The sequence below is a fragment of the Natronoarchaeum sp. GCM10025321 genome (genome assembly GCF_042663585.1).
Taxonomy (GTDB): domain Archaea; phylum Halobacteriota; class Halobacteria; order Halobacteriales; family Natronoarchaeaceae; genus Natranaeroarchaeum.
This window is the reverse complement of sequence record NZ_JBHTAN010000006.1, coordinates 2559667-2782809: the sequence shown is the minus strand read 5'-3', so window position 1 is coordinate 2782809 and position 223143 is coordinate 2559667. Positions and strand designations below refer to the sequence as shown.

Annotated in this window: 224 protein-coding genes, 2 tRNA genes and 5 pseudogenes (2 of these 231 cut by a window edge); 111 read left to right on the top strand and 120 right to left on the bottom strand. The window is 62.6% G+C overall.

Going from position 1 to position 223143, the window contains the following annotated elements; translation table 11 throughout:
- Nucleotides 1-623, top strand: the end of a protein-coding gene (gene ligA / locus ACFQL3_RS17170; RefSeq protein ID WP_377056540.1) for an NAD-dependent DNA ligase LigA. 1447 nt of this gene lie to the left of the window's left edge; the window shows 623 of its 2070 coding nt (coding positions 1448-2070); the start codon falls outside the window, past its left edge; the stop codon is at nucleotides 621-623.
- Here ligA and ACFQL3_RS17165 read toward each other — a convergent pair.
- The 3 genes from ACFQL3_RS17165 to ACFQL3_RS17155 form a co-directional block, all read right to left on the bottom strand.
- Complete coding sequence (locus tag ACFQL3_RS17165) at nucleotides 620-1462, bottom strand: ABC transporter permease subunit (protein WP_377056538.1); 843 nt, start codon at nucleotides 1460-1462, stop codon at nucleotides 620-622. The genes ligA and ACFQL3_RS17165 overlap by 4 nt on opposite strands.
- Complete coding sequence (locus ACFQL3_RS17160) at nucleotides 1459-2370, bottom strand: ABC transporter ATP-binding protein (protein ID WP_377056536.1); 912 nt, start codon at nucleotides 2368-2370, stop codon at nucleotides 1459-1461. The genes ACFQL3_RS17165 and ACFQL3_RS17160 overlap by 4 nt, the downstream gene beginning before the upstream one ends.
- A 61-nt stretch (nucleotides 2371-2431) precedes the next feature.
- Nucleotides 2432-2698 (bottom strand): hypothetical protein, encoded by a 267-nt coding sequence (locus ACFQL3_RS17155; RefSeq protein ID WP_377056534.1) that lies wholly within the window; start codon nucleotides 2696-2698, stop codon nucleotides 2432-2434.
- 116 nt (nucleotides 2699-2814) lie between these two features.
- Between ACFQL3_RS17155 and ACFQL3_RS17150 the strand changes: the two genes are divergently transcribed.
- On the top strand, nucleotides 2815-3873 hold the full coding sequence (locus tag ACFQL3_RS17150; protein WP_377056532.1) for a glucodextranase DOMON-like domain-containing protein: 1059 nt from the start codon (nucleotides 2815-2817) through the stop codon (nucleotides 3871-3873).
- Between the two features lie 74 nt (nucleotides 3874-3947).
- Here the strand turns inward: ACFQL3_RS17150 and ACFQL3_RS17145 are convergent, their stop codons facing one another.
- The gene (locus ACFQL3_RS17145) at nucleotides 3948-5258 is read right to left on the bottom strand and encodes an acetamidase/formamidase family protein (RefSeq protein ID WP_377056530.1); all 1311 of its coding nucleotides are present in this window, start codon (nucleotides 5256-5258) and stop codon (nucleotides 3948-3950) included.
- A gap of 76 nt (nucleotides 5259-5334) precedes the next feature.
- Nucleotides 5335-5664 carry a hypothetical protein gene (locus tag ACFQL3_RS17140; protein WP_377056528.1) on the bottom strand — a complete coding sequence of 110 codons (330 nt, stop codon included), beginning with the start codon at nucleotides 5662-5664 and terminating at the stop codon, nucleotides 5335-5337.
- 19 nt (nucleotides 5665-5683) lie between these two features.
- On the opposite strand from ACFQL3_RS17140, the gene ACFQL3_RS17135 reads away from it, so the two are divergent.
- From ACFQL3_RS17135 to ACFQL3_RS17110, 6 genes are all read left to right on the top strand, one after another.
- Nucleotides 5684-6661: an SDR family oxidoreductase gene (locus tag ACFQL3_RS17135; RefSeq protein ID WP_377056526.1), complete on the top strand. Its 978-nt coding sequence runs from the start codon at nucleotides 5684-5686 to the stop codon at nucleotides 6659-6661.
- Between the two features lie 44 nt (nucleotides 6662-6705).
- A complete protein-coding gene (locus ACFQL3_RS17130; RefSeq protein WP_377056524.1) occupies nucleotides 6706-7125 on the top strand; it encodes a PPC domain-containing DNA-binding protein in 420 nt (139 codons plus the stop codon).
- Nucleotides 7126-10689 (top strand): DNA polymerase II large subunit, encoded by a 3564-nt coding sequence (locus tag ACFQL3_RS17125; protein ID WP_377056522.1) that lies wholly within the window; start codon nucleotides 7126-7128, stop codon nucleotides 10687-10689.
- A 73-nt stretch (nucleotides 10690-10762) separates the two neighbouring features.
- Complete coding sequence (locus ACFQL3_RS17120; RefSeq protein WP_377056520.1) at nucleotides 10763-10951, top strand: hypothetical protein; 189 nt, start codon at nucleotides 10763-10765, stop codon at nucleotides 10949-10951.
- Nucleotides 10952-11050: 99 nt separating this feature from the next.
- Nucleotides 11051-11230, top strand: a complete 180-nt coding sequence (locus ACFQL3_RS17115) for a hypothetical protein (RefSeq protein ID WP_377056518.1) — start codon at nucleotides 11051-11053, stop codon at nucleotides 11228-11230.
- Entirely contained in the window at nucleotides 11227-12516 is a 1290-nt protein-coding gene (locus ACFQL3_RS17110) for an MFS transporter (RefSeq protein ID WP_377056516.1), read from the top strand. The genes ACFQL3_RS17115 and ACFQL3_RS17110 overlap by 4 nt, the downstream gene beginning before the upstream one ends.
- Nucleotides 12517-12667: 151 nt before the next feature.
- Here ACFQL3_RS17110 and ACFQL3_RS17105 read toward each other — a convergent pair whose 3' ends face one another.
- On the bottom strand, nucleotides 12668-12934 hold the full coding sequence (locus ACFQL3_RS17105) for a putative inorganic carbon transporter subunit DabA (protein WP_377056514.1): 267 nt from the start codon (nucleotides 12932-12934) through the stop codon (nucleotides 12668-12670).
- A 15-nt stretch (nucleotides 12935-12949) separates the two neighbouring features.
- Between ACFQL3_RS17105 and ACFQL3_RS17100 the strand changes: the two genes are divergently transcribed.
- Entirely contained in the window at nucleotides 12950-13243 is a 294-nt protein-coding gene (locus tag ACFQL3_RS17100; protein ID WP_377056512.1) for a DUF7130 family rubredoxin-like protein, read from the top strand.
- 30 nt (nucleotides 13244-13273) lie between these two features.
- On the top strand, nucleotides 13274-14173 hold the full coding sequence (locus ACFQL3_RS17095) for a ketopantoate reductase family protein (RefSeq protein WP_377056510.1): 900 nt from the start codon (nucleotides 13274-13276) through the stop codon (nucleotides 14171-14173).
- A gap of 3 nt (nucleotides 14174-14176) precedes the next feature.
- On the opposite strand, the gene ACFQL3_RS17090 is transcribed toward ACFQL3_RS17095, so the two are convergent.
- The gene (locus tag ACFQL3_RS17090; protein WP_377056508.1) at nucleotides 14177-14530 is read right to left on the bottom strand and encodes a NifU family protein; all 354 of its coding nucleotides are present in this window, start codon (nucleotides 14528-14530) and stop codon (nucleotides 14177-14179) included.
- Between the two features lie 81 nt (nucleotides 14531-14611).
- Nucleotides 14612-14932: a DUF5783 family protein gene (locus ACFQL3_RS17085; RefSeq protein WP_377056506.1), complete on the bottom strand. Its 321-nt coding sequence runs from the start codon at nucleotides 14930-14932 to the stop codon at nucleotides 14612-14614.
- Nucleotides 14933-15031: 99 nt separating this feature from the next.
- On the opposite strand from ACFQL3_RS17085, the gene ACFQL3_RS17080 reads away from it, so the two are divergent.
- On the top strand, nucleotides 15032-16102 hold the full coding sequence (locus ACFQL3_RS17080) for a S1C family serine protease (RefSeq protein ID WP_377056504.1): 1071 nt from the start codon (nucleotides 15032-15034) through the stop codon (nucleotides 16100-16102).
- Nucleotides 16103-16195: 93 nt separating this feature from the next.
- Here ACFQL3_RS17080 and ACFQL3_RS17075 read toward each other — a convergent pair whose 3' ends face one another.
- Nucleotides 16196-17398, bottom strand: a complete 1203-nt coding sequence (locus tag ACFQL3_RS17075) for an MFS transporter (protein ID WP_377056502.1) — start codon at nucleotides 17396-17398, stop codon at nucleotides 16196-16198.
- Nucleotides 17399-17607: 209 nt separating this feature from the next.
- Between ACFQL3_RS17075 and ACFQL3_RS17070 the strand changes: the two genes are divergently transcribed.
- From ACFQL3_RS17070 to ACFQL3_RS17060, 3 genes are read left to right on the top strand one after another with little or no spacing between them, the layout of a single operon-like run.
- Nucleotides 17608-18900: an O-acetylhomoserine aminocarboxypropyltransferase/cysteine synthase family protein gene (locus ACFQL3_RS17070; RefSeq protein WP_377056500.1), complete on the top strand. Its 1293-nt coding sequence runs from the start codon at nucleotides 17608-17610 to the stop codon at nucleotides 18898-18900.
- A 58-nt stretch (nucleotides 18901-18958) separates the two neighbouring features.
- On the top strand, nucleotides 18959-20188 hold the full coding sequence (metX, locus tag ACFQL3_RS17065) for a homoserine O-acetyltransferase MetX (RefSeq protein ID WP_377056498.1): 1230 nt from the start codon (nucleotides 18959-18961) through the stop codon (nucleotides 20186-20188).
- A gap of 48 nt (nucleotides 20189-20236) precedes the next feature.
- The gene (locus tag ACFQL3_RS17060; RefSeq protein ID WP_377056496.1) at nucleotides 20237-20917 is read left to right on the top strand and encodes a class I SAM-dependent methyltransferase; all 681 of its coding nucleotides are present in this window, start codon (nucleotides 20237-20239) and stop codon (nucleotides 20915-20917) included.
- 64 nt (nucleotides 20918-20981) lie between these two features.
- Here ACFQL3_RS17060 and ACFQL3_RS17055 read toward each other — a convergent pair whose 3' ends face one another.
- Nucleotides 20982-21533, bottom strand: coding sequence for a DUF1684 domain-containing protein (locus ACFQL3_RS17055; RefSeq protein WP_377056494.1), 552 nt, complete (start codon nucleotides 21531-21533; stop codon nucleotides 20982-20984).
- Between the two features lie 89 nt (nucleotides 21534-21622).
- Between ACFQL3_RS17055 and ACFQL3_RS17050 the strand changes: the two genes are divergently transcribed.
- Complete coding sequence (locus ACFQL3_RS17050) at nucleotides 21623-23953, top strand: ATP-dependent DNA helicase (RefSeq protein ID WP_377056492.1); 2331 nt, start codon at nucleotides 21623-21625, stop codon at nucleotides 23951-23953.
- A gap of 164 nt (nucleotides 23954-24117) precedes the next feature.
- Here ACFQL3_RS17050 and ACFQL3_RS17045 read toward each other — a convergent pair whose 3' ends face one another.
- Nucleotides 24118-24891 (bottom strand): sulfurtransferase, encoded by a 774-nt coding sequence (locus ACFQL3_RS17045; protein WP_377056490.1) that lies wholly within the window; start codon nucleotides 24889-24891, stop codon nucleotides 24118-24120.
- Between the two features lie 252 nt (nucleotides 24892-25143).
- On the opposite strand from ACFQL3_RS17045, the gene ACFQL3_RS17040 reads away from it, so the two are divergent.
- The 4 genes from ACFQL3_RS17040 (at nucleotide 25144) to ACFQL3_RS17025 (ending at nucleotide 27931) form a co-directional block, all read left to right on the top strand.
- Entirely contained in the window at nucleotides 25144-26013 is an 870-nt protein-coding gene (locus ACFQL3_RS17040) for a sulfurtransferase (protein ID WP_377056488.1), read from the top strand.
- 105 nt (nucleotides 26014-26118) lie between these two features.
- Nucleotides 26119-26541, top strand: coding sequence for a VanZ family protein (locus ACFQL3_RS17035; RefSeq protein ID WP_377056486.1), 423 nt, complete (start codon nucleotides 26119-26121; stop codon nucleotides 26539-26541).
- A 69-nt stretch (nucleotides 26542-26610) separates the two neighbouring features.
- Nucleotides 26611-27231, top strand: coding sequence for a rubrerythrin family protein (locus ACFQL3_RS17030; protein WP_377056484.1), 621 nt, complete (start codon nucleotides 26611-26613; stop codon nucleotides 27229-27231).
- 55 nt (nucleotides 27232-27286) lie between these two features.
- Nucleotides 27287-27931: a hypothetical protein gene (locus tag ACFQL3_RS17025; RefSeq protein WP_377056482.1), complete on the top strand. Its 645-nt coding sequence runs from the start codon at nucleotides 27287-27289 to the stop codon at nucleotides 27929-27931.
- On the opposite strand, the gene ACFQL3_RS17020 is transcribed toward ACFQL3_RS17025, so the two are convergent.
- Nucleotides 27928-28191: a DUF7553 family protein gene (locus ACFQL3_RS17020; protein ID WP_377056480.1), complete on the bottom strand. Its 264-nt coding sequence runs from the start codon at nucleotides 28189-28191 to the stop codon at nucleotides 27928-27930. The two genes, ACFQL3_RS17025 and ACFQL3_RS17020, sit on opposite strands and share 4 nt — an antisense overlap.
- A gap of 102 nt (nucleotides 28192-28293) precedes the next feature.
- On the opposite strand from ACFQL3_RS17020, the gene ACFQL3_RS17015 reads away from it, so the two are divergent.
- From ACFQL3_RS17015 to ACFQL3_RS17000, 4 genes are read left to right on the top strand one after another with little or no spacing between them, the layout of a single operon-like run.
- Nucleotides 28294-28488, top strand: coding sequence for a hypothetical protein (locus ACFQL3_RS17015; protein WP_377056478.1), 195 nt, complete (start codon nucleotides 28294-28296; stop codon nucleotides 28486-28488).
- Between the two features lie 43 nt (nucleotides 28489-28531).
- Nucleotides 28532-30592: an excinuclease ABC subunit UvrB gene (uvrB, locus tag ACFQL3_RS17010; RefSeq protein WP_377056476.1), complete on the top strand. Its 2061-nt coding sequence runs from the start codon at nucleotides 28532-28534 to the stop codon at nucleotides 30590-30592.
- Nucleotides 30593-30646: 54 nt separating this feature from the next.
- On the top strand, nucleotides 30647-31444 hold the full coding sequence (locus tag ACFQL3_RS17005) for an HVO_0234 family beta-propeller protein (protein WP_377056474.1): 798 nt from the start codon (nucleotides 30647-30649) through the stop codon (nucleotides 31442-31444).
- Nucleotides 31445-31497: 53 nt separating this feature from the next.
- The gene (locus ACFQL3_RS17000) at nucleotides 31498-32241 is read left to right on the top strand and encodes a ParA family protein (protein ID WP_377056472.1); all 744 of its coding nucleotides are present in this window, start codon (nucleotides 31498-31500) and stop codon (nucleotides 32239-32241) included.
- On the opposite strand, the gene ACFQL3_RS16995 is transcribed toward ACFQL3_RS17000, so the two are convergent.
- The gene (locus ACFQL3_RS16995) at nucleotides 32242-32754 is read right to left on the bottom strand and encodes a hypothetical protein (RefSeq protein WP_377056470.1); all 513 of its coding nucleotides are present in this window, start codon (nucleotides 32752-32754) and stop codon (nucleotides 32242-32244) included.
- Between the two features lie 149 nt (nucleotides 32755-32903).
- On the opposite strand from ACFQL3_RS16995, the gene ACFQL3_RS16990 reads away from it, so the two are divergent.
- Nucleotides 32904-33782: a transcription initiation factor IIB gene (locus ACFQL3_RS16990; RefSeq protein WP_377056468.1), complete on the top strand. Its 879-nt coding sequence runs from the start codon at nucleotides 32904-32906 to the stop codon at nucleotides 33780-33782.
- Between the two features lie 9 nt (nucleotides 33783-33791).
- Here the strand turns inward: ACFQL3_RS16990 and ACFQL3_RS16985 are convergent, their stop codons facing one another.
- From ACFQL3_RS16985 to ACFQL3_RS16950, 8 genes are all read right to left on the bottom strand, one after another.
- The gene (locus ACFQL3_RS16985) at nucleotides 33792-34448 is read right to left on the bottom strand and encodes a MinD/ParA family ATP-binding protein (protein ID WP_377056466.1); all 657 of its coding nucleotides are present in this window, start codon (nucleotides 34446-34448) and stop codon (nucleotides 33792-33794) included.
- Entirely contained in the window at nucleotides 34445-34879 is a 435-nt protein-coding gene (locus tag ACFQL3_RS16980; RefSeq protein WP_377056464.1) for a hypothetical protein, read from the bottom strand. The genes ACFQL3_RS16985 and ACFQL3_RS16980 overlap by 4 nt, the downstream gene beginning before the upstream one ends.
- 43 nt (nucleotides 34880-34922) lie before the next feature.
- Entirely contained in the window at nucleotides 34923-35828 is a 906-nt protein-coding gene (locus tag ACFQL3_RS16975; RefSeq protein ID WP_377056462.1) for a hypothetical protein, read from the bottom strand.
- Nucleotides 35818-36171, bottom strand: a complete 354-nt coding sequence (locus ACFQL3_RS16970; RefSeq protein WP_377056460.1) for a hypothetical protein — start codon at nucleotides 36169-36171, stop codon at nucleotides 35818-35820. The genes ACFQL3_RS16975 and ACFQL3_RS16970 overlap by 11 nt, the downstream gene beginning before the upstream one ends.
- 41 nt (nucleotides 36172-36212) lie before the next feature.
- Nucleotides 36213-36497 carry a hypothetical protein gene (locus ACFQL3_RS16965; protein WP_377056458.1) on the bottom strand — a complete coding sequence of 95 codons (285 nt, stop codon included), beginning with the start codon at nucleotides 36495-36497 and terminating at the stop codon, nucleotides 36213-36215.
- Complete coding sequence (locus tag ACFQL3_RS16960) at nucleotides 36494-40708, bottom strand: LAGLIDADG family homing endonuclease (protein ID WP_377056456.1); 4215 nt, start codon at nucleotides 40706-40708, stop codon at nucleotides 36494-36496. The genes ACFQL3_RS16965 and ACFQL3_RS16960 overlap by 4 nt, the downstream gene beginning before the upstream one ends.
- Nucleotides 40709-41135: 427 nt before the next feature.
- The gene (locus tag ACFQL3_RS16955; RefSeq protein ID WP_377056454.1) at nucleotides 41136-42326 is read right to left on the bottom strand and encodes an AGE family epimerase/isomerase; all 1191 of its coding nucleotides are present in this window, start codon (nucleotides 42324-42326) and stop codon (nucleotides 41136-41138) included.
- Nucleotides 42327-42368: 42 nt separating this feature from the next.
- Nucleotides 42369-43367: a Gfo/Idh/MocA family protein gene (locus ACFQL3_RS16950; protein ID WP_377056452.1), complete on the bottom strand. Its 999-nt coding sequence runs from the start codon at nucleotides 43365-43367 to the stop codon at nucleotides 42369-42371.
- Nucleotides 43368-43498: 131 nt separating this feature from the next.
- Between ACFQL3_RS16950 and fba the strand changes: the two genes are divergently transcribed.
- A complete protein-coding gene (gene fba / locus ACFQL3_RS16945; RefSeq protein WP_377056450.1) occupies nucleotides 43499-44491 on the top strand; it encodes a class II fructose-bisphosphate aldolase in 993 nt (330 codons plus the stop codon).
- Nucleotides 44492-44611: 120 nt separating this feature from the next.
- Here the strand turns inward: fba and pfkB are convergent, their stop codons facing one another.
- From pfkB to ACFQL3_RS16930, 3 genes are all read right to left on the bottom strand, one after another.
- The gene (gene pfkB, locus ACFQL3_RS16940; RefSeq protein ID WP_377056448.1) at nucleotides 44612-45526 is read right to left on the bottom strand and encodes a 1-phosphofructokinase; all 915 of its coding nucleotides are present in this window, start codon (nucleotides 45524-45526) and stop codon (nucleotides 44612-44614) included.
- Nucleotides 45523-46284, bottom strand: coding sequence for an HTH-type transcriptional regulator GlpR (gene glpR / locus ACFQL3_RS16935; RefSeq protein WP_377056446.1), 762 nt, complete (start codon nucleotides 46282-46284; stop codon nucleotides 45523-45525). The genes pfkB and glpR overlap by 4 nt, the downstream gene beginning before the upstream one ends.
- 75 nt (nucleotides 46285-46359) lie before the next feature.
- A complete protein-coding gene (locus ACFQL3_RS16930; protein ID WP_377056444.1) occupies nucleotides 46360-47487 on the bottom strand; it encodes a PfkB family carbohydrate kinase in 1128 nt (375 codons plus the stop codon).
- Nucleotides 47488-47961: 474 nt separating this feature from the next.
- Here ACFQL3_RS16930 and ACFQL3_RS16925 point away from each other — a divergent pair, with 474 nt between their 5' ends.
- On the top strand, nucleotides 47962-48459 hold the full coding sequence (locus ACFQL3_RS16925) for a helix-turn-helix domain-containing protein (protein WP_377056442.1): 498 nt from the start codon (nucleotides 47962-47964) through the stop codon (nucleotides 48457-48459).
- A gap of 216 nt (nucleotides 48460-48675) precedes the next feature.
- Nucleotides 48676-49512 carry a phosphatase PAP2 family protein gene (locus ACFQL3_RS16920; protein WP_377056440.1) on the top strand — a complete coding sequence of 279 codons (837 nt, stop codon included), beginning with the start codon at nucleotides 48676-48678 and terminating at the stop codon, nucleotides 49510-49512.
- 30 nt (nucleotides 49513-49542) lie between these two features.
- Here the strand turns inward: ACFQL3_RS16920 and ACFQL3_RS16915 are convergent, their stop codons facing one another.
- Nucleotides 49543-51060 (bottom strand): flippase, encoded by a 1518-nt coding sequence (locus ACFQL3_RS16915; protein ID WP_377056438.1) that lies wholly within the window; start codon nucleotides 51058-51060, stop codon nucleotides 49543-49545.
- A gap of 152 nt (nucleotides 51061-51212) precedes the next feature.
- Here ACFQL3_RS16915 and ACFQL3_RS16910 point away from each other — a divergent pair, with 152 nt between their 5' ends.
- The 8 genes from ACFQL3_RS16910 to ACFQL3_RS16875 all read left to right on the top strand — a co-directional run bounded on the left by ACFQL3_RS16910 (nucleotide 51213) and on the right by ACFQL3_RS16875 (nucleotide 56634).
- Nucleotides 51213-52001, top strand: coding sequence for a GTP cyclohydrolase IIa (locus tag ACFQL3_RS16910; protein ID WP_377056436.1), 789 nt, complete (start codon nucleotides 51213-51215; stop codon nucleotides 51999-52001).
- Nucleotides 51998-52987 (top strand): zinc-dependent alcohol dehydrogenase, encoded by a 990-nt coding sequence (locus tag ACFQL3_RS16905; RefSeq protein WP_377056434.1) that lies wholly within the window; start codon nucleotides 51998-52000, stop codon nucleotides 52985-52987. Before ACFQL3_RS16910 ends, ACFQL3_RS16905 begins: the two co-directional genes overlap by 4 nt.
- Nucleotide 52988: 1 nt before the next feature.
- On the top strand, nucleotides 52989-53525 hold the full coding sequence (locus tag ACFQL3_RS16900) for a hypothetical protein (RefSeq protein WP_377056432.1): 537 nt from the start codon (nucleotides 52989-52991) through the stop codon (nucleotides 53523-53525).
- A gap of 111 nt (nucleotides 53526-53636) precedes the next feature.
- Nucleotides 53637-54008, top strand: a complete 372-nt coding sequence (locus ACFQL3_RS16895) for a DUF7475 family protein (protein WP_377056430.1) — start codon at nucleotides 53637-53639, stop codon at nucleotides 54006-54008.
- Nucleotides 54005-54340 (top strand): hypothetical protein, encoded by a 336-nt coding sequence (locus ACFQL3_RS16890; protein WP_377056428.1) that lies wholly within the window; start codon nucleotides 54005-54007, stop codon nucleotides 54338-54340. Before ACFQL3_RS16895 ends, ACFQL3_RS16890 begins: the two co-directional genes overlap by 4 nt.
- Complete coding sequence (locus ACFQL3_RS16885) at nucleotides 54337-55104, top strand: CDP-alcohol phosphatidyltransferase family protein (protein WP_377056426.1); 768 nt, start codon at nucleotides 54337-54339, stop codon at nucleotides 55102-55104. The genes ACFQL3_RS16890 and ACFQL3_RS16885 overlap by 4 nt, the downstream gene beginning before the upstream one ends.
- Before the next feature lie 42 nt (nucleotides 55105-55146).
- Nucleotides 55147-55524 carry a 6-pyruvoyl trahydropterin synthase family protein gene (locus ACFQL3_RS16880; RefSeq protein ID WP_377056424.1) on the top strand — a complete coding sequence of 126 codons (378 nt, stop codon included), beginning with the start codon at nucleotides 55147-55149 and terminating at the stop codon, nucleotides 55522-55524.
- Complete coding sequence (locus ACFQL3_RS16875; RefSeq protein ID WP_377056422.1) at nucleotides 55525-56634, top strand: glycosyltransferase family 4 protein; 1110 nt, start codon at nucleotides 55525-55527, stop codon at nucleotides 56632-56634. It begins immediately after the preceding gene.
- Here ACFQL3_RS16875 and ACFQL3_RS16870 read toward each other — a convergent pair.
- Entirely contained in the window at nucleotides 56620-57492 is an 873-nt protein-coding gene (locus ACFQL3_RS16870) for a methyltransferase (RefSeq protein ID WP_377056420.1), read from the bottom strand. The genes ACFQL3_RS16875 and ACFQL3_RS16870 overlap by 15 nt on opposite strands.
- A 141-nt stretch (nucleotides 57493-57633) precedes the next feature.
- On the bottom strand, nucleotides 57634-58227 hold the full coding sequence (locus ACFQL3_RS16865; protein WP_377056418.1) for a hypothetical protein: 594 nt from the start codon (nucleotides 58225-58227) through the stop codon (nucleotides 57634-57636).
- An 817-nt stretch (nucleotides 58228-59044) separates the two neighbouring features.
- Between ACFQL3_RS16865 and ACFQL3_RS16860 the strand changes: the two genes are divergently transcribed.
- On the top strand, nucleotides 59045-59614 hold the full coding sequence (locus tag ACFQL3_RS16860; protein WP_377056416.1) for a hypothetical protein: 570 nt from the start codon (nucleotides 59045-59047) through the stop codon (nucleotides 59612-59614).
- A gap of 65 nt (nucleotides 59615-59679) precedes the next feature.
- On the opposite strand, the gene ACFQL3_RS16855 is transcribed toward ACFQL3_RS16860, so the two are convergent.
- The 6 genes from ACFQL3_RS16855 to ACFQL3_RS16830 all read right to left on the bottom strand — a co-directional run bounded on the left by ACFQL3_RS16855 (nucleotide 59680) and on the right by ACFQL3_RS16830 (nucleotide 66840).
- On the bottom strand, nucleotides 59680-60213 hold the full coding sequence (locus ACFQL3_RS16855) for a hypothetical protein (protein WP_377056414.1): 534 nt from the start codon (nucleotides 60211-60213) through the stop codon (nucleotides 59680-59682).
- Nucleotides 60214-60320: 107 nt separating this feature from the next.
- A complete protein-coding gene (locus ACFQL3_RS16850) occupies nucleotides 60321-61598 on the bottom strand; it encodes a helix-hairpin-helix domain-containing protein (protein WP_377056412.1) in 1278 nt (425 codons plus the stop codon).
- Nucleotides 61595-62566, bottom strand: coding sequence for a hypothetical protein (locus tag ACFQL3_RS16845; protein WP_377056410.1), 972 nt, complete (start codon nucleotides 62564-62566; stop codon nucleotides 61595-61597). The genes ACFQL3_RS16850 and ACFQL3_RS16845 overlap by 4 nt, the downstream gene beginning before the upstream one ends.
- A complete protein-coding gene (locus ACFQL3_RS16840) occupies nucleotides 62559-63269 on the bottom strand; it encodes a hypothetical protein (protein ID WP_377056408.1) in 711 nt (236 codons plus the stop codon). The genes ACFQL3_RS16845 and ACFQL3_RS16840 overlap by 8 nt, the downstream gene beginning before the upstream one ends.
- Nucleotides 63270-63326: 57 nt before the next feature.
- Nucleotides 63327-66698 (bottom strand): helicase-related protein, encoded by a 3372-nt coding sequence (locus ACFQL3_RS16835; protein WP_377056406.1) that lies wholly within the window; start codon nucleotides 66696-66698, stop codon nucleotides 63327-63329.
- Nucleotides 66691-66840, bottom strand: a complete 150-nt coding sequence (locus tag ACFQL3_RS16830; RefSeq protein WP_377056404.1) for a hypothetical protein — start codon at nucleotides 66838-66840, stop codon at nucleotides 66691-66693. The genes ACFQL3_RS16835 and ACFQL3_RS16830 overlap by 8 nt, the downstream gene beginning before the upstream one ends.
- 84 nt (nucleotides 66841-66924) lie before the next feature.
- Between ACFQL3_RS16830 and ACFQL3_RS16825 the strand changes: the two are divergent.
- A pseudogene (locus ACFQL3_RS16825) lies at nucleotides 66925-67754 on the top strand (IS5 family transposase).
- A gap of 21 nt (nucleotides 67755-67775) precedes the next feature.
- Here the strand turns inward: ACFQL3_RS16825 and ACFQL3_RS16820 are convergent.
- The 10 genes from ACFQL3_RS16820 to ACFQL3_RS16775 form a co-directional block, all read right to left on the bottom strand.
- Complete coding sequence (locus ACFQL3_RS16820; RefSeq protein ID WP_377056402.1) at nucleotides 67776-71771, bottom strand: Eco57I restriction-modification methylase domain-containing protein; 3996 nt, start codon at nucleotides 71769-71771, stop codon at nucleotides 67776-67778.
- Between the two features lie 152 nt (nucleotides 71772-71923).
- Entirely contained in the window at nucleotides 71924-72985 is a 1062-nt protein-coding gene (locus ACFQL3_RS16815; RefSeq protein WP_377056400.1) for a metallophosphoesterase family protein, read from the bottom strand.
- Between the two features lie 140 nt (nucleotides 72986-73125).
- Complete coding sequence (locus ACFQL3_RS16810) at nucleotides 73126-73488, bottom strand: DUF6908 domain-containing protein (protein ID WP_377056398.1); 363 nt, start codon at nucleotides 73486-73488, stop codon at nucleotides 73126-73128.
- Nucleotides 73485-73631: a hypothetical protein gene (locus ACFQL3_RS16805; RefSeq protein ID WP_377056396.1), complete on the bottom strand. Its 147-nt coding sequence runs from the start codon at nucleotides 73629-73631 to the stop codon at nucleotides 73485-73487. The genes ACFQL3_RS16810 and ACFQL3_RS16805 overlap by 4 nt, the downstream gene beginning before the upstream one ends.
- 16 nt (nucleotides 73632-73647) lie before the next feature.
- Nucleotides 73648-74031, bottom strand: coding sequence for a DUF6166 domain-containing protein (locus tag ACFQL3_RS16800; RefSeq protein ID WP_377056394.1), 384 nt, complete (start codon nucleotides 74029-74031; stop codon nucleotides 73648-73650).
- The gene (locus tag ACFQL3_RS16795; RefSeq protein ID WP_377056392.1) at nucleotides 74028-74414 is read right to left on the bottom strand and encodes an SWIM zinc finger family protein; all 387 of its coding nucleotides are present in this window, start codon (nucleotides 74412-74414) and stop codon (nucleotides 74028-74030) included. Before ACFQL3_RS16795 ends, ACFQL3_RS16800 begins: the two co-directional genes overlap by 4 nt.
- Complete coding sequence (locus ACFQL3_RS16790; protein ID WP_377056390.1) at nucleotides 74414-74908, bottom strand: hypothetical protein; 495 nt, start codon at nucleotides 74906-74908, stop codon at nucleotides 74414-74416. The genes ACFQL3_RS16795 and ACFQL3_RS16790 overlap by 1 nt, the downstream gene beginning before the upstream one ends.
- On the bottom strand, nucleotides 74905-75147 hold the full coding sequence (locus tag ACFQL3_RS16785; RefSeq protein ID WP_377056388.1) for a hypothetical protein: 243 nt from the start codon (nucleotides 75145-75147) through the stop codon (nucleotides 74905-74907). Before ACFQL3_RS16785 ends, ACFQL3_RS16790 begins: the two co-directional genes overlap by 4 nt.
- A 671-nt stretch (nucleotides 75148-75818) precedes the next feature.
- Nucleotides 75819-77549 (bottom strand): DNA primase family protein, encoded by a 1731-nt coding sequence (locus ACFQL3_RS16780; protein ID WP_377056386.1) that lies wholly within the window; start codon nucleotides 77547-77549, stop codon nucleotides 75819-75821.
- A gap of 964 nt (nucleotides 77550-78513) precedes the next feature.
- Nucleotides 78514-79338 carry a hypothetical protein gene (locus ACFQL3_RS16775; protein WP_377056384.1) on the bottom strand — a complete coding sequence of 275 codons (825 nt, stop codon included), beginning with the start codon at nucleotides 79336-79338 and terminating at the stop codon, nucleotides 78514-78516.
- Between the two features lie 222 nt (nucleotides 79339-79560).
- Here ACFQL3_RS16775 and ACFQL3_RS16770 point away from each other — a divergent pair, with 222 nt between their 5' ends.
- A complete protein-coding gene (locus tag ACFQL3_RS16770; protein ID WP_377056382.1) occupies nucleotides 79561-80814 on the top strand; it encodes a hypothetical protein in 1254 nt (417 codons plus the stop codon).
- A gap of 53 nt (nucleotides 80815-80867) precedes the next feature.
- Here ACFQL3_RS16770 and ACFQL3_RS16765 read toward each other — a convergent pair whose 3' ends face one another.
- Nucleotides 80868-81110, bottom strand: coding sequence for a PadR family transcriptional regulator (locus tag ACFQL3_RS16765; RefSeq protein ID WP_377056380.1), 243 nt, complete (start codon nucleotides 81108-81110; stop codon nucleotides 80868-80870).
- A gap of 108 nt (nucleotides 81111-81218) precedes the next feature.
- On the opposite strand from ACFQL3_RS16765, the gene ACFQL3_RS16760 reads away from it, so the two are divergent.
- Nucleotides 81219-82334, top strand: coding sequence for a hypothetical protein (locus tag ACFQL3_RS16760; protein WP_377056378.1), 1116 nt, complete (start codon nucleotides 81219-81221; stop codon nucleotides 82332-82334).
- Nucleotides 82335-82565: 231 nt separating this feature from the next.
- Here the strand turns inward: ACFQL3_RS16760 and ACFQL3_RS16755 are convergent, their stop codons facing one another.
- The 3 genes from ACFQL3_RS16755 to ACFQL3_RS16745 form a co-directional block, all read right to left on the bottom strand.
- Complete coding sequence (locus tag ACFQL3_RS16755; protein ID WP_377056376.1) at nucleotides 82566-83765, bottom strand: tyrosine-type recombinase/integrase; 1200 nt, start codon at nucleotides 83763-83765, stop codon at nucleotides 82566-82568.
- 154 nt (nucleotides 83766-83919) lie between these two features.
- Nucleotides 83920-83991: transfer RNA gene (locus ACFQL3_RS16750), tRNA-Thr, on the bottom strand.
- 90 nt (nucleotides 83992-84081) lie between these two features.
- Nucleotides 84082-84780, bottom strand: a complete 699-nt coding sequence (locus ACFQL3_RS16745; RefSeq protein WP_377056374.1) for a DUF7114 family protein — start codon at nucleotides 84778-84780, stop codon at nucleotides 84082-84084.
- A 217-nt stretch (nucleotides 84781-84997) separates the two neighbouring features.
- Here ACFQL3_RS16745 and ACFQL3_RS16740 point away from each other — a divergent pair, with 217 nt between their 5' ends.
- Complete coding sequence (locus tag ACFQL3_RS16740) at nucleotides 84998-85696, top strand: enoyl-CoA hydratase/isomerase family protein (RefSeq protein ID WP_377056372.1); 699 nt, start codon at nucleotides 84998-85000, stop codon at nucleotides 85694-85696.
- Nucleotides 85697-85702: 6 nt separating this feature from the next.
- Here the strand turns inward: ACFQL3_RS16740 and ACFQL3_RS16735 are convergent, their stop codons facing one another.
- Nucleotides 85703-86497 (bottom strand): NAD+ synthase, encoded by a 795-nt coding sequence (locus tag ACFQL3_RS16735; protein ID WP_377056370.1) that lies wholly within the window; start codon nucleotides 86495-86497, stop codon nucleotides 85703-85705.
- A gap of 328 nt (nucleotides 86498-86825) precedes the next feature.
- On the opposite strand from ACFQL3_RS16735, the gene ACFQL3_RS16730 reads away from it, so the two are divergent.
- Nucleotides 86826-86896 (top strand) — tRNA-Gly (locus ACFQL3_RS16730).
- Between the two features lie 467 nt (nucleotides 86897-87363).
- On the opposite strand, the gene ACFQL3_RS16725 is transcribed toward ACFQL3_RS16730, so the two are convergent.
- Nucleotides 87364-88131 carry a hypothetical protein gene (locus ACFQL3_RS16725; RefSeq protein WP_377056368.1) on the bottom strand — a complete coding sequence of 256 codons (768 nt, stop codon included), beginning with the start codon at nucleotides 88129-88131 and terminating at the stop codon, nucleotides 87364-87366.
- Between the two features lie 106 nt (nucleotides 88132-88237).
- On the opposite strand from ACFQL3_RS16725, the gene ACFQL3_RS16720 reads away from it, so the two are divergent.
- The gene (locus ACFQL3_RS16720; protein WP_377056366.1) at nucleotides 88238-88735 is read left to right on the top strand and encodes a DUF367 family protein; all 498 of its coding nucleotides are present in this window, start codon (nucleotides 88238-88240) and stop codon (nucleotides 88733-88735) included.
- A gap of 49 nt (nucleotides 88736-88784) precedes the next feature.
- On the opposite strand, the gene ACFQL3_RS16715 is transcribed toward ACFQL3_RS16720, so the two are convergent.
- Nucleotides 88785-90740 (bottom strand): DEAD/DEAH box helicase, encoded by a 1956-nt coding sequence (locus ACFQL3_RS16715; protein WP_377056364.1) that lies wholly within the window; start codon nucleotides 90738-90740, stop codon nucleotides 88785-88787.
- A 43-nt stretch (nucleotides 90741-90783) separates the two neighbouring features.
- Nucleotides 90784-91176 carry an ArsR/SmtB family transcription factor gene (locus ACFQL3_RS16710; protein ID WP_377056362.1) on the bottom strand — a complete coding sequence of 131 codons (393 nt, stop codon included), beginning with the start codon at nucleotides 91174-91176 and terminating at the stop codon, nucleotides 90784-90786.
- A 210-nt stretch (nucleotides 91177-91386) separates the two neighbouring features.
- On the opposite strand from ACFQL3_RS16710, the gene ACFQL3_RS16705 reads away from it, so the two are divergent.
- From ACFQL3_RS16705 to hcsS, 5 genes are all read left to right on the top strand, one after another.
- Nucleotides 91387-91779 carry a cupin domain-containing protein gene (locus ACFQL3_RS16705; RefSeq protein ID WP_377056360.1) on the top strand — a complete coding sequence of 131 codons (393 nt, stop codon included), beginning with the start codon at nucleotides 91387-91389 and terminating at the stop codon, nucleotides 91777-91779.
- A 141-nt stretch (nucleotides 91780-91920) separates the two neighbouring features.
- Complete coding sequence (arsD, locus tag ACFQL3_RS16700) at nucleotides 91921-92250, top strand: arsenite efflux transporter metallochaperone ArsD (RefSeq protein ID WP_377056358.1); 330 nt, start codon at nucleotides 91921-91923, stop codon at nucleotides 92248-92250.
- A 3-nt stretch (nucleotides 92251-92253) separates the two neighbouring features.
- Entirely contained in the window at nucleotides 92254-94179 is a 1926-nt protein-coding gene (arsA, locus tag ACFQL3_RS16695; RefSeq protein ID WP_377056356.1) for an arsenical pump-driving ATPase, read from the top strand.
- Entirely contained in the window at nucleotides 94176-94544 is a 369-nt protein-coding gene (hcsL, locus tag ACFQL3_RS16690; RefSeq protein ID WP_377056354.1) for a halo-CC-star protein HcsL, read from the top strand. Before arsA ends, hcsL begins: the two co-directional genes overlap by 4 nt.
- Nucleotides 94535-94723: a halo-CC-star protein HcsS gene (hcsS, locus tag ACFQL3_RS16685; RefSeq protein ID WP_377056352.1), complete on the top strand. Its 189-nt coding sequence runs from the start codon at nucleotides 94535-94537 to the stop codon at nucleotides 94721-94723. Before hcsL ends, hcsS begins: the two co-directional genes overlap by 10 nt.
- Before the next feature lie 43 nt (nucleotides 94724-94766).
- On the opposite strand, the gene ACFQL3_RS16680 is transcribed toward hcsS, so the two are convergent.
- Both ACFQL3_RS16680 and ACFQL3_RS16675 read right to left on the bottom strand, forming a co-directional pair.
- Nucleotides 94767-95096 carry a hypothetical protein gene (locus ACFQL3_RS16680; protein ID WP_377056350.1) on the bottom strand — a complete coding sequence of 110 codons (330 nt, stop codon included), beginning with the start codon at nucleotides 95094-95096 and terminating at the stop codon, nucleotides 94767-94769.
- A gap of 444 nt (nucleotides 95097-95540) precedes the next feature.
- Nucleotides 95541-96128 carry a homing endonuclease associated repeat-containing protein gene (locus tag ACFQL3_RS16675; protein ID WP_377056348.1) on the bottom strand — a complete coding sequence of 196 codons (588 nt, stop codon included), beginning with the start codon at nucleotides 96126-96128 and terminating at the stop codon, nucleotides 95541-95543.
- Nucleotides 96129-96888: 760 nt separating this feature from the next.
- Between ACFQL3_RS16675 and ACFQL3_RS16670 the strand changes: the two genes are divergently transcribed.
- Together ACFQL3_RS16670 and ACFQL3_RS16665 are read left to right on the top strand one after the other, a co-directional pair.
- Nucleotides 96889-97461, top strand: a complete 573-nt coding sequence (locus tag ACFQL3_RS16670; RefSeq protein ID WP_377056346.1) for an IMP cyclohydrolase — start codon at nucleotides 96889-96891, stop codon at nucleotides 97459-97461.
- Nucleotides 97462-97508: 47 nt separating this feature from the next.
- The gene (locus ACFQL3_RS16665; RefSeq protein WP_377057136.1) at nucleotides 97509-98168 is read left to right on the top strand and encodes a metallophosphoesterase family protein; all 660 of its coding nucleotides are present in this window, start codon (nucleotides 97509-97511) and stop codon (nucleotides 98166-98168) included.
- A 1-nt stretch (nucleotide 98169) separates the two neighbouring features.
- On the opposite strand, the gene ACFQL3_RS16660 is transcribed toward ACFQL3_RS16665, so the two are convergent.
- Nucleotides 98170-99348: an aspartate kinase gene (locus ACFQL3_RS16660; protein WP_377056344.1), complete on the bottom strand. Its 1179-nt coding sequence runs from the start codon at nucleotides 99346-99348 to the stop codon at nucleotides 98170-98172.
- Between the two features lie 208 nt (nucleotides 99349-99556).
- Between ACFQL3_RS16660 and ACFQL3_RS16655 the strand changes: the two genes are divergently transcribed.
- Complete coding sequence (locus ACFQL3_RS16655) at nucleotides 99557-99982, top strand: hypothetical protein (RefSeq protein WP_377056342.1); 426 nt, start codon at nucleotides 99557-99559, stop codon at nucleotides 99980-99982.
- Nucleotides 99983-100021: 39 nt separating this feature from the next.
- On the opposite strand, the gene ACFQL3_RS16650 is transcribed toward ACFQL3_RS16655, so the two are convergent.
- On the bottom strand, nucleotides 100022-100198 hold the full coding sequence (locus ACFQL3_RS16650; RefSeq protein WP_377056340.1) for a hypothetical protein: 177 nt from the start codon (nucleotides 100196-100198) through the stop codon (nucleotides 100022-100024).
- Nucleotides 100199-100306: 108 nt separating this feature from the next.
- A complete protein-coding gene (locus tag ACFQL3_RS16645) occupies nucleotides 100307-101926 on the bottom strand; it encodes a DNA-directed DNA polymerase II small subunit (RefSeq protein ID WP_377056338.1) in 1620 nt (539 codons plus the stop codon).
- A gap of 94 nt (nucleotides 101927-102020) precedes the next feature.
- Between ACFQL3_RS16645 and ACFQL3_RS16640 the strand changes: the two genes are divergently transcribed.
- Nucleotides 102021-102920, top strand: coding sequence for a S26 family signal peptidase (locus ACFQL3_RS16640; RefSeq protein WP_377056336.1), 900 nt, complete (start codon nucleotides 102021-102023; stop codon nucleotides 102918-102920).
- 49 nt (nucleotides 102921-102969) lie between these two features.
- On the opposite strand, the gene ACFQL3_RS16635 is transcribed toward ACFQL3_RS16640, so the two are convergent.
- Complete coding sequence (locus ACFQL3_RS16635; RefSeq protein ID WP_377056334.1) at nucleotides 102970-104523, bottom strand: Cdc6/Cdc18 family protein; 1554 nt, start codon at nucleotides 104521-104523, stop codon at nucleotides 102970-102972.
- Nucleotides 104524-105842: 1319 nt separating this feature from the next.
- Here ACFQL3_RS16635 and ACFQL3_RS16630 point away from each other — a divergent pair.
- The 5 genes and pseudogenes from ACFQL3_RS16630 to ACFQL3_RS16610 form a co-directional block, all read left to right on the top strand.
- Nucleotides 105843-105953 (top strand): annotated as a pseudogene (locus tag ACFQL3_RS16630) (GTP-binding protein); the annotation flags it as partial.
- Nucleotides 105927-107360: pseudogene (locus tag ACFQL3_RS16625) on the top strand (LAGLIDADG family homing endonuclease); the annotation flags it as partial. The pseudogenes ACFQL3_RS16630 and ACFQL3_RS16625, both read left to right, overlap by 27 nt.
- A 6-nt stretch (nucleotides 107361-107366) precedes the next feature.
- Nucleotides 107367-107897 (top strand): annotated as a pseudogene (locus ACFQL3_RS16620) (GTPase); the annotation flags it as partial.
- Nucleotides 107897-108286 (top strand): DUF2073 domain-containing protein, encoded by a 390-nt coding sequence (locus ACFQL3_RS16615; protein WP_377056332.1) that lies wholly within the window; start codon nucleotides 107897-107899, stop codon nucleotides 108284-108286. The pseudogene ACFQL3_RS16620 and the gene ACFQL3_RS16615, both read left to right, overlap by 1 nt.
- A complete protein-coding gene (locus tag ACFQL3_RS16610) occupies nucleotides 108286-109287 on the top strand; it encodes an OapC/ArvC family zinc-ribbon domain-containing protein (protein WP_377056330.1) in 1002 nt (333 codons plus the stop codon). The genes ACFQL3_RS16615 and ACFQL3_RS16610 overlap by 1 nt, the downstream gene beginning before the upstream one ends.
- A 10-nt stretch (nucleotides 109288-109297) precedes the next feature.
- Here the strand turns inward: ACFQL3_RS16610 and ACFQL3_RS16605 are convergent, their stop codons facing one another.
- The 4 genes from ACFQL3_RS16605 to ACFQL3_RS16590 all read right to left on the bottom strand — a co-directional run bounded on the left by ACFQL3_RS16605 (nucleotide 109298) and on the right by ACFQL3_RS16590 (nucleotide 113646).
- Nucleotides 109298-111439 carry a (Fe-S)-binding protein gene (locus tag ACFQL3_RS16605; RefSeq protein ID WP_377056328.1) on the bottom strand — a complete coding sequence of 714 codons (2142 nt, stop codon included), beginning with the start codon at nucleotides 111437-111439 and terminating at the stop codon, nucleotides 109298-109300.
- Nucleotides 111440-111587: 148 nt separating this feature from the next.
- Nucleotides 111588-112292, bottom strand: coding sequence for an energy-coupling factor transporter transmembrane component T family protein (locus ACFQL3_RS16600; RefSeq protein ID WP_377056326.1), 705 nt, complete (start codon nucleotides 112290-112292; stop codon nucleotides 111588-111590).
- A 13-nt stretch (nucleotides 112293-112305) separates the two neighbouring features.
- Nucleotides 112306-113013, bottom strand: a complete 708-nt coding sequence (locus ACFQL3_RS16595) for an energy-coupling factor ABC transporter ATP-binding protein (protein ID WP_377056324.1) — start codon at nucleotides 113011-113013, stop codon at nucleotides 112306-112308.
- A 30-nt stretch (nucleotides 113014-113043) separates the two neighbouring features.
- A complete protein-coding gene (locus tag ACFQL3_RS16590; protein ID WP_377056322.1) occupies nucleotides 113044-113646 on the bottom strand; it encodes a biotin transporter BioY in 603 nt (200 codons plus the stop codon).
- A 100-nt stretch (nucleotides 113647-113746) separates the two neighbouring features.
- Here ACFQL3_RS16590 and ACFQL3_RS16585 point away from each other — a divergent pair, with 100 nt between their 5' ends.
- On the top strand, nucleotides 113747-114349 hold the full coding sequence (locus ACFQL3_RS16585) for a conditioned medium-induced protein 4 (RefSeq protein WP_377056320.1): 603 nt from the start codon (nucleotides 113747-113749) through the stop codon (nucleotides 114347-114349).
- Between the two features lie 91 nt (nucleotides 114350-114440).
- Complete coding sequence (locus tag ACFQL3_RS16580; RefSeq protein ID WP_377056318.1) at nucleotides 114441-115106, top strand: CRISPR-associated protein Cas4; 666 nt, start codon at nucleotides 114441-114443, stop codon at nucleotides 115104-115106.
- Between the two features lie 28 nt (nucleotides 115107-115134).
- Here the strand turns inward: ACFQL3_RS16580 and ACFQL3_RS16575 are convergent, their stop codons facing one another.
- Together ACFQL3_RS16575 and ACFQL3_RS16570 are read right to left on the bottom strand one after the other, a co-directional pair.
- The gene (locus tag ACFQL3_RS16575; protein WP_377056316.1) at nucleotides 115135-115716 is read right to left on the bottom strand and encodes an L-threonylcarbamoyladenylate synthase; all 582 of its coding nucleotides are present in this window, start codon (nucleotides 115714-115716) and stop codon (nucleotides 115135-115137) included.
- A gap of 50 nt (nucleotides 115717-115766) precedes the next feature.
- On the bottom strand, nucleotides 115767-116405 hold the full coding sequence (locus tag ACFQL3_RS16570) for a thioredoxin domain-containing protein (protein WP_377056314.1): 639 nt from the start codon (nucleotides 116403-116405) through the stop codon (nucleotides 115767-115769).
- A gap of 120 nt (nucleotides 116406-116525) precedes the next feature.
- Between ACFQL3_RS16570 and glmM the strand changes: the two genes are divergently transcribed.
- Nucleotides 116526-117890, top strand: coding sequence for a phosphoglucosamine mutase (gene glmM / locus ACFQL3_RS16565; RefSeq protein WP_377056312.1), 1365 nt, complete (start codon nucleotides 116526-116528; stop codon nucleotides 117888-117890).
- A gap of 38 nt (nucleotides 117891-117928) precedes the next feature.
- Here the strand turns inward: glmM and ACFQL3_RS16560 are convergent, their stop codons facing one another.
- From ACFQL3_RS16560 to ACFQL3_RS16540, 5 genes are all read right to left on the bottom strand, one after another.
- Nucleotides 117929-119221: an RNA-guided endonuclease InsQ/TnpB family protein gene (locus tag ACFQL3_RS16560; RefSeq protein WP_377056310.1), complete on the bottom strand. Its 1293-nt coding sequence runs from the start codon at nucleotides 119219-119221 to the stop codon at nucleotides 117929-117931.
- 116 nt (nucleotides 119222-119337) lie between these two features.
- Entirely contained in the window at nucleotides 119338-120474 is a 1137-nt protein-coding gene (locus ACFQL3_RS16555; RefSeq protein ID WP_377056308.1) for a DUF7118 family protein, read from the bottom strand.
- A gap of 9 nt (nucleotides 120475-120483) precedes the next feature.
- Nucleotides 120484-120861, bottom strand: coding sequence for a phosphoribosyl-AMP cyclohydrolase (gene hisI / locus ACFQL3_RS16550; protein ID WP_377056306.1), 378 nt, complete (start codon nucleotides 120859-120861; stop codon nucleotides 120484-120486).
- A gap of 60 nt (nucleotides 120862-120921) precedes the next feature.
- Nucleotides 120922-121932 (bottom strand): A24 family peptidase, encoded by a 1011-nt coding sequence (locus ACFQL3_RS16545; protein WP_377056304.1) that lies wholly within the window; start codon nucleotides 121930-121932, stop codon nucleotides 120922-120924.
- A gap of 47 nt (nucleotides 121933-121979) precedes the next feature.
- Nucleotides 121980-122348 (bottom strand): DUF7471 family protein, encoded by a 369-nt coding sequence (locus ACFQL3_RS16540; RefSeq protein WP_377056302.1) that lies wholly within the window; start codon nucleotides 122346-122348, stop codon nucleotides 121980-121982.
- A gap of 138 nt (nucleotides 122349-122486) precedes the next feature.
- Here ACFQL3_RS16540 and ACFQL3_RS16535 point away from each other — a divergent pair, with 138 nt between their 5' ends.
- The 5 genes from ACFQL3_RS16535 to ACFQL3_RS16515 all read left to right on the top strand — a co-directional run bounded on the left by ACFQL3_RS16535 (nucleotide 122487) and on the right by ACFQL3_RS16515 (nucleotide 127319).
- On the top strand, nucleotides 122487-123041 hold the full coding sequence (locus ACFQL3_RS16535) for a winged helix-turn-helix transcriptional regulator (RefSeq protein WP_377056300.1): 555 nt from the start codon (nucleotides 122487-122489) through the stop codon (nucleotides 123039-123041).
- Between the two features lie 146 nt (nucleotides 123042-123187).
- A complete protein-coding gene (locus ACFQL3_RS16530) occupies nucleotides 123188-124294 on the top strand; it encodes a FecCD family ABC transporter permease (RefSeq protein ID WP_377056298.1) in 1107 nt (368 codons plus the stop codon).
- Nucleotides 124294-125160, top strand: coding sequence for an ABC transporter ATP-binding protein (locus ACFQL3_RS16525; protein WP_377056296.1), 867 nt, complete (start codon nucleotides 124294-124296; stop codon nucleotides 125158-125160). Before ACFQL3_RS16530 ends, ACFQL3_RS16525 begins: the two co-directional genes overlap by 1 nt.
- Nucleotides 125161-125211: 51 nt before the next feature.
- Nucleotides 125212-126429, top strand: a complete 1218-nt coding sequence (locus ACFQL3_RS16520) for an ABC transporter substrate-binding protein (RefSeq protein WP_377056294.1) — start codon at nucleotides 125212-125214, stop codon at nucleotides 126427-126429.
- The gene (locus tag ACFQL3_RS16515) at nucleotides 126429-127319 is read left to right on the top strand and encodes an NAD(P)/FAD-dependent oxidoreductase (RefSeq protein ID WP_377056292.1); all 891 of its coding nucleotides are present in this window, start codon (nucleotides 126429-126431) and stop codon (nucleotides 127317-127319) included. The genes ACFQL3_RS16520 and ACFQL3_RS16515 overlap by 1 nt, the downstream gene beginning before the upstream one ends.
- A 118-nt stretch (nucleotides 127320-127437) precedes the next feature.
- Here the strand turns inward: ACFQL3_RS16515 and fer are convergent, their stop codons facing one another.
- Together fer and ACFQL3_RS16505 are read right to left on the bottom strand one after the other, a co-directional pair.
- Nucleotides 127438-127827 (bottom strand): ferredoxin Fer, encoded by a 390-nt coding sequence (fer, locus tag ACFQL3_RS16510; RefSeq protein WP_377056290.1) that lies wholly within the window; start codon nucleotides 127825-127827, stop codon nucleotides 127438-127440.
- Between the two features lie 114 nt (nucleotides 127828-127941).
- The gene (locus ACFQL3_RS16505; protein ID WP_377057134.1) at nucleotides 127942-129117 is read right to left on the bottom strand and encodes an inorganic phosphate transporter; all 1176 of its coding nucleotides are present in this window, start codon (nucleotides 129115-129117) and stop codon (nucleotides 127942-127944) included.
- Nucleotides 129118-129267: 150 nt separating this feature from the next.
- Between ACFQL3_RS16505 and hisA the strand changes: the two genes are divergently transcribed.
- A complete protein-coding gene (gene hisA / locus ACFQL3_RS16500; protein WP_377056288.1) occupies nucleotides 129268-129996 on the top strand; it encodes a 1-(5-phosphoribosyl)-5-[(5-phosphoribosylamino)methylideneamino]imidazole-4-carboxamide isomerase in 729 nt (242 codons plus the stop codon).
- Nucleotides 129997-130064: 68 nt separating this feature from the next.
- Nucleotides 130065-130652 carry an imidazoleglycerol-phosphate dehydratase HisB gene (gene hisB, locus ACFQL3_RS16495; protein ID WP_377056286.1) on the top strand — a complete coding sequence of 196 codons (588 nt, stop codon included), beginning with the start codon at nucleotides 130065-130067 and terminating at the stop codon, nucleotides 130650-130652.
- Here hisB and ACFQL3_RS16490 read toward each other — a convergent pair.
- Entirely contained in the window at nucleotides 130649-131278 is a 630-nt protein-coding gene (locus ACFQL3_RS16490; protein ID WP_377056284.1) for a sensor histidine kinase, read from the bottom strand. The genes hisB and ACFQL3_RS16490 overlap by 4 nt on opposite strands.
- A gap of 2 nt (nucleotides 131279-131280) precedes the next feature.
- A complete protein-coding gene (locus ACFQL3_RS16485; RefSeq protein ID WP_377056282.1) occupies nucleotides 131281-131478 on the bottom strand; it encodes a hypothetical protein in 198 nt (65 codons plus the stop codon).
- Nucleotides 131479-131609: 131 nt separating this feature from the next.
- Here ACFQL3_RS16485 and ACFQL3_RS16480 point away from each other — a divergent pair, with 131 nt between their 5' ends.
- Genes ACFQL3_RS16480 through ACFQL3_RS16470 form a run of 3 tightly spaced genes read left to right on the top strand, consistent with a single transcriptional unit; the run spans nucleotide 131610 to nucleotide 133282 of the window.
- The gene (locus ACFQL3_RS16480) at nucleotides 131610-132113 is read left to right on the top strand and encodes an amino acid-binding protein (RefSeq protein WP_377056280.1); all 504 of its coding nucleotides are present in this window, start codon (nucleotides 131610-131612) and stop codon (nucleotides 132111-132113) included.
- Between the two features lie 40 nt (nucleotides 132114-132153).
- A complete protein-coding gene (locus tag ACFQL3_RS16475) occupies nucleotides 132154-132678 on the top strand; it encodes a hypothetical protein (protein ID WP_377056278.1) in 525 nt (174 codons plus the stop codon).
- 4 nt (nucleotides 132679-132682) lie between these two features.
- Nucleotides 132683-133282 (top strand): IMPACT family protein, encoded by a 600-nt coding sequence (locus ACFQL3_RS16470; RefSeq protein WP_377056276.1) that lies wholly within the window; start codon nucleotides 132683-132685, stop codon nucleotides 133280-133282.
- A 145-nt stretch (nucleotides 133283-133427) separates the two neighbouring features.
- On the opposite strand, the gene ACFQL3_RS16465 is transcribed toward ACFQL3_RS16470, so the two are convergent.
- Both ACFQL3_RS16465 and upp read right to left on the bottom strand, forming a co-directional pair.
- Complete coding sequence (locus ACFQL3_RS16465; RefSeq protein ID WP_377056274.1) at nucleotides 133428-133625, bottom strand: DUF7569 family protein; 198 nt, start codon at nucleotides 133623-133625, stop codon at nucleotides 133428-133430.
- Nucleotides 133626-133697: 72 nt separating this feature from the next.
- Nucleotides 133698-134372, bottom strand: coding sequence for a uracil phosphoribosyltransferase (gene upp, locus ACFQL3_RS16460; RefSeq protein ID WP_377056272.1), 675 nt, complete (start codon nucleotides 134370-134372; stop codon nucleotides 133698-133700).
- Between the two features lie 143 nt (nucleotides 134373-134515).
- On the opposite strand from upp, the gene ACFQL3_RS16455 reads away from it, so the two are divergent.
- The 4 genes from ACFQL3_RS16455 (at nucleotide 134516) to ACFQL3_RS16440 (ending at nucleotide 138818) form a co-directional block, all read left to right on the top strand.
- Complete coding sequence (locus ACFQL3_RS16455) at nucleotides 134516-135613, top strand: NADH:flavin oxidoreductase/NADH oxidase (protein ID WP_377056270.1); 1098 nt, start codon at nucleotides 134516-134518, stop codon at nucleotides 135611-135613.
- A 95-nt stretch (nucleotides 135614-135708) separates the two neighbouring features.
- Nucleotides 135709-135891 (top strand): DUF5786 family protein, encoded by a 183-nt coding sequence (locus ACFQL3_RS16450; protein ID WP_377056268.1) that lies wholly within the window; start codon nucleotides 135709-135711, stop codon nucleotides 135889-135891.
- A 95-nt stretch (nucleotides 135892-135986) separates the two neighbouring features.
- Complete coding sequence (locus ACFQL3_RS16445; protein ID WP_377056266.1) at nucleotides 135987-136691, top strand: DUF5828 family protein; 705 nt, start codon at nucleotides 135987-135989, stop codon at nucleotides 136689-136691.
- 423 nt (nucleotides 136692-137114) lie between these two features.
- Complete coding sequence (locus ACFQL3_RS16440) at nucleotides 137115-138818, top strand: ammonium transporter (protein WP_377056264.1); 1704 nt, start codon at nucleotides 137115-137117, stop codon at nucleotides 138816-138818.
- Nucleotides 138819-139036: 218 nt separating this feature from the next.
- On the opposite strand, the gene ACFQL3_RS16435 is transcribed toward ACFQL3_RS16440, so the two are convergent.
- Nucleotides 139037-139846, bottom strand: coding sequence for a GIDE domain-containing protein (locus ACFQL3_RS16435; RefSeq protein WP_377056262.1), 810 nt, complete (start codon nucleotides 139844-139846; stop codon nucleotides 139037-139039).
- 102 nt (nucleotides 139847-139948) lie between these two features.
- On the opposite strand from ACFQL3_RS16435, the gene hemL reads away from it, so the two are divergent.
- The 6 genes from hemL (at nucleotide 139949) to ACFQL3_RS16405 (ending at nucleotide 144790) form a co-directional block, all read left to right on the top strand.
- Nucleotides 139949-141286, top strand: a complete 1338-nt coding sequence (hemL, locus tag ACFQL3_RS16430; protein ID WP_377056260.1) for a glutamate-1-semialdehyde 2,1-aminomutase — start codon at nucleotides 139949-139951, stop codon at nucleotides 141284-141286.
- 60 nt (nucleotides 141287-141346) lie between these two features.
- Nucleotides 141347-141520 carry a hypothetical protein gene (locus tag ACFQL3_RS16425; RefSeq protein ID WP_377056258.1) on the top strand — a complete coding sequence of 58 codons (174 nt, stop codon included), beginning with the start codon at nucleotides 141347-141349 and terminating at the stop codon, nucleotides 141518-141520.
- 60 nt (nucleotides 141521-141580) lie between these two features.
- Nucleotides 141581-142051, top strand: a complete 471-nt coding sequence (locus ACFQL3_RS16420) for a DUF393 domain-containing protein (RefSeq protein ID WP_377056256.1) — start codon at nucleotides 141581-141583, stop codon at nucleotides 142049-142051.
- Between the two features lie 69 nt (nucleotides 142052-142120).
- Nucleotides 142121-143245 carry a hydroxymethylbilane synthase gene (gene hemC / locus ACFQL3_RS16415; RefSeq protein ID WP_377056253.1) on the top strand — a complete coding sequence of 375 codons (1125 nt, stop codon included), beginning with the start codon at nucleotides 142121-142123 and terminating at the stop codon, nucleotides 143243-143245.
- Nucleotides 143242-144054, top strand: coding sequence for a uroporphyrinogen-III C-methyltransferase (gene cobA / locus ACFQL3_RS16410; RefSeq protein WP_377056251.1), 813 nt, complete (start codon nucleotides 143242-143244; stop codon nucleotides 144052-144054). Before hemC ends, cobA begins: the two co-directional genes overlap by 4 nt.
- On the top strand, nucleotides 144044-144790 hold the full coding sequence (locus ACFQL3_RS16405; RefSeq protein WP_377056249.1) for a uroporphyrinogen-III synthase: 747 nt from the start codon (nucleotides 144044-144046) through the stop codon (nucleotides 144788-144790). The genes cobA and ACFQL3_RS16405 overlap by 11 nt, the downstream gene beginning before the upstream one ends.
- Here the strand turns inward: ACFQL3_RS16405 and ACFQL3_RS16400 are convergent, their stop codons facing one another.
- Entirely contained in the window at nucleotides 144791-145150 is a 360-nt protein-coding gene (locus ACFQL3_RS16400) for a hypothetical protein (protein WP_377056247.1), read from the bottom strand.
- A 124-nt stretch (nucleotides 145151-145274) separates the two neighbouring features.
- On the opposite strand from ACFQL3_RS16400, the gene ACFQL3_RS16395 reads away from it, so the two are divergent.
- The gene (locus ACFQL3_RS16395; protein ID WP_377056245.1) at nucleotides 145275-146687 is read left to right on the top strand and encodes a DHH family phosphoesterase; all 1413 of its coding nucleotides are present in this window, start codon (nucleotides 145275-145277) and stop codon (nucleotides 146685-146687) included.
- A gap of 19 nt (nucleotides 146688-146706) precedes the next feature.
- Here the strand turns inward: ACFQL3_RS16395 and ACFQL3_RS16390 are convergent, their stop codons facing one another.
- A complete protein-coding gene (locus tag ACFQL3_RS16390) occupies nucleotides 146707-146781 on the bottom strand; it encodes a hypothetical protein (protein WP_377057132.1) in 75 nt (24 codons plus the stop codon).
- A gap of 178 nt (nucleotides 146782-146959) precedes the next feature.
- On the opposite strand from ACFQL3_RS16390, the gene ACFQL3_RS16385 reads away from it, so the two are divergent.
- From ACFQL3_RS16385 to ACFQL3_RS16370, 4 genes are all read left to right on the top strand, one after another.
- Complete coding sequence (locus tag ACFQL3_RS16385) at nucleotides 146960-148702, top strand: excinuclease ABC subunit C (protein WP_377056243.1); 1743 nt, start codon at nucleotides 146960-146962, stop codon at nucleotides 148700-148702.
- A gap of 71 nt (nucleotides 148703-148773) precedes the next feature.
- On the top strand, nucleotides 148774-149952 hold the full coding sequence (locus tag ACFQL3_RS16380; protein WP_377056241.1) for an SPFH domain-containing protein: 1179 nt from the start codon (nucleotides 148774-148776) through the stop codon (nucleotides 149950-149952).
- A 94-nt stretch (nucleotides 149953-150046) separates the two neighbouring features.
- Nucleotides 150047-150580, top strand: coding sequence for a heme NO-binding domain-containing protein (locus ACFQL3_RS16375; RefSeq protein ID WP_377056239.1), 534 nt, complete (start codon nucleotides 150047-150049; stop codon nucleotides 150578-150580).
- Nucleotides 150581-150984: 404 nt separating this feature from the next.
- Entirely contained in the window at nucleotides 150985-155043 is a 4059-nt protein-coding gene (locus tag ACFQL3_RS16370; RefSeq protein WP_377056237.1) for a glucodextranase DOMON-like domain-containing protein, read from the top strand.
- 138 nt (nucleotides 155044-155181) lie between these two features.
- On the opposite strand, the gene ileS is transcribed toward ACFQL3_RS16370, so the two are convergent.
- From ileS to ACFQL3_RS16355, 3 genes are all read right to left on the bottom strand, one after another.
- Nucleotides 155182-158427, bottom strand: a complete 3246-nt coding sequence (gene ileS / locus ACFQL3_RS16365; protein WP_377056235.1) for an isoleucine--tRNA ligase — start codon at nucleotides 158425-158427, stop codon at nucleotides 155182-155184.
- 84 nt (nucleotides 158428-158511) lie between these two features.
- Nucleotides 158512-160884 (bottom strand): alpha-amylase domain-containing protein, encoded by a 2373-nt coding sequence (locus tag ACFQL3_RS16360; RefSeq protein WP_377056233.1) that lies wholly within the window; start codon nucleotides 160882-160884, stop codon nucleotides 158512-158514.
- 226 nt (nucleotides 160885-161110) lie between these two features.
- A complete protein-coding gene (locus tag ACFQL3_RS16355) occupies nucleotides 161111-161386 on the bottom strand; it encodes a hypothetical protein (protein ID WP_377056231.1) in 276 nt (91 codons plus the stop codon).
- A gap of 52 nt (nucleotides 161387-161438) precedes the next feature.
- Here ACFQL3_RS16355 and ACFQL3_RS16350 point away from each other — a divergent pair, with 52 nt between their 5' ends.
- From ACFQL3_RS16350 to ACFQL3_RS16335, 4 genes are all read left to right on the top strand, one after another.
- Nucleotides 161439-161681: a hypothetical protein gene (locus ACFQL3_RS16350; protein ID WP_377056229.1), complete on the top strand. Its 243-nt coding sequence runs from the start codon at nucleotides 161439-161441 to the stop codon at nucleotides 161679-161681.
- A gap of 7 nt (nucleotides 161682-161688) precedes the next feature.
- Entirely contained in the window at nucleotides 161689-162324 is a 636-nt protein-coding gene (locus ACFQL3_RS16345; protein WP_377056227.1) for a uracil-DNA glycosylase, read from the top strand.
- Between the two features lie 45 nt (nucleotides 162325-162369).
- Entirely contained in the window at nucleotides 162370-162795 is a 426-nt protein-coding gene (locus ACFQL3_RS16340) for an HIT family protein (RefSeq protein WP_377056225.1), read from the top strand.
- Between the two features lie 63 nt (nucleotides 162796-162858).
- Nucleotides 162859-163728, top strand: coding sequence for a ribose-phosphate diphosphokinase (locus tag ACFQL3_RS16335; RefSeq protein ID WP_377056223.1), 870 nt, complete (start codon nucleotides 162859-162861; stop codon nucleotides 163726-163728).
- A 142-nt stretch (nucleotides 163729-163870) separates the two neighbouring features.
- On the opposite strand, the gene ACFQL3_RS16330 is transcribed toward ACFQL3_RS16335, so the two are convergent.
- The 3 genes from ACFQL3_RS16330 to ACFQL3_RS16320 all read right to left on the bottom strand — a co-directional run bounded on the left by ACFQL3_RS16330 (nucleotide 163871) and on the right by ACFQL3_RS16320 (nucleotide 164985).
- On the bottom strand, nucleotides 163871-164389 hold the full coding sequence (locus ACFQL3_RS16330; protein ID WP_377056221.1) for a redoxin domain-containing protein: 519 nt from the start codon (nucleotides 164387-164389) through the stop codon (nucleotides 163871-163873).
- Entirely contained in the window at nucleotides 164389-164646 is a 258-nt protein-coding gene (locus ACFQL3_RS16325; RefSeq protein WP_377056219.1) for a glutathione S-transferase N-terminal domain-containing protein, read from the bottom strand. Before ACFQL3_RS16325 ends, ACFQL3_RS16330 begins: the two co-directional genes overlap by 1 nt.
- 177 nt (nucleotides 164647-164823) lie before the next feature.
- Nucleotides 164824-164985, bottom strand: a complete 162-nt coding sequence (locus tag ACFQL3_RS16320; RefSeq protein ID WP_377057153.1) for a hypothetical protein — start codon at nucleotides 164983-164985, stop codon at nucleotides 164824-164826.
- Between ACFQL3_RS16320 and ACFQL3_RS16315 the strand changes: the two genes are divergently transcribed.
- Nucleotides 164915-166207: a hemolysin family protein gene (locus tag ACFQL3_RS16315; protein WP_377057130.1), complete on the top strand. Its 1293-nt coding sequence runs from the start codon at nucleotides 164915-164917 to the stop codon at nucleotides 166205-166207. The two genes, ACFQL3_RS16320 and ACFQL3_RS16315, sit on opposite strands and share 71 nt — an antisense overlap.
- A gap of 9 nt (nucleotides 166208-166216) precedes the next feature.
- On the opposite strand, the gene ACFQL3_RS16310 is transcribed toward ACFQL3_RS16315, so the two are convergent.
- The 3 genes from ACFQL3_RS16310 to ACFQL3_RS16300 all read right to left on the bottom strand — a co-directional run bounded on the left by ACFQL3_RS16310 (nucleotide 166217) and on the right by ACFQL3_RS16300 (nucleotide 169847).
- Nucleotides 166217-167401 (bottom strand): inorganic phosphate transporter, encoded by a 1185-nt coding sequence (locus ACFQL3_RS16310; protein WP_377056217.1) that lies wholly within the window; start codon nucleotides 167399-167401, stop codon nucleotides 166217-166219.
- Between the two features lie 34 nt (nucleotides 167402-167435).
- Nucleotides 167436-168209, bottom strand: a complete 774-nt coding sequence (locus tag ACFQL3_RS16305; RefSeq protein WP_377056215.1) for an alpha/beta hydrolase — start codon at nucleotides 168207-168209, stop codon at nucleotides 167436-167438.
- Nucleotides 168210-168281: 72 nt separating this feature from the next.
- Nucleotides 168282-169847 (bottom strand): hypothetical protein, encoded by a 1566-nt coding sequence (locus ACFQL3_RS16300; RefSeq protein ID WP_377056213.1) that lies wholly within the window; start codon nucleotides 169845-169847, stop codon nucleotides 168282-168284.
- Between the two features lie 204 nt (nucleotides 169848-170051).
- Here ACFQL3_RS16300 and ACFQL3_RS16295 point away from each other — a divergent pair, with 204 nt between their 5' ends.
- Nucleotides 170052-170528, top strand: coding sequence for a cupin domain-containing protein (locus ACFQL3_RS16295; protein WP_377056211.1), 477 nt, complete (start codon nucleotides 170052-170054; stop codon nucleotides 170526-170528).
- Here the strand turns inward: ACFQL3_RS16295 and hemB are convergent.
- The 5 genes from hemB to ACFQL3_RS16270 form a co-directional block, all read right to left on the bottom strand.
- Nucleotides 170525-171505, bottom strand: a complete 981-nt coding sequence (gene hemB, locus ACFQL3_RS16290; RefSeq protein ID WP_377056209.1) for a porphobilinogen synthase — start codon at nucleotides 171503-171505, stop codon at nucleotides 170525-170527. The genes ACFQL3_RS16295 and hemB overlap by 4 nt on opposite strands.
- A 69-nt stretch (nucleotides 171506-171574) precedes the next feature.
- Nucleotides 171575-172513 (bottom strand): NAD-dependent epimerase/dehydratase family protein, encoded by a 939-nt coding sequence (locus ACFQL3_RS16285; protein ID WP_377056207.1) that lies wholly within the window; start codon nucleotides 172511-172513, stop codon nucleotides 171575-171577.
- A gap of 60 nt (nucleotides 172514-172573) precedes the next feature.
- Nucleotides 172574-173671: a glycosyltransferase gene (locus ACFQL3_RS16280; protein WP_377056205.1), complete on the bottom strand. Its 1098-nt coding sequence runs from the start codon at nucleotides 173669-173671 to the stop codon at nucleotides 172574-172576.
- Nucleotides 173672-174649 (bottom strand): glycosyltransferase family 4 protein, encoded by a 978-nt coding sequence (locus ACFQL3_RS16275; RefSeq protein WP_377056203.1) that lies wholly within the window; start codon nucleotides 174647-174649, stop codon nucleotides 173672-173674.
- The gene (locus ACFQL3_RS16270; protein ID WP_377056201.1) at nucleotides 174646-175500 is read right to left on the bottom strand and encodes a hypothetical protein; all 855 of its coding nucleotides are present in this window, start codon (nucleotides 175498-175500) and stop codon (nucleotides 174646-174648) included. The genes ACFQL3_RS16275 and ACFQL3_RS16270 overlap by 4 nt, the downstream gene beginning before the upstream one ends.
- 107 nt (nucleotides 175501-175607) lie before the next feature.
- Here ACFQL3_RS16270 and ACFQL3_RS16265 point away from each other — a divergent pair, with 107 nt between their 5' ends.
- On the top strand, nucleotides 175608-176627 hold the full coding sequence (locus ACFQL3_RS16265) for a lysylphosphatidylglycerol synthase transmembrane domain-containing protein (protein WP_377056199.1): 1020 nt from the start codon (nucleotides 175608-175610) through the stop codon (nucleotides 176625-176627).
- 7 nt (nucleotides 176628-176634) lie between these two features.
- On the opposite strand, the gene ACFQL3_RS16260 is transcribed toward ACFQL3_RS16265, so the two are convergent.
- Nucleotides 176635-177489 (bottom strand): phosphatase PAP2 family protein, encoded by an 855-nt coding sequence (locus tag ACFQL3_RS16260; RefSeq protein ID WP_377056197.1) that lies wholly within the window; start codon nucleotides 177487-177489, stop codon nucleotides 176635-176637.
- Nucleotides 177490-177809: 320 nt separating this feature from the next.
- Here ACFQL3_RS16260 and ACFQL3_RS16255 point away from each other — a divergent pair, with 320 nt between their 5' ends.
- Nucleotides 177810-178586, top strand: coding sequence for a DUF7089 family protein (locus ACFQL3_RS16255; RefSeq protein ID WP_377056195.1), 777 nt, complete (start codon nucleotides 177810-177812; stop codon nucleotides 178584-178586).
- A gap of 12 nt (nucleotides 178587-178598) precedes the next feature.
- Here ACFQL3_RS16255 and ACFQL3_RS16250 read toward each other — a convergent pair whose 3' ends face one another.
- Both ACFQL3_RS16250 and serB read right to left on the bottom strand, forming a co-directional pair.
- Nucleotides 178599-179177, bottom strand: a complete 579-nt coding sequence (locus ACFQL3_RS16250) for a DUF7090 family protein (protein WP_377056193.1) — start codon at nucleotides 179175-179177, stop codon at nucleotides 178599-178601.
- A gap of 152 nt (nucleotides 179178-179329) precedes the next feature.
- On the bottom strand, nucleotides 179330-179974 hold the full coding sequence (serB, locus tag ACFQL3_RS16245) for a phosphoserine phosphatase SerB (protein WP_377056191.1): 645 nt from the start codon (nucleotides 179972-179974) through the stop codon (nucleotides 179330-179332).
- Nucleotides 179975-180077: 103 nt separating this feature from the next.
- On the opposite strand from serB, the gene serA reads away from it, so the two are divergent.
- From serA to ACFQL3_RS16225, 4 genes are all read left to right on the top strand, one after another.
- Nucleotides 180078-181667 (top strand): phosphoglycerate dehydrogenase, encoded by a 1590-nt coding sequence (gene serA, locus ACFQL3_RS16240; protein WP_377056189.1) that lies wholly within the window; start codon nucleotides 180078-180080, stop codon nucleotides 181665-181667.
- A gap of 117 nt (nucleotides 181668-181784) precedes the next feature.
- Nucleotides 181785-183722, top strand: coding sequence for a PAS domain-containing protein (locus ACFQL3_RS16235; RefSeq protein WP_377056187.1), 1938 nt, complete (start codon nucleotides 181785-181787; stop codon nucleotides 183720-183722).
- Entirely contained in the window at nucleotides 183719-185725 is a 2007-nt protein-coding gene (locus ACFQL3_RS16230; protein ID WP_377056185.1) for an ATP-binding protein, read from the top strand. The genes ACFQL3_RS16235 and ACFQL3_RS16230 overlap by 4 nt, the downstream gene beginning before the upstream one ends.
- 104 nt (nucleotides 185726-185829) lie before the next feature.
- A complete protein-coding gene (locus ACFQL3_RS16225; protein ID WP_377056183.1) occupies nucleotides 185830-187698 on the top strand; it encodes a PAS domain-containing sensor histidine kinase in 1869 nt (622 codons plus the stop codon).
- Nucleotides 187699-187809: 111 nt separating this feature from the next.
- Here ACFQL3_RS16225 and thrC read toward each other — a convergent pair whose 3' ends face one another.
- Nucleotides 187810-189066, bottom strand: a complete 1257-nt coding sequence (gene thrC / locus ACFQL3_RS16220) for a threonine synthase (RefSeq protein ID WP_377056181.1) — start codon at nucleotides 189064-189066, stop codon at nucleotides 187810-187812.
- A gap of 106 nt (nucleotides 189067-189172) precedes the next feature.
- Here thrC and leuS point away from each other — a divergent pair, with 106 nt between their 5' ends.
- Both leuS and ACFQL3_RS16210 read left to right on the top strand, forming a co-directional pair.
- Nucleotides 189173-191836: a leucine--tRNA ligase gene (leuS, locus tag ACFQL3_RS16215; protein WP_377056179.1), complete on the top strand. Its 2664-nt coding sequence runs from the start codon at nucleotides 189173-189175 to the stop codon at nucleotides 191834-191836.
- Nucleotides 191837-191886: 50 nt separating this feature from the next.
- Nucleotides 191887-192108: a DUF7535 family protein gene (locus ACFQL3_RS16210; protein WP_377056177.1), complete on the top strand. Its 222-nt coding sequence runs from the start codon at nucleotides 191887-191889 to the stop codon at nucleotides 192106-192108.
- Between the two features lie 3 nt (nucleotides 192109-192111).
- On the opposite strand, the gene ACFQL3_RS16205 is transcribed toward ACFQL3_RS16210, so the two are convergent.
- From ACFQL3_RS16205 to ACFQL3_RS16190, 4 genes are all read right to left on the bottom strand, one after another.
- Nucleotides 192112-193092, bottom strand: a complete 981-nt coding sequence (locus ACFQL3_RS16205; RefSeq protein ID WP_377056175.1) for an ornithine cyclodeaminase family protein — start codon at nucleotides 193090-193092, stop codon at nucleotides 192112-192114.
- A gap of 161 nt (nucleotides 193093-193253) precedes the next feature.
- Nucleotides 193254-194927 carry a thermosome subunit alpha gene (gene thsA, locus ACFQL3_RS16200; protein ID WP_377057128.1) on the bottom strand — a complete coding sequence of 558 codons (1674 nt, stop codon included), beginning with the start codon at nucleotides 194925-194927 and terminating at the stop codon, nucleotides 193254-193256.
- 183 nt (nucleotides 194928-195110) lie between these two features.
- Nucleotides 195111-195623 (bottom strand): hypothetical protein, encoded by a 513-nt coding sequence (locus ACFQL3_RS16195; protein WP_377056173.1) that lies wholly within the window; start codon nucleotides 195621-195623, stop codon nucleotides 195111-195113.
- A 90-nt stretch (nucleotides 195624-195713) separates the two neighbouring features.
- Entirely contained in the window at nucleotides 195714-196262 is a 549-nt protein-coding gene (locus ACFQL3_RS16190) for a KH domain-containing protein (protein ID WP_377056171.1), read from the bottom strand.
- A gap of 59 nt (nucleotides 196263-196321) precedes the next feature.
- On the opposite strand from ACFQL3_RS16190, the gene ACFQL3_RS16185 reads away from it, so the two are divergent.
- Nucleotides 196322-196747 (top strand): GNAT family N-acetyltransferase, encoded by a 426-nt coding sequence (locus tag ACFQL3_RS16185; protein WP_377056170.1) that lies wholly within the window; start codon nucleotides 196322-196324, stop codon nucleotides 196745-196747.
- A gap of 121 nt (nucleotides 196748-196868) precedes the next feature.
- Here ACFQL3_RS16185 and ACFQL3_RS16180 read toward each other — a convergent pair whose 3' ends face one another.
- The gene (locus ACFQL3_RS16180) at nucleotides 196869-197114 is read right to left on the bottom strand and encodes a GIY-YIG nuclease family protein (protein ID WP_377056168.1); all 246 of its coding nucleotides are present in this window, start codon (nucleotides 197112-197114) and stop codon (nucleotides 196869-196871) included.
- Between the two features lie 656 nt (nucleotides 197115-197770).
- Here ACFQL3_RS16180 and ACFQL3_RS16175 point away from each other — a divergent pair.
- Nucleotides 197771-197938 carry a DUF1931 family protein gene (locus ACFQL3_RS16175; protein ID WP_238478301.1) on the top strand — a complete coding sequence of 56 codons (168 nt, stop codon included), beginning with the start codon at nucleotides 197771-197773 and terminating at the stop codon, nucleotides 197936-197938.
- A gap of 52 nt (nucleotides 197939-197990) precedes the next feature.
- On the opposite strand, the gene rpiA is transcribed toward ACFQL3_RS16175, so the two are convergent.
- From rpiA to ACFQL3_RS16150, 5 genes are all read right to left on the bottom strand, one after another.
- The gene (gene rpiA / locus ACFQL3_RS16170) at nucleotides 197991-198677 is read right to left on the bottom strand and encodes a ribose-5-phosphate isomerase RpiA (protein WP_377056166.1); all 687 of its coding nucleotides are present in this window, start codon (nucleotides 198675-198677) and stop codon (nucleotides 197991-197993) included.
- Nucleotides 198678-198870: 193 nt separating this feature from the next.
- Nucleotides 198871-199158: a hypothetical protein gene (locus ACFQL3_RS16165; RefSeq protein WP_377056164.1), complete on the bottom strand. Its 288-nt coding sequence runs from the start codon at nucleotides 199156-199158 to the stop codon at nucleotides 198871-198873.
- Entirely contained in the window at nucleotides 199155-200282 is a 1128-nt protein-coding gene (locus ACFQL3_RS16160; protein WP_377056162.1) for an ORC1-type DNA replication protein, read from the bottom strand. Before ACFQL3_RS16160 ends, ACFQL3_RS16165 begins: the two co-directional genes overlap by 4 nt.
- Before the next feature lie 73 nt (nucleotides 200283-200355).
- Complete coding sequence (locus ACFQL3_RS16155) at nucleotides 200356-201225, bottom strand: DUF4097 family beta strand repeat-containing protein (protein WP_377056160.1); 870 nt, start codon at nucleotides 201223-201225, stop codon at nucleotides 200356-200358.
- A 108-nt stretch (nucleotides 201226-201333) separates the two neighbouring features.
- Nucleotides 201334-203313: a MutS-related protein gene (locus ACFQL3_RS16150; RefSeq protein ID WP_377056158.1), complete on the bottom strand. Its 1980-nt coding sequence runs from the start codon at nucleotides 203311-203313 to the stop codon at nucleotides 201334-201336.
- A 201-nt stretch (nucleotides 203314-203514) separates the two neighbouring features.
- On the opposite strand from ACFQL3_RS16150, the gene ACFQL3_RS16145 reads away from it, so the two are divergent.
- On the top strand, nucleotides 203515-203883 hold the full coding sequence (locus ACFQL3_RS16145) for a DUF2237 family protein (RefSeq protein WP_377056156.1): 369 nt from the start codon (nucleotides 203515-203517) through the stop codon (nucleotides 203881-203883).
- Nucleotides 203884-204013: 130 nt separating this feature from the next.
- On the opposite strand, the gene ACFQL3_RS16140 is transcribed toward ACFQL3_RS16145, so the two are convergent.
- The 3 genes from ACFQL3_RS16140 to ACFQL3_RS16130 form a co-directional block, all read right to left on the bottom strand.
- Entirely contained in the window at nucleotides 204014-204442 is a 429-nt protein-coding gene (locus ACFQL3_RS16140; RefSeq protein ID WP_377056154.1) for a CBS domain-containing protein, read from the bottom strand.
- A gap of 123 nt (nucleotides 204443-204565) precedes the next feature.
- Nucleotides 204566-205456, bottom strand: coding sequence for a prenyltransferase (locus ACFQL3_RS16135; protein WP_377056152.1), 891 nt, complete (start codon nucleotides 205454-205456; stop codon nucleotides 204566-204568).
- 2 nt (nucleotides 205457-205458) lie between these two features.
- The gene (locus ACFQL3_RS16130) at nucleotides 205459-205965 is read right to left on the bottom strand and encodes a peroxiredoxin family protein (protein WP_377056150.1); all 507 of its coding nucleotides are present in this window, start codon (nucleotides 205963-205965) and stop codon (nucleotides 205459-205461) included.
- A 122-nt stretch (nucleotides 205966-206087) separates the two neighbouring features.
- On the opposite strand from ACFQL3_RS16130, the gene ACFQL3_RS16125 reads away from it, so the two are divergent.
- Nucleotides 206088-206837, top strand: coding sequence for a DUF547 domain-containing protein (locus ACFQL3_RS16125; protein ID WP_377056148.1), 750 nt, complete (start codon nucleotides 206088-206090; stop codon nucleotides 206835-206837).
- 4 nt (nucleotides 206838-206841) lie between these two features.
- On the opposite strand, the gene ACFQL3_RS16120 is transcribed toward ACFQL3_RS16125, so the two are convergent.
- A complete protein-coding gene (locus ACFQL3_RS16120) occupies nucleotides 206842-206982 on the bottom strand; it encodes a hypothetical protein (protein ID WP_377056146.1) in 141 nt (46 codons plus the stop codon).
- Between the two features lie 117 nt (nucleotides 206983-207099).
- Nucleotides 207100-207720, bottom strand: coding sequence for a histidine phosphatase family protein (locus ACFQL3_RS16115; RefSeq protein WP_377056144.1), 621 nt, complete (start codon nucleotides 207718-207720; stop codon nucleotides 207100-207102).
- Nucleotides 207721-207918: 198 nt separating this feature from the next.
- On the opposite strand from ACFQL3_RS16115, the gene ACFQL3_RS16110 reads away from it, so the two are divergent.
- Complete coding sequence (locus tag ACFQL3_RS16110) at nucleotides 207919-208326, top strand: hypothetical protein (protein ID WP_377056142.1); 408 nt, start codon at nucleotides 207919-207921, stop codon at nucleotides 208324-208326.
- Nucleotides 208327-208377: 51 nt separating this feature from the next.
- Here ACFQL3_RS16110 and ACFQL3_RS16105 read toward each other — a convergent pair whose 3' ends face one another.
- A complete protein-coding gene (locus tag ACFQL3_RS16105) occupies nucleotides 208378-209814 on the bottom strand; it encodes a twin-arginine translocase subunit TatC (protein ID WP_377056140.1) in 1437 nt (478 codons plus the stop codon).
- A 96-nt stretch (nucleotides 209815-209910) separates the two neighbouring features.
- On the opposite strand from ACFQL3_RS16105, the gene ACFQL3_RS16100 reads away from it, so the two are divergent.
- Nucleotides 209911-212406: a twin-arginine translocase subunit TatC gene (locus tag ACFQL3_RS16100; protein WP_377056138.1), complete on the top strand. Its 2496-nt coding sequence runs from the start codon at nucleotides 209911-209913 to the stop codon at nucleotides 212404-212406.
- 93 nt (nucleotides 212407-212499) lie between these two features.
- Nucleotides 212500-212676 carry a ribbon-helix-helix domain-containing protein gene (locus tag ACFQL3_RS16095; protein WP_377056136.1) on the top strand — a complete coding sequence of 59 codons (177 nt, stop codon included), beginning with the start codon at nucleotides 212500-212502 and terminating at the stop codon, nucleotides 212674-212676.
- Here ACFQL3_RS16095 and ACFQL3_RS16090 read toward each other — a convergent pair.
- Nucleotides 212673-213440 (bottom strand): SAM-dependent methyltransferase, encoded by a 768-nt coding sequence (locus tag ACFQL3_RS16090; protein ID WP_377056134.1) that lies wholly within the window; start codon nucleotides 213438-213440, stop codon nucleotides 212673-212675. The genes ACFQL3_RS16095 and ACFQL3_RS16090 overlap by 4 nt on opposite strands.
- Before the next feature lie 131 nt (nucleotides 213441-213571).
- Here ACFQL3_RS16090 and ACFQL3_RS16085 point away from each other — a divergent pair, with 131 nt between their 5' ends.
- Nucleotides 213572-214315 (top strand): DNA polymerase sliding clamp, encoded by a 744-nt coding sequence (locus ACFQL3_RS16085; protein WP_377056132.1) that lies wholly within the window; start codon nucleotides 213572-213574, stop codon nucleotides 214313-214315.
- Nucleotides 214316-214447: 132 nt separating this feature from the next.
- Nucleotides 214448-215407 carry a C-terminal binding protein gene (locus ACFQL3_RS16080; protein ID WP_377056130.1) on the top strand — a complete coding sequence of 320 codons (960 nt, stop codon included), beginning with the start codon at nucleotides 214448-214450 and terminating at the stop codon, nucleotides 215405-215407.
- 7 nt (nucleotides 215408-215414) lie between these two features.
- On the opposite strand, the gene ACFQL3_RS16075 is transcribed toward ACFQL3_RS16080, so the two are convergent.
- Nucleotides 215415-216002, bottom strand: coding sequence for a DUF7474 family protein (locus ACFQL3_RS16075; RefSeq protein ID WP_377056128.1), 588 nt, complete (start codon nucleotides 216000-216002; stop codon nucleotides 215415-215417).
- A 79-nt stretch (nucleotides 216003-216081) separates the two neighbouring features.
- Between ACFQL3_RS16075 and priL the strand changes: the two genes are divergently transcribed.
- The gene (gene priL, locus ACFQL3_RS16070) at nucleotides 216082-217116 is read left to right on the top strand and encodes a DNA primase regulatory subunit PriL (protein WP_377056126.1); all 1035 of its coding nucleotides are present in this window, start codon (nucleotides 216082-216084) and stop codon (nucleotides 217114-217116) included.
- On the opposite strand, the gene ACFQL3_RS16065 is transcribed toward priL, so the two are convergent.
- Nucleotides 217100-217357 carry a DUF7472 family protein gene (locus ACFQL3_RS16065; protein WP_377056124.1) on the bottom strand — a complete coding sequence of 86 codons (258 nt, stop codon included), beginning with the start codon at nucleotides 217355-217357 and terminating at the stop codon, nucleotides 217100-217102. The two genes, priL and ACFQL3_RS16065, sit on opposite strands and share 17 nt — an antisense overlap.
- Before the next feature lie 245 nt (nucleotides 217358-217602).
- Here ACFQL3_RS16065 and ACFQL3_RS16060 point away from each other — a divergent pair, with 245 nt between their 5' ends.
- Both ACFQL3_RS16060 and ACFQL3_RS16055 read left to right on the top strand, forming a co-directional pair.
- A complete protein-coding gene (locus tag ACFQL3_RS16060; protein ID WP_377056122.1) occupies nucleotides 217603-217968 on the top strand; it encodes an Hsp20/alpha crystallin family protein in 366 nt (121 codons plus the stop codon).
- 200 nt (nucleotides 217969-218168) lie between these two features.
- Complete coding sequence (locus ACFQL3_RS16055) at nucleotides 218169-218429, top strand: hypothetical protein (RefSeq protein WP_377057126.1); 261 nt, start codon at nucleotides 218169-218171, stop codon at nucleotides 218427-218429.
- Here the strand turns inward: ACFQL3_RS16055 and ACFQL3_RS16050 are convergent.
- Entirely contained in the window at nucleotides 218314-219402 is a 1089-nt protein-coding gene (locus ACFQL3_RS16050; protein ID WP_377056120.1) for a molybdopterin-dependent oxidoreductase, read from the bottom strand. The two genes, ACFQL3_RS16055 and ACFQL3_RS16050, sit on opposite strands and share 116 nt — an antisense overlap.
- 143 nt (nucleotides 219403-219545) lie before the next feature.
- Between ACFQL3_RS16050 and ACFQL3_RS16045 the strand changes: the two genes are divergently transcribed.
- Entirely contained in the window at nucleotides 219546-220193 is a 648-nt protein-coding gene (locus ACFQL3_RS16045; protein WP_377056118.1) for an SWIM zinc finger family protein, read from the top strand.
- Between the two features lie 16 nt (nucleotides 220194-220209).
- Here the strand turns inward: ACFQL3_RS16045 and ACFQL3_RS16040 are convergent, their stop codons facing one another.
- The 5 genes and pseudogenes from ACFQL3_RS16040 to argF form a co-directional block, all read right to left on the bottom strand.
- Nucleotides 220210-221523 (bottom strand): cytochrome P450, encoded by a 1314-nt coding sequence (locus ACFQL3_RS16040; protein WP_377056116.1) that lies wholly within the window; start codon nucleotides 221521-221523, stop codon nucleotides 220210-220212.
- A gap of 61 nt (nucleotides 221524-221584) precedes the next feature.
- A pseudogene (gene hjc, locus ACFQL3_RS16035) lies at nucleotides 221585-222007 on the bottom strand (Holliday junction resolvase Hjc); the annotation flags it as partial.
- A gap of 39 nt (nucleotides 222008-222046) precedes the next feature.
- Nucleotides 222047-222427, bottom strand: a complete 381-nt coding sequence (locus ACFQL3_RS16030) for a helix-turn-helix domain-containing protein (RefSeq protein WP_377056114.1) — start codon at nucleotides 222425-222427, stop codon at nucleotides 222047-222049.
- A 194-nt stretch (nucleotides 222428-222621) separates the two neighbouring features.
- Nucleotides 222622-222858, bottom strand: coding sequence for a hypothetical protein (locus ACFQL3_RS16025; protein ID WP_377056112.1), 237 nt, complete (start codon nucleotides 222856-222858; stop codon nucleotides 222622-222624).
- Between the two features lie 88 nt (nucleotides 222859-222946).
- Nucleotides 222947-223143 carry the 3' portion of an ornithine carbamoyltransferase gene (argF, locus tag ACFQL3_RS16020; protein ID WP_377056110.1) on the bottom strand. It continues 727 nt past the right edge of the window, so only the last 197 of its 924 coding nucleotides appear in the window; its start codon lies beyond the right edge, outside the window; its stop codon occupies nucleotides 222947-222949.

Here is a 223143-nt window from a genome sequence, read left to right as displayed (position 1 = left end):
GGCTTCCCGACCTCTACCGGATCTCACCCGACGAACTCGCCGAGTTAGAGGGCTGGGGCGAGCAGAGCACACAGAACCTGGTCGACGCCATCGAGGCGACGACCGAACCCCCGCTCGCGGAGTTCCTCTCTGCGCTCGGCGTCCCCCACGTCGGACCGGCGACGGCCCGCGAACTGGCCCGCGAGTTCGGCGATCTAGATACCCTAATGGACGCGGACGTCGACGCGCTCCGGTCGGTCGACGAGGTCGGCGAGGTCGTCGCCAGGGAGATCCACGACTTTTTCGCTTCCGAGGCGAACCGCGCAGTGATCGCCGCACTCCGCAAAGAGGGCGTCGAGCCACAGTCCGCCGAGACGTCCGGCGGCGACGAGCTAGACGGTCTGACAGTCGTCTTTACCGGCAGCCTCGACGAGTACACGCGAAGCGAGGCCCAGGAACTGGTCGAGGCCCACGGGGGGTCGGCGACGAGCAGCGTCTCGGGCAACACCGACTATCTCGTCACCGGCGAGAATCCCGGTGCGACGAAGGTCGACGACGCCGAAGCGGAGGCTGTCGAACGACTCAGCGAGGCGGAGTTCGAGGCGTTGCTAGAAGAGCAGGGCGTCGAAACGGCGAACGTCTAGAGGTCGCTCCGGCGGAACAGCCACCCGCCAACCGCGAGCGGAACCACGGTCCAGGCGGCGAGGACGGCCAGTCCGGTCCAGCCGTTGACGTACCACGCGCCCATATATCGCGGCTGTGCGGCGTCACCGTAGACGAAGCCGTACAGCACCATCTGGTAGGCGTAGTGCGGGTTGATCATCGCGATGGGGTACATCCACCAGTCGAACTCGAAGAGTATCGACCACTCACCGGTCTGGACTCGGTTGACGGCGCTCTGTGTGACGAACAGGCCGGGTCCCCACAGAAACCGAAAGAGCACGTAAAGGACGAAGACGCCGACGCCTGACAGCACCGAGGAGGTCGTCGAGCCCGAAAAGCCGATCGCGAGACTCAGGTACGCGACCCCGATGAGCAGGACGGCAAAGACGAACACCAGATAGTCGATCACCGAGTACGCGTCGAACAGCGCGATGACGACGACGAGTCCGGCGAGGAAGGCGAGCAGTATCGGGATGGCGAGGACGACCGACCGCCCGAGGAACTTCCCGAGGACCACGTCGTCACGCGTGTGCGGGAGCGAGAGCGTGAGTGCGAGACTGCCCGACTGGCGCTCGCCGACGATGGCCTTGTAGCCAAGTAGGACGGCGATGATCGGGACGAACATCACCGCTGTACCGAAAAACGAGATCAGGCTCTGAACCGTTAGCTCCTCGCTGCCCGTCGCACCCAGGAACGGGACTGCGGCGTACAGCCCGGTAATAAACAGCGAGAGCAACACGAACAGCACCGAGAGCACGATGAGCGACCGGGACCTGATCGAGTCCTTCAGTTCCTTGCGCGCGATGACCTGCCAACTCATCGGCGTGCCTCCGTCGTGAACTGCTCGAACAGTTCCTCCAGCGACGCCTCCTCGGTCGAGAAGTCCGTGACTTCGACACCAGCCTCCTCGATAGCCGAGATGACGGCGGTTTTGGAGGCGTCCGCGCAGTCGACCAGCATCGTGTTCCCGTCCGTAGAGACGTTCGAAACGCCCGCGAGCGAGCGGACGGCGTCGAGCGCACGCCCGTCCGGTCGGGCGACAGTGATGCGAAGCGTGTCCGTCGAGTCGGTCGACTCGCGGAGGGCGTCGATGCTGTCCTGAGCGGTGAGTTCGCCGTTCGTGAGGATGCCGACCCGATCACAGACGGCGTCGACCTGAGCGAGAATGTGACTCGAAAAGAAGACCGTCGCACCGCGGTCCCGTTCGGCCTCGATCAGTTCGCGCATCCGGCGTGCACCGTTGGGGTCGAGGCCGGTCGTCGGCTCGTCGAGTATCAGCAAGTCAGGGTCGCCAGCGAGCGCCATCGCCAGTATCAGCCGCTGTTTCATGCCTTTCGAGTAGTCGCTGGCTCGCCTGCTCGCCGAGTCGACGAGTCCGACGCGGTCGAGCAACGCCTCGGGGTCAGCGTCGACGCCTTTGGACTCGCAGGCGAACTGGACGTGCTGGCGGCCGGTAAGCCGGTCGTAGACGCTGAATCCTTCGGGGAGGACGCCGATCCGTTGTCGGACGGCGAGCGGGTCTTCCTGACAGTCGATACCGAACACTTTCGCAGTGCCGTCGGTCGGTCGGACGAAATCGAGGAGGATGTTGATCGTCGTCGACTTCCCGGAGCCGTTCGGTCCCAGAAAGCCGTAGATCTCACCGTCCTCGACCTGGAGGGACAGGTCACGGATCGCGGTCACCGAGTCGTACCGTTTCGTGACCCCGTCGAGTTCGATGGCGGCCATATCGGAAGGCCACGAGCCGAGTGTATATTTTCTTTGTGCAACGGAGCGCGAAAGTATCCCCTCAGATCACGTCGTCGGGGTCGTGGTCGCTCGCCATTCGCTCGGCTTCGGTGGCGTAGCGTTCCTGAAGCGCTTCGTCATCGACTGGCTGAAGGTCCGCTTCGGGCACCGACCGGGCGGCCGTCACGTCGAGGCGAAAGAGCATGTTCGCAGAGAGGTCCCGCTGGTGGTACCGGCCCCCGTCCGGCGTCGCGTAGACGAACGAGACGAGGTTCTCGTCGCCGTAGGAGCGTTCGACGAGCCAACACTGAACCGAATCCTCACTCATGGCCGGGCGTAGCGGGTGTACCGGTATGTATCTGACGTGCTCCGTGGAGCGAGCTATATCTAATTATGATGCAATTGTTCATAATGTTTTTATATCTATAATATAATTACTCAGCTATGCAACGAAGAGAATACCTTGCAGGAATCGGCGCAGCCACTGCAGCGACAGTCGTCGGCGTGCCATCGGTAGCCGCCCAGGAGGGCGACTTTACCGAAGTCGAGGCCTTCGAGACCGGTACCGGCGGAGCGCCCTACGGCCCTGATCAGTACACGCTGCCGACCGGCGGGGATTTTTACGAGGGCGTCTGGGACGTCGAGACGGTGACGCTGTACGAGTCGGACGAGCGGGTCCGCATCGAGTTCACGATGGCGGCCGACATCCAGAACAACTTCGACCTCGATCCGGTCTCTCACCAGTTCGTCCAGGTGTATATCAACTCACCTGAGGCCGACGGGCCCGAAGACCCCAACGGACGGACGGGCACGCACTTCGCGTTCGAGTCTCCGTATCACACTCGGGTCGTCGCACACGGGGAGGGACTGGCAGCGGTCGAGAGCGCGGACGGCGAGGAGGTCTCGGGAGACGTCGAGTACACACAGACCGCGTCGAACGCGGTCGCTGTCGACTTCCCACAGGAGGCAGTCGACTGGAACGACCAGGTCGCCTTCTCCGCGATCATGACGCCGTTCGACGGGTACGGAGACGGAAGCATTCGCGCAATCGAGCCCGAAGCCGCCGAGTACGTTATCGGGGGTGGAACCGCGGGAGCCAACAACCCGGCCGCCATGGATCTGTTGTTACCCGAGGGCGCGACCCGGGCGGACGTGCTGGCGAACACGCCCGAGACGACACCCCAGATACCGCTCGTGACTCTCGGCGACGAGGAACCGGATTCGACCGACGACGAAAACGTCAACGGCGACGAGAACGGATCGGAGAACGGCGACGAGAACGGATCGGAGAACGGCGACGAGAACGGTGACGGAGACGGGACGGAGAACGGCGACGAAAACGGCGACGAAAACGGAATGGAGAACGGGGCGGAGAACGGCGAAGAGAGCGACACCGAAGACGACGACGGTTCGCCAGGATTCGGCATCGGTGCGGCTATCGCTGGCGCGGCCGGCGGTGCGCTGGCCAGCAAGCGACTGGGCGGCGACACCGAGGAGGAGTAACGCGACAGCGCGAGAGCTCTTTTTTAATAGGTTGGAGGGCAACCGGCACGTCCAGCGGAGCGCTGGACGCGATTTTACGCCAGATCGTACTGCTCGCGGACGAGCGAGTCGAGGCCGCGCGCTTCGAGGCGGTCGAGCGGCGCGAGCATATCCAACTGGACGACGCCGGGAAGCCGACCGATCTGGACGCCGCCGGTGAACGTACACCGGGAGCGGACCTCGCCCTCGCTCATGTCGAGGAGGGTCCCGGCGCGGTCGAAGGCGTTCTCGGTGGCGTCGTTGATCGTCGCGCCGCTCCCGATCACCTGGATCGGCCCCATCTCCTCGTCGAGGTCGGTCTCGTACTCGGCGGCGAGGTCCCGGCCCGCGTCGAGTTCCGCCTCGGTGTAGGGCTGGCTAATGAAGGGTAGATCCTCGCGGTTCGGCAACAGCACCGGCCCGTCGATGCCCGCATCCTTGATCACCTCGACATCGATCTCGGTGCGCCCGCTCACGTCGGTCGTGTGCAGGGAGAGTTCGCCATCACCCTGGTTTGCGTGGAGGTCGCCGACGTAGATGCCGCCGCCCTCGATCTTGACCGGACAGATCAGCGTCGCCCCGGCGCGGACCTCTGGGACGTCCATGTGGCCGTCGGTCCGGGCGTCGAGGTCGCTCTCGTCGTCGAGGCCCCAGTCGTGGTCGGCCCCGATCAGGAACTGGCCGAAGTCGCCGGCGTTGTGCGAGTCCGGCAGTTCGACCGGCGGCGTCGTCCCGACGTTCCCGATAAACGGTCGAAGCCGACCGAGCGTCCCCGGAATCTCCGAGGGTTCGTAGAGCAGGATCGGGTGCTGACGGGAGTTCTCGGGGAGGTCCATCGCCTCCTCGGCCCGCTTGGCGAGGTCGTGTGCGCCCGACTCGTCGACGGTGATCCCGACGGTCCGGTCCTCGTCGAACGCGACGGTGTAGCCGAACTCGAAACCGAATGCGGAGGCGTTCGCGCCACACTCCGCACACCGGATCGCGTCCTCGCCAGTGCCCTCGACGACGCTGTCGGGCCACTCGGTGCCACACTCGGGACAGCGGTGGTCGACGAACGGGTCGCTCCCGAACGCCTCCTCGCGCTCGCGCATCGATCCGGTGCTCGTCGCAACGCTGGTCACGTCGATATCCCTGATCCGGAGCGCGATGGCGTCGCCCACCTCTGCGTTCTCGACCCGTATTGGCCGAGTGACCTCGTGGCCGCCGCGGAACCCGGGCGTGATCATCGGGCCCCAGCACGCCGGCGGCGTGTGGGTCGTAATCGTTCCGCCGTCGGCGACCGTGCCGGCCCACTCCTGCTCTGGGCCGACCAGTCCGAGCGTGTACTGATCGACATGTAACTCCTCGTGGATCTCTTGGGATGCCATTGCATACCGAACTACGACGCCACCGATAATAACGGATATAGTTTCAAAGATGACACTCGGGCCGGGGAGCGCTCTCTTACTCGTCCGGTTCGACGAGGCTGACCGCGTCGCTGTCGCTCCGGATCTCTATCTCGTGACGCGTGTGTCGTGCGTGGGTCTCCGCCCAGCGCCGAACACCGTGCTCGGAGAGACGCTCCTCGCCGGCGGGACACTGCCGGCAGTCCGCGCGCCAGGTCGCGACGCCATCGGGGAAATGCCCGGTATGCCGCATATGATCGAGCGCGAACTGTTCGACGGCCTGATTGCCGACGCCCAGTTCGTCGAGTTCGAAGGCGAGGTCCCACTCGCGACCACAGCGTGAACAGGCGAGCGTCGGCGTGTCGTCGATCTCCTCGGGAGCAGTCATACCCCGCCGTACGTGTCGGATGCCCTTCACAGCCCGGATCCTGCTCGCATCACAAGTATCACAAGCCGACACCTCGAAGCGCCGAACAGTTGTGACCGCCCGGGAATCGACGGCCGACGGCGCGACGAGAACCGATCCGCGAGTCGTCCTGATCACGGGTGCTGGCTCGGGCATCGGCGCAGCGACGGCCATCGCCTTCGCCGACCGGGGCTGGACGGTGTACGCGACGGACGTCGAGACGCCGCTGCCCGCGCCGGTGGCCGACCGCTGTCGCACCCGCCAACTGGACGTGGCCGACGCCGAGCAGTGCCAGACGGTCGTCGAAGCGATCACCGCCGAGACCGGACGCATCGACGCGCTGGTGAACAACGCCGGCTACGCCGTATCGGGTCCGGTCGAGGACGTCCCCGTCGAGGAGGTACGAGACGAGTTCGACGTGCTCGTCCACGGCGTCCACCGGCTGGTCAGGCTGGTCCTACCCGGCATGCGCGAGCGCGGCGAGGGACGGATCATCAACGTCTCCAGCGTCCTCGGACTGTCGGCCTATCAGGGGCTGGGAGGCTACGCCGCGGGCAAGGCCGCGCTGGAGGCGCTGACCGACTCCCTCCGACTGGAGCTACGCGGGACAGGCGTCGACGTCGCGCTCGTCGAACCGCCGTGGGTGGATACCGACTTCGACGAGCAGGCCCGCGAGCGACTCGCCGACCTCGACCGTACCGGGGCGTACGCCGAGAGCTACGCAGCCCTCGAAGAGGGGTGGGCGCTGGACGGCGGCCCGCTCGCTATCTCCCCGGCGACTGTCGCAGCGACGGTCGTCGATGCCGCAAGCGATCCGTCGCCCAGAGCGCGATATCCGGTCGGGTCGGTGGCGACGTTCATCCGGTGGGCACACTGGCTACCCGCGTCGGTACAGGATCCGATACGAGATGCGTTCGGGTGGGCAACGGTCCGGATACAGCGGCTCGACGCACGGCTCCGGCAGTGGCTGTCCGGGTGAGCGGAACACGCAGATTTTTGTCCGTGGGACACGCTTGACTGGCTATGAACTATCGGGAGGTCGAGACGACGGGGGAGTACCTCGCGAGTCTGGAACACGGCGCGGACTGGCGCGAGGAGATCGAAGCCCTCGCCGAGTCGGTCGACGCCGACGCGGCGTGGTTTACGGCGCTGGGTGCGGTTCAGGACGCCGAACTGTGGTTCTACGATCAGGCCGAGACCGAGTACTACCCGGTGCAGTTCGACGAACCGCTGGAGGTCGCTAGCTGCGTCGGGAACGTCTCCCTGCTGGACGAGGAGCGGTTCGCCCACACGCACGCCGTCCTTTCTCGCCCGAGCGGGCAGGCGCTCGCCGGCCATCTGGACGGCGGGACCGTCTGGGCGGGCGAGGTGTATCTGCGGGTGTTCGAGGAACCGCTGGTGCGGGAACACGACGACGAGACCGATCTGGATCTCTGGTTATAGATGCGGGAGGAAGACGAGCGCTACTTCGGCCGGCTTGAAGACGAACTCGACGTGGCGATGGACGTCGCGAGCGAGGCCAAAGCGCGCGGTGGCGACCCCAAACCGGAAGTCGAGATTCCGATCGCCAAGGACATGGCCGACCGGGTCGAGAACATCCTCGGAATCGACGGCGTCGCCGAGCGCGTCCGCGACCTCGAAGGCGAGATGAGCCGCGAGGAGGCCGCGCTAGAACTGGTAACCGACTTCGTCGAGGGGCGGGTCGGCGACTACGAGTCTCGGGAGGGGAAGATCGAAGGCGCGGTCCGGACGGCAGTCGCCCTGCTGACCGAGGGCGTCGTCGCGGCACCGATCGAGGGGATCGACCGGGTCGAACTCAACGAGAACGACGACGGCACCGAGTTCGTCGCGGTCTACTACGCCGGGCCGATCCGCTCGGCCGGCGGGACCGCACAGGCGCTCTCCGTGCTCGTCGCTGACTACGCCCGGGCGCTGCTTGACGTCGACGAGTTCAGAGCCAGAGACCAGGAGGTCGAGCGCTACGCCGAGGAGGTCGGCCTCTACGACAAGGAGACCGGCCTGCAGTACTCGCCGAAGGACAAGGAGACGAAGTTCATCACGCGGAACTGCCCGATCATGCTCGACGGCGAGGCGACCGGCGAGGAGGAAGTCTCGGGCTTTCGGGATCTCGAACGGATCGAGACCAACAGCCCCCGCGGCGGGATGTGTCTCGTCCTCGCGGAGGGAATCGCGCTCAAAGCGCCGAAGATCAAGCGCTACACGCGGAACCTGGAGGAGGTCGACTGGCCCTGGCTCGACGACCTCATCGACGGAACGATCGGCGATTCTGACGAGGAAGACGACGCCGGGGACGAGAGCGAAAGCGGCGAGCACACCGATGACGAGGGAGACGAGGCCGGCGACGAACCCGCAGAGCGAGAGGGGCCGCCGCGGGTCGACTCCAGCAAGAAGTTCCTGCGGGACCTGATCGCCGGGCGACCCGTCTTCTCGCATCCCAGCGAGACCGGCGGCTTTCGCCTCCACTACGGTCGGTCGCGCAACCACGGCTTCGCGACGGCGGGCGTCCATCCCGCGACGATGCATCTGGTCGACGACTTCCTCGCGACCGGCACGCAGATCAAGACCGAACTCCCCGGAAAGGCGGCGGGTGTCGTCCCCGTCGACAGCATCGAGGGGCCGACAGTGCGCCTCGCCAACGGCGAGGTCCGCCAGATCGACGATCCGGCGGAGGCCCTCGAAATCAGAAACGGCGTCGAGAAGATCATCGACGTCGGCGAGTATCTGGTCAACTACGGCGAGTTCGTCGAGAACAACCACTCGCTCGCGCCCGCAGGCTACACCTTTGAGTGGTGGATTCAGGAGTTCGCCGAGACCGGGGTGGATGTTCAGGCGATGGAGGACTCGCCGGGCATCGACCTGCAGTCTCCCGGTCCGGACGAGGCCATCGAGTGGGCGACCGAGCACGATGCACCGCTCCACCCCGACCACACCTGTCTCTGGCACGACATCGACGTCGAGACGTTCGAGGCCGTCGTCGAGGCCGTCGAGAACGGAACGGTCGACGCCGACATCCCGGAGGTCGAACACAATAGCGTCGAACCGACCCACACCGACGTGCTCGTCCTGCCGCGCTCGGAGACGGTGCTGGAGGCCGTCGAGGCGCTCCTGCTGGAACACACTCAGACCGATACGACGCTGCGAGTTCCCGTCTGGCGGCCGTTCGTCCGCTCGCTCGGCTTCGCAGTCGACGGCGACCGGCTTACCCGAACCTGGGAGACACTCTCCGAGGACGCCCGGACGTGGCCCAACGCCGTCGACGCGGTCAACGAGGTCGCCCCCTTCGAGATCCGGGAGCGCTCGCCGACCCGCGTCGGCAACCGGATGGGCCGCCCGGAAAAGTCCGAGTCGCGCGAACTGAGCCCCGCCGTCCACACCCTCTTTCCCATCGGCGAGGCCGGCGGCGCCCAGCGTGACGTCTCCGCCGCGGCCAAACACGCCGACTCGATGACCGACACGCCCGGCGAGGTCGAAGTCCAGGTCGGCCGCCGGGAGTGTGCCGCGTGCGGCACGCACAGCTTCAAGACGCGCTGTCCCGACTGCGACGCCCGCACCGAGCCACACTACGAGTGTCCCGACTGCGAGACCCGACTCTACCCCGACGAGTCCGGACGGGTCCACTGCGATCACTGTGAGATCGACGGGACCTCCGTCGAAACGCGCATCGTCGACATTCACGCGGAGTACCGCGAGGCTCTCGAATCCGTCGGCGAGCGCGAGAACGCCTTCGAGATGCTCAAAGGGGTCAAAGGGCTCGCCTCGCACAACAAGACGCCGGAGCCGATGGAGAAAGGCGTCTTCCGCGCGAAACACGGCGTCTCCTCGTTCAAGGACGGCACCGTCCGCTACGACATGACGGACCTGCCGGTCACGTCGGTTCGCGCGAGCGAACTCGACATCACCGTCGATCAGCTTCGCGGCCTCGGCTACCACGAGGATATCCACGGCGACCTGCTCCAGCACGACGACCAGCTCGTCGAGCTGAAAGTCCAGGACGTCGTGCTTTCGGACGGCGCGGCCGAGCACATGCTCAAGACCGCGGACTTCGTCGACGACCTGCTGGAGAGCTACTACGGGCTCGACCCCTACTACGAGGTCGAGGAACGCCAGGAACTGGTCGGCGAACTCGTGTTCGGGATGGCCCCCCACACCAGCGCGGCGACGGTCGGACGCGTCATCGGCTTTACCAGCGCGGCAGTCGGCTATGCGCATCCGTTCTTCCACGCGGCGAAGCGGCGGAACTGTGACGGAGATGAAGATTGTGTAATGCTTCTCCTTGATGGACTTTTGAACTTTAGTATAACATATTTGCCAGACAAGCGCGGGGGGCGGATGGACGCCCCGCTGGTCATGTCTTCGAGGATCGACCCTACCGAAATCGACGACGAGGCGCACAACATGGACGTCGTCGAGCGGTACTCACTCGACTTCTACGAGGCGACCCGGGAGATGGCCGATCCGGAGTCGGTCGACGTCGAAATCGCCGAGGATACGCTCGGCACGGATCTCGAATACGCCGGCTTCGGCCACACGCACGACACCACGGACATCGCGCTCGGGCCGGATCTGTCGGCGTACAAAACGCTCGACTCGATGATGGACAAGATGAACGCCCAGCTAGAGCTATCGAGAAAGATCCGGGCCGTCGACGAAACCGACGTCGCAGAGCGGGTGATCGAGTACCACTTCCTGCCGGATCTGATCGGGAACCTCCGGGCCTTCTCCCGCCAGGAAACGCGCTGTCTGGACTGCGGCGAGAAGTACCGCCGGATGCCCCTGTCCCGCGAGTGTCGGGAGTGTGGCGGCCGGGTGAACCTCACCGTCCACGAGGGCTCCGTGAACAAGTACATGCAGACCGCGATCACGGTCGCCGACGAGTTCGGCACGCGCGATTACACGAAACAGCGACTGGAGGTGCTGGAGACGAAGCTAGAGAGCATCTTCGAGAACGACAACAACAAGCAGAGCGGTATTGCGGACTTCATGTGAACCGCTCGGAGTCCAGCCACGGGTCGCCCGGTCAGGCACTGGTATTTTATTCTGGCCGTCCAAGCCATGGACAATGTCGTTACTCGGGGGCTTTCTGGACTGGTTCGGCGAGCAGTCGATCGAGATGCAGGTGGGAACGACCGTCGCCCTGTTCGCGGCGCTGTTCGTCGCCGGACTGTACACGCTGGGACTCGTGCCGCTGGTGATCATCGTCGCCGTGCTGATCGACCACTGGGTGCGGGGCCAGGATGAACCGGCCTGATCGGGGCCTGCCGCGGAGCGATAGCTGACCGGGTCGGCGAGTCAGTCGTCTACGAGCACCCTGCGGCACGTTTTTTACCGCACCGTTCCTCGTTGTGGTGTGATCAGGGACGAATCCCACGGACAGGTATCGGTCCGCGCGGCCGTTGGCGGGCAGAGTCCGGGAACCGACTCGGTCGAGTCCGGCGGCGGGACCACTTCGGATGGTGAAGGGGTGTCGGAAGCTATCGGGACAGTCGGGAAGCGATTCGCCCCCGCAGCGACCGCGTCGTGGCGATGAGTACGGCCGACGAACTCGGTGCCAGAGCCAAGTCGCTGCTTGGCTACTCACGCTGGTGGCAAATCGCCGCCGCCGCAGTGATGATGGCGCTCGTGAGCCCCTACCAGTACGTCTGGTCCTCGCTCGAGGGGCCGCTTGCGGCCGAACTCAACGCTTCCCTGTCAGCGCTGGGGTTCGTGTTTACCCTGTTCGTCGTCGTGATGTCGCTCGTCCAGTTTCCCGCGGGGTGGTGGCGGGACCGCTACGGCCCGCGAACGGTGACGCTCACTGCCGGTGTTCTCGCCGGGGCGGGCTACGTCGCGCTGGCGTTCGCCACGGAACTCTGGCAGGTGTACATCGCCTACGGCGTGGGTGCAGTCGGTGTCGGCATGGTCTACACGGTGGCGGTCAACACCGCGCTCAAGTGGTTCCCCGACAAGCGCGGACTGACGACCGGCGTCGGCACGATGGCCTTCGCCGCCGGTAGCGCGGCGTTCGTCCCGTTCCTCCGGTACATGATCGGGGAGGGACGCCTGACGACTGCGCTCTGGAGCATGGGCGTTCTCATCGCCGTCGGCGTCGTGGTCGGCACCGTCATCCTCAAGGACCCGCCGGTGGGTTGGCACGCCGCTGATGACGGCGCGGCGGCCGCCGACGAGGAGGAGCAAGAGGGCACGTCTGCTGCCGACCCCGGTGACGCGGCCGAACGAGCACCGGACGGCGGCCAGTATCAGTACTCGTGGACAGAGATGATCCGGACCTGGCAGTTCTGGGTGATGTACTTCATGTTCGTGGCGGTGAGCGCGGCGGGCCTGATGATCACGGCTCGGAGCATCCTCTACGCGGAGCAGGCGGGACTCTCCGCGGGCGTCGCGACCGCCGCGGCGACCGTCCTCCCTGTCGCGTCCGGGGCGGGACGCCTCGTCGTCGGCGGGCTTTCGGATCGGTTCGACCGCGAGCGCGTGACGGCCATCTCCTTTCTCCTCTGTGGCGTCGGAACGATCGGCGTCGTCCTGCTCGCCGGGATCGAAAGCGGCGTCGGCTACGTCCTCACGGTCGCCATCGCCGTCTTCTTCTGGAGCTCTCAGTTCTCGCTGTTCCCCAGTATCGTCGGCGATTACTACGGTACGAAACACTCCTCGACGAACAACTCGCTGGTGTACTCGGGGAAGATCTGGGGCGGGATCTTCGGCGGCGGCGTCGTCGGCTGGCTGATCGGAGTCATCGGCTGGGAGGCCGCGTTCCTGCTCGGTGGGGGGCTAGCGCTGGCCGCGGGCGTCGCTGGCTTCCTCCTGCGGCCGCCGTAACGACGGTCAGTCGTCCGCGACGGTCGGGCTTGTCGCCGGTTCCGGACCGCTCCGGGCCGGTTCCTCGGTCGGCGTCCAACTGAGGTCCCTATCGTAGTGGAACGCACGGTGCTCGCGCTGGGGGTCGACAACTATCGAGGGCCGGTCGTTGTCAAGTAGTTCGGTGACCGGCGACGAAACCTACGTTTCCGGCTAGCGCCCACTTCGGATGCGTCTCCGCCCAGTCGACGGTGCGGCGCTCACCGTTCTCGATAGCGACTTGCCGGAACGATACAGCGCAAACCCCGCGGCCGACATGGTTTGATATAGCGGCATACAATATACGAATAGAGCGTGCAGCAAGCGCCGACAGAGGTAGGGAGCAGATCAGCAGGTGGAAGCCGATTCTGAGCAGCGGTATTCGTTTATAATGGATCATGTCGTATGCTACCGTATGAGTCAGCAAACCGAATCGGACGTGTCACTGGGGGCAGCCATCTACAACGACGATGGGACGAAACTGGGGACTGTCCGGGGGTTCGACGAGAGCGGGTTTTACGTCAGACTGAATCCCGATGCCGATGTCGACGCCGTCGAACGGCTTCGCTCGGGGCAGAGCTACGGCGAGATGAACCTGATGTGGCGCTGCTGGCAGTGTGGTGAGATCGGTAGCATCGATTCGATGCCCGAGGAATGCCCCTCCTGTGAGGCAGGGAAGGAGGAACTGTACTACTGGACCGAGGACTAGCTTTTTCGCTGTGGGACACCCCGTTCGGGTATGGAGATCGTCGTCTTCGGGGCAGGGAGCCTGGGAACGTTACTGGGAGGCCTACTCGCAACCGAACATCAAGTCACTCTGGTGGGGCGGGATCCACACGTTTCGACAGTACGCGACGACGGACTGTACATCGACGGGGAGTTTGACCACAGAGTGCACCCGGACGCGACGACTGACGGACGAGATCTGACTGCGGATCTCGTCGTCGTCGCCGTCAAAAGCTTCGATACCGAGCAGGCCGCGGGAACGCTCTCATCCGGGACGTTCGACGCCGTACTATCGGTACAGAACGGCATCGGAAACGAGGCTGTGCTCGAAGAATATCTGGATTGCCCGGTCCTCGCCGGCACGGCGACGTACGGTGCACGACTCGAAGCCCCGGGACACGTGGCGTGTACAGGAACAGGCACCGTAACAGTCGGCGCGGCCGCAGGCGGCGTCTCCCCACTCGCGGACGACGTCGCCGCCGCGTTCGACGCCGCCGATATCGATGCCACAGCGGTGGCGGATATGCCCAGACGGCTCTGGCAGAAACTCGCGGTCAACGCCGGTATCAACCCGATTACGGCGCTCTCACGGGTGCAAAACGGGGTACTCGGCGAGGGGTCGACGAATCGGCTCGCCCGCCGCGCCGCCACCGAAACGGCCCGGGTCGCCAGAGCGGAAGCGGTCGAACTCGCAGACGAACGCGCAGTCGGCGCTATCGAGAAAGTGATCGACGGGACCGCGAACAACCGCTCTTCGATGTATCAGGACGTCGTCGCGGGTCGACGGACGGAGATCGATGCGATCAACGGCGCAGTGGTCGACCGTGCGGACGAACACGGGGTCAACGTGCCGGTCAACGTAACGCTCGCGACGCTCGTTCGGTCGTGGGAGCGAGAAAACGGGGGCCGGTAAGTATCAGAACGGGGCCTGTGGGCCTTCGTCAGCGTCGTCGTCGCTGGATTCACCGGGGAACGACGGGCTCATACCGCCTTCGCCGCCGTGACCGGCAGATTCGCCTGTTCCGGCGTGGACCTTCTCGACTTCCGGAATCTCCTTGACCATGCGGCTTTTGATCGCCTGAATCGTCATCGGAGAGATACCACAGCCACTGCACGCGCCGCCAAGCTGGATATCGACTTCGCCGGTCTCTCGGTCGATGTTCTGAATCGCTGCGCTGCCGCCGTGCATCTGTATCTGTGGGAAGTTCCGTCGCAGGAAGTTCGCAATACGCTCTTCAAGGTCGTCCCCCTCGGCTGTCTCGGTACTCATAGAGACCAGTTGGGCGCGACCGTCCTTAGACCTTTGGTCTCCGGTTGCCCCGGATCGGCCGAACGGCCGTCTCGGAACGGTTTACTCGCTCTGCAGGCCGAACACGCGCTGTAGTTCGGCCTCGATCTCGTCGAGGTAGATCTCGAGGGTCTTTTCTAGCTTCTCGTCGTCGACGACGATGGCACTCACACGCTCTGTCGGGTTCTCGGGGAGTTCGATGCGGAAACCGCCGTCCTCGTAGAACGGTTCGCTCTCGTTGAGCACCTGCTGATCGATGGCGTGGATTAGCTCCGAGTCGTAGGCGTCGTTCATCGTCTCGAAGGCGTTCTTGTAGGCTCGCTGGAGTTCGGGGAAGTAGTTGGCATACTTGTCCTCGAACTTTTCGGGGTCGAACTCAGTCATATCCGGGGTAAGGAGGCTTGTACACAAAAGTAGGCCGGAAACGAGGCAGGTGGTATCCTGTGCGAGCGATATATCCGCCCGGCGGCCTAGAAATGGCGTATGGGAGAGAAGCAGGCGACCAGACGGTGGTTCCTGTCGGCGACGGGCGTGGCTCTTGTCACTGCGAGTGCGGGATGTATGGACACGTCGGACTCGGACGAGGAGCAGAACGGGGGAGAATCGTCACTGAACCACTCGGATGAATCCGACGTCGACAGCCCGTATACACAGGTCTACGAGGCGGTGATCGACTCCGTCGTCCTTGTACAGGTCACGGGGTCGGAGTTCGGTCAGGGCGAGGGAACGGGCTTCGTCTACGAGGACGGCTATCTGATAACGAACAACCACGTCGCGGCCGGTGCCGAGGAGATCAACGTCCAGTTCAACGGCGGCGAGTGGCGTCCCGCCTCGGTGGTTGGGACCGACCAGTACAGCGATCTTGCGGTGCTCGAGGTCGACGATCCACCGGAATCGGCGACGTCGCTCTCGCTATCGGAATCCGACGCAGTCGTCGGACAGGAAGTGGTCGCAATCGGCAACCCGCTTGGACTCGACGCCTCCGTTTCACGGGGTATCGTAAGCGGCGTCAACCGCTCGCTCCCGAGTCCGACAAACTTCAACATCCCGGACGCCATCCAGACCGACGCCGCGGTAAACCCCGGTAACAGCGGGGGGCCGATGGTCAATCTCGACGGCGGCGTCGAGGGCGTGATTTTCGCCGGAGGCGGAGATAACATCGGGTTTGCCATCTCTGCGGCGCTGGCCCGGCGTGTCGTCCCGGCGCTCGTCGAGACGGGCGAGTACGAGCATCCGTATCTCGGGATACGGTTCTTGCCGGTAACCCCGGCAATCGCCGAGGCGAACAACCTCGACGAAGCGCAGGGCGTACTGATCGCGGGCGTCGAACCCGGCGGACCGGCCGACGGCAAACTCCAGACGGGCACCGGACCAGCGAACATGGAGGGCGACGTAGTCGTCGCAGTCGACGGAGAAGAGATCCAGGACGGGAACTCGTTTTCGTCGTATCTGGCGCTCGAAGCGAGCCCCGGGGAGACCATCTCGATGACGGTGATCCGCGATGGCGCCGAGCAGTCGATATCGGTCACACCGGGATCCAGAAACGGCGCCTGACGGCGATACGGGCTATTTTCGACCGATCGGACCTGTGTTGGGAGTGACGGCTGTCAGAGGTGGTAAATCATATACCGCTATACGAAAACTCAGTCAGTCCGACGAACCAGCGGTGACCGTCGGCACATCGCCGAGACCGAGTCTGAGGAACGCAGGCAGCGTGACGATGGCGATCAGGACTTCCAGCCCACCGACGACGAAAAAGGCCAGCGGATAGCCGTACGCGCCGGCGATGGTACCACCCAGCAGGAATCCGGCGAAAAAGCCGACGCTACCGAAGAGATTGAACCCGGCCATCGCCGTCCCGCGGTCGATATCGCTCGCGACGTCGGTGACGAGCGCCATCGTCGCGGGCGCTAGCAACGCCCCGAGGACGCCGATGACGACCATTCCAGCGCCCGCGAACTCGACCCGCTCGACCAGGCCGATGGCTGCGATCCCCAGGCCGTACAGCGAGGAGCCAACGACGATGGGTATCGTCCGCCCGATCCGGTCCGAGAGCGCACCCATCGGATACTGTAGCAGGGCGAAGGGGGCGAAAAACAGCGCGAGCATAATCCCGCTCTCGCCGGGCGAAAGGTCGAACGCCGACTCGAAGTAAGCAACGCCGACGAGCGCGAAGAAGCCGGCAGTCATGCGGTCGATCATGCCGAAGGCGTAGGGAATCGACAGCGTCGGCGTCCGCCGGATCGTCGCCAGGGCTTCGCGGGTACTCCGCCGTCCCTGCGGCGCCCGGTCCTCGACGAGCGTGACGAGCAGGCCGACGGCGGCCAGCAGGACGGTGGCGGCGTACAGCGGCGCGACCGGTGAAAGTTCGGTCAACTGGCCGCCGATCGGCGCGCCCATAGCGGTTCCGAGGCCGATAGCGATCCCTGCCGCGCCCATGTTCCGGCCGTGGCCGCCATCGAGATCCATCAGCATCGTAATCGCGAGCGAGAACGCACCGATAGTCGCCGCGCCCTGGACGACGCGCAGAATGAGGACGGTCTCGAACGAGGCAAGCGAGAGACGCGGCAGGAGGGCGAGTACGCCGTACCCGAGCGCACCGCCGAGCGCACCGACGACGATCCACGGCACCCGGCGTCCCGTCGCATCGCTCACCGCCCCCCAGATCCCGACAAAGAGGATGAACGCGGCGAACTCGGCGCCGAGAAACCACATCCGTGGCTGGAGGTCGGTCGTCGCGCCGAGCGTCGCGACGAGTCTGCCGAGACCAGGGTAGAGAAGCACCTGCGCGAGCAGGACGACGTAGATGACCGCCGCGAGCAGGACCCGTTCGCGTCGAGTCGAAGACACGCCGGAGTATTGGGGTGCGATCCGGTTACCTGTTGCGTTTCTGCCCGTCTCCGCTCCCCTATCGACAGTTCAGCGCCAGTAGGGAGCGAGGGTACACGACGACTCGATTCGTTCGACGACGAGAGTGTGGCATGCAAACAAGCGACAATATTTGCGAATATTGCCGTAACTCTGAGTTATAGGAGTGTAGAGATATATGCATACTACACATGACCGACCCGGACCTCCCGAAGTTTCGGACGCGGAGCCTCCACGCGGGGCAGTCGCCGGATTCGGCGACGCGCTCACGTGCTCCGCCGCTCTACCAGACGACCTCATACGTCTTCGACGACGCCGACCACGCCGCGGAGCTGTACGCACTCGACCGCGAGGAGGACATCTACTCCCGGATCAGCAACCCGACTGTCTCGATGCTGGAAGATCGGCTGGCTGATCTGGAAGGGGGGGCCGGGGCGGTGGCGACGGGTAGCGGGATGGCCGCGCTCGACGCCGCGACGCTCGTGCTGGCGTCGGTGGGCGATAACGTCGTCTGCTCGACGGATACCTACGGCGGGACGGCGGCCTATCTCTCGCATACGGCGCGACGGCGCGGCATCGACGTCGAGTTCGTTCCGACGCTCGACGTCGACGCCTACGAGGAAGCGATCGACGAGGACACCGCCTACGTCCACGTCGAGACGGTCGGGAACCCCTCGCTGGTGACGCCGGATCTAGAGGCGATCGCCGAAGTCGCACACGAGCACGATACGCCGCTGTTCGTCGACAACACCTTCGCGACGCCCGCGCTCTGTCGCCCGCTCGAACACGGTGCCGACCTGGTCTGGGAGTCGACAACCAAGTGGATCCACGGGTCGGGAACGACGATTGGGGGGGTGCTCGTCGAGGACGGGGAGTTCGACTGGGCGGCCGGCGGCTACGAGGAGATTGCGGGCCAGAACGAGGCCTACCACGACACGGACTTCACGCGCGATTTCCCCGACGCCCCGTTTTCGGCCGCGGTCAGATACCGCTCGCTGCGCAGTCTGGGCAACCAGCAGAAACCGTTCGACGCCTGGGAGACCCTGCAGGGACTCGAAACGCTGCCGATCCGGATGGAGAAACACTGTGAGAACGCCGCAATCGTCGCGGAGTATCTCGACGACCACGACGACGTCGCGTGGGTCTCCTACCCCGGACTGGAGAGCCACGAGACGCATGGGAACGCAAACAAGTACTTGCAGGGAGGATACGGTGGCATGGTCGCGTTTGGACTCGAAGACGGCTACACCGCCGGCAAGCGCTTTTGCGAGGAGACCGAACTGGCGAGTTTCCTGGCGAACATCGGCGACGCGAAGACGCTGGTGATCCACCCGGCGAGCACGACCCACGGGCAGTTGACGCCCGAAGAACAGAAAGAGGCCGGCGTGACGCCGGATCTGGTGCGCCTGTCGGTCGGCATCGAGGACCCGGCGGACATCCTCGCGGACGTCGAACACGCCATCCAGGAGGCGACAGCGAAATGACGAGGACATATCGGACAGTGCCGACACGGACTGACGCCCCTGCGACGGAGGGGCGTCGATGAACGCCGACGCCGGGGTACTCAGCCTCGGAGAGTTCGAGTTCGAGTGCGGCGAATCGATTCCCCAACTGGAAGTCGCCTACGAGGCCTACGGCGAGTTCACCGGCGACAACGCGGTGCTCGTCTGTCACGCCCTCACCGGGAGCGCCCACGTCGCCCACCGGCGACTGGACGACGAACCGTCGGACGCCCAGCCCACGGGCGGGCAGGCCCACGCCTGGTGGTCCGACATCGTCGGTCCCGGGAAAGCTATCGACACGAAGGAGTACTACGTCGTCGCCGTGAACGTTCCCGGCTCCTGTTACGGGACGACCGGCCCGGCGAGCACGAACCCCGATACGGGCGAGCCCTACGGCACGAAGTTCCCGCCGGTGACCGTCGGCGACTGGACACACGCACAGCGGCAGGCGCTCGACGCGCTCGGCGTCGGTCGGCTTCACGCCGTCGTCGGCGGGAGCGTCGGCGGCATGAACGTGCTCGACTGGGGGAAGCAGTACCCAGACGACGTGCGACGGCTAATCCCCATCGCGGCCGCGGGTCGCGTCGATCCCCAGTGTCTCGCGCTCGATTCCATCGCGCGGCGAGCGATCCGCGCCGATCCGAACTGGAACGGGGGGCACTACTACGACGGCGAGCCACCGTCGGACGGCCTCGCGCTCGCCCGACAGATCGGCCACGTCATGTATCTCTCGAAGTCGTCGATGAGCCAGAAGTTCGGCCGACGGGCGGCGGGCCGCGACGCTGGCGGCGAGCCGTTCCCGACTGACGCCGCGGCGGCGTTTTTCCCCTACCGTGATGTCGAGTCGTATCTCGACTATCAGGCAGACAAGTTCGTCGACCGGTTCGACGCCAACAGCTATCTCTACCTGACGCGGGCGATGGACAACTACGACCTCGCCGCCGGCTACGAGGACGACGCGAACGCGCTCGCGGCCTACACCGGCGAGGCGCTCGTGATGAGTTTCACCGGCGACTGGCATTTCACGAGCGAGCAGTCCGAAGCCCTGGCCGACGCCTTCCGAGAGGCCGACGTCGAGGTCGCCCATCACGTCGTCGAGTCCGACCACGGCCACGACGCCTTCCTCGTCGAACCGAACAGCGTCGGCCCGCCGGTCGCGGACTTCCTCGAAGCGGGCGTCGACGGCAAGGCGGTGACTGACACCGACGACGACGGTCCGTCCGAGGACAGCGAGTTCGCGCCGGTCCACACCAGCCTCTTTTCGGACTGAGCGCTACGGCTTCGAACCTATTTTGCCCGCGGCCTGCATGCCCCCTGTATGAGCGTACGCGAGGAGTTCGACGACTGGGCGACCGAGGGACGGGACCGCGGGATGGAGCAACGCCACTGGCACACGGCACGGCACGTCCTCTCGCGAATGCCGGTCGAGGAGGGCGATACGGTACTCGATCTGGGCTGTGGGAGCGGCTACGCCGCCCGCGCGCTCCGTGAGGCCGGCGGGGCGGACCGAGCCTACGGACTCGATGGCTCGCCCGAGATGGTCACCAACGCGCGAGAGTACACCGACGACGACAGCGTCGGCTTTCTCATCGGCGACTTCGGCGACCTCCCCTTCGCCGACGACAGCGTCGACCACGTCTTCTCGATGGAAGCGTTTTACTACGCCACCGATCCGGTCGAGACGCTCCGCGAGATCAAGCGGATCCTCCGGCCCGGCGGCACCTTCTACTGTGCGGTGAACTACTACGAGGAGAACGTCCACTCCCACGAGTGGCAGGAGTTCATCGAGATCGAGATGACCCGCTGGGATCGCGACGAGTACCGCGCGGCGTTTCGCGAGGCCGGACTGCACGTCGCCGGGCAGGACAACGTTCCGGATCGAGAGACCGAGATCCCGGCGACGAGCGAGTTCCCGACCGAGGAGTGGCAGACGCGAGACGCGATGGTCGAGCGATACCGGGAGTTCGGGACGCTCCTGACGGTGGGCGTCGCGCCGTAGCGACTGAGGGCTGTTTGTATACAAGGAGACGTTCCGATCGGGTCGCAGACGAACTATCGATCCCTCAGAGCGACTTCTCGCCGGCAGGAATCACGACGTCGAGCCAGTTCTCCTTGGGCGGAAGCGGGCAGGCAAAAGTGTCGCTGTAGGCACAGAACGGCGAGTACGCGAGGTTGAGATCGAGCGTGATCTCGTCACCTCGTTCGAGGTCGCGGTCGGTCTCGAACTCGATGTACCGGCCGCCGGAGTAGGTCTGCTGGCCGGTCGTCTTGTCGCGGAACGGGACGAAGTAGCCATCGTCGCCCTCCTGCTGGTAGGCGTGGAGGGTCTGTTCGGTGCCGTTGACGATGAACGCGAGCGTCAGCACGCGGAGGTAGCGGACCTCGGTGTCCGCGCTGGTCTCCATGGTGATGGGTGCGGGGTCCTCGTGGACGGTCACTGCGGCGTCGACACGGTACTCGGGGTCCGGGTCGAAATACTCTAGCCCGTCGAACTCGTCGCGCTCTTCGGGCGGGATGGGTGACTGGCGGTGCTCGGCGAGGAAACGGTCTTTCTCGTCGCGCTGGGCGCGGAGTTCCTGCTTCCAGACGTCGACGTCGAACTCGGTGTTGCTCATACTCTGCGTACCCGGCCGACGACCAAAGGGGCGTTGGCTGGCGTCCGGTCCACAGTCTTTTAACCGAACGGCCGCCGAGTGAGTACCGAGTGACAGAGAACGACGACTGGCGGACGGTGTTCGGCCATGCAGAGCCGTACGACGAGCAGGTCGATGGCGTCGAGACGGCGATAGAGGCCGCCCGCGATGGCGGCTTCCTCGCGCTGGAGGGTGCCTGCGGGACTGGCAAGACGATGCTGGCGCTGGCCGCAGGCATCCACCTCGTGCGCGACCCCGACTCGGCCTTCGAGCGCGTGCTGGTGCTGACGAGCGTCAAGCAACAACTCCGCCAGTTCGAGGAGGATCTAGAGCGGATCAACAGCAATCTACCCGATGACTGGCGGGACATCTCGGGGCTGACGCTCGTAGGGAAGGCGGACGTCTGTCCGTACAGCCGCGAGCGGGCGGCGGGAATCGACGACTCGAACGTCTACGACCGCTGTGAGGACCTCCGGGAGACGACGCGGGGGCTGACCGGTGACGGGCCGACGACTGCGGCGGCACTGGCCAGCGACGCCAGAAGCCAGCAGGTCGGCCTGGCGGATTCGGGACGCGATGGCGGCGCGGAGTTCCTCGAAACCGCGGGTGAGGCCTCGCCGTACCCTGCAGGAATGCCCGAACACGAAGGAGCCCAGTACTGCCCGTTCTACGCACGGTATCTGGCGGACAGACCGGACGACGCCGACGGGGATCCGGCCGAGGCCGTCCCCTTCGACTTCACCGATGCCGGGCTGATGAGCCCAGACGACCTCGTCGCCGAATCGGCCGCCGCGGGCACCTGCCCGCACTCGATGATGGGGGCGATACTCGGTCACGCCGAGGTCGTGGTCGGCAACTACTATCACGCGTTCGATCCGGCGACGACTGGCTCGTTTACCGGCGCGCTGCTCGATGACTCGACGTTCGTCGTCTGTGACGAAGCGCATATGCTGGAACCACGGGTGCGGGATCTGGTCAGCGACTCCGTCGGCGACCGCACCCTGCGAGACGCCGAAAGCGAACTCACCAGGGTGCTTCAGGCCGTCGAGTTCGACGACCGCGAGGCCGAGACGAGCGCGGACGCCGATCTGGTGCGGGCGGAACTGGAGGACGCGGAGGTCAGCATCGACGAGGTGAAGACGACCCGCTCGTTCGTACAGGATCTCCGCGAGGAACTGGACCGACAGGTGACCGCGCATCTGGAGCGCGAACACCGCGGCTGGAAGAGTCGGCTGAACGATCTTCCGGACGACGAGATTCCCCTGCGGGATCCGGAGACGCCACAGATCGACGAGATCAGCGAGTGGGCCGAGCAGGCGGGCTACGGCGACCGGGTATGGAGCCGTGCCGAGACGGTCGGCGCGGTGGTAAAGCGCATCCTCGACGAGGCCGAGGAGGAGACCAAACAGCGCGCCGCGCCGAGCGTCGGGCGCGTGCTCGGCCGGTGGTACCGCGCGGATCATGAACGCCACTTCCGCGAGGTCGAACTCGACCGGACGTGGGACGACCTGGAGCCGACTGGCTCGTGGCGGCGGGCGTACAACGCCGGGCTGACCATCCACAACTGCGTGCCAGGCGACGTCATCGGCGAGCGACTGGCGGACTTCGGCGGCGGCGTCCTGATGAGTGCGACGCTCGAACCGGTCGATATCTTCGCCGAGGTGACCGGGTTAGAACACCTCCGAAGCGAGGAGGAGCGGCCGGTCATCGAACGGACCTACCCGCTCTCCTTTCCGGCGGAGAACCGCGAGAGCTTCGCCGTCGACCTCCCGAAGTTTACCTACGACAACCGGGGGGGACCAGCCGAAGAGAACGCGACCAGACGCGCCTACGCCGACGCCATCGAGGCCGTCGCGACGAGTCCGGGCAACGTGCTCGTCGGGATGCCAAGCTACACCGAGGCGGAGTGGGCCGCCGAACGGTTGCGAGAGCGCATCGACAAGCCCGTCCTGATCGACGAGAGTAGCGGCGACGACGCTACTGAACGACTGAAAGCGGAGTTCTTCGACGGCGCGGGGAAAGTGCTCGTGACGAGCCTTCGCGGAACGTTGACCGAGGGCGTCGACTACCGAGGTGACCGGCTCTCGGCGGCGATGATCTGTGGCGTTCCCATCGTCGACACGACGTCACCCAGAACCCGCGCGGTGCGGACCGCGTACGACGACGCGTTCGGCGAGGGCTTCGAGTACGCCCTGACCGTACCGGCAGTTCGGAAGGCCAGACAGGCAATCGGCCGGGTGATCCGGAGCCCCGAGGAGGTGGGCGTCCGCGTGCTGGCCGACGCCAGATACGCCCGGGATAGCTGGAACAGCGTCCGCGAGTACCTGCCACACGACGAGTTCCAGCCGGTGAGTCCGGACATGCTGGAGTTGGGACTAGAACGATTCTGGGGACAGCACTGACGAACCACGAGCCAGTGCCACTCCGAGGAAACCAAAGCAATTATATAAGTGCTCTAACTACTAGCAGATCCGCAGTTACCCGATAGCCGTTGGCATACCCCTTCATTTCAACTGGAGATCACGCAGACAGCGTCAGGATTGGTCGTCTCTGTCGTCCGGTTCTATCAGTCCGTCGTCGAGAGCGGCCCGTCCGCCGCAGTCCACTCGGTGAGGCTGCCCTCGTAGAAGTCCACGTCCTCGTATCCGAGATGGCTGAGGACGGCATAGGTGTGGCTGATCCGCCGGGCCGTGTTGCAGTAGAGCACAACTCTTCGGTGCGGTGTGATCCCGTGGGCTTCGAGAACGTCGCGGAGCTCCGGCTCCGGCCGGAGGCCCCGGCTCTCGTCGTCGACGAGGTCTTTCCAGTTCAACAGGACGGCCCCGGGAATGTGACCCTCGTCGTACTCGCTCTCGTCGCGAGTGTCGACCAGCACGGCGTCGGAGTCGTCGATTGCGGCCTCGACGGCGTCGTACTCGACCAGCGGCGTCGTCTCGGGCAGGGTCACCTCGTAGTCGGTCGCCTCGATGTCGGGTACGTCCGTCGTCGTCTCGTGTTCGCGGTTCCACGCGCTGTAGTCGCCGTCGAGCAGGTAGAGCGGTTCGTGACCGTAACAGAGCGCCGTGACGAGAAAGCGTGCCGCGAAGACGCCGTGGGTGTCGTCGTAGGCGACGATCGGATCGCCGGGTTCGATTCCCGCCTCGGAGAGCAGCGAGGCGAAGACGTCGGCACCCGGCAGCATGCCGCTGTCGCCCTCCTCGGAGCGGAACCGGTCGAAAGGTATCGAGACCGCGCCGGGGAGGTGTCCGATCCCCGAATACTCCCAGTCGTCGCGGACGTCGACGACCTGTACCTCGTCGAGTCGGTCAGCAAGCCACGCCGGCGGGACGAATTTGATCATATAGGTCAGTACGACGGCCAATCCTAATAAAAGCGGGAAACTGCCAGCCGTAACCGTCGCTCCCTGAAACATGTTAAATTTGCCGGTATTCGGGTGGGTAGTGAGAGCAGTGTCGGGGTTGGAACTCCAAACGCCCTGAAACCCGATCCATGCCGGGGAGAGTACCAGCAATAATTTCCCAGAAGTGGCATGAGAGGCGGTTGCTGCCGGGGGTACAGAGCCTTTAATGATGGCTATCGTACGGAGTTGTGTATGACAGACACCGAGTACGCAAACGATGTACTTGTCTCGGCCGACTGGGTCGAGGACAACCTTGCAGAGTTCGAGAGTGATGACCCGGCCCACCGACTGGTCGAGGTCGACGTCGACACCGAAGCCTACGACGAGGCCCACGCCCCCGGCGCTATCGGCTTCAACTGGGAGACCCAACTGCAGGATCAGACGACCCGTGACATCCTGACCAAGGAAGACTTCGAGGACCTCCTCGGCAGTCACGGCATCACCGAGGACTCGACGGTCGTCCTCTACGGTGACAACTCCAACTGGTTCGCCGCCTACACCTATTGGCAGTTCAAGTACTACGGTCACGACGACGTGCGCCTCCTCGACGGTGGCCGCGAGCACTGGCTCGACAACGACTATCCGACGACCGACGAAGTGCCGGACTTCTCTGCCGTCGAGTACGACGCGTCCGGCCCGCGCGAGAGCATCCGCGCGTACCGCGACGACGTCGAGAACGCCATCGACCGCGGCCTGCCGCTGGTCGACGTTCGCTCGCCCGAGGAGTACTCCGGCGAGATCCTCGCACCCCCAGGACTGCAGGAGACCGCCCAGCGCGGCGGCCACATCCCCGGCGCGGAGAACATCTCCTGGGCGGCCGTCACCAACGACGACGGTACGTTCAAGGACTTCGACGAACTGCAGGAGCTCTACGCAGACTACGACATCGAGGGCGACTCGACGACGGTCGCGTACTGCCGTATCGGCGAGCGCTCCTCGGTCGCCTGGTTCGCGCTCCACGAACTGCTCGGCTACGACGACACGATCAACTACGACGGCTCCTGGACGGAATGGGGCAACCTCGTCGGCGCACCGATCGAGAAAGGCGCGGGCGACGACTGAGCGTAGCGATTGAGTCGGCCTCGTAGTGGAGCGGGGAGCAACGACTCGCGGAGAGTAAACCGCGTATCTTCACGCTTTTATCGTAGTACTGCCATCGAGTAGTCGATGGCTCGGCTTCCCCTCCTCTCTCCCGCGCTCCGCTGGAGCGGCGTCGCCGTCGCCGCCGCAGCGATCATCGCCGTCTCGCTGTTCGTGGTCCCGCCAGAGACGCCGGACACCGGCGCGGTCGGCTTCGATAAACTCTGGCACGCCGCGACGTATCTGGCGTTCGGGCTCCTGGTCGCCTACGCACTGGTCGGAAGCGACCTCGCCATCGCCATCAAAATCGCGCTCGTCTTCGGCATCGCGACGCTCTTTGGCGTCGGTATCGAGGTCGCCCAGTCGTTCGTTCCGTACCGACAGTTCGAAGTCGCCGACATGGTCGCCAACGCCGCCGGCGCGGCGCTTTCCTGTGGCTGGTACGGGATCGAGCCGCGAGTGCAGTTCGTCGGTGTACGCAGTGAGGACGGCAGCGAGCGGAGCAGGTGAGCCGTCAACACGGTCGGACGGGGGCGCCAGTCCGGAGGTTACAAACACCCGAACGTCGTACTCGCGTATATGACTGCGAGCGAGTTCGACGACAGCGTCCGCGCGGACAACGAAACAGCCCTTTCACGGCTTGGCTCGTCCAAGTCGCTATACGCGATTACCGACGGCGAGATGACGGAGGAAGCGGTGCTACAGACTGCGGCCGACCGGATTCACGCCGCCAGCGAGACGGTAGCGTCGTGGGTCCCCCAGGAAAGCCACGGTGACGCCGCCGCGGCCTACGACGAGGTCGCGAGCGAAGAAGCCGACCACTACGAGGAACTGCTCGACAAGCTTGGCGAGCACGACGCCGAGGACGTGCCGCCGGTTCAGACACAGCTTCGAGACGCCGACAGCACGGTCGAACGACTGGGCGGCCTGTTCGGTGCGGCGCTCGTGGCGGGCAAACTCACCGAACAACGCACCGGCTTCTTCGTCGGCGAGGCGGATCCGATGACGGCGTCGACGTTCCGCGGCTATGGCGACGTCCTCGACGAGCGCGAGAAGCGTCTCCTCGACCTGCTGGCGGACATCTGCGAGGACGACTGGGAGACGGCCGAAGACGCCGCCAGCGACGTGATCCAGACGGCCTACGAGGAGTACACCGACCGACTCGAAGCGATGGGCGTGAACCCCAAGCCCGTCTGCTGAGACGGTCCGAAGCCGATAGTCACCTTTTCCTCGGCCCGTCGGCAACGATGAGCCGATGGGAGACGACGGCGAGCCAGTCGAGTGGTCAGTCCTTCGAGAGACGCCGCTGTTGCGGTGGTTTAGCGCCGGTACCGTCGCCTACATCGGCGGCTCCTTGCTCGCGGTCGTGTTCGTCTATCCCTTCGTGGCGACGCCCTTTGCCGATCCGCTCTCTGCCGTGCTCTACGGCGTCGTTGCGCTGGTCGGTGTCGCGCTTGCTCTCTACGTCCTGTTGCCAATCGTCGCCCGGAGCCGCCGCGGTGCGGACACGGCCAGCAGTTCGGACGGACGCGACTGGGGGCGGCGGGACGGCCTGCTCGTCGCGGACGTGGTCGCTCTACAGCTACTGCTGGCGTACGTTCTCGGCGCGATGACGCTGACGATCAACGGCGCGGTGGCCGGCGTCCTGTTCGTCACAGCAGCGGTCGTCTTCCCGGCACGGGCCCTGCTCGAGGGGGCTGGAAAGTACGACCCCGAGGCTGATCGGATCACGTTCGAGGGCCGCACCGTGGATCTGGCGACGGTCGAGTCGATCCAGCCGGTGCCGCTTGGCTCGGTGACGTACCTCCGGCTACAGTTCAGCGAGGGGGCGTCGGGTCCACCGGGAATCGCAATGCCGACCGGGACCTACGAGCAGTTGGCAGATCGGCTCCCGGATTAGACGCCTTCGAGATCCTCCCGATACGTGGCGATCAGATCGCGGGCCTCGGTGACGAGGCCGGCGGCGTCGCCGTCGAGGTCCCCCTCGATGTCGTGAAGCTTGTTCGTCTCGCGGGCGAGTCGCCCGTGGTCGACCTGCGCATCGCCTGTGGCTAGCTCCGCGAGCGCATCCGAGCGCTCCTCTAGCCGGTCGCGATGCTGGTCCGCGAGTTCGCTTGCTTCTCGAAGCGTGTCGCTGGCGTCGGAGAGTTCGTCGGCCATATGTGATTGTTCGTGAGACGCCGATAAATGCGTTCTGACAGACGTATATTATATATCTCCCGATACATAGCTACTTCCGGCCCGACTGTGTTGTCCCCCGACATGGGAACCTCGGGGGCTGGCGATACATCGAACCAGTGGAAAGTCGGGCTGCTGATCGTCGTGCTCGTGCTCGCTGGGTTCGGTGCGGGATGGGGGCTCTTCGTGGCTCTCGAACTGCCGTTCGGTATCGTCGCGGGACTGGTCGGTGGCGCTCTGACGTTCGTACTGTTCTCGTACGGCTACTACGGCCGCTGACCGACCCGAGCGTCTCAAGTGGCTCGCGCACCTGTCTCCGTCAATGAGTGACACGAACTCCGGGCCGCTCTCGCCCGACCGGCCGGAGCAGGAACGACCCTTCGAGGTGGACGCACCGTTCGACCCCGCGGGCGACCAGCCCGAGGCGATCAAACAACTCGCAGAGGGGTATCGCTCCGGGATGGACGAACAGACCCTGCTCGGCGTGACGGGGTCGGGAAAGACCAACACCGTCTCGTGGGTCGTCGAAGAGATCCAGAAACCGACGCTGGTGATCGCACACAACAAGACGCTGGCGGCACAACTGTACGAGGAGTTCCGGAGCCTCTTCCCGAACAACGCCGTCGAGTACTTTGTCTCGTACTACGACTACTACCAGCCCGAAGCCTACGTCGAGCAGACGGACACCTACATCGACAAGGACGCCTCGATCAACGACGAGATCGACAAGCTTCGCCACTCCGCGACGCGCTCGCTGCTCACTCGCGACGACGTGATCGTCGTCGCCTCGGTCTCGGCGATCTACGGCCTGGGCGATCCGACCAACTACGAGGGGATGTCCCTGCGACTGGAAGTGGGCCAGGAGATCAGCCGCGAAGAGCTTCTGAAACAACTCGTCGATCTGAACTACGAGCGCAACGACGTCGACTTCACGCAGGGCACCTTCCGGGTGCGGGGCGACACCATCGAGATCTACCCGATGTACGGCCGGTACGCCGTCCGCGTCGAACTTTGGGGTGACGAGATCGACCGGATGATCAAGGTCGATCCGCTGGAGGGCACAGTAGAGAGCGACGAGCCAGCAGTGCTCTTTCACCCGGCCGAGCACTACTCCGTCGACGACGAGACGATGGAGGAGGCCATCGCGCGGATCGAGTCGGACATGCACGACCGGATCGATTACTTCGAGCGCAAGGGCGACATGCTGGCGGCCCAGCGTATCGAGGAGCGCACCACCTTCGATCTGGAGATGATGCGCGAGGCGGGCTACTGCTCGGGGATCGAGAACTACTCGGTCTACCTCTCCGACCGCGAGTCCGGCGACGCCCCCAATACGCTGATAGATTACTTCCCCGACGATTTCCTGACGGTGATCGACGAGTCCCACCAGACGATTCCGCAGATCAAGGGGCAGTTCGCGGGCGACAAATCGCGCAAGGAGTCGCTCGTCGAGAACGGCTTCCGACTGCCCACCGCCTTCGACAACCGCCCGCTCACCTTCGAGGAGTTCCAGGAGAAGACCGATCGGACACTGTACGTCAGCGCCACGCCAAGCGACTACGAGCGCGAACATTCGGATCAGATCGCCGAACAGATCGTTCGCCCGACCCACCTCGTGGATCCCGCTATCGAGGTCGAGAGCGCGACCGGACAGGTCGAGGACCTCATGGAGCGCATCGACGAGCAGGTCGAGGCGGGCGACCGGACGCTGGTGACTACACTCACGAAGCGGATGGCCGAGGACCTCACCGAGTATCTCGAAGAGGCCGGCGTCGACGTCGCCTACATGCACGACGAGACGGACACGCTCGAACGCCACGAGCTAATTCGCTCCCTGCGACTGGGAGAGATCGACGTCCTCGTCGGGATCAACCTGCTCCGGGAGGGGCTGGACATCCCGGAGGTCTCACTGGTCGCCATCCTCGACGCCGATCAAGAGGGCTTCCTGCGCTCGGAGACGACGCTCGTCCAGACGATGGGCCGCGCGGCCCGGAACGTCGACGGCGAGGTCATCCTCTACGCCGACGAGGTGACCGACTCGATGGCGTCGGCGATCGACGAAACTCAGCGTCGCCGCGAGATCCAGGAGGAGTACAACGCCGAACAGGGCTTCCAACCGACGACGATCCAGAAGGAAATCGGCGAGACGAACCTCCCCGGCAGCAAGACTGACACGAGCGACGTCTCCGGGGAGGGGCCCAGCGACGAGGACGATGCCGCCCGGCAGATCGATGAACTCGAACGGCGGATGAGCGAGGCGGCCGAGAACCTGGAGTTCGAGCTCGCGGCGGACATCCGCGACCGGATCCGGGAGCTACGCCAGGAGTTCGACCTCGGCGGCGACGACGAGGGCGTGCCGGTCGAATCCGATCCGGAGTTCTAGGGGGGACGTCAAGCGGTCGGAATCCTTTCGGAACCCGGCGGCGTGCCTTCGACCATGGACGACATCAGAGAAAAGCGGATCTTCGGCGGCAAGGACGGCCGGACCCGGCTGTTCGTCGGATCGGAGATGGGCGTCGTCGTCGCCTCGATTTCGGGCTCACGGGTCGGCGAGTTCGGCCTTGAGTACCGCACCACCGTTCGCGATATCGCGGGTGCACCCGGACGGATCGCGGTCGCGACCGACGAGGACGCCACGTTGCTCGGCGAGGAGGTAGCCCATCTCGGCTTCGGCCCGGCGACGGCGGTCGGCTTTGACGGTGAGGGGATCGTCGCCGGCGACAGTGAGGGCCGGATCGCCCGGATCGATTCGGCCGGTAGAGAGGAAGTCGGCACCGCCGGGGGTGCAGTCACCGCAAGCGACGGCGCGCTCGTCGGGACGGAGGTCGGCCTGTATCGACTGGGCGACCGAGGACTCGACGCGGCCGGACTCGACGACGTCCGCGACGTGGACACGAACGGAACGCCACTCGCCGCCACGGGCGAAGGGCTCTACCGACTGGGCAACGGCTGGATGGAACTGATCGACGGCGACGCGACGGCCGTCGCGAGCGACAGCGGAACCCGCAGACACGCCGTCGTCGACGGCCAACTCTACACTGCCAGCCCCGACGGCGACCGCTGGGCACCGGTCGAACTACCGGTCGACGAGACGCCCGTCGACGTCGCGTACGGCGAGCGAACGTACGTCGTGACGGCGTCGGGGACGGTTCTCGTCGAGGCAGCGGACGGCTGGCGGCACCAGCGCCTCGGCGTGAGAGGGGTCGTCGGCTGTGCAGTGGCAACAGGCCAGTAATATACAGACGTTTTTGACTACATTTTTAGTATAGGAGTAGAGAATAGTATTGCATGGAAACGTCACCTACCACGGCGGCGATCACCGGCGTAACCGGCGGTGCCGGGGCGACGCGGCTAACAGTCGAAGCGGGGACAGCACTCGCCATGGACGGCGCGGACGTCGCGCTGACCGACGTCGCGTTCGGGACCCAGGGGTTATCGGACTACGTCTCGGGCCGGATCGACGAGGACGTCGTCTCGCTCGTTACCGAGGACGATCCGGACCCGACGAGCGCCGCGGTGGAATGTCCGGTCGACACCGATGGCCGACTCGTCGCGCTCCCGTCACGGGCGTCGTTCGGAGCGCTCGCACGCGCGAAAACGGCCGGCGCGGCGACGACCTTCGAGAGCATCGTCGACCGGTTCGACGAGGCGTTCGATCACGTGCTCGTGGATACGCCTCCTGTCGCGACCAACCCCGCAGTCGCCGCAGTGACCGCCGCCGACCGCGTTGCACTGGTCGCGCCGGGATCGACGCGCGGCGTCGACGCGCTGCAACGGACTCGCGCACGACTGACCGACGTGGGGACCACTGACGATCTGGCTGTCGCAAACAGGATCAAGACGGTGCCGGACGGATCGATCGACGTGGCGATTCCCGAAAGCGAACGATGCGCGGTTGCGGAGGCCCCAGCGGTGACCGCGCTGGACGATGAGTTCGCTCCCGCAGTTGCCGGGGTGGTAGAGCGCCTCTTCGACCGCTCACTGGAGTTCGAGTTCGGCGAGGAAGGCCTGGCAGACCGGCTCCGTCCCTGATCAGACCAGATCGCCGACATCGCTCATCGTCTCGGCCAGCCGATCACGCTTATCGACGGCCGCGTCGCCGTCCGCACCGAGCGCGGCTTCGACGACCTCGGTGACGCCGTCGATCGGTTCGTGTGCCTCGATGTAAGCCGCCAGGGCGAACGCCGTCTCGCTCGCGCCGACGAGCGTCTCCGCCTCCGCACGCGGCAGTTCACCGCGTTGCCAGTCCCGGACGATCTCTCTGGCCCGCGGGGCGAGCGGCGAGAGCCCCTCGACGCCGAGCAGGTGCAGCGCTTTTGCCGCGGTGATCGGCGCTACACCCGCTTCCCGAGCGACGTCGCCGACGCTACGGCCGGCCGTGTAGGAATGGACAACCGTCGCCGCCGTCGCGGCCGAGCAGGGCAACTCGTCGGCAAATCCGGCGAGCCCTTCGGTGAGCGTCTCGCCCGTCCGGTCGACGGCGGCAACGCCGGGGTCGTGCTGGCGCTCGGTTAGCTCGATACCGTCGGCGATATCCGAAAGCATCGTTTAGAGGTCGAGTTGATACAACAAATATCTTTCCGTAACGAACTCGAACGTACCGGTTACCGGTACGTTCCCGTCGGTCGATTCGGGTGTTTCTTCCACGATTCTCCCATCTTTAAATACCCGATCGGGACCAACGTTCAACTGTGATGAGCGAGAGCGCAACGACGGATTCGTGTCCGGAGTGTGGTGGACGACTGACCGCGAGCGGCGACGAGACCCTCTGTTCGGAGTGTGGGCTGGTCGTCGGGGCGGATCGCATCGACCGCGGGCCCGAGTGGCGGTCGTTCGACGACGATGACGGAAACCGCAAACGGACGGGCGCGCCGCTGACCCGCTCGCGACACGACAGAGGGCTATCGACCGAGATCGGCTACGGCTCCGGCTCGCGTCTCACCGGCCGCAAGCGCCGACAGGTCGCGCGGATGCGCCGGGAGCACAACCGCTCGCAGATCTCCACGAAGGTAGAGCGCAACCAGGTGTACGCCTTCACCGAGATCCGACGATTGGTGTCGTCGCTGTCGCTGTCCCAGACGGTGCGGGACGGCGCGTGCTCGCTGTTCCGGTCCGCACAGAACGAGGATCTGCTACGCGGGCGATCGCTGGAGGGCTTTGCCGCGGCGACGACCTACGCCGCCTGTCGCGTCAACGACGTCTCGCGGACGATCGACGAGATCGGGGACGCCGCCCGCGCGGATCGCGACGAGTTTAAAGCCGCTTACAGTGCCCTGAACAGGGAGCTAGGCCTCCCTATCGGCCCGATCGATCCGCGCGAGTATCTGCCGCGGTTCGCGAGCAAACTCGAACTCGGCCCCACAGTCGAGCGCCGTGCACGCGAACTGGCTACCGACGGCCGGGAGGCGAACGTCTTCGGTAGCCGCGACCCGAGCGGCGTCGCCGCAGGGTGTCTCTACACGGCGGCCTGTGAGCTAGATCGGGAGTTGACACAGAAAGAGGCCGCGGCGGTCGCCGACGTCTCGCCGGTCACGCTCCGATCGGTGTTTCAGGCGCTCTGTGAGATGCGGTAGCCACCGCGGTCAGTCAGGCAGTACCACTACCCCGAGATGCTCGAACTGCGCCGACGCACGGCCGTCCGCCTCGACCGCCGAAACCGGGCGGCCACTCCGCTGTGCCCGCGTAATAGCGTCCGAACGCGGCACAGTGACGACGGGCGTGTCGAACACCGACCGAACCCGCTCGACTGGGGGTGACTCCCCCGCCATGTTGAGTACCAGCCGTTCGATCCCGGCATCCAGCACTCTGGCGAGCGCCCGGGCCCGGATCGCGTCCGGTAGCGCGAACTCGTCCGCACGGGTGACCAGAAGGCAGCGGTTCGCGACGAGCAGCGGGAGTCCGGCATCCGCGGACATCCCGGCCGGACAGTCCACGACCACACGCCCGTACTGTCGTTCGACGGCCTCGACAGCCCCGACGAGCGCGGTCGGCTCCGCGGCTTTCGCTCCGACAAGGGTCCGGCCACAGGGAAGGATATCGACGGCACCGCTCTCGTCGACCGCCTCGACCGGATCGGCGCGTCCGGCGAGGACGTCGTGGAGATCGGGCCCCCGTCCCTCGGGTAGATCCGCCATCCCCAGGTCGGCGTCTACGACGACGGCGTCCAGTTCGGCGGCGACGTTCAGGGCGACCGTCGACTTCCCGACGCCACCCTTTCCACCGGTGACCGCCAGGATCATTGATCGTCGTCCGTATGCTCGGCTTCCACTGTCGCCGTCGGGAGCGATTCCTCGGGAAGCGAGGTCGGCACGGCCCCCCGGGGTGGCGTGGGATCGCCGAGGGCACGCAATACGTCGGCCGCATCGGCATCGGTGGACTCCTCTATGGCCGTAGCGGGTGCACTCTCGACGAGTTCGACGGGCGGCTCGCAGGGCTCGGCCGGGGAGGCGAAGCCGACGGCAACCCGGCTCTCGCCCTCTACTGTCGTCTCGTATCGAGGTCCGTCCCAGCCAGCGACCGGTACGCCCTCCGAACGGGGCGGCCAGACCGGTCCCGACAGTCGACTTTCGAGGGCAACCGTCGTCGGGCCGGTCGGAGTCGTGCTCTGGATCACCGCCTCGACGAGCGTTACGCCGTTCTCCCGCCGCTGTGTCCACGAAATCGTTGGCATGGGGCCACTGGTCGCCCGACCGTATTTGAACCCACGCCCCCGCTCAGATCCGGACCACCGGGACGCCGAGAACGTCGGCGGCGTGCTCGGGCGAGCGGAACCGGTCGACGGCGAGGACAGCGGGAGTCGCCGTCCGAAGCATCCTGAGAACGGCGAGAGCGGCCGTCACGTCGTCTCCGTCGTAGTCGGTAGCCGAGTTGCCCGGCGTCGCTGTGCCGGGAACTGTACGAACCGCGTCCGCAAAGGCCTCATAGACGTTATCGGCGAGGTCCCGGCAGAGAGCGCGCGTAAGGTTGCGCTCACGATCCTGAAGCCGGAGTCGCCGCTCCCGCTGATCCCGGATCGTTCGGGCGTCCGCTTGCGCGCGTTCGAGCGCCTGTTCAGCCGCGAGGCGCTCGGTCCGGACCGTCGTCAGTTCGGCAACTGCGTCGGCCAGTGCCGCTTCAGTCTCCGAGACGTCCTCGTTCGCTTCCTTCCGCGCGAGCAGTTCGCCACGGAGCGTCGCGACGCGCTCGGCCAGGGCACTCTCGTCGGCACCAGCGTCGGCGACCTGTCGACGTTTCTCGGCGAGATTACAGGAGGCGGGTGTGAGGGTTGCAAGCTCTTTCCGGACGGACGCCAGTTCGCCGGTGGCTTCCCGGTGCCCCTGGCGACGTGCGACGGTGGCGAGCACTCGCTGGAGCGGGAGCGAGAGCGACGCATCGACGACGCCGAGCGCATCGAACAGCGGTCCAGGGGTGGGACAGTCGATGGTACACTCCTCGCCGCAACCACGGATCGCTGCGGCGGCCTCGTCGGCGGTGATCGGCCAGAGACGCAGGTCGACCGCGACGCCGTCGAGTACGCTGTCTGCGACTCGGACCCGAATCCGCGTCGGCTGGCCGGGAAGTGGTGCAGTCGCGACAGTTCGGCCGGGACGCCCACGGCCCAGATCAGCATCAGTGTCCATCGTCGTCTAGCGATTGGCCGCGAAGCGCTCGGGGAGCAGGATGTGTGGTTCCGGACTGGAACTTCTCGTAGGGAGTGCTGGCACTGGAGCGCTCCTCGTAGGCCTGTGCCGCATCCCTGATGGCTTCGGGGACCGCTACGAACTCGTTGAAGGGCCGGGTGCGCTCTATCTGGACGTCGGAGGTGTGTTTCTCTCGGAGACGAAGCGCCAGAAACGCACCCAGACCGGTCTCCTCGAACAGTGCCGCTCGGCCGAGACGGCGTGCGACCGCGCCCTCGTGGGCGGTACAGACGTTCCGGAGCGTCTGTCGGGCATCGGTCGAGTAGGTAACGACCAGTATCACAGCCCGAGTTTGCAGAGTCTACCGTATAAAATTAACTGAGTTTATCGCGCTGATATTCGATCGACTGCCTCGGTAACGACCGCCTCGTCGAGGATCGATTCGACCTGCTCGACGGCATCGTCGGGCGATGAGGCGACGACGACGACCGGTTCCCGATCTACTGGCTCGACGCGGTAGGCGGCGCTATCGCCGCTCTCGTACTCCGTCGCGAACGTCCGGACGGCCGCCACGACCCGCTGTTCGGCGGTTTCTAGGTCGATCTCGCCCTCCTCGAACGCCGCCAGCGCGTCCTCGACGTTCCGAACCGCCGAGATCCGATCCATCATGCGGTCCGCAGATGGTCGAGGTTCGGTTCGTACACCTCGCCTTTCTGTTTGAGTTTCTCGATCTCGCGTTCCGCTTTCGTCTGGTCCATCCCAATCTCGTCGGCCCGGTCGAGCACCACGTCGATCGGCGCACCGTCCTCGTAATCCTCCTCGACGTCCGCGATCAGCTGTTTGATGTTCTTGATCCGGTCCCGCTGGGACTTGCTCTGCCCGGTCTCGACCACATCGGCGTCGTACTGGCCCGTCTCGGGGTCGACCCCGATATCCTGCAGACACGACCGGACGATTTCGATGACGCGTTCGGCGTCGTCGATCTCGACGGTGTCCGAGAGCCGCACCCGCGCGCTCGCCTCCGCAAGCCGGACCAGCGCCTCCAGTTTCCGGGCCGTCACCGGGACCGGAGCGTCCTCGTCGGTCCCTTTCGAGCGCAGATCGACGTAGAAGTCACGGATCGCCTCCCGCGCCTCGTCGCTCATCGTCGGGTAGATGTTCGACTTCGCGTGAGCGACGTACTTCCGGAGCAACTCGGCGTCGATCACCGGTTCGACCTCCTCGGTCTGCTTGTCGACCTGTTCGCGCGTGACGGTAGGGGCGCTCAACTCCTCTCGCTGGGTGTTTAGCTCCCCCGCGAAGTTCGTCTGGAGGATGTGTTCGGCCAGCCGAGAGTCCTCTTCCTCGTCGGGCTGGTCTGTGACGGTGAAGATCAGGTCGAATCGGGAGATCAGCGCCGGTTCGAGGTCGATCTGCTCGCCGATTGACTCGTACTGATCGAACCGGCCGTACTTGGGGTTCGCCGCACCGAGCAGCGAACAGCGGGATTTGAGCGTGGCGTTGATGCCAGCCTTGCTTATACTGATCGAGTTATGCAGGACGATACCCTGACTGACGAAGGTATTGGTCGGTTCGACAGTGACGTCGTACACCCATTCACACTGGTGATCGCCCGCGTTCGGGACCGTTTCGACGTCCGTAACTGTGTAGTATCGAAGTTCGGTCTGTTCCGAGAGCGAATCGAGCCTGCGTTCGGCCTCGACAAGCGCGTCTCGAACGGCACCGGCCGCACTCTCGGCGAGACGAGAGCGGCGTTCGGGACCGTAGCCACCGTCCTCGGCATAGGAGATGGCGCTCGTGGTTTCGTCGTCGATCCGTTCGGCAAGTTGCCGGCCGGACCAGCCGATCGTCGCTCGGATCTCCGACAGCGTCTCGCAGTCGTCGAGTGATTCTCGCGTCTCGTCGATTCGCTCCCGAAGCGTTGCCATCTCGGCTTCGACGGTTTCGATCTGGACGCCGAACCCGTCGTCGACGTTCGGATAAAACTGTCCGGTCAAACCGAGCCCAAGCAGTGTTCGTAGTGACCGGATCTCTTCCGCGGCACTGGGTGGTAAGACGTCGTGATGGCGACGCGTGTCAGTGCTCCGCTCGGCAAATTCCCGGGCATCCGCGTATCGATCATCAGCCTGTTTGACGACCTGGTCGACGAACGACTCCGTCGAGTCACCCATCACGTACGTCTTCCAGGAGTCCTCAGTCACGCTGTGGTGGATTCGGCTGGCAACACCGATCTTCGACAGCGCATCGGCGTAATCTTCGGCGAGACCCGACGAGGCCGTCGAGAGCGCCATTGCCTCGGTCTCGACGCCACCATCACCAGCAAACGCACCGACGAGGAATCGACGGATTTCCTCCTCGGACGCACCCAGCACAGCGCTGGGTATTCGCTTGTGTCGTGCCGTCGCCATGATTTCGGGGACGTTCCGCTCGAACCAGCGATAGAGCTTCGTCGAGACCCACCGCATCGTTGTCGTCCCGTCCGTGGAGACGGTATCCGTACTCTTCATCCCGAACACGCTCCGCATCAGCGCCCCCATCCTGTCGAGCAGCCGCTCGTCCTGATTCGAGAAGCCGATTTCGTGGGACGAGCCCGCATAGCTGTGGCCCTCGGCGGTCAGGAAGCCCAAGATTTCCGCCAGATCCGGCGTAAGCCCGTCGGGCAGCGTGACGTCTTTCTCTTTCCCGATATGTTGCTCGTCCTCGAGCGGTACCGTCGCCGACGAGTTGGGTAGTTTTCTCGGGGCGGGAACGTACTGACCCGCCTCGATACTGCTGGCCTCGACAGTGTCGATTTCGCCGTCGTCATCGACGAACATCGGATGCTCCGGCGTCACGAGGACGTCACGACCGTTCGAGAACGTCACGCGGACGAACTCGTCGGGGGCCTCGTGTCGACTCACCCGATCGACGGGCGTCTTGGTCGTCTCGTTGGAGTCGAGATCTGTCGAGTGGACACCGACGTCGTCGACCGGAGCGATTTCGCAGTCCACGCCGTCGATCACTTCGGTTTCGTCACCGTCGATCTTCGCGTCGACGAACTCGCCGATCTCGACGCGTCGACCGTCGGCGAGCAACACCTCGGTGTCGGGGTGGTAGGACTGCTGTTCTAGCCCCTCGTGCATCGCCGACCGGTCGCCGGAATCCATCTTGTCCAGTTCGTCGATCGCTGCGACGCCTTTGTCCGCAAGCACCATTGCACCGGCCTCCAGGGTCCATTGCTGGCCGTCGCCGAAATCATCGCGTACCGCTGCTGCAGTGAGCCCGGCAGCGCTCGATCCTTTTCCGGATGTATACACAGATCGAGGAGAAATTTCTCGAACATACTGCAAGAGTTGGGAATTATGTGAAAAGACGTTGTTCGAAAGGTAGCTATGCGTCCCTTCGACCTCCAGGTCGTACACCCAGTCGTACTCCGGTTTGACGGCTTCGATGGATTCGATTTGATCCCGCTCTACGGACTGACCCTCGACAGACGGCACAGAGCCAGAACTCGTCTCCGAGATTGCCCCACCGTCCGTAGCCAGCAGTTGGTCGGGACTGTCGGGCGAGATGGCAACGGAATCGCCCTCCTGTAGTTCGTCGGCGATACGGGCTTCCCACCCGCCGAAGTGGCTGACGAACAACGGATGCGACGGAGTTACTTCGAGTTCGTACCCGCTTGCGGTCCTGATCCGGTACATCCGATCGGGAGCCTCCCGTTTCCACACTCTCATCGCATTGCGGACCTCGGACCTTCCATCAGCACCCAGAGAAACCACGTCCCGATCGAGAGAGTCGTACACTCCGTCGTCGACGGGGGATGGATCCGTGAGGTTGGCTTCTACGATCTCTTTGATCGGTCGTTCGCGGCCGTCGGCCAGCGTCACGGTCGTGTCGCCGCGAACACACTTACCCGTCCCGGGATCCCCGATCAGTAGCATGTGCAGGTCGCCGCGGATCCGCGAACCGTCGGGGAGGTGCTTGGTGACGCCGGAGAACAGTTGCAGGATGATCGAGAGTTTCTCCTGCTCGTAGCCGTAGATCGAGGGGGCCATCGAATCGATCATCTTCTCATAGATGTCCGGCGACTGCGAGAGTTCGATGATTTCGGCTTTGTCCTCCTCGCTGATGTCCATATCCTCGAACTGCTCGTCCTCGATTTCGACGGTAACGCCGTCCATGTAGACGTCGAAGATCGGCGATTTCTCCTGCTGGTTGCCCTGCTGCTGGAGGTGGAGGATTCCGGTGACGGTGACGTGATCGCCCGGCGTCACCTCGCCGGTGATGTCGTCCTCGATAGTGACGTCGACGGCCTGTGGCGTCTCGCCGCCGCGCAGTCCTTCGGGGCTCTCCTGGACGCGGAGTTTCTGTGCGTCCACGAACTCGGACTGATCGAAGTTAACGTTGAATGGGCCCTGTCGCTCACAGCCCTGACACTCGTGGGGTTCCTGAAAGTCGCCCGACGACTGGGGGATGTAGTTCAGCGTGCCACAGCGCTGGCACTCGAAAGCGGCCTCCTCGATTTTCGGCCGGACGTCGGTCGCCTTGCGGATGATCCCGGAGACGGACAGCAGTTGGCCGACGTGCCGGGAGCGGATCAGCCGGATATCCGTCGTCTCGGGGAGGTTGTACATCCGGACGTGTGCCCGGCCGAGGCTGACGTCGACGGGGAGGTCGTAGATCCGGAGTGCTTCTTCGGCGTACTCCTGTAGCTGTTCGGGCTGTGAGAGGTAATCGTCCGCAAGGTCGGGGTCGTACCGGTAGAGATCGTCCCAATCGATATACAGCGAGCGCTTCTCGTTCGGGTACTTCTGTGCGAGTTCGCCGATCTCGTCGCGGTAGTAGTTGCGGTAGAACTGCTCGAAGGCGTCTACGAGTTCAGTATTCTCCGCTGTCGCCATTGCAGAATTGTAGCGCGTCATCGCCTATGAACCTTGGCAAAGGTGAGTGAAAGTGGTCAACTTGGACAGGACACGTGAGTACGGTTTCAGCCGCGGCAGTGGAGAACAAACAGATGGGAAGTATACCAGTATATCTTATTAATTTTCTCCGATAGTATCTACGTCGGTATAGCGTATGAGCGCTTGAAAGCCGTCAACATCTCAGTATTCCGTGAAACAGCCATCTCTCGGTTCGATCTATCGAGCAGTCGGTCGAGTAGACAACGACACTCTATTACCAACTCAAAATCGGATAGAGCTAATATACAGGCTTCTCCGTCGAAATCTCTTCATCGGTGTCGTATCGAGCCAAAGTATTAGATATCGTATCGTAAGTTAGAAGTATTAATTTATAAATATTTCGCAGGCAGCAGCTATCCTACACTCGTTACTCCAGCGAGCGGATCCCCTCGAAACACGCACCGATCGGATGGTATCCCGGTTCAACGGCGACACCGTCCGTCGTCGGTACTGGCTCGTTCTCCTCGGTGACTTTCGTGTACCAGTTGCGGGCGTCCGGCGCGATCAGGTGTTCGTCGGCGTAGGCCCAGAAGCGGTCGTACCAGTCGAGATACCGCTGTTCGCCGGTCCGGTCGGCGAGGGCGGCAGCGGCTCCGATGGCCTCTGCGACTTCCCAGGAGTACTTCTCGGTGACGAGCGGATCGCGGTCGAGGTCGAACGAGTAGTAGAACCCGCCCCGGTCGTCGTCCCAGCCGTGCTCGATAGCGGCGTCGAAGAGCTCCACTGCCCGGGGGACAAGCCACGAGGCGTCGTGGTAGCGTGAGAGCACGGCGAGCAGTTTCGCCCACTCGATCTGATGTCCGGGCTGGTAGCCCCACGGCCGGAACGTATGCGTCGGGTCGTCGCGATTGTACTCGAAGTCGTGCTCCCAGTCGGCGGTGTAATGCTCCCAGACGAGTCCGTCGGTATCGTCGGTGAGCGCTACCGTGAGCGACTCTGCAATCGTCATCGCACGGGCGAGAAACGTCTCCTCGCCGGTAGCCTCGTAGGCAGCGATCATCGCCTCGCAGGTGTGCATGTTGGCGTTCTGGCCGCGGTACTCCTCCGCGCTCGTCCAGTCCGGGTCATAGGCGCTCTTGCAGAGGCCGTGATCGGGCTCCCAGAACCGCTCGTCGATGAGGTCGTAGACGGCATCGAGTTCCTCGGTCGCACGATCGATCCCGGCCTCGGCCCCGCGAGCGAGTGCCAGCAGGACGAAGGCATGACCGTAACAGATCCGACGCGAATCGACCGGATCTGTGCCGTCGAGCAGCCAGTGGAACCCGCCCCGGTCGGCGTCCCGATGCGTGTCGAGGAGGAAGTCGATCCCGCGCTGGGCAGCGGGTCGGCACCACTCCGGCCCGCCGAGCCGATCCGCCAGGGCGAAGTTCGTGGCGAAGCGTGCCGTGGCGACCAGGTGTTTCGACTCCCGGTCGTAGATCCCGCCGGTCGCTTCGTCGAACTGAGCGACGTACCCGCCGTGCGTATCGTCGAGACAGTCGGGATAGTAGAATCCGAGGATGCGCCCGATTTCGTCTTCGAGCCATGGTTGCTGCCGATAGTTCCCGTCGGTTACCATACTGAGGTGTTGCGACGGGGCGATAAAAATCCCGGTGCCGAGCTACCGGGAAGAGTCATCAGTCTCAGTCGGCCGAACGGGTGCGCCACGCTCGGCGCTCTCGTACAGCGCGTCGATGACGGCCATGTTCGCGATGGCCTCGTCCGTGTCCGTTCGGGGACGGCGGCCCGCCTCGACGCACTCGACGAAGTGCTCGACCTGCAGGCGGTACTGGTCGACCGGCGCAAACGTCTCGACCCCGTGTTCCCCGTCGATCAGGTACTCCAGTTCGGCGGGTTCGTCGTCCGGAACGTCGAACGCGTTCTCGGCCTCGATCCAGCCGTTGCGTGCCTCGACGCGGTATCGCTGGACCGTCTCGGTGTCAAAGCCCGACGCGACACGCGCAGAGGCACCGTCGTCGTACTCCAGGATCCCGGCGAGTTCGGTGTCGACGCCCGCCCCACGCGAGTCGTCCGTATGGGCGTACACCCGGTGTGGTTCCCCGAGGAACTGGCGGGCCGCCGAGACGGCGTAGGCGCCGACGTCCATCAGACTCCCGCCCGCGAGGTCGGGGTCGAGCCGAATATCGTTGGGGTCGCCGAACAGCGGGAACTTGAACGTCGCGGAGACCGACCGGACGTCACCCAGTCGTTCGTCGGCCAGTTCGAGGACGCGCTCGGTCCGCGGATGAAACCGGTACATGAACGCCTCCATGAGCGTGACGTCCTGGCGCTCGCAGTACTCGCCGACCTCGCGGGCCTCGCTCGCGTCGACCGTGAGCGGTTTCTCACAGAGGACGTCGAGTCCGGCGTCGGCCGCCCGCTTCGTCCACTCGGCGTGCAGACCATTGGGCAGGGGAATGTAGACGGCGTCAATATCGGCGTCGTCGAGCAGCGCATCGTAGGAGTCGTAGCGCCGTGGGATCGAGAGGTCGTCCGCGACCGACGCGGCCCGGTCGGGGTCGCGAGAGGCAATAGCGCTGACCCGGGCGTCGCTCGCCTGGATCGCCGGGATTACCGAGTCCTGAGCGATGTGCGCCGTGCTGAGGATGCCAAATTCCATGTGCAATGGTTCAGCGTGGTGGGTAAAAATAGCTTGGTCGAAGGGACTCGGGACCCATCCAGCCCGGAGGGCAGGCTTTCGAATACATTATTACCCAAGCCTCTGAAAGACAACGTAGGTAGATTACTACCATGTCATTTTACGACGGCAGTAAACTCTCGACCGTGTACGACGACGCGCTAGACGAAGGCTTCGGCCTGATCGCCTCCAATATCGCAGAGCCGAACACGATGATCGGCCTGATGGAAGGGGCAGCGCGCAAGGACTCGGACCTGCTGTTGCAGGCCTCTGCCGGCGCCTGCCGCTTCGCCGGCAACGGCGACGCCGAGGCAGGCCTGGAAGCACTCGGCGGCTACATCGACGCCCTCGCCGAGCAGTTCGACATCGGCGTCTTCCTCAATATGGACCACCAGACTGACATGGAGTTCATCGAGTACCAGATGGAGACCGACATCCCCTCCTCGGTCATGATCGACGCCTCCCACGAACCGTTCGAGGAGAACATCGCAAAGAGCAAGGAGGTCGTCGAGATGGTCGACGAGTACGACGCCGACACGCTCATCGAGGCTGAACTGGGCCAGATCAAGGGCGTCGAGGACGAAGTCGACGTAGAGGACGCCTTCTACACCGATCCAGAGCAGGCCGTCGAGTTCGTCGACCGGACGGGCTGTGACCTGCTGGCGATTTCGGTCGGCACCCAACACGGCGTCGCGAAAGGGAAAGACCTGGAACTTCGCCCCGACCTCGCGGGCGACATCCGACAGGCGCTTCGGGATCACGGTCTGGACACGCCGCTCGTCCTGCACGGCTCCTCGGGCGTCCAGCCCGACCAGCTAAGAGAGATGCTCCAGCACGGTATCTGTAAGGTCAACAAGGACACTCGCTACCAGTACGAGTACACCCGGACCGCCTTCGACTACTACGACGAGCACCGCCACGCCATCTTCCCGCCGGAAGGCGTGCCGGATTCGCGTGATACGTTCTTCAATGACACCGACTGGTCGCCGAACAAGGACCACTTCGACCCCCGCGTCACCGGTCGAGAGATCCGCGACCGCATCGAGGACGTCCACGCCGACCTGACCGAGGTTTCGGGCAGTGCCGGCCAGAGCAAGTTCGACTGAGCGGATCGCCGACACCGTCTTTTTTGCGCGCCACCGACTCGTAGCGCTGCATGTCGCAGCCAGACCGCGCGAGGAGTGAGTAGAGCCGTGGAGAACAGGAAGGCGAGAAGTGAGAGCCAGTCAGTCGGGATCCTCGACGACAGTGACGCGATCAGCGAGCGTCGGGACGTCGTCCAGATCCTCGATTGCGGTGCCAACGACGCCGACGAGTCTGGACGAGACCGCAATCCCGTAGCTGAGGGTACGTTCCGGGGACGCGCCGGCGTGCCAGGCGGCGAGGACGCCGGAGAGCATGGCGTCGCCGGCCCCGACGGTGTCGACGACATCCACTTCGAGCGGTTCGGCGTACAGCACTGCGTCTTCCCCGACGTACAGCGCCCCGTCGGCGCCGAGGGAGGCGACGACGCGGTCGAAGCCCTGTTCGCGGAGCGCCTGGGCCGCCGCACGACAGTCGGCGAGGCTCTCGACGGGCATTCCGGTCGCGGCTTCGAGTTCGACGCGGTTGGGTTTACAGAGGCTGTAGTGGGCGTCCAGATCGGCGAGCGATTCGCCGCCGACGTCGACGACGGTCTCCCAGGGGCCGCCCTCCGCGATCCGGTCGATGGCGTCGACGTCGAGACCCGGCGGGAGCGAGCCACCGACCACAACGACCTCGGGGTCGTGTTCGCGAAGGCGCTCGACCAGTTCGTCGATGGCCGAGTCGTCGACCGTTGGCCCCTCGTGGTTGACCTTGTACTCCGCGTCCGGCGCGAGGACGGTCGTGTTCAACCGCGTCCGTTCCTCGATGTCGACGAAGTCGTGGGCGAGCCCCTGATCGGCCAGTTCGTTGCGGATGAACTGGCCGGTGGTGCCGCCGAGCAGGCCGGTGGTCGTCGTCTCGATGTCGAGATGGCGGAGATACTGCGAGACGTTGATGCCTTTCCCGCCCGATTGGAGTTGGTACTCGTTCGTGCGGGCGACGTCGCCGTCGACCAGTGGTTCAGAGAGCGATAGCGTGTGATCGATCGCGGGGTTGAGCGTGACTGTAAGGATCATATGTCGTCGATGTAGTTGGTGTTGGTGTCATCGAAGGCGGTGCGGTACGCTTCGGAGAGCCGACTGTCGGTGATGACGAGGTCGATCTCGTCGAACGATGCGAACTGCACGAAACTGCGCTCGTCGAACTTGGTCTCGTCGGCGACGAGAACGACGCGCGTCGAGTTCTCGATCATGATCCGTTTGGCCTGCGCCTCGTCCTCGTTCGGCGTCGTAAGACCGGCGTCAACGTCGATCGCGTTCGTTCCCAGATAGAGGAGATCGAAGTGCATCCGTTTCATGAACGATTCGGCCGATGGCCCGACGAGCGCTTTGGTGCTGCGGCGGAGCGTTCCGCCGGTGATCTTGACCTCGTTTTTACCCTGGCCGAGTTCGAGAGCGAGCAGTGGCGAGTTCGTCACAGGGACGATCGAGCCGTCGTGCGGGGCAAGTTTGGCGATCTGCATGGTGGTCGTCCCCGTATCGAAGAAGACGATCTCTCCGTCCCGCAGTTCCTCGATCGCATGATCGGCAAGCGTGCGCTTGACCTCCAGGTTCTGTACTTTTTTCTGGTCGTACGCCTCTTCGTTGCCGACGCTGGTGACGGGGAGTGCACCGCCGTGAGAGCGCTCGATCAACTGCTCCTCTTCGAGCGTCTGCAGGTCTCGCCGGATCGTCGCCTCCGAGAACTCGAGTTCCTCGGCTAGCTCGGTCACCGAACAGCCGTCGCGTTCGGAGACCAACTCGACGATCGTTCGCCGGCGTTGTCGTGGTAACATGGTGGGGGTTCAGTTGGGAGTAGGAGACCGTTCGTGTGCAGGTGTGATAAATTACCGGGCACACGACCGATCCCGTCAGTCCAGATACGCCTCGTACTCGTCGAGATACGATCGTAGCTCCTCGTAGGAGGGCTGGTCGCCGCTCCGGACGAAGTACGAAGCGACCGCGTTCCCAAGTGCGACCGCCGCACGGTCAGGCACTTCGTTGACGAGGCCGAGCGAGAGGCCGACGTTGAAGTGATCGCCCGCGCTTGTCGTGATCTCGGGGTCTTCGACGCGGGGGACTGCGACGCGACTCGTCCCCGCCTCGGTCACCACGACCGACTCGTGGGCACCGTGGCCGACGAATCGCGTTACGCCGAGCGCCTCGAAGGCCGCCCGGGCCGTCTCGATAAACGAGTCTGACTCGGTGTCCGCCAGGGTTTCGGCGAGAACCGAGCTCTCGAACCTGTTGGCGGTGACGGTCAGCGTCGCGACGTCGTCCAGACGCGTGATGACATCCATCCCGTCACGGAGTTCGGTTTCGCTGAGCTTCCGGACGTCCCCGGGATCGACGATAACGTTCTCCGGCGGCGCCTCTAGCAACGGCCAGACGTCGTCGAGCAGGCCATCGACGATGTCGGGGAAGCTCGGCATGTCGGCGAAGTAGCCCATCCCGAACAGGGTAGTCCCGTCGATCCGAGCCGCCAGGGTCTCGGGATCGACGGTATCGACGATCTCGTCCCAGTCCAACTGGCGCGTCTTGTTGATATCCATCAGCATCAACTTCCCGTCGGAGAACTCGACGGCGTCCGTGTAGCCCGGATCGCCGAACGTGACCATCTCGTTCCCCTCGAACTCCTCGACGAACGGCTCTTCGATCGGATCGCCGAACGTCCCCAGCATGACCGGGTCGTAGCCGAGATACCCGTACGCACGCGAGAGATGCGCAACGTGACCGCCCGTCCGGGTCGCCGTCTCCAGCCACTCGATAGACAGTGAGCTATCGGCCGCGGCCGACCTGCTGATCCGGTCGCCGAGTTCTTCCAGCGTGGTCAGCGCGTCGTAGTTATCCTCGTCCTGTCGTTCCGCGACCATCCGCCGAACCCGGTCGACGAAGCCGTCGAAGCCGAATACGACGGCGTCGGACGCGAGTTCGGACGGTAACGACTCACGGCACTCGGTGATCGACGCTACCGTCTCTGTTCGGACCTCTGGATCCATACTCCGACCTGTTTGTCGGCAACCGATAAAGTCGTTGTGTACTGTGGTTGGGTGCAGGTGTCGCGACCCCGCCATTGAACGGACCTGCACAGGAACTCTGCCCGAGTGTTTATTTATGAATATAAAATAGTGAAACCAATAAGAAGTGGAAGCCGGAGAACCGATAGATTACATTCGTATGGCTGTAATGACAGAGTCGAAGCTGAGTGGTTTCAACGACGACAGGTTTTTCGGAGTACCACGACCACTGACAGTCAGTAACAGGTCCGATCCGGGAATCAGTGACGATACTGGCGCACACAGGTGGGACCATGATTCGAGCGAGCGCGTGACTGATTCTGATCGTTTTTGTCCGTATAAATGGAAGATATCTGAACAGCGGACAGCAAACCGAAGCGAGTCGACATGCCGCTAGAAGAGCCTGTGCGGAGATTATTAATAAAAGTATTTACTCAATTAGTTCATTGAATAGCTATGGACAGCCTCGACGAAGCGAGCCTCAGAGATGCACTCGACTCCGTCGAGACGAAGGCAGCGGCAGTACGGGTACTCGTGGCGATTGCGCATCAGAACGGCGTGAGCCAGACCGAACTCGCTGACTGGCTCGGCGTGGAACGAAAGACCATCTACAACTGGCTCACCCGGTTCAGGGAATCGCCGGACGACCCGGTTGCGGCCGCGCGGGACGACGACAGATCCGGCCGGCCCGCAAAACTGACCGGCAACGCGCTGACGACCCTACTGGATCGGCTACAGGAACCGCCACGGGAATCGGGCTACGAACGGCCCACCTGGACACCCGAACTGGTGCAACAGCACGTCGAGGAGGCCCACGACGTGACGTACTCGCTGGGCAGTTGTCGGCGACTTCTGAGGGATGCAGGGCTGGTGTATCGGGACCCCGACCCGGCACGGGACCCCGAGTTTGTCGAGGACGCCTCGGACAGGAAGCGGCAGTGGCTTCCAAAGTGAGTAACTACTTCTGAAGTATAATGCGAATCGGACGGCACCGATCCCATCGGCCGGCGGGCAGTCCTGAGAACACGAGTCGGACGCATCCCAGATCGGTTGTGAACAGGTCCGTGTGTGTGCCATCATCAGCACGGGACTGCCCACTGCTGGGGATGTCGGACACACCAACCTCTGGAAGCGAGCGATTCATATCTCCGCAGAAATAGGTCCGAACGAATGATGCTGCTCGCCGCGCTCCTGGCGGTCGTCGTCGCCGTTACCGGGGCCGCCCTTACCGCCCTACTTTACGTGTGTGTCGACGCCGAACGGCTTCGGATGGCCGTCGACCAGCGGGAGTGGCTCGTTGGCCGTCTGCGCGGGATCGCTCCGTACGCTGGTGTTCTGGCCTTCATCCTCCTGATCAACAAGGGACTACAGGGGTATATCGAATCGTTCTCGCACACCTACGGCGTCGATGCGACCGCGCTGTTTTACGCTATCGAGGGGGACTTCGTCTCCTCGCTTCAGGGGCTGTTCCCCGACGCTGCGGTGTTTTTCTTCTCGCCGATCTACATCTTCGGCTACGTCGTCCTGCTCGTCTTTCCGCTGGTCGCGTACCTCTTTGCCGATTCGCTCGCACCGCTACGGACCCTCATCACGGCGTACACCATCAACTACGCCATCGCCGTGGTGTTTTACGCGACCATCGTCGCCTACGGCCCGCGAAACCACAGCGCGGATACGGCCGAGGCGGCCTCGGTCGGCGAACCGATGCTCGACCTCTTCCCGGACATCACGGTGTTGACCTCCCAGGTCAACACGCACACGAACGTCTTCCCCTCTTTGCACACCGCTCTGTCGGTGACCGTCCTGCTCGTGGCGATGACGACCCACGACGACTTCCCGCGCTGGACGACGATCGCGTCGGGCCTCTGCGTGAGCATCATCTTCGCGACGATGTATCTGGGGATCCACTGGTTCGTCGACGTCCTCGCGGGCGGCGTGCTGGCTGTGGTGAGCGTCTACGCGGCGCGGGCGCTCGTCGACCGTGCCCACCCCACTGAAAGCCGATAGCATCAAGGCGTCTGCACCAGGAAACTCCCGTCAGGCGTTCTCGTCCGCTGGCCCAGCGACCAGCGCGTAAGTCCGCCGGTCGACCGTTTCGATCCCGAGCAGTGAGAGTGCACCGCCGTACAGCGCAATACCGACCAGAAGCCCCGCGGCGATAGCGGGGATCGGTGGAAGCGCCGCTCGGACGGCCAGCATCCCGAGCGCCGCGACCGCACCCGCAAGGAGCGGCTTGAGAAAGGACAGAGAGTACGGATGGAGCCCCTCGAAGTACCACACTTCGGCCACCTTCGTCAGGTTCAGTACGGCGAGCACGCTCGCGGACGCCGCCGCCGCACCGGCGAAGCCGAACTGCTGGATGAGCACGACGTTGAGAGCCACGTTTGCGACACCGAACGTCCACTCGTTCACCATCACGACGTACTGGTGATCGGTCATCATCAGCAGGTAGCCGCTGGGCCCGGTCGCACAGTTGAACAGTTGGCTGACGACGAACAGCGTCAGCACGAGGCCTCCCGCGGTGAACTCCGGGCCGAACAGCCCGAGAATCTCGACGCGAAAGACGATGGCGGTGACGCCGAGCAACAGGCTAGCGGTGAAGATCCAGCGAGTGATCGCACCGTAGACGGCCGCCAGATCCTTGCGGTCGTCGTTGGCGTGTAGCCGCGCCGCGACCGGGGGAAACAGCTGATTGAACGCGAGCAGCGGGACGTACAGCAGGCCGGAGACCAGCACCGAGACGTTGTAGATGCCGACGGCCGTCGACGAGAGGAAGAAGCCGACCATCAACACGTCGATGCGACTCTGCATGACCGTGCCTGCTTCCTTGGCGGTCAGGGGCAGGGAGTAGTTGTAGTACTCTCTGACCGTCTTGCGGTTCGCGTGCGGACCTCCCAGGGTCGGCCAGACGTCGAGTCGACTGACGAAGAGATAGCCGGCGACTGCGAGCGTCAGCAGGCTTGCGACGACCATCGCCGCGACGACGCCGTAGACGGACGCCCCGGCGGCCAGTGCCGAGGCTACGGCGAGCACGCGGAGCAGCGGCTTGAGCAGGCGTTTGCTGAGCACCTCGTACTCGACCAACTCGACTGCCCGGAACGTCGCGTAGACCAGGTTTGCAAGCGTATCAAGAAACAGGATGCCGGCGAACAGCCGCAGCACGGCGACGAACTGCGGATCGGCCAGCGTGACCGCGGCGACCGTCGGCGCGAAGACGAACAGCGCAGTCGAGACGACGAGCGCACCCGCAAACGACGTTGCCCACGCGATGCCGAGCAGGAACCGGCGTTTCGCGGGGGCTCCCTCGTACTGTGGGAGATACTTGAGGATCGACGTATCGGAGCCGAGGTTCGTCAACAGCAGAGCAGTGAACGCGAGCGTCTTGCCGTACGCGAACAGGCCGTAGAGGCCGGCACCGAGCCAGCGGGAGACGAGCAGGTGAACGAGGAACTCTCCAGCATCGGAGACGATTTTGCCGACGGTGTATATCGAGGCTCCCCTGGCAACCGAGACCAGCGATCGAAGCCGGGACTCGTCACCACCGTCACCACTCATTGGGGAGGCCTTTGACCGAGCATACATCCGTCTTGTCGTTCGATCACAAATTTCCGTTTGTACGGCCAGAATAGCGGCCCTCAGGACCTCTACCGCGAAGATTACTTTGCCGCAAAACTACCGGTTATTAGAGGCCGAACCTACGTGCACCTGTGACTAGAGTACGAGAGGCAATCCAGATCTCACTTTTCCAACTGGATAACTACGGGCCGTGGACGGTGACGCCGTCGCCACGTCGGGAGACGGACCTGCAGGCGTTGCAGGCACGGCTGTACGCCGATCTTGCTGATTTCGTTGGGAAGTTCGATGGCTACGCCTTCTTCGACCGGTTCGACAACATGATCGCCGTCACGAACGGGATGACCGAGGGGGATCACGAACGGTTTCAGGAGCAGGTGGGAAACCAGTATCCGGTGACTGTCAGCGTCGGAATCGGCGTCGGGGGGACGCCGACCGAGGCGCTCGGCGCCGCCTCGCAAGCCCTGCAGGAGGAAGGGAGCGCACAGGACGCGGACCGGACCGAACGGCTGGCGACGGAAGGCGGGACGAATAGCTCTCAGGGGGAGTTAACCGTCGCACACTTCGATGTCGTCGACGTGACGGGCGAGTTCACGGATCAGAAAGCCGCGGGCGAGACCTCGCTTGCGATCCAGCGCGCCACCGTCTCCCTCGCGTCGTACCTCCGCGAGGAACACGGCGGGATCGCCCGATTCGTCGGAGGAGACAACATCATCGCGCTCTGTCCGTCGCTCGATTCCGATGCCTTCGAGAGCGCACGGGAGCACGTCCAGTCGACGACCGGCATCGATCTTCAGGTCGGGATCGGTGAGGGAGAGACCGCCCACGAGGCGGGCTACCGCGCGAAACTGGCGCTCGAAGAGTGTCGGGAGACGGGGACCCGGCTCCGTCGGTTCGGTCCCCGAGCGACTATCGATCAATGAGCGAAGCAGCCCTGTACTTCACCGACGAGCAGACCGTGGAGACGCGACCCATCGAAATCGATGGCCCGGACGAGGACGAACTGCTGATCCAGACGCGGTTCTCGGCGGTCAGTGCGGGGAGCGAACTGCTCGTCTACCGGGACGAAACGCCCCGCGAGACGGCAGTCGATGAGAGTATCGAGAGCCTCGACGGGGATTTTTCCTATCCGGTCCAGTACGGCTACGCCGCGGTCGGCGAGGTGATTGACGCCGGGCGCGACGTCGACGACGACTGGATCGGGAAACACGTGTTCTCGTTCAATCCTCACCAGACACAGTTTACGACACGTCCCGACGTCGTTATCGAGATACCACCAGACATCTCGACGGAGCACGCCACGCTGTTGCCCACCGTGGAGACCGCAACCAATCTCACCCTGGACAGTGCCCCACGCCTCGGGGAGCGAGTCGTGGTGTTCGGTGCCGGAGCCGTCGGGCTCTGTACGACGCGACTGCTGGCCGAGTTCCCGCTCGCCGAACTCGTCGTGGTCGATCCGATCGAGAACCGGCGAGCGCTGGCAGCGGAGTTCGGGGCCGACATGGTATGTCCACCGGAAGCGATCCCGGACCGCGTTAGCGGGGCGGACCTCGTCGTCGAGCTATCGGGTCAGCCGGACGTCCTCGACGACGCCATCGAGACGGTCGGGTACGACGGGCGGATCGTCGTCGGGTCGTGGTACGGCACCAAGCGGGCCCCGATCGACCTCGGCGGACGGTTCCACCGCAACCGGATCGAACTCGTCTCCAGCCAGGTGAGCACTATCGATCCGGAACTCCGCGGGCGATGGGACACCGAGCGACGATTCGATACCGCACTGAACTGGCTCGAACGGATGAATACGGAGGTCCTCATCAGTCACCGTATCCCGTTCGAGGACGCCGAGGCCGCCTACGAACTGCTCGACGATCGAGCCGAATCGGCGCTGCAGGTGGTATTTACCTACTGAGATGGCTTCGAAGACGACGGCACGGAACGTGCTGATGAGATCGGTGCTGGCGCTACTCGGTAGCGTCCTGGCCTGGCGACTGTTCAAATCGGTTTCCGTCTGGCAGGTCCGCCGCCACGGGGCCCGGCTATCAAACCAGTTCCCCGACTCGCTCGTGCCGAGGCCGCTCCGGGTGCTGCCGCCACCCGAAAGCGAGTACGTCGGCGTCTGGGACCGTTCGCCCGAGTCGGCACGCGAACTACTGGTCGAGGAGTACGGGTTCGAACAGACCTTCCGGGCGTATCTCCACGCCTACGAGCGCGCCGGGAGAACTCGGTACGAGGTGGCTAGCTGTTCGTACAAACCGGAGGGCGCCACTGGCGACTACCAACTACACGTCAGGCTGTTTCCCACGTCTGACGGTCGGACCGACGTCTGGTGTCACTGGGAGCGCAATCCCGACGTCGCCCCGCTCGCCCACATCAGACAGGAAGGCTACGATCCGGCCGAGGGAAAACGACGGCTCCGGAAGCTACTCGACGACGTGTCGATCGAGTAAGATGTCGGGACGATCCGACCTGCCGTTGGAATCGGCGCGATGGCCCGCCGAGCGCGGACGAATCAGTGCCCCTATGCAAAGGGATTTGTCGTATCAGCCAAACACTTTGTTATGAGTACCACGGACCGCACCTTCGCGCTCGACTCGCTGACCCCGCTACACTGGATCGCCATCGGGATGGCAATCGTGAGTGCACTCGTTCACCTCGTGCTCGGGGTAGAGTTCTTTCCCCATTACATGGGCGTCCTCTTCTTGCTCGCGACGGGCGGGTTCGTCGGAGCGGTCGTGCTGGTGCTGGTCGATTACCGGCGAAGTCTGCTCTATATCGTCGGGATCCCGTATACGCTGGTTCAGATCATCGCCTGGTATCAGGTCAATCAGCCCGGTAGTCTGGCGGACCTCGGGTCAGCAGACATCGTCGATAAGGTTGCACAGGTCGTTCTGATCGTCGCACTCGTGATTCTCTATCAGCGTGAGTCGTGAGTCAGGAGCCGATCACCCGTCGAACGCGACTCCGCGGGCAACTGGTGGTAGGGTTCCGAAACCGCATCACGAAGCCGCTGGCACGGCGGATTCCCGTCTCGATACTGCGTCGTGCCCACCGACTTCGGCGACGCGTCAGACCGGATGGCTACACCGACGCGAACCCGTTCGCAGTCGTCGACGTCGAATCGGTGCCCGTACTGATCCATCGTCGGCACCGGCGGTGCCAGGAGGTCCGTGATCGAGTGCGAGAGCAGGCACGGGACGCCGTCGACGAGGTACACCGCGAGCATCCGGACCTCGGCGACATCGACCGGAGAGATCCGACGTGAGGGCTGATCTCCGGGAGGGCGTAGACAGGCGTCGGCACCACTGGTCGGTCACCGGAGTCGTCACCGCCGTGCTCGTGCTGGCCGGACTTGGTAGCCTCCATCTCCTCTGGGAGGCGGGCCCGACCGGATCGTATGTCGTCGGGGTAGTCGGAGGGCTAGTCGTCGTGCTGGCGACGACGCGGCGGGCGTTTCGGCTTGCCCGGCGCGAAGTCGGGCCGGAACCGATCACGCTCGCGACGTGGGTGACGGTCGGGCGGGGTGGCGCACTGGTCATGCTTGCGGGGTTTCTGCTAGCCCCATCGCCGGACGGCAGGGCGGTGTGGCTACCTGGCCTCCTGTTCGCAGTCGCCGCCGCGGTGGATGCCCTCGACGGGGCAATCGCCCGACGACTCGACTGTGAATCCAAACGTGGGGAGCGCCTCGACGTCGAAATCGACGCGCTCACGGTCCTCGTCGGGTCGGTACTCGCGGTTCGGTACGACGTGGTACCGGTAGTGTTCGCGGTGGTCGGCATCGCTCGCTACGCGTTCGTCGGGGGGATTCACTATCGACAACAGCGCGGACGCGAGGTATACGACCTCGATCAGAGCAATCTCCGACGCGGGCTTGGCGGTGCTGCAATGCTGACCATCTGGCTGGCGTTGCTACCGACGCCCGGAGGGTCCATCTCCAGACTGCTTGCATGGCTCGTACTGGCACCGTTCCTGTTCAACTTCACGCGGGACTGGCTGGTCGTCTCGGGGCGACTTCCGGGATCGGACTGACCATCGGGGCCGGGTTTAAGCCTTCGCGGTCAAAGTGAGGGTATGTACGCCGTTTCGGTCTCGCACTCGTTCGTCGCACAGCACTGGCTGACAGTCCCCGATCCAGGCCCCGAGGGCACGCTACACTCCCATCATTTCACCGTCGAGGTCAGTTTCGAGGGACCGGAACTCGGCAAGTACGGTTATCTCGTCGACATCGATGCAGTCATCGACAGCCTGGAGGCGACGGTCGCGGAGTTCCGCGACGAGACGCTCAACGACCTGCCAGCGTTCGAGGGACAGAACCCCAGCGCGGAGCGTTTCGCACGGATCTTCGGAGACCGACTACTCGAACGACTGCAGCCAGAGACAGCAACGCGACTCACGGTGGCACTGCAGGAGGACGACGTCGCGACCGTCACCCACGAACGGACGCTCTGAGTGGCGGGAGCCAGCACGCAGTCCGCACCGATGCACGTCGGTCTCGTCATCTACGGCGACCTGGACGCGACCTCCGGTGGGTTCCGCTACGACCGCCAACTCGTCTCGTATCTCCGGGAACAGGGCGACACCGTCGACGTGATATCGCTCCCCTGGCGCTCCTATCACCGGGGGGTCCTCGACGGTATTGCCCCGTCGATCCGCTCGAAACTGGACCGCCCCGTCGACGTCCTCGTTCAGGACGGTCTCTGTCACCCCTCGCTGTGGCGGCAGAACCGCCATCTCTCGGAACCGGGATCGACCGTCGCGCTCGTCCACCATCTTCAGTCCGACGACCCCACTGGGCAGTTCGCATCGCTGTACCGACCGTTCGAGCGGCGGTTTCTCGGTTCGGTCGATGCGGCGATCAGCACGAGCGCGTTCATCCGGACTCACGCCAGCGAGCTAGCCCCGTCACTCGCCGGTAAGCCGAGTCTCGTCGCTCGCCCGGGCGGCCGGACGGACGGGCGCGCGCTCTCGCCGACGCAGGTCACCGACCGGGCAAAAGCGGAGCCACTTCGCATCGTCTACGTCGGAAACGTCGTGCCGCGGAAGGATCCGGAGACGCTGGTAGCGGCGGTGGCACGGGGACGACCGGAGAGAGACTGGGAGCTAACCGTCGTCGGAAGCCACGAGTCGACCCCCGACTACGCCGACTCCGTCGTGAGGGCGGCCGAGCAACGAGGGGTCGAGGATTGCGTCGAGTTCACCGGCGAAGTCGATACGGACGCACTCGAAGGCGTTCTCGAACGGAGTCACGTCTGTTGTGTCCCCTCGCGCTACGAGGCGTTCGGGATGGTGTATCTGGAGGCGATGGAGTACGGCGTGGTCCCGATTGCCAGCAGTGTCGGCGGAGCGAGCGAGTTCGTCGAGCACGAGCACAACGGCTTCGTCGTCGATCCGGGCCACGACGCGGGAATCGCCGCGATTCTCACCGCCCTCGACGACGACCGCGAGCGGCTAGCACGCCTCGGCGAAGGCGCTCTCCTCACGGCGGAACAGCATCCAACGTGGGACGAGACGATGGCCGAGATACGGGCGTTCCTCCAGTCGCTCTCAGACGGTCAGTAGCACGTCGAGTTGGTGGGCAACGTAGACGAGGTCGCCGCGTGCGATCTGCTCGTGTCGGCGGTCAGTCCAGCGCTCCAGACGGTCGCCGTCGACGGCCGAATCGTCTGCGAGCGCCGACGCCACCGTGTCGACGATATGATGTAAGAAGTAGCCTTCATCGGCCGTGTAGTCGCCGTCCTCGGGGGCGACGACCCAGTCCGACGCGCCCGCCGCGAGCAGTCGGTGATCCGTCGTCACCCGGGAGAGCAGATGTCGGCCAGCGTGTGGGTCGCCCGGGTTCTCCCGTCGGCGCATGTCCTCGTGGTAGCGCTCGACGACGTGCTCGTCGAACGCCGGAAAGACCGGCGGCTGAAACGTCGTCCCGCCGTCGAACGTGATCGGGAAGTAACAGTGACAGCCATCGGGAAGCCGCTCGAACAGTTCGTCTATCTCCGCCGACTCCAGCAGATCGAGGAAGGCGGCGCCGATGACCAGATCGGGCGTCGCGGTGGCGAGATACGTCCTGGCGTCGGTCACGGCCGTCTCGACTGTGACCTCTTGCTCACCGCGGGCCAGCGTGATCGCATCGTCCTCGGTGACAGTGTATTCCTCCGCCGACGCCCAGGAGGGGATGCGCTCGCGTGCGGCGTCGATCGAGTCGGCATCGACGTCGACCAGCGTGTAGGTCACCCGGTCCGGCAGAAGATTCCAGTCAAGCAATCGCTGGAGCATCGTTCCGATCCCGGCCCCGATCTCCACGATTTCGGTCGACCCGGCGAGTACGGGTTCGAGTTCGTCGAGGACGTGCCGGTCGAGCGAGCGATCGTCGACTGTCCGTTTCGCGCCCAGATACCGCTCCTGTGAGTACGTTCGTGTCATAAGTGTCGTGAGACGGACCGACCGAAACTGGTGAGTCCCGGGAACCTGCGGGCGTTCCAGGGCGGTGGTCGGGTCATCGTATGCGTGTACGCTCGACCGAACCGATATACCGCTTTCGCCTTCGGCGAGCGCCTCGAGCACTTACTCCAGTCGTTCGAGGAAGTTCCCGACGACGAAGATGTTGGCGCCGCTGCAGAAGGCGAACCCGCCGGCAGTGAGCATTTTTACGCTGAGAAAGAACCGGTCGTGATACGGGTAGACGCCGGAGGCCGCGAGGCTATCGATCGTTTCGATGCCACCGTGGCCGATTGCCGCGAGGGCGAGCGTCGCAGAGACGCCGAGCAGTCCAGTAATGAATGCGACGCCGGAGAAGATGTCCTCGAACCCCACGAGCGACCACGCCTGACTCTCGGAGATATCGTCGAGTGAGGAGCGGTACGCCGAGATCACCCCAAGTCCACCCGCTGCGACGACGAGACAGGCCACGCTGAACAACAGGAGTGCCGAGAAAGCAACCTCAGAGAGCAGTGGGCCCGACCCGAAGTAGACAGTCGTCACCGACTCCGGGAGAGACATCATCAGCGGCAGCGTCGCCGACGCGGCGAACAGCAGATAGCCACAGCCACGGATCTTCTGTGCGATCGACCAGTGCGCAAAGAGGCCGTGTTTCGCGCGGATGAGTTCGTACTCCGCGCCCTCCAGCAGCAGGTCAGTATATTTGTCTGGATTCACCATACTGTAACGGGGGAACAGTATTGATGGTGTTATAAGTTACGGGGCCGTACTCGCCTGTTCAATGTCCAGTAACGAATCGTACACCTAGCAGAAATATGTTCGACGCAATCGGGGAGGAAAATATACTATATATGAACGGATACCAATACGATATATTGAGAACGATGCAATTACCGTCATTTGGCACCCCGAAACCGGTCTCTGAACGATTCGAGGGGGATCTAGACAGTGTCAGACCTGCTCACTGGGTTCTGCGCTCTCACACTCTCGGGCCGGGAGTGTGACTTTCGCGTCTCGCGCAAGACCGCTGGATCGACAGATTGCTTCGGGGGGGACTCAGGGGTGGACGGCGACGTCGTCGAAAAGTCGGGGCGGGATCTGAACCGGATTGCGAGTTGGGGGGACTCGCGTGATTCGGATTTCGGATACAGCCTTCGCTACGTAGCTACGGTCATCACAGAAAGCCTAGGCCGGGATTTGAACCCGGGCTCTCGTCCTTACCAAGGTCCTGGCCGATACCGGACCAAATCGGACGCTTCAAGGCTACTATTGCTGGTTCTCGACCGTTTCCGGTCCTTCTCATCCCGAAATCACTACACGAGCCTATAAATAAGCGATGATACATTCTCGGGAGCCACAGGAGCACGTTCCGGAAGACAATCTACAGAACCACCCCTGGCCACTGGGATTGATGGCACCGGACCGCTCTCTTGATCATTTCTTAGGGCGGTGCGAAAATCCGAATTGTGTCAACGGGAACTGTTCGTCCTACTTCTAACACACGTACTTATAATGAATGGCTGAAATTTGAGCAATAATGGGAGGAACAGCACCATCCCGCGATGTGAATTTATCAGTCCCAACACGGACTGTTCTCATTCCTATCTTGATAGCATTGTTCAGCTTTATCGCTTTCATCATTAGCTCGGTCACGAACACAGACATCTCATCCCTTCTCACAATAGCCGGGGCGATTATGAACGGTATCGGGGCTATGCTCTTAGTGACCCCGAATATGCCGAAAGGTTTCCCTCGTGATTATCTACAGCGCCTTGTGCCAGAAGCTCAACAAATAGATAGTGCGCGAGAATGGTTTGATGGAGGGTCAGTTACCCGCGATAGCGCTGTCTTGGAGGGTTTTCGATACTGTCATGAATTAGCTTACGGAGAGATCGATGGTGAATTAGAAAGAGTGTCCTCCACGAGTACAGGATACCAGATTGAGATCAAAAACAATGGGAAGGTCGGGACCCCGAATACTCGAAGTGGAGCTGTTAAAAAGCTGGTAATGGCCCGACTGTTTGATGATGGTCTCCATAGGGCATATACCTACAGTGGAGTCGTCTGGATCGCGTTGGGGGTCTTTGTCTCAATTCTATCTATTTAGTGATTTCCGGGTCGTGCGAAAATTTGAGTTCCATAGTACAACGCGTTGAGAAAGATAACACGCCACTACTCACCAACAATAGATTGGCTGTCCGGGATCGGATTCAACGATGAAACCGGTACTTCGTGATTGTAGTGGTCAAAGTTCGACTTCTTCCGATCCGCATCAAGTACCATCTCTTTCGTTGCCGTCCCTACGAGATTTACCGTGACATCTTCTAACGGAGCTTCCAACGCACCCTCCAAGTGGGCGAGAACATAATACTCCGAATCAACACGCCACTCCTTCACCGGTAAGGCATACGGCTCTTTTCGACTGGTTTTCACGTCAACCGTCCGCTCAATGCCATCGATAGAAACCTCGAAATCAACGCCTCCATCTGACCATGGTACAAGTTCCGTATCGATTTCCAGATCAGCGTAAATAGCGAACGCCATCTCACCCAAGAGTCCAATTGCATGCCGGTCTTCCGGGTCTACACCCCACGTTCTGACACTGTTGTCCCAGTCCTCTCGTTCCTCAAATGACTGGTTCCGCTCACTGGCCTTCCGATACACCGTTCTGACCAGCCGAGGCGGTATTTCTACAGACGTAGACATTCAGGAGTTCCGCTACCCACTCACCCGCTAAATATCTACTGTGACCCGGTTTTCTGTATGTACATATACACAAGCCCCTATGTACGTACACGAAATTGTTATGCGACCTATTGGGTCAGTTCTTCAGCTTTTGATTCACCAATCCGTGGAACCTCCATGAGTTGGTTCATCTCAGCATTAAATACCTCCTCAACTGAATCATAGCCCGCCTCTCGAAGATTCTCGGCAACCGTATCGCCGATTCCTGGAAGCTCAGTCAGCTCCTGTGGAGTATTCCGTTCTTCGATGAGGTCGGGCAAGTCCACTTTTTCCCCATACAGCTCAATAATCAGATCACGGAACGTATTTCTGATTTCTTTCCGCCGGGCTTCTTCAAACGTGGTTGGCTCTCTTTCACCTTCGTCGACTGTTTCGTACTCTTGTTCGATAGAAATGTCAAATGAACTCCTCGGTTCTTGTTTGAACTCGATGGCAATCTCGACTTGTTCAGCGACATCTGTATTCACAAACCTCAGTATCCCGGATTTGAAGTAATAGCCGTTACTGATACATTGCTGTACAAAGTCATTTCCTCGGAGACCTTCACCCGTTAGTACCGCGTCTGTAATCCCACGGAGTTCCTCGTCAAGTCGCTCCTCGACATCATCATCGGTTTCCTCGAACATCTCGTCAGGTGCATCTCCTTGGCGCAAACCCAGTTTTATCGCTTGATCAAAACGCCAGTTACCTGGGTTTTCACTGAGAATATCATCGAAGAAGTCAACACGATCCTCAATTCGAAGCCGCTCTAAGACTATTTCTCCCTTTTCCAGAGGATCATCCCCGTTTTCCATTCGATACCGGTTCCAACCATCGAAGAAATCCTGAACAGCTCCAAGTTCATCGTATTTTCTGTAGTCCTGAGTCACCTTCACGACATCTTCTTCGCCGGTTTCTTCCACAGAAATAGAGGTCTTCTTGTCTTGAGAATCCATAAGATTCCGCCGAGCCTGTCGCCAGTAGACATATTCGAGGTCGACTTCAAATCCACCGTCCGTTTGAGAAACATCTGATATTTTTATGTTCTTATTGTCATTAAATACATTCTCGTTAGAGCTGGCACGGCTTAATTCGTGTTCTAAGTCCTCCAACCCGTCTTCTGTTTTGAAGGTGAATGCCGTTGCTTTTTCTTCTTGCTCCTGTTCGAGCAATCCTTTTTTCAAATGCTCCGCCTCATCGTATCCGAATAGGATTCTCCGAGTGATATTTGCAATATCTTCAGTGGTATTAGCGTGAACGAGGAAATTCTTGTTAGATCGGAGGAAATCCTGTGTCTGATCTCGACCGAACTTTTCTTCGACAAACACTCGGAAATCTGTGTCTGAGGGATATTCTTCCATAGTCATAGCGACTCACCTCTCATTCCGTCAACGTAGGTATCATAATTTACCTGTGTTAGTCTTTCAAAACGGAACTCCGGGGCGTCTTCTGGAAGGACATTTTGACGGAAACTCTCGATTAGACTACCAATCTGGAAATCTTCTGTCTGATCTCGCGTATCCAAATATACCCAGATTTCATCGGCGTCAGTCATCTGATATTCGAGTAGAGCCTTGAACATGAAATCAAGAGACTCACGCTGGATGTCGTCAAAATAGAACACGAGGTTCACGTCCTTTGAGTCGGAGTCTGGACCCTCACCCACTACTTTTTGGCCTTTTGCGAATACATAATCAGAAATCATATATTCAAGAGCGACCAGTTCTCCTCTCTCTGAGACAGTATCCGGTAACGATGGGTAGTAGAAATCAAGAGATTCATACTGACCATCAAACTCCGTTTCTTTCAATCCAGAGAACTGATTGTGAAGACTGGCTAATCGGTGTAAGTCACGGTTCCCAAGGACAAGAACCTGGAAGGGCTTCCTTCGCTTGTTCTTAATAGTTAGATCATTCACATACCCATCGAACATAGAATCGTCATACTCGCCATCATGGACCCATACACCTAAGATAGCGAGATCGACGTTCCTGTCTTCCCCGTTATTCAGGTATTCATCAAATTCGTCTGATTCCGGAATACATTCGAGTGTTTCGAGAGCTTGGGTAGCACCATCCTGAACTGAGGTATCATTCGTATTATCCCACGATTTTGCCTTTGACTCAATGACAACACCTCGCTCTCTCGTCCGGTACGGGTCGTCGTATGCCATATATCCATCAACGCCGTGATCAGTATCACGCTCATGATGTGCCGAAAGCTCACAAGGGATGTCTACATCCGAGTCTCCTTGCTGGTTCCAACCCAATGCTTCCAAGAGAGCAATCAGTCGATCATTCGCAATATCTCCCATTCGGTTCTGTCTTTCAGGCACTTGGCATCACCTCCGTTTCATTGATTGCGGTTTTAATCGTCGTTAGTAACTGATCATCCTTCTCAGAATTAGTGTACAGTCGTATTGAACCGCTCCGGAAGAAGCCCACTGTAATCCGCTCAGTGCCATTATCAAATTCCGCACCGAGGTAAGAAACGTTATTTCCATATTCAGAGAGGAGCTCTTTGGCTTTGTTTCCCTCAAACATTTTCAGATGGTAGCTACCGGTCACGTCACTACTGGGCGAGAAATTGTTTATCTTCATAGATTTAATACTTAGTTCGTTATCTTGTACAATGAGACCTTCATACAGAGCTGATAGATCAAGAGGGTATTCTGTTAGCCCAATATCCCAATTGGAGGCCTCACCCAATCGTGTCTTGATCTTGGAAACATCGTCTTGATTGGAAAACACTTCCAGAAAATCATTCGCCAAATCTATCCGAAATGGTATGAGCTCTGTTCGATCAATTTGTTTCTTGACTACTGTCTTGCTTTCTTCATCAAACTCTTGAATATTCGTAGGTGTAGTGATGACTAAATGCCCTGAAAGTAGACTTTCCTCAACAGATTCGAGCGAAAACCCATACGAACGGTCGCGGGTATATTCCATATCTTTCAAACCAGATATTAGGCTTTCATACTCCTCCTCAGAGACGTCCGCACGCACCAAATTAACCGTGAGAGGTGACGATTCAATCATGTATCACAACGTGTTTCCTTGGTAGACAATTAAATTCGGGGGGAATTGCTGTCCAGACTATGAAGTGTCAAACGTAACTTGTGACACCAGTCCAGGTCGGTCTTCCTGATCATCCTGATCTTCCTCAGGAGCCACAATCATCCAACAGACCAACTTCACCTCGTCTTCCTCAATCGGTGGGAGTGGATCAGGAGCCTCGAATGGCTGTAGCCCCAATTCCTCTACCTTGTCGACCAGCTCCCGTGACTTTTCGATAGGGCCGAGAGACTCGTCCTCGTAGATTTCTCGAAGCTCACGTTCGTACTTGCGACCCCACGGAGCCTCTACAGCCTCCACAGTCTCTTGAAGCTCGTCCTGGGTCATATCATCCGGCCAGTGGTCACGAAGATGCTGGCCGACCTCACGGAACAGTCGGCGAATGTCAGGCTGAACATTCAACGGGTCTGTCTGTTCTTGCCATTGGCGATAGATGTCCTCCTGTGCCGTCTCCCACGCACCGTAGATTTGCTCTCGCATTCCATCTGGGAGAGCCCGTTCAGTATCACGAGAGCATTCGATACGCTTCAAACAGGTCAGAGTGTCCTGAACCAGTTCGTCGTCCCCATCCATCTCGTGTGGGACGAACCGCATGAACACCTCGTCACCGACCCGAGCACAGAAAAAATAGCCCGGGTCTTCGCCACGGAACCCAGACCCAGCGGCCCACGGAAGCGACGTAATCTGGTCCTCACGGTCCTCCAATCCCTCACGGAGTTCCTGGCGATATTCCTCGCCGGAATAGGCCGCCGCCTCAGCTCCGCCTTGTTCGTAGAAGTCTGATTCCTCTCGCTGAATCGAATCTATTTCTTCGACCTTCTCAGCGAAGTTCTGGTTGAGGGTCTCCATATCTGGGATAACACCCCCACTCACCCCAATCGAGCGTGCCGCCTGGGTGAGTTTCTCTCGAACCCGGTGTTCGAGCTCAAGAAGATCATCCAGTCGATCCTCGGGGAAGAACGAGAATGGGTAGATTTCCGAGTGCGGGGAATTAACGCGGTCGATACGCCCGTTCCGCTGAACCACGCGCATCGGGTTCCACGGGAGGTCGTAGTTGATGACGTTTCGCGCCTCTTGGAGGTTGACCCCCTGACCCAGGACATCCGTCGCAATCAGAATATCAAACTCGTCAGTGGCGTCCGGTGGGGCATCGCCTGAGTTCGGTGCGAACCCGTGGACGGCTTCCTCGCGTGTGACACCGTACTTCGAGCCGTCGCCGGACACAGCGGCGATGCGACCCTCATAACACGACAAGTCTTCGTCCTCGCTGACGATGGACTCCAAGTACTCGTAAATCCAATCGACGGTGTCCTCGTAGTAGGAGAACAACAGCACCTTACGGTTCTGACGGAAGGCCGACTCGATGTCCTCGTCAGAGATTTGTCGAGCCTCAGCGTCCTCTCTTGCCGTCTCAACGATGTCTTCAAGCGTATCGCGGAGGGCGTGAAGCTTCTCGTCATCGTCTCGGCTGACCGCCTGTGCTCCATCACGCCACCGCTCCAGCATCTCGATGTCGTGTTCCAGGTCAGCCCGAAGCTCGGCGGGATCAGCATCCGCCGCCGCCAGCGAGATATTCCCGTCGCTTGCCTCGTCGAAGACTTCCTCCATCCCTTCGTCACTATCCGTTTCAACCCACTCGTCAATCGCATTTGTCTCAGGGAAATAGCCCTCCTCTATGAGTTGGAGTGCAATCCGGTATTGCGAGATCATCCCGTCGAGGGTGTTCTTGAAAGCGTAGCTCGACGACTCGAACCGCTTGAGGAGGCCCGTCCGCAACAGCCCGACCAGTGAGAGTTCCGAAGCGTCTTCCTCACCTTCAAGGTAGTACGATGGACGGTATCGAGCCAGCGTGAGCTCGGCTTCGTCACGGTCGCCAGCCGCCAGCCCTTCCGCGACATCGTGGAAATATTCGTCGCCGAACGTCTCTGTGAAAGTGTAATCGACACGCTGAGGCTTCGGGTCAGGGAAGTTAATCCGAACTTCTCCACCGTCACCATCGGGCATCGTCGCGTTCTCATAGTGGTTCTTGATGAACCGTCGGGTCCGACGCACGGTCGTCTGGTCAAGGACGTCGAACAGCATATCGGGACTGAGGTCCGACGGGTCCTCCGCCTGAGCCTCCTTGAACTGGTCTCGAAGCGACCGGATACCTTCGTTGGCAAAGGCCGCATCGTTCCTGATGAAGTAATTCAGGAGGTAGTACAGGTCCCAGAGCGAGTTGTTGACCGGCGTGGCCGTGAGCATAACCACGTCCTTAGGGGGATCACCCCGGAGGAGCGTCCGGAGTGCGTGGGATTGCTGGGTTCCGGGATTGCGGAACGCATGGGCCTCGTCGATGACAACCAACTGGTACTCGTCGACAGGAAGACTGAGGTTGTTGGCGTCGCCGCCGAGTTGGCTGTCGTTCCGGAGTTCAGCGTAGGATACCGTCTCGAATTGTACGCCCCACTCAGCCGGCTTCTGTTCCCACATTCCATCACGGAGGTACGCTGGTGCAACGACGAGAGCACGCTGTCGGTTCTCCTGGACGTACTGTTCGAGGAGCTTACCACCGATGTACGTCTTCCCGAGCCCGACCTCGTCAGCAATGATGACGCCGTTGTGTTTGTCGAGGAACCGGTTAGCCCGCCTGACACTGTCTTGCTGGAAGTTGGTCAGGTTGATGGCACCTCCGTCGTCCTCTCGCTCCTCCTCCAGTTCATCCCCGTACCGTTCGTAGAGCACCCGGAGGTAGATGAGGTGAGGATCGTAGGGCTCGAATCGTTCCTCGTAGAGACTGGCGAGGTCGAACGGTTCGCTTTCTTCCCAGAGGTCTTCGAACCAATCGTTGACGCGCCCGGTTACGTGGGGATCGTAGGTACCGAGGTTTAGCTCCAGATTCGAGTTCAGTCCCGCGCCGGTGAAATTCGATGATCCAGCAATCGCCCCCTGACTGTCCGAGAACAAATATGCCTTCCCGTGGACAAAGCTATCCTCGTGGCGGCGCACCTCCACACGGTCGCTCCGGAGGAAATCCACGAGTTCCTGAAGCCCTTGATCAACATCACGCGAGAAGCCAAGCAAGTCCCGGTCGCGTTCGAGATTCTGATCCAGCGTCTGGAGTGCCTCCTCGATGCGCTTGCGTTCGTACGCTTCCCCTCGTGGTTCCTCTGGTTGTCGCCAGCGTTCCTTGCCCTCTTGGTCGGGCTGGGCACCGATTAGAAGGCGAACTTGGTCAACGTGTTCCAGTCCTTCAGCGACCGAAAAGTACCCTCTCGGGTTGAAGTAGCCGGTGACAATGTCGAGATCGGGGTCGTTTGCCAGCCGCTCATCCAGATCCGAGAGATAGGCGTTGATAGCGGTGGCAAGCGTGTTGCCGTCCCGGTTGTCGACGACCTGTGGCCGTTCAGTCATCGTTTCTGGTGCCAGCCGCTTGTTCCGCCTCGCGGTTGGTGTGGTCGAGGTCCAGTCGGTCCGCCCAGCTTGCGTAGTAGTCGAGAACGTGCTCTAACCGTTCTTCGTAGTCCCATCCGTTATGGAAGGTCTCGAAGATCACCTCAACGGGCTGCGTTGAATCACTAGATAGCGGCGGAACGAGTCAGTAAATCAAAGGAGTTGAAGCGGGAGGATGCGAGTGTCTATGACGCAAATCTCCCGCTTCACTGGGGAAGTTGTGCCGATTGCTCAAAACGTTACTGGCGATGGAAGCGAATCCGCCGCCCCGGAAGGTGGCGGCGGATTCGCCGACTATGCTCTTGTTTCCCTACATTGTCTACGGATTTACCTCGATGCGTCCTACCGGATGACGATTGACCTGCTCAAGGAAATGCCACAAATAACCGGGGAGATCGGCCTCAGCGCGGCCGATCTCCCTCTCCATCCACGTTGTGTAAAGCGTTCGACCGAATCAGTATGAGCGTCTGCCGAGTGCTGCTGCGCCAGTCGGCGCAGCTGCACGATCCCTCGAAACACGGAGCTATTGACGCAACATTCTACGAACGATCAGCTGCGAGCCGCCACTACTGCCAGCGAATCAGCTACCGCGTCCAGAAACTCAAAGTCACGAAACTCGTCGATACAGAGTCTCAAGCCGTCCTTGACGTACACTGCTCGACGAACCGGGAAGGAAGCGACGCAGACCTTGCCGAGCAGATCGCCCGCCGGAATGCGGGCGATCTGCGGTCTCTTGCCGCCGATAAAGGTTATGACAAGCAGTCACTCCGTGAAGCACTACGTGATCTCGACATCAGACCACTGATCAAGCATCGTATCTTCGCGCCGTACGACCACGCACACAACGCCAGAATCGACGAAAACCGCTACAATCAGCGCTCTATGACCGAAACCGTGAACTCGGCTGTGAAGCGCTCGCTCGGCTTCGCCGTGCGAGCGCGGTCTTGGTTCCGTGAGTTCCGCGAGATTGCCTTGATGTGTGTTGTCTATAACATAAAGCGCTTCGTCAAACAATGAATTCCAACGCCTTACAGCGATTCAACACGGCCCCTCAACGTGCTCGCGGGTCAAGCCGTAGAGGTGAGCAACAACCGCATCCAGTTCGTAGATTTTCTCCTGTTTCGTTTCCTCGTCAAGTGGGCCGTATTCGACGCCAACCGCTTCCGCCCAATCACTATAACGGTCATCGACAGCGGCCAAACGGCCGGAAAGCTCGATAACACGTTGACGGAGAGGATCCGTATCATTAGGGCGCGGAATAGGGAATGAGTTGAAAATTCCGAAGCTCATTGTCAACTCAACAAACCGCCTCGCATACCAATCAAGTGGGATTGATGAGAGGACTCCCAGTAGGTAAGCTTCGTCCCGCTCATCACCTCGTGGCCAGATGAGTGTCGGCGCTTTGTGCGTCAGAAACAGCTTAGGTGGGACGAGCGAGGCAATCATCGTCCGCGTGTCTGTACTCCGTGCTACATCGCGGAAAGCTATTCTTGGTCCAAAGCAAGGGAGGGTGTCCTCATTATATACCCAATCCTCAGACATGTCTGAGTAAGGAGACCGACTTCCGGCATAGTGATACGAGCTCTCTCTCTTTTCTTGAGCATATGTGATGGTCACATCGGGATCGACCCATGCATAGTAAGTCCCTGTTTCAGGATTCCATATCTCAAAGGATTCCCCCTTGTAAACCGGCCAGTAGTTGTCCGGAGGATCCTTGACAAAGTGCATAACTTGCGTTCCATCGTCCATCTCTTTGTCTGTCGTCGCGTTGAACTCTTGGAGGGGAACTGTACGCCACTCGCCCTCCTCATCCAAGTCCAACCGAGGGTGTGATTCCAATTGATTGAACACATCAACCGCTACAGGCCTGGCCGGTAGTAATGGAATTGTTGCTGAACCAGCCCAACCTTTTGCTTTTTCCACGGGGAATGTCGGTGGATCAGAACTAACACCTTCTTCAAAACTTTGTGCGTCAGGATATGGGCCACGGAGTGGGATACGTTTGTTCTCCCCACTTTTGTCCTTGGCAAACGAGAATAGGGCAATCGTATATCGGTGCTCTACGCCCTCGAATACCCATCCCGATTTGTTTTTCACAAAGGTTAGGTCTCTGACTATTCCGTCATCCAGTACCTCCTTTCTGAACTGTTCCATCCCCGGTCCCACAAATCCGCTACGCGGGAGCACAACCCCGACGGAGCCTTGATCCGAAATCAAGCTCCAAAATCGCCAAGAGAATGCTTTGTAGAGATCAGGATGAGACTTTCCAATACCTGGATACGGCCCATTTGTGAGAATTTTTCCGCGCTGTTCCTCCTCACGTTTCAGTCGCTCAAACTCGGCCGCCAGGTCTGGGCGATCCTCCTCAAGCTCGTCCATAATATCTTCGCGTTCGCGTTGTGAGACGCCACGAAGACCAGGATGGTACCTCCCCCAGAACTCATGCCGCTCTATTTGTGTCTTCTCCCAAGGGGGATTCCCTACGATTACATCAAACCCGGATTTGTCGCCATCAAACACCTCGGGGAACGAAGCTGGGAAATGGAGGGGATCAATCGTCTCCAATACGTTTTGTGCTTTCTCGTAGCATTCTTCTTCCGTTATATCGATACCCGTATCTGAAATAGGGTCTGTATCAATATCATCATCAATCCTCGAAGCGGAAAGCACATCAAAACGTGCTCGAACTTCCTCTAATTTTTCTTCAATCTCCGCTCGCGTTTCTCGTGCCTCCTGAACTTGTTCAGCACTGGCATCAGCAAAGTTTCCCAGACGTGAGATGTCGTCTCGAATTTCACCCATCACACTCTGTCCACCAGCAAACATACCCAGGGACGACTGTTCTACATCGAGGATGTCAGTCACCTCACCAAGCGTCCCAATACCCGCAAGTGAATCGCCCGTTACGAGATTATAATCAAGGAACGTGAGCGGAAGACCTGGGACAAACGTGTGAACCCAGATGGATAGGCGGGCCAATTCAGTGGCGAGTGGGTTCATATCTACTCCGTAGACACAACGTCGAGCAACCTGACGACGGAGGAGTTGTCCCTGTTCAATATTTGGTGTGTATTCTTCATTCTCAAATGCATCCTCAGCGGCATCTCTGAGATTATCCAGCTCCTCCTCAACGGGCGTGAGTTGGTTTTCAGTGAGATATGCACGGAGCCGTGTTTCAATCCGGTCTACCGCCCCGACAAGAAAGTGACCAGACCCCATGGCGATGTCCGAAACACGGATGTCGAAGAAAGCCTCGGCGGCGGCATTCTCGCCTTCCTCCTCCCGAAGTCTATCGATACGATTGATATGATCGTCAAGCGCGGGCTCAAGCGAATGTTCCAATAGGTGCTCTACGAATCGCGTCTTGGTGTAGTAAGTACCAGTGGCCTTTCGCTCACCGGACTGGCCGTGGAGGTAGACTTCCCCCTCCTCAACCACAATGTCCTCGTCATCATCCCCGAGTGTTTGCTGGCCACCACTCTCGACGGGTTCATAGTGCCCATCTTTGTCTGTAGTCAGCGGTTGTTCAGCCACGGAGAGTTCTGATTCGAGTAGCCCTTCATATATAACTCCGAACTCGCGGACGCCGATGTTTCGGAAGTCGACCGGGCCTTGATACCCGTCTTCGGTCTCGTCGACGAGCAACCGGAACAGTACTGGTCCGAACTCGGCGTTGTTCAGCCGGATGTCCGAAAGCCGCGCACCCGCTTCGGAAACGTCCGCATCTTCGGACAGAATCCGCCCCTCGTAGGCGGGGAGTCCCATTTCTTCGTGACCGTGGTGGATAGCACGCGAGAGCCGCATCACGTCGTCCCAGTGGTCGTAGAAAGAGTCGTCAAACTCACCGCCCTCCTGGACGAGTTCGTGAAGATCGTGGGCCTTCTGTTTCAGCGAGTGCTTATCGTAGCGACCGTTCCGCCGGCGCGGGAGGAACTCCTCGTCCTCGGCGTAGGCGATGAACAGGAGGCGGTAGAGGAGAAAGAGCGCCATCTCGTAGGTCTGGTCGAGTTCTTCCTTCGTCGGGTCGTCGATGTCCCGTGCCTCCGCGATAGCTTCCGCGAGGTCGGGAATGACGTCGTCGTAGATGCGGTTCCGGAGACGCCCACCGAGGTCGGCGGCGTACTCCTTCGAGTCCTCCATAATCTGATGAAGGGCACCGTCGTCGCGGAGGGCATTTGCCGAGAACAACAGCCAGAGGTACGCCGCCTTCTCGTCGGCCAGGAGGTTCGTGTTCACCTCGACGTACGTGTCGGTGCGACCGCGTGAGCCGAAGCCAGCTTCTGGGTTCGTCGTGTACAGCCGAAGCGTGTCGCCGCTACTCCCGATGACGTAGTCCAGATTTCGCTTATCGGCTTCGTTGAGCGCGTACGCTACCGGCGACTTGTTGACAAAGCGATCCTGTTTGCGGTCGAACGACTCGTCCTCCTGGAGGAACATAGCCACGGCCCGTTCGTGGCCGTCACTGGTGTCCTTGAGGACGTAGCTCTGGTCAGTAAGCCGGTCTATCTCGTAATTCAGTCCCTTCACCAATTCTCGCGGGTCGTCCGTGAGGGCCTGTTGAGCGCGTTCAGTAGCTTCCTCCCAATCATCGCGGTCCGGTACCCCAACCCTGAGTTCGTGCGTCGATAGGAGGCCCTGGTTCCGTAGGCCCGCAAGCTCCTCGTCAAGCTGTGGGAGTGTATTCGAAAGGAACGACTGAGCGACGTGTCGATCTGGCTTTTTCAGAGCGGCGTCACAGACGCGCTCGGCTTGGCCGCGGTCGACGTCACGAAACACGGGCGGGTCTTCGCCGCTTGGCCCACACAGGCCGACCTTGTCATCGTAGAGCGCGACCACGAGAATCGGGTTGACCCGACCGCCTCGCCGGTCGGTGTAGGTTCGCTGGAGGAAATCCTTATTTGGGCGTTCGCCGTGATCGACGACGACAATCTCTAACGCGCTGGATCCTTCTCCTTGATAAAACTCAAATTCGGCGTCCGTCCTGTCGTACGTCCACGGACGGCCGCTACGAGATTGGAGGAAACCTAAAGGCATACTTACACCGGTTGTGGGGATAGCTGATATATCTTGGTGGTAAAAGTCAATCCCGGCGAGCGGATTGGCTGGTTTGACGGGCGGATTTACTCGGCGCAAACATCCACTTTTGATGGCATCCGGGTCAGTTAGAGTATAGTCTCCCGGTCGGTTTAGGAGCCGAGTTTGATCCGGTCAATCGAGAGATCGTGCTCAGAGACCGTCACCAGCCAGACTGATGGGCGATTGTCCTTCTTGTACTGGCTAATCCTCGCGGTTGGACCTGTGACAATAACGGGAATATCGTGTCCAGGGATGCGACCCCGTGTGCCGACGTGCATATGTCCGGTCACGATGAGATCGATATTGGCTGATACCGAGGCAAGAAGATCAGATACGTTGGCCCCGTCATCGTAAATGAGCGAGCCTTGTTCATCGACGAGGGGGTACGGCTTTTCGTGGAGAACGAGGATATTCTGGTCAGTGGATGCTAATACGAAAGAGTCCAGATCGACATCTGGCAAGTTTCCAGCGGTGTAGTCAATCCCGAATAGATTGGTAGTCGGATTATCCAGCGTAATTGGGTCGGTGCCCAGTCGAAGCCGCATTTCGGCCCCGTCCGCGAACATCTGGAGGCTTTCGATACCGTACTCCGTGTCATGGTTTCCTCGGATATAGTAGAGCGGAATGTTGTCTTTCAACGGGTCGACGAGGTCTTCTGTAACGGTTACACAGTCGGAGTCTGTTGCTTTGTGGTCGAAGACGTCTCCCGCATGGAGAATGGCATCGACTGAGTGCTCTCGCGCAATATCGAGAGCTTGATTGAAGCCTTTGCGAGCATCGACGGAACGCGCCCAAGTCGGCTTCTCTGATCGATCCCGGTGTCGGTACCCAATATGCGTGTCACCGACGACGAGCAATCGTGTCGGGGTCGAAATGCTATCAAGACGTTCGATGGTGAATTTGTCATTGCTGTGGATGCGTACTTCAGGCCCAGACACGTCATCATATCGCTGGACACGTCCTCCAGTGATTTTGTAATCACCGCCAGGGTGCCAGTCGCCTGAGATACTATGTTTCTCCCAGATGACGACTTTTAGATCGTTTTGTTCCGTATCTGTAGCGTAGAGTTCTACCTCGCGCGGAGGTGCTGGATCGGTATCTATTCGATAAATACGGACCTCCAACGACCCCGGTACCGGCTGGTTATGATGAAGATCGTTACAGGTCGTCACTATTCATAGGTTCGAGGAGGCAATGTTAACGGCGTTGATGAGTGCCGCTCTATCCCTGTATTCTGGTGTACGTATTGTCACCGCTGTGTTGACGCACCTACAGGGTTGCTTGATAGGTTCGACAGTGATACAGGAATGAGCTATTCGCTACTCATCCGCTGTGTCGCGGCATCAATGAAACCCTGATTTCGAAGATTCTTGTTCCAAGTAGAAAGGAACTCATCCAGGTCCAGACCGGATTCATCGTGGTCGTGGGCCAGCGGGTGTTGCGTGAACCGAACCGGCCGCCAGTCGCCGCTGTCGACGACGAACACTACTTCGGGGTCAGACATCAAATCGCCCCGAGATATGTAATATTGACCGACACTAACCCTATCCTCCCCGATCTTCTCGATAGTCAGGTTCTCGTAGCCATCGACCTCGACAGTGTAGTTCTCGTTGACTCCCATTTCGGCAACCGAGTCAACACCCAATTGTTGAAGGATGTCTTTTGCGGCGTTCATGACTTGTCCTCCTCGATAGCCGCCACGATGCGTCCGATGTTCTCCTCGGTGACCTCAATAGCCGTCTCGATGTATGTCTCGTTACCAGTTGCCCGTCCAGCGAACCGAAACACAGGGTACCACTTCTTGATCCACCAAATCATAAGTCGAGCAAACAGTCTAAGCACTGTTGACCGCCTCCCGTCGCCATGCATCGAGGTCTGTGAAATTGAGTGTCCAGCCGTTCTCAGGGAGTTCCGACACGATTTCTCGCTTGAACGACTGATAGTGATCAACAGCGAACTCCTCGTCGTAGGCGTGAGCGAGTAAGGCAATGGAAAGTTGTGCGGGGCCACTTCCTCCGTATCCCCACTCGAACCCCGACGGACTCGCGCTGAGTAGGTCGTAGCGCGTATCCAGAGGTTCACCGTCGACTCTGACTGTACACTCCTGGCCAACCGGTGCTGTTGAATCCCGGAGACCCTGGTAGACTGTTGAGGCCCGTTGAGGGGCATCTTGTCGGCTCAACCCCTGGGTTTCGGGTCGAACATCCTCTTGGCTCATCGCCCCGAAACCTCCTCTAACCGATTTAGTGCATCCCGAAGCTCGCAAGCGGTGTTCGTGAGCTCTTGTGCCTGGGCTTCGAGATCGGCGGCATTCGATTCGAGATTGTCCGCCGTCTCGATGAGTTCTGTCTCAAGCGTCTCGACGTCGACCTGACCGACTTCTATCCGCACGCGTCGGATGTGCTTGCACTCGGACACGGACTCACGGTACTCGAAGTCCGGGCACGTACACGCGGGTTCCCGGAGATCGACAGTATACTCAGAGCCACTCTGAGTTGTGACAGAGAACAGCGATTGTGCCTCCTCGATGACAGTCATGTGTTCCGTGGCGGCCCTGAGAGTCCGTGGGCCGATGTCTGGCTGGACTGATTCCGAGGACATTAGGCGTCACCCACGTTCTCTCGCACCGGAATCCAGTAGGGCTCGTCTGAGTCGAATTTGACGACACGCTCCAGGTGTGCCCTGTCGTCGGTGAGATCGATAGCTTGCTTTGCCGCCGCCAACGTCAGGGTGCCCGTTCGGAACGTGTAGCCTTTTTCGAGTACGCTGGGGTCAGTCGCAAGTCGCACGTCGACGACCGGCCCGAACCGTCGCTTGTTCACGCATCCGGCGCGAGAACTCCACGGCCCTTTGAGCGTGATCTGTTCGCCGTCGACAGTCGTCACCTCAAACGACCGACCGGAGAAGCCGCCATCATTGCCGTCACCGCTCCAGGCGAAGTATTCGACGTACCCGTTGTCGATGGCTGTCCAAAGCCCGTCTTCGTGTTCGAACCGAAGCTCGGACCGGTCTGGAGTTTCGTCGACGAGAACCTCCAGTCGAGGGTCATTCCCGACATCTTCACGCCAGTCGACCTGGGCGTCGAGAATGTTCATCGCCGATCACCGTCGCACTCAACGGGAAGGTCGCGCTCGTTCAGAACCTCGGTTCCACAGCGGAGACACTTGAAGTATCGCTCCAGATATTCCGTCTGGCCTTCGTGCCGGCGGTGGGGGTCAGGGTGCTTTCCAGGCACCCACTCGCGGCGGTCAATCACGAGGTGAGCGTCGACGTGTTTCGCGTCAGGATGGTTTGGTGCCGATGCGTTTATTTCGTAGCTGTCGCTATCTGACATTGGGATTCTCGTCTCCACGGGATACCCACAGAATCCGGTGCTCTGACACCGGGTTTTCCGAAACCAGTTGTTTGGAGCTGTAGCTCTGGGATTTCCCTTAATTAAGGATTAGAGTGGAAAGGTAATAAGTGTTTACTTACTTATCTTTATAGAGCGCAATACTGTGGTCTGTTTTTCTCGTACCTTCTTGATTGATGGCATGTCAGCGCCAGTCGTGTAGCAATCAGACTCCGAATCACGCTGAGCGTAACAGACGGTTCTCCAGGGCTTCGTTGATTTGCACTCTAATCGCCTGTAGAGACTCTGAAACTCTATGTAACAACCTTCCGAAAAGGCTGTTACGCGGATTTTAGGTATGTGAACGACCAGATAACAGGCGTATTAGGGTGCTGGCCAGAGCCGAAAAATCTGAAAACCTTCTCTGTACTCTACCAAGGGGTGTATATCCATTTTCTACCCCATACCCCCCTTTCAGTTCCACACAAAGTATTTGTAGAGTAGTGGTGACGAAGGGAGTGCGATATTGCCTAATTTCGGCGTCCAGAGGGTGTGTAGTTCGTGTAACAGTCTTTTTCGGTGGTTGTTACACGGTATCTCAGGTCCTCTACCTGTCGTACAGGGTTGAAAGTCGAGAATTGAACAAACTACGCTGTTACGTTCAGGGAAAACGGCTATTCATCGGCCGTGAGTGCGTCCTTGTACCGTTCGCTGATCTTCTCCCGAGCGTCCTTCGGGATATAGACGCCGTCCCAGACCCGGACCACGTCGGAGGTGTCGTCGTCGGTCGCCGCCGCCCGGTTCGATTTCGTCTCAGCGTCCGGGTACTGATGCTCGGCCGTAATGTAGTTGTTCAGTTTGTGCTTGCTCTGGGCCGCCGTGGGCGTCGACCGGATGTACTTCTTGTAGTACCGGTAGAGCGTGTCGACGCGCATCGGGTGGTCAAGCTCGTCGTCGACCTGGGGGTCACCGCTGGTGATGAAGTTCCGGACGAACGTCGCGGTGGTGTCCTGGTAGTTATGCCAGTTCTCACGAATCTCGTCGGCGTTCTTCTCGCCCGTGAACTTCTGGTTCTCCTGGAGACGCTGATAGCCTTCGACCGCCCACGCAAGCACACCAGGGAGTTCTTGCTCGACGATCTTGTCGTCGAGTCCACGGATGGCGTCCATGTACTGGTCGTCTTCGTCGAAGGTGAACCGGTTCGGGAACTCCACAAACAGCCAGCGGCGGTAGAACGCTCGCTCGGCGTTCTTGACCTTTGGGACACTGTTCGCCGCGAATATCATCTTGGCTGGGTTCTCCATCTCGAACGCGGTCTGGTACTTCGGCTCGACACGGACACGGTCGCCGCCCGTGAGCTTCTTGAACATCGACGTCTCCTCGATCGTCCCGCCTCGGATGTCGGAGTTCATATTCGCCGTCTTGTGACGAAGCCGCTGGAGTCCGAACTGTGCGCCGGCCATGTCGGTCAGGTCGTCGTGGCTCACGTTGTCGTGACCGAGCATCGCGGTGAGGACGTTCTCGAAGACGCCCTTCCCGTTGTCACCGCCACCGAGGAGCATCAGAGCCTTCTTGAAGGGGTATTCGTTGGTGTGGAGACACGACCCAGCGTACTCCTGAACCATCATCTGACTCTCAGGTTCGACACTCTTGCTGATGAAGTCGTCCCACATCGGTGCTTCAGCGTCCGGGCCTTTCCAGGCGACGGGGAGCCGCATGATGGCGTAGTCGTCGGGCTCAAGCTCGCGGACAATCTCGCCTTCCATCAGGTCCAGGAGGCCATTCTCGACGGCGACCTGGGTGCCACGGATGCCCATCTCCTCCCACTCGACGCGGTATTCCTCGTGGGCGCGGATGTACCCGTTGAGGAACTCCTTTTTGACGTTGTCACCGTAGTGCTCGTTCAGGAGATTCTGGAGGATACGGGCGATCTTCCCCTCGTCTTCTCCCCAGATACCGTCGTCGTAGACAAGAACTCGGTCGTTGGTGAAGATTATGTCTTCGTTCTCTTTGACCCACTGGTGGCACTTGTTCGCCATCGCTCGGTCTTGCATTTGATTCCAGTTGAACTCGTTATGGAACTGGGTAGCCGAGAGTTCGCCGAGGGGTGGTTCGTCGTTCTCAGCCAACTCATCGCTGTCGCCATTCTGGAATCGGTCGACCGTCTTCTCGACGTACTCCCGCCAGTCAGCGATCGGCATATCGACTCGGTTGAACTCGATTTCTTCCATCAGGTCCTCGTACTGGAAGTCATGCTCGAAGGGGTCGTCTTTCCAGGCGGCGATGGTCGGACCAGCACCGCGATGCTTGAGGAGCGCTTGCGGGCTCCCACCGTTTTCTTCGAGAACCGCAACGACCTCGTCGTAGCTGAGGAGGTCGTCTGGCACATCACTAACGGGGGACATCTATTCAGAACCACCCAAAGTTGTTCGATTACTGTTGCACTTGTCTCTCTGAATTGTCAATACTTCTCTTTTTGTCAAGTGTGACTTACTTGCTGAGTTGGCGTCCGGGTTCTGATTGGTCATGTTTTGATCTTCTACGGTAGCGGCTAACCGAATGAACCTATCCGACCAAAACTGACATACAGTTCCGTGACGTACGATAACACGGAAGCTCCACTTCTGGTCGAATTGGCTCCCACATTCAGTTCGACGCTGTCCGGACGACCCAACCCGTCTGGACGGCTTTCAATTCAGATTCAATTAATCGTCAGTGGCGCTGGCACTTTCGTTTAGATTTTCTAAGAGATAGCCAATTGTCTCATTGTAGTTTTCGTGTTCCAGGCTATCACGTAGGTCCTTCACTTCGTCGCGCCGTGTCTTAGTGATCGGACCGAGTGTGGTGATATTCATTTTCTCTCACTCACCTATCATAGTCAAGACAGTGATGTATATATACAAGTTTTCCCAAGCTCGCGGCGTGGCTCTGTATTCACAAGATTAGTGATTCTTCCTTCCGTAGAACAACTAAACCACCAGACTCCGCCAGACTGGATATTTAATTTCATCATATACGGTGAGCTGACACCGGCCCTACGAAGAAGCCTCGCTTTGCCACTATAGAATCACATCTTCTTCTCGAAATTTAGATAGTTAGATAGACTAATCCGATGCTGACATGCCATCAATTGCGGTGGCGAGTAACACGAGAGTATCCAACCCGGTATCAAAGACTAAGGAAATCAGGGGGGTGTTGAGTACTCGGGAGACTTAGGAAATCAGGGGGGTGTAGATTGCAAGCCTCTACATATCGTGCTCACTCATCCGCCATCCTTGTATAATATCAGGACCGTCTGTAAAAATTGGCCGTGGGGGTGCCAGAGACCTTCATCGGGGTGTTTAGGGGGCGTCGAAATTTGGGGTTGGTTCACTCGGGGTCGAGTGTCTCTTGTTCGAGGTTCGGCTCCTCCCACGGGTCGTCCGGGTCGACTGTGCTCAGCGCGTGATCGAACTCAGTACCGGTGAACTCCGCGGTGGTGTCGTCGGCGTCGGCGACCAGCTCCATATTGATTCGCTTGAACCGCGCCTCCATATCGGCCATCGAGTCTGTCCGGGAGCTGTGGACGAGGAAGTGGCGGTAACCCCGGTTCATTCCCGATCCTTGGGACGTATGAGTATCGAATACCACGTCGTGCTCGCCGCCGGGATCGAGGTCGCCGGCCGGGAAATCGTATCGTGGCTCACGGCCTTCTTCAGCGGCGTTCACGCGCTCCTCAGCAATCCGGGAGAAGGTATTGTTGAGATAGTCGCATAACCGACTGGACTGTGCCTGGGCACATACCACGGCCGCTCTGAGGGCACAGACACGTCCCCGCTCGGTCTCAGCGGACCAACCCTCGACGACATCTACCTGTCCGGTTCCAAGTTGGTAGAGAGATCGGACCTGTGAAGTCACATCGCTCTCGACACTGGTATCCTCAGTCGCTATTGTTACAATGCGCTTCCAGTACATATTGTCGTATCCCGACCTAACGAGTTCCCAAGCGGCCCACGCCGCGACCTCCTCGTCGGATCGCCTCACCGACTTCTGTAGCAACGAGCTCACGTCGAAGATGTTGTATCGGGCATCTGTCTGGAATCTTCCAGTGGGCTCTCCATCGTCTCCTACATTCTTAGTTGCCTGTTCGTCTTCCTCGCCTTCTTCTAACTCTCCATCCTCGCCGAAGCGAAGCTGGTCACTGTTGTCACTCACGGTGTTTCCCGGATAAAAATAAGAAGTATAGTATAATAAATCTTTACTATCTGATACAATCGACTGAGTGTTTCCAGTTTAGGGAGGGGCAACTACCTTGAGCACGTGGTCTGAAAACCAGATAAGATGCCGCTTGCTGATAACCAACAACTAACTCGCGTCTGGGATGCATTCGAGGAAAATGAATATCGGATGGAAGATAGCCAGGGTGATATTGTCGATATGGAGACGGCCGATGAGCGCCGACGTGATAGACTCCCCCGTCTCTGTGACCTCATAGACGCTTTCCTCGATGAGGACATGGCGCTGGGTGAGTTCAAGTCAGAGATTGATGGGCAAAACAAGCGATTCCCGTACTGGGGATTCAAAGGTATGAACGGGATGATGTTTTTCAATATGCTCTACAGTTCCGCTGGCGAAGGTCGGCGGGACGAACTTGCTGATCTTCTCCGGAACCTTATCCAACCACCAGAAGACGAGAGTGCGGCCAAAGAGAAAATTCGGACTCTGGAAGGGTTCGTCGAACGGCTTCGCAATGAGGTGGATGACCTCAGAAAAGCACCTCGTCCAGGCTCAATCCCGTACTTTCTCTCGTACTTTTGGCAAGTACACGACCCTAACCGATACCCCATCTATTACACGTCGATGGTGAATGCGCTCTCTGACCTTGCAATCTGGGAGCCGAAAGACGACCTGGCTGACAGCTATGCTGAGTTCTGGGAGTTAAACGAGGAGATGCGGGAATCGTTGGCCGACTATACTGGGCGAGATATGCATCTGTGGACCGTTGAGCATGTCTTCTGGTACTGGCAACAGCGCGATGAGTTCGATGAAGATGACGACGATGATTCGGTGGAGACAACACACCAAACACTCCCGGATAGCTACACACCACCTATTGTGTCTATTCTCCCTGACCTTGCTGACAACACCGAGGAGATGGAGGAACTTGCCGAGGAGACTGGCAACGCTGTTGAAACACTGTTCGAGAACCGTCTGGCGAAGTGCCTCCGAATGATCGGGTTCGAGGTTGAGGAGCTCGGCCAGGGGATGGGCCGCAACCCCGATGGTGTTGCCAAAGACCGGATGCACAATTACGCGATTATCTACGATGCGAAAGTACGTCGCAACGGGTACAGCATAAACACAGGAGACGAGAGACAGTTTCAGGACTATATCAATAGAGAGGTACCAACGCTCCGAAACCAGGGCTTCCGGAACATCTATTTCGCGGTCATCTCGGGAACCATCTCCGATGAGAGCCAAGAGGCGGTTCGTACTCTCAAGATTACAACTGATATTCAGGAAGTCCGGCTTGTCGAAGCCGATGCACTTCTGGCTCTACTTGAGAATCGCTTGCGTGATCCGATGTTTAGCCTTGGTCCGGGTGATGCCAGCGGTCCAGGGATTCAGGACTTCTTCGCTGAGAGTGGTATCCTTTCCGCCGCGGACATTCGTGAGGAACTTGGCATCTAATAAAGAGAACACTACACCCAGATGTGTAAGCAACTTCTTGTCGACGTCGTCTCTCAATTTTCCCCTAAAGCCTTCAGAAGTAGCTCACCATTCTCGGTTAGCTTGTAGTACTTCTGTTGCCGACCCTCCTCGCGTTGTTCGGTGACAGCGATCATCCCTTCTTCCTCCAGTTCATTCAGATGTGTGTAGATTCCACCCGATGAAACTCCGATCTCCTCAGCGATTGCATAGCCGTGAGCGGGGCCGTTCTTGAGTTCTCGAAGAATATTGTGCTTCGTCTTGCCTATCAGACTCATCTCCAAGAAAATCCTGTCCGGTTTTCGGTAAGGTATATAAAAGAAATCCTGACCGGTTAGAAAATCAGATGCATTAGAAATATCTTGGTGGTAAGAGACAGAAGTTGCATGCGAACCTTTGACCTCGCTCAGAGCAACTCGGAGTTTGCCGCTGACGAGTTGGCGAGGTCTGACATTCGAAACGAGTCCGTGCTTGAATCGCTCCTACACGCGAATCCTCAAACTATCCTGGATGAGCCGGTGTTTATTTTCGGGCGACAACCAGCGGTCGACACCGGAATCCTCGATCTTCTCGCCCTCGATCAATACGGGAATCTCCTCATTATCGAACTGAAAGTCGGGCAAAGTGGTTCCGGGAGTGCAAGCGAGGAGACCATTTTGAGCCAGCCACAGAACTACGCTCAGTCACTCGAATCGTACACGTACGACCGCTTGGACGACATCTACCAAGATTACCGGGAAGACATCCAGAGTGGGCGGTGGGCGGTCAGTGACGCCGCTGTGCCCACTGATGATCTTCAGTCAGCCTTCAAAGACGTATTCGGAGAGTCACTGGAGCCAGACGAGTTCAACCCCGACCAGCGGATGGTCATCGTCGCTGAACAAATCACGCCACGGACCCAGAGTAATGCACGGTATCTTCTGGACCAAGGCCTCAACATCCAGTGTATCGAAATTCAGCGGTTTAATTCCGAGATAACCGACCACACTGTTCTTGCGACCAACACAGTTGTGGATCATCACCTCTCGCGTGTGCGTCCAGACCGGAAACTGAACCCGATATACCCTGATGTAGTTCGAGACCTTGTCGAAAGAGTGTTCCCGGAACTCCAGTCCGTCATCGGAGTAGACAGCGCCGAGACGGCGTTTCAAGACATAGAAAGCCACAGACCTCACCTACGGTCGAAGCATCCCAACCACCCAGATGATCTGGTGTACACGCTGTACCTCCGTCCTGTCGAGTGGGGACTTGTGATAGTTGGCATGGATTATTGGGGCGAGGAAGACGAGACGCTGGATACGCTTCGCCGTAATGCGGAACTATTCGAGGAGCGAGGCTTCCAAATCAGTCAGGACCGTACACGGGATCGAATTGTCCGGAGAAACTGGGAAGTGGAGTCTACGGACGTACTGAGCGATGATGCGTTCTTGGAGGAAGTGGCAAACGAGTTTGTGAATCTCGTTAAGACCGGACATGAGGTCTTCACGGGCGACGGGCGGTAACTGACGGCGTGGGCGACGACGGCCCAAAGCAACGGTCGGGGTGGTTTGGCTGGGCGTCTGGATGGGTATGTCGACCTCTTTGGTGGGTTGCCGCCCCACATCAGGGGAGCCAGAAACGGACTGGTGGAGTCGGGCTGTCTATCCCGATGGTCAGGACCGGCCGTTTGAGGGAGAGATCAGAGGCTCCGGCCGGGCTGTGGTAGCCCGTTACTCACCCTTTCGAAGTGAGCGTCACCAGATTTGTTCAGCGGCGTCGTTCCGCGTTTCCGCGTCTGAGTGAAGATACTTCATCGTCGTCGTGACGCTCTTGTGCCGAAGTTGCTCCTTGGCGTGGTGTGGCCCAATGTGATTCGCCCAGTATGTCGCAACCCCGTGACGAATCGCGTACCACGTTATGTCTTTGTGATCTGGGATAGGAAGATCACCGTCGTCGACGAGCCGACTCAGTAGGTAGTTACATGACTTCGAACTGTACGTAGTCCCTTGCTTCGTGAGCCAGAGCTCATCCCGACCACTGTACTTATCGTACGTTGCTCGCTCCTTTAACCACCGTTCAAGCACTCTTGCTGTGCGTCCCTTGATCGAACAATTCCAGTGAGCTTCGTTCTTCGTGGACTCGTCCTTGGGAATGTTGAGCTCGTTGTTCTCAAGATTGACCCACTCCGTAGTAGCTCGGCCCACCTCAATGGGACGGAGCCCAGTGTCCAACGTCACAGCGATGATCGACGGTTCTTTCCAAGAGTTGGCCTGTTTGAAGTGCTCGGGGCCGACCTCGGACTTGGGCACACCGAGTCGCTGGGAGACGAATGTCTTCAGCCGATCACGCTCCTCGGAGGACATGTCGCTATGGTAGCTCTTGATTGAGTTGTACTCCAGCGCCGCCTGATAGAGCGGCTTGAAAGCCGTCCGGCGAAGATAATCGCGCTCGTCGCCAGTTGCTTGACTCAATTCCGGCTTCGGTTCCCAGTCGTAATCGGTTCCGTGGATATGGTTTTGATACTTGAATAGCCGCTGGACAGCCTTCCCGTAGTGGAGTACGCTTGAATCGGCCATCCCGTCTGAGCGGTTGAGGAGTCGGATAAACCGATCCGCGTGGTCGGGAGTAAACTCTGTCGTGTAGGCGTCTTCGTCCTCCCAGAGCCACCGGAAGACAATTTCGAGCTTGTAGTGTGTCGACTGAAGCGTACTCTGTGCGAGGCCCTGGCCTTTCTCTGGGTGTTTCCCGTACGAGCCGAGCCACGAGAGTACCTCCTGTTTGAAGTCGCGGTAATCGTCGACCATGTTGAGCCCGTATGCTTCGAGGTCTTCGCGTGATCGTTCACTAATGAGCGGGAAATCGAGTTCCACTGGTTCCGGAGCCGATGGAAGGCCGTCCTTGGGGGTGCCATCACCGGCGGGGAGGTTGTCCAGCGGATCGGGCTGGTTGGTCACCCGCGCGCACCTCCGGTTGTTTGTGTGCCATGACACTTTCTTGAATCGCAAGACGGCGTAGCTGTCGGGTTGTAGCGTTTTCGTACGTTATTGGACATCGTTTGGCTCTCCTGAGAAGGGCGAAATCAGCCGAGAGAGCCTGTAATACCGTGTAAGCCTAGGCCGGGATTTGAACCCGGGCTCTCGTCCTTACCAAGGACGCGCTTTACCGCTAAGCTACCCAGGCGCCAGGTATACTCCGATTGTCGGGAATTGACTTTATGCGTTTCGATTCGGGGACGGCGCGGCATGCAGTACCGTGATCCCGGCTTGAGAGTCAGTGATCGGTCGCCGACTGCTGGACGTGGTCGTCGGCGCCGTCGCTAGAGCGCGAACCGAGCGTGGTATCGAGGTCGTTGGGAAGTAGTTCGTCGGCCGGTGGGAGCGGAGCATCGGCGCCTCCGAGTTCCGTGGCGAGGTCGAGTAGTTGCGGCGGGACCAGGCCGGCGTCCGCCGTCGGCCACGGACTGTCGCCTGCGGTCGCGCCAGCGATGACTGCTAGCTCGAAGACGTTCCGTTCGAGCGACCGGTCGAGCGAGGCGGCAGCTTCGGTGCTCTCGGCGCTCCGGCGGAGCGTCTGGTCGCGGCCGAAGGCCTGGACCGTCTCGACGGCCTTGTCGGCGGCTTCGGTCCGCGCGAGCAGGTAGAAGCCGCGGGAAACGAGGACGTCGGCGGCGAGTATTTCGAGGTTCGGCTCGGTGTGATCGTTCGGATCGCGCTGGGCCCACGGCTGCTCGTGAGCCAGCGTACGGGTCAGGCGGAGCCCCTCGTAGATGAGCTGGACGCCTGCACCACGTTCCGCGACGGAGCCGGCGGTTGCCGACCCGTCGATCGCTCGTGCACTCGACAGGGTGAGCGCCCCGGGAGCCATCGAGCCCTCGTGGAGTCGGTCTTCGAGAAGCTCACGTAGGGCGTCCGGCTCGATATCGGTGACTGCGTCGTGTGCTGCCTGCCGAGTCCGCACGGCCTCATCCATCAGTCCGGGCTAGGGAGAGGAGGGGCAAAGACCTTTGGAAAGTCTGCCTGTCCCACAGTCATCCCAACCGCATGCCAGCGCCGGGTCCATTCGGGAGACCTGACACTCGCTGGAAACGAGTGAGAGACCGCCAGTCTAGGCAATCCGACAGGAGAGGCAGCCACTGGACCACCCCCATCGACGTAACTTACAGGATGGGCGGGACCGCAGTCAGCGTATGATCGACGAGAGCGCCGCCGGCGATGTCCGGACGGTAACGCTAGCACGACCGGAGCGTCGGAACGCACTGACTTCGGAGGGATTGGACGAGCTAGAGGATGCGATTACGGGGGCTGAGGAGCCGGTCGTCTATCTCCACGGTGCAGGCTCGGCGTTCTGTGCAGGCGCGGATCTCGACGTCGTCGACGCCCTCGACGATTCCGGTGCCGCCGCCGAGTTCGCCGCCCGCGGCCAGCAGGTCGCGAGAGCGATCGAGACCGCAGAGCCGATCGTCGTTGCCGGGATCGACGGCCCGGCCCGTGGCGGCGGCGTCGAACTCGCGCTGGCCTGTGACGTCCGCATCGCGACCTCAGACGCGACGTTCGGCGAACCGGGAGTTAGCTTCGGCCTGTTCGGGGCCTGGGGCGGGACAGTCCGCCTGCCGGAGGTCGTCGGTCTCGGTGACGCGATGGAGTTCTCGGTGACTGGCCGCGAACTCGACGCCGAAGAGGCCCGGCGGATCGGACTGGTCTCACGGCTCGTCGAGCGGCCGGATGCCGTTGCCCGCGAGATCGCAGAGAACGACCCGGCGGCGCTCGCCGTGCTCAAAAAGCGACTGCATGATACGTCGTCCAGGGCCGAACAGGAGCGTCGCGAGGCGGCCGCGTTCGCGGAGCTAGTGATGGAGCGCAAACGAACGAACGAAACCGGCGACTGAAACGGGTCAGTCGTGCTCTGGCGGCGCGGGCGGCATCGCGCGCTTGTGCGCGCTCCGTTCGTACATCTCGCGAACCGTCTCGATGGGCGCGAGGTCGATACCGAGCGTCTCGGCGGTCGCGCTGGCCGAGAGCGGCCCGTCAATATGTAGCGCGAGAATCGGATCGAGCGTGTCGTAGCCGATGCCCATCTCCTCTTCGTCGGTCTGGCCGCTCCAGAGCCCGGCCGTCGGCGTCTTCTCGACCAGATCCTCTGGGACATCGAGGTCACGCGCCAACTGGCGCACCTGCACCTTGTAGAGGTTACCGATCGGGTGACAGTCGACCGCGCCGTCGCCGTACTTGGTGTAGTAGCCTACCTGCGCCTCGCTCCGGTTCCCCGTCCCGAGCACGACGCGGTTCTCGTGGTTGCCCACCAGATAGTTCAGCACGGCACGGCTCCGTGCCCGGGCGTTCCCCACTGCGATGTCGTCCCCCTTCGCATCGGGATAGGCCGCGACGAACTGCTCGATGATCGGCGCGATTTCGATGACCTCGTACTCGATGCCGAGCATCTCGGCGACGCGTTCGGCGTCGCTCATGTTGTCCTCACGGCTTACGGTGCCGGGCATCACCAGCCCCTTGAGTTTGTCAGCACCCAGTGCCTCGACGGCAAGGTGTGCAACCGTCGTGCTGTCGATACCGCCGGAGAGACCCAGCACTGCCCCATCTGCTCCTGCATCGTCGACCGTCTCCGCAATGAACGTCGTGATGTGGTCACGTCGCTCCCCGAGTTCGTCGTCCGATAGTCGAAGCTCAACCATTATACCACACTACGTGCCCAGACGTGTAAATCATGTTCGTTTGATGCAAACCTTATCGGGATTCGTGGGGTGAAAGTAGCCGTTTCGACGGAAAAGACTGCACCATCGCCCCGCCCTGCGAGCAGCCGGTATCGTCGCCTCGTCGATCACCCGACGGAAGCGCTACGTTCAAGTATCGGGGTAGTCAACTCCGATATGTAACGGACCTCGAAGTGAGCGCCGGTGGTAAGCAAACCCCCTGAGTTTGCGAGCCTCGGCGCGCGAGGTACGAGCGCGCCGGTGGTAAGCGAGTTCGACGAACTCGCGAACTGCGGCGCGAACGAAGTGAGCGCCGGTGGTCCAGTGGTAGGACATTAGCTTCCCAAGCTAATAGCCCGGGTTCGATTCCCGGCCGGCGCACTTCCGACTGACACAGTCAGCCGACGTTTGCTTCGCTTTGCTCAGCAAACTCCCTTCGGTCGTTTGCCGCCCGATGTTCGCAAACAAACAGCGTTTGCTCACTCCCGGCCGGCGCATTTCTACTGCGAACATCAGTAAGCAGTGAAATCGCTACTGAATCGAACCCTGGAAGTCGCAGCGCCGAGCAACGCGATGGCGACCGTCTTCCTCCGGTTCGATTCCCGGCCGGCGCACTTCCGACTGACACAGTCAGTCGACGTTTGCTTCGCTTTGCTCAGCAAACTCCCTTCGGTCGTTTGCCGCCCGATGTTCGCAAACAAACAGCGTTTGCTCACTTCTGATCGACGCCGTCGATCAACGTTTGCTTCGCTCCACTCAGCAAACTCCCGGCCGACATCCTGTGTGGCCCGCGATTACGGAGAGTTCACCGGACTCGGCTCGTTCGACACCTGATCGGCAGGGAGTGCTCACTGGGGGCGTGCGACGCTCGAACACCGCATGCAGAGCACGTCCTCGCCGACCCAGTTAACGCTCGTCGAGTCACAGTTCGGGCAGTAGTGGTGGTCCGTATCGTACTCCGTCGATCCCCGGGGAGCGGCGAGATAGCCCGTCTCGACGACTCGTTCGAGCAGGGACGGAAACCGGCGGCGTTTGTACCGGGCGCGGTGGGCGAGAAAGTTGCCAGGAGCGGCGGGGTCTGAGCCGTGTAACTGCTCCCACTTGATGGCGATTTCGCCGTCAGCGAGGCTTCGAGCGACCTGTTTAATCGGCGTTGCGGCGGCCTCGAACAGCGGTGTCGTCCCCCAGCGCTGTGGATCGTCAATGCCGTCGCTCGCGTCCTCGTAGGCCGTACTCGCATCCTCGTAGGCGTCCTCTGTGCCGCTCAGGTCTCCAGCGACGTGGAGGTCAGCGACGAACTCCTCGAAGCAGGCGGCCTGTACCGGTCGCTCCGTGACGTGGGCGAGGTCGCGGGCAACGGCGATGCCCTCGACTGCTCGGCGAGTGGCACGGACGTCACGACCGGCAACGCGGTAACAGATCGCGGCGGTACAGAGGTAGCCGAGGCCGATGCCGACCCAGCCGCGTTCGTCGTCGTCGAACGGGCCGACGTCTTCGCGGGGACCCGAGAGGACCCGGCGCCCGGCGCGGGTGTAGGCGTCGCCAGCCAGTGGATACTCGCGGTCGGAGAGCGCAGCAATAGCGGCGTCGTACTGTCCGTCGTCTTCGGCGCGCATGGACGGCCTACGGTGCGGAGACGCACAAAGGTTCGTCCTGACAAGAGGTCGTAATAGAGCACCGAAGCCGCGGCGCTTTTGCCGAACGACGCCGTACCGGGCGGTAGTGAACCTCCACGTCCGGTACGAGGGCGACGACGACCCGGATAAGTGTACTGCGAAAAAGCTCGAGCGGTTCGATCTGGCGACCCTGCACAAGAGCGACCGGGCGACGCCCTATGGCGTCGTGTTGAACCCACACGCCGAACAGGCGCTCTCGCCCGCCGATACGACGGTGAGCGATCGGCTGGTCGCGCTCGACTGCTCGTGGGAGAGCGCCCGCGAGGCGCAGTTTACCGTCGACGGCGAACACCGGGCGTTACCCTTCCTCGTCGCGGCAAACCCGATCAACTTCGGGAAGCCGTTCCAGTTGACGACCGTGGAAGCGCTGGCCGCCGCGCTGTGTATTTTGGGCGAGCGCGACCACGCCGAGCGAATCCTGGCGAAGTTCACGTGGGGCGAGACCTTTCTGGAGATGAACGAGGAACCCCTGCGGCGCTACGCCAACTGCGAGGATTCGAGCGACGTCGTCGCGGTCCAGCAGGAGTATCTGGATCGGGAGTGATTGGGTGTGCGAGGTCGGGAATGGTTCAACGAGAGATGGGTAGTGACAGTTACTCCTCGACGGCGTCGAGCAGTGCCGAGCGGGTCTCCCGAAGCCGGTCGAGCACGGCGTCGTAGGCCAGTTCCGACTCGGTGTCGGAGGACAGCCGTTCGATCACACCATCCGATAGCTGTTCGGCGATCACCTCCGTCGCCGAGAGGAGCCATTCGGCCCGATCGGCCAGCCGTCTGACATCGCCCGGTGCGACCCCGTAGCGGTCGTCTAGCTGCCCGGGATCGACGCCTGCGATCCAGTCGTCGAGGATGCGTGCAGTCTTGACCGTCGCGAGCCAGGACTGGAAGTTGCCATCGAAATCGCGGACGGACTTGGTGAACTGGGCTTCGTTGCGCATGGCGAACTCGCTGAGGCGGCCCGCCTCCTCGCTGCGGACGTGCTGAGTGCTCATGTCTTCCGTATCACAGACCAGTTCGAGCACCGTCAGCGTCGTGACGCGGTCCATCGTCGCCGCCGTCCCGAGCGCCTCTACGACCTCCGCACCCGTGAGCGGGTCGACGTAGACCCGCGAGACGAGGCGGCCGAGATCGGTCGCAACCAGTCCATTGTCACGGCGGAGCATCCCCGTCGCGTCGAGATACGAGAGCACTTCGTCCGTGAGGTCGACCAGTTCCTCGGCGTCGCGCTGGTGAGCGAAAAACGTCGAGGCGAGCACGTCCCGAAGCCCCTCGCGGTCGTCCGCGAAGCCGCTAGCGAGCGTCGCGAGAGCGTGCGTGCGAAGCGCCTCTCTGGAGGCGAGTTTCGACTCGACACGCTCGGGATCCGCGCCGATGTAGCGCTCACGGAGATCAGCGGCGTCGACCCCGGTCGCGACCAGCATCGCCTCGCCGTAGGGGTCCAGACCCGGCCGGCCGGCCCGCCCGAACATCTGGTGGACCTCCAGGATGGGCAGGGGTTCGTAGCCGTCGCCCGTGAAGCGCTCGTGATCCCGGACGATCACCCGTCGCGCGGGGACGTTGACGCCAGCGGCGAGCGTCGGCGTCGCACAGAGTACGGCGAGATCACGGTCTCTGAACGCCTGCTCGACGACCGAGCGATGCTCGGCGCGCAGTCCCGCGTGGTGAAACGCGACGCCGCCCTCCGTGGCCTCCGAGAGCGACCGCCCGGTGCTGGTCGTCGCAGTCTCGCCGATATCGCTCGCTACCGCCGGAGCCTGCCGGAACTCTTTGGCGGCCAGCGTCCGGGCGAGCGTCTCCGCCTCGCGACGGGAGTTGACGAACACGAGCGACTGGCCGCCGTCCTCGATCGCGTCGGCGACCAGGGCCGTCGTCGGCGGTTCGTCTCCCAGTTCGATACGTAGGCGGTCGCCGTCGTCGAACGCAACGCTTCCGTCGTCGTAGACGCCGGTCCGGAGATCGATCGGTCGCCAGGTCGAGTGGACGAGTTCGGCCTCCAGCCAGTCGGCGATCTCTCCCGCGTTCCCGACGGTGGCCGACAGCGCGACGATCTGCTGGTCCGGAACGAGTCGCTGGAGTTTCGCGAGCGTGACTTCGAGCGTCGGGCCCCGGCCCTGGGCGTCTAGCAGGTGGACCTCGTCGACGACGACGCACTCTATCGCTTCGACCCAGCCGGCACCGTTCCGGATCGCCGAGTCGACCTTCTCGCTCGTGGCGACGACGATGTCGTGCTTGCCGAGCGTCTCGTCGTCGGTGTCGTAATCGCCCGTCGCGACGCCGACGCTTACGTCCGGAAGCTTCGAGAACGTTTCGTACTTTTCCGTAGCAAGCGCCCGGAGCGGGACGACGTACAGCGAGGAGCCACCGGTCGACAGCATAGCTAACTGCGCGACAAGCGTCTTCCCGCTGGCGGTCGGCATCGCCGCCACGACGCGCTCGCCGCGCGTGATTCCGGCCTCGACCGCGGCCACCTGCGGCGGGTACAGCGATTCGATCCCCCGCTCCTCGAAGTGCGCTACGAACTCCGACGCGAGCGACAGGTCCCGGACATCCATCTACCGGGTACTGGGGCGAGATCGTATTTAAACTACGGGGCGGCTATAGCTGTCGCGAACCATCAAGCGCGACGAGAACGGCGTTTGCACGCGGGGTTGCACGGTACTTGCGCCACTTGCCGTCTTTGCGACGCGTGACGAGACCAGCGTCGGTTAGCTTCGAGAGTGCGTGGCTGATCGCGCTATCGCTGACGTCGAGCAGCGGCGCGAACTCACAGACGCAGAGTTCGTCGTCCGCGGCGTGGAGCATTCGAACGATCTTGTAACGGGTCTCGTTCGCCAGTGCAGAGAGTAGTTCAACGTCGGTATCGAGGTCGGAGCCACCCGCTACGGCGTCGAGCGATTCGAGTTCGGCCAGTCGCTTGGTCACCTCCTCGTCGGCACACGCGTCCCGGTCGTCGGCGAGGTACCGCTGGAGGCGTTCGTTGGACGACATACCCGGATTTGAACGGATACTGAATTAAGGGTTTTGGAGTGTCTCTCGAAATCCCAGTAGATCACTAGTCCAAACAATTTAGTATTCACTGATATGACTCTAGCTCATGGCCGAAATAATCGAACGGCGAAACTGGACGAGTGACTGGAGGCCGATCCGCACGGATCGCTGCGGAACGTCGAAACGCCGTCGAGCGGGGTGTCCGGACTGATGGCTACCCACAAGCAGGTCAACTACCAGGACCTCGAACCGGTCTCGGGCGCGATGCGCATGTTGAGTGACTCGCTCGACAGCAGGCAGGTCGGCGTCTCAGTCGTCCGCTGTGATCCTGGCTGGAGAAACAAACCGCACGGCCACGCCGAGAACGGTCACGAGGAGATCTACCTCCTGCTCGAGGGCCAGGCGACAGTCGTAATCGACGACGAGCACGTCGAGATGGAAAGCGGCGACGCAGTCTGGATCCCCCCGAGTTCGACGCGCCAGATCAGAAACAGCGACATGGAGAGCGCCTTCGTGCTTGTCAGTGCGCCGGCATCACGCTGCGTCGCCGCGACCTGCGAGGGCGAGGAGGACTTCTGGTCGACCGAAGGGTTCGTCGGCTAACTATCCCCTCATCGGTATCGAAGCGTTTAACAGTATGTTTGAGCAAGTGTTCAAATGAATTCGGCAACAAGCCGATTGCTAGACGAGTAGTCGCCGGACATACACTGCCCGAACGATTGAACGAATACTACGATTCAACGAATGACCGAACTAACCCTCTATGAAGAAGCGATGTGTTGCTCCACGGGCGTCTGTGGCCCCGATCCAGACGACGAACTCGTCGAAGTAAGCGCGGCGCTGGACCAACTCGACGACGAGTTCGAGACCGTCGAGATCAGCCGTGTGAACATGCAACACAACATCGAGCAGTTCCTCGAGACCCAGCGGATCTACGACCTCGTACAGGACCACGGCCCGTCCGTCCTGCCGATCACGGTCGTCGACGACGAGATCGTCGCCAAGGAAGAATACCTCTCCTACGACGAACTCGAAGCCAGCCTCGAGAGCCACGCCCAGCCCCAGGAGGCCTAATACATGCCCGAAACCACACACGAGGCCCGAGAGATCGTCGAACCGAGCAGCGAGGACACCGAGTTCGTCTTCTTCAGCGGCAAAGGCGGCGTCGGCAAGAGCACGGTCAGCTGTGCGACCGCCACCTGGCTCGCCGACAACGACTACGATACCCTGCTGGTCACCACCGATCCCGCACCGAACCTCTCGGACATCTTCGAGCAGGAGATCGGCCACGCGGTCACCGCTATCGACGGCATCGAGAACCTCTCGGCTATCGAGATCGATCCCGACGCCGCGGCCGAGGAGTACCGCCAGGAAACGATCGAGCCGATGCGCGAACTGCTCGGCGAGGACGAGATCCAGGCCGTCGAGGAACAGCTCAACAGCCCCTGTGTCGAGGAGATTGCCGCCTTCGACAACTTCGTCGACTTCATGGACAGCCCCGACTACGACGTGGTTGTCTTCGACACCGCGCCGACCGGACACACGATCCGGCTGATGGAGCTCCCCTCCGACTGGAACGCCGAACTGGAGAAGGGCGGCTCGACATGTATCGGTCCGGCCGCCTCGATGGAGGAGAGAAAGAAGGATTACGAGCGCGCAATCGACACGCTCCAGGATCCCGACCGAACCTCGTTCGCGTTCGTCGGAAAACCCGAGGACTCCTCGATCGACGAGATCGAACGGAGCGCGAGCGACCTCGGCGAACTCGGCATCGAGTCCCAGCTACTGATCGTCAACGGCTACCTGCCCGAGACGGTCTGTGAGGACCCCTTCTTCGAGGGGAAACGTGAGGACGAGCAGGACGTTATCGCCCGAGCGAACACCGAGTTCGACGCCGACGCAATGGCGACCTACCCACTCCAGCCCGGCGAGATTGCGGGTCTGGACCTGCTCGACGACGTCGGCGGCGTGCTCTATGACGGCGACGAGGCGACGGTCGACGTCGGCACCGCGGACAACGTCGAGGTCGACGAGGGGGTCGACTTCAACGCGCTGGCCGATCCCGACGCCGTCGCCGACCAGCTACGGCCTGTCGACGGGACGCGCTACCTCTTCTTTACCGGGAAAGGCGGCGTTGGCAAGAGCACCATCGCGTCGACGGCGGCGACGAAACTCGCCGATAGCGGCTACGAGACGCTCGTCGTCACGACCGATCCGGCCGCCCACCTGGAGGACATCTTCGGCGAACCGGTCAGCCACGCGCCGACCTCGGTCGGGAAGGAGAACCTCGACGCGGCCCGCATCGACCAGGAGAAAGCGCTCGAGGAGTACCGCGAGGACGTCCTCAGCCACGTCCGCGAGATGTACGGCGAGAAAGAAGACACACAGATCGACGTCGAGGCCGCAATCGCCAACGTCGAAGAGGAGTTGGAGTCGCCATGTGCCGAGGAGATGGCGGCCCTGGAGAAGTTCGTCAGCTACTTCGACGAGGACGGCTACGACATCGTCGTCTTCGACACCGCCCCGACCGGACACACCCTGCGCCTGCTCGAACTGCCCTCCGACTGGAAGGGCTTCATGGATCTCGGGTCGCTGACGAAAGGGGCGGCCCCGGCGAAAGGCGACAAGTACGACGAGGTCATCGAGACGATGCAGAACCCCCAGAAGAGCTCGTTCGCCTTCGTCATGTATCCGGAGTACACGCCGATGATGGAGGCCTACCGGGCAGCCGAGGACCTCAACGAGCAGGTCGGCATCGAGACGGCCTTCGTCGTCGCGAACTACCTGCTCCCCGAGGAGTACGGCGACAACGCCTTCTTCGCGAACCGCCGCGCCCAGCAACAACAGTACCTCGGCGAGATCAGCGACCGCTTCGAGGTGCCGATGATGCTCGCGCCGCTCCGACAGGACGAGCCGATCGGCCTCGACGAACTGGGCGCGTTCGGCGAGGAGATCACCGGACTGTCAGACATCAGCAGACGGGAAGAGGTGACTATTCAATGAGCCAGGAAGTATCCAACGAGCAAGCAGTCGAGGAGACGCTACAGACGTTCGTCGAGACTATCAAAGACTCCGAGACCTACGAGGCGTTCATGGCAGCCAACGAGCGCCTCGAGCAGGACTCCGACGCGATGGCGCTACTCCAGGAGTACCAGCAGACACAGCGCCAGCTACAGACGGGCGAGTTCGACGAGTCCGTAATGAGTGAACTGCGAGAGCTTCAGGAGGAGCTAAACGACAACGAGACGATTCAGGCCCACCGCGAGGCTCAAGAGGCGTTCGTCGGCCTGCTACAGGAGACCAACGACGCCATCAGCGAGCAGATCGGTCGCGAGTTCGCGCAGTCACTCGGAGGTGGGTGCTGTTGAGCTCCACCGACGAGGACGTGCTGGCGGCAGCCGAGGCCCTCGGCGAGGAACTCGCCGCGTCAGAGACGGACGCTTCTGAACGCCAGTTCGAGTCGTTACTCGTGGAGTGCAACGAGGCAATCACTGAAGAGACCGGCATCAAGTACGGCGAAGCCTGTGACGCTGGCGACTGCTGTTAAGTCGGCCAACGAGCAACGAAAAGGATGGCCGCGGAGTCGCCGATTAGCTTTCGACCGGTTCGGCGATCTCGTGTAGTTCGTCGACGGTGATCTCGATCTGGCCGTCGGGATCGGCCGATCCGGAGACCGGATCGAACGAGAGCGCGTACTCGTGCCAGTCGCCGATCCGGGCGGTCTCGTCGAGTATCTCCGCCTCGCTAAAGCCAACATCGCTCTCGGTGACGACGACCGTCTTCGAGCGACCCTCCGTGGGTCGCGATTCGAGTTTCAGATCGTAGGTGTGCCAGTCGCCAAACCGCGCGGTTACGTCGAGAATCTCCCCTTCTTCGAAGCCACCGATCGTTTCGATGATCTCGTAGCTATTCCGTGTCATACAGAGAAACACAGGTGCTGGACGCTGAAAAGGGTGTTTCCAGACAATAATTCATATATACGGTCGACGTATGTGTTCCAATCGCCGTGATTTCAAAACGTACAGGTGCGTGTTCGGTCAAGAACTAAAAATAGTCTAGTCTCGATTCGAACCGACTGCAGACTCGCTACCGCTCGTCTCTCGGAATTCGGATCCACTCGTCGATGATTCTGTCGCTCAGAGGTACGTTCGCCAGAAGAATAGTCCATCCTGGATTCGAACCAGGGTCGAAGCCCCCAGAAGGCTTCAGGATTGGCCCCTACCCCAATGGACTGACATGTCTCTAACCGCTCACTTACGCGAGCGCTTCATCAGTTTGTACTGCCCTTTGCTATTTGAGGGTTTCGAACTCTTCCGGTGTGAGTCGGAAGAGTCCCCGAAAGCGCCTACCTGATCGGATAGAGATCAGTCATCCGAGGCTGAGTCGAACGCGTCGGCGCCCTCTGGAACGGTGTAGTGTTCTTTCCGATGGCAGTTCGAACAGAGGATGCTGCATTTTTCCATCTCGGCACGGATCTTCTCTCGTGAGTAGCCATACGTGACCATCTGGCCGATTGCCATCTTTTTGTCTGCACTGTCGAGGTGGTGGAAGTCGAGACAGGCCGGGTCGGCCTCGCCACACCGAGTGCAGACGGCGACGTCGCGTTTGTACGCGTATACCCATGCTCGGTTGGCAGCACGGCGGGTTTTGGTGCGTTCATTGTTCGTCTCGCGATGTCGGTAATGCCAGCGCTGGTCGGCTGTGAGGTCGCTCCACTCCAGTTCGTCGGGGATGGTGACGTCGTCTGGTTGGGCATCAAGTCGAGAGCCGCGCGAGTACGCGGTTTCGAGCTCGGCTTGCTCTTTCGCTGCGTTCCAGCCGTCCGTGACTCGTAGGATGGTCGACGCCGAGGGCGTCAATCCCAGTTGTTCGTACTGTGCTTTCGTCGGCGATTCACCCAGTCGCTGTGCAGCTTCGCGGAGTGATTTGAAGCAAGTCTCTTGTGTGATCATACAAATCCTGGCGCGTCATCTCGGATGAATACTCGCGCCCCACCCGTTGGGGCGCGTGACAAAACGAGCGGGGAACGTACGCCCAGTAGGATGCGTAGATCAGTTCATAATCGATTAGAGACGTTAAGACGTGTACATAGTGGCGTTCGGAGCATGGGACGAGTCAGAATCGGGTCATACTCGGTGGCCTCGTCCGAAAAGCACTCGACAGTAAACGAGTAGACGGACGTCTAGGTGCCAGAGACTGGATGAGCGCTCTAGCCCGAGCAGTGAGGAGACGGCCGTTTTTTACCGGAAGAGCCTCCAGAGAGTGTAATCTACGCGATTGCGGGCTCACCACGTGAGAGTAGAATTGTTCATAATTGGTTCCCGTCTGCCGGTTTGACCGAACGAGCGAGGCCCCACACGGGTGAGCCTGTCCCAACGAGCAAGAGACGATTGGCTCAGTATCGAGCGATGCAGACGATATACTCGGAGAGAGCTACCCATCTCCGGGCAACAGTGTCGATCTCGACGTCGATCGATTGTTCTTTCCGACCTAGTTCGATTCGTGGTCCCATGAGACAGCCACTACCGGCCAATAGAGCCGATTATGAAAAACGAGCGAGTCTGTGAGAACGCGCGAACGTATCGCTAAAAGAGGGACCAAACGAGAAGTCAGGTATGAGTATGCAGTTAGGCCAAGCGAGCCGATAGCGACTTCCGTACCTGATCATGTGTGACCGACACCGACTTTGTACTCGATCTCGGATCCCTGTATATGTACGTTGGACGCTTCGTCGTCGTCGGCCCCTCAGTGGGCGCGTATCGAGTATCGTCACGGTCGTTTCCGAACCGAAAGGTCGTCGAGCGCGACGGCGCGCTGACCGTCGTCCCGACCGCCGAGGCCGAGGAGACCGACAACCCGTACGTCTCCTACAACTGTGTGCGGACGGCGGGCGACGCGGCCGTCCTCGGCAACGGTTCGCACGTCGATCCGATCACGGAAAAACTCGAACTGGGCTATCCCGCTCGTGACGCGCTCGCCGAGAGCCTGCTCGCGATGGATTACGAGAAGGACGACTACGACACGCCGCGCGTCGCCGGCGTGATCGGCGAGGATGCCTACATCGGAATCGTTCGGAAGGACGCGTTGCTCGTCGAGCAGGTCGAGGAGCCGACGCTGGTCGCGACCTACGAGAAGGACTCGCCGGAGGCGTTCGCGTTCGACGCCGATAGCGCGGCGGCGGCCGCAGGCCAGGCGTACGACCTCGACCTCGAACACGCGGTCTGTGCGGCGGGTATCGAGCGAACCGACGAGGGCGTCTCGCTGGCTATCGAGAACGGCGAGTAAGCGACTGCGGGCGAATTCTGAAGGAGATAGAGCGTGTAGCGATGCCCATGGACATCGGCGTCATCTCGGACGTGCACGGAAACAGGGTCGCGCTCGATACCGTCCTCGCGGACATGCCACCGGTGGACGCGCTGGTGTGTGCCGGCGACGTCGTCGGCTACAACCCGTGGCCCGCCGAGTGTGTCGACGAACTACGCGAGCGGAGGGTGCCGACGGTGATGGGCAATCACGACCGGGCAGTGGCGAGCGGGACGTCGTTCCGGTTCAACAACATGGCCGCGGCGGGGGTCGAACACGCCCGCAAGGAACTCGACGACGAGCAACTGGCGTGGCTAGACGCGCTGCCGGACGAACGGATCGATTTCGGCGGGCGGATGAAACTCGTCCACGGCCATCCCGATGACCCGGACCGGTACACCTACCCCGACGAGTTCAGCGCCCGGATGCTCGACGAGGAGGACGTGCTGGTGATGGGCCACACCCACATTCAGCACTGCGAGCGATTCGGCGAGGGGATCGTACTCAACCCCGGCAGTGTGGGCCAGCCACGCGACGGCGATCCGCGGGCAGCCTACGCCGTCGTCGACCTCGATGGGATGGACGTCGATCTTCACCGTGTCGAGTACGATATCGACGCCGTGATAGAGGCCGTCAGAGGGACGGAGCTACCCGATCGGATCGGCCAACGATTGAAAAAGGGGCAGTGATCTAGAACCGCGTTTGCATGATCTCGAGGGCGGCCTCGCGGTCCGTCCAGTCGACGAACACGGCGATACTGGTCGCACTCGTGATGACGTCGAGGATGTTGATACCGTCCTCACTGAGGGGGTCGATGATATCCGAGAGTACGCCCGGCTGGTTCGGGAGCTGGCCGCCGGTGACGCGAATGACGGCGATGCCATCGTCGACGGTGATGCTCGACAGCGGTTCCTGATCGACGACCTCGCGATGCAGGACGGTCTCGGCGTCTTCGGCCTGTCGCTCGTCGACGTAGAAGGTGATCGAGTCCATTCCCGAGGCGACGGCGTCGACGTTGATGTCGCCCTGGCCGAGCGCCGTGGTGAGTTCCTGCAGGACGCCCGGACTGTTGCGGATCGCACGACCGGCGACGGTCATGCAGGCGAGCGGTTCGTCCCGCATGTCGACGAGACTGCGGAACTGGCCCTCGACCTGCGTCCCGCCAGTGAGCAGGTCGCCGTGCTGGTAGTGGACCACCCGAACGCCCATGTTCCCCTCTTTGTATGCCAGTGCGCTGGGCGCGACGACCTCGGCGCCGCGGAACGAGAGGTTTCGGAGTTCGTCGACGGTGATCTCGCCGACGTTGCGTGCTCCTTCGACGACACGGGGGTCGCCCGTCATGACGCCCTCGACGTCAGTGACGATGACGACCTCGTCCGCGTCCATGTACTTGCCGAGCATGACGGCGGTCGTATCACTGCCACCGCGCCCGAGCGTGGTCAGCGATCCGTCCGGAGCCTGTGCGAGAAAGCCGGTAATGACCGGTACGACATCGCCAAGCCGTCCGGCGACGTCCTGGGCCCGTTTGTGGGTCTCCTCCACGTTGACCTCGCCGTCCACGTCGGTCAGCACCGGCCACTCGTCGCTGCCCGGTTCGAGGAAATCGGCGTCGACGCCGCGCGCGCCGAGCGCTGCCTTGAGCATCCGGACGCTGGTCCGTTCGCCCATGCTGACGATCTCGGCGCGGTCCGCGGGATCGGCCTCAAAAGAGATCTCAGAAAGCAGATCGTCGGTCGTACTTCCCATCGCGCTGGCTACGATGGCGATCTCGTGGCCCTGTTCGACGGCCTTGGCGATAGAGTCTGCGGCACGGTCGATCCGGTCGCCGCTGCCGAGACTCGTCCCACCGAACTTCACGACTACTCGCATACTACCACCCGGCCGCTCGTGTGACTGTGGCTCATGCGGGTCAGTAACCAAGGGGAGCGGATAACTGTGTCCATTGCGCTCCGACCGGGATTGTCGTTCGTGATACTCTCAGCGATCCCCCACAGAGAGGTCAGTTTCGAAGCAAACCGTCGAAACGCGGCCGGGAGCGTCACAAACGGTTTATCTACGTGGATCAATAGCACATAGCATGGAGATACGGGACGCAGTCGAAGCGGACGCCGACGACCTCGCAGCCATCGCGGACTCACCGACGGACGTGATGCGCAACCTCGTCCACGACCGGACGGTTCGTGTCGCCGAACCCGAGGGGACGGCGACGGATCCGAACACGGATACGGACCGCTCGGAGCGCGAGTTGCTCGGGTTCGTTAGCTTCGACGCGAAGACGAATACGGTCCACGTCACGCAACTGGACGGGACCACGGAAGCATGTCAGGCACTCCTCGCCGAACCGATCCGGTTCGCCAGACAGGAGGGGATGGACGTCGAACTGCTCGCTCCGACCTCCGAACCTGCGGTAGCGACTGCGGCCGAGGAGCTCGGCTTCGTCGCGGCGGGAAAGGGGCCGAAGTTCTCCGGCACCTCGACAGTTCGGTATCGGCTCGACCTGTAACGCGTCGGTGGAGCCGCGAGGGGAGCGATACGGAAGACGTCAGTCGGCGGTGCCCCCGGTAGCGCCGACAGGGGATTCGTACTTCAGGTCGGCGGCGAGGTTCGGGTGACATTCGGCACAGACCATCCGTATCCGCGTATGGGTCATTACGGCATCTCTGAGACGGTGCTCGAACCGGTGCGGGACGTCGTCGCCGCAGGTTTCGCAGGTAGGCATGATAGTCGTACACACACCGAGAGAATATAAATTTTGTCCAAACAGTCAGCGCTGAGTAACAGATTCAGATGTTAATTCGCTTGTTATCGCCAACACCAACAGTTCTGATCAGTAAAACTTTCGTATCGTGGTGTCGAGCGTGTCGAGGTCGACGATCGGCGCATAGCCGGCGTCGGGGTCGATGTTGACGCTCTTCTGGAAGTCAGTCTGGGCCTGCCAACAGCCGGAGTTGATCGCGAGAACGTTCCGGTACTTGCCGTAGCCGAGTTTATGGACGTGGCCCGTGTGAAAGATGTCCGGCACCTCGTCGATGACGAGGTAATCTTTTTCCTCGGGAGCCAGTCGCATATGCCCGCCGTACTGCGGCGCGACGTGACGTTTCTTCAGCAGGTGATACATCGGCTTTTCGGGCTCCTCGTAGGTCGCTTTCTCGTCCGGGAATTCCGCGATAATCTCGTCGAGCGAGACACCGTGGTACATCAGCACGGAGACACCCTCGATGGTAACGGTCGAGGGGTTGCTCGTGATCCGTGCGTCGTGGGCGGTCATGATGTCGCGCAGTTCCTCGGTGAACCCTGGCTGGGGCTCTGCCAGACGGACGGCGTCGTGGTTGCCCGGGATCATCACGATCTCGATGTCGCCGGGAACGGCCTTGAGATGTTCCGAGAACTGCTCGTACTGTTCGTAGATATCGACGATATCGAGTTCCTCGTCCTGATCGGGGTAGACGCCGACCCCCTCGACCATGTCGCCGGCGATCAGGAGATACTCGATCGCTTCGGCCGCTTCGGTGTGAAGCCAGTTCGCAAACCGGTTCCAGGCCTCGGTCATGAACTCCTGGCTGCCGACGTGGATATCGCTGATCAGCGCGGCCTGGACGTGCCGGTCAGCGGTCGACGGCTCGAACGTTCGCGGCACGTCCGGAAAGTACAGCGAGTCCACGAAGAGGATCCCGCCGTCGTCGGCGAGCGTTCCCTCCACGGCGATCACTTCGTCGAGGAGCAGTTCGTCGACCAGGTCCGCGAACTCGCGGTCTTTCATGACGAGACAGGGGAACGTTCCGGCGGTGTCTTCGAGTTCGACCAGCCAGTGACCGCTCGCTGTCGACCGGATATCGTTGACCATGCCGACGATGGCGGCGTCGGTGTTGCCGCCCATCGATTCGAGCGTATCCGTCGGCCGGTGGTTGACTCGGCCGCGCAACTGCCCGCTCAGTCGCTCGAAGCGGTCGCGAAACACGTCGACGAAATCGTCGTACTCGCCCGTCCCCGTGCTCTGGCCCGTCATATCGTTCGCTATCTCGATCGATCGGTGGGCAGCATCGCCACGGTTCGCGCCGTCGGCCCCCTCGAACGCGGTCGACGAGTCCGTCGCCCTGACAGTCGTCTCGGTATCGTCCGTGGGATCGCCTGTCACCCCCTTCGTTTCAGGTGGAGCATCCCGGACTCCATCTGCCTGTTCCGGCTCTCCATCTCCAGTTGAAACCGGGGGGTCGTCGGGTGGGGTAGAGACCGTTCCGTCCCCTGATTCGGTCGCTCCTGCCTCCGTCACGCGCCGGACTCGCTCTTTAGTGACAGTCAGCGCGTCGTCCGGGGTCGACTCGACCACTGCCTGTAACGTTCGCGCGGGGTTCTCGGCGGACGCGATCAGCGTCACGGCTTCGCGGTCCGCGTTGTAGCCATGTCTGGTCAGTTCGCGAACGATTCTGGCGGGAGCTTCCAGCGGCACTACACATAGGATACCGTCAGGCAGTCAAAAACGTGCCGGACCGTTCCGGTAGCGAGCAGAAGGTTGATTTTCGGTGGCCGAATAAGCAAGAGCAATGAACGACAGGCGGGACGGCGACGAGACGGACCCTCCATCGCCGTCGGATGACGATGGTGACGAGAACGTCGGCCACCGAGACCGAACGCACTCCGGCGACGACGGGAGTCACGGCGAGGAGGCCGACACCGACGAGACTGTGCCGGACGAGGCAGGCCTCGACGAAACGTCACGCCAGGGCCGACACGAAATGCTGGGCCCCGAGCCCAGTACCGAACGGGAAGCGACTGCCGCCGGAAACGGTAGCGGCGAGGACGTGCCGGCCCCCGGGGAAGACCCGGTCGGCTGGTTTCTGAACACGCGAAACAGTTCGGTGCTACTGTTCAAAGACATCGCCAGCAGTATCGCAATCGTCGCGATCATCGGACTCGTGCTGTTCTCGATCAGCGGCGTCTGGCCACCACTTGTCGCCATCGAAAGCGGGAGCATGGAGCCACACATGGAGAAAGGCGATTTGGTCTTCCTGACGGAGAACGACCGGCTCGCATCGAGCGACGCGGTGGCGGCGGGCGTCGTAACCCACGAAGCCGGTGAACAGTCCGGCTACACCAAGTTCGGTGACCACGGCGACGTGATCATCTTTAGACCGAACGGGCAGCAACAGACGCCGATAATACACCGCGCGCACCTGTATGTCGAAGAGAACGAGAACTGGTACGACAGGGCCAACAGCGACTACATGCGCGCGGACAACTGCGCCGAACTGAGCAACTGTCCGGCCCCACACGACGGCTTCGTGACGAAAGGCGACAACCCGAACACGAACCGACACTACGACCAGGTGGACCGGTATCAGATCGTCAAACCCGAGTGGGTCGAAGGAACGGCGGAGGTACGCGTCCCGTATCTCGGCTGTATCCGCCTGGAGTTCTCCGAGACGGAGTCCTGTCGGCTCTAGCGCGTCGCTGACTCGCTCGTAATACGTAACTCAGGACGGCTCCGACGGTTCAGTTGTCGAACCGTGCCTGCACGAACGGTTGGACGTCCTCGATGTCGCCGATCCGGGAATCGGACATGAGCACCGCTTCGGTCTCCTCGATCGGGACCGAGAGGCTGATCTCTTTCGTCCGGCCGTAACGCCCCTTGGAGACGACGACGGCATTGACGATACCGAGCATGTCGAGTTCGCTGATCAGATCGGTGACTCGTCGCTGCGTGAGGACGTCCGCATCGATCTCCTCACACAGACTCTTGTAGATGTTGTACACCTCGCCGGTGTTGATGTTGTGGACGCCGTTCTTTTCGAGCAGGATCGTCGAGAAGAGGACGAGTTTCGACTGGGTCGGGAGGGTGCGGACGACCTCCACGACTCGGTCGAGTTCGATCTTGTCCTGTGCCTGCCGGACGTGTTCTTCAAGGACGCGCTCGGACTGGTCGCGCTCGGCGAGTTCCCCCGCGGTACGGAGGAGGTCGAGCGCGCGTCGTGCGTCGCCGTGTTCCTGCGCGGCGAAGGCCGCACACAGCGGAATCACGTCGTCGGTCAGCGCGTCGGGTTTGAACGCGACGTCCGCGCGGTGCTGGAGGATGTCGCGGAGTTGATTGGCGTCGTAGGGCGGGAAAACGATCTCTTCCTCGCCGAGACTCGACTTGACGCGAGGGTCCAGAAAGTCGGTGAACTTCAGGTCGTTACTGATCCCCATGATCGAGACGCGGGAGTTGCTGAGTTCGGAGTTCATCCGCGAGAGGTTGTAGAGGGTGTCGTCGCCGCTCTTCTCGACGAGTTTGTCGATCTCGTCGAGCATGATCACGACGACGCGTTCGCGGTAGTCGACGGCATCGAAGAAGACGCTATACACACGGTCCGTCGGCCACCCAGTCATCGGGACCTGTTCCATCTCCTCGCGATCCGCCTTCAGTTCCTCGATGCGGTCGTCGAGCCCCTCGACGGAGTCGAACTCCGTATCGTCGAGAACTGCTGGAGTGGCCGTCGAATCCTTTCTCTCGAAATCGGCGGACGCACCCGTGTCCTCGGATGTCTCGTTTGCGGTCACGTCCGCCCGGAGCGACTCGAACTTCTCCAGACGTTCGTCGATCAACTCCTCGTTCTTGTCGATGAACTTGTTGGCTAGCTGGGCGAGGACCCGATACTGCGTGTCGGTGACCTCGCAGTTGATATACTCGACGTCACACGGGACACTGTACTTCTGTGACGTGCTCTCTAGCTCCTGGCTGACGAACTTCGCGCTCGCAGTCTTTCCGGTTCCGGTCTTCCCGTAAATGAGGATATTCGAGGGCGTTTCACCGCGAAGCGCGGCGACGAGAATCGTCGCCATCTTGTTGATCTGTTCTTTTCGATGGGGGAGTTCGTGTGGTGTGTAAGACGGCCTGAGCACTTCCTTGTTCTCGAAGATCGGTTCGCTGTCGAGCAGGTCGTCGAACAGGCCCTGGTTATCCCCTTCGACCTCGTCGTCGAGCACGACTTCGTCGAGATCGAGGTCGATAGACTGTGCGCTATCGCCCTTCTCACTGTCGCCGTCGGATCCTCGTTCGTTGTCAGCCATCTGTCAATCTGCTCCGGCAGTCTGGTGTCGTTTGACCCCTCCGTTTCACGTGGACACAACAGCCCAAATCTCCAGAGTCGCCGTCAGATAGTGTGTACGACGTGTATATCGGGTCCGAACTGTGCCAGATCGTCCAGTTGATGCAGACGAACCAAAGGTGAAGCAGGGTCTTAAATTCTTCTCATTTTCCATCAGCAGTTCAATCCGGTCAGTCGTACCGGTCCGACAGATGGTTTTCCTGGACGATTGTTGGGACAGTCTGGCACGAGTATAGTTGCTGACCGTTGATCTGCCGACGGATCCGCGCTCGATGGGAGCTATGCACGGTCGAAACGCATGCGATCGGGCGTGGACACGTGAACGGTAGCTAGAGGGCCGTATACAGAGAAGTTCCAGATGAAACGGAGGGGTTGGTGTGGGTTCCCAGTGCCTCAATACGCCCCCTCTCGCATTGAAAGGCGACTCTTTCGCTGTGTTCAAGCAGTTTGTCGAGTCACTTCGAATACATAACTCGGTCGGGGGATATCGGACCTCATCTGGTGAGGTCCCAGCGAGTCGATGACAGGTGTGTGAGAGAGTTCCAGACGAAATGGGGGGGTTGCGGAGGATATCTGCCAACCCCCCCACCCCTTCGTTTCGGGTGGAGACGGGATTAAGAGGGGCCAGGGGGTCGGAGATGATGCAACATCTAGTGCGGCACAAAGCTTTATTATGGTTGCATAGAAACAGTATCCGCAACACAGACAAAACCGTGTTTCAGGGGGTTAGTGTCTGTTGTATTTCTAGTACAGCCTACAGTTACGGTCGTTCCCGCCGCAATCGTGATAGCTACCCACACGTCTCTGCCCGGCTCGTCGACGAACACAGGGGTGGGGGGATGGGTCTCTACTCGTGTTCCACCCGAAACGAAGGGGTGGGGGGTCGCCCGGTAAGCTCCGGGCAAAGAACAGCAGTAATGCTAACAAGGAACGACCGACCGACTCCGACCAGCAGAATCCGCCACCGGAGACTGAATTATCTACCACGGCAATCGGAACCGATGAGACGTCCCGCTAATCGACTCTTCTCCGACCAACTCTTCCCCGAATTCGACTGTCTTGGGCGCTACTCGAACTCGACTGTCTTTCGTCGTGAACTGTCTCGATCTGGCTGTTGGGAAGTGTCTCGTCCCGTCTCGACGCCGGGAGAAACTGTCGCTTTCGGATAATATATTGATTAGTTGATATCCGTCTGACCAAGGCTTAAGTAGGTCGGGTGTCGTTGTAGCGCCATAGCACCTAGCCCACACGCGGGTGCGGGGTGAAACACGGTGAAAAAGGATGGGACTATTTACAGAACTCAGGGATAGCGTATCCCGCGTCACAAATCGACTCTTCTCCGAGGACGAACAGAAACGAATAGGTATCTATGGGCCGCCGAACGCGGGAAAATGTCTTGCGCCGGACGAAGAGGTGTTGCTGTCCGACGGCAGTTACAAACCGATTCGGGACGTGTTCGAGTCGGTAGCACGCTCGGATGTGGAGACAACGGATGTCAGCGATAGTCCGGACGAGACATGGCTGGAATGCTCGGACAACGACCTCTCAGTACCGGCGTTGACCGACGACCTCCGATCGACCGTCGGAAACGTCACACACGTTTTCAGACAGCGGTATGAGGGCGAGCTGTATCGCGTTCGAACCCGAATGGGCAGGGAGATCACTGTCAGTCCGAACCACCCGTTTATTGGCGTCACCGACGCAGGTGTCGAACAGGTCCCAGCACGAAACGTCGACCAGGGACTTCCGATTGCACTGCTGTCCTCGTTTTCGACTGCAGGAGGTACACGGTGGCAACTCGATCCCTCAGACACGCTCTGTACTGATGGTGGAACCGTCAGTATAGACTCGACCTTCCACGATCCCAAATCGGTCAAACCCCTCTCAATCGATCCCGAGGTGGCGAGGTTTTTGGCGCTGACCATTGCGGAAGCACAGCACGACGAACGCTTCGTCGCCTTCGCCAACAAGGACCCGGAACTGCGAGACGAGTACGAACGGCTCGCAAAACAGTTCGGTCTGGAAGCGACGACCTACGAGTACGATGGCAAGACGCCCATCGTCCGTATCAATAGCAAATCACTCGTCGAGCATCTCCGCCGACTCGATTGTCCGCCGGGCGCATCTAGAGAGAAGTACATCCCGGAAGCGATTCTGACCGCGTCCGACGGGACTGTTCGACCGTTCCTACGGGCGATGTTTGATTGCGAGGGGAGCGTTCAGGGCGCAGGGAGCGCTGACAGAGGGCGGTACGTCACCATCTCAAGTGCCAGCAGAGAGCTACTCGTAGGCGTCCAGATACTCCTGCTCCGGTTCGGAATTGTCGGAAAGCTACGTGAGAAAACCCACGACGGGGAAACGTACTACGAGTTCGAAATCGGACGGAGCGATCAACACCGTGCGTTCCGCGAACACGTTGGCTTCGACGATGAGGCGAAAGCAACCCGTCTCGACAGGCTCTGTAACGCGGATTCGAATCCCACAGTGGATACCCTTCCGTTGATGGATACACTCGAACGGATCCGGGAAACGCTCGATGCGACCCAGACCGAGTTTTACGGCGACAATAAGCACGTCGCACGGATGCGGCGACAGAACAGTATCAGCATCGACCGACTCGAATCGATGGCAGAGCAGCTTCCCGAGACTGAGGAGACTCGACTGATCCACGACATCGCAGGGAGCGACGTGTACTGGGACGAGGTCGTCTCAATCGAACCGATCGAACACGACGGGTATATTTACGACCTCACCGTCGACGAGCACCATACGTTCACGACACGTGATGGCCTCGTCGTTCACAACACGACGTTGGCCAACCGCATCGCTCGTGACTGGACCGGCGACGCCGTCGGCCCGGAAAGCCACGTTCCACACGAAACGAGGCGTGCTCGACGCAAGGAAAACGTCGATATCGAGCGCAACGGCAACTCCGTCTCGATCGACATCGTCGACACGCCCGGCGTGACGACGAAAGTGGACTACGAGGAGTTCCTCGAGTACGACATCGAGGAGGAAGACGCCGTCCGGCGCTCCCGGGAGGCCACCGAGGGCGTCGCCGAGGCGATGCACTGGCTCCGCGAAGACGTCGATGGCGTCATCTACGTGCTCGACTCGACGGAGGATCCGTTCACCCAGGTGAACACGATGCTCGTGGGGATCATCGAGAGCCAGGATCTACCAGTTCTGATCTTTGCCAATAAGATCGACCTCAATGGATCGAACGTCCAACAGATCGCCAACGCCTTCCCGCAGCACGAAACGGTCGAGCTGTCTGCGCTCGAAGGCGACAATATGGACGAAGTGTACGACAAGATAGCGGAGTACTTCGGATAATGCCGGAAGTAAAAGACCCGTCCGACGGCGTTCAGATCGACCTGATCAGCGGTGAGCGGATGGAGGGAATGACCGGAATGGAGAAGATCAGGATGATTCTCGATGGGGTTCGCGAGGGCAACATCGTCATCCTCGAACAGGGGCTGACGCCCGACGAGGAGTCGAAACTCATCGAGGTGACCATGACCGAAATCACTCCCGCCGATCCCGAGGACTTCAACGGGATCGAGATCGAGACGTACCCGCGCGGCGAAACGGACGCGGGGCTGTTCTCGCGTCTGATGGGGAAAAACGAATCCTCGAAACTGACCGTGATCGGCCCGGCAAACCAGATCGAGACACTCCACAAGGACGAGACGCTCATTAGCGCCTTGGTCTCCCGGAAATAATGCCCCACCAGTGTACGAACTGTGGTCGAACGTTCCCCGACGGCTCCAAGGAGATGCTGTCGGGCTGTCCGGACTGTGGCGGGAACAAGTTCCAGTTCAACCCGGGTGATCGTCCGGCCGACGACCCCAGTCCGGGCCGTTCCGAACCACCGGACCGCTCCGGCGTGGCGAACACGGTCACCCAGGCAACCCGGACGGTTCGTGACTGGGTGAGTGGCGACGACAGTGGACAGCCACAGCAGGAGCATCCGGTCGATTCTACGTCACAGGAGGGCTCCGCTTCGAGTGGAACTACACGGAGTCAGACGGGCGATGCATCAACCCGGACGGCCGATGCGTCGACCCAGTCGTCAAATCCCGCCGTGACCGGTCCCGACGAATCCACCGGAGCCAGCGACTCCGCAGAATCGCACCCCGATTCGCCTACCCCGGACGACGCCAGTGAAACGACCGAGTGGCCGGATCATGGCTTCGAGGACCCGTACCGGGATCGACCGGAACCGACGGAATCGGATCCGAAAGAGTGGCCGGACGTCGGACAGCGACCGGAGCAAGAAGAGCCGTCCGAGGGTTCCACCCCTCCCGCCGACCCCGCCAGCGAGGCGGACGCAGCCAGCATCGACACGTCCGAAGACACGGCGCAAGCGAGTGCACGATCCGACGTCGTCTCGCCGGACGAACTCCCCGAGGGCCCACCCACGCGACCGACCGACGAGGGCAACAGTCATCGCGATTCCCCGTCCGCCGGCGGACAGACACGCCCCGACGCGTCGGGTGGCCGCATCGCGAGCACTCCGGACGACGACGATAGTCCGGACCTAGAAGCACTGCGCGCCGAACTCAACGACCAGTTCGAGAGCATCAAGATCGTTCGTCCCGGCGAGTACGAACTCAACCTGATGGAACTGTACGACCGCGAGGAGTATATCGTCTCGCTGATGGAGGACGGCCGCTACGCCATCGAAGTACCGGACGCCTGGCGCGGCGACGACGATCGGTAGCGCGGCGATTCTACTCGGCCGCCTGCGCTTCGACCGCTTCGATCAGCAATTCGGCGACGTCGACGATCTCTATCTCTTCTTCGAAGCCACCCGTCTTCCGCCCGTCCTCGAACATCGTCGTGCACATGGGGCAGGCGACGACGAACTTCTCGATTTCGGCACCGGCGTCCGTATCCTCCAGCGCTTCCCGCAGTCGTTCCTCGCTCGGTTTTGTCTCCTCTTCGACCTCGATCCAGAGGCCGCCGCCACCGCCGCCACAACAGAAGGAGTTCTCGCGGCTACGCGGCATCTCGTAGAGGTCGGCCCCCGTTGCTCGCACGAGTTCGCGGGGTGCCTCGTACTCGTCGTTGTACCGCCCGAGGTGGCAGGGGTCGTGGTAGGTCACGGTGTAGTCGAGTTCGTCGCCGGAGAGGCCGAGTCGTCCCGCCTCGACGAGCTCTTCGACGACCTGTGTCCAGTGTTTCACGTCGATGTCGCCGTCGGCGTTCCACTGCTCGTCGTACTCGAAGGGCATCATGGGGTCGTCGGCGAACTCGGCGAAGTCGACCTCCGGATACTCGTTTTTCATCGTATTGTAGCTATGCGGGTCGGTGCAGACGATGGTCTCGAACTCGCAGTCCTCGAACGTCTCGACGTGATGGCCGGCGAGTTCGAGGTAGAGGAACTCCTCGCCGATCCGGCGGATGTCGTTGCCGTCGTGTTTCTCGTCGTCGAAGAGGATCCCCCACTCGACGTCGGCTTCCTCGAACAGGCGTGCCAGCGAGCGGGCCACCTTCATGTTCCGGTCATCGAAACTGGGGTAATCGCCGACGTACCAGAGATACTCGACTTCCTGCTCGCGGGCGTCGGTGGGTTCGAACTCCAGTTCGTCGGCCCAGTCGGCCCGGTTGCGCTGGGCCTCTCCGAACGTGTTGCCCTTCTGCATGACATCCTGGAAGACGTCCTGCATGTTCGAGTCGACGGCGCCCTCGTCGACGAGTTGTCGGTTCATCCGGGTGAAGGAATCGAGATGCTCGATCTCGACGGGACAGGCGTCCATGCAGGCCATACAGGAGACACAGGACTCCATGGTCGAACTGTCGATCACCGACGTTCCACCGTCGGCGATGATCGGCTTCGGTCCGCCGTCCCCGTCGCCCTCCAGCGACTCGCGGTAGGCTTTCAGGTCGAGGATCACGTCGCGCGGATCCAGCGGGCGGCCCGAGGCCTTCGCGGGACAGACCGACGAACAGCGCCCACATTTCGTGCAGGCGTCCTGATCGAGGATCTCCTTCCACGTGAAGTCGTCAATCGATTCGGCGTTGGTCGCGTCGAGGTCGGCAGGGACACCGGGCAGTCGTGCGCCCGCCTTCTCGTCGCGGGTGACGACGTTCGCAAACGAGGAGAGCATATGGAACGGTTTGGCGTAGGGAATCGCGGCGACGAAAGCCAGCGCGTGAATCGCGTGGACCCACCAGACGACGGTGTAGACGCTCTGTGCACCGCCTGCCGACAGCCCGACGCTGTCGAGCGTTGACGCGATGAAGTAGCCGACGAAACTCACGGTCTCGTGTCCGGGGAACCCGCGGCCCAGGATACCGAGCCCTTCGAGGAGGAATCCGCCGACGCCGAGCACGAACAGCGTCCAGATGAACAGGTCGTCCTCCAGACTCGTGTGTTTCCCCCACAGGCGAACCTTCCGCACCCAGTATCGGCTGTACATCGCCATCCCGATACCGACGACGAACAACAGGCCCATCGCGTCCATCACGAACTCGTAGGAGAGATAGAAGTCGCCGACCCAGAACGAACTGCCCGTCAGCGGCCGGTAGAAGTCGATGTCGATGGCGAGAATCGTCGTCCCCATCAGGAGCGTCAGAAAGCCCCACATGATGAACGTGTGCATCACGCCGGCGTAGAAATCCCGGTTGAACTGTTTCTCGTTCGAGCCGACGATCTTCACCGCGGAAACGATCCGACCGACGATGTTGTCGAGGCGATCCTTCGAGTCCTCCGCGCCCTGTGCGTATCTGGTCACGCGCTCGTACGCGCCGTACAGCAGTATCAGGATCGCGACGACTGCGAGGTAGTAGAAGATCACCTCGCCGACGTGGCTGATCCCGTAAAACGTCGGCCGAGTTATCTCGCCACCGCTTTGCGCGATAAATGTCATGTATTATCACGGGAGTAGCTGATAAATAAATCTTCCCACGGATTATGACTGACCCGTTCACGTCGTGCGCGAATCTGAAACAAGTTCTCTGTTTATAAAAACCTCACCCGCCTCGCCGTGCGATCCGAGTGAATCCGTGATCACCGACTCAGAGAAGCGGCGACAGCAAGAGTACGGCGCTCATCACGACCACGGGAACGTCGAGTCGAGCGGCCGAGAGCGCGGGCAGGGTCGGGTTCCACGAGAAACACCGGGCCTGTAAGGCGAGCGCGAGGCGGTTCGCGCGTCGGAACGTCCGCGCGACGCCGAGCACGCCGATCAACTGCACGCGCCGTCGATAGCTGGCCGTCTCGCCACCTCGCGCCGCAATGGCGTCGCGGATCCGCCGGAGATCCGCCTGCAGGACCGGCAGGAACCTGAAGACGAGCGAGACGCCGATTCCCAGAACGACGCCGGGGCGGCCGGGCACCGCCCACTGGATCGCGGCGCGCGAGGCCCGCGGTGCGGTCGTGACGACGTACGCGGTGCTGACGAGGAGGAGCAGGACGACGCGATAGCTTGCGAGCGCCGTCACCAGACCGTCTTCGACGTCGAGCCACGGTGGGCCGAGCGTCGCCGCGGCGAGAAGCGGTGCGAACGCCAGCAGTATCAGCGGGAACCTGATGGACCAGACCGCTCGGAGGGGCGAGACGCGGGCCGACGCGAGAACGACCAGCGCCAGCACGGAGAGAACCGCCATCGCCTCGGGCGTCGAGTGACCGAACGCCCCGATAGCGAAGGCGATCTGAAAGCCCAGTTTCGCCCGCGCGTCGAACCGGTGGGCGAGCGTTTCGCCCGGTTCGTAGCTCAACATTGGCGTTCTCCCGTCATCGGCCTGCCGGCACCCGAATACCGATCCCGTCGAGGGCCGTCCCGACGGCGTCCGGCGTGGCATCGACCGCTACCTGCCCGTCGACGAGCGCGACGACGCGGTCGGACAGTTCGAGCACGTCACGCAGGTCGTGTGTGACGACGACGATGCCGGTCCCGCGCTCGCGGAGGGCCGCTAGCTTTTGTAACACCGACTGTCGCGCTGGCTCGTCGAGGCCGGTGAACGGTTCGTCGAGCACGAGGTGGTCCGGCTCCATCGCCAGCGCGCCCGCGATGGCGACCCGCTCTTGCTCGCCGCCCGATAGCTGGTCGATCCGTTCGTCACCCCGCCCATCCATCCCGACGGCCGAAAGCGCCTCTCCCACGCGGCGGTCGATCTCGGTCCGTTCGAGGCCGAGGTTCTCCGGGCCGAAGGCGACGTCGGTCCCCACGGTGGTGGCGACGAACTGGTCGCGGGGTGACTGGAACACCATTCCCACGCGCTGGCGCGCGGAGAGCAGATCCTCGGTGACATCCGTCCCGTCGACTGTGACGGTCCCCTCGTCAGGTGTCAATAGCCCGTTGAACTGGCGGACGAGAGTGGTCTTCCCGGATCCGTTTGCGCCCGCGAGGACCACGAATTCGCCGTCGTCGATCCGTAGCGAGACCTCGTCAAGGACGCGGACGTCGCCGTACTCGAAGACGAGGTTGCGGGTCCCGATCATCGGTCGTCCCCTCGCTCGGCGGTCACTGGATCACCCGGTGATGCTCCGTGGCGGCCAGCCGACGACGTGTCCGCCCTGTGCGATGGCAATCGCCGCTACCATCTTGGCGGCTTCGCCGGGGAAGAACACGACCGCACCCCCGATGATCGCTTCGGAGAGGTCCAGTCCTAGCACGATCATCAGTCCCACGATCCCCAGCGCGTAGACGACTGCCGCGCCGGCGACGAGGCCGGCGATCAGTCGCGCTACCCCAACGTCGGCCGGCGAGTGCATCCCGCTATCACCGTAGATCACGTACCCGATCACGACCACGGCGATCGGAAACGAGAACAGGTAGCCGCCGGAATTTCCGAACAGGTGGCCGATTCCCGCGGCACCCAGGGAGAACACTGGTGCGCCGACTGCACCGGCGACGAGGTACAGCACCATCGACACGCCGCCCCACTTCGCGCCCAGGAACAGTCCGACGAGAAACACGCCGAGGATCTGGAGGGTGATCGGTGCCGGCGAGTACGGGTACGGTACCGCGAGATACGCCAGTACACCAGTTAGTGCAGCCATCAGCGCGGCACCGGCGATCCCAACGACGTTCTCGGCATCGACGAGGTCTACGCCACTTTCTGTCTCGTTCATACCCGTTCGATGTTGGTAAACCAATGTTAATACTTCGGTTTACGAAGCCCCCTTCGTCAACAAGCTTTTATACAGCCACCGGTTGATACACCTCTTACCGATGGACGAGAAGACCGAAGAACTCCGGGACATCTTCATCGACGTGACGGATGAAGAGTCCGTAACGGAATCGCAGGAGGATACCCGTGGATCGATCACAGACACCGACAACGAGGAGATCCGCGAACGTGTCGAGAGCGTTGTCGAGAGCATGCGCGACCGCTATGAGTTCGAGACCGATCTCTCGAACGAACAGTTCTGCGAACTGGTCGACGGCTTCTACGCGGGGGATTCCGACGCCGAAATCGCTCGCGAACTCGACGAGTCGCGTACTACTATCGTCCGCGCCCGTCTGGATATCCACCTGATCCGGGACCGTGACACGGATGCGCCGTTCGACCTCGACGAGTTCCGCCGTCGGGTCAACGACGACCCCTCGACTAGCGAACTCGCCGAGGAGTTCGACGTCAGCGAGTCGACGATCCGGCGGTATCGGCGGGTCGTCGCCACACAGAACGAGTCCCGACAGGCCAACGACCGGTATCGTGACGAACTCGACAGCATCATCGGCGAGGCCGACCTCTCGGCGCATCTGACCGAAGATGTCCAGGAGGACGGCCTCGACGATGCCACGGAGGGTATGGAGACAGACGTCTCCTTCTGACCCTCGGTCGGTCTTCTCGTATCGCCGCCTGACCTCCAGTTCCCGCCGGTTTGTGCCTGACCCTTTTATCCGATCCCGAGCCAGCCCCGGTATGGCTACCCACGCGTTCAGCGACCTCCGCCGCGCGGCGTTTTGCCCGCGACAGCTCTACTATGCGCGCCGTGACGACGACCGCGCACCGCCGCCGGATGTCGAGCGCCGCCGAGCGCTGGCCTATCGCTACGACGAACTGATAGACGCATCCGATGCGACGCTCGAAACGCTCCCGCTTGCCGTCGACCCGTCGACGTTTCGCCGTACCCTCCAGCGCGCTCGCTCCCGAGTCGAGGACTGGCAAGACCTCGTGGACCCCCCTCGGCGGGACGTCCTCCTCACCGGGCGGGAGTGTCGCGGCGTCGTCCACAAGTGTCTCGCCGACCCGCCGGTCCCGTCGCTCGTCTCGACCGGCGCGCCGCCCGAACAGGGCGTCTGGCAGCCACAGTCGGTCCACGCCGTCGCGGCGGCGAAAGCCCTCGCCTGGGAGCGAGAACGACCGGTCGAGCGGGCCTACGTCGAGTACCCGACACACGGCGTCGTCCGCTCGGTTCCGATCGATGGCCGCCGAAAAGCCCGGTACAGAGAGACGATCCGCACCATCGAGTCGCTGGGCTCACCCCCACCCCGCTTGCAGGACGACTCGAAGTGTTCGGCCTGCGAGTACAGCGACCAGTGTGGCGTCGAGACGCGGACGTTGCGGTCGCTACTGGGGTTCGGGTAGCAAACAGAACCCAGGACTGTGCTGCTTCTCAGTGGTCGGCCAGCCACGTCTCGATCTCGTCGCCAAGCGCGCCCAGGCGGTGAAGCTCCCCCGATGCGACGTCGACGACAGTGCTCTCGACGCCCCCCGTCTTGCCGCCGTCGAGGACGGCACTCGCTGCGTCCTTGACCTCCTCGTCGACATCCTCGACGCGGCGCGCGCTCGGGCGGCCGCTGACGTTCGCGCTCGTCGCAGTGATCGGTTCGACGCGTTCGAGCAACGTCAGCGCGAGGTCGTGATCGGGCACGCGCACGCCGACCCGGTCGCTACCGGCGGTCAGCACGTCCGGGACTACCTCACGACGCCCGCAGAGCACGGTGACGGGCCCCGGGAGAAACCGCTCCATGAACGCCCGTTCGCGCTCGGTCGGCCGGACGTAGGACGTTGCCGCGTCGACGTCCGGCACTGCAAGCGAGATCGGGTTCGACCGATCCCGTACTTTCGTCTCGTACACGCGTTCGACGGCGGCCGGATCGAGAGCGTCCGCTCCGAGGCCGTACACCGTCTCCGTCGGGTAGACCACGAGGTCGCCATCGCGGATCGCGGCTGCCGCACGGTCGAGATCGCTCATCGACCGATACTGGGCCGCTCGTACAAAAAAGCGTACCGTCTCAGTCGCCGCTACTCGGCCGCTTCGATGGCGCTTGCGATCTGCTGGTAGAAGTCCTCGCCCTGCTGGGGCGTGACGAGTTCTCCATTGACGGTCAGCGTCGGCGTCGAACTGACACCAAGATCCTGTCCCGCCTCGCTATCGGCCTCGATCACCGGCAAGTAGGTGAGGTTCTCGGCAGCATCGCTGACGACTCCGCCGTCGGCCCCGACCTCGTTTCCGACCTGCTCGACGACGTCGAACGAGTACTCGCCCTGATACGTGAAAATCTCCTGCGCGAACTCGAAGAAGGCGTCGTCACCCTCGGTATCCTGTACCGCCCGGGCCGCGCTCGGGATCTGGTACGACCAGTCCTCGTTGACGACCGGGAAATCGTGGTGCTCGTATCTGATGCGCTCGGTATCGACGAACTCCTCTTTGACCGACGGGTAGACGTTCAACTGATACGTCTGACAGTGGGGACAGCTGAAGTCCTCGTAGGCTGCGACGGTCACGTCGGCATCGGGATCGCCCTGTACCGGTGTCGGTAGCTCGTCCACCGTTTCTCCGTCCGTATCCGGCGATCCGCCACCCAGACAGCCGGCTACTGCGCCGGTGATGCCGGTCGCCGCGATAGCCAGAAACCGCCGACGAGAACGCTGCTCTCTCATACCTGCTGGGTAGGTAACCCGCCCCCATGAACTATTCGGCTTTCGTCTCGACCGAGCGGGTCTGTCCCCCGCAGACGGTGTCGGAACGGCTTTGAAGATCGCCCACACACATCCCAATATATGGAGGTTTTCGGGTCGAGTGGAACGCGGGGGGTCGTCAACGAGTCGCTGACGCCGACGTTCGCGATGCAGGTCGCACAGGCTGCGGGGACGGTCTGGGACGAGGAGCGGGTCGGCGTCGCCCGCGATACGCGAGTCACCGGCAAGATGCTGGCCGACGCGGTCGCCAGCGGACTGGCGAGCATCGGCACCGATGTCGACCGCCTCGGCGTCACGCCGACGCCTGCGGCACAGGCCTACGCGGAGCGGGCCGGCGTTCCCGTGGTGATCGTCACCGCATCACATAACCCGCCGGAGTTCAACGGCATCAAACTCGTCGGCGCGGATGGCATCGGCCTCGCCGTTCCCGAACTCGAACGCATCGAGGAGACGTATCTCGAAGGCGGTTCGGACACGTCGCCGTGGAACGAGGTCGGCATGTCCAGACGCATCGAGACTGCGAACGACGACTACGTGGCAGAGCTATTCGATGCCATCGACCGCGAACGGATCGCCGAGGCGGATCTGACCGTGGCGCTGGATCCGGGTCACGGTGCTGGCTCACTGACGAGTCCGGAGTTCTTCCGCGCGCTTGGCTGTGAGGTCGTCACGGTCAACGCCCAGCCTGACGGCCACTTCCCGGGACGGAATCCGGAGCCGATCCCGGAGAACCTCGATGATCTCGGCCGCCTCGTCCGCGCCACGGACGCTGATCTGGGTATCGCCCACGACGGCGACGGTGACCGCGCAATCTTCTTCGACGAGACGGGCGAGTACATCGAGGGCGACGCGACGCTGGCCGCGCTGGTCGCAGCCGAACTCGATCCCGGCGAGACGACGGTCTCGGCGGTCAACGTCTCACAGCGGCTCGTCGACGCGGTGTCGGCAGCCGACGGCGAACTCGAACTCACGCCGATCGGCAGCACCTACATCGTCAGCCGGATCCGCGAACTCCAGGCAGAGGGCGTCTCGATCCCGGTCGCGGGCGAAGGCAACGGCGGCCTCTTTTTCCCCCGTTATCGGCTGGCCCGCGACGGCGCGTTCACGGCCGCCCGCTTTCTCGAACTGGTCGCCAGCCGTCGAGCGAGCGACATCGTCGCGCCGTACTCGGGCTATCACAACGTTCGTGTCAACGTCGAGTACGCGGATCGCACCGAGCGCGACGCGATGCTCGACGCCGCCGCCGAGTGGGCCGAAACCGTCGATGCGGAGCGCTCGACGATGGACGGCGTCCGGCTCGACTTCGGCGACGCGTGGGTACTAACGCGGGCCAGCGGCACCGAGCCGCTGATCCGCCTCTACGCGGAGGCCCACGACGAGGAGCGTGTCAAAGAACTCCTCGCCGAGGCTCGCGAGGCGCTCGAACGCGGTCGCAGGAGCGATTGAATGTTACCCCGCGCACGGTGGCGCGGCGAATCCTGCTCTCACGAGGGTAGGCTTCCTGTTTCTACGACGTGACTTGCAGACACTGATTGAAAATCAGTCGTGTCCGTAGCGGTCACAGTCTCCACAGGCGTATCTTCGGGCCATCCCAGCCCTAATTCAGAAAAACCACGCTTCAGGACGTTCATCGCCGTCGCAAAATCGCACGCGATTTTGCTGCCCGTCAGACGTAGTCTGACAACCGCGTTCGCGTCTCTATCTGTCTCGAATCCACAACTCGGGCAGGAGTGTTCCCTGACCCAGATGGGTTTCGCCGTCTCCACGCCACACGCCGCGCACTCCTTGGTCGTCCCTCGTGATTCGACCTGCACGACGTGCGTTCCGTGCAGGTCGGCTTTGTATTCGAGCAGGGTGATGAATTGTCGCCACGCCGCATCCTGCTTGTTGCGAGCGTTTCCATCGCCCTGAAGCATACTCTGGACGTTCAGGTCTTCCACGAACACGGCGTCGTACTCTTTGACGAGCCACGTCGTTATCTTATGCTGGTAGTCCAGCACCTTCCGCTTGATGTGACGCTTGACCTTCGCCACTTCTCGGCGTTGCTTCTCGTAGTTGTTCGACCCCTTCTGTTTCCGCGACAACTTCCGTTGTTCGCGGCGAAGTCGTTCGTATTCGCCTTCGAGGTCGAGCCATTCAACAGTCTTCCCGTCGCTGGTGTGAATGTAGTTGAGAATACCGAGGTCAACACCGACGCTATTGCCCGCATCCAACGAGCCAACGTCGGGTTTCTCGGGTAGGTCAGCGTCGTCGGTTTCGAGGCCAAAGGAGACGAACCACTCGCCGGTCGTCTCCTTCTTGAACGTGACTTCTTTGATGGTGGCGTGGTCGGGAAACGGACGCGAGTAACGGATTTTGAGCCAGTCGATTTTGCTGAAGCGGACGTATGCGTACTTGTCGTGGCCCCTCTTTTCATCGAGGTCGAAACCAGACTGACTGTACGTCACGCTCCGGTATTCGGTGGGTGATTGTCGTTTGAGCCGACCGACGTTGTATCCCTTCTCTTTCTGCTTGCGGAGGTTCGAGAGATTTCGGTGGAAGCGTGCGACGGTGGCTTGGGCGGCTTTCGAGTGCAGGTCGCTGAACACCGACCACTTGCGTTTCCACTCGGGGAGTTTGTTGTTCTGGTCGTACTCGCTCGGTTTGTCGTCTTTTGGGGCTTGTTCGTAGTCCCAGCGGACGTGGTTGTAGAGTTGGCGATGAACGTCGAGATGGTGTTCCAGCCCTTCCGCTACCTCTTCTGTCGGGTAGGCGTGGTAGCGGTGACTGTGTTCCATCGCGATCTCCTGATTAGAAATGTGTTGACTTAATGGTTTGTGTCAGCGATTGTCGGCTTCATCCCCGACCACGGTGGGTCGGGGTATTCGCCTCGCTGACCAGTATAAAAAACGGCTCAGGGCTCCGGTAACTCGTCGAGGCGCTCCTGGAGCGTACGTTTCTCGGCTCGTAGCCGTTCGAGATCCGTCTCGACCGCTCCCGCTTCGAGCCGCTGGCGAGTCTCTTCGTCGAGTTCGTCGAGCGCTATCGCGGCCCTCCGGAGCCGCTCGAACTCCGCTTCCTCGGTCGTCAGTCGCCGCACCTTGCGGAGGTTCGCGATCACGGACTCCGGGGCGAACCGGCTGATCACCCGGCGGAGTTCGTCGGCCCGCCAGCGCAGGAGGGAGGCCTCCGCTGGCGGCCATGCGAGCGTCAGCGGATCGGCGTCGAGTCGGTCGAGATAGGTCTGCTGGGTCGCTATCTTCCGTTTGAGCGCATCGGCGTCGTCGGCGTAATGAACCAACTTCGAGCGGGAGTACTCGGCGTACTCCAGCAGTGTCGGAACCGTCTCGGTCCCGTCGGGGCTCTCGCGCACGAACGCCAGAAGCTCCTCGGGCGGCCGTGGCATGGCCACCAGCGGGAAGTACTGCGTCCGGTCGACGAAGGACAGGAACTCGCGGGCGCTCGCCTCGTGTCGGTACTCCCGGAACGCCTTGCGAACGCTCTCGTTGTACTGCTCGATAGGGGCGCGGAGCCGCTCGACCGGGGCATCCAGATCCGCCTCACCGAGTTCGAGGACGTGTTCGAGATCGCCGACCTCCTCGTCGATGGCGTCTAGTCGGTCGGCGGCGTCGAGGCGGGCCTCGCGGTAGCGCTCCCGGGCGTCGTCCCTGTCTTCGATCATCGCGACGAGGTCGTCGACGCCGTCGAGCGTCTCGCGAGCGCGGGCGAAATCACCCTCGTTGAGCCGTCGTTTGTCGACCGCTTCGAGCGACTTCTCGAACACCTCCCGCCGTGGCAGCCACTCGGGGAGGTCCTCGACGAAGGTCGAGTACTGCCCCCGGAACTCGACGTAGGACCTAAAATCGCCAGTTCCGGTAGCCTCGTCGGCGTACCGGTCGAGGATTCGGTGGGCGTCACGATAGGCGTCGACGGCCGCTTCGACTTCGCTCTCGCCGATCCGCTCTAGCTCCTCGCGGAGTTCCTGTAGCTCATCATAGGCGCTATCGAGTGTCGTGACCGAGTCGAACTCCCTGGCAGTGTGCTCACTCATCTCTCGACGTTACTCGTAGACGCTTTCGGGGTCGAACACTTTCTCGCCGACGACGTCGCCGTCGATGGTCCGATAGAAACAGGAGTTGTAGCCGGTGTGGCATGCGCCACCCTCCTGGTCGACCTGGTAGACGATGGCGTCGCCGTCACAGTCGACGAGTATGTCCTCGATATGCTGGACGTGACCGCTAGACGCGCCCTTGTCCCATAGCTCCTCGCGGCTCCGGGAGTAGTAGTGGGCCCGGCCGGTCTCTCGGCTCCGTTCGAGGGCCTCGCGGGTGGCGTAGGCGAGCATCAGGATCTCGCCGGTTTCGGCATCCTGTGCCACCGCGGGGACCAGCCCATCGTCGCCGAAATCCAACTCGACGTCGGCACGTGTCTCGCTCATGGCCGAGTGAACGCCCCTCCGAGAGGTAGGCTTTTTGGTCGACAGAACGAGCGAGAGCCGCTATACGAGTCCCAGCAGCCCGAGAATCCGAAAGAGCAGGTCGCCGTAGACGAGTGCAACGACGAACCCGAGAAAGATGGGGACGATAAACGGGATTCCTGGGGAGACCCACACCTCATCTCGCTCGACGAGCGTGTCGAGGGCGTCCCGGAGCGTTTCGGGCGTCGTCCCGTAGGCCGTCCCCTCGATATCGTCGAGAAACGCGGCCGCCCCCCAGGGGTCCTCGTAGGCTGGCTCCTCTCTCTCGCTCCCTGTAGGTTCGCCGCCGTCCGGAACGAGCGCCTCACCGGCGGTTACAGCGCCGTCAGTCGGCGGATTCGGCTCGTCGGATAGCGTCTCGGGATCCCGGTAGCGCTCCGGGGTTTCTCGCAGTTCGGCGAGCGTTAGCCCGCGCCAGCGCAGATACATCCGGAGTGCGTCGAGATCCAGTCCGTCGCGGGTGAGGCCATCCGGCTCCTCCATCATCCGGCCGTGGACGGTCGAGAGGTCGGACCAGTGTCGCACGCGGCCGACCACCATCGCCGACGCGAACTGGCCCTGTAGGGCGTTGTAGAGCGTTAGCGCTACCGGGAACGCGAGTGCGACCAGGACGGCGTTCGTGAGGATGGTAAACGAGAAGACGCCGACATCGGTCTGTATCGGCGGATACACGCTCGTCCCGATGTAGTAGGACGGAAACGCGGGAAACAGGACGGCGATGGTCATCAGCGCCTTCGCGTCCGCGCCGCCGAAGCCGCCCATCCGCCAGAAGGCGTAGGCCAGTGGGACCACGAGACCGACACTGATCGACGTCGTAACGAGAAAGAACTGCCAGTCGTAGCCGCCGATGCCGAACGCCCGCCAGCCGTCCCAGACGAGCAACAGAAGCCCCAGCAGGGCCAGTGGGGGCCAGATCACGTTGGGAACGCGCCGGGTCTGGATGTCCCGCCACGCGGCCCACGCAAAGACGGGGACGGCAAGCAGTCGCAGTAGATCGCTCGTCGCGGCAAACACCGGTCCGAACTCTATCACGTTCCCAACGCTGTCCGGTACCGATTTATACGTACCGACTTCGGGGATCAATCGTCGGTCGTACCGACGCTTTGCGTGGTCTGCTCCGGCCCGCTCCGGTAGACAGCGTACAGGATGAGCACGGCGATCAGGAAGTCGAAGCCGTGCTCGACGAGGTGGTGGGCCGTCATCGGAACGGCACCGAGGACGGTCCCCAGTCCCACGACCGAGCGGCCGACGAGCAGGCCCAGCACGACCGTAATCAGTAGATACCGTCGCGTTTGCCGCCGCGAGTAGGCGACGAGACCGGCCAGAAACAGCAGTGTCGTCCCGGCGACGGCGAGTACGATGACGGCAACGAGCACCGGGGCTAGCTGTGGGTCTAGCCACGCGCTTCCGGGCGTGCTCACGGCTGGCACCTGGTTTACAAGTGCCATCCAACTCACTGGAGCCATTCGTTGGTGACTAGAGCGGTGCAGTACTATGTTCTTCGGTCAGCGTTCTCGCCCGCTGGGAAGGAACGAAACACCCTGTATCATGGAACTCGTAGCTTTCCTTATTGCGGTCGAGAACAGATGACCGACACACGACCACAGATCCGCGCACAGATCTACGACGACGCCGGGATCCACTTCAACGAACTCGTCCGCGAGTCGGAGTACGCGCCGGGACAGATCCAGTATCACGTCCGCCGACTGATCGACGCGGGCGAACTGGTCCGCGACGAGTTCTACGGGCAGACGCATTACTACCCGCCGTCGTACGACGAGTGGGAGCGCGGTGCGCTTGCGCTGTTCCGTCGCGAGACTGCCCGGTCGATCGTCGTCCACCTGATCGAGCACGAACCGGCCACGCCGGATGCCGTCGCCGACTCGCTCGGTATCGCCCGTAGCACGCTCGAACACCATCTCGATCACCTCGTCGAACGCGGCATCGTCGAGAAACGCTACGACGAGCGGAATCGGGTGACGCTCGCCTTGCAGAACAGGGAGCGAACTGCGAGAGTGCTCCCGGAGGTCACTCCACGGATCCCGGATCGACTTGTCGACCGGTTCACACGGCTTGTCGACGACCTGCTCGAACGCTCGGCCGAGACGTCCTACCACGCCGGACCGTCCGAGGCGGAGTGAGACGCGGACCTGCGCTTCGCGGCAGATAGCTCCGTGGCTGTTGCCCAGCGCCACTGAGGCCGAGGGATTCCGGCCGACGTCGATGATTCTCCCCGTGTGTCCCTACATCGTAACGGTTTTATCCTGTTTTAGGTATACCTAAAACGATGAACGAACAGCAGTCGTCGGCAGTTCACGCTCGTGGGTCGTCGCGTGGCTGGCTGACGAGCACCCTCGTCGGGTTCTGTCTGGTGAGTGCAGTTCTTACGGTTGTTGCAGGCATCGTGCAGGTTAGCTTCGGGACGTACTCGATGACCATCGCGCAGGCGTGGGACACGGTAATCGATCCGGCCGTACTGTTCAACCTCGACGTCTGGAACGCGTTTCTGCTCGACGGTGAACTCCCCGAGATGAGCACCCGGCGTACCGTCGTCTGGAACCTTCGGGTGCCACGGGTCGTCGTCGGAATCATCGCCGGCGCGACGCTCGCGATATCGGGTGCGATCTTTCAGGCGGTGACCCGTAACGAACTCGCCAGCCCGTTCGTCCTCGGCGTGAGTTCGGGGGCTGGATTCGCCGTGCTGGCGACGCTCGTCGTCTTCAGTGGGTTTGCCCCGTTCCTGCCGCTCATCGCCGCAATGGGCGGGACGCTGGCGTTTCTGCTCGTCTACTTCATCGCGTGGAAGGGGGGGACGAGTCCGGTTCGGCTGGTTCTGGCGGGCGTCATCGTCAATATGGTGTTTCAGTCGCTTCAGCAGGGACTGTTCTTCTTCGCCGAGGACCTCGGGGTCGTCCAGACGGCTATCGCGTGGACGACGGGGTCGCTCACGGGAACCGGCTGGTCGGAAGTGCGGATCGCGATCCTTCCGGCAATCGTGGCAATCGTCTTCGCGCTCGCAGGCGCACGACAACTGAACGTCCTGTTGCTCGGCGAGCAGACGGCCCGCTCGCTCGGGATGCGCGTCGAACGCGTCCGATTCCTGCTGTCGGCGGTGGCGATCCTCGCTGCGAGCGCCGCCATCTCGGTGGCCGGAATCGTCGGCTTCTTCGGCCTCGTCGTCCCTCATATCGTCCGCAACATCGTGGGCAGTGACTACCGACAGTTGATGCTCGGCTGTCTCTTCGCCGGGCCCGCGCTGATGGTGACCGCCGACGTCGGTGCGCGACTCGCGCTGGGGGGCGCACAGATGCCGGTCGGCGTCGTCACCGGACTCCTCGGTGGGCCGTATTTCCTCTATCTGATGCGCAAACAGCAGTCGATGGGTGAACTATAATGGCACGACAGGGTCTTGACGCGGATGTCGAAGGTAGTACGGAGCCAACGGGAACCGACCGCGTCGCTATCGACAGCGCGCTCGTCGCCGAGGACCTCGCACTGAGTTATCCGACGAGCGACGAGGCCGTCGTCGATTGTAGCAGACTCGACATCCCCGAAGGGGCGGTAACCGCACTGGTCGGCCCCAACGGAAGCGGGAAGAGCACGCTGTTGAAAGCGCTCTCGAATCATCTCACGCCGGACGACGGGGCGGTCTATCTGCACGGCGAGTCGATCCAGTCGATGAGCCAGAAAGAGCTAGCCCGTGAACTCGGTCACCTCTCACAGGAGAACGATTCGCTAAACAGCATCACTGTCGAGGACCTGGCCTACCACGGGCGCTATCCGCACCGCGGGTTCTTCGATAGCGTCACCGCGGACGACCGGGATGCCGTCGACCGGGCCCTCGAACTCGCAGGCGTCGACGACCTCCGAGATGCGGAACTCGGCCAGCTTAGCGGCGGGCAAAAGCAACTCGCCTGGATCGCGATGGTGCTGGCCCAGGACACCGATGTCCTCCTGCTCGACGAACCCACGACGTTTCTGGATCTGTACCATCAGCTTCGCGTGCTGGAAACGATCCGCCAACTGAACGAGGAAAAAGACGTCACCGTTGCGGTCGTCCTTCACGACATCTCCCAGGCCGCCCGGTTCGCGGATTACCTGATCGCGCTAGACGACGGAGAGCTATACGACTGGGGACCGCCCGAAAACGTCGTCACCGAGGAGTTGCTCGCGGATGTCTTCGACGTCGAGGCGGCGGTCCGACACGACCCTGACGTGCGTATCCAGCCGAAAGCAGCGCTGTCGAACGAATCGGAGTGACCGCCCGGCGTTTCGGAAGAGTTTTAAATTTTTAGGCTGACCTAAAAATTGATGGTCGACAGAGCAGACCGAACGCGACGAAACGTACTTCGAACGACTGCGGGGGCGGCCGGGTTCGGCGTCTTCGCGGGCTGTACCACGCTCGACGAACCCAACGGGGACGACGGGTCCGGCAACGGCGACGAGAACGGGACCGAAAACGGCGACGAGAACGGGACTGAAAACGGCGACGAGGACGGGACCGAAAACAGCGACGAGAACGGGACCGAGGAAAGCGGCAGCTACTCGGTCTCGATGGAGCCGGTCGGTACCGTCGAGTTCGACTCGGTCCCCGAGACGTGGTTCTCGTACACTGCCGACTACGCGGACATGGGCGTCGCGCTGGGTCATGGCGACGGGCTTTCGGCGATCGGCATCCGGAACCGATACGCCACCCACTTCTACGACGAGCTACCGGACGTCTCGGTAGAGAAAGAGGATCTGACGGAGCTCTGGCAGGGAAGCACGGACAGAGAGGTATTCTACTCCCTGAACGCTGATCTCCATCTGATCGACCCCAACTTCATGATCAACCGCCTCGACTGGAACGAGGAGTACATCGACGATATCGAAACCGATATCGCGCCGTTCATGGGGAACACTATCTTCTCAGGGGGGTACGACTGGCACGATTATACCCGCTACAGCCTGTACGAGGCCTTCGAGAAAGTCGCAGACGTGTTTCAGGAACGGGACCGCTACGAGGCGTTCACAGACCTCCACGACGAGGTTCTGTCGGACGTGCAGTCCCGCCGTCCCGAGCAGAGTCCCGACGTGGCGGTGTTGTTCCCCGAATCGCTCCCACCGGAAGCGTTCTACCCGTACACGATCGGCTCCGGGACACAATCCAAACAGTGGAACGACCTGAACGTGGGCCGCGCACTGGCCGAGAGCGATGTCGACGACTTCGCCGCCTCGCGCGGGACCATCGACTACGAGACGCTACTGGAGGTCGACCCCGACATCATCGCGATTCGGCAGGACGACGGCGTTCACGACGCCGACTTCCAGAGCGACATCGTCGAACACATGGAAGACCACCCCGTCGCGAGCAAACTCTCTGCGGTGCAGAACGGCCGCGTAATCGACGGCGGGCGGATCTATCAGGGACCGATTATCAATCTCTTTCAGCTCGAACAGGCCGCACAGGACGTCTACCCCGATGAGTTCGGCGACGAACAGCTCTTCGACCGCCAGCGAGTCAGCGACATCGTCAACGGGAACATCTGATGGCTTCCGACAGCGACGCCGGCGGACGTGTGCCGAGCGAGTGCGACGTTGCGGTCGTTGGTGGCGGACCGGCAGGCTGTTCGGCCGCCGTCTTCACCGCCCGCTACGGACTCGATACCGTCGTCTTCGACCGCGGGAACTCGGCGCTACGTCGGTGTGCGTATCTGACGAACTATCTCGGCTTTCCGGGCGGCATCGAGGTCGACACGTTCTACGATCTGATGCATGCACATGCCGAAGCGGCTGGCTCCGATATCGTCCCGGAACTGGTCGACTCCGTCGAACGAAGCGACGCAGGCCGGCGGTTCGCAGTCGATACCGAGGACGGAAGCTCCGTTCTGGCCGACCATGTCGTCACGGCGACGTGGTACGACGGCGACTATCTCCGACCGCTCGACGACGAGGCGATGTTCGAACTGCATGAGCACCACGGTGAGCGCGAGGAGCGCTTCGACCCCGAGTATCCCGACGCGGACGGACGGACGCCTATCGACGGACTCTACGTCGCGTCGCCAAACGGGACCCGGAACGCACAGGCCATCGTCTCGGCGGGCCAGGGAGCCCACGTTGCCCGGTCCCTGATCAAGGACGTGCGCGCCGAGGTGGGTTTTCCCGATGCGGTCGCGACGCACTACGACTGGCTCCGACCTGCGTCAGAGTTCACCGGCGAGTGGGCTGATCGGGACCGCTGGCGGGAGTGGTTCGATAACCAGATCGACGACGAGCGCGAGGACCTGGACGAACTGCGTGAAGCGTATATCGACCGAGCGTTCCGGACCCGCCAGTCGGACGCAGAGATCGAGGAGCGACGCCAGCGCGGCTACGAGCGGCTACTCGACCACATCGACGACGATCGGATCCGGGCATATCTCGATCGTACGTCAGACTGATCGCACGGCAGTCGGGAAGCGCCCCCGATTGCGATCCGAGGAGCGCAGCGGCTATCGAGCCGCTCGCGCCCGCTACCGCATAAAAGATGATGGTCGGCCAGAACGGGCCGAACTGTCGTTATATGACGCGGTTCTGCAGGTAGTCGAGGTGTTTCGCGTTGTAGACGATCCGCACTTCCTCGGCGTCGGGGCTACCGATGCAGGTGAGTCGAACGTTCTTCTCTTCGACTTCCTCGTCGCTGAGGATCTGCTGCATATCCATGTCGATCTCGCCCTCGTAGACGATTGCTGCGCAGTTCGCACATGCGCCAGCACGGCACGAGAACGGCCAATCGTAGCCCTGCGCTTCGGCGGCTTCGAGGATATACTCGCCTTCGTTAACTTCGAGAGAGCCGTAGTCCTCGGCGTCGAGGCCAGCGTCTGCGGCTTGATCGAAGAGGTCGTCGTCGTCCATCTCCCAGCCCTGGTCGTCCAGCACTTCGTAATTGAGGTATTCTACAGTGGGCATCAGGCTGACATTCGAAGTCCTAACGGTTAGAAGTTATTGTTTTGCACGGCCTCCCGAACGTCCGGATTTCCCCCGGTACGAGTTAGTAACGCCCTATATTTGTTCTAGCAGGGTTTAAAACCCGAACACCGGCACGAACTCGAAGACGAGATACGCTCCGACCGTCGATATCCCGGGAACGAGGTTCTGAAGCAAAATCACGCGACCGGTCGTACTCGGGTTGAACAGGTCCCCCGCGCTCGGGATGTCCTCGGGGTCCTCTTCACCGATCTCCGGTAGTTCTTCACCCTCCTCGTCGGCCGACAGCGCGCCAACGGAGACGGTCGTCGATTTCTCTCCTCGCACTCCCTCGCGGACGCTCGTGGTTCGGGTCGCCCGCCCCCAACCGAGGCCAACGATCCCCATCGTCGCGATGACGACGAAACTCGCGGGGATGCCCAGCGCCGACAGCGAGACGACGATGAAGGAACTAACGGTCGCGATGACGATCGCCGCCGTCAGCGGCAGATGGGTGATATCGTTGCCCAGCGTCTCCATCGTCCGGCGACCGATCGTGAACGCGCCGACGCCGACGGCGATGCTGCCGAGGATGATCCCGGCGTTCATTTCGAGATCACCGCTCCCGACCAGCGGTGCAATGGCGTTTGCGATGTTGCTCGTCCCCGAACTGAACGCCATCAGACAGCCGATTGCGATGACGGTACCTGCGCCGAACAGTTCGCGATTGGTCGCCTCACTGCTCACGCCGACCCGGGGAATCATCTTCGACGTGTCGATGATAAATAACTCGTTGTCAGTGCGCTGGATGTTGATCCACGCGTTGATCCGGGGGTAAAAATACCGTCCGATCACTCCGCAGACCCAGAAGCCGATCAGCGGTGCGACGAGCCACCAGGTAACGATCTCTCCGAGTTCCGCCCAGTCCAGCGTCCCGCTGACGTAGCCCAGCGCGCCGATTGCCCCGACCGTCGTCATCGACGTCGATGCCGGGACGCCGAAGAGGTTCCCGATGAACAGTGCGAAGCCGATGAAAAACAGTACGGTGATGCTCGTTTCGAGTGTGAACACGCCCGGTTCGACTAGCCCTTCGCTCAGCGTCGTGACGACCTGTCGCCCGATGGTGAACGCGCCGATGAAAAAGAAGAGGGACATGAACGCCGCCGCTGCCGTCTTGGTGATTACGTCGGCCCCGACTGCCGGTCCGAACGCCGGTCCGGTCGTCGAACCACCGATATTGTAGCCGACAAAAACCGCAACGACGAGGCCAATAAGTAATAGAGGTGCGATCATAAACATATAGAGTACCACCCAGAACTTAATCTGCCCGATACGCCAACCACACCGCCTGACAGTGACGGTCGTGGTGAACGGTAGCTTTTGTCGGAGAGCCGACGCCACTGCTTCGGAGGGTTTAGGCCGCCGCCCCGCCTGCGGACCCACATGAGTGCATTCCCCGAGTTCGAGGTCGTTCCGGCGGTGGACTTACAGGACGGCGAGGTCGTCCAGTTGGTGCAGGGCGAGCGCGGCACCGAGAAACGCTACGGCGACCCCGTCGACGCCGCCGAGCGATGGATCGACCAAGGCGCGGAGACGCTCCATCTCGTCGATCTGGACGGGGCGTTCGAGGGCGAGCGAGCGAACGCCGAGGCCGTCGAGCGAATCCTCCAGGCGACCAGCGTCGACCTCCAACTCGGCGGCGGCATCCGCACCGCAGAGGACGCCACGGACCTGCTCGACCGCGGTCTCGACCGCGTCATCATGGGCACCGCCGCGGTGAACGACCCCGACCTCGTTGCCGAGATCAGCGAGGCCTATCCCGGCAGCGTCGTCGTGAGCCTCGATGCGAAAGACGGCGAGGTCGTCGTCGAGGGCTGGACCGAGGGGACGGGAATCGACCCCGCCGAGGCCGCCGCCCGGTACGAGAACCTCGGTGCTGGCGCTATTCTCTTTACTGACGTCGACGTCGAGGGGCGACTGGACGGTGTTCAGACCGAACCGGTGAACGCTGTCGTCGAGGCGGTCGACATCCCCGTCATCGCCAGCGGCGGCGTCGCCTCCATCGAGGACATCCGCGACCTGCGCGAGGCCGGTGCGAGCGCGGTCGTGGTGGGGAGCGCGCTGTACGAGGGCGAGTTCACCCTCGACGAAGCGCGGGCGGCGCTGGACTGAGCCTTCGGCCCCTCGTGTCGACATCGAGAGACGCAGGAACCATAGTGCTCGGGTGCGTTGACGCCGGTATGACCGACCGCGCCGCGGCAGCCACCCGCGAGACGGCCGAAACCGAGATCGACGTCACCGTCGAAATCGATGGCGACGGCGACGCCGCCGTCGACACCGGGATCGGCTTTTTCGATCACATGCTCGAATCGTTCGCCAAGCACGGCCTGTTCGATCTGACCGTCGACTGCGACGGCGACCTGGAGATCGACGACCACCACACGATAGAGGACGTGGCTATCGTCCTCGGCGAGGCCTTCGCGGAGGCGCTCGGCGACAAGCGCGGTATCGTCCGCTACGCAGACCGGAAAGTACCGCTCGACGAGGCCGTCGCCGGCATCGTCGTCGACGTCTCCGGTCGCCCGCTGTTCGAGTTCGACGGCGAGTTCTCACAGAGTGCCGTCGGCGGGATGACCAGCCACATGGCGAAACACTTCCTGCGCTCGCTGGCGATGAATGCCGGACTCACCCTGCACGCGGAGGTCACTGGCGAGAACGCCCACCACGAGATCGAGGCGCTGTTCAAGGCGACCGCCCGCGCGCTCGACGACGCGACCCGGATCGACGAGCGGCGCAGCGATACGCCGAGCACCAAAGGAGAACTCTAAACGTCCGAGGTCGTCCCGTCGCTCTCGTCGAGATCCGTCTGGCGGTGAGGAATAATTAGCGTTATTACACTTCCGCCCGTTTCGCTCTCGTCGAACTCGACCTCGCCGCCGACGGTCTGTGCGACCCACACGACCAGCCAGAGCCCCAGACCGCTGCCGTGACTGAGTGGCGTGATCTCCTGTTCGCCCATGAGAACGGACTGCTCGGTCTTGGGGATGCCGGAGCCGTCATCCTCGACGCTGATACGGAGGCGGCCATCGCCGTCCCGTTCGGTCCTGAGCGTCACCGTCACCGGTCGTTCATTGTGCTCGATGGCGTTCTCGAGGAGGTTATCGACGGCGATCCGGACCCGCTGATCGATCTCGAACGGTTCGTCGTGGGCGAACTCGGTGACCATCGAGACGCCGTCGTGCTGGCTCTCGTCCTCCTCGACGAGGCCGGTCAGGAGCGACTGTGCGCGCTCCGCGTACACTTTGGTATCGGGATCTAGCACTCGTTCGGTCTGTCTCGCCTTGTCGCCGAGGTCAACCAGCGACTGGGCCTGCTCGATCAGCGTCCTCGCCTGCGCGGCACTCTCCTCGTCGTCGGTGTTTCTGGCCAGGTGTTCGGCGTGGCCGATGACCACGTTCAGGTCGTTCCATCGGCTGCTAACTCGTGCTCGACGATGAGGACGTCCGGCAGTCGCGTTTTGAGCGCGTCGAGGGTTTCGTCAACCGTTGTGGTCGTTCGTATGGTCACGCCGTCTCGCCCTGAGGACCGGACCGATCGGGCGTCACGATCGGTTGCCGCCTCGCCAGCGTAGACCACGTCCATCGTGGGACGCATGAACTGATCTACACACAAGTGCGGTCGACTTATAAACTCCATCAATACATGTGAGTGGTTCACATTCCCCGGTCGAGCGTCGATCCGTGACCCTGTTTATAAGTGCGCCCCGGACGTTCGGACGGACACGAATGTTCGACGAGATCATGGAGAAGTTCGAGGGAAGCCCCTCCCAGCAGGCAGTTATTCGCCTGTTGCTGGAGCGTGGCTTCTCGGTCAACGACGAGGGGCGCGTCGTCTCGGGTGGGATCGAGATTCCCAACACCGGTATCGCCCGCGAGATCGATGTCGACCGTCGGGTGGTCGATTCGACGACCGACGCGATACTCGACGACGAGGAGCTACGTCGGATCTTCCAGAACATCTCACAGGTGCCGAGCCTGATGGATCTGGCTCCGGTCCTCGATCTCACCGTCCTCTCGATCCAGGTCACCGACGCGGAACAGGAAGGCATCGTCGCGACGGTGACGACACTGCTCGCGGAGGAGGGCGTCTCGATCCGGCAGACGATCAGCGAGGATCCCGAATTCACCGACGAGCCACGGCTGTACATCGTTACTGACCAGCCACTCCCGGGCGATCTGATCAACGAACTCACGGACCTGCCGTTCGTCCGATCGCTCGAACTCAAGTGAGGACCGACGGGCTATTGATCTTCAGGAACCGAACGCGAGTATGGACGACAGCGCACGGGGGGCACTCGAGTTCACTGCGGTACAACTGGCGGCGGTCGTCGCCGGCCTCCATCTCTACTGGGGCATCCCACGGCTGGTGACGGCCGCCCGGATCGATCAGCCGATCTACTGGGATCCCCGCCCGCTCCTGTTCGTCGCCTCGGCGGTCGGGATTCTCGCCGCGGTCCTGCTGGTTCGCCAGCGCGTGCTCTCTCGCGTCCGGGCGTACGTACTCGGTATCGGCCTGATGCTGACCTATATTCTTAGCTGGGCGTACTGGCATCTCGCCGGGCACACTGTGGTCGTCCCCTGGATTCAGCGGACGCCCGAACCGAGCCACGACACGAATCCGCTTTTCCTGCTGGCTGAACACCTCGTCGGCTCGCCGATCGACGGCGTCTCGAAAACGGCGGAGACGTTGTTGTTGCTGATCCTCGTGGCCCTGCTGTACGAGGAGTACACTTCGGGGACCGATCCGTCACAGAGCAGGCTGACCGCCGACTCTCCCGATGGATCCGAGGAGTGAGTCGATGGCCGATAACACCTACCTGACCGTCGCCGAGCGCGCCAGGGCCTCGTTCGAGGTGACAGGCTCGGAGTTCATCGGTCACATCGCCCCCGTCGAAAGCACGGAACGTGCGGAGGCGTTCGTCGACGCTATCGAAACGGAGTTCGACGACGCGACGCACAACGTCCCCGCGTACCGGGTTCGCGCCGATCCGTTCCGCGAGTGGTCGAGCGACGACGGCGAGCCAGCCGGCTCTGCGGGCAAGCCGGCGCTCAACGTCCTTCAGCAAGAAGAAATCGAGAACGTCGCCGTCGTCGTCACGCGGTACTACGGCGGGACGAACCTCGGCGTCGGCGGGCTAGCGCGGGCGTACTCGCGGGCCGTCAAGGACGCGCTCGACGCCGCGGGCGTCGTGGAGGAGCGCCCCCACGAACGCCTCTCGATCACCGTCGACTACGACGACTCCGGGACGGTGCGTGGCATCCTCGAAAGCGTCGGCGTCGAGTTCGACGCGTCGTACGACGAACACGTGGTCTTCGAAGTTCGGGTGCCTGTCGAGGACGCCCCGACGGTACGCGACCGACTCCGGAGCGCAACGAGCGGCCGGGCCGATATCGAGTGAGTCGACGGGAGAGACCCCTCCACAATGGCCCGTTTCGTACGGAACTTTCTCCCGGCCGATTCGACTCTCTGCTACCTGTTTTCAACCCGAAGCAATGGGGTTCGATCTCCCTCGCGATCCCGCTCACTGATCACGATTATGTCGGTCAGTCGACAATGATCTCGTCGTCGTTGAGCGGCTCGTCGGCCGACTCCATCTCCGCACGGTAGCGGCCGATCCAGTCGGCAAAACAGGGCGGACAGAGCCGCTGGGTGTCGACCTGTGAGCGATCGACTGTCAGCCGGACCGTCCGTGCGAGCGGATCGGAGACTGGCTCGCCACAACTGTCACACGAGTTCGACATTCACCCCGACGTGTGTCCCTCTCGCACAAAGCTCTAGTGGTCCGGGAGCAGCGGTCCGCTCCCGCGACCGACTCACTGCGTCCGGAACGCGCGGTCACCGGCGTCGCCGAGGCCGGGGACGATGAAGCCGTCGTCGTCGAGATGGTCGTCGATTGCGACCGTCAGCAGGTCGACCTCGTCGAACGAGTCGCCCACGCGCATCAGGCCGTCGGGCGCGCTCACGGCCGAGAGGACGATGAAGCGCTCTGGCTCGGGTGAGTTCTCCAGCACGTGATCGAGCACCGTACACATCGTCGAACCGGTCGCAAGCATCGGGTCGGCCACGATGACGGTATCGTCCTCGGTGATCTCGGGCAGTTTCACGTAGTCCACGGTGATCGGGAAGGAGCCGTCGTCCTTGCGGGCATGCTCGTTTCGACTGGCGCTGATGACGCCCTGGCGGGCCCGCGGGAACGCCTTGAGCAGTCCCTCGACGAACGGTGTCGCCGCGCGCAGAACGTTGATGATGACGACGTCTTCCAGCCCTTTCACGCGCTCGCCCATCGTCTCTTCGAGCGGCGTCTCGATCGAGACGTACTCCGTCTCCATCCGGCCGTCGATGATCTCGTAGCCACAGATCCGGCCGAGTTTGACGAGTCCCTTGCGGAACGCGACCTGCTCGGTCTCGACGTCCCGGATCTTCGAGAGCGTGTCTTTCGCGAGCGCGTGTGTGACGACGTGTGCCTCGTCTCGGTCTTCGATGGTCATATCGGCATTCCATCGGCCGGCGAGTATAAGCTATCGGTCTGCGTCCGCCCGTGTCCGGCGTTGTCGTCCCACTGAGGGTTTCACTCGTTTGCTTTCCGTCGGCGATCACCGTGTCTTTGTGCCCGCGGTGAGTATCTACAACGATGACAGACGATCTGTTCTCCCCGTTCACACTGCGTGGGACGGAGATTTCCAATCGCGTGATGGTTTCGCCGATGTGTCAGTACTCCTGTGAGGACCGTGACGGCCTCGCGACGGACTGGCATCGGACCCACCTCGGCGCACGTGCGGTCGGTGGTGCCGGCGTCGTGATGACCGAGGCGACCGCCGTCGAGCCGTGCGGCCGGATCTCGCCCGAGGATCTGGGCATCTGGAGCGCCGAGCACGCCGACGCGCTCGCGCCGATCACCGAGTTCATCCGCTCGCAGGGGAGCGTCCCCGGAATCCAACTCGCCCACGCGGGTCGGAAGGCAAGCACTGCACGACCGTGGGATGGGCGCGGACCGCTTCCGCCCGACGAGGGTGGCTGGGAGGCCGTCGCGCCGAGCGCGATTCCGTATCCCGGTCACGAGTCGCCGGTCGACGTCGCCGCGCTCTCCCGCGAGGAGGTCGCAGAACTGGTCGACACCTTCGCGCAGGCCGCAGAGCACGCCCTCGACGCCGGCTTCGAAGTCGCCGAGATCCACGCCGCACACGGCTACCTGCTTCACGAGTTCCTCTCGCCGGTCACCAACGAGCGCGACGACGAGTACGGCGGAAGCTTCGAGAACCGGTGTCGGTTCGTCGTGGAGGTCTGCGAGGCGGTACGGACAGTCTGGCCCGCCGACCACCCGCTGTTCGTCCGCATCTCGGGCACCGACTGGCTCCCGGATCGGGACTCCTGGACAGTCGAGCAGTCGGGCCGACTCGCGGATCGGCTTGCCACTGTCGGCGTGGACCTGATCGATGTCTCCAGCGGCGGCATCCACCCCGATCAACAGCTACCGTCTGCGGGCCCGAACTATCAGGTGCCCCTCGCCGAGGGCGTCCGTGAGAACGCACGCGAGGACGTGAGTATCGGCGCGGTCGGCGGCATCACGACGCCGGAGCAGGCGGACGCCCTGATCCGTAACGACCGGGCTGACCTCGCAATCGTGGGGCGGGAGTTCCTCCGTGATCCGCAGTTCGCCCTCCGCGCGGCACGTGAACTCGACGCCCTGGACCGGATCGACGTCCCGCCGCAGTACGAGCGAGCGTTCTGAGCGGTCTTCCGGACGCTCATCCGGTTATTCGCGGTCGCTTACCAGCCCGCTTACGAACCGAACTACCTTTGTCGTTGCCCTCCGTGTAACTTAGTATGGGTTTTGGTAGCTACGATGAGTCCGAACAACAGGATCAGAACGTCGAAACCGACGATGACGAGGCCGTCACCGTCCGCGAAAACGACCACGATGGGGCTGTCAGTTTCGATACCGACGAGTCGACCGAGGATCTGGTCGGCCGACTCGACCAGATGCGAGACGACGACGACGAGGAGTAATCCGACCCCGTCGGTCGTGCGACAGAGTGTGTCGCAGTACCGGGGCGCAGGGATAAAGCGTATATAGACGCCTGTTTTAGCGGGGAACTACGGCCATGGAAGAGAGCATCTCGGGATTCAAGATCCGAGGAACGTGGGGAGATGTCGTCGAGCATGGTGAACGCATTTCGCGCGCTCTCAGGGACGTCGATGTTAATGAGGGTGGTCAGTACGCGGACGCGTTTGCCGAGTGGGACGAGTGGCGACCGAAAACCCACGAGCGCATCGAGGAGGACGTCAGCGAGAAGACGGCCGAACAGGCCAGCGTCGAGGAAGGGAAGGGTGAGCAAGCGGGCAAAGAACCCGACGAGGACATCAAGACGGCGGGTGAGAAACTCAGCGAGTCCTACGAGAAACTCGACGAGGACGACACCGAAGGTGCGGTCGGCAAGTGGGGCGAGTCCATCGATTACGTCGCCCGGGCGGCCGACTCGGCTGGCCGGAAAGCGCTGCGCAAGGTCGAGGACACGGTCTACCAGCGGGTGATGACCCAACTTGCGCCGTACTACTTCGACAACCAACTGATCAGTGCGAACCTCCAGCAGTCGACCAACGGGGACGAGGAGGAGTTCATCTTCGAGGTCAACGTCAACGACGACGATCTGAAAGAGGACGTCTCCGAACGACTCGCCGAGTACGAGGACACGATCGATCGGTGGCATATCGACACCGAAAAAGACACCGAGGTTGCCGAGGCCGTCGAGGGCGTCGAGCCACCCGAGGACGACGCGGACGGCCGCTCGAAGTCGACGACGAACTGAGCGCGCGCGAGAAATGCGAGTGATGCCGGGCTCCGACAACTTTTCTCTAAACATACGCGAGAGCGTCTTAGACGGCGTTTAGTAGTGAAAACTCTGCGTAAAGCCCTATCCGCGACCGAGCAACCGACGTTCTACGGTCGCTCGCACCCGGGAGCGCGAGTTTTACTGTTTGTCCAAATTTCGGTCACTGTGACGCCTTTACAGGGAGATTTACAACCTTATACTAATATAATCAAACCTTATTCTGGACCTATTCCAATTAGGGACAGAGAATGTGCCAGGATGTAAACGCTAACCCTTATATTGGGTTGTTTCATTACCCTCAATCGCAATGGTAGTCATGAACGTGCGAAATAAGGTGGAATTGCTGGACGATCAGTCAATAACGCTCCGTGAGCCTTCGGCAGTGTCAGAGGTGGTCGTATGGTAGAAGCCGATATCGCTGTCCTCGCAGAGGGTGTCAACCTTCTGTGGATCCTGGTAGTCAGTTTCCTGATCTTCTTCATGCACGCTGGCTTCGCCATGCTCGAATCGGGCCAGGTTCGCTCGAAGAACGTGGCGAACCAGCTGACCAAGAACCTGCTGACCTGGGCACTCGGTGTCTTCGCGTTCTTCTTCGTCGGCGCAGCAGTCTCTGGCGCGACCGCCGCGCTCACGACTGGTGGCTCGGCGACTGAACTGTACGCCTCGACGATCAACGGCGAATCAGGCGCCTGGGTCAACTGGCTCTTCGGGGCGGTGTTCGCCATGACCGCGGCGACGATCGTCTCCGGTGCCGTCGCCGGGCGTGCGAAACTCCGCGCGTACGTCGGCTACACGCTGGTGCTCGCGGCAGTGATCTACCCCTTCGTTAGCGGTCTCGGCTGGGGTGGCTGGCTCGAATCGTTCGGCTTCCACGACTTCGCCGGTGGCATGATCGTGCACGGTCTCGGCGGCGTTGCGGGGCTCACCGCGGCCTGGGTACTCGGCCCACGCATGGGTCGGTACAACGATGACGGGAGCGTCAACGTCATTCCCGGCCACTCGATGACCTTCGCGGTTCTGGGGACGCTGATCCTCGCCTTCGGCTGGTACGGTTTCAACGTCGGCACGGCGGTCAACGTGTTCGCAGTCACCGACAGCGGAATCGCACTTGAAGGATTCGCATACGTCGGTCGTGTCGCTCTCGCAACGACGCTCGGCATGGCGCTGGGTGCGATCGGTGCCAGCATCGCTTCGTTGTACCTGACGAGCAAGGTCGACACGCTCTACGTTGCGAACGGTCTGCTGGCTGGACTGGTCGGTGTCACCGGTATCGCAGACATCGTCACCTGGTACGGCGCAATGATCATCGCGCTCGTCTCCGGTCTTCAGCTTCCGTTCGTCTTCAAGTTCGTCGAGCAGAACCTGAAGATCGACGACGTCTGTGCGGTGTTCCCGGTCCACGGGACGGCCGGCATGATCGGTCTGATCATGATCGCTCTGCCCGGCATGGCAGTCTCCGGCTCCGGTGTTACGATGGTTAGTCAGGTCGTCGGCGTCGGCGTCATCACGATCTGGACGGTCGTCGCTACGGCCGCGGTGTTCGGGGCGTTCAAGGCTGCGGGACAGGCCCGCGTCTCCCCCGAACACGAGCGTGACGGACTGGACGTCTCAGAGCACGGCGTCGACACCTACCCCGAGTTCGGTTCGCCCGACGTCGCCGCGGACGGTGGCGTGGAGGAGATCCGTACTGACGGTGGTGAAGTCGAAGACGGATCCTCGTCAGAGCTTCGCACTGACGGTGGTGAGGTCGAAGACGAGACGCCGATCAAGATGATCACCGCGATCGTTCGTCCGGACCGACTCAGCAACGTCAAACAACAGCTAGCGGAAGTCGGCGCACCGTCGCTGACGGTGACGAACGTCTCCGGCCGCGGCAGTCAGCCCGCCAAGAAGGGCCAGTGGCGCGGCGAAGAGTACACGGTCGATCTGCACCAGAAAGTGAAGATCGAGACGGTCGTCGCGGACGTGCCCGTCGACGAAGTCGTCGAGGCGATCCGTGAGGGTGCCAACACCGGCGAACCCGGTGACGGCAAGATCTTCGTGATGCCTGTCAACGACGCGACGCAAGTACGAACTGGTAAAACCGGACCCGATGCGGTCTAGGGGGAACTAACTCACGGCGCTGACGCAGTGCAAACTTCTGGGCCGTATGCGACTGGTTGGCGCAACGGTCCGTTGGTCCTCTCGGACGGTTCCACGTCCACTCCTCCGGGACGCGCTGGCAGGTGGCTCCTGCGGCGGGTCCCTCTTCATTTTTTACAGACGCAATCCGATCAGTGACTGCTGAACCGTTCACCAGTCCTCCCGCGTCATCCTGCCGGTTACAGCCCGCCCAGCAGTGCTGGTAGCACGACTGCGGTGGCGATGACGAGGATCACGACGCCGAGGGCGGCCCGCCAGATGCCGCCCTGGGCGAAGCGCCACGCCGTCCCGCGCTCGTCGGTATCCGAAACGACGAAAACGGGGATGGCCTTCCCGTCACTGATCAGGGCGTCGACGAGGTCGCTCCCCCAACCCGCCGAGGGGCCTCGCCTTGCCTGTCCGTAGATGTAGACCGTCTCGCCGACGTCGAGGCGACGCTCGATGAATCGCTGTTTGTTCCCCGTGTTCACTTCCGTCACGAGCAGGTTCATGGTGCCGTCCTGCCTGTCGACCTCCTCGGTCGACTCGACGTAGTTGGCCAATCGATCCGGGAGTTCGGTGCCGGGCGAGACGGTGAGCGTGTCGCCCTCGAGACGGATATCGGATCCCTGTGGATCGACGCGGACCCGGCCCGTGCCGTCGTCGACGACGAAGTCGACGCCGCCCTGCCCCTCGTCGAGGGTCTGCCAACTCGAATGTTTCCCCGAGGAGCGTAGCTCCTGGACCTCGTACGAGCAGGCGAGACACTCCGCGCCGCTAAAGGGTGCCGTGATGGTTCCGTGGTCGTCGTCGGGGACCGCCGTCCCCTCGACCTCGACGGGGCCGGTGTGGCCGTTGACCGACCGGACGTCGATCGGATCGTTCTGCAGGATGTGATACACCGTACGCAGTCTGCGGCCGCCGTCGAACAGGAAGTAGCCTGCGACGAGAGCGGCGCCGGTCAGGAGGGCTATCTCGAAGAGCATCATCGGATGTTGTCTGCTATCCATCAAATCGGTTCCGCTCGACAGGCGGCCCAGCAGGAGGGGGGTGGTCCCGACTGTCCGGCAGATGCCGGTACTAACTTTACCGGCGCGCCCCAACCCAACCGCATGAACCACGAGCGTTCTCGCGATCTGTACGACCGGGCGCTGTCGTCGATTCCGGGCGGCGTCAACTCCTCCGTGCGCGCGATCCGACCGTATCCGTTCTTCGTAGAGCGCGGCGACGGCGGCCACGTGATCGACGCCGACGGCAACCGTTATCTCGACTTCGTCAACGGCTACGGGCCGCTGCTGTACGGCCACGACCTGCCGCAACCGGTCCAGAGCGCCGTCCAGTCGGCGGTTAGCGAAGGGCCGATGTACGGCGCACCCACCGAGATCGAGGTCGACCTCGCGGAGTTCGTCGCCCGGCACGTCCCGAGCGTCGAGATGACCCGCTTTGTCAATAGCGGCACCGAGGCGACCGTCTCCGCGGTCAGACTCGCCCGGGGCTACACCGGCCGCGACAAGATCGTCGTCATGCAGGGCGGCTATCACGGCGCACAGGAGTCGACGCTCGTCGAGGGCGACCCCGAGCATCCGACGCCGAGTACCAACGGTATTCCCGAGGCGTTCGCACAGCACACGATTCCGGTCCCGTTCAACGATAGCGAGGCGATCACCGAGGTATTCGAGGCCCACGGCGACGAGATCGCCGCCGTGCTCACCGAACCGATCCTCGGAAATATGGGAATCGTCCACCCCGTCGACGGCTACCTCGAAACGCTGCGGGATCTGACCAAGGATCACGACTCGCTGTTGATCTTCGACGAGGTCATCACGGGCTTCCGCGTGGGCGGACTCCAGTGTGCCCAGGGCAAGTTCGGCGTCACGCCGGACGTGACGACGTTCGGCAAGATCGTCGGTGGCGGCTTCCCGGTCGGCGCTATCGGCGGCAAAGCCGAGATCATCGAACAGTTCACGCCTGCTGGCGACGTGTTCCAGGCCGGCACCTTCTCCGGCCATCCCGTAACGATGGCGGCGGGCTACGAGTCGCTCAGCTACGCCGCGGAAAACGACGTCTACGAGCACGTCAACGGACTGGGCGAGAAACTGCGCGAAGGGCTGACCGAGATCGTCGCAGACCGAGCGCCAAGCTACACCGTTGCGGGGTCTGATAGCATGTTCAAAGTACTCTTTACCCGCGATGGCCCCTCGTCGACCGGCGACCAGTGCGAGTCAGGGTGTCGCCAGCGCGCCGACTGCCCGCGCTACGAGCACTGCCCGAAAAACGGCGCGGACGTGGCCGACTGCGAGGACGAGCGCTGGGAACGCCTGTTCTGGCCCGCGATGAAGGAACAGGGGATCTTCCTGACCCCCAACCAGTACGAGTCCCAGTTCGTCAGCTACGCCCACACCGAGGCGGACATCGAGACGCTGCTGGAGGCGTACGACGAGGCGCTGTAGGGGGACGGACGAGTACCGAATCGGCGTAGCCTATTTCTCCGATCCGGTCGTCTACCGAGTATGGGCCTGTTCAAACACCTCGTCAACGGCATCATCTCGGTAGTCATCAGCGTCGGCATCACGGTCGCACTCGCGGACGACGACGACGGACCGTGGGGCCTCTCGGAGGTCGCACTGTCGGTCGCGATTACGGCCTTTCTCTCGGGCTTTTTCACGAGCTACTTCGCCGAGTGAGCGCCCCCCTCTTCCGGTCCCGGGGTGGCGTTTATGCCTGTGTAACCCCTGGTACGCCTAATGAGTGGCTCCGTCCTGATCTTCGATGGCGAGTGTCCGTACTGCTCGGTTGCGGCGGTCGCGCTGAAACGGCTCGACGATATCGTCGCTGTCTCGTGGTACGCCGATCCCGTCAAGGAGTTTCTCGACGCCCAGTTCGGCGAGCGCCCCTTCGCGATGGTGCTGGTCGACCCCGACGAGGGCCGGGTGTACGCGGGGCGGTCCGCGGCCCAGGAGCTAGCCGACCGGGCAGGGACGCCCAGCATCGTCGGCTCGCTCGTGCGCGAGAACTACGACCGGATCGCGAGCGTGGTCGGCGCGCTCTCCCGCCGTGGGCGTGATCCCGACGACTACCACGACACCTACCGGCTGACGGAGGAGGCGGTCGCGACACTCTCCGCGCTCCGTGAGGTAGGGGATGCCGACGCAGTCGAAACCCTCGAGGATGCCGTCGACGGGACGGGCGACTCCGATCCCAGTGCTGGCGTCTGACACGACCGCTCGGCGGCCCGCCGTCGGACAAAGAACGTGCTTTTCACCGTGGCAGATAGACACCAGGGTATGAGCACACGCGATACGATCCGTCTGGCGACACGGAGTTCGGATCTCGCCCTCCGCCAGGCGGCGACGGTGAAAGAGGCCCTCGAAGACCGTCGACAGGACGTCGAACTGGTGGAGGTGGAGACGAAGGGTGATCGGATTCGCGACGAATTGATCCATCGCCTCGGCAAAACCGGCGCGTTCGTCCGTAGCCTCGACGAGAAAGTCCTCGACGGGGATGTCGACGCCGCGGTCCACTCGATGAAGGATATGCCGACCGACCAGCCGGACGAACTGATCGTCTCGGGCATCCCCGACCGGGGGTCGCCAGGCGACGTGCTGGTGACGCCGGACGGCACCAGCCTCGAAGACCTCCCGGACGATGCGACGGTGGGCACCTCTAGCCTGCGCCGGCAGGCACAACTGCTCGACGCGCGCCCGGAGCTGACGGTCGAACCGCTCCGCGGGAACGTCGACACCCGGATCGAGAAACTGCTCGCCCCCGGCATGCAGGCCGAACACGAGGCGCGCACGGACGCCGAGAAAGAGAAGAAAGGCGAGACCGAGAACGACGAGTACGAGCATCCTTACGACCGCGACGTCGAGGAATGGTTCTCCGACCTCGCGGAGATCGAACGGCGCGCGATGGAGCGAGAGATAGAAACCGAGTACGACGCCATCGTTCTCGCCGAGGCGGGGCTCGACCGGAGCGGTCTGCTCCACCACATCGAGTACGAGCGGCTTCCGATGACCGAGTTCGTCCCGTCGCCGGGCCAGGGCGCAATCGCGGTGACGAGTCTGGACAACGAGGTCGGCGAGACGCTTCATACCGTCCTCGATAGCCCCCGGACCCGCGTCGAGACGAGCGTCGAACGCACGATTCTCGCCGAACTCGGCGGTGGCTGTGTCGCGCCGATCGGTATCTACGCCGTCGTGCAGGGCGAATACGTCAACGCGACCGTGCAGGTGTATAGCCGCGACGGCGGCGAGACGGTCGCGACGAGTCGGGATCTGGCTGTCGAGCGCTACGCCCGTGACGCCCGGGCGTTCGCAGAGGATCTGGCCGATCAGGGCGCGGCAGAACTGATCGAGGAAGCGCGCCGCGAGGAGGGGGAGGGCGAAGCGAAGCGGGGCGAGGAGGAATGAGCGACGGAGGGTCGGAATCCGATGATGTCGGCAAGGTCTACCTCGTCGGAAGCGGCCCCGGCGACCCCGACCTGCTCACGGTGAAAGCCAGTCGGCTGCTGGACGAGGCCGACGTGGTACTTCACGACAAACTGCCGGGCCCGGACATCATCGACTCGATACCCGAGGCCAAGCGCGAGGACGTCGGCAAGCGGGCTGGCGGCGACTGGACGCCCCAGGAGTACACCAACCGGCGACTCGTCGAGCTCGCGAGCGAGGGCGAGACCGTGGTTCGCCTGAAAGGTGGCGACCCCTTCGTCTTCGGCCGCGGCGGCGAGGAGATGGAGCACCTCGCCGAACACGGCGTTCCCTTCGAGGTCGTCCCCGGCATTACGTCGGCGCTCGCGGGCGGCGCGGTCGCCGGTATCCCCGCCACGCACCGCGAGTACACTTCCAGCGTCTCGCTCGTTACCGGTCACGAGGACCCGACCAAAGAGGAGTCAGCAGTCGACTGGGCGGCGCTGGCGAACACTGGCGGTACGCTCGTCGTCCTGATGGGCGTCGGCAAACTCTCCGATTACACGGCCGCACTGCTCGACGCCGGGATGGGGCCTGACACGCCCGTTGCACTGATCGAGCGCGCGACGTGGCCCGACCAGCGCGTCGCGACGGGGACGCTCTCGACCATCGTCGACGTCCGCGACGAGGCGGGGATCGAACCACCCGCAATCACGGTCATCGGCGAGGTTTCGGCGACCCGCGACCGCGTGGTCGACTTCCTCGAAAACGATCCTGACGCCACACACGAGGAGCGGGACGATGCCGCGTGAGACGACCGTCGCCGTCTTCCGACCGGACGACGAGCGCCTCGACGAGGCCGCCGAACTGATCGAATCGCTGGGCGCAACGCCGGTGGCCGACGCGATGCTGGCGGTCGAACCGACCGACGCGACGCCCCGGACCGACGCCGACCTCGTCGTCCTGACGAGCAAGACGGGCGTGGAACTCGCCGCAAAAGCGGGCTGGGACCCCGGCGACGCTACCGTCGCAGCCATCGGTGAGAGCACTGCTGAAGCGCTCCGCGAGGCCGACTACGCGGTCGACGTCGTCCCCGAGGAGTACACCTCCGCGGGCCTTGTCGACGCCCTGGCCGAGGACGTGGCCGGGAAACGCGTCGAAGTCGCCCGCAGCGATCATGGTAGCGACGTGCTGACCGACGGTCTCGACGAGGCGGGCGCGTACGTCCACGAGACGATCCTGTATCGCCTCGTTCGGCCCGACGGCTCCGGGGCCTCTGCCGAACTCGCCGCCGAGGGCGACCTCGCTGCCGCCGCGTTCACGTCGTCGCTCACCGTCGCTCATTTCGTGGAGGCCGCAGCGGAGGGGGGACTCCGCGAGCAGGCCATCGAGGGGCTGAACGACGGCGTCGTCGGTGTTATCGGCCCGCCGACGGCCGAGACCGCGGCCGACTACGGGATCGACGTCGACGTGATTCCAGATCGGGCCGATTTCGAGGAACTCGCCTGCGACGTCGTCGAGGAGGTTGCACCGACCTATCACGAGTAGCTACGACGCCTCAATCGATTCCAGCAGCGAAGCGATCTGCCGCTCGGCTTCGAACGGTTCGAGCGCCGTCTCGATGTCGACCGAGAGGTCGTAGGCCGGATTTCCTTTGCCGACAGGTGACCGCTCGCCGACGCGTGTCTGTTCGACGAACCCGCTGCCAGCGAGGCGTTTCAGCCGCTGGACGACCTCCTCCTCCGATGGGCCCGATGATGCCTCTCCGAACTGCGTTTCACAGGCCGTACACACGTCCTCAGCGTGAGCGGACGTCTCGCCCTGATGGGCAAGCCAGATCAGGGCGAGCAACGTGAGTCGCTCGGTCACGTCCGAAATAGGGACCGATCCCCGGCCACGATCGTACATGTTTGCAACTGATATTTCAGCCGGAATATAGCTACCGGCGACTCTACGGTCGGCCGGACAGAGGCGCTCGACGAGCAGTCCGGGACCCGCAGGTTTAACCCCGATTCCGCACAACTCCCGGTAGATGGACGCTCCGATCCCCGACCTCGCCGACCGAGCAGCCGAGTGTGCCGAGCGACTGCACGAGGCGGACGGGGTCGTCCTCGCGTCGCATATCGACGCGGACGGCCTGACAAGCGCCGCAATCGCGGCCAGCGCGCTCGAACGCGCCGGCATCCCGTTCGAGACGGTGTTCAGTAAACAGCTAGACGAGGCGGAGATTGCCGGGATCGCGGAGTTGGACCGGGAGGTCGTGCTCTTCACTGACTTCGGCAGCGGCCAACTCGATATCATCAGCAAACACGAGGCGGCGGGCGATTTCACACCCGTCATCGCCGACCACCACCAGCCCGCCGACGCGGAGACCGAGTACCACCTGAACCCGTTGCTGTTCGGGATCAACGGCGCGTCCGAACTCTCGGGCGCAGGCGCAAGCTACGCACTCGCGAGAGCGCTCGAACCCGACGGCGGCGACAACCGCGACCTCGCCGGTCTCGCCGTCGTCGGTGCAGTCGGTGACATGCAGGCAAGCGGCGGCGAACTCGTCGGCGCGAACGAACGGATCGTCGAAGACGGCGTCGCCGCGGGCGTCCTCGACGAGGGGACGGACCTCTCGCTGTACGGCAAGCAGACCCGCCCGCTCCCCAAGCTACTGGAGTACTCGACCGACGTGTACATTCCCGGCATCAGCAACGACGAGCGCGGCGCGATGAACTTCCTCGACGACCTGGACCTCGACCTGCAGGCCGACGGTGACTGGCGACGGTGGGTCGATCTGACCGACGACGAGCGCCAGACCGTCGCCAGCGCGCTCGTCCAGCGCGCCGTCTCGCGCGGCGTCCCGGCCAGCAAGATAGACGGCCTTATCGGGACGACCTACTCGCTCACCGCCGAGCCAGTCGGGACAGAGCTTCGGGACGCCAGCGAGTTCTCGACGCTGCTGAACGCGACGGCTCGCTACGAGCGCGCCGACGTCGGCCTCGCGGTCTGTCTCGGAAGCCGCGACGACGCGCTCGACCGTGCCAGACAGCTTCTGCGGGATCACCGCCGAAACCTCTCCGAGGGGATCGAGTGGGTCACCTCCGAGGGCGTCACCCGCGAAGGGAACATCCAGTGGTTCCACGCCGAGGACCGCATCCGCGAGACTATCGTCGGCATCGTCGCCGGAATGGCGGTCGGGGCCGATGGCGTCGACCGCGGAACGCCGATCATCGCCTTCGCCAACAAGAACGACGAGGAGGTGAAAGTCTCCTCGCGCGGGACCCACTCGCTAGTCCGTGAGGGACTCGACCTCTCTGCCGTGATGGGCGAGGCGTCGCGTGCGGTCGGTGGCGACGGCGGCGGTCACGACGTCGCCGCCGGTGCGACGATTCCTGCAGGTACCGAAGCAGAGTTCGTCGAACTCGCCGACGGAATCGTCGCCGAGCAACTTTCCTGACGACGCGGACCAGACCCTGTTACTCGTTCGGACAGGTGTCGATTCCAAGGAGTTTGTTCACCGTACAGCGCTGGGTGAGCGCGCTCGCAAGCAGACCGACGCCGCCCTGGGTTTATATACGATCGAGCGGCCACGACCCCCGTGCGCTGACCCCCTGTCACGACGCTGGCCGAGGCCGGTGTGCGACACGCCGCGTCGTGGCTGTTCCCGTCGCCTGCTCGCTACGGTACGAGCCGCAGGCTTGAAACTCGCCGCTCGCCTAGCCCGGGTCGATGGACGCGCCGACGGTCCGTGACCGGGCGAACGACCTTCCCACCGAGCCTGGCGTGTACCAGTTCCTCGCCGACGGGCAAGTGCTCTACGTGGGGAAGGCGATCGACATCCGCGACCGGGTGCGCTCTTACGCCGACCCGCGGAGCCAGCGGATCGCACGGATGGTCGACCGCGCCGAGGCCATCGACGTCGCGGTGACGGACACGGAAACCCAGGCGCTGTTGCTGGAGGCGAACATGATCAAGCGCCACCAGCCCCGGTACAACGTCCGACTGAAAGACGACAAGTCCTACCCACTGGTCCAGCTAACCGACCACGCCGTCCCGCGGATCGAGATCACCCGCGATCCCGACGAGGGGGCAACGGTGTACGGCCCGTACACGAGTCGGGCGCGCCTCGAAACGGTCGTCAAGGCGCTCCGCGAAATCTACGGGTTGCGGGGCTGTTCGGAGCACAAGTACGCCAACCGGGATCGCCCCTGTCTCGACTACGAGGTGGGCATCTGTACGGCACCGTGTACCGGCGAAATCTCCGAGACGGCGTACGCCGAGGACGTTACCGCAGCGGAGCGGTTCTTCGAGGGTGAACTCGGTGTGCTTGCCATGCCGCTCCGCCGGTCGATGGAGCAAGCGTCCGAAGAGCAGGAGTTCGAGCGGGCGGCCAACCTACGTGATCGCCTCGAGACCGTGGAGGCGTTTCACGGCGACAGCGGGGATGCAGTTGCGCGCAGCGAGGACGGTGCGGAACGCCTGCTGGACGTGCTCGGCGTCGCAATCGAGGGCGAGGAGGCGACGGTCGCTCGACTGCACAGCGACGGCGGCCAGCTAGTCGACCGGGAACGACACAGCCTCGCCGCCCCCGACAGCGGCCCGGACCAGATCGCTCGCGTCCTGTCGGCGTTCATTCCACAGTACTACGCCGAGCGGGAGCTTCCGGACGCGCTTGTCCTCCCCGAACATCTCGACGACGGTGAACTGGAAGCGTGGCTGGATGCCGAAGGTGTCGCGGTTCGCGTTCCGGGTGCCGGACGGGAGGCGACGCTCGTCGATCTGGCGCTCAAAAACGCCCGGCGTGGCACCGACGGGCGGGACGAGACCGGCGCGCTCGCGGCCGCCCTGGATATCGAGCGGCCGACTCGGATCGAGGGGTTCGACGTCAGTCACGCCCAGGGGAGCGACGCCGTCGGGAGCAACGTCACCTTCGTCGATGGCAGCCGCGAGAGCGGTGATTACCGCCGCAAACGCCTCGATCACGGGAACGACGATTACGCGAACATGCGTGCGCTCGTTGAGTGGCGGGCCCGCCGCGCCGTCGACGGCCGCGACGACCGCCCCGACCCGGAGCTACTGGTGATCGACGGCGGTGACGGTCAGCTTTCGGCGGCCCGCGAGGCGCTCGCCGATGTGGGCTGGTCGGTTCCGGCGATCGCTCTGGCGAAAGACGAGGAACTGGTGATCACACCGGATCGAAGCTACGACTGGCCCGGAGACGCACCACAGCTGCATCTCCTCCAGCGAGTCCGGGACGAGGCGCATCGCTTCGCTCTGCAGTATCATCAGACGTTACGTGACGAGGTCTCGACAGCACTTGACGGAATCGGCGGCATCGGCCCGGAGACCCGCAAGCGCCTGCTCGGTCGGTTCGGGAGCGTCGAGGGAGTGCGCGAGGCGTCGCGGACAGAGCTACTTTCCGTCGACGGGATCGGGGAGAAGACTGCGGACGAGCTCCGTGATCGGCTCTGAGGCCGCGATGGCGGATGCTCGCATGAGATGTAGTGACAACCGTTAACCCTCGTCGGTCCTAACCTGCGGATATGTCTCAGTCCGGGGGCGACAGGATTCAAAGCGTCCACAGAACGCACGGTCTCCGACCGCAGACCATCATGATCGGCGCGCTTGCGCTGGGAGCGAGTGCGCTGTTACTGACGAACTTCATCGATCTGACGCCGCTCTCGATTGTCGGTGCGCTGTTGCTGACGCTGGCGGTCGTGACAGTTGCCAGCGCCGTCGAAATAGTCAACGCCTACGAGAAACGCGCGTTGACTGTCTTCGGCGAGTATCGACAGCTCCTCCAGCCGGGGATCAACTTCGTTCCGCCGTTCGTCTCGAAGACCTACGTGTTCGACATGCGAACACAGACGATCGACGTCCCACAGCAGGAAGCGATCACGCGGGACAACTCTCCGGTTCGGGCCGACGCGGTAATCTACATTCGTGTGATGGACGCCAAGAAGGCGTTCCTCGAGGTCGACGACTACAAGAACGCGGTCTCGAACCTCGCCCAGACGACGCTCCGGGCCGTTATCGGCGACATGGAACTCGACGAGACGCTGAACAAACGCGAGAAGATCAACACCCGGATCCACGGCGAGATCGACGAGGCGACCGACCGGTGGGGGATCCGCGTCGAAGCGGTCGAGGTCCGCGAGGTAAACCCCTCCAAGGACGTCCAGCAGGCGATGGAACAGCAGACCAGCGCCGAGCGTCGTCGCCGTGCTATGATCCTGGAGGCGCAGGGTGAACGCCGCAGTGCCGTCGAGAAGGCCGAAGGTGACAAACAGTCCAACATCATCCGCGCACAGGGTGAGAAACAGAGCCAGATCCTGGAAGCACAGGGTGACTCGATTTCGACCGTGCTTCGCGCGAAATCCGCCGAATCGATGGGCGAGCGCGCCATCATCGATCAGGGAATGGAGACGCTCGAAGAGATCGGCAAGGGCGAGTCGACGACCTTTGTCATGCCACAGGAACTCACCTCGATGATCGGTCGCTACGGCAAACATCTCTCGGGTAGCGACGTCCAGCAGGCCGATGGCTCGCTGGAGAGTCTCGACTTCGACGACGACACCGCCGAAATGCTTGGCCTCAACGACATCGAGGAACTCATCAGCGAGTTCGGCGAGGCCGCGTCGGGCGAACCCTCCAGCGAGGTCGGGCGCGACTCGCGTGAGGAAATCGACGACACCGAACTTGTCGACGAGTTAGAAAAGTAAGGTTTGTGTCGACCTATCGTCGGAATATTTACCAGTTGTAGGTCTGTACTCCGATACATGTCTACACAGGTCAGATTGCGAGGACGGTAACGCTATGCACGGGATCGTTCACAAAGCGCTCAAAGAGTACGTAGAAGAGGATAGCGACGGGGTCGACTGGGACTCGGTGACTGAGAGGGCAGGCCTCGACCCGAAGCTGTACTTGCCCGTGACTCACTACCCCGACAACGAGATTACGCGCGCCGTCACCGCGCTCTCGGAACTGAGCGGCCGGACCGAGAACTCGATCCAGCGCGCGTTCGGCCAGTCGCTGGCACCACAACTTCTTGACACGTTCAAAGCCCACGTCCGTGACGAGTGGGACGCACGGGAAGTGCTGCTGGCGCTGGATACGATCTACGAGCAACTCGAAGAGGACAACGGTGAGAGCGCGTCTACGACGGTCTCGACCCGAGCGGAGGGCGAGGCGGTCGTGCTAACCTATCGGTCGGAACGCGAACTCTGTACGGTGTTACGAGGGATCGCCGCCGGGGTTGCGGCGGAGTACGACGCTACGACCATGATCGACGAGTCGACCTGCCTTCGAGAGGGCGACGACCGGTGCGAGTTGCACGTCGACCTCGATTGAGGATATAGATGCTCCTTCTGATAGGAAACGGCCGGAACTGTCGACCGGCCTGAACTTCTACTTACGAATTTTTCACTACATTTTGTAGTAGTAATATATATTATATACTTGATTACACAGCAGTAGACTAGAGGCAAATACTAGTCATAGATATGGTATTATACATGATGAACAATTACATCACCTTGTGTCGATGAGTCGCAGCCAAATCAGTCGCGGACATTCGAAGCGGTCCGACCTGAGGGTCGGACGCGCACTTTTCGTTCGTATTCGTCGACTAGCCGGTCGACGGTTGTCCGTGACCTCCATCCGTGGGCGGCACGCCGCGGACGGGTGGCCTTGTTCCAGGGACCATGGAGCCGCGTCCCTGTCTCGCAGACACATGCAGCTCCCCAAACGACATTATGAGTAATAACGACAGCAATCTCAATCCCGACGTAGACCGCAGAACCGTTCTCGGCGGTGTGGCAGGGCTCGGCGCTCTCTCGCTCACCTCGATGCCGTCGACAGCAGAACTGATGGACCAGCACGCCGAAACGCACGCCGACGGGGCGGACTCCCACCATCCGGGCCATCCACGGTTCGTCGAAGTGGGCGAGACGCTCTCGAACCCTGCAGACGTCGGCGGCTGGTCGTACGATGCCCGCGACAATCTCGCGCCACGGATCCCCGACTTCGGGCGCGACCCGGAGAACTACGACGCCGGCGATTTCGAGTGGTCGCTCGCGGAGAAACCGTCCGACAGCGACGCGGAACTGACGTTCGAGCGGACACACGACTCCGCCTCGGTCACTCGCTACTCTACCGGTGACGAGAACGTCAGCGAATTCGAGGCCGATGTCCCCGGAACGTACGTCGTCCAACTCGACGCGCCCGACGGGACACACCGGATGACGATCCACGCGTTCCCGGAGGGTGACGGTGCTCGTCCGAAAGTCGAATTCGAGGGTGAAAACGACGGCGACCAGTTCGTCCTTCAGTCGAACCCTGAACTCGCACCGGCAAGCCGGGCGTCGACGGACGACCTCGAAGTCGTCTTCCTCGCCGACGACCGAGACGCGCTCGAAACGGCCGATATCGAGAGCGACGGCGACGAGGCACACGTCCCGACGAGCGCCCTCGACGGCGAGACGGCCCGCGTCCACGTCGCCGCACACGACGGACACGCGCGGAGCATGATCGATACCGTCGAACTCGATCCGGACGGCTCGATCCACTATCCGAACCGTGCACCGGAGTGGATGGAAGACGGCGTCATGTATCAGATCTTCCCCCGATCGTGGGCCGGTGAACGCGGCCAGACGACGTTCGATACGATCATCAACGGCGATGCTGGCACGGGCGCTCGCGGCCTCGACTATCTCGACGAACTCGGCGTCGACGCGGTGTGGCTGACGCCGATCGTCCCGGCCGAGAGCGTCGACAAACTGTTCCTTAACAACAACCTCTCGAACTTTACCGAGGACCAGCCACCGGGCGGCGGTCCCCACGGCTACGACTCGAACGACTACTTCGGCATCGCCGAGGACCTCGTTCCGGAGGGGAAGGATCCGGTCGAGTCCTACAAGGAGTTCGTCGATGCGTGTCACGAACGCGACATCAACGTCATCTTCGACATCGTCATCAACCACGCTGGCCGTGGCCATCCGTTCTTCCAGGACACGATTGCCAGTCAGGACGAGGAGCGAACGCAGGCACTGCTCGACGCCAACTTCGAGTATCCGGCGATCAACGAGTGGAACGAGGACTCGAAGTACTTCGACTGGTGGGACCGCGTCGAAGCGGCCGGGACCGTTCAGGGACTCCAGCAGAACCCGACGGCCGAGATCGCCGATCCCATCCCGACCAACACCGGCTTTTTCGGCCTGCGCGTGATGCCGAACTGGAACTACGACAACGTGGCCGTCCGCGAGCACATGCTTGCAATCGCGGACTTCTGGTCGGGCGAAGTCGGTGTCGACGGCTTCCGCTGTGACATCGCGTGGGGCGTCCCCAACAGCATGTGGAAGGAGATCCGCGAGGTCGTCCGCGAGAACAACAGCGAGTACCTGATGCTCGACGAGACGATTCCGAAGGATCCGACGATGTCCGAGAACGCCTTCGACATGCACTTCGACACCGAGGGCTTCACCGGCACGTCCCACTCGGTCGCGGCCGGCGACACCGGTGCCCAGTCGCTCGTCAGCGACGTTCAGGAACGCGAGAACCAGGGGTTCCCGAACTCCTCGCTGATCCTCAACCTCATCGAGAACCACGACGAGGAACGCCTGCTCAACAGTACGGTCGTCAACGCGAACGACCCGCCGGAGGATCCCTCGGAGATCCCGGACGAGGAGTGGGAGACCGGTGCGAAACGACAGCGCGCCGCCTGGGCGGCCGGCGTTGGCCTCCCCGGCGTCCCGTCGGTCTACTACGGCCAGGAGCGCCAGATCAGCCGCTGGGGCGAGAGCCGCTGGCCGGCGAGTTCGCTCGACGCGTTCGAGGAGGACAACCGTGGTCGTAACGACGCTGGCAACATCAACACCGGTGCAGACGTCCGTGAGGGCGGCAAACAGCGCGCGTTCATGAACTGGGACGAGTACGACGAGGAGCACCTCCAGTTCTACAAGGACGTCATCGAGACGTACCACGACCTAGACGCGCTCAAACCCGCCGCAGAGCTCCGGAACGCGTACGCGTTCACGCAGGACAACCCGAACATGATCGTCTTCGGTCGTGACGCCTCCGAACTCGACGACGTCGACGGTCCGGAAAGCGTGATCGTCATCGCGAACTTCGAGGAGAATCCTATCTCGCCGATCCTGCGACCGGAGGTCGATCCGGTCGATCAGGTTACCGGCGAGAACATCGCGACCAGGGAGAGCGACACCGGCGTGACCGTCGAGATCGACACGTTCGCCGTGCTGGAGACGCCCTCGCTGTTCTCGGTCGGCGACATGCTCATCGAACTCAGTGCCGAGCGTGGGACCGACGCCGGTCCCGGCACCTACGAGTATCCGACCGGCAACGACTTCGACGACGGCGTCTTCGATCTGACGCGGTTCGACGTCCACCAGTCGAAAAACGACTTCCAGTTCGTCGTCGAAATCGACGGCGACCTGACGAACCCGTGGGACTACGATCACGGCCTCTCCCACCAACATCTGCAGGCGTATATCCGTGATCCCGACGCGAGCGGCGGGTCGACTGATGCGCGCGAGGGTGTCAATGCGACCTTCGCGGCACCCTATCAGTACCGCCTCGTCGCCGACGGCGAACACGGCGTTCGCATCGAAGATGCCGACGGTACCGAACTCGCAACGGGCGAACTGACGATTAACAACGCCAACGAGGCGATGCTGGTCGAGTTCCCCAAAGACTCCATCGAGGGCAGTCTCGATCAGATGGAGGTCGCACCCCTGCTACTGGGCTACGACAACTCGGCGGCCGGCAACGTTCGCCCGGTCGAAACTGAGGTCGGTGCAGAGGTCTTCGGTGGTGCCGAAAACGATAGTGCGCCGAACGTCATCGACACGGCCGGGGACACCCCGACTGCGGACGCGCTGGCATACGCCGACGGCACGCTCGCGGAGATTCCGTACTCCTCGCTCGTCGCCGAGTTCGAGGAGGTCGAAACCTTCGAGACCGGTACGGGCGGCGCGCCGTACGGTCCCGACCAGTACACCTACCCGACCGGTGGCGACTTCTACGAGGGCACCTGGGACGTCGAGACGGTGACTGTCTACGAGTCGCCTGCTCGAGTGCGCTTCGAGTTCACGATGGCGGCCGACATCCAGAACAACTTCGGCCTCGATCCGGTCTCCCACCAGTTCGTCCAGATCTACATCAACTCTCCCGAGGCTAGCGGTCCGACGGGGACCGAGGGCCGAACGGGGACGAACTTCAACACTGCAAGCCCGCATCACACCCGCGTGCTCGCACACGGCGAAGGGACGGCAGACGTCGAAGACGCCGAGGGCGAACCGGTCTCCGGTGATGTCGAGTACTACCAGACCGACTCGGACAAGGTCGCGGTCGACTTCCCGAAGAGCGCGGTCGACTGGACGGACAACGTCGCCTTCGCGGCGATCATGACGCCGTTCGACGGGTACGGCGAGGGCGGCATCCGGGCGATCAACCCCGAGCCTGCGGAGTACGCCATCGGCGGCGGAATCGAGGGCGCTGACGACCCAGCTGCGATGGATCTCCTCCTACCGGAGGGCGAGACTCGCGCCGACGTGCTCGCGTACGACGCGGACACCACGCCCGCAATTCCGCTCGTCCCGCTGGGCGACGCTGCGCCCGAACCGGCAAACGGCGACGAGAACGGTGAGGAAAACGGTGAGGAGAACGGCGACGAGAACACCGAGGACGAAGACGACGGCCTGCCCGGCTTCGGCATCGCCGCGGGTGCGGCCGGCGTCAGTGCCGGCGCACTCGCCGCCAAGCGCCTCTCCGAGGACAGCGAGGACGACGAGGAGTAACCTCACTGTCGGCCCATTCTGCGGTTCTCTGCGCGCGTTATTTTTATCGAACACTGTCCGTCGATAGCCGCATCGCTCTCCGGGAGCGTTCGACTCTCCTCGCAAAAAAACGGCCGACACCCGATAGCCGGAGCGCTCCTACTCGGAGGCTTCCGGTGCCGCAATCGACGCAATAGCGATCTCCATATCGACGTCCTCGACGTCCCACGTCTTGCGGTGGCCGTCGTCGACGGTACCGACTTCGTCGGCACGAACCTCCTCTGCGATCAGGTCCTCGTGGTCCGCCACCAGATCGGCGACGCGGTCGTCGTCGATGTCGACATCGAGGCGGATCGGCTCCTCGATATCCAGATCCAGTTCCTTTCGCATCTCCTGGACCCGCCGGATCACCTCGCGGGCGTAGCCCTCGCTCTCGATGTCCTCGGTGAGCGCAGTATCGACGTAGACGACGCCGAGGTCGTCGCCGTTTCGGCTGAAGCCGGTTCCGGTGACGCCCTCCGGCGTCTCGGTGACGAACTCGACCATCGAGTCGGTGAGTTCGTCGTCGTCTTCCAGCACGTCCTCGACTTCGGCTTCGAGCGCGTCGAGGGACTGCTCGTCGACGCGGGCCTCGTTGAGCGCGTTCATGACCTCGCTGGCGCGGCCGCCGAAGGCCGGGCCGAGTTCGCTCATGTCGGCCTCGGCGCTATACTGGAGTTCGCCCCAATCGTCGCCTGTCCCGACGAGTTGGATCTCACGGGCGTTCAGGCGGTCAGCCAGCAGGTCGCGGTGACGCTCGACGGCCTCGACGCTTCGCTCGTCGTTGGCCGCAACGACGGCCCGCGTGACGGGCCAGCGCAGTTTCCGTTCGGCCTTCTGCCGGGCGTTCGACCCGGCCTCCTCGACGGCCCGCAGGAGGGCAACATCGGTCTCCAGTTGCTCGTCGGCCCAGTACTCCTCGGCCTCGGGCCAGTCCAGCGCGTGGACAGTATCCTTTCCGTTGTCGCCGGTGAGCGTCCGATTGATCTCCTCGCTGACCAGCGGCGCGAAGGGTGCGAGCAGTTTGACGACCGTGCTCAGGACGTGATAGAACGTGGCGTAGGCGGCCTGTTTGCTAGCCGAGCCTTCGTCGTCCCACATCCGCTCGCGGACTACCTGGATATAAAACCGCGAGACGTCCTCGACGACGAACTCCAGCAGCGAGTCGAGCGCGCGGTCCTGGCGGTACTCGTCCCAGGCCTCGGTCATCTCCGAGATGACGGTCTGGAGCCGTGCAAGCACCCACTCGTCGACGAGTTCGAGATCGGAATCGACATCATCGAGCGTCGTCGTTCCGGCGGTTTCACCGCCTTCACCTCGTTGCGACTCCGTCGCAACGCCCGGCTCAAAGCCGTCGAGTCGCATGTACTCCAGCGGGAACCGGAACACGTTCCAGAGGATGTTGAGATTGCGCTGCATGCTCTCTGTCTCGTCCCACGAGAAGCGCATGTCCTCGCCCTGTGGGTTGACCGAGAGGAGGAACAGGCGCATCGGGTCCGCGCCGTACTCCTCGATCACTTCGTCAGGCTCGACGGTGATGCCTTTCGACTTGGACATCCCGCGGCCGTCGGGCATGTTGGCGTAGCCGTGCATCACGACGTTGTCGTAGGGTACCTCGCCCATCGCCGCGGTGCCCATTCCGAGTTGGGACCAGAACCAGCCACGCGTCTGGTCGTGGGCCTCGATGATGAGGTCGGCGGGCCAGAGGCGGTCGAAGTCCTCCTCGTTGCTGGGGTAGCCGATGGTACCCCATGTGGCAACCGAGGAGTCGAGCCAGACGTCGAAGACGTCGGCGACGCGGCTGTACGTCCGGCCGTCCTCGGTGATCGTTAGCTCGTCGACGGTGCCCTTGTGCAGGTCGACGTCTGCGGGATCGATCTTCTGGTCGGCGCGCTCGGCGAGTTCCTCGCGGTTGCCGATCACGATGGCGTCGTCCATCGAGCCATCCCAGTTGCCCGGGAGCCAGATGGGAACCGGAATACCCCAGTAGCGTTGGCGTGAGACGTTCCAGTCCGGTGCATCCTCGACGAAGTCGCGGAAGCGGTTGTCGCGCGCCCACTGCGGGTACCACTCGCTGTCCTCGATGTTCTCCAGGAGTTGGTCTTTGATATCGGTGATCGTGATGAACCACTGGTCGGTGACGATCTGGATGATCCCGGTGTCACACCGCCAGCAGTGTCCGTAGCTGTGATGGGTCTCGCCGGAGTGGAGCATCGCCCCCTTCGCTTCGAGGTCAGCGATGATCGCCCCGTCGGCGTCTTTGACGAACTCGCCGGCGTATTTGCCCGCTTCGTCGGTGTAGACGCCGTCCCCGCCGACCGGACAGAAGATGTCCAGACCGAGTTCGCGACCGCGCTCGAAGTCCTCCTCACCGTGGCCGGGTGCGGAGTGGACGAGTCCCGTTCGGTCCGCTTCGACGTACTCGGCAGTGTACACCTCGAACGCGCCGTCGCCGCCGGGGTGATCGACAGCATCGGCGAGCGGATGGTCGTACTCCCAGCCGACCATCTCCTCGCCGGTGACCTCCTCTATGACCTCGTAGTCGTCGTAATGGCCCTCCCGCAGGACGTCCTCGACGCACTCCTCGGCGACGTAGACGACCTCCTCCTCGCCGTCCTTGGTGGCCCGCACGCCCTGATAGGTCAGATCGGGATCGGCGGCAACGAACGTGTTCGCCGGAATCGTCCACGGGGTCGTCGTCCAGATGACGAGTTGGCCCTCGCGATCGACCAGATCGAACTTCACGTAGACCGACGGGTCGGTGACGTCCTCGTACTCGACCTCGTTGTTCGCGATGGCAGTCTCACAGCGGGGACACTGCGAAATCGAGCGCTGGCCCTGCTCGACGAGGCCCTTTTCATTGGCCTGATTGAACCCCCACCAGGCCGCTTCCATGTACTCCGGGTCGACCGTCTTGTAGGGGTCGTCCCAGTCCATCCAGACGCCGAAGGACTTGAAGTCCGATTCGAGTCCCTCTAGCTGTTCGTCGGCGAACTGCTTGCACTCCTCGATGAAGGCTTCCTCGCCGAACTCCTGGATGTCCTTTTTGTTCTCGAAGCCGAGGCGCTCCTCGACTTTCGTCTCGATGGGCAGGCCGTGCATGTCGTAGCCTGGCCGGTCCGTGACGTCGTAGCCGGACATCCGGAGATAGCGGATGTAGGCGTCCTTGAGCGTCTTGTTCCACGTCGTTCCCATGTGCGCCGCGCCGGAGGTGTACGGCGGCCCGTCGACGAAGAAGAACTCCTCGTTACCCTCGCGTTCGGCTTTCGCTTTCTCGTAGGCGTCGACGTCGTCCCAGTACTCGAACGCGCGGTCCTCGACCGCGTCCGGATCGTACTGGTCGTCGACTTCCCGAAATCGGTCCATACACGCCCTATCTCACTCCTAAAACAAAGGGCAATCGGTACCCCGCTGTGGATCACGCCCCGGAGCAACAACGGCTTGCCGTGATCACTCGGCGTCTTCGTCAGTCCTGGCCAGTCGCTTGCCTGCCAGCAGTGCCCCGCCGATCCCGGAGATGCTTGCACCGATCCCGAACCCGGGGAGGTCGTCGTCGGTATCGTTCGTACTGTCGTCAGTGCCGTCCGCGTCCGGTTCGGCCCCGCTGTCGCCGGTTTCAGGCGCCTCGGATCCCTCATCCTCAGCGGCGTCGTCGGTGCTCCCTTCGTCAGCGTCGACAGCAGTGCTGTCGTCGGTCGCGCCATCATCGGTGCTCTCGCTTTCGGTTGTCTCGTCCCCCTCGTCTGTCCCACTGTCGCTGGAATCCGTCGAGTCACCGGTTCCACTGTCATCAGAGTCAGTGGTATCGTCGGATCCACTGTTGGCAGTCTCAGTGGTGTCGTTGGTTCCGTCGTTGGTGGAATCAGTGGTGTCGTTGGTTCCGTCGTCGGTTCCGTCGTTGGTGGAATCGGTGGTGTCGTCAGTTCCGTCGTTGGTGGAGTCAGTGGTGTCGTCGGTTCCGTCGTTGGTGGAATCGGTGGTGTCGTCAGTTCCGTCGTTGGTGGAGTCAGTGGTGTCGTCGGTTCCGTCGTTGGTGGAGTCAGTGGTGTCGTCCGACCCGCCATCGTCGCGCGATTCCTCGTCCGCTGTCCCGTCGAAGCCGTCCTCCCAGCCCTGATGTGCCGGCGCGAGGTCGGCATCGGTGTGATTGTCGCCCGTCTCCCAGATGTCGCCCGAGGCACCTTCGGGGCCGCGTCGCGTCTTCCAGTCGAACGCGCCCGGATCGTCGATGGTGACTTCCCACACGTCTCCGCCCGCGTGGTTGCCCTCGATACCGGTGCCCCAGTCGGTAAGTGAGCCGCTACTACCGGTGACGTAGACCGACTCGCCGTCCGCGGTCGGTGCCTCGATCCGGATGGTGAGTTCGGCGTCCCCGCTGCCTCCGTTACTTCCATCCCCGTCGTCGATAGAGTCGTTCTCCTCGGACGGGTCGCTGGCGGCGTCGTCGGGGGCGTAGACCGCCCACCCGCCGGCCGGTACAGTGATCTCCGCCCGCCCGTCGCCGTCGGCGACCGTATCGCTGGCGTTGCCGGTGTACTCCTGTAGCGGTTCGTCGGCCCAGGGGACGTCGATCCGCTCGCTTCGCTCGCTGCCGCTCTTGTTGAGCGCGACGACGGCGTTGTCCTTGCGCTCGTAGACGATGACGTCCGCGTCAGCGTGGTGGGTAATCGCGCGGCCGCCGAGCAGATTGGTGCGGATCCAGAGCAGATTGCGGAGCCCCGGATCGTCGAACTCGAGCAGGTAGTTGTAGAGTCGCGGATACCCCTCGTACGTGAGAACGAACGCCCGAGCGAGCGCTTCGAGTTCGGGCGGCGCGCTGTCGTGGTTGGCGATCAGAGTGAGCGACTGGGTGGGGTTCTGCGCGACGTAGCCCGCGTCGCTACGGTCCAGCGCACGGAAGTCGCCGCCGCTGGTGAACGCCTCGTACTTCATCGTGTAGAACAGCGGGTAGTCGGTGATGTCCATTCCCGTCCGGGCGTACTCGTCGACGTAGCCGATCGGATCGAACAACACCTCGCCGACGGTGTAGAACCCCAGTTCGTCGGCCCAGGGGTTGAGGTACTCCTCGAAGACCCAGTTGTGGATGTGCTTGGCGGCATCCCAGCGTACGCCGTCGGCACCGCAATCCGCGAGCAGTTGGAGGTAGTCGTAGGCGAGGTCCTGAACGTGTTGGGTCGTCCAGTCGAGCGATGGAAGCCCCACGAGGTCGTGGTCCTCTATCGCCTCCGGGTCACACTCCCACTGGTTGGGATCTTTCGGTTCGCTGCCGTTATAACAGCGGTCGTCGCTCGAATCGAACGAGTACATCCAGCCCTCGATACCGCCCTCCTGATAGAACTGTTCGGAGTCGAGATTCGGGAAGTCGTCGAGAGCAATCCCGGCCCCGTTGTGATTGAGCACGACGTCGACGATCACGTCGACGCCTTGGGCGTGGGCCTCGTCGATCATCGAGCGGAACTCGGCCTCGGTGCCGAACTCGCTATCGAGGGATGTGCGGTCGTAGGGCTGATAGCCGAGCGGCGGGTGATGGGGGTACTCCGCGCCGTAATCGGGATGTTCCTTGCCCTGATCCGCTCTGGTCAGGACGCTCTCCTGTGGCGGGGGGACGTGAATCGCGCCGAACCCGGCGTCGGCGACCTGGGCCATGCTGGCTTCCACCTCCGTCCAGTCGGTGTGAAAGTACTGCAGCATCGCCGTTTCGGTGGCGGTGCTGACGGCAGCGGCGCTTGCGCCCGCCCCACCGGCGACTGCCGATCCCATCGTCGCTCCCCCGACGCCCTTGAGGACGTCACGGCGATGTACAGGTGTGTTACCTTCGCGCATTGTATTGATTACAGATAAATCTTCAAGATATAAATGCTTGGTGATAAATTACAACATTTGTCAATGGTGTACTCAAGGCGGACCGCTCCGAATCACTGCCTCGTGATCGCAGTCCCGCGGTTGGATACTCTCTCAAAACAAGGCCCGCTCGTCGTCCGCTTGATTGGCCTCGGCTGTCTCTCGGCGGGAGTCGATAGCTCCTCGAAAACAGTCAGTGACGTGTCAGTTAGTCTTGAACGACGCTGAGGGTGGCCGGGATCAGTTTTCCGTAGCCGAGCATATACACGCCTGCGTACAGACACAGAATTCCCATGCCGGCGAGCCAGAGCGCGACCGTGGTCTCACCGCCGGACAGATACAGGTAACTGTTCAATTCGGCGACGAGACCGACTCCCGTTACCACTACGGTAAGGGCGAAATACGCAAGCAGTTCGACCAGCACTTCGAGTTGCATGTCCACAAGAACGATATCGGCTGATATTACTCTTTTGTTCGCTCTCATCTCTCCACTCACTACCAAGAAGTTTATAACTGATCGACGGACGAAGGGGCATATGGCACATACGTCGGGTCGCTATGGCGACCTCAACTATCCCACGCTGACGAAGTACGGGTTTCTGCTCGGAGTCGGACTGTTCATCGGCGGTGTCGTCGGGGAGTTACTGTTCGCAGGCGTCTTGCTCTCTGATGTACCGGGCTGGACACACACGCTGTTTTTCGATATGGAAGCGATCGGCGTCGTCGTCGCGTTCCTCTCTGTCGTCGTCTTCGGCGTCATCCTTCCGCTGACGGAGTAAGCAGAGTATGACGCAGTTCCCCGCCTCTCGCAACGTCCTCGAACCTGACTGTTCGCGCTGCTCGGCGCTCACTGAATCCCGGGAGTGCATCTCGTGGGGCACCGGTCCGCTCGACGCGAGCGTCGTGGTCGTTGGCGAGGCTCCCGGCGCAGGGCTACCGCCGGACGACGCGTCCGACGAGCGCTGGCGCGGCGGCAACTGGACTGGCAAAGCGTTCACCACGCGCCACTCCGGGCGGCGGATCCGCAGGCTACTCGCCGACGCAGGCTACGGCGAGGACGCGTACTTCACGAACGCCGTCAAGTGCTTTCCCGAGGGCGAAGACGGGTCGAACCCCGAACCGACGGACGAGGAACGGCGGACCTGCAGGGGCCACCTCGAAACCGAACTCGAAGGAATCGACCCGGACGTGCTCGTCCCCGCTGGCAAACACGCCACCCGATCGGTCTTCTCGCTCGCCGAGCGCTCGCTCGACGGCTTTCTGGACTGCGTTCTCGACCCTGTCGACCTGGCGGGAATCGATCCGGCCGTTCTCCCCGTCCTGCACCCGTCCTATCGGGACGTCTGGATCGCTCGCCTCGGCTACGACGTCGAGGAGTACGTCGCTACGTTCGCCGAGCGACTCGACGCGCTCATGGAGTGAGGGCGTGGGCAACGTTTTTGCTATCGGCCGCCGAGGCATTCGAGTATGAGCGAGGACTGCATCTTCTGTGCGATCGTCGACGGAGAGATTCCGAGCCACACCGTCTACGAGGACGACGAAACGCTCGCGTTCCTCGACGCCAACCCGCTCGCCCCCGGCCACACGCTCGTGATCCCGAAAGCACATCACGAGACGCTGAACGCCCTCCCCGAGGATCTCGCCCCGAAAGTGTTCGATACCCTCCACTCCCTCGTCCCGGCCGTCGAGGACGCGGTCAGTGCCGACGCCTGCAACGTCGCGTTCAACAACGGCGAGGTGGCTGGCCAGGAAGTCCCTCACGTCCACGGCCACATCATCCCCCGGTTCGAGGGCGACGGCGGCGCGCCGGTCCACGCCATTGCGGGCGACCGCCCGGACCTCTCGGACGACGACCTCGACGATATCGTCGAAGATGTCAGAGAACGAACCTGAACGCGTCCGCGGGCGTCGGTGCGAACGAAAACGCGTTTAACCGACGCCGGAGTTCCATCGGGTATGATCCTCAGCGGACGCCACTCCCAGTCGATCGCGGCCGAACTGGCGGAGCGGCTTGACGAACCGCTCGCGCCCGTCGCATTCGACCGGTTTCCCGACGGCGAGTTGATGGCTAGCATCGGCGACGTGACACCGGCGGACGGCGAGCGGGCTATCGTCGTCGCCTCGACGCCGAGCAGCGACGCACACATCGAACTGCTCCAGCTTCAGGACGCCGCCCACGAAGCCGGCTACGGGGAGGTCATCACCGTCGTCCCATATCTGGGCTACGCGCGACAGGACCAGGCGTTCGAGCAGGGCGAGCCGGTTTCGGTCCGTGCAGTGGCCCGGGCGATCAGCACGGGCGCTGATCGGGTGCTGACGATCGACCCCCACGAGGAGGACGTCTGTGACTTCTTCGACCCACCTGCGACGCCGATCAGCGCGGCCGCTCGGCTCGCCGAACCGCTGCCTGAGGACCTGATCGATCCGCTCTTTCTCTCCCCGGACGCCGGTGCGATCGATCTTGCCGAGACGGTCCGGGAGGCCGCCGGTACCGGGACGGTCGATTACTTCGAGAAGACACGACACTCCGGCTCCGATGTCGAAATATCGCCGAGCGACACGAGCGTCGACGGCCGTGACATCGTCGTTGTCGACGACATCATCGCTACCGGATCCACGATGAGCGAGGCCCTCACCATTCTCCAGGAGCGCGGTGCAAACCGGGTTTTCGTCACTTGCATCCACCCGTTGCTCGCCGGCAACGCGGTCACGAAACTCTCGCGGGCTGGCGTCGATACTGTCTACGGTACTGATACGCTCGAACGCCCCTGCAGTGCCGTCAGCGCCGCGCCAGTAGTCGCCGACGCGCTTGCAGATCAGCTCTGAGTTTTCACGAGAATTTATAAACGATCGGGCGGCCAGCCACCGCGTGCGCTGACTCTTTACCACGACGCCGGTCTGCGCGGGTGCGTGGCACGCCGCGTCGTGACGTCTTCGTGCCGCCTGTTCGCTCTCTCTGCTGGCAACCCTACAGCTCCGACAGCGCCGCCTCGATCTCGTCGTAGTCCGGGAACTGCGGCCACTCCTGGGCGACCCAGGCGTACTCGACGACTCGCTCATCGTCGAGCAAGTACACCGCCGGGCGTGGCTCCGACACGCCGGTCATCCCGTCGAGGTCGTTGGGAATGCCGTACTCGACGGCGACGGTGTTGTTCGGATCGCTGAACAGGTCGTAGTCGATCCCACGCTCCTCGATCAGCCGCTTGTGGGAGTACGGATCCGATATCGACAGTCCGACGATCCGGACGTCGAACTCGGTCTCCCACTCTCGGCCGCGAATTTCGTTCCAGATGTAGGTCGCCGGAAACGCACCGTCCATCGTGTAGAAGACGAGGAGCACCGGCCCATCCTCGGTCAGGTCCGATAGCGACCGGTCCTCCCAGAACTCCTCGTTGACGAGCGGCCGGGTAAAGTCGGGTGCAACGTCGCCTTCCTCGACGTGGTCTCGCTCCGGCAGGTCGACGACGTCGAAGTCGAGTTCGACCATTAGGCGCTCCCCCCGTACGTCCGTTCGAGATAGTCGACGATGTTCGCACTCTCCGTCATCGTGACGCCGGTCGACTCGTCGACGATTGCGGGAACCGTCCGTTTCCCGCTTATTCGCTTGACGACGTCTCGGTCGGAATGCATCGGTTCGACGAACCGGGATTGGTAGTCCAGCTCCAGTTCGTCCAGCATCCGTGTGACGCGCTCACAGAAGGGGCAGGCCTGGAGGCGGTAGAAGGTGATCGGTGTCTCGCTCATAATCGACCAGTGGGTCTGGACGGCTGAAAACGTTGGCTTCGCGGCGATCGATCTCACCTCTGATCGGATCGACCGACGGTTCACCACCACCTGATAATCAGGGAATAACCGCGTCCGGTTGCTCCAGGCACCCCTCTCAGCCTCACAAGAGTTAATTCATCCGCCAGACAACTACCCCTAGATGACGATACCCCTCTCATCGATTTTGCAGGCGTCTACACTCGGGTTTACACTGTTCGGCTTCGAACTGACGGATTCGACAGTCACTATCGCAGGAGCCGCCGTGCTGGTTTTTCTGATGGGGCTGTCAGCGTTTTTCTCCTCCTCGGAGATAGCCATGTTCTCGCTCCCGGATTATCGGACCGATGCTCTGGCTGACGAGGGGCGGCCGGGGGCGTCGACACTCAAACAGCTCAAAACCAATCCTCACCGGCTACTGGTGACGATTCTGGTCGGGAACAATCTGGTCAACATCGCGATGTCCTCGATCGCAACCGGCCTGCTGGCGATCTATTTCAGCCAGGGGGTGGCGGTTGCGGGTGCAACCTTTGGCATCACCGCTGTCGTCCTGCTGTTCGGTGAGAGTGCGCCAAAATCCTACGCGGTCGAGCACACCGAATCGTGGGCGCTCCGGATCGCTCGCCCGCTGAAACTATCGGGCTACGTACTCCTGCCGCTGGTGGTGACGTTCGATTTCCTCACCCGGCAAGTAAATCGACTCACCGGCGGGCAGGCGGCAATCGAGTCGGGGTACGTGACCCGCTCGGAGATCCAGGACATGATCGAGACCGGCGAGCGCGAAGGCGTCATCGAGGAGGAAGAACGCGAGATGCTTCAGCGGATCTTCCGGTTCAACAAATCCATCGCCAAGGAGGTGATGACGCCGCGGCTTGACATGACTGCGGTGCCGGTCGACGCCAGTATCGACGAGGCGATCCAGACCTGTGTCCAGAGCGGCCACGCTCGCGTCCCTGTCTACGAGGGGAGCCTCGACAACGTGATCGGCGTCGTCCACATCCGTAATCTGGTTCGGGACGTCAACTACGGGGAGACGGAGGCGTCGGAACTCGAACTCGACGATCTCATCAGCCCGACGCTACACGTCCCCGAATCGAAAAACGTCGACGAACTGCTGACCGAGATGCGCGAAGAGCGGATGCATATGGTGATCGTGATCGACGAGTTCGGTACTACGGAGGGCCTGATTACCATGGAGGACATGGTCGAGGAGATCGTCGGCGAAATCCTCGAAGGCGGCGAAGAAATGCCGATCGACTACCTCGAGGACGGCGCTGTCGTCCAGGGAGAGGTCAATATCCACGAGGTCAACGAGGCTCTGGAGATCGACCTCCCCGAGGGCGAGGAGTTCGAGACCGTTGCAGGCTTCGTGTTCAACCGTGCCGGGCGACTCGTCGAGGAGGGCGAGCAGATCGAGTACGACGGGATCCGGATCACTGTCGAGGAGGTCGAGAACACCCGCATCAAAAAGGCACTGCTGAAACAGGTCGAACGCGGTGAGGAGGAAGAACAGGAAGGCGTCGCCGACGTCGAGGACCTCTAGGCGCCCCGTCTACAGGAAGAAATCGACAGTCGAGAAGGCGCCGAAGCCGACGATAACTGCACCGACGAGCGACGCCACCCAGGCAAGCACGGTGTAGCCCATCTTGGACCCGCTGACGCCGCCGTCTCCTGCGGCGTAGCCGCTCCCGATGATCGAACTGACGATGATCTCGTTGAACGAGACGGGGATGCCAAAGAGAACTGCTGTCTGTGCGATGGCAAACGAGGGGATCAACGCCGCAATCGAGCGGCGCGGACCGAGCGAGGAGTAGTCCTGTGCGATCGCCTTGATCATCCGCGGCGCGCCGGTCCACGACCCGATCAGGAGGCCGATACCCCCACCGACGAGGATCGCCGTAATCGAGATACCCTGTGGCTCCAACAGGGGCAAGAGCGGGCCGATCGCGAGACCGACCTGACTGCCCCCGGCCGAGAAGGCGACGAGGCCGCCCATCACGAGCAGAAACCGACGCTGACCGCGATCCGCATCGATGCCCATCTCGCGGTAGAGCAGTCCTGCGCCGACGACGGCCAGACCGAGCGAAGCGATCGCCTGTCCTACCAGTCCCGGCCCGGTGAGCGACCGCCCGACCTCGGCCGCCAGCGTCGCTCCCTCACCGGACGGGCCCAGCACGACGAACTCGATGTTCGCGAGAATCAGGCCGACCAGTCCTGCCAGCAGGGGGACTGTATAGCGCTCCGCCAGCGACTCCCTGCGGAGTAGCTTCGCCGTGGTGAACGCGATACCGCCGCCGACGAAGGGTGTGAACACCCACAGCGTCGTGATTTCGGCGTACTTCGCCCACGCGGGGTCGCCCCCCATCGCCAGACCGACGCCGACGACGGCGCCGGTGACAGTAAACGCGGTCGCTATGGGATACCCCGTAAACACGCCGATAGCCACGAGCGTCGCGGCGATGATCAGCGCGAGCGTCGCGGCAGTCGCCGTCAGCGTTACGTCGCCGGCGATCAGTTCCCGTCCGATCGCTTCGGAGACGTTCGCGCCCTGCAGGACTGCACCGCCGAAGCCGAGCAGTCCTACAAAGAATCCGGCTCGCATTACCGATACCGCGTTCGCACCAACCGCGGGTGCAAACGGGGTCGAGCCGCTCGATCCAGCACCGATTGCCCAGGCCATAAACAGGCTTGCCAGACACGCAATACCCAGCGTCGCCAGCGTCGCGGCGTCGACCATCTACCCCGGGCTTACCCGTGGGTAGTATAAGTGCTTACCGTACTGACGCTGTTCTCGCCGCGTAATCGAGTGTCCCGCTTCTTTGCTCTTCGATCCAAGGCACCACGACGTCCGCGAGTCGGTCGTGGGCCTCCTCGTAGCTCAGCGGCGAGGCCGAATCCCCGCGCTGGCCGCGATAGGAGCCGAACTGCGTGTGGTTCATCCCCGGGATCTCCTCGCTGGTCGTGGTTGGCGGGAGGCGGTCCTTGCTGGCGCGGTACGCCTCCCGGTCGAGCACCGTATCCGCGCTCCCAGTGACGCTCAGAACCGCCATCTCCCGGTCGCTCACGTCCTCGTTGCAGTAGGATGCGAACATGAGCAGGCCCGCGACTTCCTCGTCCGCGGCATACCCGCAGGCTGCGACGCCGCCCAGCGAGTGTCCGCCGACGACCCATGTCTCGATCTGTTCTTTGCCGGCCCGAATCTCGCCCGCGGCATCACTGTCGAGTAAGGCGATATTTAACGGCATCTCGGGGATGTACACCGTCGCGTTGGCCTCCGTAACGAGCGGGGACAACGACTCGTAGTAGGCGTTCGGTGCGACGCGTGCGCCGGGATAGAAGACGACGCCGACGTCCGACTCGGCGTCAGTCGGCGCGAGGACGGCGACGTCGCCCTCCGTCTCGATGGAGACGCGCGGATCGTCTTCTACCGACTGGATCGACGACTCGGAACCCTCGTAGGGTAGCGAGAGATAGACGACACCGCCGCCGAGTACGACGAGGAGGACCACGAGGACGGCTATCGCTCCCTGTTTCCACGAAACCATGCTGGATAGCGCGGTCCGAATCGACAAAAAGGGTGGCTATCGGTGTCCCGCAACCGGGGTGTTACGTCGTCGTTAGCTGTTGCGAACCGCGGACGCGCCGAGTTTGACCAGTCGATAGCCGGCATATGCGACCGAGAGGAAGACCGTCGCGGCGACGACGACGCCCGCCACGATAGCGGGGCCGCTCGCCGGTTCGGCCAGGTCCTGCTCGGAGTTACAGCTCTCACAGCCGCCGGAGCTACAGGACCCCCCCTCGTGCCCGCCATCGTCGAGCAGGTCGATCGCCTCGCTGAGTTCCTGGCTCCCTTCGACAGTCGCCCGCTCGTCGAGGCGTGAGAGCTCTGGCCCATCGCCGGTGCTCCCGCCGTTCGTTGCCGGGTCGCTGACGCTCCCGCCGGTCGCCGACGTCTTGACGGGGTCGTCGAGGTCGTCACCGAGAGTCGGTTCCTCGTCGCCGAAGATCGTCGGAGCCTGTGATCGCAGCGTGTCGAGGCCCGCCTCGATCTGCTCTTGATCCTGATGCCCGACCGCGTACTCGGCCAGTTCGTCAGCCAACTCCTGTGCGCGCTCGGCGCGGGCCGTCTCGACGTTGGCTCTGACCGCATCGAACAGACACCGGCCGAGCCAGTGTTCGAAGATCGGGTTGTCGTATTCGGCCTCCAGTGCTCTGAGCCGTTCTAGCTTCTCCTCGCCAGCCTCGACCTCGGCGTCGTACAACGAGGCGCGGGCGGAGTAGAAGGTCGCGACCGCCGCCCAGGTTGCGCTCGTGGGGGTATCGAGACGCTCGTGATACTCGTTCGTCTTCCCGGCCCAGTGCTCGATGCGGCCGTAATCGGCTAGCTCGAAGCTGATCCGGGTCACGTTTGCGGCCGCGATCGGGAGCCATCTGACGATCTCCGCTTCGACGGCGGGATACTGCTGGGCGAGGGTCTCGATCCGTGCGATCCGACGCTCGATCGACTCGACGTCTTCCTGTGCGGCGTCGGTGTTGGTTCGCCCGGCAAGCACGCCCGCAAGCCCGACTGCGACATCGCCGTCGGGATGCGAACTGTACAGCGTCTCGGCACGTGAGAGGAAATCAGTGTCGTCGCCGCCGAGATACCGCTCGGCGTGGGCGTAGCCGCGCATGACTGCGGCCGCGACGTCTGTCTCCTCGTGGTTCTCGTAGAGGGCTTCGAGTCGGTCGAGCAACGGTTCGATCCGCTCGGGCTCCTCGGCCTTGCCGTAGGCGTGGATCGTCCCCGCGGTCGCCCGCGCCAGGGGTGCGGCAATGGTCGGCTCCGGCCGCTCCGCGTACAGCGTTTCGATCTCCTCGCGGTGGCTCTCGATCCGGCCCGGATCGATCCCCGTCTCGTAGACGCCATCCCGGTCGTGGACCGCCGTCGCGTTCGCTCGCGCAATAGCGAGGTGGATGTCGACGTCGGCGTCCGGGTGTTCCTGATGAAGCCGGTCGAGACGCTCTAGCATCGTCTCTTCCTCGTCGAACTCCCCGCGGCTCCCGTAGGCATCAGCCAGTGCGACGAGCGCGTCGACCAGTCGCGCTCGCTCGTCGTCGTCTACCGTCTCCACCGGCGGGTCCTCGAAGGCACCGATCTGCTCTTCGAGTTCGCCCACCGTCCGGGTATCACTGTCAAACATCGATCTCTCCGAATGCGTTCGCTCTACTCACACGTAAAAACACGCTTCTCGGTTCGTTCGACCGGCTCCACACCTTTTTTATCGGAGGTGCCAGTGGTGGCAGTGCAAAACGGAGATCCGCACTGCTCTCGGAGGCAGTTCGTCGGGCCGTCGTTCGTTCGGATCGCCGATAGTTCTTTTCCGGTCTCTTCCGTACGCCCCGTCATGGAGAAAGTCCGCATCGACGACGTCGAGGACGAACTCAGCCCGCTTGGCGTCCACAGCGTCCGAAAACCGGTCTCCGCCGTGCTCGGAGCGACGGAGTTCGCGATGAACTACTTCGAACTGGAGCCAGGCGAATCGTTTTCGGGTGGCCTGCACACTCATCACGATCAGGAGGAGGTGTTCTACGTCGAGGAAGGGACGGCGACGTTCGACGTGGGCATCGAGCGCGAGTCGGTCGAGGTGGCGGCCGACGAACTCATCCGGTTCCCGCCGGGAGAGTTCCAGGAGGGGTACAACGATGGCTCGGAGACCGTCGTCGGGTGGGCTATCGGCGCGCCCGGTGCGAGCCACGACTGGGACGCCCTGCAGTCCCGGATCTACTGTCCGGAGTGCGAGGAGGAGACGACGCAGGATACGACGATGGTCGACGGGACGTTCCAGTTCACCTGCACGGAGTGTGGGGCGGAACAGCCCTAGAGTCGCTCGGCGACGTCTTCGGCGAAGTAGGTGATAATCAGGTCCGCGCCGGCCCGTTTGATCGAGATGAGCGACTCCAGCGCGGTCGCTTCGAGCTCTAGCCAGCCCTGCTCGGCGGCGGCGTGCAACATCGCGTACTCGCCGCTGACGTTGTAGGCGGCGACGGGCCGGTCGAACTCCCGGTCGACGTTCCCGACGATATCGAGATACGGGAGTGCGGGCTTGACCATCAGGACGTCCGCACCCTGCTCGACGTCGAGTGAGACCTCGCGGAGCGCCTCCTCGCCGTTTGCGGGATCCATCTGGTAGTGTCGGCGGTCGCCGAAGGCGGGCGCGCCGTCTGCGGCATCCCGGAACGGCCCGTAGAAACTGCTCTCGTACTTCGCGGCATAGCTCATGATCGGCATGTCCTCGAACGCCGCGGCGTCGAGGCCCTCCCGGATCGCTCCGACCATCCCGTCCATCATGCCGCTTGGGGCGATCATGTCCGCGCCGGCCTCGGCCTGCGAGACGGCGATGCGGTCGAGCAGGTCCAGTGTCTCGTCGTTGTCGACCGTGAGTCGGGGGTTCTCGGCGGCGTCGTCTTCGAGCACGCCACAGTGGCCGTGGTCGGTGTACTCACAGAGACAGAGATCCGTAATCACGTAGGCATCGGTTTCGGCCGTAATGCGTCGCGTTGCCTCCTGGATCACGCCGTCCTCGGCCCATGCCCGTGTCCCACGAGCGTCTTTCGACTCGGGAATCCCGAAGAGGATGACGGCCTCGACGCCCGTTTCGAGCACCTCCTCGACCCGGTCGACGGCGTCGTCGACCGGGACGCGCTCGTGGCCCGGCATGGTGTCGATCGGCACCCGCTCGTCGGTCGTCGCGTCCACGAACACCGGCGCGATCAGGTCGCTCGCCCGGAGTTCGGTCTCACGGACGAGTTCGCGAACCCCGTCTCGCCGAAGCCGGCGGGGGCGGTCTGTCAGGTCCATATCTACGATTGGATCGGCCACCGCAAAATCCCATCGTTCGTCGCGTCGTCGCCGCACCTCTTGGAGCCGTTACTCGGCGTCGACAGCGTCCCCGTCGAGGTAGGGTTCACAGACGCGTTCGACGCCCTCCTCGAAGCCGATCCGGGGGTGCCAGCCCGTCGCGTCGCGGATCTTCGACGCATCGGCACAGGTGTCGTGAACGTAGTTCTCGATGGGAATCGGTTCGTACTCCGGGTCGACGTCGGTCCCCAGCGTCTCGTTGATGAGGTCGACCATCTCGTTGAAGGAGTAGGTCTCGCCGGTCCCGAGGTTGTAGACGCCCGCTAACTCGTTGTCTGCGGCGAGTTCGATGCCCCGAACGACGTCCTCGACGTGGGTAAAATCGCGCGTCTGACTCCCGTCGCCCCACAGCACGGGCGGGGTGCCGTCCGCGACCTTCTCGGTGAACTGCGAGACCGTGTTCGCGTACTCGCCTTTGTGCGCTTCGGCTCCGCCGTAGCCCTCGTACACCGAGAAAAACCGCAGGCCAGCCAGTGTTACGTCGTCGTAGAAGTTCCCGTAGTACTCGGCGTAGCGCTCCCGGCCCAGCATCGAGGCGTCGTAGCCAGTCGCGGCTTCGATGGAGATGTCCTCGGGCGTGGGTTCAGTTCGGCTCCCGTAGATCGACGACGTCGACGCGTAGACGAACGTCCGACAGCCGTCGTCGTACGCCTGCTCGACGACGTTGACGAACCCCTCGACGTTGACTCGGGCTCCGTGCCTCGGGTTTTCTTCGAGTTGCTGGCGACTCGACAACGCCGCCAGGTGGAAGACGACGTCGACGTCGGTCGGCAGGTCCTCGTCCAGCACGTCTAGCTCGACGTACTCGACATCGTCGTCGAGGTTCGCTTCTGTCCCGAGGAAGCCGTTATCCAGTGCGATCACGTCGTTGTGCTCGGCGAGCGAGTTCGCCAGGTTCGAACCGATAAATCCCGCTCCGCCGGTCACGAGCACACGAGCATTCTGCATACTGGCCGGTTCGCCGCTACGGCGTAAAACAATTACTGGATCGCTGGCCGCGTCGCGACGCTACTCATCCGTGGACGGCTGCCACGGAGTCCCGTCCGTGACCGGTGACGCGTCCTGCGACTGGGGGGCGTTGTGGTATAGCTGTTCTAGCTGTACGATCGTCTTCTGTATGTCGTACCGCTCGATGGCAGACCTGGTCTCCCAGGCCGACGTGAGCGCGCTCTCGATTGCTGTCGCCATCTCGTCGCAGTCGCCGTACGGGAACCGCGCTCCGTTGTCGGAGCCGATCGTTCGGTCGAACGGCGGAACGTCGGCGGCGACGACGGGCGTCCCGCAGGCGTTCGCTTCGAGCGTCGAGAGGCCGAGCGTGTCGGCGGTCGAGGCCGTTACGAACGCATCGATCGAGGAGTAAAACGTCGGTAGCTCCTCTCTCGGCAGGAAATCACGGAACTCGACGTTGTCGGGCGCGGTCGCTTCGAGCGGCTCACGGCGTGGCCCCTCGCCGACGATGACGAACTCGTACTCCGGGCAGTCCTCGGCGACGCGCACGATCTCGCTCACGTTCTTCTCCATGCTAAGCCGGCCACTGTACCCGATTACCGTCCGGTCCGGGTCCGGATACCAGTCCTCCTCTGTCGGCGCGAAGAAATCCATGTCGATCCCGACGGGCAACTGGACGTGCTCGACCGTCCGTTCGATCTGCCCGGTCGAGGTCGTCACGATGTCGAAACTCTCCAGCAGTGTGTTCTCCCAGGGCACGTAGATCGATCCGAGCAGGCTCGCCACCGAGGCGAGTTTGATGCTCTGCTGGAAGTACTCCTCGATTGGGGTGTGGTGGGTGTAGATGGCCGGGAGATCCTGTTTCCAGGCGTAATACCGGCCGAGCAGCCCCACGGTCGCCGGGCCGTGACAGTGGACGATATCCAGTTCCGGTAACGTCGATGGCCGTCTCAGCAGTGGGATGCGATAGCCCGAATAAAACGGGTTCGGCATCGACCTGACCGGAACCTCCCGCTCGTCGGGGTCGTAGTCCCCGTCGGGATAGATCACGTACACCTCGTGACCGGCCGCCTCCAGTTCCTCCCGCCAGAGGTCGATCGTATACGTCACACCGTCGATTTCGGGAAAGTAACTGTCGGTGAAAAATCCGATTTTCATTTAGCACACCTCCTCGTATAGCTGTTCGTACCGTCCCGCTACTGCCGACAGCGAGAACGCCTCGCTCCGCTCGGCAGCGTTCGCACCCAGGCGCTCGCGCCGTTCCGGCGCGCGAAGTCGTTCGAGCGCGTCGACGAACCCCTCCTCTTCGCCGACTTTTATACTGTTCTCGCCGTCGTCGAGCCACGAGAACGTCTCGATATCCCGGACGACGACCGGTTTGCTGGCCGTCATCGCCTCCAGTAGTGCGATCCCCTCGTTCTCTTCGTGCGTCGGGAAAAAGAAGATATCGCCCGCTGCGTAGGCTCCGCGGATATCGTCGACGTAGCCCGTGAACGTGCAGTTCGGTGGCGCGCCGTCGATCAGCGACGTCGTCGAGCGACCCTTCAGGGACCGATCGATCGGCCCGAACCAGACGAAGTCAATGTCGGGGAGCCGACGCGCCGTCTCGACGAACGTTTCTAGTCCCTTCCGCTTGATGACGTGCCCGACCAGGAAGACGACCGGTGACTCCAGATCGTACCGCTCCCGGTACCGCTCGGACAGGGACTCGTAGCCGTCCAGTTTCTCGCGGTCGACGCCGTTCGAGATGACAGTCGTGGGGACATCGGCGTACGTCTCGATCAACCCCCGGTTGTACTCCGAGGGGCAGACGAGAGCGTCTGCAAGCCCGTAGGCTCGTTCCAGATACGGGCGCAGTGGCTTTGCGAGCGCGTTCGTGAACCGAAAGCTATCGCCGAAGTCCTCCGCGGTGACGTGGGTATGCGCGACTACCGGAACGCCCTGAGAGCGTGCGCGTCTGGCGTACCAGACCGACCGCGGGCCCATGAGGTTGCAGTGGAACACGTCCGCGTCGAGCGTCGGTTCGGTCGTATACTCCAGGCCGATCCGATCCAGCATTTTCCGCTGGTTCTTGACTGACTCGCTAATCCCGCCGGTAACGGCGTCTCCGAACTCGAAGTAGTGGCTGATCTTCATTCGACGACGAGCCACGGTGTCTCCATCAACGGTGGTATATGAGTCTCGATGTGGTGCTCCCAGACGCCCTCTTCGCCGAACGCTTCCCCGTGGTCGGAGACGACGACCACGCGCCCGTCTAGTTCGTCGATCAGGTCGGCGACCGATTCGAGCGCGATCCGCAGGTTCTCTTCGTGCAGGGCCATCGCAGTCGTGCGGGTGCCGTCACGGACCAGGTCGACCGGGTCGAGTTCGAGCCAGAGGCCAGCTTTCTGGGCCAACTCGCTGCCTTCGAGACGCTCCTCGACTCTGGGCCGGAGCGAATCGGCCATCGACGAGAGCGCTCCACCATCCTCGTCGTCGTCTTCCTCGTCCTGTCGGTTGATTCCCTTCCGGATCTGTTTGAGTTTCTGTCCTTTGCCGCGAGAGAGATAGGGCGCATGTGGCTGCATGTAGTGTAGCACCGTCCGGTCGGCCGCCTCGGCGACGTCACGGTGCTCCCGGAAGGCGTCTGCCAGACTGTCCGGCGGCACCGTCCCGAGGTCGTCGTCCCAGCCGTCCTTCCAGACGTCGAACACGTTCGTGATATGTTCGTTCGCCGTCCACTCGTAGTCGCAGGACGCACCCCACTTGAGTTCGTTCAGCGGGATGCCCAGATCGTTGATGAACGGGTTGGACGAAAAGTACGCGATGTCGTGTGTGTCCGTAAACGTCTGGTAGGCCCACTCTGGTGTCGAAGAACCCTTGCTCCGGCGCTTCTCCAGTGTCCCATCGAGATACTCGTCGTACACCTTGCTGAACACGTCGAACCGACACGCGTCGAGCACGATGCAGTAATCCCAGTCCGACTCCAGAAACTGCTGATCCTTCATTAGCTAACTCTCCTTTCATCCACTATGATACACTTTTTGATCCGAGGATCGGTTCGACGGCTCGCGTATACCATGGGTTTCAAGCGTTCCGTCCCGATAGTGCGTCCATGGCCGTTCAACGCCGACGTGCGCTCGTCCTGGGTTTCAGCGGTGCCCTCGTGGTGTTCGTCGGCCTGTTTCTCGTCGTTGGTCTCGGTGACGTCGTCGACGCACTGTCCACGGCTGACCTTCCCTACGTTCTTGCAACGTTCGCGCTCGGCTTCTGCTGGCTGGCCGCCTGGAGTCTGATGCTCCGGACGGTTATGGGGACGCTCGATGTCGACCTCTCCGCTGGGAGCTCCTTTCTGCTCTACGCCGGATCCGTCTTCGCGAACAACGTCACGCCGTTCGGACAGGCGGGTGGCGAGCCGATTGCCGCCCTGCTCGTCTCGAAAACGACTGACGCGCGCTACGAGACCGGTCTCGCCGGTATCGCCACGATCGACGTCTGCAACGTGTTCCCGTCCGTCTTGCTGGCGCTGGTCGGCGTCGGCTACTACGGAACGACTGCGACGATCGTCGACGAGGTCGAAGTCGCGACTGCGTCGGCGCTCGCCGTCGTCGTCGGTATCGTCCTCACCGCGCCGCTCGTCTGGCGCGCCCGAGAGGCGGTCGTCGACCGGGTGCCGCGGACCATCGGTGCGCTCGCATCGCGTCTGACCGCGGGACGCGTCGACGGTAACGTGCTCGCTGCGGCGCTGACCGAACGCCTCGAGGTGTTCGTCGAGAACCTTCGTCTGATCGCGGGCGACCGACGCCGGCTTGCCGTCGTCTTCGGACTGTCGCTTCTGGGCTGGCTCCTCCAGGTCGTCGCGCTTCTCGCGGCCTTTGCCGCGGTGGGCCACACCATCCCGGTCGCGGTGGCGTGTTTCGCGATTCCGCTGGCGAACCTCGCCGGAATGGCACCGTTCCCGGGCGGCCTCGGCAGCATCGAGGCCGCCTACGTCGCCCTGCTTTTCCCGACTACCGGCGTTCCCGTCGCTACGATCACTGCTGCCGTTCTCGTCTTCCGCGGGGCGGTCTACTGGTCGCCGATCGTGATCGGCGGGAGCGCCACGGCGATACTGGGCGCTCGGTCGACCGCGTGAGTCCATCTCAATCATCGACCTCCGAGGGCAGACTGGTCTCGTCGAGAGAGCGGTTCGTACCGGAGTCCCTATCGACGCGCTCGACGATCCAGGAGGCGGTGACGACACACCAGGTTCCGAGCGCCACGCCCGCGACGACGTCCGAGACCCAGTGGATGCCAAGCACCATCGTCGAGAGCACGACGCTCGTCGAGACGAACACGGCGATTTTGAACCACCGGGGATACGCGCGACGCGTCTGCCAGGCGAACAGCAACACGATGATCGCCATCGAGGTGTGTAGCGAGGGGAACACGTCGGAACCGTCGGAGACTGCGGCCGTAAGCTCCTGCGTCTCCGGGTACAACTGATACATCGTTCCGTCGACGTGCTCGCTGATCCAGTTGCGTGGCCCGTACGCGATGAACACCGAGTAGCTGATTGCGCCGATGGCGTAGTTGAGCACGTAGGCGATAAACAGCTTCTTGAGGTGGTTCTGTGACGGCAACAGGAAGTAGAGCACGATCGGGACGAGCAACAGGTACGGAAAGCCGAACATGTACATCACGGAGAAGAACCCGTAGGTGGCGTCCGGGACAAGGTTCTGGAGATGGGCAACGAACAGCCCTTCGACGGCATAGAGCGTGTCCGTGATGTTCCAGTCGATGGTTTCCGAGAGCATCAAACTGAGGTCGTTGGTCACCATCTTGAGCAGGAAAAAGACCGCGGCGACCGCTACGTACGGCGCGATTTCGGTTGCCCTGCGGCGCAGGTCGCCGCTGGCTCGTTCGAGTTGGTCGATGCTGGTACACAGTACACACGTCGTCAGCAGGGCGATACCGACGCCCAGGCCAGTGACGGCGACGACGGTAAGCAAAGTCATGGAACCGACCCTCGCTGTCTATGGAGGTAGGTCGGTTTCGTCTCGTGAGATATCGCGGGGATCATCTGTACCGTTATTGATACCAATTTCGGCAAACGGAATTAGTTTGTCGGTCCTACCACCGCCGGCACTGTTCGATCCTGCTACTAGCCTTCGCCTACTCGACCGATCCGCGCCCACTGGTACGAACGTCTGGAAGGTTTAAAGAGACCGGGCGCCTTCGATTCGAGTATGAGTCAGGCCACCAAAATCGTCGTCGGAACGATCGGCATCACGGGCGTACTTACTATCGTACTGATCCTGCAGACACTGCTCGCCTGATGTTTCAGGCCCGCGAACTCCCTGCTGATCTGGAAGCGATCCGCGAGGAGCACGCCCCGGATGCGATCGTGCTCGACGCCGCATCGGATTTCGAGATGCTTCCGCCGGCACAGGCCGAGGATCTGGGGTTGCTCGTCGACACGCTCGATCCCCACACCTATCCCTCGGAATGGCTGCCGGAGGACGCCCCGGCGCTCCTCAGTCGGTACGCCAGCAGCGACTTTACGATCGGGATGCCCGGCGACGCTAGCGTCGCGTGGACGCGCCAGACTGACCCACCAGTCGTGATCATCAAGCCGCGCGTCGAAGGTTCGCCCGACGACTTCGTCGACTTCCTGATCGCCGAGGCGCTCGTCGAGGTCGGCCTTGACGTCCCCGAACAGTTCATCGGCTTCTTCGAGGACCAGTACCGCGACCTCGACGCGGCAGTCGAACTCGACCCCAACAGCACCTATCAGATCGCCGCCGCACTGTACGACGCATGGCTCGGTCTGCACACGCGAGACGTCTTCGCCGACTGGCTCGACACCCGGCCACGGCTTGGCGAGGCGTGGCAGGACGCCGGCGAGCGTATCGAAGGACGGCTTGCCGACGTGCCCGGCGCAATGGCTCGCGGTGAGACCGATTTCGCCGATGCGACCGAACTCGCCTGTAGCTCTCTCAAACACGCCCTGGAGCTACCCGCGCCGTTCACTGCCCTGGACACGGAGATGTATCGGGACCGGGGCCCGGACTACGCAGTCACGTGGGCCGAGAAGACGTTCGAAAACCGCTAGAGTACAGCGTTCTCAGAACTCGACGGTCGTTTCGCCGTCCTCGTTCAGATCGATGACGCCCTCGAACTGCTCGCGGTAGTCTCCGAGCACCTCCTCGGGATGCACCTCCTTCGAGAGATGGAATAGTCCGACCGCATCGTGGTCTTCCAGCAGATCCAGCAGTCGACCGACCGCCTCTTTCGCCGGGTCCTCGCCGGCGTAGTAGGCCAGTTCGGTGATCGAGTCGAGCGTGATCCGGAGTTTGCCGTCGTGTGATTCGAGGAACCGCTCGGCCTGCTCGACGATTCCGTCCAGGTCGTCCGGCGCACCGACGTAGTGGACCGACTCGCCGGTCCGCCGGGAGTAGCCCCGCTCGACGCTCAGCGTGTCGAGAATCTCGGCGCTGTCTTCGTCGACGTCGTAGTAGTCGAGTTTCTGCTTGACCTCTCGGGCGGTCGTCCGGGTCGAGATGACGAGGAAGTGATCCGTATCAGTTTTCAGAAAATCGGTGTCGATCCGATCGGTCTCGCCGGTGCTCGGGTGGAGCAACAGTACGCCGGTTCCGCCGGGGATTGTCTCCGGCGCCCCGTCGACTGCGAGCGCATAATCCATACATGTCGAAAACTGGTGAAAGGTATTAAGCCTGCGGGTCACGGCGGTCTGGCGGAAGACCGCATTGCGGCGCGACGAGTGCTGGTGGATCGGTCTCGCCTGCCGGCTCGACATGACGGCCGATGAGCAAACCTCATCGAGCCCTGTCTCGCCTACCGGCTCGACAGGATCTCTTCCCCTTCCAGCACGTCCTGCAGTTCAGCCATCGTCTCGACGACGACATCGCAGGACGGCGCGACGGCTGATTTCGGCTCGAAGCCGATTGCCTGCCCGGCGACTTCGAGCATCGGCAGGTCGTTCGCGCCGTCGCCGACCGCGACGGTCTCGGCCATGTCGACGTCTTCGCGCTCGGCCAGATCCGCGAGGGCGTCGTCTTTGGTCCCCTCGATCAGCGGCCCTTCGACCGTGCCGGTGAGGACGCCATCCTCGACGGGGAGTCGGTTGGCGACTATTTCGTCGACCCCGACGCCCTCGCGTTCGAGCGCCCGTTCGACGCCTCGCTCGAACCCGCCGGTGAGGATGGCGGTGTAGACGCCCGCCTCGTTGAGTCGGCGGATCGTCTCGGCGGCCCCCTCGCGGAGGTAGACTTCGTCGAAGGCAGCGCTGGCCTTCTCGTCGGGGAGGTCTTCGAGGAGGGCGGCCCGGCGTCGCAGGCTCTCGGCGTACTCGATCTCGTTGTTCATCGCCCGGTTCGTGATCTCGTCCATCTCGTCTGCGACACCGTACTGATCCCCGAGCAGCACCGTCATCTCGGAGTCCGATAGCGTGCCGTCGAAGTCGAACGCGAGTACTGTCATTGCCCGCTCGTTGGGGTAGTGGGGTTGAAAAGGGCCCGATTTCGCTCGCCACGCTCGGCTCCATGAAGAAAGGGTTATGACTGCCCCGAGCAATCCCTCGTGCATGAAGGTACTCGTAACCGATCCGATCGCGGACGCCGGTCTCGACCGGATCCGTGAGGCAGGCCACGAGGTCGAAACGGCCTATGACGTCGAGGGCGACGAACTGCTCGCAGCGATCGCTGACGCCCATGGGCTGATCGTCCGCTCGGGGACCGAGGTGACCGAGGAGGTCTTCGACGCGGCCGAAGAACTCGTCATCGTCGGTCGGGCCGGTATCGGCGTCGACAACATCGACATCGACGCGGCCACCGACCACGGTGTCATCGTCGCCAACGCCCCGCAGGGCAACGTCCGCGCGGCGTCGGAACACTCCGTCGCGATGGCGTTTGCGACCGCTCGCTCGATCCCGCAGGCACACCAGCGCCTCAAGAACGGCGAGTGGGCAAAAAGCGACTATCTCGGCACCGAGGTCAACGGCAAGACTCTCGGCGTTGTCGGTCTGGGTCGTGTCGGCCAGGAAGTCGCGAAAAAGCTCTCCTCGCTCGGAATGGATCTCGTCGCATACGATCCATATATCGGCCAGGAGCGCGCCGAACAGATCGGCGCCGAACTCGTCGACCTCGACGAGTGTCTCGACCGTGCGGACCTGCTAACCGTTCACGTTCCCCTGACCGACGAGACGGCGAACCTGCTGAGCGACGACGAACTCGCGAAACTCGAAGACGGGTACCTCATCAACTGCGCCCGCGGTGGCGTCGTCGACGAGGCCGCACTCGCCCGCGCCGTGGACGACGGCGTCATGGCCGGCGCGGCGGTCGACGTCTTCGCCGACGAACCGGTCCAGCCGGACAACCCGCTGCTCGGCGTCGAGGACGTCATCGTCACGCCCCATCTCGGTGCCAGCACCGAGGCCGCACAGGAGAACGTCGCGGTCTCGACGGCCGATCAGGTCATGGCCGCCTTCCGCGGTGAGCCGGTTATCAACGCGCTGAACGCCCCCTCGATCGACGAGAGCGCGTTCCCCCGCGTCGAGCCGTATCTCGACCTGGCCGACACCGCCGGCAAGGTCGCAGCACAGCTACTCGGCGATCGGATCTCCGAGATCGAGGTGAGCTACGAGGGCGAAATCGCCAACGAAGATGTCGATCTGGTCACCGCCAGCGCGCTGAAAGGCGTCTTCGCACCGCTCGAATGGCGCGTCAACGCTGTCAACGCCCCCAGCATTGCCGAGGAGCGCGGCATCGACGTCACCGAGTCGAAGACCCGCCAGTCCGAGGACTTCCAGAGTCTCGTCGGGGTCACCGTCCGCGATGGTGACGACGAGATTACCGTCGAGGGGACGCTCTTTGCTGGTGAGGACCCACGAATCGTCCGCATCGACGGCTACCGGGTCGACGCTATTCCGTTCGGCCACATGCTTGTCGCCCGGAACGACGACACGCCGGGCGTGATCGGCTACATCGGTAGCGTGCTCGGCGAACACGACGTCAACATCGCCGGGATGTTCAACGCTCGCGAGGCGATCGGCGGCGAGGCGCTGTCGGTCTACAATCTCGATCAGGGCATCCCGGACGAGGTCCGGCAGGATCTCGAAGACGACGACCGGATCATCGAGATCCGCCAGATCACGCTCGACGGCCGCGACGACTAACCGCGCCGTCTCCGTTTACGATCGGATGTATTTCTATTTGGTAGGAGCCGCCACTGTTTTACTGGTACAGTATGAATCGAGAAGAGACCTAGTTACATGGCCCGTTCTCCTGCGCCGATGACCGTACTACTCGTCGACCCGGTCGGCGAGCTCGGGCCGTTTTCGCGGACGCTCCACGAAACGGACGACACGATGACCCTCGAGACCGTCTCATCGACAGCGGAACTCGCCTCGACGTCGGTCGAGCCGGACTGTCTCGTCGTTCTGGAACACGAAGAGGAGGGTATCGACGGTGCCGAGCAGATGCACGCCGCCCGCGAGCATCTGCGTGACGTACCGATCGTGGTTCTCGCGGTCGATCCGCGGGCCTACTACGCTCCAGGCGTCCTTTCCGCGGGTGCTGCCGACGTCATCTGTGTCGACTCGGACATCGCGGCCGGGATCGACCGCCCTGTGCCGACAGTCCGGCGGATCAGACACGCGGCGGGAATGGGTGAGTCGTTCCAGACCGACGGTGAACTGCTCCATTCCGTGATGAAATACCTGCCCCACCAGGTATTTATCAAAGACGATGTCGGTCGGATCGCAGCCATTAGCGACGTCTCTGTGCGGGAGCACAGGGCCTCCCGCGAGCAGTTGATCGGGATGACCGATTACGACCTGTTCGAGCCACAGACGGCGGCTGACCTCCGCGCCCAGGAAGAGGAGATCATGGCGGCCGGAGAGCCGATGATCAACAACGTCGAGCACTTCACCGACGAAGACGGGCGGGATCGATGGGTGAACACGACCAAAGCCCCGCGATACGACAGCGAGGGCGACGAGGTGGCCGGCATCATCGGGACGGCCAGAGACATCACCGACCAGAAGCGAAACGAGAAGATGATGAACGGTCTGCACGCCGCGAGCCGGAAACTCGTCTCGGCCAAGAGTATGGAGCGGATCGTCGAAACGGCGGTCGAAATCGCCGAGGAAATACCCGGTCTGCCCATGCTCGACGTCCTGCTCTCCGACGCCTCCGGCGGATCGTTGCGGCCCGTCGCGACCAGCCGTGACGGGGGTCGCCCCTCGATTTACGACCGGTACACACAGTGGTTCGACCGCGCTTACGAGACGGAGAGCTTGCAGTTCATCGTCCAGCTATCCGTGGCCGACCGCTCGGCCGTCGTCGGCTACACCGAGTCGGAGCGGGCCGATAAAACCGACCCCATCGCCGTTGTACTCCCGCTCGGCGAGCACGGTGTGCTCGGGTTCGAGTCCACGAGCGACCCGCTCGACGAGTTCAGCATCGAGCTAATGAAGGTGCTCGCAGCGAACGTCGAGGCGGCGCTCGATCGGGTAGCGCGGGAGGACGCCATCCGCGAACGCGAGCGCGAACTCGAACGACAGAACGAGCGCTTAGAGGAGTTCGCGAGCATCGTCTCGCACGACCTTCGGAATCCGCTCTCGGTCGCACAGGGCTACGCTGAGATGTTCGACGAGGGCGACGAGAGCGGCCACCAGGTCCAGTGGGCGCTCGACCGGATGGAACGGCTCACCGACGAACTCCTGGCGCTCGCCCGCCAGGGGCAGATCGTCGGTAACACCGAAACGGTCTCACTGCGCTCGCTGATCGAGCGCGCCTGGCAGAGCGTCGATACCGGCGACGCGATGCTCGACGTCCGAGCCGATCTGGCTTTCGAGGCCGACCCTGGCCGGACCGCGGAGCTGTTCGAGAACCTGCTCAAAAACAGCGTGGAGCATGGCTCCACGAACAGTCGGTCGCAGACCGACGACAGCGTCGAGCATGTCTCGACGAGTACCGCCGACGCGGTGCGGATCACCGCCGGGACGGTCGCCGACGGCTTCTACGTCGAGGACGACGGTCCCGGCATTCCGGATGACCGGAAGCCACTGGTCTTCGATCAGGGATACTCCGGCGAGGACGGCACCGGGTTCGGACTGTACATCGTCGAGACGCTCGCCGAGGCCCACGAGTGGTCGGTGACGGGCACCGATGCGGAACACGCTCCGAGCGGTGCTCGCTTCGAGTTCACAGGGGTGGTACCCCGATGACTGATTCGCTCGAACCGATCGAGGTTCTGTTAGTCGACCCCGCCGAGAGCCTCGGACAGGCCGAACGGGCGCTTGCTGCCGTCGACGACGACATCACCATCTCGTCGGTCGCAACTCCGGATGCGATCGGTGATCACGCTCCCGATGCTGTGGTCGTCTCTCACGACCCCGCTGGTGACGTCGACGGGCGGACCCAGACCGCGCTGGTCCGCCTTCGACTGCCGGATACTCCGGTGATCGTCGTCGCTGACGATCCCTCCCAGACGTTCGTCTCGGAGGCGTTCGACAACGGGGCGGCGGACGTCATCTCGCTGCCGCCGACGGCGACCACCGACGACGATGTCTCGGTTGCGGTTACGCGGCGGATCCGGTCCGCCACTGACACCGGCGGTGAGTTCGCCAGTCACAGCGAGCAACTCGACTCGCTGCTGGAGTATCTCCCCCATCAGGTGTTTATCAAGGACGACCGTGGCCGGATCGCCGAGGCCAGTGCTGCCGCGGCCGAGGAGTACGGACTCACCCGCGAGCAGATGATCGGCCTGACCGATCACGAACTGTTCACGCCCGAGTACGCACACGAACTCTGGCAGGAGGAGCTGGAGATCATGGAGACCGAGGAACCGGTGATCAACCGAACAGAACATTACTCGGACGCGACGGGACGTGACCAATGGATCAACATCACCAAAGCGCCCAGATACGACAGCGACGACGAGGTCGTCGGCCTCATCGGCACGTCCGTCGACGTCACCGAACGGATGCGACAAGAGAAGATGGTCAACGCGCTCCACGCCGCGAGTCGCGATCTGGTAAGCGCCGAGTCCCGCGAGGAGATCGCCGAGATCGTCGTCGATATCGCCGACGACATCTCAGACCTGCCCGTTGTTCAGGTCTCTCTCGCCGAGGAGGACAGCGTAGAGCCGGTCTGTTCGCAGACGAGAACGGACCAGCCGTCAGTCTTCGAGGACCAGGAGGAGTGGTTCGAGCGGGCCTTCGAGGCGGGTCGCTCCCAGTTCATTCACGCTCCAGCGGACGGCTCGTCGCCGGCAGTCAGGACCGAGTCCGAGCTAGACGATATCGAGGAGTTCGGCCCCCATATCGTTACGATCCCACTCGGGGACCACGGCGTGCTCGGTTTCGGCGCGACCGGCGAACCGTTGAACGAGTTCGGAGTCGACCTCGCGGACGTGCTGGCCGCGAACGTCGAGACGACACTGTCCCGGATGACACACGAGGAGGCGCTGCGCGCCCGCGAGCGCGAACTCGCCCGGCAGAACGAACGCCTCGAAGAGTTCGCCGGGATCGTCTCGCACGACATCCGAAACCCGCTCGCGGTCGCGAAAGGTTACCTCCCACAGACAGATGTCGACGAGGAGATCAGGACGGAGATCAGCCGCTCGCTCGACCGGATGAGCCATCTCACCGAGGAGCTACTGACCCTCGCCCGAAAGGGCCAGATCGTCGGCGAGACGGCTCCCGTCTCGCTCGAGAGCGCGGCCCAGACCGCTTGGCAGAGCGTCTCGACTGACGATGCCACACTGGAGATCGATGTAACCGACGACATCGTCGACGCCGACCGCGAACGGCTCGTCGAACTGCTGGAGAACCTGTTTCGGAACGCTGTCGAGCACGGCTCGACAAGCCCTGACTCACAGGCTCGTCAGGATAGCGTGGAGCATGGCTCCACGAACAGTCGGTCGCAGACCGACGACCCTGTCGAGCACGGCTCCACGAGCAATCAGTCAGCGACCGGCGAGCCGTCGGTCACCGTCACGGTCGGCACGACCGAGACTGGTTGGTACGTCGAGGACGACGGTCCCGGAATCCCGGCCGAGGAGAAAGCTCGCGTGTTCGACCAGGGGTTCACGACGGATACGGACGGTACCGGCTTCGGGCTTTATATTGTACAGACGCTTGTGGAGGCACACGGCTGGTCGGTATCGGTCGTCGACACCGAGCGCGAGGCGGGCGCACGCTTCGAAATCGACACTAGCGAGGTGTAGACGGCCGAACGCACCGACTGTCGGCTGATCCGTCCCGCGAGTCGGCAGTTTTTTATCAGGCAGTGACAATCCATAGTCATTAACTACCTGAAATGGGTCAGCATATGCATCGACTAACTGTCACATTGGTCGATTCTGGGGGGGTGCTGGAACAGGTCGAGCGGGCGCTACGACAGGCAGTGGACGGCGTAGCCACGCGACACGTCGACGCGTCTGGAGCAATCTCGCGGCCGACAGAGACCGACTGCATTGTCATCCCCGACAGTTCCGAAGTCGACGGTCTGGAGCACGTTCGGGCCGTTCGCGAGCGGGTCGACTCGGCCGCGGTCGTCGTCGTCGCCATCGACGCAAGCGACGGGTTCGCTCGCGACGCGAAAGCCGCGGGTGCGGACGACGTGATCTGTATCCCGTCCGATGAGTCTGCGGACGAACTGTTCCCGGGCGCCGTCGCCGAACGGATCCGCCACGCCGCCGATAGGACCGATCCGTTCGCCGACGACGCGGCTTTGCTGGACGACCTCCTCGACAACATTCCCCATCGGGTGTTTATCAAGAACGAGTACGGCCGGTTCGCGGCGGTCAGCGGCGCGAAGGCGAACCATTACGGCCTCACCCGCGAGGATGTGGTCGGACTCTCCGACTTCGAACTCAACCCGGAGATGGGCGCTGAACTCCGCGAGCAGGAAGTCGAGATCATGGAGACCGGCGAGCCAGTCGTGAACGAGGTCGATGGCTACGTCGACGACGACGGCCGAAACCGATGGGTAAGCACGACGAAAGCGCCCCGCCGCGACGAGACGGGCGATGTCGTCGGGATCGTCGGCTCGACCCGGGACGTGACCGCACAGCGCCGGCACGAGGAGATGCTCAATGCGCTGCACACTGCTAGTAGGGATCTCGTCGCCGCCGAAAGCAGCACCGAGATCGTCGACGTTGCAACAAACATTGCCGAGGACGTCCCCGATATGCCGACCGTAGTGGTCGCGGTCGCAGAGGACGAGGGACTCACGTTCGAGGCTGCCTGCGAGCTGGACTGTGACTGTTACGGCCAGTGCGAACCGACGCTGGAGACTAGCTACGAGACGGAGGTCCCGATTGCGGTACTCGAAGATGGCGACCGCCGACGGTACGATGCCGTCTCGGAGGACAGTACCCCGACCTGTGTCGCCTTTCCGCTCGGCGACCACGGAGCGCTCGGCGTTGTCGATATGGATGATCTCCTCACCGACTCGGCCCTCGAACTAGCGGAGGTGTTTGCGGCGAACTTCCGGACCGCACTCGACAGCGCCGCCCGGAAAGAACGGCTCGCGAGCCAGAACGAGCGCCTGGAGGAGTTCGCCGGAATCGTCTCGCACGATCTCCGGAACCCGCTGTCGATCGCGCAGGGCTACCTCGAACTGATCGAGGGCAACCCCGAAATCGTCGGCGAGATCGATGCCGCGCTCGAACGGATCGAATGCATGAGCGACGATCTGCTGACGCTGGCGCGCGACGGCGAGATCGTCGGCGAGGTCGAATCGGAGCGTATTGCGGACGCCGCCGCCGACGCCTGGGACTCGATCGAGACGGACGAAGCGACGCTTGCGGTCTCCCAGGCTGTCGGAACGATCGATGCCGACCGCGATCGACTCGTCGAACTGCTTGAGAACCTCTTTTCGAACGCTGTGGAACATGGCTCCACAAGCCCTGCTTCGCACACTCAGCAGGACGCCGTGGAACACGCCACGTCCGGAGACGAGCGGATCCGCGTCCGGGTGGGACCGCTCGACGACGGCTTCTACGTCGCCGACGATGGGCAGGGGATCCCGGACGAGGTGAAATCGGCCGTCTTCGATCGCGGGTTTACGACCGCCGAGGACGGCACCGGCCTCGGGCTTCGCATCGTCGATGTGATGGCCGACGCTCACGACTGGACGATCGACCTCGTCGATAGCGAGTCGGGCGGCGCTCGGTTCGAGATCCGGGCGGAGTAGCGGTTCGTACTTATTCGAGATGCTGGAGAACGCCGTGGAACACAGTTCCACGAGCCCTCATCATTCCGGATGATCGAGGATGCGGTAAAACACGGTTCTACGAGCTCTCGATCACTCCAGATGATCGAGAACGCCCTCAGTATCCCCCGGCACCGGTTCGGGAGTGCCTCCGGCCGCGGCGGCCGCTTCGGGGTCTTTCAGCAGGTGGCCGGTCGTCAGACAGACGACGTTCTCATCGCTGCCGACCACGTCCTGCTCGCGGAGTTTGCGGAGTCCGGCAATCGACGCCGCGCTCGCGGGTTCGACGCCGACGCCCTCCTCGGCGAGCGAGCGCTGAGCGTCGGTAATCTCGTCGTCGGAGACGGCGACTGCGGTGCCGCCGGTCTCGCTGATCGCAGGCAGGGCCTTCGGCGCGTTGACTGGGTTGCCGATCCGGATCGCGGTGGCGCGCGTCTCGACGGTCTCCCAACGGCGGATCTCGTCGTTGCCCTCCTCGACCGCTTCGACCATCGGTGCGGCCCCCTCGGCCTGGACGCCGGTGAGTTTGGGTACCTCGCTCTCGTCGAGCGCGCCCGACTGGACGAGTTCGCGAAACGCCTTGTAGAGCGCGCTGGTGTTGCCGGCGTTGCCGACCGGGAGGACGATCCGGTCAGGGTAGTCGCCGGTCCGGTCCTGGCACTGTTCGAGTATCTCCAGACCGATCGTCTTCTGACCCTCCAGTCGGAAGGGGTTCAGCGAGTTCAGCAGGTAGACGTGCCCGCTCGTCGCGAGGTCCTGCACGATGTCGAGGCAGGTGTCGAAGTTGCCGTCGACTTCGAGGATGCGCGCCCCGTGGAGGCTGGCCTGGGCGACCTTCCCCGCGGCGACTTTGCCGGCGGGGAGCAGGACGAGCGTCTCCATAGCCGAGCGTGCGCCGTAGGCCGACAGCGCGGCGCTGGTGTTCCCCGTCGAAGCACACGCGAGTCGGTCGACGCCGAGGCGACTGGCAACCTGTACGCCGACGGTCATCCCGCGGTCCTTGAAACTGCCCGTCGGGTTCATCCCCTCGTGTTTCACGTGGAGATGCTCGACGCCGGTCTCGGCTTCCAGATCGGGCACCTGGTATAGCGGGGTGTTGCCCTCCTGAATCGTCACGCCCATATCGACGGGTAAGGCGTCGTCGTACCGCCAGACGCCGGTGCCCTCGAAATCCTCGAAGGTCGGGAGATCGGCGTAACGGACTTCCAGTAGCCCGTCACATTCCGGACAGGTGAACAGGACGTCATCGAACGGCGCGAGGGTGTGATCGCAGTTGATGCAGGACAGCCAGACGCCGTCCTCGGCCTCCGGCGGCGCGTCGGCCGCCGGCGCGTCGAGTTTCATACTCATTACGCGTGTGATAGCACCCCACCGGGAAAAGCGACGCGGGTTCCGCGGCGATTGGTCGGGTCGTCGAGACGAAAGGTATAGCATCGTCGCTGTCCGATTCCCCCGTATGACCAGCGAACAGCGGGAGCGTCGGTTCGATCATCAGGAGATCGAACCGAAGTGGCAACGCACCTGGGACGAGTCGGGCGTGTTCCGGATCGACGACGACGCCGCGGATCCGGAGTACGTCCTCGCGATGTTTCCCTACACTTCCGGGAACCTCCACATGGGCCACGTCCGGAACTACACGATCACGGACGCCTTCGCCCGGTTCGAGCGGATGCAGGGCGAGAACGTACTCCACCCGATCGGCTGGGACTCCTTCGGCCTGCCCGCCGAGAACGCCGCCGAGGAGCGGGATACGAACCCCCGCGAGTGGACGATGCAGTGTATCGACTCGATGAAAGAACAGCTTACCCGGATGGGCTTTAGCTACGACTGGGAGCGCGAGATCACCACCTGCGAGCCGGAGTACTACCAGTGGAACCAGTGGCTGTTCAAACGCTTCCGCGAGGAAGGACTCGTCGAGCGTCAGGGTGCCGAACTGAACTGGTGTCCCGACTGCGAGACGGTGCTGGCCGACGAGCAGGTCGAAGGCGACGAGGAACTCTGCTGGCGGTGTGGCACGCCGATCGAGCAACGCGAGATGGACCAGTGGTTCTTCACGATCACCGACTACGCCGACGAACTGCTGGAGTCGCTCGACGACCTGGACGGCTGGCCGAACAACGTCCGGGAGATGCAGCGCAACTGGATCGGCCGCCAGGAGGGCGCATCGGTCGAGTTCGAACTCCCCAACTACGGCGACGTCGAGATATTCACGACGCGGCTGGACACGGTCTACGGGGCGACGTTCTTCTCGCTATCGCCCGGCCACCCCGTCGCGGCGGAGATCGCCGAGGAGAACGACGCGGTCGCCGAGTACATCGACCGCGTCGAACAGAGCGACGAGGTCGAGGAGACCTCCGGCGTGTTCACCGGCGAGCACGCGATCAACCCCGCGACCGGGGAGGAGATTCCCGTCTACGTCGCCGATTACGTCCTCGACGACGTCGGGACCGGCGCGCTGTACGCCGTCCCCGCGCACGACGACCGGGACCACGCCTTCGCCGAGAAACACGACATCCCGATCGTGCAGGTCGTCGAACCGACCGAGGACGCGGATGTCGACCCCGAAGACGTCGACGTGCAGGAGGAAGCCTACACCGAGGACGGCCTGCTCGTCAACAGCGGCGAGTTCGACGGCCTCGACAGCGCCACCGCGCGGGACCGCTTCGTCGAGGCCTTCGACGGCGAAGACCGCACCGACTACCGCCTGCGTGACTGGGGTATCTCCCGACAGCGCTACTGGGGGACGCCGATCCCGATGATCCACTGTCGCGAGTGTGGGAACGTCCCCGTCCCCGACGAGGATCTGCCGGTCGAACTGCCGGAGTTCGTCCACACGACGGGCAATCCGCTCGACGCCGCCGAGGAGTGGAAACACGTCGACTGTCCCGAGTGTGGCGGCGACGCAGTCCGCGAAACGGACACGATGGACACTTTCGTCGACTCCTCGTGGTACTTCCTGCGGTACACCTCGCCGGAGCTGGAGGACGCGCCGTTCGACACCGCACGGGCCAGCGACTGGATGCCGGTCGACCAGTACGTCGGCGGCATCGAACACGCGGTCATGCACCTGCTGTACGCGCGCTTCTTCACGAAGGTCCTCGACGATATCGACCTCGTCGAGGGCGTCCGCGAGCCGTTCACCAACCTGATGAACCAGGGGATGGTGCTCGGCGAGGACGGCTACAAGATGTCCAAGAGCCGTGGCAACGGCGTCTCGCCACAGCGCATCATCGAGGAGTACGGGGCCGACACGGCACGGCTGTTCATCATGGAGGCCGCCCAGCCTGAGAAGGAGTTCGCCTGGAGCCCTGAGGGCGTCAAGTCCGCGAACGACTTCCTCCAGAACGTCTACGACCTGACCGACGCCTACGCCGAGGGTGGAGTTCCCGATGGTGAGGCCGACCGAGTCGCCGACTACGTCGACCGAGAAATCGCCGCGACCGCGGCGACTGCTACCGAGGAGTTCGACAACATGCGGTTTAACCACGCGCTTCAGGCGGTTCGCGAACTCGTCTCCCTCTTGCGCCGGTACGCCGAGCAGACCGACCCCGACTCAGATACCTACGAGCGTGGACTGGTCACGGTGGCGAAACTGCTCGCGCCGGTCGCTCCCCACGTCGCCGAGGAGTGTTGGGAGCGCCTCGGCAACGAGAGCCTCATCGCCGAGGCCGACTGGCCGAGCGCCGACGCACCCGCCGACTACGAGGTCGAGCGTCGGCTGATCGAGAACACCCGCGAGGACGTCCGCGACATCGTCGAGGTCGCCGGCATCGAGGATCCCGAACTGATCGAAATCGCCGTCGCCCCCGACTGGAAACACCGCGCCCTCGACATCGCGATGGACGCCGACGACGACGTCGTCGGGACGATCATGCGTGACGAGGAACTGCGCCAGCAGGGCGAGGACGCCGCCGACTTCGCGAAGGATCTGGCCGCAAGCGCCCAGTCGCTCGACGAGCAACTCCTGCCCGAGCGCGAACGCGAGGCGCTCCGGCGTGCGACGTGGCTGCTCGACCGCGAGTTCGACGCCAACGTTGCGGTGCTCAGCGCCGCGGAAGCGCCGGAGGATCTCGTCTCGAAAGCCGAACCCGGACGGCCGGCGATCAACATCGAAGAGTAACGTCGGCGTCGAGCACCCGTCCTTATTTCGGCTCGTGCTGATGCTATCCTATGAGTGCTGAGGATGCCGACGACGAGCCGTCCGTCCCGGAGAAAGTACTGCGCACCGTCACGCCCGGCGTGACCGGGAAGCGAAACATCGAGATGGACGCCCTCGGCTGGGGGATTCTGGTCGGGATGCTCATCCTGCTGGTGCCGTTGCTCCCCTTCATCATCATCGTCTGGTTGCTCACGAAGGTCTTCGACTTCGTGGCGCGGGCCCGGGGGGAGTGAGTCTTACACCAGCTCGAAGCCGTAGCCGTCGCCGTTCTCGCGGGCCTGCTCGTAGGTGACGTGAGCGGCGGCGACGTCCTGGATCGCCAGTCCGGTCGAGTCGAAGACCGTCACGCCGTCGTCGGCCAGCCGGGCGTCCCGCTCGCCGATCACGATGTCGCCGAGTTCGCCGTGGAGGTCCTCGTCGCCCAGCACGCCCGCGCTCCAGGGAACGTTGATCTCGCCCGAGTGGGTGCACTGCTCGTAGTCGTCGATGACCAGTTTGGCGGCCAGGAGCACGTCGTCCTCGATTTCGTGCTTGCCGGCCGCATCGGCCCCGATGGCGTTGACGTGGGTGTGGGTCGCGAGGTCGTCGGGGCCGACGACCGGTTCCTCGACCGGTGTCACCGTCGAGAGCACGTCACAGTGCCCCGCCTCGCTGATCGACCCGGCACGCACGTCGAAGCGCTCGGAGAAGGTATCGACGAACCGCTCGACGCGCTCCTCGTCGACGTCGCTGACGACGACCTCCTCGATCGGTCGGATCCGTGAGATGGCTTCTAACTGCGTGTACGACTGGACGCCAGCGCCGACCAGTCCGAGGCTCGTGGCGTCCTCGACGGCGAGATGGTCGGTCGCGACGGCTGCTGCCGCGCCGGTGCGTTTCTCGGTGAGCACCGTCCCATCCATGATAGAGAGGGGATAGGCCGTCTCGGGATTGGAGTAGACGAGCGTTCCGAGCACGGTCGGCAGGTCGTGATCCTCAGGATTGTCGGGGTGGACGTTCACCCACTTGATCGCGGCGGCGTCCCACTCGCCCGCATCCATGTAGGCGGGCATCGAGCGGAAGTCGCCGTTGTACTGCGGGAGATCGATGTAGGATTTGGCGGGCATCTGCACGTCGCCGCGGGCGTAGGCGGCAAAGGCCTGTTCGACGGCGTCTACTACGGCTGCTAACTGCGCGTTCGCTTCGACGTCATCGCCGTTCAGCAGTAACGTCTCCATGTCCGGATAGTTTCGCGGGCGGGACTTAATATCTGGTTCCGGTTGGCGGCCGCGGCGCTCTCGAACTGAAACAAAGAGAAAACGTGGTCGATTCGATATTTATCCGGCAGTCGTCTCGCGGCGGTGCCGCTCGACTGTTCGAGGCGACGTGGTCGCCTCGCTTACATCGCGCCGCCCATGCCACCCATGCCGCCCATGCCACCCATGCCGCCGGGTGCGCCGCCGGGGCCGCCTGCGGGCTCGTCGTCGCCCTGATCCGTGCCGCCGCCCTTGAGGTCGCCTGCTGCGATCACGTCGTCGATTCGCAGGATCATCACAGCCGCTTCGGTTGCGGACTCGATGGCCTGGGTCTTGACGCGGAGCGGCTCGACGACGCCTTCCGCTTCCATGTCGATGACGTCTCCGGTGTAGGCGTCGAGGCCGGCCGTGCTGTTGCCCTTGTCGTGCTCGCTACGGAGCTGGACGAGGGAGTCGATGGGGTCGAGGCCTGCGTTCTCGGCGAGCGTGCGTGGGCCGACTTCCAGCGCGTCGGCGAAGGCTTCGACTGCGAGCTGTTCGCGCCCCCCGACGGAGTCTGCGAACTGGCGCAGTTCGAGAGCGAGTTCGGTCTCGGGAGCACCGCCGCCGGGCAGGACCTGACCGTCCTCCAGGGTGACGCCCACGACGCCGAGGCTGTCCTCGATTGCGCGCTCGACTTCGTCAACCACGTGCTCGGTGCCACCACGGAGCAGGAGGGAGACGGACTTTGCTTCTTCGACGTCCTCGACGAGGATCTGCTGGCTGCCGCCGACGTCCTGCTGCGAGACGCTGCCGGCGAAGCCGAGGTCGTCTTCCTCGATGTCGGAGACGTTGCCGACCGTGCGTGCGCCGGTCGAGCGTGCGATCTTCTCTGCGTCGGAGGATTTGACACGGCGGGCCGCGAGGATGCCCTCCTGGGCGAGATAGTGCTGTGCCATGTCGTCGATACCGTCCTCGACGAAGGCGACGTCGACGCCAGCGTCGACGAGGTCGTCGACCATTTCGCGGAGCTGGGCTTCCTCCTGATCGAGGAACTCCTGAAGCTGGTCGGGGTCGGTGACGTTGACTTCGGCGTCGATTTCGGTCTCTTTGACTTCCAGCGCGTCGTCGATGACGGCCACGTTGGCGTCCTCGACGAGGTACGGCATGTTCTCGTGAACGCGGTCCTTGTCGATCAGGACGCCTTCGACGAGTTCGGACTCCTCGACTGCGCTACCGACGATCTTCTCGACTTTGATGTTGTCGGTGTCGACGGTGCCGTCGTCCTCGGCAACGTTGCTGACTGCGCGCACGACGAGATTGGCGAGGTGATCTTTCGCGTTCTCTGCGCCCTTGCCGGTCATCGCGGTCGCGGCAATCGCTCGGAGGCTCTCGGTGTCGTCGGCGTCGACCTCGATGGCGATGTTCTCGAGGATCGACTTTGCCTCTTCCGCGGCCTGTCGGTACCCCTGGGCGAGGGTGGTCGCGTGAATGTCCTGGTCGAGGAGGTCCTCGGCCTGCTTGAGGAGTTCACCGGCGACGACGACCGCGGAGGTCGTACCGTCGCCGACTTCGTCTTCCTGCGTCTCGGCGACTTCGACAATCATGTTTGCCGCCGGGTGTTCGATGTCCATCTCCTTGAGGATCGTAACGCCGTCGTTCGTCACGACGACGTTCCCCGTGGAGTCGACGAGCATCTTGTCCATGCCTTTCGGGCCGAGCGTCGTCCGGACGGACTCGGCGACGGCCTTGCCGGCTGTGATGTTCATCGACTGTGCGTCCTTTCCTGAGGTGCGCTGGCTCTCCTCGGAAAGTACAATCATTGGCTGGTTGCCCATCTGCTGCGCCATAACAACAAAGAGTTGATTGCCATTCTATATAAACCTTTTGCTACTATGATAGAGATCGTCCGACAGTAGCGCCCCGGTATGTGTTAGTAGTTGTCAATGAATGCTATTTATATATTAGAAACCACCCGTGGTGCCGGGCAGTGGCTCGAAACGGGCCGACGGTTTCGTCGTTTACTCGCTGTTTTGCTGCTCGGGTGCCTGAAGACCGCTCGCCGAGACGAGTTGCTGTACGGTGTCGAGATTCAGAGCGGCGATCAGCTCCTCGGCGTCGCCGTCCGCACGGACTGCCCCTGCTCGTGGGTACTCCTCGAGGATCTCGATCGACGATTCGGCCTGTACCTCCGTCTTCATCGCCGCGATCTGTTCTTCGATGAACGTTATGATCTCGCCCTGACGCTCCTGGAGTCGTCGCTGGACCTCCTGTTGTGCCTCGTCTTCTGCGAGTTCGCCGTCCTCGACTTCCTGCTGAACTGCTTGTTGTACCTCCTGCTGGATCTCTACCTGAAGCGTCTGGAGTTCCTCTTGATCGATGCTGGCAACGATGCCGACACCGTCCACCTCGTCGCTTCCATCCCCGTCATCGTCGAGTCCCAACTGCTCGGTACAGCCTGCAAGTAGCGCTGTCCCGCCGATACCCGCTCCCTGTAGAAACCGTCGTCGGCCCGCCTCGAAGTTGTCGACCATTCGCTCCTGCTAGCCGCCGGGTGGGGTTAACGCCTGTGGATGCGTCTGGACGACTTCGAATCCCGGATCGGCAAAAACTGCTGGAGGATGTCAACCGGTGTACTGGTGGTAGTCCATCCCCTGGCGCTTGAGTTCGTTGTGCTTGCGTTCGAGGAACGAGTAGACGGAGCCGTGCGGTGCACCCTCGATGATCATCTCGGCGGCCTCGCGGACGGCCTCCACTTCGTGTGGCGTGCCGATGGTCGCGAGCGTCGAACCGTAGATGACGACTGCCGCACCGGTCAACTCTTCCATCAGTTCCCGGGTCCGGCCGTTTTCGCCGATCAGTCGGCCCTTCTGTCGTTTGAGATCGTTCTTGTTACGCGTAGCGGCACCGATGTCGATGATATCGAGCATCATCATCTCGTCGTTGAGCAGTGCCATCGCGTCGTCGGGCGCAAAGCCGCGGCCGATCGCGCGAACGATGTCCGGCCCTTTGAGCGCGGTCACCGGATCTCCCGTCTTTTCGATGCCGACAGAGCCGTTCTCGGAGTCGACATCGAGTCGAACTTCAGCCCGCCGTTCGATCTCGCGTAGCGTCTCACCCCCTTCGCCGATCAGCGCACCGATCCTGTCCTGCGGAATCTTCACGTGTTGCATGGGTAGCGGTAGTAGTTCGACCTGTAAAAGCTTTCTCCGGCACGCCGTGGCGTGGGGCCATGACGGTCGTAACCTCCATATCGTCGCTTGCCGAACGGTTCCGCGTGGAGTTCGAACTCGGCAGCGCCGATACAGACGACGTACTCGCGGTTCGGTCTCTCCTCGATGCGGCCCTCCTCGACGTCGAGGGGATCGAGAGCCGGATCGAGAGTGGCGACGTCCTGACGGCCAGTGCTGACGGCCGCATCGTCGGCGTCATCGTCCTCGATCCCGCTGCGGACGCGACACACATCGCCGGAATCGCAGTCCAGCGACGGCGACGCGGAAACGGGATCGGGGGTGCCCTCGTCAGGGCGGCTACCGACCGCGGTCGACTCACCGCCGAGTTCGACGAACGGGTCCTGCCGTTCTACGAATCGCTCGGGTTCGCCATCGATCCGACCGGGGGGGACGGCCGCTACCGGGGCGTCCTCGACACGGCGTGACGGTACGGGCGACCGTCAATCGACCTTCGATACTCGCCAGCCTGTCAGTCCCGGCGACAGCGCGGCCGTCTGAGCGTTGAGGGGCGGAGCGTCCGCCCGAACCGCAGGTCGGTGCCGACGATTAGTCCTCGATCAGTTGCTCCTTCTCGCTACGGCTCAGTTGCTTGATCTCGTACTCCCGGGACATCGCCGCGGCCTTCGTCTCGTACTCCTCGGTATGCACCAGCTCGACGGGTGTTCGACCCCTGGTATACTTCGCGCCAGCGCCGCTGTCGTGTTCGTTTACGCGCCGCTCGACGTCCGTGGTGTATCCCGTGTAGAGCGTCTCGTCGGCACATTCGAGCACGTAGACGTAGTGGGTACTCATCAGTCATCAGTCAATCTCTACAACGCTAAAGGCTCCGCGTGGTGATCACCGCGCTGGACTTCCCGGAACGGAACTTACGCCTGCTGAGCGCGGAGGCGCGCTGCCTCTGCAATCCCAGCATTTGCCGAACAGCTCGGACACGCAAAGATCCGTCCGTATTCGTCAGCGAAGACGCGCTCGAAACGCTCGGAGACGTGCGCGTTACAGTGGTCACACGTGGGCATTGGGCACAACCGGCACGGATAGTACCGGCATTAAACGATACGGACTCTCGTGGTAAATATCTTTCTAAACCACCACCGTTCTCTTTTGTAAACGGAAAGTTTGTTTTCAGAGTTGTAAAACCCGGGCGGATTGGCGGGCGAGCGAGAGTCCGTCGCCGACGTCGTCCTTTCGCGCACCCTGCGGCATGCGGGCGGCGTAAGAACCGCTCTGGGACGCTCCGGAGCGTCTCATCCGACGCCCGTTCACCCCGTCAACGCCACTGCGGGTCAGGGCCAACTCGGCTCGGAACGATTGATTTCTCCCGCAACGCCTTTTTCTCCGGATAATCGTTGTGGATTAATAATGCGACCTGGTGCTGGACGCCCGTGAGAGCCCCGCTCACCGGACGATTTGAGAACGCTTATAAAGCGGGATTTTCAATCTGACTTCGTATGGCAGATCTAATTGTCAAAGCGGCCGTGAAGGAAGCGCTCGACGACAAGAACGTTGCATCGGACTTCTACGAAGCACTCGACGAGGAAGTCGACGAACTTCTCGAAGACGCCGCAGCACGTGCCGAAGCCAACGACCGGAAGACGGTCCAGCCCCGCGACCTGTAAGCCGGTTTCTTACTCTTCGATTTTTTATGATCGCTCTTCCAGCGCCAGCGCCCTACAGTCGCTCGACCGTCACGTCCTCTGCCGTCCCCACGTGTACCTCGTCGGCGAGGTCGACGAACAGTCCGTGCTCGACGATGCCGGGTATCGTCGCCAGTCGCTCCGCGAGCGTCCCGGGCGCGTCTATCGTCCCGAACTCGCAGTCGAGCACGACGTTCCCGTTGTCAGTGACGACCGGGCCGTCCTTTCGTTCCGCCGTTCGGAGCGACGACTCGCCACCTAGCTCCCGCAGTCGGCGTTCGACGACCGGTCGTGCTGCCGGCAACACTTCGACGGGGACCGCGTGATCAAGCGACTCCACTTGCTTGCTCGGATCGGCGACTACGAGAAAGCGGTCGGCCGCCGCATCGACAATTTTCTCGCGGGCATGAGCGGCCCCGCCGCCTTTGATCAACTGTCCGTCCGCGATCTGGTCCGCGCCGTCGATCGCGAGATCGACGCCCCCCACCTCGTCGAGGTCGACGACGGGAACTCCCTCTTCGATGGCTAGCTGTCTGGACTGGAACGAGGTGGGTACGCCTACGACATCGAGTCCGTCGTCGACGGCCGCCCCGATTGCCCGGATCGCATGGGCAGCGGTGCTCCCGGTGCCAAGTCCGACGACCATCCCGTCCTCGACGGCTGTCGCCGCGTGCTCCCCGGCGCGACGTTTCGCCTCGGTGGATCCGCCCGTGGTTTTCATACCGGACTCTGTGCAGGCAGGCGGCAAAAACGTTGGACATCCGGCCGGTCTCTTCCGGTGCCCATGGCGAACTGACGACACGTACCGCTCCCGACGGGGTGTGTCGTACTGGCTCCTGCCCCCGTCGGGCCTTCGTTCAGGACATGGCCAGCCGTCGCCGCGCTATCGTTTATAAACCCTCGGCGTGGATACCTCAGTCGTCGGCGAGCAGTCTCTCGATCTCGTCGGCCAGTCGTTTCGCCTCGGTGACGTGCTCGTCCGCCGCCGGGTCGTCGACTCCGCCGATCTCCGAGAGCAGGCGCTCGACGTGGCCGATCCGGTCTCCGATCACGTCGGTCGAAACGTCGCTCCCGGCGACATCGCCCGCGACGGCTTCGGCCTCCCCGATCCAGCGGCTTGCTTCGCGGTCGACCGGGCGCTCGGCAGTCGCTTCGAGGTGCGCGTAGAGGTCGTCGACGAGGTCGTGAACGCTCCCGGTCATTCGAGGCGGTCGAGTACCTCGTCGGAATCGTAGGCGAGCGAGAGCGCGCGCGAGCGGCCGCGCCCTTCTATCTCGGCGTACTCGGTCTCGACGATGCCCAGTTTTTCGAGTTTGTTGACGATTTCGGAGTAGCGCGTGTAGCCCAGATCGGTTCGGTCGTGGAACGCATCGTACACGTCGCCAGCCTGCTCGCCGTCGTTCTCCGCGACGACCTCGACGAGCGTCTGCTCGTTCTCGGTCAGGTTCCCGAGGTTTCGCGAGAGATGGACGTATTTGGACTTCTCGTAGGCGTCCTCGGCGTCCTGAACGTTGATCGTCCGGCTGGCGCGCATCTCGGCGTTCAGTCCCGCGCGCCGGAGCAGATCGATGCCCACGCGCAGATCGCCGCTGTTGGCCGTAAGCTCGGCGACGCGTTCGAGCACGTCCGTCGTAACGACGTTCTCGTGAAAGCCCCGCTTGGCGCGCTCTCCGAGAATGTCGAGGATCTCGCTCTCGCCGTAGCGGTTGAAATACACTTCTTCGGGCCGGAACACGCTCTGAACGCGTGTATCGAGTTCGTCGATGACGTCGAGATCGGGATCCGAGGAGATGACGATCACACCGATCTTCGCGCCGGTGTGTTCCTCGTGTGCCCGCAGTAGCGAGTACAGCGTGTCGGAGGCCTCGTTCTCGTAGAACAGGTAGTTCACGTCGTCGAGCGCGACGACGAGCACTTCCTCGTCCTCGACGAGTTGGTCCGTGATCTGGTTGAACAGTTTCTTGAACGAGATGCCGCTCGTCGGTGGCTCGTAGTCGAAGACACCCTCGAACAGGCGCGAGAAGACGGAGTACCGGGTGCCGTTGACCTGGCAGTTCACGCGGATCGTCTTGACGTCCGTCTGCGCGCGCAGTTCGGTGAACAGTTTCTGGACGGCGGTGGTTTTTCCGGTGCCCGGCGGCCCCCGTATCATCGCGTTGAGTGGACGAGAGCCACGCACCGCGGGACGGAGCGCGTACTTGAGACTCTCCATCTGGCTCCCGCGGTGTTTGAACGTCTCCGGAACGTAGTCGATCTCGAAGACGTGCTCGTCCCGGAACACCGTCTCGTCCCAGGACAACATGCCGTCTTCGGGATCGTCGCTCATTACTTTCACCACGCTCCCCAACCCACTTAATCCTTCGGCAGTCACGCGTCAGACGGCGGTTTCGGCCACTCTATCAGTTGAGCGCACTGATGCGCACGTCGCCGGTGCTCGACCGGACAGAGAGCCTGTGGGCCCCCGCACCGAGCGTTCCCTCGAACCGGCCCGACCCCCGGACGACGTCCTCGAACTCGAGACCGGACCGATCCACGTCGCCGGTGCTGGTGTCGGCGTCGGCAGTGACGTCCAGATCCGCCGATAGCGAGATGCTGATGTCGCCCGTCTCGGTCGTGATCGAGACGTCCCCGTCGAGCGACGGGAACGCGACGGTGACGTCGCCGGTATCGGTATCGACCTGCTGGAGTGTCGACCCGTTCTGGATCGTCACGTCCCCCGTATCGGACCTGATCTCGGTCGGCATCGCCGACTCCTCCATCTCCACCTCGCCGGTGTTCGTCCGGACGTCGACGCTCCCGTCGGCCACCCGGATATCCCCGGTATCGGTCTCGACGCTCGTCGGGTCGGGACCTGTTTCGGCGGTCAGATCGCCCGTGTTCGTGGAGAGACTGTCGATAGTAGAGGTAGCAGGCACTGTAACCTCCAGATCGAACTTCGGCGTCGAACCGAACAGCAACGTACCGGTATCGGCGTCGTTCTCGACGCGCAGGACGAGGCTCTCGCCGTCGCTGTCCGAATCGAGGCTGAGTTGGTCGAGTTCGTCCTCGTCGTTGGCGTGCTTTTCGCCCTCTACGAGAATGTCCTCGCGGTCCGTCCGCTCGACTCTCAGGTCACCGACGCATCCCTCGACCGTCAGATCGTTCGCTTCGTAGCTCCGCTCGAACGCTTCGGAGACGCCGCTGCCGATCGATATACAGCCGGAGATGGTTCCGATTGCCGCTGCGCCAGCGGTACCGAGGAGTGCTCGTCGGGATATTCGTCGTGTCATACGTCTTCGTACTGGTGGAATCCTCTTTAACACGGATTGCCAGTTACCGAGCCGGAAAGCCGGAGAAAATCTTTTAAACCCGCTTGGGGGCTCTCATCTCCCTCGTCGCTACTCGAACTTCTCTAGCAGTTCGCCGTAGAACTCGCTGTCGCGCTCGCCAGCCAGTTTCTCGACGATGAGTTCCGGCGTCGAGCGCGCGAGGTGGTCCTTGACCGGCGAGCGGTTCACCTGCAGTTCGCCGTCGACCAGCCCCTCGGCCTCGATGCCGTCGACGGTCACGTCGAACGCCGTCGTCTCCCGAATCTCGCCGGCGAGGTGGGAGACGAACACCGCCGTTGCACCGTTCTCGTGGAGCGCTTCGAGGATGCCCGCAATGATCTTCGCGCTCGCGCCCGGTTCGGTGATGCTCTCGAGTTCGTCCACGAGGACGAGGCTGCCGTCGCCGCCCTCGGCGAGGCCGGCGAACTCCCGCACCGTGCTCTCGAACGCGCCGGCATCGAGGGTCCCCTGCGTCTTGGCGTGATAGTGCAGGTCCTCGAACCGGGCGACGTGGGCCGTCTCGGCGGGGATTGGCAGACCCATATGTGTGAGGATCACGACTGTGGCGACCAGATCGAGCGTCGACGTCTTCCCACCGCTGTTCACCCCGGAGAGCAGTGCGACCCCACCGATCTCGTAGTCGACGGGGTCGACGGCCTCGATCGGCACGTCGAGCAGGGGCGACCGGCCGCCATCGATGGCGATGCGCCCCTCGTCCCCGCCGAACTCGGGCATCGTACAGCCGAAATCGTCGGCAAAGCGCGCCACGGCGAGTTCGACGTCCAGTTCGAGCGCCGCCCGAACCAGGGCCTCGGCGGCCTCGCGCTCGTCCGCGAGGTCGCTCGCGAGTTCGCGTTTGAGTCGGGTGGCGCGGCGATCACGGGCCGTCTTGAGTTCCTCGCGCAGTCGCGAGATGGCTTCCTCGTTGCGCTCGACCGGAAACGCCGGGTCGTCGCCGAACGCGCGGCGGGCGATCTCCGCTTCGCCGCTGTCGAGGTCGAGCGAGTCGACCAGTTCTTCGCGTGCGGCCGTCACCGCGGCGGCGTACTCGTCCGCCAACTCCCGGGACAGCAGGGAGTCGACGCCTGCACCCTGTTCGACCAGCGAGAGCAGATCCGACCCCTCGACGGTGACGTCCTGCTCGCGGATCGACTTGCGGAGGTGATCGTTTGCGACGCTCTCGGCTGTCGAGACGGCGGCGTCGAGGTCGTCGACCGCAACCGTGAGCCGGTCGAGTTCGTCGTCGCCAGCGACAGCACCGTCCGCATCCAGACGGTCGAGTGCCGCCTCCAGCGCGTCGAGATCACACGATGGCTCCAGATCTGTTCGGCGGTGGACGCGGATCGCGGCGCGCAGTCGGTCGCGGTTCGCCGCGAAAAACGCCAGTGGGCGTTCGGGAACGACCTCGCTTGGCTTGCCGAGCGCGTTCGGTTCGACGCGGACGTCACCCTCGACGTCGATGCCGGCAAACGCCTCGTCGAGCGCGATTACCGTCGAGTACCCCCGCGCGAGTTCGGCGAGTCCGCGGGTGTCCTCGACGACTTCGACGCTCAACTCGGGGATCGTGTCCGTCGCCTCTCGATACCGTTCGGCGTCGGTCGTCGCCAGACAGCGGTCCCGTACCCGGACATCGTTCGGTTCGTCGAGTGGTTCGACGTCCTTGAGCGCCGCCAGCGCGTCCGCGTCGACCTCGCGGGCTATCGCCTCGCGGGTGAAGGCTCGCACCTCTTCGACGCGGCTTCGCGCGCTGGTCGGGAAGAGGGTCTCCAGTCTGCTCTCCGCGTACTCGGTGACCGTCCGCTCCTGGAGCAAGCCGAGCACCTCGCGGTAGACCTCCCGTGCCCGATCAGTCGCCAGAAACTCGCCGTTGTCGTCGTGTTCCCGGCGGATCGCTCCGCGTGCGATCCGGGCTGCGCGTCCCTGTGAAATCCCCGGGGCCGCCGAGAGCGCCGCGACGTCGCCAGCCTCCAGCGCTCGCTCTGGGTCGTCCAACTCGGCCAGTGCCGTGGCGGTCTTCTCGCCGACGCCCGGAATCGCCTCGAACTCCATTCACTCGCCACATTCGATGCGAGCGAGAAAAAGGTCCCGGCGTGCTCGCCGGTGTCGCGACGCCCACGCTCTGGCTTCGAAGACTGCAGCGTGAGAATTCACTGTATATAGTGTATTGCCACAGATTTAGAGGTCAGTACGTCCCGTACTCACTCCCGATGAGCACGGGGTTTTTGCCGCGCCGTCCCGGACCTATCGACCGTGCCATCCGAACAGAACGCGCTGGGCGGCGAACTGGAACCGTGTAGCGAGGACCCGACGACCGGCTATCTGCGGGACGGCTGCTGTCGCGATATCGACGGTGATCCGGGCCGTCACGAGCTCTGTGCGGTGATGACCGAGGAGTTCCTCCAGTACAGCAAGGCCCAGGGTAACGACCTGATCACGCCGCGCCCGGCGATGGAGTTCCCCGGTCTCGAACCGGGTGATCACTGGTGTCTCTGCATCGGCCGCTGGGTCGAAGCGAAGGAGGCAGACGCCGCGCCGCCGGTCGTCCTCGAAGCGACCAACGAGTCCGTCCTCGATACGGTGCCGTTCTCGACGCTACTCGAACACGAGTACGAAGCGTAGCCCTTCTGCGCGAACTATCGGCCGCTTCGACGACTCTCTTCGACGAGCGGGGGCAACAGCCCCACAGGTGCTAGCGGCGTTCGATGAGAGCCGTTCCCGGCGAGCACCCCGGTCTCTGGGACGGTACTGCTCAGGCGGCGTCCGTCGACGCGTCGTCGAGCACGAGCGGGTCACCGTCCCACGTGATGTCGAGTTGCTGTCGGGAGAGATACGGCGCGAGTGCAGTCCGGGTAACGAGGCCGTGATACTCGCCGGATTTCTCGACGACTGGCAGGACGGAGACGCCCGCTTCCCGCATCCGATCCGCAGCCAGTCCGATCGGCGTTGCCGGCGGTATCGTCACGACTGGCGTCGACATACAGCTTCGGACCTGGTGGGCGACCCCGCCCTCGGCGACGGTTGCAACGATATCCGATTCGGTGACGATTCCGGCGAGTTCGTCCGACGACTCACGGACGAGCAATGCGGGCACATCCGGGTCTCGGAGCACGCTTGCCGCGTTCTCGATCTGACAGTCCGGCTGGATCTCCGGCGCTCGATCCGACGCCTCTCTGATCACGGGAATCTCGATTATAGTAGAATCTCACGGCCGCTCTGATTTATTTTGCACCGACAAAGATCTATTAATCCCTAATACTCTGTGGAGGCATACTGACGACTCGAATCGCGATCTGTCTCTCGGTCAGACGAGCAGCCAGGCGAGTATCTGGACCACTAGCACGACGAGCATCGTGGCTACGGTCGGTAACGGCGAGCGTCGTCGCGTGTACCAGAGTGTCCCCCAGGCCAGAAACGGGGTCGCCACAAGCGCGGTGACAGAGATAGGGTCCGGCAGGACCGTTGCCCCGAGCGCGACCGGCGACGCGACTGCGACGACTGCGACCCCGGCGTACAGTTGGCGGAGCCGTCCCGCGTCCCACCGCGTGGCCAGGGTGTACTTGCCGACCGCGGCGTCGGCCGTCCGGTCGGGCCAGGTCGTATCGAGCAGGTTCAGAAAGACGACGACGGTAAACGGGAGGCTCGCGGCGACTGCGGTCGCCGAGACCGAGCCAGTCGCCACGGTGTAGCCGTATACCGGAAGCACGAGGCCGCCTAGCAGTGCGTTATCGAGTTCGCCCCAGCCGTTCCAGGCGAGCGCGAGCGGCGGCAGTGAGTACTGCCAGCCGAAAACGAGGATGACGGCGAGCAGGGCAACCACGGTCGGAGAGAGCCGTTCGTAGAGCAGTACGACGGCGAGCACTGCCGCCACGAACGCTCCCACGGTGGCCTGTGCGGCGAGGCGTCGTGGCAGACCGGTCGCGTGCAGTGCGCCGCTCCCGCCCGAAAACGGCGTCCTGTCGGTCAGGGCGTCGGTCTCGTAGTCGGCGTACTCGTTGGCGTAGTGGACGCTCGCGGCGACGAGGAGCAACGGGGGGATGCCCGCCCGCAGTGCAGTCCAGTCGACGGTCTGGTGGACTGCGTGTGCGACCACTGCACCGAACCCGTAGACACCGAAAATGAGCAGTAACTGTGTCGGTCGGGCCATTCCCCACAGCGCGCGGAGCGTCCCAGTGACCCGGTTGCCCTCCTGCACGGTTACGCTTCGGCGTCGACCAGGTTAGCGACGATTTCCAGCAGTTCGTCCACGCTCGGGCGGTCTGCGGGCATCTCCCCGCGGTCGATATGTGCGACCGCCGGGCTGGTACCCCGGCTGTCGATGACGACTGTCTCGGGCATCCGGCCGATGATGTCGTGGAGCGAACCGAGCACGCCGAATCGCGTCGGTTGGCCGTAGGCGTCCGCGGCGTCTTTCCGTTCGTCGGCGAGCAGCGGGAACGGCAGGTCGTACTGGTCGTTCCACTTCTGCGTGCGGTCGGCAGGCTCCGGCAGCACCGAGACGACGTCGGCACCGAGTGCCTCGAACTCGTCGTACCGGCGAGCGATCTCCTGGACCTGCTCTCGGCAGTTCCCGCAGTGGTAGTCCCGCTGGAACAGCAGCACGATAGCGCGGCGCTCATCCTCGACCGCGTACTCCGAGAGCCGGAACGGATCGGGTCCAGTCGCGACGTTTGGTAGCTCGAAGTCCGTGAGTGTCGTGCTCATACCGTCGGATAACGGCGGCGACGGAATACCGCTGTCGGAAGCGGCGAGCGCTCTCGCTGGCGTATCAGCGATGCACGGCCGCGTCAACTATTTTCCTGCGAGCGCCCTAGCAGACGCTATCCGTGAGCAATACTTCGGGACGTACCGCTGGCGAGTCCTCCCTCCCACCATCCGACCTCGTCGCGCTCTCCGGTGATCTGCTGGGTGCTGTGCGTACCGACGGCTCAGTGGACGAGTACGTCGAGCAGGTTGCCGCCCTCGACGAGTCCTCGCTAGATCGACTGGGCGACGATCAGGATGCCCTGAAGGCGTTCTGGATCAACTGCTACAACGCGGCCGCTCAGATCGGACTCCAGGAGCTTTCGGATCCGCTCGACGACAAGCGCGCGTTCTTCGGCGACCGGCGGTTCGTCGTCGCCGCCACCCCCCGGAGCCTCGACGATATGGAACACGGGATCCTCCGCGCCTCCATGTCGAAGTACGGCCTCGGCTACCTTCCGTCGCTGTTCCGAGACGAGTTCGAGCGCCGGCACCGACTCTCCGAGGTCGAGTATCGGATCCACTTCGCGGTCAACTGTGGCGCGTCGAGTTGTCCCCCCATTCGTAGCTATCACGCCGACCGGATCGACGAGGAACTCGATATCGCCACCGCGTCGTATCTCGAAACGGAGGCCGAGTACGACCCTGACGCCGGCACCGTCTCGGTCCCGCGGCTTCTCCTCTGGTACCGCGGCGACTTCGGCGGTCGGGACGGAGTCTACGACCTCCTGCATCGCCACGAGGTCGTCCCCGAGAACGAACGCCCCAGCGTCAGCTACCGGAAGTACGACTGGACGCCCGTCGCGGGGATGTACGCGGACGCGACCGAGTGAGTCGTCACTCGCGTATTCGTTCGACCGTGTAGGTCAACCCGACTTCGTTCGTGTTGTTCTCGTCCGCGTAGCGTTTCGCATCGGTGCGGGTCTCGAACGGTCCCGCGACCTGGTCGCCCTCGAGCGTCACGTAGTACTCGCTCATCTCCTCGAACGGGGGAACGGCGGGGATAAAACCGTTGTGGCCGCGGCGAGCAGGATAGCGCCCTGCAGACCGTCTACGAGCAGGGTGGAGCTATCTTCGAGCACCAACGATGACCGCTCACTCGTCGAGATGTGCCACGACGCACTCCCGGCCGAGTATCGCCACGGTGCCGTCGATTTCTATCTCGGTCACCGCACAGTTGCCGACGTCGATGTCGGCAATCGACTCGATGATATCCAGCCCCCGCAACTCTCCGAGAACGACGTGTATCGGCCCGCCGTGGGTTACGACGACGACCGTTTCGTCGTCGACCTCGGCCTGGAGCGCGTCCCAGGCATCGAGCACCCGCTCGCGGAAATCTATCCAGCTTTCGCCACCCTCCGGCCTCGCCTCGGCCCCCGCGTAACCGGCCTCGACGACGGAGTACTCCGGGTAGCCATGGAAGAGCGCCTCGTAGCCGAGACCCTGCAGGACGCCGAAGTCCCGCTCGCGCCACGCACGACTGGTCGTCACGTCGTCGACGTCCACCGCACGCCGTATTTCCCGGAGCGTCTCGACTGTGCGCCGCAAATCCGACGCAACGATCCGGTCGACATCGTACCTGTCTGCGAGATGCTGGCCGAGCGCGGCCCCCTGCACCCGTCCCCGCTCGTTCAGGCCGACTGGGGCCCAGCCCTGTACCCGCTGCTCGTCGTTCCACTCCGTCTCGCCGTGGCGGACCAGCACGACCGTACCCATCGTCGCTCCGTTTGGACGCTGGCGAAAAGTATCTTCTGTCGGGGAAGAACCGACGGACCGGCCGTATCGATTGGCTTCTCTAAACGTTCGGCCAGTTCTTCAGCCAATGTGCGACCGAATCAGATATTCGTGGAGAAACACTACACGGACGGGCGAATATTGGGTGATTCTATACACTGGTTATACTGGCTGTACTCGATGGTATCGATGGACGACGCGGAGCTACCAGACGAGTGGAGTCGAGACGAGCGGTACGACCGACTCGCACGTCGGTCGGGGAACGACCCGAAGTACGTCGGCTACGTACACGATTCGGGCGACGTCCGGATCCACGTCGCGTTCCCCGAAGCCGAGAGCGGTGACAGAGGCACGTACACCGTCTTCGTGACGCTGTTTCCCTACACCGAACTCTCGGAGTCAGGGGAAGTGCGCGCCGTGACCACCCGCGACCGCTCCGAAGAGATCGCTCACGAGTTTATGAAGCTATTCGACGGCGTGTATGACGGTCCTGAAAACATCGAAGAGGCCATCGACTACGCCCTTCAGCGGACCCGCCCCCCGGACGTCGCGGATACCTCTCTGATCAACGAGAACGGGCAGCGATAACGTCCTGGGCGAGCGCAAACGACGGACGGCTCTCTGGGTGTTCCGTCTCGATTATCTACCGGTCCACTTGACCAACTGCAGCGTCCCCTCGAACAGTCCGACCATCGTAATCGCGACGAGTAGCGGGGCCATCCCGGTCGGATCGGGGCTGAACAGGAACGCGACGCCGAGGAACGCGCCCCAGAAGTACAGTCGGTTCTCGATGAGCCACTCCCGCGAGGTGAGCCCCATCATGATCGCCAGCATGATCAACAACGGAATCTGGAACACGATCGCCATCAGCCCGAGCATCGTCAGGATGAGCCCGAAGGTATCACTCAGCCCGAAGGCGACGAACATCTCCTCGGCGCCGTTGGAGTAGTACAGGAAGTACTCGAACAGACCGGGCAGGATGAGGAAGTACGCAAACGCCATCCCGACGACGGCGAGTACGAGGCTGGTCGGTATGGCAGCGAGGTAGTACCGCCGTTCGTGGGGGTACAGCCCGGGCCGCATGAACAGGTACGTCTGGTAGACTCCAATCGGTAGTGCGAGGGTTAGCCCGCCGATGCTCGCAAGCTTCAGCTCGGTCAGCTTCAACTCCAGCGGCCCGTAGACGTGTGGTCTCGCGATTTCGGCCTGCGGCAGGACGTCGAACCACATGTAGATGATGACGTCCGATGCGAACGGGAAGAGGGCCAGGGTCACGATTGCGGCCGCGAACAGCACGACTGCGAGCCGCTGGATCATCTCCTCGATGTGTTCGGTCAGCGGCATCTCCTCGTCGTCCGGCGGCGTCTCGGGGGCGTAGTCGTCGTCTCTCTCGTGAGCGGGCAACTCCGTCGTCGCGTGGCTCCCGTCAGTCCGCGCCGCGCCTGCCGTGTCCGCGTCAGGATCGTGTGCCGTTTTGACGCCCGTCTCGGACTCGTCTTCGGCTTCGTCGTCCGGTTCGGGTTCCTCGTCGCTATGCTCCGATCCTTCGTCGACCTCGTCGGTCGGCTCCGACTCTTCGGTTGAGTCGGTCTCGGCATCTACGGGGTCGTCGTCGCCCGCTTCCGACTCCTCGTCGGAGTCGGTCTCGTGCTCTACCGACTCGTCGGCGTCCGGTGTTGGCTCTTCATCCCCGACTTCATCGTCCGGTGCCCGCTCCTCGTCGTCCTCGGAGTCTGCGTGCGCGTCGCTCGTGGCGTCGTCGTCCGATTCGGTCTCGCCGTCGGACGCCTCGCCGCCCGTGGCGTCGCCGTCCGCTTCGGCGTTCTCTTGCCACGGGGGCTTTGATCGACTGTCCCAGTTCTCCGCGGCCGCGTTCTCGTCGCCGGAGCCGTTTCCGGCGGAGTCCGCGCCGTCGTCACCGGTCTCTTGCTCGTCCGCGGCGGAATCGGGATCACTCTCTGCGCCCGATCTATCGGGAGTAGCGTCGCTATCCGGCGACGAGTCGGGTCCGGAAGCGTCCTGCGTCTCGTCGTCGGGGAGGTCCTCGTCTTCTTGCTCGGTCGGATCCTCGCCCATCTGATCGAATGTAGGGCCACGATCCGTTATAGGCCTTTTTACTGCAAACCCGGAGAAGAAGATTGATAACGGCAAGCGGTCAAGTCCCGGTAGTCTATGAGTTCGGCCGTCGACGACGACACGGCCCAGACGATCGCCGAGGGGCGCGAGACGATCGGTGGGATTCTCACTGGCGCACAGAAGCATCTCCAGAAGGCGTTTATCGCCTTTGTTATCGGGATGATGGGGACGATCTGGGCGATGCGGATCTACGTCTGGAACTTTCTCGAAGCCAACACGAAGTCCCGGATGAGCGAGGCGGTCGCCGCCAACACTGATATCGTCGTCCGGACTCCCTTCGACGTCATCCTCCTACAGATCAAGATCGGGCTAGTCGTCGGTGCGCTGTTTACGCTCCCGGTGATCCTCTACTACGGCCGTGAGGCAATCCTCGAACGCGCCGAAGACGCGGTCCCGATCAATCAACGCCGGATCGCCGGTTTCGCTCTCGCCATTCTCACACTGTTCGTCGGCGGTATCGTCTACGCCTACGCATTCTTCTTCCCGTTCATGTTCGAGTTCCTCGCGACGAACGCGACGAACGCGGGGATCAAGCCTAGCTACGGTATCGTCAGATACACCGAGTTCATCATCCTGTTGACACTCTCGTTCGGTCTCGCGGCCCAACTCCCGCTCGTGATGGCCGTGCTTTCGTACACCGAAATCGTCTCGTATGAGACGTTCCGCGACAAGTGGAAGTACGCGGTTCTGGGCATCTTCGTCTTCGGGATGATCTTCTCGCCGCCGGACCCCTTCACCCAGATCATGTGGGGCGTCCCGCTCGTGACGCTGTACGCGGCCAGTCTCGGTCTCGCCAAGGTGATCACGAACGTCAAGCGGGCCGGACAGGCACCCGACGCCGTCGACTCCGGGAATTTCCGCCGGAAGGCACTGACACTCGGCGTCGCCGTGGTCGGTGTCTTCGCCGCCGCGTTCGCCTTTCTCTCGCTGGGTGGGATCGAACTGCTCAATCAGCAACTGCTTCCACGACTCCCCGAACTGCTTCGTCCCGGCGGTGAACTCACTGCCGGTGAGACGGTCGACCAGGCCGTCATTGCGCTGCAGGTCGCCGTCTTCACGGGCCTGCTCGGCGTCGCCTACTACACGCTGCAGGTGCTCAAAGCGCCCGTCCAGCCGAAGTACTCCGAGCGCGGCGTCGGCGGCCCCGCTCCCGCGAGCGCCGGCAAACCGGCCGAAATCGATCTCGCGGAACTCGATGCCGGTGGGATCAGAGCGGCACCGCCGGAACCGTTCATCGACCTGACCGAAGACGAGGCGCTCGGCCTCGCAGAGGCGGCGATGGAGGACGACCGGCCGGAGAAAGCGCAGGCCATCCTCGACCGGTTCGACGAAGTCGAGGAGGCACACGAGGCGGCCGCCCCGGCCGAAATCGACCTCGCAGAACTCGATGCCGGCGGGGTCAGAGCGGCACCGCCGGAACCGTTCCTCGATCTGACCGAGGACGAGGCGGTCGGCATCGCACAGACGGCGATGGAGGACGACCAGCCGGAGAAAGCGCAAGCGATCCTCGACCGGTTCGACGAGATTCAGGAGGCCGAACCGGCCGCGGGCGAGAGCGACGACGCGGCCACCGCCGGCGTTCAGGAGGACGACTCCTCGAACGTCGTCACCGACACCGCAACCGGGATGCTCAACCCGTTCCTGGAGGAAGACACCGACGAGGAGGAACTCGGCGGCTACTTCTACGATATGCGGTTTATCGTCGAGAGCCTCACATCGAAAGTGTTCCGCATCTTCGGCGTCTTCACCGTCGTCTTCGTCGGCCTGTTCATGTGGCTCTACTCCGGCGGGATCGGAACGATCCGCGAGCAGTTCCTCGCCCGCGTGCCGGCGGAGCTACGGACTGACGTCCAGCAGGCCACCGCGGCAGGGATCACCCGCCCGACCTATCTACCGGGCGTCGAGGTCAACGAGGCGTTCTCGGCGACCGACGAGGTCATCGCGCTCCATCCCGTCGAAGTGCTGATCTTCGAGGTGCAGGTCAGCAGCATTATCGCCCTGGTAGCCGTGCTCCCGATGATCCTCTACTACGCCTGGCCAGCGCTCGAAGAACGTGGGCTCGTCAGCAGCGAAGGTGGCTCCCGTAGCGTGTTCTACGCCTGGGGTATCTACCTGTTCGCCAGCCTGATCGGCGGGAGCCTGCTTGGCTTCTTCGTCATCGCGCCGGGGATCATCTCCTATCTGGTGACTGACGCCATCGACGCCGGCGTGGTCGTAGCGTTCCGGCTGAGAAACTTCTTCTGGATGGTGTTCTTCCTCACCGCTGGGATCGGGTTGCTCGCGAACATCCCCATGACGATGTGGCTGTTTGCCCGGAACGACATCATCTCGTTCGAGTCGATGTACGACCGCTGGCGGATCGTCACCATCACCGTCTTCGCGCTCTCGGCGGCGTTCTCGCCCGGTGGGCTGTTCACCATGATGTTGCTCGCTATCCCGACCGCTCTTGCCTACCTGATCGGGCTTGCGATCCTCTGGGTGCTCACACTGCCGCGACGGAAGATCGGCCGGCGTGGGGAGACGCCGTCCTGATCGATCCCTGCGAACCGTCTCATAATCGACAGTCCGTCTGCTCTCGGTAGTGACAGTCGCCATTCTCATTAGGGGCCGCGAGTATCCTCTCGTATGCCAAAGATCAGCGTCGAGGTTCCGGCGGAACTACTCGATGACCTCGACGACCACGTCGGGGAGGACGGCAAGTACGTGAACCGTAGCGAGGCGATCCGCGCCTCGGTTAGAAAGAACCTCGATATTCTCGACGAGATCGACGAGCGTCACGGCCGCCTGGATTCCGAGGACTAGTCGATCCGTTCCGCGAAGCCGAACTGCGATTTGACCGCGTCGACCCGCACGTCGACGGTCTCACCGATCTCGGTATCCGGGACGAACAGCCGAAAACCATCGACGCTGGTGATGCCGTCGCCCTCGCTCCCGACGTCCTCGATGGTCACGGTCAGTTCCTCGCCCGCTCGGACCGGTGCGGTCAGTCGTTCCTTCGCGACGAGGTAGACCTCGGAAGACTCGTCACGGGAGGCGTCCGGTGTCATCGTCCGGACGTATTTGAACTCCTCGTCGATGTCCTCGCGAAGCGGTTCCAGATCCTGGCCCTGGAAGATCTTCACTGCGAGGTCGCCGCCGCTGTCGAGCACGTCGAGCGCCGTCTCGAAGGCCATCCGCGCGAGGTGGGCCGAACGGGCGGCGTCGAGGTGGTACTCGCCGGTCATGTTCGGTGCCATGTCGGAGATAACGGTGTCGACGTCGCCTGCGACGTCGCGGACCTGCTCGCGGGTGTCCTCTTCGGTCATATCCCCGCGAACCGTCTTGACGGTCGCTTCGGACTCGATATCGTCGATCCGCTGGCGGTCGACGCCGATCACCGTTCCCTCCTCGCCGACTTCCTCCGCCGCGACCTCCATCCACCCGCCGGGGGCGGCACCGAGGTCGACAACCACGTCACCCTCGCCGAGAAGGTTCTCGTCGCGGTCTAGCTGTTTGAGCTTGAACGCCGAACGCGAGCGGTAGCCCTGCTGTTTCGCCCGATTGTAGTATTTGTCTTTCCGCGCCATCTGATTGTCTCTATTTGTCCGGCCGGCCGTATACGCACTTCGCTTGCCGTGTTCCATCTCCGGGCGCTCTGCCCTACGCGCGAGCGCGAACGCGTGGGTTTTTATGGGGTGGGGCTACAAACTGTTGGTATATGTTCAAGGCGATCGTTAGCGCGGAGACGCTCAAAACGGCACTCGACTCCGTGAGCGTGCTGGTAGACGAGTGTAAGATCCATCTCGACGAGGACGGCATCTCTATTCGTGCGGTCGATCCGGCCAACGTCGGCATGGTCGACCTCTCGCTCGACGCGGTGGCGTTCGAGTCCTACGAGGCTGATGGCGGCCTGATCGGTGTCAACCTCACTCGACTCGAAGATATCGCCGGGATGGCCGACTCCGGTCAGCTTATCGAACTCGAACTCGACGAGGAGACACGCAAACTTCACATCCAGATCGACGGACTGGAGTACACCCTCGCGCTGATCGACCCCGACTCGATCCGCCAGGAGCCCGACATCCCGGATCTGGATCTCCCCGCGGAGGTCGTCATCGAGGGGAAGGATATCGACCGTGCGGTGAAAGCCGCCGATATGGTCTCCGATCACATCGCGCTGGGGGTCGACGCGGCCGACGAACAGTTCTACGTGCAGGCGGCCGGAGACACCGACGACGTCCACCTCGAACTCGACGAGGAGGACCTGATCGATCTCCAGCCTGGTGACGCAGAGTCGCTGTTCAGCCTCGACTATCTCAAGGATATGAACAAAGCGATCGCCAACGACGGCGAAGTGACGATGGAACTCGGCGAGGAGTTCCCCGTAAAACTTCACTTCGATATCGCCGAGGGCAATGGCAACGTCACCTTCATGCTCGCTCCGCGGATCCAGTCGGACTGAGGCCTGCTGCCAGTTCTCACTCGCTGGGTTGAAGACGACCATTTATTACTCTCCACACACCACATACGACCACGTCGAGCGGTAAAACAACCGCAAATCGCGACGTAAATAACCATCTTCCGTGAAGAATCTATGACAAAGTCAATCGCAGTCAGCAACACGCCGTTTATTAAAGAAGACGTAATCAGTGAACAGCTCTCATCGATCGATCATGAACTCGTCCCTATCGAGACGGGCGACGCAGACGCCATCGTCGAGGCCGATCCGAACGCAGTGATCCTCGACGTGAACACGGCCGTCGGTGCCGATCTGATCGATCAACTCGACAGTCTTGAGATCGTCGCAAGAGCCGGGACTGGCTTCGACAACGTCGACGTCGAAGCCTGCGAAGCGGCCGGGATTCCAGTCGTCAACGTCCCCGGCTACTCGACCAACGAGGTTTCGACCCACGCCTTCTCGCTCCTCCTTGCATGTCGCCGGACGCTCGTCGAGTACGACCGTGAAGTGAAAGACGAGGAGTGGAACTGGATGCCGGACCGTCCGTTCCCGCGGTTTTACGGTTCGACCCTCGGCATCGTCTCGTTCGGGACGATCGCCCGTCGAATCGCCGAACTCACCGAAGGGTTCGATCTCGACCTCGTCGTCTACGACCCGTACGTCGACCAGGAGGTCGCCGACGAGTACGACGCCGACATCGTCGAGTTCGACGAACTGCTCGAACGCTCCGACGCGGTGACGATCCACGCACCGCTGACCGAGGAGACCCACCACATGTTCGATGCCGACGCCTTCGACACACTGGCCGACCACGCCATCGTCGTCAACGTCGGCCGGGGCGGGATCATCGACGAGGAAGCGCTGTACGAGGCACTCGTTGACCGCGATATCTTCGGTGCGGGCCTCGATGTCCTCGAAAAGGAGCCACCGACTGGCTCGCCGCTACTGGAGCGGGACGATGTCGTGCTCACGCCCCACGCAGCGTGGTACTCGGCGGACTCGCATCAGGATCTAAACGAGATCGTTTCAGGAGACGTGCTGCGCGCGCTGCAGGGCGAAGAGCCCGAGAACACGGTCGAGCCGAAAGGCTGGTAGCCCGGCCCTAGTGGCCGTCGATCACTCGTTTTGCTGCGACCGCTTTCTCCTTCCAGCCGTAGCCCTCCTCGTGGACGTGCTCTTTCGTGTCGACGAGTTCCTCCGGCGAGGACTCCTCGAACCCGCCGCGGGCCCACGTGCCGCTCTCGTGGAGCCAGTCGATGACGTTCTCGCGGGTCTCGGGCCAGTCCAGACCGACCATCTCGAACCAGGCGATCAACGCGAAGATGCTGTTGTCGTGACAGCCAGGTACGGAGCCCTCCTCGTAAATCGTCTTGACGGGGTCGTGTGTGGGCGTGCTGACGCGTTCTTTGCGCTCTTCGGGCGTCAGTAGCTCCAGCACGCCGTCGGCCTCGCGGACGCGGTGTTCGCGCTGTAACTGATCGAGTGCCGCGGCGTGGAGGCCACTCCAGCGCGCGTCGACTGTCTCCCGGAGCGCCGACTCGGCGCACGGCTCGGCCGACAGGACGGCCAGAATCGCGGTGTACGCGTGTTCGATCTCGCGCCACTCCGTCCCCGAGAATCGGCAGTCCGGCTCGTGGAGGTTGTTCGTCGTCCGGCAGCCGGGACACGGATACGCGAAATACGACGTCACACCCCTCCATAGGACGTCGTTAACAAAAATGGTTGTCGGATCGGTCGTTTTATCCTACCGCAACCGCAATCCGGGAGCGATGAAGCGCCTCTACGCGCGGTACCCCTTCCTCGACGATGCCCGCGAGGCCGTTGAGGCGGCCGAGGTCGACCTGGTCGAACTCGTGAACCGGGACGGCGCGACCGCCGTCGAACGGGCCGTCGAGCGCGTCGACGCCGCGCTGAGAGAGGGTACGATCGGCGAGTCCCACCGTCGCAGCCGCGTCGAGTTGCTCTCCTACCCCATCGCCCGCGTGCTGGTCTCGCTCGTCGACGAACACGTGCTGATCCGCAAATACGCTCACGCGGAAGCGGCCGCCGCTCGCGAGCGGTTCGAGGCGGATCTCTCCGCGGACGATCAGCTCAAAAGCACCAGCGGCGAGCGCCTCTCGGTCGACCGCCTCCTCGCAGAGTTCGATCTGAACGATGATATCGAGGAGACGACCGAGGGCTACCGGGTTGCAGTCGGTCGGTATCTCCGACTTGCGGCTGATCTAGACGGCGAGGACTGGCGGCTTGTCAACCGGGCGCTCTCGGACGGGACCGTACCGGTCGAGGAGACCGAACTGCACGACCTGCTCCAGCAGGCGATCCGCGACCGGATCGCCGAGGGGCTTCCCCTTGCAGTTCCGGAGGCCATCGCGACGGGTCTCGACGAAGCCGTCGGCCGGATCGACGACTCGCTCGCTGACCGCCAACTCAGCACTGACTTCGATGCCGTCCGCCCCGACCTGTTCCCGCCGTGTATGCGCGCGCTGCTCGACCGGGTCGACGAGGGCGAGGACCTCGATCCACCGGGCCGGTTCGCGCTCACTGCCTTTCTGGCGAGTCTTGGGCTGTCGCCCGAGGAAGTCGCCGACCTCTCCACCGGCGAGTCCGCCGACGGCGAAGCCACCCGCTATCAGGCCGCACATCTGGGAGAAGACGGGGCGGGCGAGTATCCGCCGCCTAGCTGTGCGACGATGGACGCCTTCGGAATCTGCGTCGACAAGGACGAGCTATGTTCAGAGATCGATCATCCGCTCACCTACTACGGCGAGCGCCTCGACGCCGCCGAGTCTACTGCTCGAGACTGAGATCGGGATCTTCGTCGGATTCTTCCTCTTCGCCGCTGACCTTGTACGCCAGCAGTACGCCGACTCCCGCCATCAGCAGAATGAAGAAGATCACGCTACCGACGAGCATTATTCCGCCCTGCTCGGTCAGTGCGCCCTCTGTCGCGTAAGTCGACCCGACGAACACCATCGTAGCGATCATCAGCGCAACTGCTCCGACGGCGCCGACGATCTCGATCACTCGTTCCCGCTCGATATCCATACCTGATCGAACCCACGGGCCGATCAAAAGCGCTTCGAAGGCACTGTATCGGCTTCCGAGAACCCGTTTCCGGAACCCCCGGAGCAACCGCCCCACGTCGGCGATTGCCGAAATCCCGGCACTGAGGCGCGAATCCGCTGAGGTCGGGAACTCCCAATGTTTACACTATCTATTAGTAGACAAAATTTAACAATATTTATTACGAACCGCGTGCATATCTTTACTCGTAACACTGGTGATCAGCCATGCAGAGCGGACCAGCCAGTTCCTGGATGCAATCCCTGGATTTCCCGAGTCGACTCTTCGAAACCGGTAGTAACGACTTCGAACTGTACGAAGAGGACGACGAGTTCGTCCTGAGCGTCGAGATGCCGGGCTTCGATCCCAGAGAGATCGACGTCTCGTGGGACGATGGAGTTCTCAACATCGCCGGCGAGCAAGAGGACGAACGACGCGGCGAGCGCCGGACCTATCACCGGCGGTTCCGGTTCCCGAAGACGGTCAACGACGACGAGATCGAAGCCCAGTATACGAACGGCATCCTCGAAGTGCGACTGCCGGTCGAGACCGGTAGTGAGGTCACCGGCAAAGAGATCGAGATCCAGGCCTGATCGCGTTGTCGTCCGACCGTATCGAATTTTTCAGGGGTGATCAGCATGCAACTGACAGTGAAGCAACTCAAAAACCTCGATCCCGGTAGCGGAATGGCTGTCATCGACCGTGAAGTACTGGGTGAACTGGGCGTCAGCAGCGGTGACTTCGTCGAGATCAGCGGCCGAGACGGGGGACGGACGGCTTCGTCGGCGCGGACATCGAGGCGGTCTGTCGAGAGGCGGCCCAGATCGCCGTCCGGCAGTACGTTCTGGAGGCGGAGAGCGACGCGAGCGTCGAGGAGATAGAGGTCACGGCCGAGCACTTCGAGACGGCGCTCGACAAGGTCGATACGACGGCCCCCCTCAGTCGAATCCACTGGTCAGCGTCACCACCCACTGTCCGGCGTCGTATTCCGAGCGGACCTCGATGTGCGTCACCCATTTCACCCACTGGAACCCGCGCCGACCGGGCGCGATAAGTCGGGCCGGCGCGCCGTGTCCGTGGCTCAACCGCTCCTCGCCGACGTGCGTCGCGAGCAGGGCGTCCTCCGCCTCCGCGAGCGGGAGACTCCACCGGTAGCCGGTGACCGAGACGAACCTGACGTAGGCCGCTTCCTCGTCGATTTCGCCGGCCGCGTCCAGCAGGTCGCTGACCCGGATCCCGCGCCACTCCTGGACCGTGTACCAGCCGCTGGTGCAGTCGAGCAGCGCTTCCGTCTCGTGGCCCGCGGCCAACTCCTCGGCGTCGAGTTCGATGGGGTTGGCGACTAGCCCGTCGACCTGTAGCCGGTACGACTCCCGGTCGATCGGATCGGGATCGTCGGCGACCCACGACGTGATCGGGAACGCGCCGTTTCCGTCGCCCTCCCGCGGCTGTGAGCCGCTGAACCGACGATCCGAACCGGCGGTATCGAGCAGCTCGTTGACGCCCTGTTGAAGCCGATACGCGGCAGCGCCCGCGCCCAGCAGCACAGTGTATCGCAGGACGGTGCGCCGACGCTCGAAGTCGGCTCGGCGAGGGAGCCGGAACCGCGTCGACGCGTGTGCAACTACGAGCAGGAGCAACACGAGCCCGAACCCAACGTGGACCGACAGCAGGGTCCAGTAGGAGATCCGTATGTCGAGTCCAAAGACCCAGAGGATCCCCGTCGAGAGCGCGCCGACGGCGGCGACGAGCGTCAGGACAGACAGCGCCGTCGACCGCTGCCACAGGCTCGGATCCGTGAGTCGCCGTCGAACGCGTGCGAGCTTCCAGACGAGCAGGCCGACGATAGCGAAGCCGAGCGCGCGGTGCAGCCAGAAGAGCGGCCACCCCTCGGGAACACCGACGGTAAAGGAGACGAGACCGGTACCGACCTCCGCGGAGACGAACAGCAGCAGCGACCAGTCGACCGCCCGTGGCGGCGGCTCGAACCGGTCGAGCGCGTCACGGAGTCTGGCTCTCGCTCCCATCTCAACTGTGGTACGTGCTAGCGAGACAAAACGATACGGTCGCGACGACGAAACGGTGTCGGCTACCGATGTGTGGATCTGCCGATCTCCGCGTTTATACGGGCTGAACAAGCCTTACACTCGTTCAGCCCTTATCTGTAGGTATGACGCACTCTGCACACACACCCGCGTCAGCAGCCCTCCTTGACGCCCCGATCGACGACCTCGACGACCGCTCCCGGCGAGCGCTGACCGAACGGATGTCGGTTCGTTCGATCGGCCGCGGCAGCTACGAGGTCGTCAGCGCGGGCGACGAATCGTATCTCGTCGATCTACCGGCAGGCCGCTGTACCTGCCCGGATCACCGCTTCAGGGGTGAACGGTGCAAACACGTCCGGCGGGTCGCTATCGAGATCACGGCCGGACGTGTTCCGGGGCCCGATCAGATCGCTGTCGACTGCGAGCGCTGTGGCGAGACCCTGTTCATGGATCGTACAGTACCCGAACCCTACCTCTGTCCGACCCACGAACTTGGCGTCGGGGACACTGTGTACGACCGCGAGATGGGCGACCGACTGCTCGTCGTCGGCCTCTCGGAGCGCCGGGCCGACGAGGTCTCTATCTCCGCGGCACGCGGGACCGTCGCAGAGCACTACTCGAACCGCGCGTACGACGCCGACGACCCGGTGGTCTCGGTGGTCTATCCACAATCCTTCGAGTTGACCGAGGACGGGCCGGTCCCCGACTCCCTGACCGTCTACTCGTTCCCCCGCTCGCGGCTCTCGACGACGCCGCCCGCCGATACCGCCTGAGCCGTCGTACCGTCCGTCAGCGGCGCTCGATCCGCATCTCCATCCCGTCGGCGGGATGCATCGTCAGCGAGCCACGCAGGTCGAGCGGGCCGTCGTCGACGCGGTCGAGCGTCCACTGATCCGCAATCGACGCCAGTACCATCGTCGCCTCGACGAGCGAGAACCGCTTGCCGATACAGCTTCGCGGCCCGGCACCGAACGGGAAGTAAGAGAACTGCGGGTTCGACGGCGACTCCCAGCGCTCCGGTCGGAACGTCTCGGGATCCTCGAAGTTCTCCGGATCGCGGTGGACCGCCCACTGGGGCAACATGACCAGCGATCCTTCCGGCACCGCATAGCCGCCGAGTTCGACGTCCTCTGTCGGCTGTCGGAACATCGTGTACACCGGCGGGTACAGCCGCATCGCCTCATCGAGCACCCAGCGCGTGTACTCCAGTTGCGGGATGTCGCCCATTCCGGGCTTGCCCTCGACCACGTCGTCGACCTCCTCGTGAAGCCGGCGCTCGGCCTCCGGGTTCTCCGAGAGCAGGTACAGCGCGTAGGTGAGCGTTAGCGCGGTCGTGTCGTGGCCGGCGAGCAGCATCGTCATGGCCTCGTCGCGCACCTGCTTGTCGTCTATCTGGCCGTCGTCGCGCGCACGGAGCAGGATCGAGAGCAGGTCGTCGCCGTCGAGCCCCTCGGCCGTCCGCTCGGCGACGACGTCGTCGATGACGCCCTCAAGGGTCTCTATCGCCGCGTGATACTGTCGGTTCTCCGCGGTTGGCAGCCAGTCCGGGACGACTGCGCGTCGCGGATCCGGCTCGAACCGGCGACCCAGCGGCTCCAGGTTCTCCTGGACGGTCCGGGTTCGCTCCGGCCCGAGTTCGGTGCCGAACATCGCGTCGACGATTATCTCGACGGTCACCGTCGCCATCTCGACTTCCATGTCGCGCACCTCGCCGTGGCTCCAGCCGTCGACGAGATGCTCCGCCCGAGTGGCCATCATTTCCGTCAGTTCGTTGATCCGTTCGGGTGCAAAGGCTGGCTGGGCTAGCTGGCGCATCTCCTGCCAGAACGTGCCCTCGCTCAGCAACAGGCCGTTGCCCAGCAGGTCCTCCATCGCGTCGCTCTGGAACTTGGGCTTTCGGAAGCGGTCCGGTTCCGCGACGAGCACCTGCTGGACAAGCTTCGGCGAGGAAACCATATACGTCTCCTGTGGCCCGAGGTCGAACGTCGCGACGTCACCGTAGGCATCGCGAACTGCGGACATGAATCGGAACGGGTCACGCGAGTAGTAGGGCGTGGTCCCGACTACCGGGAAGTTGTTTGGACCTGGGGGCTTTGGCTGCATTTGTCCGTATATTAGCCCACACAAACATGAACCGCACGTAGATACGATATCTGATAGATCAGTCGTCGACGTCGTCGAGTCGGGCCTGACTGGAGTGGCCGGTCAGTTCGTCGAAGTCGGTCCCGTCGGCCAGTGCGGTCTCCTTTTTCACCCGGTAGTTCCCCCCGTCGGTCGTGTACAGATCCGCCGGATGGAAAAAGTACCAGTCCTCCCGGTCGAACCGGATACCGATCCGTGGCTTCGCCCCGAAGTTCTGTGCGAAGTACACCAGCGCCTCGACCTCTTCGCCGGTCAGATAGATCGGATCGCCGGCGCTCGATTTCGCCTCGATAGCGTAGAAGGTCTCCCCATCGCCAGCCAGTACGTCCGGTAGCTCCCGGTCGGTGGCACTCCCGCTCGCCGGCGCACGCATCACGGCGAAACCGGCGGCGTCGAGTTCGTTCACGAGTTCGCGCTCTCGCCTGTCGCCCTTCGCGTTCGACATCGGGTAGATGCTGGGTCGGCGCTCCCTTAACCCCCGTGGTCAGGGTTGCTCTTCGAACTCCTCGATGACGCCGTGGACCTGCTCCGCCCACGCGTCGAGTCCCTCTTTCAGCATCTCCTTTGCTTCCGGGAGCGGGACGGCCATATACTGGTAGACGTAGCCGCCAGAATCGAGCAGTCTGCGCTCGCGCGTCGCAAGGCCCAGATCAAGCAACGTCGTCAGCGCGCGGTTGACGTTGCTCCGATCCCGGTCTAGCGCGTCGGCTAGCTCTTCGACCGTGCTTCCAGGCTGGTCGAGCAACCGCACGTATGTCCGGGTAACGTGTTCGTTGACGCCGAACACGCAGGACATCACGACGGTGAAATCCGGCTCGGCGGCTTCCATCAGACGCCGCATGTTGGGGTCAGGAGACTCGGTCATATCTGGACATAGAGCGACCGGGAGATAAAACCGGACACTTCCGACAGATCATACCGCCTGAGACACAGGTTTATGAACCGAAACGGGGCTACTCCCGACTCGTCCCCGACCCCACTACCACGGCGCTGGACGAGGCGGGTGCGCGACATGCCGCGTCGTGGGCCGCGATGTCGCCTGTTCGCCCGGAACAACGGTCAGTCGGTGCTGTATCCGAACCGGCGGATACACTCCCGCATCTCGGCCTCGTCGTCGTGCTTGTGGAGCGTTGTCGGCGTGTCACAGTAGTAGGTCCCGCCGTCGAACCGTAGCGTTACGTCGTAGGTCGAACCGAGCATCTCCGTCTCGACGATCACTCGCTGGCCCTCGTTGAGCGTCGCCACCAGTTCGTCCATGCTCAGTTCGCCGGATGCCACGCGGAGCGGTTCACTCATCACTCAGCCGTTCGAGGCCCGATCACAAGAATCACCCAGATTCACGCTCGAAACGGGATCGGTCATGCGGCCGATCCCGGGACTTTGTTCACTCGGCTTGCTCGTCCAGCCAGACCATCAGTCCCTTCTGCGCGTGTAGCCGGTTCTCCGCCTGATCCCAGACGACCGCACTGTCGCTCTCGATGACGTCGTCAGTGACCTCTTCCCCGCGATGGGCCGGCAGACAGTGCATCACGATGGGGTCGTCGGCATCGGCCAGCAGTTCGTCGCTCAACTGGAACCCGT

Coding starts and splice junctions, on each gene's coding strand:
- ACFQL3_RS16230 (WP_377056185.1), top strand. CDS start 183,719: ATGACTGATTCGCTCGAACCGATCGAGGTTCTGTTAGTCGACCCCGCC.
- ACFQL3_RS16905 (WP_377056434.1), top strand. CDS start 51,998: ATGAGCGAAGCAGCCCTGTACTTCACCGACGAGCAGACCGTGGAGACG.
- ACFQL3_RS16855 (WP_377056414.1), bottom strand. CDS start 60,213: ATGTCTACGTCTGTAGAAATACCGCCTCGGCTGGTCAGAACGGTGTAT.
- ACFQL3_RS17055 (WP_377056494.1), bottom strand. CDS start 21,533: ATGAGCAACACCGAGTTCGACGTCGACGTCTGGAAGCAGGAACTCCGC.
- ACFQL3_RS16305 (WP_377056215.1), bottom strand. CDS start 168,209: ATGGTTTCGTGGAAACAGGGAGCGATAGCCGTCCTCGTGGTCCTCCTC.
- ACFQL3_RS16850 (WP_377056412.1), bottom strand. CDS start 61,598: ATGACTATGGAAGAATATCCCTCAGACACAGATTTCCGAGTGTTTGTC.
- glpR (WP_377056446.1), bottom strand. CDS start 46,284: ATGTTACCACGACAACGCCGGCGAACGATCGTCGAGTTGGTCTCCGAA.
- ACFQL3_RS16570 (WP_377056314.1), bottom strand. CDS start 116,405: ATGAGAGAGCAGCGTTCTCGTCGGCGGTTTCTGGCTATCGCGGCGACC.
- ACFQL3_RS16455 (WP_377056270.1), top strand. CDS start 134,516: ATGACAGACGATCTGTTCTCCCCGTTCACACTGCGTGGGACGGAGATT.
- ACFQL3_RS16335 (WP_377056223.1), top strand. CDS start 162,859: ATGATCCTCAGCGGACGCCACTCCCAGTCGATCGCGGCCGAACTGGCG.
- ACFQL3_RS16955 (WP_377056454.1), bottom strand. CDS start 42,326: ATGGTAACCGACGGGAACTATCGGCAGCAACCATGGCTCGAAGACGAA.
- ACFQL3_RS16330 (WP_377056221.1), bottom strand. CDS start 164,389: ATGGTCGAACTCGACTTCGACGTCGTCGACCTGCCGGAGCGAGACCAC.
- ACFQL3_RS16715 (WP_377056364.1), bottom strand. CDS start 90,740: ATGGATGTCCGGGACCTGTCGCTCGCGTCGGAGTTCGTAGCGCACTTC.
- rpiA (WP_377056166.1), bottom strand. CDS start 198,677: ATGAAAACCACGGGCGGATCCACCGAGGCGAAACGTCGCGCCGGGGAG.
- ACFQL3_RS16560 (WP_377056310.1), bottom strand. CDS start 119,221: ATGGAACACAGTCACCGCTACCACGCCTACCCGACAGAAGAGGTAGCG.
- ACFQL3_RS16950 (WP_377056452.1), bottom strand. CDS start 43,367: ATGGAATTTGGCATCCTCAGCACGGCGCACATCGCTCAGGACTCGGTA.
- ACFQL3_RS16835 (WP_377056406.1), bottom strand. CDS start 66,698: ATGACTGAACGGCCACAGGTCGTCGACAACCGGGACGGCAACACGCTT.
- ACFQL3_RS16995 (WP_377056470.1), bottom strand. CDS start 32,754: ATGCTTTCGGATATCGCCGACGGTATCGAGCTAACCGAGCGCCAGCAC.
- ACFQL3_RS16085 (WP_377056132.1), top strand. CDS start 213,572: ATGTTCAAGGCGATCGTTAGCGCGGAGACGCTCAAAACGGCACTCGAC.
- ACFQL3_RS16800 (WP_377056394.1), bottom strand. CDS start 74,031: ATGAGCCAAGAGGATGTTCGACCCGAAACCCAGGGGTTGAGCCGACAA.
- ACFQL3_RS16520 (WP_377056294.1), top strand. CDS start 125,212: ATGGTCGACAGAGCAGACCGAACGCGACGAAACGTACTTCGAACGACT.
- ACFQL3_RS17105 (WP_377056514.1), bottom strand. CDS start 12,934: ATGATCCATTATAAACGAATACCGCTGCTCAGAATCGGCTTCCACCTG.
- ACFQL3_RS16475 (WP_377056278.1), top strand. CDS start 132,154: ATGGACGACAGCGCACGGGGGGCACTCGAGTTCACTGCGGTACAACTG.
- ACFQL3_RS16580 (WP_377056318.1), top strand. CDS start 114,441: ATGGCTACCCACGCGTTCAGCGACCTCCGCCGCGCGGCGTTTTGCCCG.
- ACFQL3_RS16340 (WP_377056225.1), top strand. CDS start 162,370: ATGAGCGAGGACTGCATCTTCTGTGCGATCGTCGACGGAGAGATTCCG.
- ACFQL3_RS16785 (WP_377056388.1), bottom strand. CDS start 75,147: ATGTCAGATAGCGACAGCTACGAAATAAACGCATCGGCACCAAACCAT.
- ACFQL3_RS16705 (WP_377056360.1), top strand. CDS start 91,387: ATGGCTACCCACAAGCAGGTCAACTACCAGGACCTCGAACCGGTCTCG.
- ACFQL3_RS16765 (WP_377056380.1), bottom strand. CDS start 81,110: ATGAGTCTGATAGGCAAGACGAAGCACAATATTCTTCGAGAACTCAAG.
- ACFQL3_RS16470 (WP_377056276.1), top strand. CDS start 132,683: ATGGCCGATAACACCTACCTGACCGTCGCCGAGCGCGCCAGGGCCTCG.
- ACFQL3_RS16670 (WP_377056346.1), top strand. CDS start 96,889: ATGTACGTTGGACGCTTCGTCGTCGTCGGCCCCTCAGTGGGCGCGTAT.
- arsA (WP_377056356.1), top strand. CDS start 92,254: ATGCCCGAAACCACACACGAGGCCCGAGAGATCGTCGAACCGAGCAGC.
- ACFQL3_RS17125 (WP_377056522.1), top strand. CDS start 7,126: ATGCGGGAGGAAGACGAGCGCTACTTCGGCCGGCTTGAAGACGAACTC.
- fba (WP_377056450.1), top strand. CDS start 43,499: ATGTCATTTTACGACGGCAGTAAACTCTCGACCGTGTACGACGACGCG.
- ACFQL3_RS16660 (WP_377056344.1), bottom strand. CDS start 99,348: ATGCGAGTAGTCGTGAAGTTCGGTGGGACGAGTCTCGGCAGCGGCGAC.
- ACFQL3_RS16680 (WP_377056350.1), bottom strand. CDS start 95,096: ATGACACGGAATAGCTACGAGATCATCGAAACGATCGGTGGCTTCGAA.
- ACFQL3_RS16980 (WP_377056464.1), bottom strand. CDS start 34,879: ATGCCAACGATTTCGTGGACACAGCGGCGGGAGAACGGCGTAACGCTC.
- ACFQL3_RS16530 (WP_377056298.1), top strand. CDS start 123,188: ATGAACGAACAGCAGTCGTCGGCAGTTCACGCTCGTGGGTCGTCGCGT.
- ACFQL3_RS16930 (WP_377056444.1), bottom strand. CDS start 47,487: ATGGATCCAGAGGTCCGAACAGAGACGGTAGCGTCGATCACCGAGTGC.
- ACFQL3_RS16585 (WP_377056320.1), top strand. CDS start 113,747: ATGGACGAGAAGACCGAAGAACTCCGGGACATCTTCATCGACGTGACG.
- ACFQL3_RS16420 (WP_377056256.1), top strand. CDS start 141,581: ATGAGTGGCTCCGTCCTGATCTTCGATGGCGAGTGTCCGTACTGCTCG.
- ACFQL3_RS16990 (WP_377056468.1), top strand. CDS start 32,904: ATGAGCGAGAGCGCAACGACGGATTCGTGTCCGGAGTGTGGTGGACGA.
- ACFQL3_RS16375 (WP_377056239.1), top strand. CDS start 150,047: ATGCACGGGATCGTTCACAAAGCGCTCAAAGAGTACGTAGAAGAGGAT.
- fer (WP_377056290.1), bottom strand. CDS start 127,827: ATGCCCACTGTAGAATACCTCAATTACGAAGTGCTGGACGACCAGGGC.
- ACFQL3_RS16385 (WP_377056243.1), top strand. CDS start 146,960: ATGGACGCGCCGACGGTCCGTGACCGGGCGAACGACCTTCCCACCGAG.
- ACFQL3_RS16360 (WP_377056233.1), bottom strand. CDS start 160,884: ATGCGCGAAGGTAACACACCTGTACATCGCCGTGACGTCCTCAAGGGC.
- ACFQL3_RS16205 (WP_377056175.1), bottom strand. CDS start 193,092: ATGGAGACGTTACTGCTGAACGGCGATGACGTCGAAGCGAACGCGCAG.
- ACFQL3_RS16250 (WP_377056193.1), bottom strand. CDS start 179,177: ATGGATTATGCGCTCGCAGTCGACGGGGCGCCGGAGACAATCCCCGGC.
- ACFQL3_RS17160 (WP_377056536.1), bottom strand. CDS start 2,370: ATGGCCGCCATCGAACTCGACGGGGTCACGAAACGGTACGACTCGGTG.
- ACFQL3_RS16165 (WP_377056164.1), bottom strand. CDS start 199,158: ATGACCGGGAGCGTTCACGACCTCGTCGACGACCTCTACGCGCACCTC.
- ACFQL3_RS17040 (WP_377056488.1), top strand. CDS start 25,144: ATGACAGACACCGAGTACGCAAACGATGTACTTGTCTCGGCCGACTGG.
- ACFQL3_RS16795 (WP_377056392.1), bottom strand. CDS start 74,414: ATGTCCTCGGAATCAGTCCAGCCAGACATCGGCCCACGGACTCTCAGG.
- ACFQL3_RS16270 (WP_377056201.1), bottom strand. CDS start 175,500: ATGAAGGATCAGCAGTTTCTGGAGTCGGACTGGGATTACTGCATCGTG.
- ACFQL3_RS17130 (WP_377056524.1), top strand. CDS start 6,706: ATGAACTATCGGGAGGTCGAGACGACGGGGGAGTACCTCGCGAGTCTG.
- ACFQL3_RS16175 (WP_238478301.1), top strand. CDS start 197,771: ATGGCAGATCTAATTGTCAAAGCGGCCGTGAAGGAAGCGCTCGACGAC.
- ACFQL3_RS17005 (WP_377056474.1), top strand. CDS start 30,647: ATGGACGACATCAGAGAAAAGCGGATCTTCGGCGGCAAGGACGGCCGG.
- ACFQL3_RS16600 (WP_377056326.1), bottom strand. CDS start 112,292: ATGTTGAGCTACGAACCGGGCGAAACGCTCGCCCACCGGTTCGACGCG.
- ACFQL3_RS16870 (WP_377056420.1), bottom strand. CDS start 57,492: ATGACACGAACGTACTCACAGGAGCGGTATCTGGGCGCGAAACGGACA.
- ACFQL3_RS16380 (WP_377056241.1), top strand. CDS start 148,774: ATGTCTCAGTCCGGGGGCGACAGGATTCAAAGCGTCCACAGAACGCAC.
- ACFQL3_RS16485 (WP_377056282.1), bottom strand. CDS start 131,478: ATGCGTCCCACGATGGACGTGGTCTACGCTGGCGAGGCGGCAACCGAT.
- ACFQL3_RS16160 (WP_377056162.1), bottom strand. CDS start 200,282: ATGAGCGACGATCCCGAAGACGGCATGTTGTCCTGGGACGAGACGGTG.
- ACFQL3_RS16515 (WP_377056292.1), top strand. CDS start 126,429: ATGGCTTCCGACAGCGACGCCGGCGGACGTGTGCCGAGCGAGTGCGAC.
- ACFQL3_RS16030 (WP_377056114.1), bottom strand. CDS start 222,427: ATGACCGAGTCTCCTGACCCCAACATGCGGCGTCTGATGGAAGCCGCC.
- glmM (WP_377056312.1), top strand. CDS start 116,526: ATGGAGGTTTTCGGGTCGAGTGGAACGCGGGGGGTCGTCAACGAGTCG.
- ACFQL3_RS16090 (WP_377056134.1), bottom strand. CDS start 213,440: ATGGCGCGGAAAGACAAATACTACAATCGGGCGAAACAGCAGGGCTAC.
- ACFQL3_RS16780 (WP_377056386.1), bottom strand. CDS start 77,549: ATGTCCCCCGTTAGTGATGTGCCAGACGACCTCCTCAGCTACGACGAG.
- ACFQL3_RS16860 (WP_377056416.1), top strand. CDS start 59,045: ATGGGAGGAACAGCACCATCCCGCGATGTGAATTTATCAGTCCCAACA.
- ACFQL3_RS16820 (WP_377056402.1), bottom strand. CDS start 71,771: ATGCCTTTAGGTTTCCTCCAATCTCGTAGCGGCCGTCCGTGGACGTAC.
- ACFQL3_RS17095 (WP_377056510.1), top strand. CDS start 13,274: ATGGAGATCGTCGTCTTCGGGGCAGGGAGCCTGGGAACGTTACTGGGA.
- ACFQL3_RS16865 (WP_377056418.1), bottom strand. CDS start 58,227: ATGGTGAATCCAGACAAATATACTGACCTGCTGCTGGAGGGCGCGGAG.
- hemB (WP_377056209.1), bottom strand. CDS start 171,505: ATGGACCTGACAGACCGCCCCCGCCGGCTTCGGCGAGACGGGGTTCGC.
- ACFQL3_RS17145 (WP_377056530.1), bottom strand. CDS start 5,258: ATGGCATCCCAAGAGATCCACGAGGAGTTACATGTCGATCAGTACACG.
- ACFQL3_RS17015 (WP_377056478.1), top strand. CDS start 28,294: ATGGGAACCTCGGGGGCTGGCGATACATCGAACCAGTGGAAAGTCGGG.
- hisB (WP_377056286.1), top strand. CDS start 130,065: ATGACCGACCGCGCCGCGGCAGCCACCCGCGAGACGGCCGAAACCGAG.
- ACFQL3_RS16760 (WP_377056378.1), top strand. CDS start 81,219: ATGCGAACCTTTGACCTCGCTCAGAGCAACTCGGAGTTTGCCGCTGAC.
- ACFQL3_RS17110 (WP_377056516.1), top strand. CDS start 11,227: ATGAGTACGGCCGACGAACTCGGTGCCAGAGCCAAGTCGCTGCTTGGC.
- ACFQL3_RS16535 (WP_377056300.1), top strand. CDS start 122,487: ATGACCGACACACGACCACAGATCCGCGCACAGATCTACGACGACGCC.
- ACFQL3_RS16280 (WP_377056205.1), bottom strand. CDS start 173,671: ATGAAAATCGGATTTTTCACCGACAGTTACTTTCCCGAAATCGACGGT.
- cobA (WP_377056251.1), top strand. CDS start 143,242: ATGAGCGACGGAGGGTCGGAATCCGATGATGTCGGCAAGGTCTACCTC.
- ACFQL3_RS16195 (WP_377056173.1), bottom strand. CDS start 195,623: ATGGTCGACAACTTCGAGGCGGGCCGACGACGGTTTCTACAGGGAGCG.
- ACFQL3_RS16440 (WP_377056264.1), top strand. CDS start 137,115: ATGGTAGAAGCCGATATCGCTGTCCTCGCAGAGGGTGTCAACCTTCTG.
- hisI (WP_377056306.1), bottom strand. CDS start 120,861: ATGAGCGAGACACGTGCCGACGTCGAGTTGGATTTCGGCGACGATGGG.
- ACFQL3_RS16060 (WP_377056122.1), top strand. CDS start 217,603: ATGCAGAGCGGACCAGCCAGTTCCTGGATGCAATCCCTGGATTTCCCG.
- ACFQL3_RS16900 (WP_377056432.1), top strand. CDS start 52,989: ATGGCTTCGAAGACGACGGCACGGAACGTGCTGATGAGATCGGTGCTG.
- ACFQL3_RS17080 (WP_377056504.1), top strand. CDS start 15,032: ATGGGAGAGAAGCAGGCGACCAGACGGTGGTTCCTGTCGGCGACGGGC.
- hemL (WP_377056260.1), top strand. CDS start 139,949: ATGAACCACGAGCGTTCTCGCGATCTGTACGACCGGGCGCTGTCGTCG.
- ACFQL3_RS16655 (WP_377056342.1), top strand. CDS start 99,557: ATGGAGATACGGGACGCAGTCGAAGCGGACGCCGACGACCTCGCAGCC.
- ACFQL3_RS16325 (WP_377056219.1), bottom strand. CDS start 164,646: ATGAGCGAGACACCGATCACCTTCTACCGCCTCCAGGCCTGCCCCTTC.
- ACFQL3_RS16065 (WP_377056124.1), bottom strand. CDS start 217,357: ATGGATATCGAGCGGGAACGAGTGATCGAGATCGTCGGCGCCGTCGGA.
- ACFQL3_RS16915 (WP_377056438.1), bottom strand. CDS start 51,060: ATGAGTGGTGACGGTGGTGACGAGTCCCGGCTTCGATCGCTGGTCTCG.
- ACFQL3_RS16310 (WP_377056217.1), bottom strand. CDS start 167,401: ATGGTCGACGCCGCGACGCTGGCGACGCTGGGTATTGCGTGTCTGGCA.
- ACFQL3_RS17085 (WP_377056506.1), bottom strand. CDS start 14,932: ATGACTGAGTTCGACCCCGAAAAGTTCGAGGACAAGTATGCCAACTAC.
- ACFQL3_RS16960 (WP_377056456.1), bottom strand. CDS start 40,708: ATGGCGACAGCGGAGAATACTGAACTCGTAGACGCCTTCGAGCAGTTC.
- ACFQL3_RS17165 (WP_377056538.1), bottom strand. CDS start 1,462: ATGAGTTGGCAGGTCATCGCGCGCAAGGAACTGAAGGACTCGATCAGG.
- ACFQL3_RS16805 (WP_377056396.1), bottom strand. CDS start 73,631: ATGATTTGGTGGATCAAGAAGTGGTACCCTGTGTTTCGGTTCGCTGGA.
- ACFQL3_RS17090 (WP_377056508.1), bottom strand. CDS start 14,530: ATGAGTACCGAGACAGCCGAGGGGGACGACCTTGAAGAGCGTATTGCG.
- ACFQL3_RS17025 (WP_377056482.1), top strand. CDS start 27,287: ATGGGAGACGACGGCGAGCCAGTCGAGTGGTCAGTCCTTCGAGAGACG.
- ACFQL3_RS16505 (WP_377057134.1), bottom strand. CDS start 129,117: ATGATCGCACCTCTATTACTTATTGGCCTCGTCGTTGCGGTTTTTGTC.
- ACFQL3_RS17030 (WP_377056484.1), top strand. CDS start 26,611: ATGACTGCGAGCGAGTTCGACGACAGCGTCCGCGCGGACAACGAAACA.
- ACFQL3_RS16605 (WP_377056328.1), bottom strand. CDS start 111,439: ATGACATTTATCGCGCAAAGCGGTGGCGAGATAACTCGGCCGACGTTT.
- serA (WP_377056189.1), top strand. CDS start 180,078: ATGAAGGTACTCGTAACCGATCCGATCGCGGACGCCGGTCTCGACCGG.
- ACFQL3_RS16810 (WP_377056398.1), bottom strand. CDS start 73,488: ATGAACGCCGCAAAAGACATCCTTCAACAATTGGGTGTTGACTCGGTT.
- ACFQL3_RS16745 (WP_377056374.1), bottom strand. CDS start 84,780: ATGGATGAGGCCGTGCGGACTCGGCAGGCAGCACACGACGCAGTCACC.
- ACFQL3_RS16615 (WP_377056332.1), top strand. CDS start 107,897: ATGCCGGAAGTAAAAGACCCGTCCGACGGCGTTCAGATCGACCTGATC.
- ACFQL3_RS16675 (WP_377056348.1), bottom strand. CDS start 96,128: ATGATCACACAAGAGACTTGCTTCAAATCACTCCGCGAAGCTGCACAG.
- ACFQL3_RS17020 (WP_377056480.1), bottom strand. CDS start 28,191: ATGGCCGACGAACTCTCCGACGCCAGCGACACGCTTCGAGAAGCAAGC.
- ACFQL3_RS16595 (WP_377056324.1), bottom strand. CDS start 113,013: ATGATCGGGACCCGCAACCTCGTCTTCGAGTACGGCGACGTCCGCGTC.
- ACFQL3_RS16235 (WP_377056187.1), top strand. CDS start 181,785: ATGACCGTACTACTCGTCGACCCGGTCGGCGAGCTCGGGCCGTTTTCG.
- ACFQL3_RS16920 (WP_377056440.1), top strand. CDS start 48,676: ATGATGCTGCTCGCCGCGCTCCTGGCGGTCGTCGTCGCCGTTACCGGG.
- ACFQL3_RS16095 (WP_377056136.1), top strand. CDS start 212,500: ATGCCAAAGATCAGCGTCGAGGTTCCGGCGGAACTACTCGATGACCTC.
- hcsL (WP_377056354.1), top strand. CDS start 94,176: ATGAGCCAGGAAGTATCCAACGAGCAAGCAGTCGAGGAGACGCTACAG.
- ACFQL3_RS16275 (WP_377056203.1), bottom strand. CDS start 174,649: ATGAAGATCAGCCACTACTTCGAGTTCGGAGACGCCGTTACCGGCGGG.
- ACFQL3_RS17140 (WP_377056528.1), bottom strand. CDS start 5,664: ATGACTGCTCCCGAGGAGATCGACGACACGCCGACGCTCGCCTGTTCA.
- ACFQL3_RS16770 (WP_377056382.1), top strand. CDS start 79,561: ATGGAGACGGCCGATGAGCGCCGACGTGATAGACTCCCCCGTCTCTGT.
- ACFQL3_RS16725 (WP_377056368.1), bottom strand. CDS start 88,131: ATGCGCGCCGAAGACGACGGACAGTACGACGCCGCTATTGCTGCGCTC.
- ACFQL3_RS16225 (WP_377056183.1), top strand. CDS start 185,830: ATGCATCGACTAACTGTCACATTGGTCGATTCTGGGGGGGTGCTGGAA.
- leuS (WP_377056179.1), top strand. CDS start 189,173: ATGACCAGCGAACAGCGGGAGCGTCGGTTCGATCATCAGGAGATCGAA.
- ACFQL3_RS16185 (WP_377056170.1), top strand. CDS start 196,322: ATGACGGTCGTAACCTCCATATCGTCGCTTGCCGAACGGTTCCGCGTG.
- ACFQL3_RS16130 (WP_377056150.1), bottom strand. CDS start 205,965: ATGAGCACGACACTCACGGACTTCGAGCTACCAAACGTCGCGACTGGA.
- hemC (WP_377056253.1), top strand. CDS start 142,121: ATGAGCACACGCGATACGATCCGTCTGGCGACACGGAGTTCGGATCTC.
- ACFQL3_RS16895 (WP_377056430.1), top strand. CDS start 53,637: ATGAGTACCACGGACCGCACCTTCGCGCTCGACTCGCTGACCCCGCTA.
- ACFQL3_RS17100 (WP_377056512.1), top strand. CDS start 12,950: ATGAGTCAGCAAACCGAATCGGACGTGTCACTGGGGGCAGCCATCTAC.
- ACFQL3_RS16540 (WP_377056302.1), bottom strand. CDS start 122,348: ATGGCACTTGTAAACCAGGTGCCAGCCGTGAGCACGCCCGGAAGCGCG.
- ACFQL3_RS16350 (WP_377056229.1), top strand. CDS start 161,439: ATGGCACATACGTCGGGTCGCTATGGCGACCTCAACTATCCCACGCTG.
- ACFQL3_RS16260 (WP_377056197.1), bottom strand. CDS start 177,489: ATGACTTTGCTTACCGTCGTCGCCGTCACTGGCCTGGGCGTCGGTATC.
- ACFQL3_RS16405 (WP_377056249.1), top strand. CDS start 144,044: ATGCCGCGTGAGACGACCGTCGCCGTCTTCCGACCGGACGACGAGCGC.
- ACFQL3_RS16110 (WP_377056142.1), top strand. CDS start 207,919: ATGGTATCGATGGACGACGCGGAGCTACCAGACGAGTGGAGTCGAGAC.
- ACFQL3_RS16300 (WP_377056213.1), bottom strand. CDS start 169,847: ATGTTTGACAGTGATACCCGGACGGTGGGCGAACTCGAAGAGCAGATC.
- ACFQL3_RS16025 (WP_377056112.1), bottom strand. CDS start 222,858: ATGAGTGAACCGCTCCGCGTGGCATCCGGCGAACTGAGCATGGACGAA.
- serB (WP_377056191.1), bottom strand. CDS start 179,974: ATGACAGTACTCGCGTTCGACTTCGACGGCACGCTATCGGACTCCGAG.
- ACFQL3_RS16575 (WP_377056316.1), bottom strand. CDS start 115,716: ATGAGCGATCTCGACCGTGCGGCAGCCGCGATCCGCGATGGCGACCTC.
- ACFQL3_RS16965 (WP_377056458.1), bottom strand. CDS start 36,497: ATGATGGATCGGATCTCGGCGGTTCGGAACGTCGAGGACGCGCTGGCG.
- ACFQL3_RS16525 (WP_377056296.1), top strand. CDS start 124,294: ATGGCACGACAGGGTCTTGACGCGGATGTCGAAGGTAGTACGGAGCCA.
- ACFQL3_RS16400 (WP_377056247.1), bottom strand. CDS start 145,150: ATGTACGATCGTGGCCGGGGATCGGTCCCTATTTCGGACGTGACCGAG.
- ACFQL3_RS16985 (WP_377056466.1), bottom strand. CDS start 34,448: ATGATCCTGGCGGTCACCGGTGGAAAGGGTGGCGTCGGGAAGTCGACG.
- ACFQL3_RS16975 (WP_377056462.1), bottom strand. CDS start 35,828: ATGGACACTGATGCTGATCTGGGCCGTGGGCGTCCCGGCCGAACTGTC.
- metX (WP_377056498.1), top strand. CDS start 18,959: ATGAACGCCGACGCCGGGGTACTCAGCCTCGGAGAGTTCGAGTTCGAG.
- ACFQL3_RS16210 (WP_377056177.1), top strand. CDS start 191,887: ATGAGTGCTGAGGATGCCGACGACGAGCCGTCCGTCCCGGAGAAAGTA.
- thsA (WP_377057128.1), bottom strand. CDS start 194,927: ATGGGCAACCAGCCAATGATTGTACTTTCCGAGGAGAGCCAGCGCACC.
- ACFQL3_RS17120 (WP_377056520.1), top strand. CDS start 10,763: ATGTCGTTACTCGGGGGCTTTCTGGACTGGTTCGGCGAGCAGTCGATC.
- ACFQL3_RS16100 (WP_377056138.1), top strand. CDS start 209,911: ATGAGTTCGGCCGTCGACGACGACACGGCCCAGACGATCGCCGAGGGG.
- upp (WP_377056272.1), bottom strand. CDS start 134,372: ATGACCATCGAAGACCGAGACGAGGCACACGTCGTCACACACGCGCTC.
- ACFQL3_RS16150 (WP_377056158.1), bottom strand. CDS start 203,313: ATGGAGTTCGAGGCGATTCCGGGCGTCGGCGAGAAGACCGCCACGGCA.
- ACFQL3_RS17135 (WP_377056526.1), top strand. CDS start 5,684: ATGCCCTTCACAGCCCGGATCCTGCTCGCATCACAAGTATCACAAGCC.
- ACFQL3_RS16045 (WP_377056118.1), top strand. CDS start 219,546: ATGACGCACTCTGCACACACACCCGCGTCAGCAGCCCTCCTTGACGCC.
- ACFQL3_RS16265 (WP_377056199.1), top strand. CDS start 175,608: ATGGCCGTTCAACGCCGACGTGCGCTCGTCCTGGGTTTCAGCGGTGCC.
- ACFQL3_RS16120 (WP_377056146.1), bottom strand. CDS start 206,982: ATGAGCGAGTACTACGTGACGCTCGAGGGCGACCAGGTCGCGGGACCG.
- ACFQL3_RS17155 (WP_377056534.1), bottom strand. CDS start 2,698: ATGAGTGAGGATTCGGTTCAGTGTTGGCTCGTCGAACGCTCCTACGGC.
- ACFQL3_RS16105 (WP_377056140.1), bottom strand. CDS start 209,814: ATGGGCGAGGATCCGACCGAGCAAGAAGACGAGGACCTCCCCGACGAC.
- uvrB (WP_377056476.1), top strand. CDS start 28,532: ATGAGTGACACGAACTCCGGGCCGCTCTCGCCCGACCGGCCGGAGCAG.
- ACFQL3_RS16665 (WP_377057136.1), top strand. CDS start 97,509: ATGGACATCGGCGTCATCTCGGACGTGCACGGAAACAGGGTCGCGCTC.
- ACFQL3_RS16395 (WP_377056245.1), top strand. CDS start 145,275: ATGGACGCTCCGATCCCCGACCTCGCCGACCGAGCAGCCGAGTGTGCC.
- ACFQL3_RS16370 (WP_377056237.1), top strand. CDS start 150,985: ATGAGTAATAACGACAGCAATCTCAATCCCGACGTAGACCGCAGAACC.
- ACFQL3_RS16190 (WP_377056171.1), bottom strand. CDS start 196,262: ATGCAACACGTGAAGATTCCGCAGGACAGGATCGGTGCGCTGATCGGC.
- ACFQL3_RS17045 (WP_377056490.1), bottom strand. CDS start 24,891: ATGATCAAATTCGTCCCGCCGGCGTGGCTTGCTGACCGACTCGACGAG.
- ACFQL3_RS16255 (WP_377056195.1), top strand. CDS start 177,810: ATGTTTCAGGCCCGCGAACTCCCTGCTGATCTGGAAGCGATCCGCGAG.
- ACFQL3_RS16080 (WP_377056130.1), top strand. CDS start 214,448: ATGACAAAGTCAATCGCAGTCAGCAACACGCCGTTTATTAAAGAAGAC.
- ACFQL3_RS16050 (WP_377056120.1), bottom strand. CDS start 219,402: ATGGGAGCGAGAGCCAGACTCCGTGACGCGCTCGACCGGTTCGAGCCG.
- ACFQL3_RS16590 (WP_377056322.1), bottom strand. CDS start 113,646: ATGAACGAGACAGAAAGTGGCGTAGACCTCGTCGATGCCGAGAACGTC.
- ACFQL3_RS16480 (WP_377056280.1), top strand. CDS start 131,610: ATGTTCGACGAGATCATGGAGAAGTTCGAGGGAAGCCCCTCCCAGCAG.
- ACFQL3_RS16425 (WP_377056258.1), top strand. CDS start 141,347: ATGGGCCTGTTCAAACACCTCGTCAACGGCATCATCTCGGTAGTCATC.
- ACFQL3_RS16640 (WP_377056336.1), top strand. CDS start 102,021: ATGAACGACAGGCGGGACGGCGACGAGACGGACCCTCCATCGCCGTCG.
- ACFQL3_RS16650 (WP_377056340.1), bottom strand. CDS start 100,198: ATGCCTACCTGCGAAACCTGCGGCGACGACGTCCCGCACCGGTTCGAG.
- ACFQL3_RS17150 (WP_377056532.1), top strand. CDS start 2,815: ATGCAACGAAGAGAATACCTTGCAGGAATCGGCGCAGCCACTGCAGCG.
- ACFQL3_RS16635 (WP_377056334.1), bottom strand. CDS start 104,523: ATGGCTGACAACGAACGAGGATCCGACGGCGACAGTGAGAAGGGCGAT.
- ACFQL3_RS16465 (WP_377056274.1), bottom strand. CDS start 133,625: ATGTCGAACTCGTGTGACAGTTGTGGCGAGCCAGTCTCCGATCCGCTC.
- ACFQL3_RS16925 (WP_377056442.1), top strand. CDS start 47,962: ATGGACAGCCTCGACGAAGCGAGCCTCAGAGATGCACTCGACTCCGTC.
- ACFQL3_RS16180 (WP_377056168.1), bottom strand. CDS start 197,114: ATGAGTACCCACTACGTCTACGTGCTCGAATGTGCCGACGAGACGCTC.
- ACFQL3_RS16555 (WP_377056308.1), bottom strand. CDS start 120,474: ATGAGTGAGCACACTGCCAGGGAGTTCGACTCGGTCACGACACTCGAT.
- ACFQL3_RS16710 (WP_377056362.1), bottom strand. CDS start 91,176: ATGTCGTCCAACGAACGCCTCCAGCGGTACCTCGCCGACGACCGGGAC.
- ACFQL3_RS17000 (WP_377056472.1), top strand. CDS start 31,498: ATGGAAACGTCACCTACCACGGCGGCGATCACCGGCGTAACCGGCGGT.
- ACFQL3_RS16040 (WP_377056116.1), bottom strand. CDS start 221,523: ATGCAGCCAAAGCCCCCAGGTCCAAACAACTTCCCGGTAGTCGGGACC.
- ACFQL3_RS16355 (WP_377056231.1), bottom strand. CDS start 161,386: ATGAGAGCGAACAAAAGAGTAATATCAGCCGATATCGTTCTTGTGGAC.
- ACFQL3_RS16320 (WP_377057153.1), bottom strand. CDS start 164,985: ATGGCTATCTCCGAGGAGGAGAAAAACGCTGACAGCCCCATCAGAAAA.
- ACFQL3_RS16450 (WP_377056268.1), top strand. CDS start 135,709: ATGGGTTTTGGTAGCTACGATGAGTCCGAACAACAGGATCAGAACGTC.
- ACFQL3_RS17060 (WP_377056496.1), top strand. CDS start 20,237: ATGAGCGTACGCGAGGAGTTCGACGACTGGGCGACCGAGGGACGGGAC.
- thrC (WP_377056181.1), bottom strand. CDS start 189,066: ATGAGTATGAAACTCGACGCGCCGGCGGCCGACGCGCCGCCGGAGGCC.
- ACFQL3_RS16840 (WP_377056408.1), bottom strand. CDS start 63,269: ATGATTGAATCGTCACCTCTCACGGTTAATTTGGTGCGTGCGGACGTC.
- ACFQL3_RS16445 (WP_377056266.1), top strand. CDS start 135,987: ATGGAAGAGAGCATCTCGGGATTCAAGATCCGAGGAACGTGGGGAGAT.
- ACFQL3_RS17035 (WP_377056486.1), top strand. CDS start 26,119: ATGGCTCGGCTTCCCCTCCTCTCTCCCGCGCTCCGCTGGAGCGGCGTC.
- hisA (WP_377056288.1), top strand. CDS start 129,268: ATGAGTGCATTCCCCGAGTTCGAGGTCGTTCCGGCGGTGGACTTACAG.
- priL (WP_377056126.1), top strand. CDS start 216,082: ATGAAGCGCCTCTACGCGCGGTACCCCTTCCTCGACGATGCCCGCGAG.
- ACFQL3_RS17070 (WP_377056500.1), top strand. CDS start 17,608: ATGACCGACCCGGACCTCCCGAAGTTTCGGACGCGGAGCCTCCACGCG.
- ileS (WP_377056235.1), bottom strand. CDS start 158,427: ATGGACCGATTTCGGGAAGTCGACGACCAGTACGATCCGGACGCGGTC.
- arsD (WP_377056358.1), top strand. CDS start 91,921: ATGACCGAACTAACCCTCTATGAAGAAGCGATGTGTTGCTCCACGGGC.
- ACFQL3_RS16790 (WP_377056390.1), bottom strand. CDS start 74,908: ATGAACATTCTCGACGCCCAGGTCGACTGGCGTGAAGATGTCGGGAAT.
- ACFQL3_RS16115 (WP_377056144.1), bottom strand. CDS start 207,720: ATGGGTACGGTCGTGCTGGTCCGCCACGGCGAGACGGAGTGGAACGAC.
- ACFQL3_RS16435 (WP_377056262.1), bottom strand. CDS start 139,846: ATGGATAGCAGACAACATCCGATGATGCTCTTCGAGATAGCCCTCCTG.
- ACFQL3_RS16740 (WP_377056372.1), top strand. CDS start 84,998: ATGATCGACGAGAGCGCCGCCGGCGATGTCCGGACGGTAACGCTAGCA.
- ACFQL3_RS16345 (WP_377056227.1), top strand. CDS start 161,689: ATGACGCAGTTCCCCGCCTCTCGCAACGTCCTCGAACCTGACTGTTCG.
- ACFQL3_RS16610 (WP_377056330.1), top strand. CDS start 108,286: ATGCCCCACCAGTGTACGAACTGTGGTCGAACGTTCCCCGACGGCTCC.
- ACFQL3_RS16285 (WP_377056207.1), bottom strand. CDS start 172,513: ATGCAGAATGCTCGTGTGCTCGTGACCGGCGGAGCGGGATTTATCGGT.
- ACFQL3_RS16880 (WP_377056424.1), top strand. CDS start 55,147: ATGTACGCCGTTTCGGTCTCGCACTCGTTCGTCGCACAGCACTGGCTG.
- pfkB (WP_377056448.1), bottom strand. CDS start 45,526: ATGATCCTTACAGTCACGCTCAACCCCGCGATCGATCACACGCTATCG.
- ACFQL3_RS16155 (WP_377056160.1), bottom strand. CDS start 201,225: ATGACACGACGAATATCCCGACGAGCACTCCTCGGTACCGCTGGCGCA.
- ACFQL3_RS16295 (WP_377056211.1), top strand. CDS start 170,052: ATGGAGAAAGTCCGCATCGACGACGTCGAGGACGAACTCAGCCCGCTT.
- ACFQL3_RS16735 (WP_377056370.1), bottom strand. CDS start 86,497: ATGGTTGAGCTTCGACTATCGGACGACGAACTCGGGGAGCGACGTGAC.